The organism is Maribacter litoralis (assembly GCF_003075045.1).
GTDB lineage: Bacteria > Bacteroidota > Bacteroidia > Flavobacteriales > Flavobacteriaceae > Maribacter > Maribacter litoralis.
The window spans coordinates 461,370-692,055 of sequence record NZ_QCZD01000002.1; the positions used below are offsets into that span (position 1 = coordinate 461,370).

Sequence of the window (230,686 nt, forward strand, 5' to 3'; positions counted from 1 at the left end):
TAAAAACAAGCGCCACCAATTTAGTAACGGCAAAAAGTATAGACCAACGATTGGCAGGTTTGGAGATACTCACCATTTTAGATGCCGAGAACAGATATCCAGATTTTGTTGAAGCGCAAGTAGCCGCCTTTAACGAGCGACCTAAAATCACTAAAAACGAACAGGTACTTTTAAATAAGTTCGTTAAAAATAAGGATGAATACAATTTCAGCAACGGTTTTGGAGCTATCGATTATGATAATCTAAGTGCCGTGTACCAACCCCAACCGCGCTTTGAAGTTAAATCTAGTTTCTTGGATAAATTGGGTATTAAAGGCTCCATATCCTCGGACTTTAAGTTTAAGGATATTATAGATGTCAATAAAATCATAGCCACCGTTAACAGCCTAATTGCTTTGGTGAACGAAAACGGAAAATATGAATACCAGATGGAAGGCTACCAAGGTGAAACCGATACTACTTTTATTAACCGCGGGCTTCATGATATTAAAAGACTAGACGAGCATGCCACGGCAGAAGACCGTTTGCATAATTTGCCATTGTCAAATATTTGGGTGGCTTGGTACGAGAAAAGTCAGCTGAACGATTTTGAAATGAGTGCCGTCTTGCGTTATCTAAACCATAAAAGTTATCCCTTTGGGCAGTATGAAGAACTGATACCTTTTATGAAACAGTTTTTTCCCGATTTAACAGGGCTACACCTTAATGACAATGAAAACTATTATACCAAAATAAGAACGTACAGTACCATTATTGGGCGTCTTTTTAAAGTGTACGCAGATAGAAGTACAGTTGTTTCGTATAAGTTGGATGTCTTTGAGGATATGGTTGCAACTTTTCCGGAACGGTTACGATATTTACAGTTTCAATTAAGTGGTTACCACCATTCCATTACGGCGAATTGGGCAGATATTATAACTACGTTTGCAGGTAATTTAAGTGCAAATGAAATTGAATTGCTTTCTAAAGATGACCTAAAAAGGTATTGGGACCTTCTTATGTATTTGGTAGCGCAAGACCTTGGTCATCCAGATGAGATAACCGAAATAAAGGAAATAACCAGGGAGAAACGAAATTCGGGCAACCTGAAGTTTCCAGATATTGAGGTGACCTTAAAATTATATAAAGAAGGATTGATCAATGACGATGACCTTCTTTTTCAAGCATTATATTCCAACGAGCTCATGTCCATCATTGATGGTGGTTCTAACTATAGATTCCGCAGGAGTACTATTGCAGAAAATCCCGTTCCCAAACATGTGTTTTTACCCTTAAAAACAAACTTGTTGGAAACCGAGCTGGAACGGGGTGATTTAGTGACTCCGGCAACGGAATTTATTTTTCCAATACATACCGTAGAAGGGGTAGACTTTGTTTTTAAGGTATTGCAACGTTTGGGAAAAGAAACCTTTGAGCGTGGCTACAGTTATTATGGCAATAGCAAAAGGTCGCTTTTCAGCTCTATTTTAAAGAAAACAACCTTTAAGGAAACCGAGAGTTATGCCGATTTTGTAGCATTGGCTGACGAACATAAAATACCCAAAAAACGATTGATAGAAGTGGCGTGCTACGCCACACAATGGGCAGGTGTAATTGGTGAATATTTAGGATTGGAAAAGTTGGAAGATGCCGTTTGGTGGTTTCAAGCCCACGCCTCTGATTATATGAGTAGTGAGAAAGAAACCATTATTTCTAGGTATTCCAACATTCCAAAATCCGACTTTTCATTGGGTGCCATAGATATTGATTGGTTCAATAAAGTGTACGGCAGTTTGGGTAAAGCCAACTGGAAAATATTGCACGATGCCGCCAAATATATTACCGATGGTAATGCACACAGGTTGGTAAAATTATATTCAAGCGTAATGTTGGGCGAGGTGAAAATTACCGAGACCTTAAAGAAAATCAAGGATAAGCGAGATAAGGATTATGTGCGTGCCTTAGGGTTGATTCCGTTAAGCAAAACCGTACCTGAGAAAGATTTGTTGAAGCGGTACAACCTGTTGCAAGATTTCTTAAAAGAAAGCAAGCAGTTTGGGGCACAGCGCCAAGAAAGCGAAAAGGCTGCGGTAGAAATTGCCCTAGATAATTTGTCTAGAAATGCGGGTTACCAAGACCGTGTACGTTTCAGTTGGGCAATGGAGGCGAAAGCAACCCAGACCATTATGGAAAATGCGGTGTTAACTATTGAAGATACAGCGATTGCCTTGGTCATCAACGACCTGGGTAAAGCCGAAATTAAAGTTACCAGAGGCGATAAATCCTTAAAATCGATTCCTGCTAAACTGAGGAAAGACAAGCAGGTAGTCGCGCTTAAGGAAAGCAAAACGTATTTGTCTAGACAGTACAGCAGAACCCGATTATCGTTAGAAAATGCCATGGTAAACGAAGATAAGTTTACCGCGTTGGAGATTCATAACATGATGCTGCATCCTATCGTAAAAGTGATGTTGAGCAAGTTGGTGCTGTTCGCTCCCGAAAAGGAAATTTCCGGTTTTTATACCGATGGTAGCCTAACGGATATTTCCGGAAAAACGCATCAATTGCAAGAAGAAGACGAGTTGGTCATTGCCCACGCATCGCATTTATACACTGCGGTAGAGTGGGATGTATACCAGAAACACCTCTTTGCAGAGCGTTTGGTGCAGCCGTTCAAGCAAGTGTTCAGAGAACTGTATTTGCTCACCGAAGATGAACGCGAGCACAGCAATAGGTCTGAGCGCTACCAAGGGCACCAAATTCAGCCCAAGCAGACCGTGGCACTGTTAAGAGGTCGCGGCTGGACGGTGAGTAGGGAAGAAGGCTTGCAGAAAGTATATCACAAACGCGGCTTCATCGCCACCATGTACGCCATGGCAGATTGGTATTCCCCATCAGATGTAGAGGCGCCAACGCTAGAAGAAGTGTGTTTCCATTCCATTGAAACCCACGAACGCATTCCGCTGACCGATATTCCGCCCGTGGTTTTTAGCGAGATCATGAGAGATATGGACCTTGTGGTAAGTGTTGCCCACGTTGGCGGCGTAGACCCAGAGGCGAGCCACAGTACCATGCAAATGCGCGCAGCCCTAGCCGAAGAATCGGCAAAACTGTTCAAGCTCAGCAACATAACGGTCAAAGAGCGCCACATATTTATACAGGGCACGTTGGGCGAGTACAGCATACATTTGGGTAGCGGTCAGGTGAGTAAAAACGGCTTGTCGTTGTCCATCATTCCCGTGCACAGTCAGCATAGGGGTCGCATGTTTTTGCCCTTCGTGGACGACGACCCAAAATCTGCCGAAATCATTTCAAAAATGAAGTTGCTATCGGAAGACAATAAAATACAAGACCCAACAATTTTGGCTCAGATAAACAGCTAAAAGTTAATGAAAAGGGCGTTACCCCACTTAGGTGGGGTCGGGCTTTTGTTGCAAGTCCGCGTGCTATCGCACTGTGGGCTTTTCACGACAATCCCTAACGCAAAAACAAAATAGAAACCAATGGAAATCATATTACAGCTAAAAAGACTGGGTAAGAAAAAGGTAAAACAAGTGCCTTTTACCTTAGAAGAAACGCCAAAAAATCTGGAAGAACTTTTAATCGGTTGTGTAAAAAATCAGGTAGCGGCGTTCAACAAAAAACGGATGGAAGTTAATGTGGTCGGTTTTTTGAGTCCCGCAGAAATTCAGGACCAGGCACAGAGCGGTAAAGTAGATTTTGGTGATTTAGCGAACAAAGACCTCGCCAACGAGCAAAAAGCGATAGAAAATGTGTTGCTAGCCTTTAAAGACGGACTCTTTGTAGTATTTATAGATGATGACGAAGTAACCGATTTGAAAGCACCTATAGAACTCACTTCAGAAAGTGTCATCGCTTTTATACGAATGACATTTTTAGTAGGTACATACTGGTAGAACGAGGAAATACCCGCAAGGCATAATCTACCTAAAAACACAAACAAACAACTAAAACGCATACAATTTTGACATATTTAGACAAGAGCATCAATGATGAGGTACAGAATTTAATGATAGACGTTTTTGAAGCTATCAAAACATCACAAGAAGCAGCGCTTAGCGCTGCCGAGCTATTAGCTACGCAAAATATCTTTGAGAACATTTTTGAGAAAGTAAAGAATACTGGTTTTTACAAGGAAGATGAAAATTTTAAACTGGTAAAAGCCATGAATATGGATACCGATGGTGAAACTGCAGAAGAAGCTTTATTTAACAGTTGGGGCAGTATGGTGAAGACCATAAATACCGCATCCTCTCAAGAAGAATTCAATGCTAAATTTGCCTTGTTCGTGCCCATTATTCTAAAAAGAATGACGGCTATAAATTAAGGAGCGGAATAGTCATTCAATTAAATAGCACCATTTTTTTTACTTATATCGGAAGAGATTTAATAGCTGCCTTCTTACTTTTTTACGCATATTATGGAATTCAATAAAAATTACCTTTCCACCTATTATAAGCATATACAAACGGATGATAATTTCCCTGAAGCTTTTCTCTATGAGCTTTTTCTAGTGGGCAAAATGACCAGGGACAAGGAAACCATTAATGAAATTGCTGAATACATAGAAAAATATGGTACGGTAGAAATTAATGCTGCTTTTAAGACTAGAAGTAAGTTACCGGAAAAGGGAGATGACAGTGAAAAAATACTAAACTCATTTATCAATTTCACTTTAAAAGACCCGCTATTTCCATTAGGTAAATTATATGGCAAGCTAGGCTTTTTACAGGTTTTTGTGAATGAAACCCTTGCAGAGAAGTTAGAAGAACAACCTGAAGTAATTCAAAGATTTGAGGGAATAGAAAAACTCATAATTGAAATCGATTTGCAAGACAACATTTTAGAGCAATTTTGCAATATTAAAACAATCAAAAGCCTAGAAATAGAAGGTAGTTACCAAAAATTGCCCGAAACTATTGGGGGTTTGGAAAACTTGGAGGAACTAGAATTGGATCTGGAACATTTACAGCAGCTTCCCATTAGCTTCTTCAATTTAAAATCCCTAAAAGAATTTTCGTTGACGCTAAGTATAAAGGAAGGTGAGCAGCCTTTTGTATTACCTAATAGGTTTCATAAGCTTACGAAATTGGTTGAATTAAATTTTTATGACGCGGCTCTTGAAGATATTTCAGAACTTTTGTTTCCTGAAAACATAAAGGAAATAGGGTTTTATCGCCTAAAAAACATCAAAAAAATACCGAAATCCATTGTTTCGCTCAATAGATTGGAAAAATTATCGATTTTCGATTGTGCAGATGTAGCAGAATTACCATCCGCAGAATTAATGTTGCATAATCTATGGATGTTGCGGTTGCAAAAACTTCCGCAGATTCATTGTATTGAAGATAAGTATCTGTTTTTACCAAATATTAGGTCTGTACGGTTAGATGAAAATGTTCAGATTAGTAATGGAAATACTGTTTTTGAAAATACAGAATTATCAATTTCAAACATTTCTTTACTGGAATATGTATTGAACCATCCTGAAAATTTTCCAAAGTTAAAAAAGTTGAAGGTTACTGAGTTATATGATTTTTCAAGCATAACCGTGGGCTTGGAACAATTAAAATCATTGGAAAGTATTGAAGTGTTTCAGTTGAAAAACAGCGAAATTCTATGGCGACACCTGGGTAAATGTTCTCAATTATCACATATAAAAATTGTAAATGCAGATGTAGAAACACTACCAGAAGATTTAAGGAATATAGAGAGCTTAGCAGTTTTGGAAATAAGTGATTGTTCTAATTTGGTACTGTATACGAACAGCCTGCCTGCTAGAATTAATGACTTTAAAATTGTGGGAATTAAGGAACTTGTTTCGGGTAACCGGCTTATTAGAACAGAGCGGACGTATTTAGATAGCGTACCGATACAAGATTTAAAGAACTTTTTTTGTCATTTTGTTGTTTCAAAATTACTATGGTCTATAACTGGTGGTGAACAGTTTTCTGAAGAAGACTTAACACAGTATTTGCCAGAACCTGAAAAGCTTAAAGAGCTAAAATCATATGGCACAACAGCTCACTTTCAAGATGTTTTAAAGTACTGTACCAAATTGGAGCGCTTGTGTTTAGCGAACAATAATCAGAGTAATTTGCCAATAAACAGCTTTCCTGCCAAACAATTAAAGGAGTTAAAATTAAAGTTATATAACGCAGGAAACTTGGAAGTTATTTTGGGTAATACACCTAATTTAAAAACCATATTTCTAGAACATTATAGGGTTGCCAATTCTTTTCCTGAGGTGAGATTGAACCAATTAGAAAATTTACATGTTTCTAGAAGTTCTTTGGCAACTTTTGAACCGTTAGAAGCCCCTGCGCTTAAAAACTTTAGTCTTTCATTGTGCTATGATTTTAATATGGAAGGGTATGAAAAGTTAGCCAAGTTTACTAGGTTAAAAAAAATACACTTTAATGGTATACATGATGATGTAGACAATGTTCCCGAGAATATAACATCCCTTGACCTTACGGAATTAAACTTTGGTTATCATATGAAGGCAGTTCCAGAATACCTAAAAAAGCTACAAAATCTAGAGACGTTGTATGTAGATAATATAGATTTTGATCACCTGCCAACTTGGATTGCGGATTTACCTAAGCTTACGCGTTTAAGTATTGACGGGTGTTCATTTAAGTATAGTGTTCCTGAATATTTTCAGAAATTAAAATTGAAAGAGCTCAAGTATTACATTTCAAAATTTAAAGGTAGCAATATGTCTCCTGAGAAGTATAAATATTTAATTACACCTGGTTATACTATCTTGAAAAAGGAGTTTAGTAATCATGTGAATACATACTTCTAATGGAATAAGTATATAATATCACTGAAAACGGGTACTAATTTCTACGCTATACGGTCCATCTTTACTGTATCAAATTAAAACAGAATTATGGATTTTAAGACAATGCTGCAGCTACCTGTGCTGGAAATTTCTCAGGTGCTCAAAACTCTTCAAGAAATAGCGGACGAAGAACGAAATAAAGAAAAACCCCAAATGCCCAACGTGTCTATCGGTACCAGTAGAGGTAATGTCTCTGGGTACTTCATTAATTATGACACGGAAAAAAGCATCGTTTTACTCGGTAATTGGTACGACCACAAACCGGATTTGCAATACGTGGAGTTGCATTCCATTGTTTCGATCTCGCTAGGGAATATTGAAAATTACCTATATCAATTTTCAGATGGTAACATTCCTTTTACGCCGAATGCAGATGATGTGCCGACTCTACTTCAACTTAAAAAGGAGATTAGAGATTTAGAGCAATCAGCAGAAAAGATGTTGGGGAAAGCAATTACGATCAACTATGCGTATGAGGAAAAGCCAGACGATGTAGAAAAGTTCTATGCCAAGAAATCAATCTCAATTTTAGAGGGCACATTAGAATCCATAGCCACCGATACACTTGCCAAAGAAGCGTTCGTAAATGCGATTGCCAAAATCTCTTTTAAACTGGAGAAAGCGAATAACGTGAGCTTGGAAAATGAACTGCTTTCTATTTCCATAGATGTTTCAAAAGGGCTAAAGAGTGTCGCATCAAAAACTAAATTGCAAGATCGTATAGAAAAATGCTTGTAGCCTGTTAAGGTCAAAATTGCAGTAAACAAAAAAAGGAAAGCCCATTAGGCTTTCCTTTTTTACTAACAACATAGTCTTTACAGACCAATATTCTTAAAGATTGTTCTCCAAGAATTCTCTAATGACCAAATCAGAGAAATATCCACTGTGGTGACCTCCCCAGCAAGCTGTAAGTGAGAAAACACCATCTTCTATCTTCAGTTCTTTTTTGTCTTCTGCACCCTCATTGGCTATGCAATACACTTCAATCTTGTTAATACTTTCCGCAATGGCTTCTTTACCTAAATCGTCGGTACAAACTTCTTTGAAAGCATCTGTAAAACGCTGTAAACAAACGCTTGGTACAAATTTTATATAATCCATTTCAAAGGTATCCCAGTTAATGTTAATCGGTAATTCTTTACCTACTATTTCATTAATCTCGGTTTGGTAATCCCCTACATATTGTTCTTCAATTGCCTTGGCGGCTCTTTTTTCTTGTAATCCCATGATGAATATTTTAGATGTAATTTTGAATACTTCAAAGGTATTTTAAGGCGTTAGTTTCTAAGCACCCCTATTAAGTGAAAAGTAAAACTCACGGAATTCCGTGAGGTGTACGGCAGGCAATCGTTTTAACTTCACTTTATAAAATTTCAGGTATGAAAACATTGATTGTAATAGGCGTTTTACTTGTGCTGTTTTTCATTTTCGTAAACAATTTTTCTCGTTTTATGGGTGGAATCTCAACCAACAAAGCAGCTGACAATTTGGAGCAATACTTAGAAAAAGAACACAACGGTGAGCTTGGTTTTAGGGAACTAAATCGGTTCTTTAATGCCGCTACCATGAATCCGAATATGTTTACCGTGGTTATTTTCAATAAAGAAATACCTGAAATTGAATTTTACTGCCATGTGAACCCGAAAAAGCTGTTGGAGAACGATACCTTATCGTACTATGGAACGGAAAACTTAAAAATTGCGGACCTCTACGAAAGAGAACGCAAACGCTATGAAACGCGACAAAAAGTAAAAGCCGATTTTATAAATGAAATTCCTGAAATCAATTTTGAGAACGATAGGTTTGAAATTTTTATTCCTGGGGAAATAAAAACAGCTGCTTTACATGATTTGATAGATAGGTTTGTCGCAAGGTTGAACAGCTCTTATGAGGAGTTGGATATTCCCTACACCATGTCTTTGTTTATCAAGACCGAAGCCCATCCCGAAGGATATATTGATATTCCGCTAGAGAATATTGAAAATCAATGGCAGCCGCAAATGTTTATGCTTTCGCCAAAAATGAGCGATTTTGATGCTATAGAAAATAAGATAAAAGAGCGTGTGCAGTCCGATTTGGATACCTCATATCCCAATTATGAAATAGACGAATCTTATAGAAAAATTATCTTGGATAAAACGGCATTGTCAAAAATTGCATGGGTGCAATACCTGAACGATACAACGATAGATAATGACAAAAACGAGAAATGGCAAAACCCTTTAACCGGACTCTATGTTACCTATTACGATATAGATACGGGGCATTTATATTTTGGGGAAATGATATCTCAGGAAAACGATAAAATTAGCTATGATGAGACTTTAGAACTCATCAAATTACGGGTTGAAGCCGAAGGAATTCAAATGTAAAAGTGGCTGAGTTTAGTCGAACAAGCCAGATTCAATGGCGTATTTCACGGCTCCAGTCGTTGTTTTTGAGCCTGTTTTTAAAAGGATGTTCTTTCTGTGCGTTTCTACGGTATTGACCGATATAAAAAGCTTTTCCGATATTTCTTTGGAGGTCAGTTCGTCTGCTAACAGGCTAAGCACTTCTTTTTCTCTTGGAGAAAGCTCAATATTCTTATACTTTTTACGCTCAAAAATACTTTCCATATAACGCTGTTTAATGACTTCGGAAAAGTATTGCTCGCCGTCTAAAACGGTGCGTACCGCTTTTTGTAATTCTTCTTTACTGGTGAATTTTGGTACAAAACCGTCGGCACCTTTTTGAATGACCTTGTGTACCGTTCTGTGATTGTCCAACATGCTCAACATGATAATCTTTACGGTACTGTGTTTCTTTTTTATATTGGTCAACAATTCAATACCGTCCATTTTTGGCATATTGATATCGCTGATAATCAATCCTATTTCAAACTGGTTCAACAACCGCACCACCTGTTTTCCTTCCGTGGCAAGGTGTACTTCACCTATCTCGGGCATGTCGCCCAAAATGGTGTTGATGCCTTCAAGAAACATTAAATGGTCGTCTGCTATAATGATGTTGATTTTCTTCACGATGTCTGTTTTAAAGGAATATCTATGGTAATGGATGTTCCGCTGCTGGCACTGCTATCGATGTCTAAAGAACCTTTCATTTTTTGTAAGCGTTCTTTTATATTTCGCAGTCCTATACCTTGTTTTTTATGTTCATGAAAGCCTTTTCCATTATCGTTGACCACAATATTCAAGTGGTCTTCGTGCTTGGTAAGCTGCACTTCTGCGTTGGTAGCTTCGGCATGTTTAAGAATGTTGTTGACCAATTCTTGTACCACACGGTAGACATCGGCAAGAAGAGCATCGGGCAATTGATTGATATCTTCCTCCGGATAAAAAAAAGTTTGAAAATCTATGGTGGCGCTTTTGGAAATCTGGTCTATAAAATCGCTCAAGAAATTCGTAAAACCCAGTGCGGCAAAAGCCGGTGGATGCAATTGATGCGAGAGTCCGCGCACATCGGTACAGGCATTATTTATTGCCGTTAATATTCTTTTGGTCTGAGGTTTTTCTTGTTGGTCTTCTATGTAATGCTCAAAAGCTATTTTAATTCCTGCCAGATCACTGCCTATACCATCGTGAATTTCTCGTGCCAGGCGTGCACGTTCTTCATCTTGCCCTTGTTGATATTTTTCTACCGCCGACAACCTGTAATCTTTGATCATCTGGTTTATTTTCTGGTCGGCATTTTCTTCGCGCTGCATGCTCAATTCTTGCTGCACTTTCAATCGCTTAAAATATTGGTGACGCAGGATAAGCAGGGAAATCAGGACCAATACAAATCCGGCAATAAAAGCATTTCTAATAATACGTTGTCTCTTAACTGTTAGCTCTGCCTTTTGAAGTTCGGCTTCGCCCAGTTTTTGTTCTTTTTCAAGTAGGTCTATTCGCGTTTCTTTCAATTGCGTTTCATACCGCTCTTGTAGCTCGGCAACATATTTTTCTTTATCCAATGAGTTTTGCTGCGAAAGTGTACTCACTCCTTTTTCGTAAAATGCTAGTGCCTTCTTGTAATCACTTTCATCTTGATATAATTGAGAAAGGTTCTTGTAGATGTCCGATTTGTATTGTCTGATGGATTGTTCTTCGCCCATTTCCAAAGCTTGTTCAAAATAGGAGATGGCTTGTTTGGTATGCCCTAATTTACTTTCGCATAAACCCAGGTCGTTCAGAATAATGACCATATCCGATTTAAAATCGACTTCTTTTAAAAGTGACAAGGTTTTCTTTAAAGAAATAACCGCTTCTTTATACTTGTTCTCTTTGACCAACATTTGCGAAAGATTCATGTTGATATACGCAATTACCGCTTTGTTCCCTTCTTTTTCACGATAGTCCAAAACGGTTTTAAAATGTTCGCGAGCGGCATCATATTTTCCTTGCTCTTTTAAAATACTCGCATAATTAAAGAGGGTTACCAGTACGCCGTCATCATCGTCCAATTCTCGGTAGAGGTCAGCGGCACGGTCTAAATTTTCGGTTGCCTTTTTATATTCTTTTTGTAAAACGTAAAGGGTAGCTATATTTTGGTAGGCATTCGCTTCTTGCTGGGTGTCGTCCATTTTTTCGGCATACCGTAAACACTCCAAAAAGCTTTCCATTGCTTTGGGGTAATTGCCAAGATTTTTATAGCCCAACGCCAAAATATTATAGCTTGCCGCCAAGCCGTTTTCCATCTCTAGCTCTTTTAGCAGTTCAATGGTTTTTTGGGTTTCACTGACCGCCGTTTTATAATCGCCCGAAATATTGCCCAGATTCGCCAGTGCATAATGCGCCCTGATGGTATGTATTTTCAGCCCTAATTTTTCACTTTCTTCAAGCCATTTTTGTGCAGCTTCTTTTGCTAATATAGGTTGTGCATATACGTTTTTTTGATAAACGTATGAAAGCGAGTCCATTAGCTTGTTGTTATCTTTGTTTTGTGACCAACAATTCGTGTAAGCCCCTAAAAATAGGAAGATGATGAGAATTTTATGTAGTGTAATTAGCTTCATTTAAGAATGGGCAAAATTACCACCTTTAGGCGAAATGGGCAGCCTTAATGCGCTTTTTCATTTCCTTTAATTCCTCTTGTTCCTCTGGGTGCATTTCAAAATTAAATCGTGCTAGGTTTTCCATGAGGTTGTGCTGTAGAAAAAGGTCTTCTTCGCTTTGCGATTTTGCCAATTCTTGCTGCTCCCTCAGTTGATTTTCGATAGGATTGTCCCTACTTAAAAGCATGGAAATATATTTGTTATACCCACTCATATCCTCCAATCCTTTGGCGTTGTTTTTTAAAGTGTGCAACAGGTTATTGAAATCTTTCGGGAATTCAAAAAACGCACGTTCCGGATAGCTTTTCAGCACATTTAAGAGGACTTCGTAGGCTTCTTGATGTCGCTGTTCATCATTTAAAATGTTGGCGTAGGTATAGTCCGTTTTGAACTCGCGTGCTTCAGGAGCTTCTTTTTGTATGGTTTCGATAATAGTGAGGCAGAGTGAATTGTTAAAGCCCTCCTTGGCACAAGTCAACGCTAGTTTTAGATAGAGCGCCTTGTTGATGGCTTTTGATGCCGCTATCATTAACGATTCTGCAGCAGCAGTGTGATTATCTAACATCCAGTAGATTAAGCCATTATTTCTGAAATCTTCAAAGGTTTCCGGTTGTTGATTTATGTTTGCTTCCGTTACATCTTGTAAATCCTCTGGTTTCTCAAGTAGAAAATCATAAAAACAAATCCATTGAAAAATAGGATATAGTTCTTCTGCCAGTTTCCCCTGTTCGTGATTGTAAATGGCGTACTTGTAACATTCCTCGTATTCGCCCTGTTCAAAAATGGTTTCAACGGCAAGGTTGGTCGTGTTGAAATAGTCGTCGTCCCCATCAACGTAGTAATTGATTTCTGCTTGTTGATCTATGAAATACTGGGTGTAGTTTCGTTTTCTTTTATTGATGATCATACGGTAGTGGAGCATCCACGGAGCATAGGAGCGGGAGTGTAACGGAAAATCTTGAAGCGCTTCGTTCAGTACTACCAACGCCTCATCATCTTGGTGGAATTTAAACAAAGCCCTTGCCTTAAAAAACATGGATTTTAATGTGGGCGTATGTCTTATATGAAATTGCTTTACAGTATCTAGAACGCCCTGGTAACTTTCAATTCTGTTGTTCAGTTCAATTAAATATAGCAAATAATTATCCATGGTGAGTCCGTTTCTAAACGCCTCATGGTAGACTGCCCCAGCTTCTTGATATTTATTTAGGCTTTTAAGGTACATTGCTTTCAGGTTTAACAACAACGGATTTTTCTCGTTGAGCGCCAAACCTTGTTTTAAGCAAATTTCTACCGCATTGCTGTTATTGGAGTGAAAATACGCGGCATTCCCTAACAACAAATAATGATGCTGCGCTAGTTGCCAGCCGGAATTGACAAGTGCCTCCATAAAGACTTTGTATTCGGAAAAGTTGGTGAAATCGGTTTCCGGAAAATCTGGTTTCTGAGGTGCTTTTAATATTTGGGGAACCAGATCATATATCATAAAAGCCTTGGCATAGTCTGCCAATACATAACGACTCTGGTCCGTGAGGTCTAGCGTTTTCCATTCGCTCTTCCAAAGCTCGATTACTTCAACCGACCTGTTCTCCCATATGGCAACTTGAATATAGGTGAGTAATTTAGTCTTCTTGTCTAAACGCGTGTCTAGTTGTAGACCCTTTAAGACTTGGAGATTATGGGTTGCAGAGGCTAAATCTAGCAATTGATAGCAATCTGCTTCCTCGGTTGATGTTACTAAATCGTCTAGTTGTGCCGATTGAATTTCCCATAATAAAAATCTTGCTTCGGTAGTGGCAGGGTAGCACTCCAGAACATATTTTAACACGGCAATGGCTTCGGTATATTGCTTTTCTACCTGTAATTTTAAGGCGTAATGTATGTGCAGCGTTTCGTTATACGGATACTTTTGTAGGGCTTTTTCATAAACCGCTTCCGGACATGTTTTGTAATAGCTACAGATGTATTCATAGTCGGAAGCCAATACTTGACCAACCTGCTCAAGCGCCTCTACATAGGAATGCATCACCTCTATATTCACCTTTTCAAAGGCACCCATATACAACATGAAAAATCGGTAATACCGTGCATTATCCTTAGGATATTTATACCCCAGTACATCAAGATTATCTTGTATAGCCGTAATAATCGGATTTAATTCGGCATATTTTTTAGCTATTAAAAGCGCATGGGCTTCTTCTATATGTTGTAAAACTTCTTGTCTTGTTAAGCTCATATGTTCCATTCTTTAAACCTGTCGGCATGATGAATATTCAATCGTTGGTAGCATTCCCAAAGTGTTTCGGTGCCAGGGTATTTACTAATGTCAGGTTCCGAAGCCCCGCGTATAAACTCATCGCCAATACACACATTGCGGTGAAATTCGCCCCAACTAGAAAATGTTTTTTTCATTCTTGTGTCCACGTCTTCTAAGCGCATGGCTATTTCTTCGGGCTTTATAAAACCGAGAGCGCCACCTATGCGCATTAGAAAAATGTAATAGGCAAACTCATAACCGTACAGCTTTTGATCTTTAAGGCTAAAACGGTATCTCCAAACCAGTTTATAGGCATTTTTGCTCGTAGGGTTTTTTATGGCATTGAACTTGGCTTCAAAAGTATTGGTAGTATCGTTACGCAACTCCATTGCCAGTTTTTCAAAAGGGTTTGATGCCATTTCACCTGTTTCGTAACGATGCAAACTGTTACGAAGGTGTACGCCAGAAAGTATACCGTGTAGCTTGGCAATACGCTCTACATTTTTCAATTGTAGATGGTCTTCAATATCAAATCCGTACCAACTATTTAAGTCCGCCTTTTTGTAATTGTTCATCAAAACCAAGGCAGAAAGGTTGAGTTGATCTTGAGTTTTTGATGTTATTTCTGCTGTCATTCTCTAAGCTTTTAAGTCGTTGACCACTTGCAACAAAGCAGTTGTTAAGTTTTCTGGGTAGGCTCCGGAATTTGCCATCGCCTTTAGTCCCATCTCGTAAGAGCTTGCCATTTTACTGTCTTTTGCCAGTTGTACGAACAAGCTTCTGCATAAATTACCATAGGGTTCCAACGGGGTTTCCGGGGCTAGATCTTTATCTAGCAAGGTCATGTAAAGGGCTTTTATAAACTTTGCTTCAATGGTAGGTTCTTCTGTCAACCAGGTATTAAATGCTGTTGTGTTAGTATCCAAAACCTCAAGCAGTTTGCTGTCGCAGGTTCCTTCGGTTTTATAATTTTCTAAATTGTGTAGTACCGCATTGGCATATTTGGGGTCGAACGCTACTTGTGAAAAATCAATTTCAGATGTCTGTAGCTGTTCAATAAGAACGGCTTTTTCAGATTTTGGGGCTTCTACCATATGGTGGTCATGGAATTTGTTGATAGCCTCTTGTAATGTTTTGCGATGCGCAAAGTGTGCTTTACTGTAGATGAACATATTGTCTGCTGTTTCTTTTGCAAGATTGTGTTCCATTAATTCTTTAAGGAAGTCTTCTAAATAGTTTTCGATATCCGTTTTGATGGACTGAAAGAACTCATTGGATTCAGCTTTCTGCTTACTTTTTTTATGGAAATCAAAAAGATGCATTAAAGCCTTGTTCACGAAAGACGTTACGTTTTCATCCAATTCATTAAGGTAGGCGGCACTGCGTCTACCTTGTGTATTCAACATATGTGGCACCCAAACCGACTCGCTGCCCAAACTATAATAGTAGTCGCTTAAGAAATTATACCAGCTTTGTAGGAGACCCAAAAACAAAAGGCGATTTTCATTTACATACTGCAATTGCACATAATCATTACACAAGTTCAGTACACTGTCGTCTATGCTTTTTAATGCCCAAATTTTATTTACACGTGTAAAATTGTTGGTTTCTGCAAATAGCGCCGTTAGCGTTTTAACGAGTAATGGAAGGTTCGCTTTTCTGATTTCTTCCGTTGCTTCTTTGGCGGAATATGCCATTTTTTCTAGATAACCGAATAGAACCTCTTGGTTTTCTGAATTGAAAAGTGTCGGTAAAGTTTCACGAGCATCATAAAATGCTAGAATCAAAAACTGATTTAGAGGGTCAGATATGTTCGATGATGCCAAGTTCGAAATCCACACATTCAGATTCTCGGTAATTTGAAATACTTCTGTAATAAGATGTTCACCCGTAAGTTGAACGTCTTCATTACCCAAACGAACCACTGGAAGTTTTCCGTCTGAATTTGCCTTTAGAAATCTAGAAAATAAACTGTTGTACAGTTCAATTTGGTCTGCTATACCAGTTTTAGGATTACACTTTTCAAACCAAAACGGAATAAAATCGACTGGAAGTACGGCGGAATTTTCTTCCGTTAGAATATGCTTTCCGAACTCTTGAAAAGCTTCGGTGTAAAAATTACTACCTCTATCGGCTTTTAACCAATCTAAAAATCTTTGATAACATTGGTCCAGTTGTTCTTGAGGAATGTTTTTATCTCGGTTATTGAAAAGAAGTACGTCGCCAGCATCCCATTGTTTACTGCCTAAAGCTGTGATTAACGGAAAAATACCTTCGGAAGTCTGTAGGTTCAATAAGGCTAAGCCTTCATCCTCTACAAATAAGAACCGTTCGTTTAAGGCTTTATGCGCTACATGTGCCAGTTCTGTATTTTCCTGATAAAAGGCAGCTAGTTCTTCACTCAACCAAGCTTGCATTACATTGTAAGCGCCCGGCAGATATACTTTTCCAACTGGCAGCATTTGGTGCATAGTGTTTACCAATACATGCCAATCTCCTTCGTAAAAATGCTGAACAAATTCGTTGTTAATTCTGAAGGGATATTTTGAAAATGTTTTATCTGCATTTAAAACAGAATAGGTTCCAGTAAGAATCTCATAAGTAATGCAGTTTTGTATGATAAAATCTGAATTCACACAATCGCGAATATCAAGAGCACGATGCATTAAAAAACGGGCAACGGGCAGCGAAGCGGAAGATTCGCTGTGCACTAATGTTTTTAAAACGCTAAAAATTTGTGTTAGCTCATCTTCTGAAATAGCTTCGCTTTGAAGAAAACCAAGATTAAAATACAGAAATGCAATCAGTTTTTCTGTGCTTTTTTTATCAGGATAAAATCCGTTTTCTAATAGTGGAAGCCAAGAGATTGCGAATGCTGCACCCTCTTTTTCATTGGCATAAATTTCTGGATGATAAAAGATTTGTTGTGCCAAATCCTCAGTAAAAACAGTTTCAATGTTTTGATTGTCCACACTATTTTTTAGTTGCTCAAATACTTCGGTGTTTTGGCAATCTTGTAATTCTAAAACCTGTAGTAAAGCTTTTGTATTAGGTGCTTCCAGCTCCTTGAGTTCTAACTTCGGAATTACTTTATTCTTGAAAATTTCTAACATGTAATTAGATGTTCTGGTAGGTTGTAAATTGATTTTGATGGTAGTTTATGGTTGGATTATTCACTTCTGAACCATTCATAGTCTTGAATATCGCCTTCATCATCCATTAAACTCGCTAAAAATAAATCGAGACTATCAGCTTGTATGTAGCCAATTTCTTGGTCCGCACCAAAACGGATGATTTGTCCCGCAGTACCTTTTTTGTCCGGAGCAAAATCGAACGCCAAAAAATTACCGTTCTGTAAATCGAAAAACGGAATCCAATAGGGCGTAGTGTACATTAATAACGTTTTGCCTTCGTTGGTACTGTAGGTATCCAACAACTCCTTTTGCGTCCAGTCGTTATAAATGCTTAGCCAATCTTTCCATTCTTGAAAAATTTTCTCGGCACTCATAATCGCTGAGTTTTGCACACCGTTATGTAGGGTTAAAAATTCTTTTATGATGTTCGGGAAAGGATATCCGGCAGCAGCCTCAAACTCTGCATAAATAGCATCATTGTTTTTAGGCGGAATAATAGTGAGTCCTTTCGTATGAACCAATTGTACAAATTGCTGCACTACTTTTTCAAAACGGCTTTCAGCGTCTAATTGAATAAACGGAGCTATAAAGTCCGCTTTTTCCTTCGCTAATTTTTCTGCGATAAATTCATTAGGTATTTCCTCCGAAATAAATACGCCGGTCTTATCAAAAACCATATTGTTTTTAAAGTTGGAAATTTGCTGACAACTAAAAGAGTTGGCACCAAAAAAATACACTTTTGAGGTGGTGATTTCGTTTCTACTCGTTCGTTCATCAACAACGGTGAACCATTCATTAAACAAAGACGTGTTTTCTATTTCAGCTGTGAATATTTCCTTGCCTTCTAAATAAGCGATGCCGAAGTACTTAGAATTGGATATGTCTTCTGGAGTTATAAAGAGAAGTTTTAAAACCTCTTTACCTGTAGCCTCTTTTAATGCATCTAACAGCGCATCGCAAAATGTAAAACTATTGTCAATATCCTCTGGGTCTTCTAACGGTGGTAAGGTGTTGACCGGCATCACATCAAAATGAAAATCTTCCCATTTCATTTGTTCCACATGCTCTGAAAACGCAATTCTGTTTCTCATCTTCACTTATTTATTGATGCTGCTAAGGTACCTGAGAATAATGGGGAGGCTATCCCCGAAAAGGGTGATTTTAATTTTTTAAACAGGAATTTAAGAGATGTAGAAATTGAAAATTTAAACAGGTAATTGCTTAATGAACTTACGCATAGGTCCGTAACTGCCGTAAACCGAAGAGAAATTGGGAGTTAAGTTTTTAATTAAATCAGCATGTGAAAAACTTGGCAGTTGATCTAAACAGGTAATCATCAAATTCTTCTCGATGAGTAGATCTTGATGATGAATAGCATCACATTGCAGGGCATAATTTAGTAGTTCTGGATCCAAGCCTTTGGTTCTGAACTCACCTTGAAACTCGTTGGCTTCATTCGCCTCATTATCGTTATTTTTAAGTGTAACCGATTGGGTTTCGGACATGGGTCCGTTGCCGTGCCGGGTTTGATAACAACGTGTTACATAGAAAATACGCACAGTAGCAGTGGGACCCAAATCGTCTTTAATAAGTTGAATGGCGTTTTTAGAAGTCGTGTAGCTCCAGGTGGTATGCGGGTGAAAACCATGTTGCGTATCTAAAAGAATACCTTGGCTGCCCTCAAAAATAAAATGTTCAAAGTGTGCCGCTATTTCTGGTAGCCTTGCCAATTGATAAAAGGGTTCAATAGCCGAACAGGTTTCTAAAAAGTAATCTTCGTCATAGGCATTCAGTTCGTTGAAGTAGTATTCTTGAACGCTTTTGGGTTGGTGCAACAGTTTGGTTTCGTAGTACGTTCGTATACTTTTTAGTCGCTGTTTTGCGACCCAATTGAACTGTAAATCGTTGGCAAAGAAATAAACCTCCTCTTTGTTTCTGGCGATTGTTGTGCCAAAACCCAGACCACAAGAACCGTGGTGTTGCTGTTTTTCTAAAGCCCTATTATAGGCAATGTCATACATGGTAGTGATCATTGCCAACGGGTGAAAAAACAATTGTGGCTTGTACTTTTTTAGAAAGTTACCTTCTTGTAAAATGGCAGGCGGAAATACCGTAGTATGCTCCGTGTAAAAGGTGGGAACGCCAACGAAGGTGCCCGAACCAAAATTGCTAAAGGTATGTGTAAGTACATCCGTTGTTACAGTATGCCCAATTTGGTGTCCGCCAGAAAACCGGACCACAATACTTTTTTCAGGTTGTTGCGATGCTAGAAAATCGGTCGTTAGCCCTTTACCGGCATCGCCAAAACCTAAATCTATAACTATACTACATTGCTGCATTTATAACATATCTTCGACTTCGGTATCGGAAATGCCCGAAGTAGTGTTGCCCGTAGTTGGTGTATGGTGTTGAATCACTATTTCCGCAATCCGTTTGGCTACTTTTTTATAATCGGGCATCACAATAAAATGCTCACCAAGTAATTCTTTCCAGTTGCCTTTTCTATTTGGGGATTTAGACCATTCGCTGTGCTCTAGGTGCATATGAAAAACATTGTATTTTTCTTGAGCTTCATTGATAATAGCCTCGGTCGTAATGGTTTCGGCTTCCTCTGCGGCAGTGTATTTTTTTATAATCGCTGCGGGAATCGTAGGGAAAACCGGTTCATCGCCAATAGTGAACAAAAAGCCTTTCTGCTTTCTTTTCTCCCAGCAATCTATAGAGGTATGGCGTGCCGCAAATAAATGCGCCAAGTTGTAGCCTTCTTGATTATTACCGCCACCTCCGCCTTCTAAATATACTCGGGTTAACCAACGGTCTAGTAATTCGGCAGAAGATTCAAACTGCCCTACTTGTAACGGTGCATGGTCATAAACGAAATCTCCCAAACCTAGAAAAAGCACTTGTGGATGCTCTATACCGGCTTCCATTAACGAGCCGATTAAATCTGGCAAAGCTTCTTTTACAATGAGTTCTGGCACAAAGCCCATACTGCCCGTTACATCTAGACCTACAATGATGGAAACGGTTTCTGGATGCTCTTTTGAATCTCTAGACTCCCTAACAATTACGTTGGCGGGGTCCATTTCGGGGTCTATTTGCGAAGCGGTAAATATCTCTTCCCTAGATTTGTTGCTGTAGCCTTTAGATGTTCTAAGTTTTGAATACGCCTCGTGACTAAATCTTCCTCCTCCCATAATTACAGTTCATTTATTTGTCCACCGAACAAATACGCGTAGCGCTTCTTTGCCAGTTCTAATTTAATTTCCAGATTTCTGATTTTAACCGACATCTCTAAGTCTTTGGCAACATAGTCCTTCGCATCAAAATCTGATGCCAATACCAAACTGTTCGCATCTGTCGGGCTCATATCTAACATATTCTCTTGCTCACGTTTCAATCGTTTTAAAGACAGCGCCAAGTCCTCCGTTTCACGCTTGTACATCAGTTGCGCATCTTCGGCAATGGCACTTGCACGGTCGTCTCTGATTTTTTCGTTGTTGCGCTTTAGCGATTCTAAAAAAGCGGCATTCGTTATTTTGTCTTCCATGAAAATTTCTTTGGGACAAAGCTATGTTGAACCTTGATTTTCTATATCCCTGAAAAGGGTGATTTTAGTATTTAACGTAGTAATGAGTTCATCTCAATATCACTGAAAACGGTGAGTGATATTTTAAACCCTACGCGCATCTTTGTAGTTCACATTTACATCCTATCAAATTAATTAAACAGTACTTATGAAATTGGAAATGAGCGATGTTTTTCAGCAAAGGTTACCGGTGAAATACTTAAAGTTTCTTCAGGAAAATCCAAAAGGTGCACCACTGAAGAATAATAGTAGGTGGGATAAGCGCACTTGGAATATAATGGGAACGAAGGCATTGCTAAAAAGATGGGAAATGAAAGGAGTAGGTGAAGCAGCCAACTACGAATGTTTAAAACTGTACACACAAGTTCAAGAAGAAGTAGGGATGGAACTCACGGCACCTTCAGCACATTTTCGTTCTGTAAAATTAGAGCGCGTAGCCAAAGGTTTTGTAATAGGTGAGGAGAATGGCGATTACCTATATTTAGACCCCGAATGCAAATTTACGGTTTGGGCATATTACCACGATGGGGGCGAAGTAGCATTAATATCCAAGTCTTTTTCGGAACTTTTAAGAACTCAAAAACCGTTATAATATAATAATTACAAACACTTATGGTTCATATAGAATTTTCTTCGGATAGCTTTCAAATCAACTCCGTTGCGGTAAAATTCCCTATACCCCTTACAACTTTAAAAACGTGTATTTCCCCTGATTTTAAAGAACATAAAGGAAAAAATAAGACACTTTTTGTTTGGGAAAATTTGGGGATTATCGGGTATTCATCCGATGGGGATTCGATAGATTCCTTAGGATTTGAATTGGAAATTTCAACCTATGATTTCAGTCCTAAAGAAGTTTTTAGCGGAACATTCAATTACAATGGTGAAGATATTCTTCAATATTACAAAACCCATGAGGATGAACGGGTGACAACATTCAAAGGCGACGATTCCGGAGCCTTGGTGCAAAACGGATTAAGTGCTTGGTTTAGCGTATCGAAAGACGTTGTACGCGCCATTGAAGTGAGCATTCACAGACCATACGTGCGAGGCGCGGGAATATCGGAAGACAAATACACCATTAAGCCGCTTGATGAAAAAGAAATTGAGTTTACAGATTTTGGTTTTAAACTTTCTATCATTGAAGAGTTGATGTATATGAAAGGACTGTTGAAACCGAAATTTGACTTGTATGAGTATGCAGATTGGTATAAGGGTCGTGAAATAGATATTGACGAAGAAGGTTATGAGCCTATAGCTGAAGTAACCCAGTATTTTAAAGATTTGCCTATTCCCAAACGTTTGGCTTCGGAGATTACTGAAATCTATCAAGATGGCGGAAACGATATTTATATGAACCTATCACCTTTTTCTGGGGGAGCTGTAGAATATTGGGATATTGAACGGAGCGATGATGTGAAGCATTTTCCCAATTTAAAGAAAGCCACCTTGTGTTACGCAAAAGAACATATATGTGATGAATTCGTTATTCTTGGCATTGATGCTGAGTGGATATAAATGGATTTTGTAACAATCAATAATCAATGAATACCCTTTTGCCTAGAGCGATTATTAGATTGTAAAGTAGCGTATTAGTATATGTTATTAATAAAATAAATATTAAAGACTAAGGTTGATTTTTGAATTATTTTTTGAAAACAGAGGTCATCTTACTGTTAGTTAAATATAGAAAAATGCAGATAGAGATTATATTACTTTTACCAAGAGATTCAATAAAAAAAATAGCCATAGCTATTAATGTTTAGATACATTCTATTAATGAAACATTTCATAACGTTTTTTCTTTTAAAAAGAATTTGTTCATAGAACTATTTAGGTACTACTCATCCCAAAAGTATCAATTGACAACAATTTAAAAATTAGTAATTGATTTAACGGTACATTTGGATGAGACTAGACCAATTACACAATCAAAATATAGGATAATGAGGTTGATATCTTCTTTTAAATTACTGATAATAACTCCGATTTTATTTTTAGTGCATCTGTCAGAGGCTACAATTAGCAAGAAAAGGGTTTCTTATACTGAAAAACCGGCATTCAATATTAGTAACCATTTTTATCAATCAAATTTAGATACTGATGGGGATGGGATAAGTGATGATATAGATGAGGATGATGATAATGATGGTATTCCAGATTTATATGAGGATGGTTGTGAAATAAATACAGCCTTTGGATCCCCTACTTCTAGTCTAGCGACAACCAACTATGTTACTTCAATATATACGAACTACGGTGGTTTTTGGAATTCATCTTCATCCTCAATTAATCCTACCCCCTTTGATAATGTCTCTGAACTTTTGGCTTTTAGTGTGGGCAGTAGAACTTATGCTACGGGCATTGGAGGATCTTATATGATAGATACTAATGGCAATGGGCTTTATGATGTAATGGATACAGATGGTAATGGTGTTGGCGATGTTTTGGTAGAAGAGACCTCATGGACAGCTTTAAGACCTGTAACAAAAATAAAGTCAGGTATCCGTTTAGAAGGTAGGGCGTTAGATGGCAGCACTGCAAATGCATTAGGTCCACAGCTTACTACAGGTGGTATTCCATTTAACCCATATCTATATGAAGGGGAAAGAGGGCTTGATATGGGTTATGCTATAGCTAATATAGACAATGCTTGGTACTTTCGTTTGGGCGGGGCAAGTTCAGCTGCATTTGGTGATGGGGAAATGGATATCTTATTAACTCAAGGTGCACAATTGGGAAATGGCTCGAATTATAATAGACTGCATTTGCTTGATGAAGACGGAAACTATTTAGGTAACGGTGTCGAAATTAATTGGAATAATACCCCTATAGTGGGTAATTCTTTGGTAGATCAGTACAATGCGGATGATACTGTTAGTGCAAAAAACGTGAAAAAGAACATACGTCTTGCAGCAGTAGAATTAGCTGAGTTTGGACTTACCATGGCCGAGAGGTCTAAAGCGGTAATATTTCGTCTAGAAATTTCAGCGAACGCAGATCCTATATTTTTTGTAGTGAACGATAAAAGTTTTATAACTAGCTGTGCTAAAATGGATACAGATGGTGACGGAGTAATCAATAGTTTAGATCTTGATAGTGATAATGATGGAATTTATGATGGTATTGAAGCAGGGCACGGTCTTACACTGTCCGCAGGGAAATTGACAGGAGCTGTTGGTGCCGATGGTATTGTAAATGCTCTACAAGCTGTAGGGCAATATGATAATGGTACTGTTAATTATGAAATAGCAGATTCAGATAATGATAATATACTAGATTTTTTATCATCAGATAGTGATGCGGATGGATGTAATGATGTTCAGGAAGCAGGATTCTTGGATGGAGATTTAGATGGTTATTTAGGGGTTTCGCCACTTACAACGGATTCATGGGGGGTAGTAACTAATCAAAGTGGTTATGCAACGCCAAGAGATGCAGATAATAATAATTTAGCTGATTATAAGGAAAGCGGATCAGCACCACAAATTATGTCGGGTCCTCAAAACACTATAATTTTTGATGGAAATGTAGGTGAGATCAGTATATCAGCATTAGATGCAACAGAATATCAATGGCAAGTAAGTACAGATGATGGTATGAATTTTTCAAATATAATAGCATCTGAAAACTATTCGGGTGTTCAGACCAATACATTGATTATTAATAAGCCTAACTTGGAATATGACGGTTTCTTATATCGGGTAGAATTATCAAATGAAACATATACCTGCACTACCGTTACTTCTGAATCAGCACTGTTGAATATAAGAGTTAAAACGGTTATAACAAACAAGAGGATAACCTACAGGGTAATAAAAGAATAATCTAAGGCTATAGTAAATAAAACATTTATAAGTTATAATCAACCGTATATATCAAACCTCTTTAGTTCAACTTCAACGCGTAAAGGGAAAAAAATTGAGGCAATATATGATGAATTTTAAGGAGTAATTTAATTTTGAAACAATCATTATATAAGTAGACATAGGTTGCAGCTGAAAAAAGTAAAAAAGTACGTCTTAATCAACGTACTTTTTTTATTTAAGATGTGTAGAGAAAAGTAATTATAGGAATCTAGGATGCTAAGAATTCATTGGTTTCAGGGATATGGAAAAACCATGTTATCTATACATTTGATTTGTATAAAAAACAGATAAAATTATGGGGTTAGAAATTACAAGCGGAATGTTGGCAGAGTTTAAAGATAGGGAGCCTGAAGCCTATGAAACCTATAAAAAAATCTTTCAAAATATCAATGTTGTTCTTGCTGCTAATAATTTAGAACCACATAATGAACCGGAGGAGATGGAAAATGAAGCGTTGCAGTTTGGTGGCTTTCCATATAGTTTTTTACACCATTTACGTCGGTTTTTAGCCCATGCGTGGGAAAATGAAGACGACGAGAATTGGGAGCCTAAGCCTTTTTCTCCAAACGATGACCCTGGGGCAGATTCAATTTTAGAAGACCACTATTCGTATATGGAAAGTCACTTGTTGACCCATTCTGATGCCGAAGGTTTTTACCTTCCCTTAGAAATGCCAGAAGTACTTTTTGATATCGAAGAAGCGCGTGTACCTGGTGCTATGATCGGTTCATCATACAGCTTGCTTGAAGAATTAAAAGGTCTCACCATGCCTTTAGGTATTCAATTAGATGAGCATGATGACATTACCAATATAGCGCAACTAAATAAAATCATTGAGAATCAAGGAGATTTTTGGATAGAAATAGTGGTATGCGCATCGCTTTTAGATGCCGCCAAATTTAGTATCAAGAACAATACGGCTATTCTTTTTAATTAGAACACCCATTCTAGGATCATTACTAAATAGATTAAAAAAATCAGATATGAATTTAACAGAGAAGAATATAGAGGATATTAAAGCGGAATGGAATACAAAAGGTAGTAGATACGTTTCCGATATCAATAAAATGGTTGAATTTGGTGAAACCAACGGATGGGAAAATTGGAAAGGAAAAGAGCCCGAAGACAAAAGAGATCACTTGGCAGAAGCAGTATTTCAATTATTAAAAGATGCCAATAAGAATAATACGGTCGATGCTTTTAGAAATGATTTTCCGCCGGCACACGCACCAATGGTGCAGTTTATGAAAGCAAAGGCGCAAAGTATTCAGCAATTACATTTTATAGACGGTCAGAAGATAGTGTTCTTAGTGGGTACCGCGTATCAGAAAAGACAGGCATATCTGCTTAAAGATGATGAAATCATTGAATTGGATGCTTCTATTGACGCTATTGGAAAGTCAAAGCAGAATAATGTTTTTGCCATTGCATCTAACAACACCATTGTAACCACGCAAGGTTGGGAAGGCGAAATTATTGCCACGTTCCATCTACATGATGCAAAGAATTTGGCAATAGCCGAGCTGGTTCCTTTTAACGACGGACAAAAAGTACTCTTGACTACTGCTATGGGTATTTTTATTATCTCCAACGATTCCGAGAAAATGATTCACCCATTGCCAGATCCTGAAGATGAGGAATGGGAACCTTATATGGACATGGAGAACGCCACCATTTCCAATGATAACAAACACATTGTTGTAGGCGACCAGTGTAGTGACCACAGAGTGTTGGATGCCAACGGAATTCAGATAGGTGAGGTTGGTCCGCAATCATCTTACCCAGATTTTTGCCTTTTTTCAAAAGATGACAATCAACTTATAACAAACTCCTGCCACTTTTATAACGGAGTTACCATAGGTGTACCTTCCACCGAACTCGAAAACTTGAATATACCCGCCTACGAAGAAAGTGAGCAGTATACGGTTATAGATGAAGAAATGAGAGTCTATTGTGGTATAGCAACATCCAAATACTACATTCTAGGAGATGCCTTTGGTTATATAAGAGCTATTGACACTCAAGGTAATTCTCTTTGGAGATACTATTTAGGGTCTAGTCTTAGCGGAATTGCCATTTCAGATGATGAGAAAACTTTGTGGGTAGGGTCGTCATCGGGTATGCTGCATAAACTACAGTTAGATAAAGGACTTAGAGACGACCATACCATTGCAACAGGAAAGCATTATGAAGATTTCAGGTTGGTGATATGGAAAGATGAGCCAATTTTAAAGTGGTAATACGATAGTATGGATATCAGGGATTTTAATGAGATTATAATTGAAGGTAAATATGATTTGGACCAGAAAGAGGATTATCTAAGGTCCGTCATGCTGCCAGCCATTATCATTGAGCAAGCAACGGTTTTTGATGAAAAGGGAATAAGCAAGTATGGTGGCAATCCACTTGTGCCCGATAATTTTGAATGGCCCAGGCACGAATTCGGGGATTATAGATTTATAGCGCAGTTTCATCTAAGCGAAATACCACCTGGTGAAAATCAACTTCCAAAGAAAGGTTTGTTAAGCATTTTTGCAGCGTATGACGAGGAAAATACCATGGCTTGGATAGATGATAACTATGCGAAGGTTTTCTATTTTGAGGATGTTGAGAATTTAAAGCCATATGACAATCCTAATTTTCCAGATAAATATTCTCTAGATGTGGTTTTTAAACAGGAAGTAGATATACCTTTTAAGCCGGAATTATACCCTTCAAAAGGACTCAACAAAAAGCAAATGAACTATGTCTGTACTAAAGTGCTAGAGCGGACGGATAAAAGATATGATAGTTATTTATTAGGCTACCCCTATTACAATTCATTAGATGCCGACCCAAGGGAAAACGAAAAATGGACATCATTATTAACCTTGCGTTATCAATCTGGTTTTGGGTTATATTGGAACGACCGTGGGTATTTAATGCTATTTATAGAAAAAGAGAAATTGGCAAAAGGAGATTTCTCTAATATTAAATCTAATGCTGGGTAGATGGAAACTCTATTGTAACGAAAAAAACCACCCCTCGGGGTGGTTTTTATTTTGTGAAGACGGAGGGTCTAGAACCTTTCTCTTTAAACACCTATGCATAGGCGTTTAAAGTGTCTATAGTTTTTATACTCACCGAATAGGTGACTTTTTAACAACCTAACCAGATTTTTCGCTGTAAATGATTAAAAATTGAGACCAGATTTGCCACTATCCCAATTAAACTAATGATGCATTCTGGTACTTAAAATTATAAGAGTTGACAGTAATTGATTATGATATCTAGCATTCATAAACTTGTAATAAGGAAAATGTAGTAATTAAACAAACTGCACTTAAATAGATTTATCATCTCTGCCTAATAGGACCTTACGGTTACAATATTTTGAATTTTCACAAACATTTTGAGCCCCTTAAAACGTCAATTAACGAAACTACTAAAAGAGACCACAAATGGGACTCAGGGACAATAGTATTTTGAAATGGAAAATCGGTTCTAAAAAAGGCCCTATTTTGGAACTTTCCCTATTTCCTAAAATCAGTATCACTAGATGGGGGCTTTATAGGGTTATTTGTATGAAATAGTGCTAATTGTACTATACTGTTGTGGCAATAAAGCACTACAAAAAAATAGGGGTTTAACATATTAAATGAGTTCGTTGTCTTCTAAAGTCTTTTTGAGCTTAGAATGATTCTCCCAAAACCTTTCGTTTATTTTTTGCATAGTTCCTTCATAGTCAGGATGAGTTTTCATGAGTTTGATTAGCGGATCTTTTTCCAAGAACAACAAAATCCAATATTGATAATGATCCTGTAATGCGAAAAGTTTGAGTTGCTCAATACCCTGGTCCACTTTTCCCTCATAGGCATACTTTACGGCTTTGCTAGCGCTCTTATAAATGGATTTGTCACTTTCTAAATATTCACTATATCCCTCAAAAAATTCATTTGCCTGTTCTTCAAACCCCATTTTCTGATAGACTAATCCAATCTTTATATCCTCGTGGGGATATATACCCCAATTGAACTTTTTTCTAGCTTCTACGAATTTATGATAATAGGTAAAAGCACCTTGATAGTCTTCCTCGATATAATGTAATTTTCCTATATCCTGTAGAATATCCAAGCGGGTACTATCCTTTTCGAACTCTTTTTCTAAGGTTTTTTTGAGCTGTTCCAGATTTTCATCCATAGCATACTCAATGAACGCTTTTAAATGTGGGGCATATAAGTTATTCGGATTGTAATCTAGCGACTTGTTGACGTATTTCATGGCCTCTAGGGTGAAACCACTTTGGGCAAAGGCATTGCTTAAATCCAAATAAATGAAACTCTGACCTAGTGAGTCATTGGTTGCTACATCCAATTGTGCGCCTTTTAGAGCATTGGTTAGGTACTTTGCGGTATTGGGTATGTATATAGCATACAATCTAGAAAGCAATTGAACAACATTGGCCGAATTGGGATTGTATTCCAGTGCCTTCTCCAAATGAGGCAAAGCCAAACGATATTCTTCGGTATGCATATAATATAATGCTTTGGATATAAGGCTTACATCACTCTTTGAATCATAGAGCAGTGCCTTATCCGCATAATTGTTGATAAGGTCGGTATACCGTTTCTGTTTCTGGAAGATATCGAGATAATAATACGATATGGCGATGTTAGCATAAGCGAGGGCAAATTCCGAATCCTGTTCTATAGCTTTTTCGAATAATGAAATGGCTTTCTCCAAGCCTTCTTCCGAGCGAGAATAATAAGGATCTAATGCTTTTAGATAGTAATCATAAGCCAATAGGTTTTCAGTCGGTTTTTTTTCAATTTGCTCCAATTCGGCGGGTGTTATGACGGCTGTAATGGCATCTGCTATTTTCTTGGCCACATCGTTTTGCAATTCAAAAACGTCCTCTACTTCTCGATTGTACTGTTTTACCCAAATAGGGGTGTCCGTAGAAGTATTAATCAATTGTACGTTGAGCAAAACTTGATTGCCCACGCGTTGACCACTGCCTTCTACCAAGTAGTTTACATGCAGCTCCTCGGCAATCTCTGGAATACCCTTGTCCGTTTTTCTATATTTCTCTACCGAGGTTCTGCTGATTACCCTCAAGTCTTCAATCTTCTGAAGATTGTTCAATGCGGATTCCATCAAGCCGTTCACAAAATAAAGATTGGTGGAATCCGCACTCTCATTTTTAAAAGGCAATACGGCAATGGAATTTTCAATTTCAGGTTTTTCTACGGCATTTTCTAAAGAAGCCTCTTTATTGAAAAGCAAGGAGAAAACTAGCAGAATTACTGCACATGAAGCAGCGATGATAGACCATCTGTATCGCTTTAAAGAGCTAGTATGATCCTTTTTCTCTTCAATAGCTACCGTAACTTTTCCTACCTCCCCGGGGGGATATCCATAGTGTTCCCGAAAACATTTAATAAAATAGGAGGTACTTCCAAACCCTACTTGATACGAAATTTCTGAAACAGTCGAGGAGCCTTCCTTAAGTAAATCCATAGCTTCTTTAAGGCGAACTTGACGAATGAATTGGCTTGCTGAAAGTTTAGTTTGCTTCTTGATTTTCCGAAGCAAGTTGGACCGACTCATATTCGTGGCCTCGGCCAGCTCGGAAACACCAAATTGTTCATTGGCCAAATTCTCCAGAATCAGGGCTTCTGCTTGTTCAATAAAGTTTGATGTATTGACCGAAGGATTTGACATGTTGTTTTTTTAATGATTCTAATTTAGTGAAAATCTAGGTAATTACCAGTTATACCTAAGGTCGCTTATTAATCGGAAAAGAAATCTTTTGCGTCATAATTTATATACCTGCGCCATATTTTTTAAACCCTCCCGAAACTTAATATAGTTCGCTGCATAGCTCATAGGGCTTGCTTCAAGTTCCATGGCATCTTTGTACCAACAAAAATCGTAGCGAACATTTTAAAATAATAATTATGAAATCATCAATTACAAGAACGGCAACGGAAACAAGGACTGGACAGTACTTCTCATCATTCAGCAACAGTAAGAGAACCCTATGGGCGCAGTACAGAAACTTTAACCGCTGATTACGGTCAATAAGAAAAAATAAAAAACAACACAGTCATGAAATCAAAGATTCACGAATACTTATAAAAATCAAATATCAAAGCCATGTGTAAAACATTCATCAGTCAATCGCCTATGGAATTTAGAAGGTTTACTTACTTCAGTCACATGAAGGACAGCAAGAGAATCCGTTTGGCAACACCAAAAGAATACCTTCATTAAGAAACACACCTTATAAGCTTAGAAAAAGGGGTACGCCCTAATCAAAGTCTATCCCTTCTCATAACAAAAATTATAGCAAACAATTAAAATTCAAAATCATGAAATCAAATGCTCACAACTATCTATTAAAATTAAATAATAAAGACATGGCTAAAAGATTTAAAATCAATTATTTGAGAACATTGGTAAACATGTCTTTATTACTCCTTTTACTTACGGCTGCATGCGGTCAGTCGAGTGAAAAGTTAAAAGATGATGCAACCAGTACTACCGAAATCAAGGCAGAAGTTATGAAACCCGAAATTGATATTCAAGCTGCAATACTATCCGATAATTTAGAAGCTGTTAAACAGCATATTTCGGCAGGAACAGATTTGAACAAAAAAGACCCTATGACCGGGGCCACGCCACTAATCACAGCAGCTAGCTTTGGAAAGAATAAAATTGCTCAAGCCCTTATTGATGCCGGTGCGGATTTATCGGCTAAAAATAACGATGGTGCAACAGCTTTGCATACGGCCGCATTCTTTTGTAGAGTCGAAGTCGTACAGTCACTTATTGATGCCAAAGCCGATAAGACCGCTAAAAACAACTTTGGTATGACACCAAGGGAAAGTGTAATAGGGCCATTTGGAGAAATAAAACCCATTTATGAAATGCTACAGCAACAATTAGGGCCGATAGGTTTGAAAATTGAGTTGACCGAAATCGAAAAAACCCGTCCGGTCATAGCAATGATGTTGCAATAAACGATTTTAAAATTAAACATGATGAAAACGGAAAGAAGATACGACATTGATTGGCTAAGGGTCATAGCAATAGGCTTGCTACTCATCTATCACATAGCCATCATATTCCAGCCTTGGGCCATGTTCATTGGTTTTATCAAGAGCGATGAATCCCTAGAGAGCCTATGGAAACCAATGACCATGCTCAACGTCTGGCGAATTCCGTTGTTATTTTATGTCTCCGGAATGGGGCTTTATTTCGCTATGCGTAAACGAAATTGGAGGCAATTACTTTTAGAGCGCACAAAGCGGATTCTCTTGCCTTTCCTATTTGGTATCGTTGTCATTACCACCCTGCACATGTTTATTTTTCAGGAATACTATAACATGCCTTTGGGGTATTTCCCCCATCAAGGTCATTTATGGTTCTTGGGAAATATCTTTGTGTACATACTCTTGCTCTTGCCTTTTTTTTACTACTTAAAAAATAATGGAAACGGTAAAATTAAAAGAGTGTTATTGTGGCTAATGAGCCATCCTGGTGGGCCTTTATTGGTATCCCTATTTTTTGTCTTAGAGGTTCTGTTGGTAAAGCCCTCGCTGTTTGCATTATACGCCCAGACTTGGCATGGCTTTGTTAATGGATTTTTGGCCTTCTTTTTCGGCTTTCTTTTCGTGTACAGTGGTAAAACATTCTGGCGGACCGTTTTAAAATGGCGCTGGTTATATATTGGTTTGGCCGTCGTGCTGTTCGGTATAAGATATTTTAATTACGCGACGGAAGCACCCGGTCATCTTACGGCTATCGAATCCAATTGTTGGATTTTCGGCGTTTTTGGCCTCGGATATAAGTACTTGAACAAACCAAGTAAAATCCTGAGTTATTTGAGCCAAGCAGCGTATCCTGTTTATATTATACACATGTTTGTTTTGTACGCAGGGGCTATGTTCATATTGCCATTGGAAATACCTATCTTATTGAAATTCGTAGGTATTGTAGCTTTTACAGTTTTAGCCTGCTATCTCATTTATGAATTTATGATTAAAAGGATAGGATTCTTAAAGCCATTATTTGGACTTAAATGGAAATCCAATAATGCAAAAAAGCTCATGAAAATGTATAATCTAAAAATTAAGGACTCTTCAAATTAGTTCCAATTTAAAAAACCGAACGATTGGTCACACTTTTTAAGATACTTTCATGTTGCTTTTTTGATAGTCTTGAAAGTTGAAATGTAACAAGCCTAGGTTTATTAAGTCTTCTTTAAAAATATTAAAATGTCGAAAAAATTAAGCCATCTAAAACAAGTCTTGAAAACAATACTGTTGTTTTTGGGAATTTTAACCTTGCTAAGTGCTGTTTGCTACTATGCAATACTGAGATTGAATCCGACAAGTATCTATGTCGGAGCTTTGATGATGTGCCCTACACTTTCGGCCTTCATTACATTGAAGCTAATGAAAAGACCGATTTCAAGTCTTTCTTGGGGTCTGAAAAGTTTGAAAAATTTACGCCTATCGTATTTGATTCCGGTAACCTACATTATGATTTCTTATATATTAATCTGGGTTATCGGTTTTGGAGATGTGATCAATCAGGAAACTATCACCGAGTGGTCGCAAGAATTAGGCATGGAAGGTTTCAGTAGTACTATTATACTATTGACTATGATTGTTCTCTTATCTATTGTTGGTGTTGTAAAGAACATTGGTTCGACATTGGGCGAGGAAATAGGATGGCGGGGATTCTTCATCTACGAACTTCGGAAACTATTTTCCTTTGGCACTGTTTCTATAATTAGTGGCCTAATTTGGGCGATATGGCATTGGCCAATTATCTTTTTGATATACAAGGGAAGTGGAAACCTGTTGCTACACATTACAGCTTTTACCGTAATGATAGTTGCAATTTCGGTCATTTTGGCCTACTATACTTTTAAATCCAACAGCTTGTGGCCTGCGGCCCTATTTCATTCCGTACACAATATATTCATACAGAAGATTTTCACGCCGTTGACGATAACAAATGACCGCACTACTTTTTGGATAGATGAATACGGACTCATGCTACCGATAATTACGACGCTATTTGCCATCTATTTTTGGCGAAAGGCAAAAGTTGAGAACCTATAGGTTTTAAGACAATAATATGAAACAGACAACCGTATTATGGCAAAGAAACAATCAAAACGAATACTCAAAATCATATTAATTATGGCAAGTATCAGCTCACTATTCTTTGTACCATGGATTTTGCTAAGATTACTGTTAACACCATTACCTGATACGGTTCAAGAACAGGTCAATGATGCTATTGGATACGGATTGAACGGCATGATTGTTTATGTAGACCAAGCTGGTAAGCCACCTCAATTTTATGCCGCTGGTTGGCAGGATCGAAAGAATAAAATTCCTGCCAACCCAAAAGCTTTATTCCGGATTGCCAGCATTAGCAAGTTGTATGTTGCTGTTGCCGTAGCAAAATTAGTTAATGACAATCAGTTGTCTTTAGACAAAACGCTCACTGATTATATGCCGGAACTAGTGGGACGAATTGAAAATGCGGATAAAATCACCTTGAGAATGATGGTGCAACATCGGAGTGGTATTCCGAATTACACCGACTCTCCAGATTTTTGGATAAACGACTATTCGAAAAATACCAAAGAATCGCTCGATTTGGTCCTCGATACTCCTGCCGATTTTAAACCGGATAAAAAATATAGGTACTCAAATACCAATTATCTGTTGATTGGCGATATTTTGGATAAAACATTGGGATATAGTCATCACCAATTTATTAAAAAAGAAATTTTAATGCCCCTCGGGCTCAACCATACCTACAGTTTGCTAAGTGATGTGAATTTAGACGATGTAATGAGCGGATATGCCGTGGATTATGAGCCAGACCTAAAGCCTAATGATTTTGTAAGCCCTGCCGGCTCCATGGTGGCTACAGCACAGGACGTGGGTATATTCTTGAGGGCGTTGAACGACGGCTCATTGCTAAATGATAAGGAACAAGATATCTATTCGTCAATCTATGTATATGAACATACTGGATTATTACCAGGTTACAGCAGTATTGCCAAATATCACAAAGATATTGATGCTGTGGTTGTTCAATTTGTAAATACCAGTGGCGGATACTCTTGGAACGTCTCAGAAAAAATTAATAATAGAATTGTAAAAATCCTGAAAAGGAGAAAGTAACCAATACCTTAAAATTAATATACTTGATAAAAAAAACAGATACTATGGAAACAAATGCATCAAACAATACCCCCAAGCTCATGAAAACTAAATCTCATCCTTTTTGGCGCTGGTTCTGGCTCACTTTCCTTGTTGTTTCTCTTTGGTATGCATGGTATTCATTCTATGTGCCTTCAAATGATATGGTTTGGAATGATGACATGGTGTCTGCTCAAAAGCTTGCTGACAGTTCTGACAAAAATATAATGTTATTTTTTACCGGGGAATGGTGTTCGCCTTGTCGCATTATGAAGCGTGAAATTTTTGGAGACAAATAAGCTATGAATGCCATTAATGCGAAAGATATACCCGTTGAGATTAATATTGATGACCCTAATGATAAAGAACTCGCAAAGCACTATAACATTGGCGCTACCCCAACTACAGTTTTTATTGATTCTGAAGGAAATGTAATTGATTACGCTGTAGGAAAGGTTGGGAGAACAAAATTCCTTGAAATACTTAAAAATTTGAATTTGCCTTAATTCTAAGTAAGGTAGAAGCGCCTGATATAAAAAACGACATTATACATCTTGTAAATTACAAAAGACTAAAGACATTTCGCTTCCAAAAGCAGCCATAATAAAATTGGGTGATACTTTAGACGAAAGTTATGCAAATATCTTTTGGTTTAATGCTCAGATTATTGAAACGTTTAGGCTAAAACTAACTAGGATTCCTTCACAACGGTTAACCTAATAATAGTTTATTGACATTTGATTTATAAGTCTGTCCTATGGGAACTTTATGATCTCCAATGTAAATTCTGTTGCCTTCTACACTACGTATATGCTTTTTTGCAACTGCAAAAGACTTATGAACTTGAAGAAAATCATTGTCTGAAAATAATTGTATCGTATCCGATATTTTTTCTCGAATGCTGATGATTCCATCAGTAGTAACAACTTTGGTATAGTTTCCAGAAGCTTCAATAAATAGTATGGAATCTATAGCTACCTGAACATGACTATTATTTTGCTTTAAAAAAATATGCTTTCCTTCAGGCTTTATATTCTGCTGCCTTCCCATACTTATTGTACTAATGGTCGAAGACGTTACTTTATTAATAGCACTCAAAAAACGTTCTAAACTAAATGGTTTTAACAGGTAATCTACAACGTTTAATTCGTAGCCTTCAATTGCGAATTCACTATAGGCGGTCGTGACAATAACTTTAGGAGGTGATGATAAGGTTCTTAAAAATTCAAATCCTTTTAACTTGGGCATATTTATATCTAAAAAGATTAATTCAACTTGATGTGTATTCAAATACTCAAGCGCTTCCAAAGCACTATAACAGTTTTTCTGCAACTTCATATGTGGAAGCATTTCACAATATTCCATGATAATCTTATGGGCTATATGTTCATCATCTATGATTAGATATCTCATTATTTTAATTTTAGAGATAGTTTAACTGTATAACTAGTTGTGTTTACGTCAAAAGAAAGAGCATGCTTATTGGAGTAAACTAGCTCTAATCTTCTCTTTAAGTTTTTTAAACCAATACCTTCTGTATTGGGTGCTTGTTGTAATTCAAAATTATTTTCAATTATGAAATTTACGTTATTATCCTTTTCGGTTAAGTTAATATGGATATACGCGTCTTTTTCTAAATTTTCCAAGCCATGCTTAAAAGCATTCTCTACTAGAATAATAAATAGTAAAGGCATAATTTTAGCTTGCGGATTCTCAATTTCAGAATTAAATTGAACATCAGACTTTTTATGATAGCGTATTCCTTGAAGTTCAATATAGTTCTTTAAGTAATCTAATTCTTGTTTGAGGCTAACCCGATCTTTTTGGCCCTCATAAATACTATATCGCATCATATCAGAAAGTTTTAGTACCATTTCCCTTTCCTTAGAATCTTTTTCCATTAATCCGTACAAATTGTTGAGCGTATTGAAGAAGAAATGTGGGTTTACCTGACTTTTTAAATGCAGTAATTCTGTTTTTTCTTTTTCATTCTTTAATCGAATAATTGATTTGATCTGTTTAAAAACCCAGTGGGCAATTGTAACGATCAAGAAAATAAAGTACAATACAACAAACTCAGCAAACCCTTCTAATTTACCAAAAGTGTCATTAAAGATTACAATGACTAAACCTATAATTACAAGGGATATATTATAAACCCTGTTTATAATTTTCTTTTTTCTATCTGAAATTTTCAACTTCATAGGTCAAGATTAATTAAATAAAATTCCTCCTACAAATTAGTTGACAAACAATAGATACACAGGGATAAACACCTACTTAGTTGGGATAAAGTACGTTTGTACCCTTCTTAAGGTGTTGTATCACGCCTAACATCAGATGTGTCACTTTTTGTTTTTTACAATTAAGGCCCACTATAAGTTTGCCTCAATCAATCGAAAAACGAACAATATGGAACTTAGAATTGACAATCTATCAAAAACGTATTCAAACGGGATTAAAGCTTTACAAAACATTTCACTAGATATACCAACAGGCATGTTTGGTCTATTAGGCTCAAATGGTGCTGGCAAGTCTACGTTAATGCGAACTATTGCAACACTGCAAGAAGCCGATGCTGGTTCCATTGTTCTTGGAGACATCGATGTATTGAAACAAAAAAATGAATTGCGGCAGGTATTAGGTTATTTGCCGCAACAATTTGGCTTGTACCCAAAAATATCGGCCGAGGTGTTACTTAATCATTTTGCAGTGCTTAAAGGCATCACTAATAAAATTGAACGCAAAGAATTAGTGAAAGTGCTTTTGTATAAAACCAATTTATATGACGTACGACAACAAAACCTTAAAGGATTTTCTGGCGGAATGAAGCAACGTTTTGGTATTGCACAAGCCTTACTTAACAATCCGAAGTTACTTATTGTAGATGAACCCACTGCAGGATTGGATCCCGTAGAACGCAATCGATTTTACAACGTTCTAAGCGAGCTTGGGGAACATACCGTGGTTATTTTATCCACACACATTGTTGACGATGTCAAAGAGCTCTGCACAAATATGGCCATTATTAATCAAGGACAAGTATGCTTAAAAGGGCAGCCGTTGCAAATACTAGAAGGTCTAAAGGATAAAGTCTATAAAAAAACAATCGAGAAATCAGAATTGAACCTATATAAAGAAAATTATCAGGTCATCAGTGAACGATTATTTCTTGGGAAACCAACCATTCATATCGTAAGTGATACAAATCCAGGAGACGGTTTTTCGCTTATTAATGCCGAATTAGAGGACGTCTATTTTTCGGAAATATTCAATACTACTAACCTTAAATCTCATTAATTATGTGGTACCAAATTTTTAAGTTCGAAATACAATATCGTGTTAAAAGGCCAGATACGTATGTGTTCTTCCTTTTTCTATTTCTATTTTCAATTGTTGGTGTTGACTTTATTTTTCAAGGTTCAGAAATGGGTCTTATGAAAAAAAACTCACCCATAGTGATTGCAAAAACAATGGGAGCCATTACCGGTATATTTATGATTTTAGCCTCAATGATAATGGGCGTCTCTGTACTAAGGGATTTTGAATACAATATAGAATCATTGCTATTTTCTGCACCAATCAACAAAAGAGATTATTTACTAGGTCGATTTTTAGGATCGTTTGCAGTTTTGCTATTTGTATTTGCAGGTATTTTATTTGGCATGATGCTAAGCGAATTTATGCCATGGCATAATCCAGAAGATCTATTAGGGTTTAATGCCATTATTTATATAAAGACATTTTTAATGGTAACGTTACCAACGTTATTTTTTGGAGCTTCGTTATTTTTTGTTACAGGTGCTTTAAGCAGAAACCTGGTGGTAGTCTATACACAAGGTATTATTTTATTTGTGGTTTTTATGCTAACCAAAGCTATCACTAATGAATTTTGGCAAGCCATTCTAGATCCATTTTCGCTAACAACAACCACTTTTGCGACAAAGTCTTGGTCAGCTTTAGAAAAAAGCACACAAGAACTTCCTTTTATTGGAGCATTGCTATATAACAAACTGTTTTGGGTTTCTCTAGGAATACTTGCGCTAATCTATGGGTATAAAAAATTCAATTTTAATGTTGTTAAAGAAAAGCAATCAAAGAGAAAGCAAGTTGAAAAATTAGTTGGTAAAAGCACTAGTGTTGTTAGTGGTATAGAAATTCCTGAAGCTACAAAGCAATATGGATTACTTTCAAAATGGAATCAATTAAAACAATTTTCTTGGTTTTACTTTATCAGTATTTGCAAGCAAGCATCATTTTGGGGAATTGTTATTTGTGGGATGATTATCATTCTTATTAATTCCGTAAACCTTGGAACTGTGTATGGTGTGGATAGCTATCCAGCAACCTATTTTATTGTTGAAGAACTCAAAGAAACATCTATTTATTTCTTCATAATAATTTTAGTGTTTTATTCAGGTGAATTGGTATGGAAAGAGCGAGGTGCTAAATTAGATTTGATCTATGACGCAACACCAATATCTAGTTTTATCAAACTAATTGGTAAATACATTGGATTAAACGTAGTGTATGTAGTATTAATGCTCGCACTAATTGGTTCAGGTATTCTATTTCAAACATTAAGTGGGTATTACAAATATGAATTCCAAGTCTATTTTTATGGTTTCTTCTTAGAGATTTTACCGTTTTTAGCACTGTATACATGCATTGCATTTTTTATTCAATCTGTGGTAAACCATAAATTTGTAGGCATCATGTTGGTGATTATATTTTTTATAGCCAATGTTGCTTTAGGTTTATTCGGGTTTGATCACGATTTATATTTTTTCGGAGGAAGTGCTTTAGGAACGTATTCTGATATGAATGGTTATGGTCATTTTTTAAAACCCTATCTGTTAATTAAATCATATTGGTTTCTCTTCGGAATACTATTACTAATTATTGGGTCTTTAGTAAATGTAAGAGGTACTGAAACCAATTTGATGCAACGCATAAGAGCTAGCAAAAATAGATTGAGCAAGCCGCTTTTTAAAGTTGGTTCTATGGTCTTTTTAGTATTTATACTCATGGGAAGTTTAATCTTTTACAATACGAATATTTTAAACACTTATTGGACCAATACTAAAGCAACTGAATTTAGAGTAGGTTATGAAAAGGAACTCAAACAGTTTGAATATATACCACAGCCCAAAATAGTAGGTGTGAATTTAAAAGTGGTATTGTATCCTGTATCAAGAGATTATACTGCGGAAGGGTATTATATATTAAAAAACACCAACGCGCAACCCATTAATGAGATTCATATTCAGAAACTAATCGAAGAGAATATCACATTAGATGCTGTCACTTTTGATGGAGGCGCAACAGAAAATAATACATACGCTTCCTACGATTATACCATCTATCAGTTGCATAGCCCTTTGAATCCTGGAGATTCAATTAAAATGAACTTTAAGCAGTCATTCACTACGAATGGATTTGAAGCAGGTAATTCAAATGTTAATATTGTTGAAAATGGAACATTCTTTAACAATAAAGACTTACCAACATTAGGCTATAACAGAAAATATGAGCTAAGTGATAGCAAAGAACGTTCAGAATATAATTTACCTGAAAGAATAAATAGAGCTAATAGAAATGACGTGAAAGAATTAATGAATGCAAGATCTGGTAGTGATTCTGATGGTATTCATTTTGAAATGGTCATAGGAACAGAGATTGACCAAACAGCTTTAGTTCCTGGGAATTTATTGAGGGAGTGGACAGAAAATAATCGTAATTATTTTCATTATAAAATGGAAATTCCAATGATTGATTTTTACTCAATTGTTTCAGCAAGGTATGACATAAAAAAAGACAAATGGATTTCAAAATCTGATGCTTTTTCGAAACAAGTAGATCTGGAAATTTACTATCATAAAGGTCATGAGTATAACATAGATAGAATGATGACGGCTATGAAAGCCTCATTAGATTACTATAGCACGAGTTTCAGTCCGTATCAATATGAACAGTTACGTATAATGGAGTTTCCGCGTTATGCGCAATTTGCACAATCATTTCCGGGCACTATTCCATTCTCAGAATCTATAGGTTTTGTTTTAGATATTGATGATGAAACCGATGTAGATATGGCATTTTATGTAACTGCACACGAAATTGCCCACCAATGGTTTGCTATGCAAGTAGAAGCCGCAAATGTAAAAGGGCAATACTTTATTTTGGAAACGCTTTCTCAATATGCAGCCATGATGGTTTTAAAAGCGCACTATCCAAAAGAAAAGGTTCAGCAATTTTTAGAGTTACAATTAGAGAAATATGAAGAAGGCAAACTCAGAGAATCTGGAGCAGAACCAACTTTAGCTTTAGTAGATAATCAAGACTATATTTATTATGCCAAAGGTGTCATTAACATGTATCAATTTCAAAAGGCAATAGGCGAGGAGCAGGTCAATACATCTATAAGACGCTTTTTGGAAGATTGGAATACTACAAACGGTAAGCTAAAAATGAATACCAATCGCTATGCCACCAGTCAAGACTTGTTGGGCTATTTTAGAGCGGTTACACCAGATTCGTTACAGTATGTAATAGTTGATCTATTTGAAAGTGTTAAGCCTTTAGAATTGTAATGTCTTACTAGGTTACGGAATTAAGATTGAACATCTTATAAAATTAGAGTTTATTACGAGGGCCATGAATACCGAACTAAATAAGTAACTAGCAATGAATATGCCGAAGCGGAAGATCAGGTTATTACAGTTTATAAAAATAGTAATGACCTGAGTTAACAATAATTATACGTCTCAATCCGGATTGCTATCGGGGGGAGAGTAATAGACATGGGAGGAAACTTTATTTCGATTTACGTTTAAACCTTCAATCGTGCGTCTATGTATTTTTCCTTTCCGTATTTAAAATCAATGTGTTTCTTTGTAAATGAATGAATAGCAATACAAAAACACTCAAAAATAATACTACAAAGGCTCTTTATTGGAAGTGCCAATTATTAGGATGGTGTACGGTTTCAGTCTATTGGGCATACACGGTTTACACTAGGGATGACTATGGGGTATTTTACACTTTCTGTAATTATGTTTTGGATGTAGGCATCGGAATTTTCCTGACCCATATGTACAGAACATATGCTTTAAAGGCCAATTGGAGTCAATTACCCATCCAAAGGCTGCTTATTCGAGTAATTACCAGTATACTTTTATTGGCTTTTTTATATGTGCTTTTGAACAATTTAAAGTGGTATGGTTACTGGACCTTGATCGCAGAACAAGATAAGGATATATGGGTATCGCTTCTTTATTGGGACCCGATATTACTTACCGGTTTAAGGTTAATGTCTATCTGGATTTTAGCGTATCATCTGTATCACTATTATCAAAAAGAAGTTGTAACTGCAAGAGAATATGCTCAACTTTCCTTAGTGGCAAAACAAGCACAATTAGATAATTTATCGGCTCAACTAAACCCACATTTTTTATTTAATTCTTTAAATTCAATAAAGTCCTTAATTGTTGAGAACCCTAATGTAGCTAGACGTGGGATAGACCTATTGTCCGACTTATTACGTTCCTCATTATATGAAAAAGAAAAAGACCTAATTTCAATAAAAAACGAATTAGCTTTAGTAAATGATTATATAGAGCTGGAAAAACTTCGTTTTGAAGAACGATTGACCATTGATATCACCATTGATAAAACGTTAGCCCATTTTAAAATTCCCACTTTGAGCATCCAATTGTTGATAGAAAATGCTATTAAACATGGAATTGACAAAGTTATTGAAGGTGGGCTAATAACTTTGAAAATTGGTAAGAACGGAGATCAAGTCTATATACAAGTTCAAAATCCAGGAAAATTAACTGATACTAAATCTGCAAAAGGTTTAGGTTTAATGAACTTAAAGAAGCGCCTGGAGCTTCAATATAATAAAGAGGCTTCTTTTACTTTAGAAGAAATAGCTAATAATGTAGTGCAAGCGACTATACTAGTACCCTATAAAACAGATGAAAACATATAAAGCGGTTATTATCGATGATGAACGTTTAGCGCGAGAAGAGGTAAAACGTGCTTTAAAAAAATATCCAGAATTTATAGTGGTTGGTGAGGCAAACAATGTGGATGCGGCCATAAAATTAATAGCGGACGTAGATCCAGACCTATTATTTTTGGACATACATATGCCTGAAAAGTCAGGATTTGATTTATTAGAAGAATTAACCACCGTTCCAGAAGTTGTTTTTACCACTGCATTTGACCAATACGCTGTAAAAGCTTTCGAATTAAACGCATTAGACTATTTAGTTAAACCCTTACGGGAAGAACGTTTTGCAAAAACCATAGAAAAAGTAAAGCAGGAGTTGGCAGAGAAGGCAAAGGTGTCACAAGATGTTTTGCCCATGCACAAAAAGATATTTATTAAAGACGGCGAATCGTGTTACTTCATTCCAATCTCTGATATCTACTATATTGAATCGATGGATAATTATGCGCGCCTATATTTTGGTGGTAAAAGGGCTATGATCAAACGTTCATTAAATCTACTTGAAAAAAAGTTAGATACCACCGTGTTTTTTAGAGCCAATAGGAGTCAAATTATCAACACACATTTTATTAAAGAAATTCACCCGCATTTTAATAATAAGCTACACATCATCTTGATTTCTGGTGAAAAGATTGAAGTTTCAAGCCGACAGTCTGTTAAGTTTAAAAACTGGAATAGCTTATAATTGATTGGTTTGTAAATTAATTTTACGCTTATTTTCTTTTATTCACGTTCCTGTACTTTCCCTTTTCACATTTATATATTCAACATTTCTTTGCTTCATAGATAAAATTTTAATTAAAAAAATAGAACGATGTGTAACTTCAAAAATAATTATCACCTATCTGTAATTCTAATTGTTTTGATCATTATGGGACTATATTCATGCACCAATGACACCTTAAAAATCGCTGCGCAACCAACTTTATCCGATTACACCGTTGGAGAAAAATGGATCTGGAAGTATAAAGGTGTAACCACCGAAGGCGAGGTACGCTCAAAAGGGGAAGATACACGAGAAGTAGTTATTGCGGATGGTGTTTTAGGGATGACTATGGGTAATGATACGATTCCGGTAACAGATATCGTAAAACCGGAAGAAAGCGAAACGCCAAAATATGATTGGCCTTTGGAAGTGGGTAAAAAGTGGAAATATGAAAAAAATTGGACAAGTCAAGATGGTACCACAGGAAAGCAAAGTCAAGATGTAGAGGTTTTATCCTTTAAGGAAGAAACAGTAGAAGCAGGAACATTCATGGCCTATACGATTCAATACAAAGGTGTAATTACAAATTCGAGAGGGTATAATGCCAAAACTGATGAAGTGTGGTTGTATGCTCCGGCTATAAAAAATTTCATAAAACTTATCCAAACTCAAGATGATTTTTTATACGAAGAGGAGTTAAAACTGTATTCAAACTAAAATGAAAATTGAGCATTTTCCAATTGCACTTTTAAAAAGGAAACAATGAAAAGAATATTGCTGATATTATTTCTAATTCATATTACTTCTTTTGGACAAGGATTTGAATTTAAAACGGTACCAAAGTCCAATGCTAAGGCGCTTGCCAATCAAATGCAAGCTTTGGCTGTATCCTATCCGCTAAAAGAATTGGCAGGATTGGACTTAATCAAGGTTCAAATCGTAAGTGAAAAATATGACGATGCCATAGCAACTATCGAGAAAGAAACTAAGGACAAGCCAAAAACGGAACAGATCTATTTAGATTTATATCACCAGTATGCCAAAGCAAAACTCACACCTAACTTTCAAGTGGCCTTTAAAGAATTATATAAATCCTATGTGACAAAGGCCGATGATTTTCAGGTACTTAATTTAGATGACACATTAATTGCCAGAGATGGTACGGACTATTTTATTTCTGATTTTGAACGTACGTATGAAAATATAACTACTGAAACGATTTCAAAGGAAACCTCACAAAATTTAATCCACAAATATTTCTTAAAAACGGTTTATGAATCCACCAGAAATCTGTTTTTTGAAGCCATAAAACAAGACCATAAACGCAGATATAGAATAAATGACAGTATAATAGTGCCCATGAAAGATGGGGCAGAGGTTTCCGTAGTAGTGGTTGAAAGAAAAGAAAGTGATAAAGCGAAGAAACCGGCCATCTTAATTGCTTCTATTTACGCAGGTACCAATGAGACTGGGGCAATGTTATCCGCCTCAAAAGGCTATGTTGGAGTAATCGCCAATACAAGGGGGAAACGATTAAGCAAAGGACCGGTAAAGCCTCTAGAACACGAAAATACGGATGTCTATGAAGTGATCGATTGGATTAGTAAACAACCGTGGTCAAATCAAAAAGTAGGAATGTACGGTGGTAGTTATAACGGATTTACCCAATGGGCATCCATGAAATATAAAGTGCATTCAGCTTTAAAAACCATTGTTCCCATGGTAGCCATTGCACCAGGAATTGATTATCCAATGGAAAACAATATACTACATAATTATTCCTATTCTTGGAATTTTTATGTAACCAATAATAAGTTTTTGGATTTTAAAGCCTCCCAAGATTTTACTCGATGGAATACCTTAAAAAATACGTGGTATACCACTGGAGTTGCCTTTAATAGATTGGATAGCTTGGATGGTCAAGTCAATAGATTATGGAATGCCTATATGCAGCATCCTAGTTATGATGATTACTGGAAGAAAATGATTCCTTATAAACAAGAATTTTTAAAAATCAACATTCCAATTTTGACCATAACAGGCTATTATGACGATTCTCAAAGAGGAGCCCTATATTATTATGACCAGCATACTAAGTATGTAAAAAATCCAAATCACTATGTATTGGTAGGACCTTACGATCATTGGACGGCACAAACCCAACCTCAGGAGTTCTTAAGGAATTATAAATTAGATAAAACCGCCTTAATTGACATTAGATATGACTTGGTTTATCAATGGTTCGATTACATCTTAAAAGGTAAAGAAAAACCAAATATTCTAAGGGATAAAGTGAATTTTCAGGTAATGGGAACCAATACATGGATGCACAAACCGAGTTTAAGTGCCATGACCAACGATACGTTGACTTTTCATTTCAGTGATGATAAAACGGATGATTTTTATGCGCTTAAATCGAAATCAAATACTTCTAAAATTGATTTAACTGTTGATTTTAAAGATAGAGAAAGCATGAATAACACAGGGTATTATCCTTGGCCTTTAGAAAAAGAAAACATCAATATAAAGGATGGATTGCTTTTTAAATCGGAACCCTTAAAGGAGGATGTGATTATAAATGGATCCTTTCTCGGGAATCTAGAATTTACTATCAATAAAAAAGATGTTGATTATTCCGTTATCCTATATCACTTAACGCCAGAAAGGAACTATTTTCATTTAAGCTATTATATAGGAAGAGCGAGTTATGCTCAAGATAGGGAGCACAGACATCTGCTAACTCCCAATAAAAAGATGCAAGTGTCCTTCAACAATTCTAAACTAATCAGTAAAAAGCTACAAAAAGGAAGTAGGATGGTAGCTGTGGTCAATGTGAATAAAAATAATAATGCACAACTTAATTATGGAACAGGTAAGGATGTGAATGAAGAAAATATTAAAGATGCAGAAGTCCCTTTAAAAATTATATTTTCAGGTAATAGTAGTATTTCCTTACCGGTTTGGTATTCCCTAAAGGAATAACCAAATTCTTATTAGTATATTATTGGCAAAAAAAGCCTGTTCGATTCTCCTTTTGGCTGTTTTTTTCCGTGGAGGGGCTGCAGGGTTGTACTTATTGATCGAAGCAAAATTAACGATGCGGTGAGTTCCATAGTAAAAATATTTGAGAAAAGGAGCCCCAAAGAATAATTTAATGAATTTGGTATCATCTCACAAATGGTTATGGAATTGAGTGAAGTCCATGACCTTTACTTTCCGTTTTTCGGTATATAGGTTTAAGGCCTTGAAAAAATTATTTTAAAAAGGAGTATCATTCATATGCATAGAATTATATGTAATCCAAATTGATTACATGGTTCTATGGCATTTCAAGCTTTAGAAGTATTTGCAAGGTTATCCCATTAATTGTTAAATAAACTATATGGTTTTTGTAAATTTAGCTTTATATAATGCCTGTAATCGATAAGAAATCAATAGCTGTCTTGCCATTTGTTAATTTGAGTAATGATATTAACAATGTATATTTCTGCGATGGCTTAACCGAAGAAATAATTAACGCCTTAGCATCTATAAAGGTATTATTAGTGACCTCTCGTACTTCTTCCTTCTATTTTAAAAACAAAAAAGTAACCTCTAAAGAAATAAGGGAAAAACTAAAGGTGGCTACATTTATAGAAGGCAGTGTAAGGACATCCAAAAATAAAATGCGCATTACTGTGCAAATGATTGATGCTTTGGATGACTTTCATTTCTGGTCAGAAACTTTTGATAGAAATCCTGAAAATATTTTTGAAATTCAAGATGAAATCAGTCTGTTTATCGCAGAAAAATTACGCGAACACATAGGGCATCTGGAAATCGAAGATAAGCTAGTAGAAGCTATTGATGTACCTGTAGCTATTTATAGAGAATATTTGAAAGGAAGGTACTACATGATGAGACTAGATTATAAAAACTCTATAAAGGGTGTCAATATCTTAAAAGAAGTAATTCATAAGTCACCCAATTTTTCAAATCCCTATTTAGATATAAATCTAGCCTATGTTAATATGGGGACTATGGGGCTTTTACCTGCATTTGAAGCATACGAGAAGGCCCAGCCTTATTTGTTAAAGGCATTAGAGCTAGATCCAAACTCATCAAGGTCACAATTGAATTTGGCTTGGATAGAATGCTGGCAAAACTGGAATCTTAAGAAAGCTTACGAACATGCCAATAAGGCTTTGGAGATGCAACAAGCAGACGATATATACTTAACCATTTCTAATTTTTTGACCGTGGAAGGAAAATTAGATGCGGCAAGTAATTATCTTGACAAAGCCTTACAGTTAGATCCTTATGCCGCTATAAATCATCATTACAAGGGTTTTTTGTACTACTTGAAAGAAGATTATAAAACTGCGATACCTTATCTAAAAAAGGCATTAGATTTGGACCCAAAGTTACCCTTTCCACCAATTTATATAGGAATTTGTTTATTAATGTCAGGCAAACCAAATGAAGCTTTGACATATTTCGGTTCACTTGAAGGCGTTTCTGTGAAAGACCTCACCAAATTAGGAGGTGAAACCATGTGCTATGCAAAGCTCAATGAAACGGAAAAGTGTAATGAAGGATTAAAAGAATTAGAGACGTATTTAAATACTGATCTTGTAGATAAGGCATTTACGTTTTTGATATTGGTAAATGCCTTGTTAGATAATAACGAAAAGGTAATTGATTTAATAACTCAAGCATACAATAATCGTTTGCCAGTAATTTTATTATTGAATCCATCCCCAATTCTTAAACCTGTAAAAAATCACAAAAGATTTAAAGACATCATGCTAAAAGCCATTCCAGATAATTTAAATTATAAACAGAAAAAGAAGTATAAACAGGCTTTACTAGATTCCAACGAAATCAAAAAGTATAGCAAAGAACTGGAGCAAATAATGATAGACTACAAACTGTATTTAAATCCAGACCTATCCTTAAAAGATTTAGCTTCTTACTTGGAACTTCCTGCGAACTATGTATCCCAATTATTAAACTTGGGGTTTCAAAAAAACTTCTCGGAATATGTTAATACCTATAGAATTAACGAATTTAAAGAGCGGGTTCTTCTAGAGGAAAACAAAGGTTTAACCTTAATGGCTGTAGCGTATGATAGTGGTTTTAACTCTAAAACAGTGTTCAATACCTTTTTTAAAAAAATAGAAGGGATTACACCAAATACTTACCTTAAGAGTAATAGTTAGTTCTGATTAAAAAATAGAACCTTCCTTTTATAACCTACAATTAGTTTTACTTCATCAAATTAGTAACAGTAAGAGATTACTTGATTTATACTTAGGCAATATTTCAAAATTCGTCATAATCTATAGTGTTGCTTCATAATTTATAGTCTTGCGCTAAACTTAATAACTCTTGCTTCATAACTGTTTACTGTTGCTTCAAGGTTCATGGCATCTTTGTACCATCAAATCGGAATAGTTATTCTAAAAATTCAAAATCAATTAATTAGAATGCTGTTTGCTGATTAAAAGATTTGGTTCTGGTTTTTAAAGTAGAACTTTTTGGTTGCAAAGTCTATTTAATTTTATCAAAAATCTAATAATTATAACAAAAATGAAAATTGAAAAAAGTGGAAAGGGTCTAAAATTAGGAATAGGGATTATACTAGGTGCTATAGTTGGTTACTTGACCTCAAATATGCAATTGTGGTTTGTTTTAGGGATTGCCATAGGTTCAGCATTAGAATATGGTGCCAAAAAAAATCATAAAAAATAAAAATCACTCATTACACATTCCACTTTTTTTTAAGCATTGGCTATTAATGCTTGTAACATCAGAAACAAAAATCAAAAAATCAAAAAGCGAACAATCATGAAATCAATTAAAATGAAAACAATCAAAAAACAAATCGGATTAAAAGTGGCTTGTGTAGCCTTTGCATTAGTATCAAGTATAACATATGCACAAAACGCAGATTCTAAAACAACAACACAGCGAGATGGCTTTATTATTGAATTTTCAGTAGGTGGAGGTCTAATCAGTTTAGAAGATAGTGAAGGTATTCAAACGTTCGACACAACTCAAGGAACGTTTGTTTTTCCAGATCTAAAGTTGGGCTATATGTTGAATGAAAATCTTGCTGTTACTGCCGCTATGCCAGGAAACATATACGAATTTCAAGATAATGACAGGAACTTTGGAGGCTTTATTCCATCGCTACAATATTGGGTAAAAGACAACTGGTGGATTCATGGCGGAATTGGTTTAGCAATAGATTCGCCGGCACTATATGATATTAAAGACAATGTAAATGACGATTGGAATTTTGGTTGTGCAGTAATGGCAAGTACAGGTTACGAAATTTACAAAAAGAAAAACTTCGTACTTAATGTGCAATCTAAAGTAGTGCTTGGTCGTGCAAATTTAGATGGTGATTCGCATAGGGATGCAGTAATTTTTAATGTAGGGTTAGGGTTTAGTTGGTTATAAAAAATTATCTATTGCATATATTTTATTGTTACCAAACATATAAAGCAAACTATGAAAATTTTGACATTTGTAATTTTATATATTCTTCTTTCAGGAGTACAAACCACATTTGGACAGAATGAAACAGATATTATAGTAGGAAGTAAGTTCGTTATTAAATCTAATATTTTAGATGAAGAAAGAACCTATTTAATAAGTTTTCCTGATTCATACAATAATTCATCTGAAGTTGATAAAAAATATCCAGTTATAATATTATTGGATGGATATACTCATTTTAAAACAGCATCTGGTATAGTACATTTTATGAGTAGTAATAGGAATCGAAACAGTTTAATGCCTGAAAGTATTATTATAGCCATAGAGAATGTTGACCGAGAACGAGATTTTACAGTTACAGAAATTAAGACCAAACGACCGAATAATATGGGAGGTGGAAGGATTTTTTTGAATTTCATTGAGAAAGAACTAGTACCTTATATTGATAAAAAGTATAAGACAGAACCGTTTAGAACTCTTGTTGGGCACTCTTTAGTAGGACTACTTACACTAAATTCCTATATGGATGAAAATAGCGTATTCAATGCTTACATTTCTATAGACCCAAGTATTTGGTGGAATGAGGAGATCATGAAAAACAAAGTTGATTCTATTTCCTCAATATCATTAGATAAAAAACTTTATATCGCTACTGCCAATCAAGGAGAGGCTAATTACGAAAGGAATAAACAAAGACACGACTCTCTTTATACTTTAATAACAAAGAAATCGGATAAACCTCTAAATATCGAAATAGAATATTTTGAAAAAGAAAACCATCGCTCTGTACCATTAGTAGCTTTATACGAAGGGTTAAAATATATTAATCAAGAGGAATGATTTCGAAGCTGGTAATATCAACAAATACGTTTGGTAACACCGTAAATAATTTGTTGCTGGCTTTTTGCCTACTTGCGAAAGTCTTTGGGGATTTTCTTGGTCGGTAATTAGTTGCTTAAAACACGCAACAAACCATATACAAACACGTTGTGTGCCATTAGGGCAAAATTGTAACAATTACCCTTTTACAGAGTCAGAATTAGTATAAAATAATAAAAATAAATAATCTATGATTGCAAATACAGAACAGAAAAATTTAATTAAGACCGCTAGAATAACTGGCTTATGGTATTTAATGATGGCTATTACAGGAATTCTAGGGTTTATGGTCTTTCATTCTCAAATATTTGTGTCTGGTAATCCTGAACAAACGCTAACAAATTTAGTAGAATTAGAATCTACAGCAAGAATTAGGTTGCTATTAGAATTTGGCATAGTAATTTCTCAGGCTCTTACCGCAGTTTGGTTTTTCAAATTATTTAAAGATAATTATGAATGGGAAGCTTGGACTCTAGGTATATGGGGAATGGTAAATGCTTTAGCCATTATGATAAGTGCAATTTCAATCGCCTCAGCAATAGGTATTGCAAATTCTGAAATAAGTGCTATGGAAGACAAAGTTTTACTAATTCAGGTTTTTCAAAATATTATTTCGAATGCTTGGGGTATTGGTGGCCTATTTTTCGGGTTATGGCTATTTCCAATGGGATACATAGTTATCAAATCTAAAAGGTTGCCTGTCTGGTTAGGAAGAATAATTATTTTAGGTGGTATAGGCTATCTAATTTCTACAGTTATACACTACGCAGGAATTGATTTTAGCTTCAATAGATTTCTTACGCTACCTGCAACCATTGGAGAATTTTGGATGATAGGTTATTTACTAATTTTTGGCATAAGACCTAGCTATAAGTAATTGCTTTTCTCTCCTACTTCTGAAAACCCTCACGGATTTTAGTTTGGTTTATACTTGCAACGTTAAGTGCTTATCCACGAAACTACTCATAGCCGAAATCGTTGTGGGTAAGGAGAAAAATTGAACTTACTTGAATAAAATTAAACAAAAAATGATAAATAAAAGTTTTGAAAACGCAAAAGAGCAAAGCAAATCATTAGAAAATGATTTGTATAAGAATCCTCAAAAGTACCGCGTATTAACGGGAGATAGACCTACAGGTAATTTGCATCTTGGACACTATTTTGGCTCAATTATAAACCGATTAAAATTACAAAGCTTGGGAATTGAGACTAATATTTTAATTGCTGATTATCAAGTGTTGACAGATAGAAATGTTTTTAATGAAATTTCAAAATTCACCTATGAACTAACTTTGGACTATTTAGCCTGTGGATTAGACCCTGAAAATTATAAAACTCATATTTTTCCACATAGTCATATTCCTGAATTAAATCAACTAACTATTCCATTTCTGACATTAGTTTCCAGTTCAGAATTAAACAAAAATCCAACTGTTAAAGAAGAAATTACTGCTTCAGGACTGAGTAATATTAATGCAGGAATGTATATCTATCCAGTTCATCAAGCTGCTGACATTTTGTTTTGTAAAAGTAATGTGGTTCCTGTTGGAAAAGACCAATTACCTCATATAGAATTAACTCGGAAAATTGCAAAGCGCTTTAATACCAAATTCAATAAAAATATTTTTACAGAACCAGTTGCACTTTTTACTGATACCCCTACTATTCTTGGGTTAGACGGTATTCAAAAAATGAGTAAAAGTCGCAACAATTCAATTATGATAAAGTCAACAGCTGACGAAACAGCAAAACTAATAAAATCAGCCAAAACTGATTCAAATCATTACATATCTTACGACCCCGAAAACAGACCAGAGGTTTCCAACTTACTTAAGTTAGCTTCCTTATGTTCAAATAAAAGTCCAACAGATATTGCTGATAAAATTGGCGACCAAGGTTCAGGAAAACTTAAACAGCTAACGGAAGAAGCCATAAACACATATTTTGAGCCTATTAGAAAAAAAAGAATAGAGCTTGAAAAAAATAAAGATTATGTCAGGGATATTTTGCTTAAAGGTATAAGTAAAGCGAGAGAAACAGCTATTGGAACGTTGAGTGAAGTCACTGAGGCAATGAATATGAAAATATAATAGCACTACATCCAGCAAAGAACTGAAATCGGACTTGATTCAATCTTTTTATTTTAAAGAATAGATTTGATTTTGAATGGAATCTCGAAGAACAAATAAAGCGAACGGAAGCATTTCAAAAAAACAAAATAACTAAAACTATTATTTAATTCTACTTTTTCAAGAAGGTAAACTTCATACAAATATCAATCAATCAATAATCATCATTAATCAAAAAAACATCATCATGAAAAAAACTTTAATTACCTTGACTTTGTGCGGACTAACATTAATCGCCAAAGCTCAAAACACAAGTGTAGAAAAATCAACATTCGGACTACAAACTGGAGTTCTAGGAATCTGGGCATATAATGAAGCAAAACTATCAAATGCCATTGCACTGAGAACAGAGATTGGTTTTGATTTTGGTATTTGGGAAACTACTTTTTACGATGAGTATGATTCTCCATTTCTACTAACACCTGTTATAGTTGTGGAGCCAAGATTTTATTATAACCTCGAAAAACGTTCAAAAAACTCAAAAAGAATTGATGGGAATAGTGGCAACTTTATTGCTTTAAAAATGGGTTATCATCCAGATTGGTTTGTCTTATTCAATACTGACGATGCTCCTGTGGTAAGTGATTTTTCCATTATACCCACTTGGGGAATTAGAAGAAACATAGGCAAACATTTTAATTATGAAGCAGGTCTTGGTACAGGGTTTAGTTACACATTTGCTAAACGTGCTGGTTATTTAAAGAACAAAAGTGAAATGGAATTAAATATGCACTTGCGAATAGGGTACAGGTTTTAGTAAAAATAATAATAATTTAAATATCAAAATGGAAAAGACCTTCATAACACTACTTATCGTTGGAATACTTTCTTTGCAATCTTGTGATGCAAAAAAACAAAAAACTAAAGATAATAATATACCAACCATTAAAAACCCATATCTGGGACAAAAACCACCAGGATTAAAGCCTATACCATTTGCTCCTGGTCTTGTGTCTACAGAAATTTATGAATATGATGGTGCATTCACCCCAGATATGAAAGCGTTTTATTTTATTAGAAGAGGAGAAGAAAATAAAAAATCAGCTTTTTACGAATACAAATACAACGAAATTGATGGGGAATGGAAAAAATCAGAAATAGCATCTCCATGGATAGGAAGACCAGTAATATCCCCAGATGGACAAACCATGCATTTAGGTGACAACTATCTAAAAAGAACAGAAGCTGGATGGTCAGAATTACAAAAACTAGAACCTCCTACTGTAAGTAATGATTCTATGTATATTATGCGCCTTTCATCTTCTGCTAATGGTACGTATTATTTTGACACTTATAAAGAAAACGATTCAACATTTCCAATTCGCTATTCGCGTTTAATAGATGGAAAGCATGAGGAACCTAGAGCTTTGCCTAAAGAAATAAATACTGGCACTTTTTTAAGCCATCCTTTTATAGCACCAGACGAATCGTATTTATTATTTGATGCTCAAAGGGAAAATAGTTTCGGAGACTCTGATATTTACATCAGTTTTAAAGAAAGTGATGGTACTTGGGGCGATGGAATTAATTTGGGAGATAAAATAAACACCAACTCTTGGGAGGCTTCTGCTAGTATAACACCAGACGGTGAATACCTTTTCTTTAGTAGAAATGTAGGATCAGACGATTTTGAAAATGTAGATATATTTTGGGTAGATGCTCAAATCATTGAATCAATAAGACCTAAAAACTAAATCATTAATAAAGTACTAAATCAAAATGGAGACAAATAACTTCAATCGGATTAAAACTGCATCTGTCATAGTTCTTTTATTTATAGTAGGTACGCTTCTAAACATTCCTTTTAGTAGAGAATTAAAACGATTAAAAATTGAAGCTGGTAATACTCAGGTACAATTATCAGATCAGTTAACTACTGATATCATACAAACAGGAATTTATGGTTTTGTTTTAGGTATAATTTTAGTTTTTGTTGGATTATGGTTGTCAAGGAAAGCACAATTGGGAGCACCAGTAATCGAACGTTTATTTTCAAATCAAAAAAACAGAACGCAAAATCGTTTTTTTAAAAAGCAATTGTATCCTGTAGTTCTTAGTGTAGTCTTAGCTTTGGTAGTACTTTTAGTTCATAAATTAATTAGAGCTTACTATCCTGTAGCAGGTATTATTGAAAGACCTTCAAAACCATTTTATGCTGTCGTATCATTTTCGGCAGGAATTACCGAAGAAATTATGTTTCGCTTAGGGTTAATGTCTCTGATTGTAGTAGTAATTCAGCGTTTCAAAAAAGAAACAAATCCGTCAGCAATCGTGGTTTGGGTGAGTATAATTATTACGGCATTGTGTTTTGGTTTAATCCATTTACCGCTATCAAAAAACTTTTCAAATCTCACTTTGGTAACTGTAAGTTCTACCATGATAGGTAATCTTATTACAGGGTCTTTCTTTGGTTGGGTGTATTGGAAACGTGGTTTACTGGTAGCAATAATTGTTCATATTGTTTGGGATTTGGTTTTTCATGTAGTTGGCTCACCCTATTTGTAAAAAAAACCTTGTTCCAATTTCCAAACGCGAACTTTTGAACCTTATAACTTATCCAACTTTGCTGTTAACAAAAACAATTATGAAAGCAATAGAATGTCTAAAATATGGGGGGGTAGAAAACCTGGTGCTAAGTAATGTGAAAAAACCAATACCAAAAGATAGTGAAGTACTTATAAAAATCTGTGCTACTTCAGTAACTACAAGTGATGTTCTTATTCGGAGAATGAATGAACCTTTGATCCCCAGATTTATACTTCAACTTATATTTGGTTTTGGACGTCCAAGAAACCCTGTATTGGGAATGGTAACAGCTGGAATTGTACAGAGCAAAGGTAAAGATGTGTCAATGTTTGAAATAGGGGATGAGGTTTTTGCCTACGGTTCTATTTCAACTACCAAACGCCGTTTTGGTTCTTATGCAGAATATATTTGTTTACCCGAAGATTGGAATCTGGCACTAAAACCTGTGAATTTTAGTTTTGAGGAAGCTGCTGCGATTCCTTATGGTGGTTTGCTGGCTTCTCATTTGTTAAAAAAGACGAGTATAAACAAGGGTGACAAAATATTAATTTATGGAGCGTCAGGAAGTATAGGTACAATGGCGATACAGTTGGCGAAGTATATGGGTGCTCATGTTACTAGTGTATGCAGTGGTAGAAATTTCAAATTAGTAGAATCTTTAGGAAGTGATAAGGTGATTGATTACACCATAGAAAATGCTGAAACACAATTGGAAACTTATAAATATGTTATTGATGCTGTAGGCAATTCGAAATCATCGAAACTAAAAGATAAGAGCAAAAAAGCATTGACTTCAAATGGCAAATATATATCTATCGATCATGGGACTCCATTAACTCCAAAAGAAGCTTTTTTAAATTTAAAAATTTTAGCAGAACAAGAGAAGATTACGCCTGTTATTGATAGAATATATCCTTTAGAAAAAATTGCCGAAGCGCATAAATATGTTGAAATGGGGCATAAAAGAGGAAATGTGGTGATCACTATTTAGCTGGGCTGTAGATGATCTCAATTTATAAATCATAATAAAAAAACGAACAGCAAATGTTTTTTAAACGAGCAGGTACTAATTATTTTTAACTGATACCATCAGTTGTTTAAATTTATACAAATGAAAATAATAAAACGAATTTTAAAAATTGTCTTCGCTCTCATCGGCTTGCTTGTGCTCATAGGAATCATTACACTTTGGATTGATTCATCAGGAACAAATTATCTCGATATTAATAAGAATGAATCAATATCTAATAATTCTTATCTCATAAAGAATGTCAATGTTATCCCAATGAACCAAGACACTGTTTTAGTTAATAAAATGGTGTATATAAAAGAGGGGATTATTAATAAGATTGCTGATACTATTGAGGTCAATGGAATTCAAATTTTTGACGGAGAAGATAAGTATCTAACACCAGGACTTATCGATATGCACGTACATGTGTGGGATAGATATGAACTCGGACTTTACCTATCCAATGGTGTAACGGCAGTTAGAAATCTTTGGGGTATGCCAATGCATTTAAGAATTAAAGAAGATGTAATGGAAGAAAATATTTTTTCACCATCGTTTTTTACGACAGGACCAAAATTAACAGGCTCAGATTTCATTGGTGATGACAATTTAAATCTAAGTAATCCGAGTAAAGCTAAAGACAAGGTGATTTCATATAAAGACAGAGGTTACGATTTCATCAAAACATATTATGGATTGGATAAAGAGATTTTTGATGCTGTGATTGAACAAGCTAAGATTTCTGAAATTGACATTGTTGCTCACCCTTCTCAAAAAGTATCTTTTTCATATCATTTGAATTTTCAAATCAAAACTATTGAACATGCTGAAGAAATTGTACAGCAACCCTTACAGTTTGATTTAGATACTATTAAACTGCAACCCATAATAGATTCAATTTCGCAATCCAAACACACAAATTATAGTCCTACAATTACGGTATTTAATAATATTTATCAAATGATGATGGATGATTACATTTTAGAATCAGAATCATTAAAATACATGAATCCACTCATTAAAAAAACGGATAGCAAAGAACAGTTTGAACGTTGGTTTAATGCAAAAAAAGAAGATCCTACGACTGTTGATAGGATAAAAAAACAGCACGATTTTCATATGACCATCGTTAAAAAGCTACATGAAGCGGGTGTTACTATAATTTGTGGAACTGATGGCGGTATTGGAGTTACCCTTCCCGGTTTTTCAATCCATCAAGAACTGAATTTTTACAAAGAAGCTGGACTTTCTAATTACGAAGTTTTGAAAACGGCTACTGTAAATGCTTCCCAAACACATTCAATGATGAATCAACTTGGAACTATTGAAGAAGGCAAGATTGCCAACTTATTATTAGTGGATGAAAATCCTCTTGTTGAGTTATCGACACTTCGTAATCCAACCTATGTTTTTGTGAAGGGAAGAAAATTAAATAGAGAGACTTTGGATTCTTTTAATGAAAAGGCAAAAAACCGAAAGAATTTAATAGCTACGGCTCTTAGGTATTTGGAAAACTTAATTATTGAAAAATAAAATATAGGCTATAAAGTATTAAAATCAGAAATAGTCATATATCATTTAATCAAAAAAACTATTACAATCATCAATCAAATAAAGAATAAATATGTTTTTCAAAACTAAAGAAGGAAAAGAAAAAATCTTATTCCTTTACAATCAAAAGTTAAATAAGCTGAATATTGAATATTCAGAAAAATTGATAGAAACAAAGTTTGGAGTCACTAATGTTATCATTACTGGCGACACTAAAAACCCTCCATTAGTACTTATTCATGGCACAGGAGGTTGTGCACCACAAATTTTAGATTCTTTCCCCAATCTAGCTTCAAAATATTGTGTCTATGCCATTGATGTCTTAGCGCAGCCCAATAAAAGTGCAGAGAATAGGTTGGACATGAAATCTTTAGATTATGGAAAATGGCTTATTGAAATAATCATAAAACTAAGACTGAAAGACGTGACCCTAGTAGGTTTTTCTTTTGGTGGCTTCATTAGCTTAAAAGCACTGGAGTTTAACGAGACACCAATTAGAAGGGTTTTCTTAATCGCTCCAGTCTATATGGTAAATGGCAATCCTCTTGTAGGTTTGTTTAAAATGTTTCTACCATTAAAAAAGTTTATAAGAACTAACAATCAAAAGCACATTAAAAAGGTAATGAACGTACTTTTTTCTGAATACGATGATTTTGCTTTAGAGTTTATGTCTACTACGTTTCAACATTGCGATATGGATTTTTCTCCTTTACCAATACTATCTAAAAATGATGCAAATAGAATAAAAACACCGATTACCATTTTTGCCTGTGAAAAAGACATCATGTTTCCCGGAAAAAAAATGATTAAAAGAGCCAAACGAATATTCCCTTCTATCGAACAAGTTGTTTTGATTGAAGAGGCTAAACACGTACCAAATTCAAAGGATTTTAAAAAAATAGAAGATTTAATTATTGATAAAAACAGGCACTGAAATGATACAAGAAATTAAATCTTTAAAATTTCCCAAATCCAATATAATTTCAATAAATGGAATTGAGTTAGAAGTATTTGAAGCAGGTAAAGAAAATATTGGCAATCCGATTGTACTTTGTCATGGCTTTCCCGAACATGCCTTTTCTTGGCGTTATCAAATACCAGCGCTTGCTAAAGCTGGTTATCATGTCATTGTTCCAAATCAAAGAGGATATGGCAATTCATCGTGCCCTAAAGAAGTAACGGCATATGATATAACCCATTTAACAGATGATTTAGTGGCCTTACTTGATTATTACAACTACAGAGATGCTGTTTTTGTGGGTCATGATTGGGGCGCAAATGTAGTATGGAACCTTGCACTATTGCATCCAGAACGCGTAAATAAAATACTAAATCTTGCATTGCCTTATCAAGAACGAGGTGAAAAACCATGGATTCAGTTTATGGAAGAGATTTTTGGTGAAGATTTCTATTTTGTTCATTTTAATAAAAAACCAGGAGTAGCAGATGCTTTGTTAGAGAAACATGCAGAAAACTTTCTTCGTAATTTATTTCGTAAGAATGTGCCTCTTACACCTCCAGAACCGGGAATGTTATTGATGAATCTTGCAAAAGCGGAAAAGCCTTCTGGTGAGCCTATTATGAACGACGTTGATTTGTCTGTATTTGTAAGTGCCTTTAGAAATTCAGGATTTAATGGAGCTATTAATTGGTATAGAAACCTTGACCGAAACTGGCACGTATTAGCAGAAATAGATCCAATCATCAAACAACCTACTCTTATGATCTATGGTAATCTAGATATGATTCCAAAATTTGAAAGGCTACAGGATTTTGTTCCAAATTTGGATGTGATTAGTTTAGAGTGTGGCCATCACATTCAACAAGAATTACCACAAGAAACAAATGAATCGATTTTAAAATGGTTAGCAAAATTTAATGGTTAAAAAAGGATTGGAATCAAGAATGGTATTTTATAGAGAAGGAGCAGAATTTGTTAGAGACTATAGACAAGCCTTAATCTTTAAATCCATTTAAGTAACAATAACAAGAAATACATATGAAATATATATTTTTAATAATCGGCTTTATAAGCCTTAGTACTTCAATTTTTGCACAAACTGAAGTATCCAAAATAGAAAATACCATTTTAAACTATATAAACGGTACCTCCTACAACAAGTCTAAGCTCATAGAAAAGGCATTTTACCCCAGTGCAAATCTGTATTTAGAAAAAAAAGACAAAACACCTTGGACCGTTCCTGCCAAAGACTACGTAAGTTGGTATAAAAATAAAAAGGAAGGAGAGTTTACGGGAAGAATAGGAAATATTTTATCAATAGATAATTTTGAAGGTATAGCTACTGCAAAAGCCGAAATTATTATCCCTAAGGGTGGTGAGAGATACATTGATTTGTTTTTATTAAAAAAAATTAAAAACGAATGGAAAATTATTAGTAAAACTGCTATCAGTGAAAAAAGTAACCAAAATGGTAATAAAATATTATTTATAGTATCAAATGTCTCATTCCATGGAGCATCTCAATTTCCAACAGGGAATAGCTTTTCGGAAATTGTTAATGCGTATGATACGTTTAAAAAGGAAGGATTTACTGTAGACTTCGTTAGTCCAAAAGGAGGTAGTATTCCATTAGCTTATATTAATACATCTGACTCACTCCAAAAAAATCTGCTTTACAGTGAAGACTTTATGTATGCTTTAAAACACACCAAAAAGCCTAAAGAAATTATTACAAAAGATTATAAAGCGGTTCATTATATCGGAGGTGGAAGTGCAATCTATGATGTACCAAAGAATAAAGAAATTCAAAAAATAACAATGACCATTTTTGAAGAATATAATGGTATTGTCTCTTCAGTATGTCATGGAACGGCTGGTATTGTTAATTTAAAAACAAAAGATGGGAAGTACTTGGTAAATAATAAAATAATTAGTGGATTCCCAGAAGCTTATGAAAAAGAGGGTGCTGAATATTTTAAGCAATTCCCTTTTTTAATTCAAAAGACCATAGAAGAAAGAGGTGGAATATTTAAATATTCTCCTAGAAACTCGGTACATGTAGAGGTACAAGGAAATGTAATTACAGGTCAAAATTATTTATCATCTAAAGATGTAGCATTAAAAATAATCGAAAATTTAAATAATCGAGAAATCAGTCAATAAAATGAAAAAATTAAACCAAATTTCACTAACATATTTTTGCATAATAGTATTGATGGGTAGTACAGTTTCATGCTCAAATGATGATAATATTGCGGGTTTTAATCGTGCTTATTTAAGCATACCCGATTCAAGTTTTGAAGCGATACTTATAAAAACAGGTGTAGATTCTGATGGTATTATAAATCAGCAAATGCTAAGCAGTGATGCTGAAGGAATAACTACCCTTGACTTAAGTAATCTAGAATATGGAGCTATTACTGATTTAACAGGAATAGAAGGCTTTACCAGTTTAAGAAAATTAATTGCCACCCAACATGATATAGCACAAATTGATTTAAGTGATAATTTAAATTTGGATACGTTAAATCTTGCGGGTAATAAATTGTTAAGTATTGATATTAGCAACAACAGTAAACTAGTTTTACTTGATTTGACTGCTAATGAAATGAATTCAGTCGTTGGATTATCAGAATTGGGTGAATTAAAAGAGTTGGAATTGTCTTGGAATTATTTTGAAACTTTTAGTATTTCTAGCGAGTCGTTACAGGTTTTACATATGAGTAATAATGATTTGTATTCACTCAACATTAGTTCAGCTCCAAATCTAAAAAACCTACTTTTAACATCAAATAAATTGCAAAGTTTAGAGGTGATTTCAAATAAAAAGTTAGAAACATTACTGGTTTCTGATAATGAGCTGCAAACTATAAATCTCTTTGAAAATCATAATTTAACGCATCTTTATATCACCAGTAATTCCTTGGATAGGTTAAACGTAAGTTTTAATCAAAACCTTATTGATTTGAAAGTAGATAGAAATCCAAATCTGTCATGTATTAAAGTTCTTGATGGACAAAATATTCCACAGATTTCTAAATCAGATCATCAAGAGCTAAATGATGATTGCAATTAAAAACGCCATTGCAGATAATTGCCAAAAAGGCTCACTAAATTGAATATTAGGTATTTACTACCCTCAATAAGATATAAAAATCATGAATAGAACATATGTTTTATTACTAATAGTACAAGATAACTTTATTGTAAATAACATTATATCAGTTGATTACAAGGAAATCCGTGAGTGTTTTTTTAATTAAAAAGTACTCACCGAATAGGTCACATAAAATACGGTTTCAAAACGCTTCAAATGAAACCATATAAAATGAAAAACCCTGTAAATCATACGATTACAGGGTTTTTGTACTGTTGTAAAATAATTTCAGTGGAGCCGGAGGGATTCGAACCCTCGTCCAAACAAGCAATTAAAATGCTTTCTACATGTTTAGGATCTGATTAATTTTCGATGTGTACCTGACCAGAAACCGCCTAATACACACTTATCTTCTTAAGATTTTGGTGGTGACGCCAAAGCGAGCGTACACCCTTATGTTGATTTTTCTGGTGCTCCTAAGTGAATCGCCATCAACAAGGGCTATTCAGGAACATCTCGCTTCCCTACCTTGTAGGGACGAGGCTAATCTTACTATGATTCAGATTAAGCGGCAAGAGCGTAATTATTTTCGCCAATTAAAAGTGTGAAAAATGAGATTAACGAGCTGTTTCCCAGCGCTCGACATGCTTACATTCCAACTGGTCTCGCTGTCAAAACCGGTCGGCCCCAATATGTAAATGAACTTTGAAGTCAAATTTTAGCTTTATAAATAAGCTAATAAATAACGGGCAGCAAAGCTAACAAAACTTTGGCAACCACTATAATTTTTATTTAGACCCAAGCCAAGTGTTTCTAATTGTATAATTTAGTGCAATATTTATACCAAACCCATATGAAGTTCGGAATCATTAGAGAACGTAAGAATCCGCCAGATAAGCGCGTAGTTCTATCACCTAAAGCATGTCAAAAAGTCTTGAATACGTATTCAAAGGCAGAAATTATCGTAGAGCCCTCCCCAATTAGAGCTTATGCCGATGCAGATTATCAAGATTTAGACATCACGGTTGCAAATGACATGGAATCTTGTGATGTACTATTGGGTGTTAAAGAAGTGCCTATTGATGCGTTGATTCCGCATAAAAAATACTTCTTCTTTTCGCACACCATTAAAAAGCAACCTTATAATAGAGATTTACTTCGTGCGATTTTAGACAAGAATATTGAATTGTACGATCATGAGGTAATTACCAATAAACAGGAACAGCGAGTGGTTGCCTTTGGTAGATATGCAGGTATTGTTGGTGCCTATAATGGGTTTCGTGCATACGGACTCAAATATGACGCTTTTCAATTACCAAAAGCAAATGATTTGCCAGACCAACAAGCTTTAATTGAAGAACTTAAAAACATCAAACTCCCTAACATAAAAGTTTTGCTTACCGGTAGGGGCAGAGTAGGTAATGGCGCTAGAGAAATGTTGGATGGTATGGGTATGCGTAGGGTAAATGTTACCGAATTTTTAGAAGAAATATTCAATGAGCCAGTGTACTGCCAAATTGATGCAGGTGAATATAATAAGCGTAAAGATGGTGTACGCGGTAATAAAGCTGATTTTTTCGCAAATCCGGAAGAATACAAGTCCAATTTTTTTAGGTTTGCTAAGGTGACGGACTTCTATATAGCCGGTCATTTTTATGGTCAAGGGGCTCCTTATTTATTTACAAGGGATGACGCAAAACATGTAGATTTTAAAATTAAGGTTGTTGCCGATATAAGCTGTGATATTGACGGACCGGTTGCTTCAACTATTAAACCTTCTACCATTGCTGACCCCATTTATGGTTATGATCCAGCAACGGAATCTGAAGCTGATTTTAAAAATGAGAATGCCATTGCAGTTATGGCGGTAGACAATTTACCTTGTGAGTTACCTAGAGATGCAAGTGAAGGGTTTGGTGAAGCTTTTATAAAAAATGTGATCCCGGCTTTCTTTAACAATGATAAAGATGGTGTTCTTGAAAGGGCTAGAATGACCAAGGAAGGAAAACTTACAGAGCGTTTTAGCTATTTAAAAGATTACATAGCTTAATCGATCGTTCTTTCTCGCATTGTTTTTATAATGTTAATCAATTGTTAATTTTATGTTATATTGTGGTTGGCAATAACTGATAAGACATGAATTTCAATTGGATATTAGGTGATAACGATGATAAATCATTTCATAAGCTATGCATTGATATTGAATATGAGCTTAGACCGAAAATTGTTAAGTTTCTAATTGCTAACAACGACTGTTTAGATGGTTGTACAGATTTTTCCTGTTTCCATTTTGATGTGGATTTTCAATCAAGAAGCATCTCTGTTTCTCAATTAACCCCTGCCAAATATAGAAATGCAATAAAAGCACGGTTGGAAAGGGAAATTACCTTTTAACTTCACTTTGAAGTGGTGCTCGAATTTGAATTTTCTTGTTATGCTCAAAGTGCTATAGGTATCAATTTTTTTTAAAAAATGGGTTTGTATTATGTGCTAGTATTGATACGCTTAATGGATGCTTATGTTTTTTTTGCAAAATACTATCAATCTGCTTTCGTCTTCTTTTCAGTCTCATTTAATTTACCCACAATAAGTAGCCCTAAAAGACTAAGTATTATCCAAAATACATCGATGAAAAGTATTTGATCATACCCATTTGCGTAGCTTACCCAGATCCAATTACCCGTACAGAAACCATTTACCAGCGGAATAGCCAAACCTATTAAACTGCCCAAAAGCAAGGTGTATTTGTTGGTGAAATAATTGTCCTTTTTAATAATGAAGAAGATGGTAATCAATAACCAACCAATAAAGTAAAATTTATACAATAAGCTCATCCCAGCGGGGTTAATTACCTGTACCAAAACAAATGAAAGTGCGGTTATTGGGTAAAGACTTAAACAAATGGCTAAATAATAACGTACAACCGCCTCATTGAATTTCTTTTTCCTGGGGGGTATGTTTTTTTTGTTTCGTGCTGTTAACCAAATAAGTACTCCGCTTAGTATAACAAAGCACCCTATTAAACCTAGTACAAAAGAGATAATTCGCAATCCGTAACCGCCATAATCACCTAAATGAAGCCTGTAGAAAATACCCTTAACAGCATCTAAATACGATGTTTTTTTAGTTGGGTCTTTAACACTGTAAATGCTATTCTCGGCAGCATTGAATATAGTGTAGCCGTATCCATTTATTTTATCTTTATAGTCTAAATTTCCACTTACCGATACATGCATGCCTGTATCTCCATAATTGAAAATATGTACCTCATTTACTTTAAACCCTTCCCAGTTGTCCTTCACCTGTTGTACCAAAGCATTTATACTAACAGGTTTCTCTAAAGGAGAATTTTGGAACTCAAATTCTGGATGAGTATATTCTAGATCTTCATATAGCTTGTTATCGTCACCATCATATAATGCCAGTGCTGTTGGGGCGATTAAAAGCACTTTTAGCATAAAGAACGTACCGGTTACGGCATAAACGAATTGAAAGGGAAAACCGATAACGCCTAAAGCTGTATGCGCATCTGTCCATACCGTTTTCAATTTTGTCATAGGTCTGAATACATAGAAATTAGAAATAATTTTATCCCAATGAACTATGATACCCGTAATTAGAGCGAAGAGAAAAAAGAAAGCAACAAATCCTGATAAATAATACCCGAAAGGGTGAGGTAGTTGTGCAAAAAAATGTAGTCTGTATAAAAACTCACCTAATGAATATGAGCTTACATAATTTGTGGTAGACTTGTCTTTGGTGTTCAGATAATAAAAAGAACGAGCAGCTTTTTCTTTCGAAAGCAAGGTGTCTTTAGATGCGCCTAAACTAACTCCGATGTTCTGTTCGTTATAATAGTGTTTTAATTCAATATCTCTACTGAAAAGGCTTTTTTCGTTAGACATTTGTTTAAAAGTGTCATCAAAATCTAATTGAATTTCTTCTGCTACTTCAACGTTGTGCCCACGTTCCCAATTAACAATTTCATCTCTAAAGAATGCAAATGAACCGGTAAAGAAAATAACATAAAGAGCAACACTAATTACAATACCGCTAACGGTATGCAAATGAAAGAGAATATTATAGGTTCTTTTGCTCATTATACTAAAGGATTTAATGCTTTGCCATAAAACATGATAATTGACAATATGATGGATGCCAATAGATATATTCCCCAAATTTTCCATCCGCTTTTGGCAAGAAAGGCGACTATCATTAATCCTACCCAAAGTATTAAAGAACTATAGGTACTGGTGATAATTACATTGACATGATCAAACCAACTGGCAATAGCTAAATGAAATAGTATAGATACCATAAAGCCACCTACAATTGCGGCGGTTATTTTGGAGAATCGGGACCAAAAAGAAGGATTCAGATATTTTGTATTAGCAGGCATATTAAAGAATTGAGAGTTCCATTAGAAATAGGATCAAAATGGTTGGTAGTATTGTTTTATAGGTGATAAGGTGCAAGGGTTGTAAGAGTATAACAAGGCTTGCTATGGTCATTAAGATGATGGTAAAAGTAAAAATACCTGAACCCCAACCAAATTGATATATGGTTAGGGAGCAGGCAAACAACAGCAAGACATAACCTAAAGAATTTGCTGCTTTACTTTTCTGTTGGCACCAGTTTTCAATATATAAGTGTACAGGTACTTTTTGTCTTTTTGTTGAGGCATAACCCAAATAGAAACCTGTAAAGCTTAGTATTAGAATTAGGGTAATCATCTGTTTTATTTAATTGTTAATGCAATACGTAGCACAGTGCCAAACAAATTCATAGTCCTTACCATTGTAGGTACCTGGTACTCGCTCTTCATAAATTGTTTCCATAGTATACTTTGTGTTCCATGGTAATGAGAAAATTACTTCACCATTTTCATCGGTTTCAAGAGTCTTGCTCCATAGGTCAGAGACATAAATCTTAAACTCGTTTTTTGCGAGGGGTTTTCCTTTAAATAATACTTGTAGTTTAATTTCATCATCTTCGTTTGCCAATTCTTTTATAACTATTCCATCTTCATTTAAGGTTTTGGTTTCGCTAATTTTATTACCTACCTGAACTTTGGCGGTAGATTGGTAGTGTGTTTTAAAAATTCCGAAATCCCACTTGGTATAGTCTAAAACTTCTATGTTATCGTTGTTCAAAGCAACAGTGTAGGTGCCGTTAATTTTAGGAGTGAAATAGGCAACGTAGTAATTTTCCTTTGCGGTGGACTTAAGAGCTGTTTTTGTGCCATCTGGATGAATAAGCCACAAATTGAACTTTGAAACCGATGGGTAGTTTTCTCCTTTGACTTTTTCAATGACGCCGTGGGTGTATTCTCCAAAATAGACACGAACCTCTTGTTTTTTGTTCAAGTTTCCGGTACCGTCGGTTTCAAGCCACAAATAATGAGCAAACATGGGCGAAACGGTAAATAGTAAAAAGCCTATTGTAATAAGTATTTTTTTCATAATGTATTGTTTTAAGGTTAAGCCCTCAGTAGAACTGAGGGATAACCAATTTGAACTAACTCAACAAAAACTGTCTTAGTATTTTCTAAAAATTGTAGGTTACAGTTACCCTACCATTGATGCCAGGTTCTGACTGCCAGTATAAATATGTGGCATAATTAGAGCCAGAATAGAGGTATTCATCTAGTATGTTGTTTATGTTTAGTTGTACTCTAAATTTGTCATTGCTCCAAGACAAGGCACCATCTAGCCTAAAATAGTCTGGTAATTGAGATTCATTATCTGCACCCCAAGACCAAGTAGAACGATCAATTTGATATTGATAGCCTAATGAACCACCAAACCCATGTAATTTTGAATCGTTTGAGAATTTATAGTTAAGCCATCCGTTGGTTATGTGTTTGGCATGGCCGGCTACACGTTGACCAATGTTTTCTGGGTCGGTGTCTTCCGTAATTTCGACATTGGTATTGGCGTAGTTAAGAATAACATTTAACTCGGGAGTAATTTCGCCCTGCAAATCAAACTCGATACCTTTTGATTGTATTTCACCTAATTGTATAGAGAAATTAGGATTCTCTGGATCCGTCACCAATACGTTTTGTTTGGTAATCTGGTAGGCGCCCAAAGATGTTCTTAACCTACCATTGAAGAAACTCTTTTTTAAACCTCCTTCTATATCATTGGCATCAACTGGATCAAATGCTTCACCACTGAAACTAACACCGCTTTGACCAATGAAGGAACGGTCATAAAGTCCGTATGCGGTTAAAGTTGGTAGTATATCTACACTTAGACCAATACGTGGGGTAATTTTTGAATCTGTTTCGTCTTTACCTCTTGTAAATAAATGTGTATATCTACCTGCAAGTGTTAATCGGGCTTTGTCATTAAAGAAGCCAATTTCATCTTGTAGGTATGCAGAACGGTTGATGCCACCGTAATTGTAGATGTTGTCCCTGTATTGTACAGGTATAGATTTTTCAAAAACAGGTAGTTCGGTATTACCGTAAACAGGGTTGTAAATATTAAATGGCTGTTCGGTATCGGTAATGGCAAATTGATTGAAATCTGCCCAGTATTCTTTTTGGCTGTAGTCAAATCCTCCAAGTAGCTTATGGGTTATACTACCGGTTTTAAATGCTCCGGAAATATAACTTTGGAAGTATTTTCCAACGGATAAAGCATCCCAATTACTAATATATCTTACGGCGTCTCCATTTTCTTCCATAGACCATACCCAAGTTGAATTTCCTACTTGATCATAGCGTAATGAGCCGAACTTTGTTTCCCAGTTCCAATCTTTATTAAAATCATGTTTTATGGTACCAAAGAAAGTAACTTCTTGAATGTCGGATGCTGGGTAGTTGGTATCGGTAAATTTAAAATCTCTGTCTAAACTACCGTAACCATCGTCATTTGGAGCAAAAACATATGCGGCACCCATATAGCTTTCTGCCTGCTGTACATTTAGTTCTGCCGTTACGGATGTCTTTTTTGATAGGTTGTAGGTAAGGGCAGGGGCAAAGCCATAACGTTCGGCATCTTCATTGCCTCTATGGCTGTCAGATGTTTGGTACATGGCGTTAAAACGATACAATAATTTACCGTTTTCTGTTGCTTTACCACCAAGATCTAGCGTAGCACGGTAATTGTCAAAACTACCTGCCATAAAGGAAACTTGACGAATGGTTTTATCGGTCGGTTTTTTAGTAACCACATTATAGAATCCGCCAGGTTCACCGGCAGACATCATAAAACCTGCAGGTCCTTTTACAAATTCTATCTGATCTACAAATGCCATATCTTCAGATAAAGGTCCCCAAGAATCTTGTACATTAAATCCGTTTCTAAAGGCCGGTAACCTAAATCCTCTCATATTTACCCTGGCGAAATTTCCCCAGTGTTCTAGCATCGTTACACCAGACACATTTCTAATAACGCCGTCCATTATGCTAGTAACTTGTTGGTCTTGTAGCAGTTCACTACTTATAATTTGAATGTTCTGTGGAAGTTTGGCAACTTCGGTTTTTAGCCTCAATGTTGACGATGGTGTGTTTACGGCATATTTATTATGATGGCCTTGTACCGTTACTTCGTTTAATTGTTCACTTTTTTCAGGTAATAAAACTGTTTGTATTTGTGTTACTTTATTGGCAATGACATTGGTAGTAATTTGCTCGGTGTCATGACCCATAATCGAGAATGTTAGGGTATACGAACCAGATGCCAGGTCGGTAATTTTGAATCTTCCATTAGCATTAGTGGTGGTACCTAAACTTGTATGAGATATTGAGATATTTACATTTGCCAGTGGTTTATTGTTTTGATCGACAACCAATCCGGCTAGTCCCCCAGATTGCGCGTATGTGCTTACTGAGCATATTAAAAAGGTTAGTATGGCGTAAAGATTCTTCATTTATTATTTGTTATTTTTAATTAGTCTAAATAAATTTGATGCGAATTTATAACCTAGTCTTGGATTAGGAATGACGTGAAATGGTAAAAAAAAGACGCAATTTTACAGATGTACAGATTGTAGACTTATGTAAGTCGAAAGAAATCTCATATAGTGAAATTGCCGATTGCGTTGAGATAGGGCAAGACCATGATATTGACCATAGGGTATACAGCATAAAAGAGCAATTTGGTCAAGGTAGTATTGATGAAATTCAATTTGAAGATGTTAGTATTACTACACTGTTCTTAAGGCTGCATTCAGATATAGTTTTAAAACAAAAGCTGACAATAGATTTTGTGCAACTCACTTTTTTAATTGAAGGGGAGCGAGTAATATCTGTCGCCGATTGTGACGATATTTTCTTAACGAGCGGCGATTCGTATATGGCTAATATTAAATCGTTCAATGGTACTTCTAAAATAGCCGGAAATAAAACTTATAAAGAAATCAAAATAAGATTGTCTGCCGCATTCTTAAAGAAACATGGCTTTTTCAATGATATTAAGTTAAAAGAACTTATTGATGATAATTTAATAGTTCCCATTTCAAATGAAATGAGGAGTATTTTAGAATCTTTTGATAAATTGAATTTTGAAGGTACAGCTAGACTAATTTATTTAAAAGCGAAGGTTTTTGAAATGTTGGCCATACAAGTTTCTAATTACAAAAAAGAGCATTTTAAAAACAACTCCATTCAAAGTAGTCAAAGGGTAAAGAAACTTTTATGTGTTCAGAAAAAAATCGATCAACATTTAGAAATTAATTTTTCGGTTGCAGAATTGTCTAAAGAGGTCGGTATGAACAAGACGGTATTGAATAGGGAATTTTTACGGGTTTTTGGGCAAACGGTTCATGAGTATAGTATCAATCAAAAAATAGAAAAGGCTAAATTATTATTGGTGAATACAGATTTACCTATTTATGAAATAGCGGAACAGATTGGTTATAAGAATGCGACCCATTTTTCTGCAGCTTTTAAGCGACAAGAGGGTACTAGCCCTAAAAAATATAAAACATCGGTGTTATAAAAAGTACAGCACTAAAACCGTTAATTGATCAACGAAACACCAATGCCTAACGTAGTTTGTCTGTGGTTATAGTCAATTAAAGTCTCTCCATAACCATCAAAGAATTGTACATGCCCATTAAAGTTTTTATGTATTGGAAAAGACCAGTTCAATTGTAAGCTGCCCCTGCTTTTATCTCCTAAGTTTAGTGAGTGTCGGGCGATGGCTCTAAAGCGTTGTCTGCCCCAATCATACGTAATATCGGCTTCACCACGCCCTATGTAATCAGATATGTTTTCGTTATCGTCTATTTTACTGCCTATACGTAACCAAGGTTTAAGCATTACTTGCCAGTTGCCTTTTTCAAAACCGGCGTGTAAAGCAATACGGTTCCAACTTCGGGATATGGGATCTGACTGTCCGTTAGATTCATGTATTATTGATAGACCAACCATTTTTGCATCAAACCCTAGAATAGGAAATTTAATAGGGAAATTGGCAATAATTTCTGGCTTGTAATTGAGTTCACGAAAAGGTCTTGATCGCTCGGTATTATAAATTTGCCAATAGGCAGTTTGTGAGTAACCCATCCAAAGGTCCATATGTCCGCCTAACATATTGTGGAAAATCTTTGTTTTTAAACTGATCTGAAATTTTGCCTCCACAGCATTTAAACTGTTGGGTTCGTCTAAGACTTTATCTGAATTTTCGGCTACTGGAAACTCGTTTGGGTTGGTGGAGTATTTGGCTAAGGTCATATAAATGGGCTTGTAAGAGGTAAGTATAAAGTTACCACGATGGTGCTCATCATCAAGTTCCCATAATTCGGTTAAGCTTTTACTATTGTTAAAATACCAATTGTCATCTTCACTATCTTGTGATAAACAAATAGTACAAGCAAAAAATAACAATGCGGATAGTATTGAAGTTGTTTTTGTATTCATGATGAATTTTAATGTGGCAAAATTATATATTTGATTAGAAATCATAGTCGTAATTGTGCGATATCTTAATGCAATTGAAATAGATATGAACCCTGCAGAGAACTACATTTTTAATCAACCGGAACCATACAAAGGTATATTAATGCATTTGCAAATGATGATCGAAACAACCTTGCCAGACGTTGAAATGAAATTTAAATGGAATATTCCGTGTTTCTACATTGGCAAATCGCCCATTTGTTATTTAAATGCCAATCATAAAAAGAAGTTCGTGGATATTGCTTTTTGGAATTCTGCCCACCTTACAAAACATTTGAACGTACTAATTTCTGAAAATAGAAAAGTAATACGTTCATTACGTTATAGTACACTTGAAAGTATTGATAACGATATTCTAATTGATGTATTAAAAGATGCTTATTCCGTTCGTAAAAATGGGTTTTATAAGCAGAAAGATTTAAATTAAAATTGATTCACCACAGCTCTCAACGCTACTAAATCTGTCAATAGTTTTTTCATTAATCCTAAATCCAGCATGTTGGCTCCATCACTCTTTGCATTGGCACAATCAAAATGAGTTTCTATAAAAAGTCCGTCAACTCCTGCTGCAACACCTGCACGTGCCATAGTACCGATCATTGCTGGTCTACCACCTGTAACACCGGAAGTTTGATTAGGCTGTTGTAACGAATGCGTTACATCCAAAACCACAGGGGCATATTGTTTCATAGTGGGTACACCTCTAAAATCTACAATCATATCTTGGTAACCGAACATGGTGCCACGATCAGTAATAATAGCTTGCTCGTTACCCGTTTCAGTAACTTTGTTTACGGCATGCTTCATACTCTCGGGACTCATAAATTGCCCTTTCTTTATGTTGACTGTTTTTCCTGTTTCAGCAGCGGCAACAACTAAATCTGTCTGGCGGGCCAAAAATGCAGGAATCTGTAATACATCTACATATTCTGCAGCCATAGCAGCATCTTGCTCTGTGTGTATATCGGTAACCGTAGGTACTTTAAAAGTTTCAGAAACCTTACGTAGAATCTTCAATGCTTTTTCATCGCCTATCCCGGTAAAGGAATCCAATCTGCTTCGATTTGCTTTTTTGAAACTTCCTTTGAATACATAAGGAATTTTAAGCTCGTCGGTTATGGTCACAATATGTTCTGCAATGCGTAAGGCCATATCTTCACCTTCAATGGCACAAGGTCCTGAAAGAAGGAAAAAATTATTACTGTCCGTATGTTTTATTTGGGGTATAAGAGATAGGTTCATTCGTCGAATATTTTTAAACAAAGATACTATTTTAAGAAGCTTACTGTTCTATTAGGATAAGATTGTCGAAATCACATATAGGAATGAAAATTAAACAGTTTCTAATTTTAATATCGCTTGTTCTTCTAACGGGCAAAGCCCATGCTCAATTTGGTAAAAATTGCGAGTTAAGGCAGGTAAAGATCAATCTTATAAATCCTGGTTTAGAATATGAAATGGCATTGGGTGCCAATACCACTTTTGATATTAAAGCAGGTATTCAAGTTGCTTTGGATCCTCTGTTGCCAGACGTATATCATGAATTGGGCGTTTTTCCTGCGGTTGCCGCACAGTACCGGTATTACTACAATTTTGAAAAACGACAGCGCAATAGAAGACAGATCTATGGTAACTCTGCTAATTACATAGCTCCCGCGGCAGCTGTGTTTTTTCCTGGCCCTAGAACTATAGAAAATGAAAATGTAAAAGGAGCCTTCGGTTATGCCGGTTTGGTAACCGGTTTACAGCGCAGTTATGATTCTGGATTCAACTTTTCGGTAGATGTAGGTGCGGCTTATTATGCTGGACAGTTTGAAGGCGGTATTTATCCAGTGGCCAACTTAAGTATTGGTTTTATCATTAGTGAAAAACGCTGGTGCGTAGGTCGTTAACTACGTAAGTATTTTCTTAATATTTCTTTAAATCAAGTGATTACTTTTTTTAAATCATGTAGTTTTAGTTGCAACATCAATCAATCTACATGAAAAAAATTACACTTATTCTTCTGTTTTTATCGGTTACAACACAAGCTCAGATTAGGGATTTTTCTGAAAAAGGTAACGGACTCATTAATCTAGAAAGGCATCAATTTACCATCAACTTATTGGGTCCTGGTATTCGATATGAGTTGGGTCTTTTTAAAAACGTTAGTGCATCCACTAGTTTTACTCCGGCTTTTGCTAGATATCAAGAAGGCTATACTTTGGGTTATGCATGGCATACCAGAATTAGATATTACCATAATTTTCAAGAGCGATTAGATATCAATAAAAATGTGGTTGGTAACTCTGCAAATTACATTGGTCCTGCCCGTAGTGTATTTTGGGAACCTGTACAGTTTACCGATAATATCACTGACGGAAGTAGTGATTATGATTTTGCTTTCTATGGCGCAGTATACGGTATACAACGTACCAATAGAAAAGGCTTTAATATAAATGCAGAGGTAGGGTACGGTTATTTTGATGGAAACGGCGTAGATAATGGGCATGGTTTCATGGTAAATTTCACTTTCGGTTGGGTGGCTACAAAACGAAAACCTAGGAAACCTACGTTCGATTAAACTGGTCTGATATTTGATATACTTCGCATAATCAAACCAAAACAATCATGAAAAAAATTATTTTCTTAACGGCATTTCTTATGTCCGCTGTTTGTGTAATCGCTCAGTCGAATAAACAAGTGGAAGACGGACTCTTCAAAATTAATTTACTAGCACCGGGTGTATCTTATGAAGTAGGGGTCGCAGATAAAACTACCTTGAATTTTGAGGCGTTTTTAGGTTTTGCACTTAATGGAGGGTCAGATAGGGAAACCAGTTTTGGTCTTTACCCTGGTCTTGAGGCGGATCTTAGGCAATATATTAATTTTAATAGAAGATTACAGAAAGGAAAGAACATATCGGGCAATACCGGTAATTACGTTGCATTTTTAAATCAGCTTCAATTTGGAACGCCAATTATAGGTGATTTGGAATATGCTTCTGACTACTTTTATAATGCGGCGATCGTTTATGGTATGCAGCGTACGTACGAAAAGGGATTTTATTGGGGGTTGGCTTTTGGTCCAAGTGTTTTTGCCGATGAGTTTTATGTAGATGCGGGCATTTTAATTGATATAAGACTAGGTTGGGTGATCGGTGGTAGAAAAAAGTAGTCTAATCTTATAGAACTATCTCAAAATCAATAAGATAAAAATAACATAAGTTTAAGTGTGGCTATTATTATTTAAAGTATCTTTGCACGCTTAAATAAGACCTTTTATGTCCACTACTACAAAAAATATTGCGATCATTGCGCACGTTGACCACGGTAAAACGACCTTGGTAGACAAAATAATGTACCACTGTAGCTTGTTTCGTGAAAACGAAAATACAGGTGATTTAATTTTGGATAATAACGACTTGGAAAGAGAACGTGGTATTACCATTACTTCTAAGAACGTTTCCGTTATATATAAGGACACGAAAATAAATATAATCGATACTCCTGGTCACGCCGATTTTGGTGGTGAAGTTGAGCGTGTATTGAATATGGCAGATGGTGTTTTGTTGTTGGTAGATGCTTTCGAGGGTCCTATGCCACAAACACGTTTTGTATTGCAAAAAGCAATCGACCTTGGTTTAAAACCTTGTTTGGTGATCAATAAAGTAGATAAAGAAAACTGTACTCCAGAAGAGGTACATGAAAAAGTTTTCGATTTGATGTTCGAACTAGGTGCCGAAGAGTGGCAGTTAGATTTCCCTACAGTATACGGTTCTGCAAAGAACAACTGGATGAGTACCGATTGGCAAAATGAAACTGAAAACATTGAGCCTTTATTGGATATGGTTATTGAGCATATTCCAACTTTTGAACCAAAAGAAGGAAATACTCAAATGTTGATTACTTCTTTAGATTTCTCCTCATTTACAGGTAGAATTGCTATCGGTAGATTACAAAGAGGAACATTGAAAGAAAATCAGCAAATTTCTTTGGTAAAACGCGATGGTTCTATCGTAAAATCCAAAATAAAGGAATTATACGTTTTTGAAGGTCTTGGTCGTAAGAAAGTAGAAGAGGTTGAAACGGGTGATATTTGTGCTTTGGTTGGTGTTGAAGGTTTTGAAATTGGTGATACCGTTGCCGATATTGAAAATCCAGAAGCTTTGAAAACTATTGCTATTGACGAACCTACAATGAGCATGTTGTTTACCATTAACGATAGTCCGTTCTTTGGTAAAGATGGTAAATTCGTTACTTCTCGTCATATCAACGATAGACTTCAAAAGGAATTGGAAAAGAACTTGGCGTTACGTGTAAACGAAACCGATAGTGCAGATAAATTTTTAGTATTCGGTCGTGGTGTATTGCACCTTTCAGTTTTAATTGAAACAATGCGTCGTGAAGGATACGAATTACAAATTGGTCAGCCACAAGTTATCATCAAAGAAATCGATGGTGTTAAATGTGAGCCTGTTGAGGCATTGACGATAGATTTACCAGAAGCTGTTTCAGGTAAAGCTGTTGAAATGGTTTCTATGCGTAAAGGTGAAATGACCAGTATGGAGGCTAAAGGTGAGCGTATGGTTTGCGAGTTTATAATTCCTTCTAGAGGTATTATTGGTCTTCGTAACCAATTGTTGACCGCTACTGCTGGCGAGGCTATTATGGCACACCGTTTCTTGGAGTACCAACCGATGAAGGGAGATATTCCACAAAGACAAAATGGTTCTTTGGTTTCTATGGAAACAGGAAAAGCGATTCCTTATTCTATTGATAAATTACAAGATAGAGGTAAGTTCTTTGTTGATCCAGGTGAAGATATTTACGAAGGTCAGGTAATTGGTGAAAACTCTCGTGGAGATGATATGACCGTGAATATTACTAAAACCAAAAAATTATCTAACGTACGTTCTTCTGGTGCAGATGATAAAGCTAAAATTGTTCCTGCAATTAAGTTTTCATTAGAAGAGGCATTGGAATATATTCAGAAAGATGAGTATGTTGAGGTTACTCCTAAGTTTTTACGTCTTCGTAAAATCTACTTAACCGAGAATGACCGTAAGCGTAACAAGATAGCATAAGTAAAAGTCTTTTTTAGGCAAAATTTTACTTTACAATGCAAAAGCCACCTTTATTAAGGTGGCTTTTTTTGTTTTTTGTTAATTAGAGAGATTTATTATATAGAATGTTTAGTGCTTACTTAGTTGTTTTGTTGGTGATTAACGGCTATTGACTAAGAAAAACGCAAAATTTTAAGATAGATTTTCCTACTTCCTTAATAATGCATTCATCCTGCAATTTTCTTCGTTTGTAGACCAATTTTTATATAATTTAAAGTGCAATTTAACTCAACTCAAACACTTATTAATATGCAACTAAAAGGTAAAAATGTACTCATTACCGGGGGTACTCGTGGTATTGGAAAATGTATGGTTCAACATCTTATTGAAAACGGTGTAACCAACGTAGCCGTAATAGCTCGTGACAAGGGTAATCTTAAGCAGTTATCGGAAGAATTTCCAGAGGTTAATTTTTTAAGAATTGCAGGTGATGTCGCAAATATTCAGGTGTTGCGCGATGCAGCTGCGCGAATTGAAGATAAATGGGGGCACCTTGATATTTTGATCAATAATGCTGGTATTGTTGCTGCAGGTCCTTTAGAAGATATACAAGATGAAGACTTGTACGATCAGGTAGCCGTTAACCTTACTGCTGTCATGTTATTGACAAAGTATTGTATTCCATTATTGAAGTTTTCTGAAGACGCTTATATCTTGAATATCTCATCGGGACTAGGATTGATCGGTATGCCTTTCTATGCTGTTTACGGTAGTACGAAAGCGGCAATTCGTCAGTTTTCAGATTCTATGCGACGCGAATTGGCTCCTTTTAAGGTATCGGTTACCTGTGCTTTTCCAACCGCTACGGATACCGAAATGATGCAGAAATTTAAGGGTAGACAAATGGATGCGCCCGAGTATGTGGCAGAGCGTTCATTAGAAGGTTTATTTAATAAAGAAATTCAGGTAATTTTTGGAGGAGAAGAACGACTCAAGGAAAATACCTTGAATTTTGAGGCACCAGAGGAATTGGATAAAAAGGTTGCCGAGAATTATGAGGAACGAAAAACCGCCAGTTTAGATCATAAAGCCGTGTGATATTGACTGGGAAATAAACAAACGGCACACAACTATGAAATTATTTTACAAATTATCTTTTTTATCAGTATTTGCAGTAGTTATTTCCTGTAAAGAAACTCCTAAATCGGTTAGTGAACCAGCTAAAGAAGTGGTGGCTGAAACGAATGTTATTTCTTATCCGAATTCTTGGGTGAATTCACGAGTTGAAAAAACAAAAGAAAGACTAAATGCATCTGAAGCAGGAAAAGTTATTTGGAATGCTATGGAAACCCATGGTGGTTTAGATACTTGGTTTGCTAACGGTCCTATTTCATTTCGTTTTAATTATCAGCCTTTAAACGGTAAAACGGCAAGAGATAGTTACCAAACGGTAGACACGTGGAGTAACCGTGCCTTACATACTAGTACAACCGATGAAACTGCAAAATTTGGGTGGACAGGTGAAAAGGCTTGGGTAAAGGCAAAAGACAGTACCGTTTTTGCTTATGACACCAAATTTTGGGCGCTTACACCATTATGGTTTGTAGGGCATCCGTTTGTTTTAAGTGGCGAAGGGGTAAATCTAGAGCTGCTAGAACCCACTACTTTTAAAGACCAAGATTACAATGCGGTAAAAGTAACTTTTGATGCGGGTACAGGTGATGCACCAGACGATTATTATATTCTATATGTAAATAAAGAAACAAATAAAATTGCAGTTATGCGTTACATTGTTTCTTACCCAGAGTATTTTAAAGATGGTGGTCATGCTCCGGAAAAATTCACTGAATTTGTTGGTGAGCAAACCGTAGACGGAATTACCATGCCAGGCGGATTTAAAACGTATTGGACCGTTGATGGTGATCAGCCAGGAGAGTACATTACCAAAATTGATTTTACAGATGTCTCTTTTGAGAAAGAATTGCCAAAAGACTTTTTCGATGCTCCTGCAGACGCTAAGATTTTGAACTAATTTGTAGCTGAAATAAAAGCATAAAAAATCCCAAAGGTATCTTTGGGATTTTTTTTATGTTATACTGTTATTTTTCTAATTAAGCTTTTTTCGCTTTGTATTGCGAAGCTACCGCAGCGCCTATAATACCTGCATGGTTCTGTAATTCTGCGGGAATAACTTTGGTATCTATTTTTATTTTTGATTTGAATTCCTTGAAATCTTTTGAAGCGCCACCGCCTAAAATAATTAAATCTGGAGATACGATCAATTCAACATACTTTAAGAAGGTATTGAATCTTTTGCCCCATTTTTTATAGGATAGTCCTTCGCGATCTTTGGCTGAGCCTGCTGCCCATTTTTCAATTTTTGAATATTTTTTATAAGGAATCTGACCTAGTTCAAAATTAGGAATCAATCTTCCATCTAAAAAAGCACCACTACCTAAACCGGTACCAATGGTAATCATAACCACAAAACCTTTTTCTCCCTTACCGATACCGTAGTTCATAGTGGCATAACCTGCTGCATCGGCATCATTGATCACGGTAAAGTCAAGTCCGGTTTTCTTTTCCAATAATTCTTCTACATTAACACCCAACCAGCTTTTGTCAAGATTACCGGTAGCTTTACAGATACCGTTTTTAATAATGGTAGGGAAACCACAACCAACTTTACCTTTATAGTCAAAATGGGCTACAATTTTGGCGATAACATCGGTCATTGCCTCGGGAGTTCTAGGTATGGGAGTCGGTATTCTATAACGTTCAGAAATCATTTCTCCGGTTTCAGAATTAACTAAAGCTCCTTTAATTCCAGAACCACCTACATCAATACCAAGTAAAGTCATTTTATGTTTTGTTATGAATTACAAAGAAACGAAAAAGTTTCGGCTCTTTGAAGTGAGATTATTTTGAGTCTATTTTGTGATATTTCATTCTAATTTGAAGGCATAAAAAAAGGACCTTTTAAGGTCCTTGATGTTTTTTATATTGGCATGAGCAAGCCGGTAATCGTGCTTACTTGTATTTCTTCGTCATCTTCGTCCAGCTCAAAATCTACCGTGAACGTGATAGAAAATTGCTTACCTACAAATTTTGTACCCTTAAGGTCGTACTTGGCACTAACCTGGTTGCTTACATTGTTAAACTCAATACGTTCTCCTTCACCGTCAGTGAACACATACGCATCGTTAACAAAGCCTTCATAGGTGGCGTTCATAGTGCTTTCATCTTGAGCAAATGTCGTCAAGCTAGAAATGGAAACGAACAATACAATTAAAAGTGATTTCATTTTTTTCTTGTTAAGTTAATTATCGATTTTTTTGTCCGGTTTTCAGCACTTTTTTAAGGTGAGAAAAGTTGATACAAATGAAATCTAATTAGTTGAATAACGTTGAATTTTATCATTTTATTATGATAGATTTTTTAATCGTAAATAACGGTAAGTCAGTCTGGCTAAAACCTTCTGCGATAACCTAGCCTTTTGTGCTGGGTTTGATGCTTGAGATTTATGGCAGTGTTAGATGGTGGTTGCAAACAGTTGTTTGCAGAGATAACTCATAATAATTAAAAGCGATGATGTAGTGTGTTTTTAGTGTAAAACATTAAAAGCTTAGTTTAAGATTTAAACTTGGAATGCAACTCTTGTACAATAGATTCTACCTTTTTGTTTTTTGCAATCCGGTCAAGAACAATGGGTGAGTTTTGTCGTTCCTTACAGTTTTTAATGGCACAACGCTCGCAGGTAACTCCCACTTGTTGGGTTTTGATTTTGGTATCTTCTAAAAACTTTACCTTTCTAGAAAGCTGTTTGTTCATCAATAAGCCAATACTTATGCTCCTAAATTGATTGTCTTTAAAAGGGTCTTTTGTGGCAGATGATAAAACGATATAGCTATTGTCCTCACCATCATATTCTGAGATTTGTATATCGAATTCATGATCTTTTTGGCTCATTTTAATATCGTTCAGCACTTTTAAAGAAACCCAACGTCGACAATAATGTTCATTGGTTTCGTTGGCTCTGGGGGAGTGTTGGTGCGAAAGGTGCAATTCTTTTTTTAAATGGTATTTTTTGCTGCCTAATCTGTGTGTAAAACGTAAGAAAAATAGGTTTTGAATGTTGAATGAATTCGGTAATATATTTGTTAGTCGTTGATAAACAGATTCTGGTGATGCATTAAAACTATTAATAAGGCTTAAGAACTTTTTAGTGTCAAAATGGTCTGTTTTAAATACTTCTTCAAGCTGAGGAACCAATTGAGTTTTAGGTATAACCAATGCACCTGCAAAATAAGATGCGTAGAAATTATTCAAGACCTGATCAAAATTTTCAAATTTTATCCAGGGAAAAGAGTATAACCTATCTGTATAGGTCAAAAAATTATAACCTATTTCTTTTGCGTATATGAATGCTCGTTGCGGCTCGTTAATATCGGCAGAGAGCAATAGTGTTTTTGTTTCGGGTACAAATAATGAGCGTAAGTTTTCCAACGCCTCATATTTCTCTAATTCACCATTATTTATAGAATAGCCGTATTCTTCAATAAGTATTTCCTCTAAATCTTTTGAAGTGAGCGTTTTTGATAAGTCTAAATGATAGGCTTTGGCAAATTTTAATACTTGTTGCTCTAGATCGTCAAAGTAATTGTTATTGGCCTCTTGGTAAGAACGTAACGACGCCAAGAAAAAACTCTCCCTGCTAAAGCTATAATGCTGGGCTATTTCAATTATGGTACTAATAAATGCATTGACTTTTGCAGGTGCCGTTGCTACAATGTCTATAAGGTCACTTTCCTTTATTCCGAAAAGCTCTAGCGGGATCTCCTTTAAAATCTTGGAGCGAAGTAGATCGCCAATTGGGGCTAAATTTTTGTCTAGCTTCAAAGAGACCATTTGATCGTACGGTACATCTAATTTTTCGGCAAGTAGAATTATTTTATCTGGCTTCGGATATTTCTTTCCTTTTTCAATCTCGTTCAAATAAGATTTTGAAAGTCCGCAAATTTTAGACAACCCAAATAAGGATAAATTCTTATCGGTTCGAATTTGCTTCAGTTTTAAGCCAAAGATGAGTTTAATGTATTCTTGTTCCATAATGAGATTTTAAAGATACTACATTTTGCGTACATCGTAAAAAAAGTGAATTTTATAAATTTAGCGAACGTTCGCTTGTTTTGTAAAAGATTTTGATCTATCATTGTGTCAACAAAAACTTTTTACAATGGAAAACACGATTTTAAAACATCCGAAAATTCAGTACGCAAATCAGGTAGATCATTACTATCCTGAGATTCTAACAGACAGTGCTTTAGAGTTTCTTACAGCGTTGCATGAGAATTTCAACAACAAACGATTACGCCTACTTAAAAACCGTGAAGTCCAGCAAGAAGTCTTTGATAGTGGTCGGTATCCACAATTTCCAAAAGAAACTAAATCTATTCGTGAAGGTGTATGGACTGCAGGAAGTATTCCTGAGGATTTGCAAGATAGAAGGGTAGAAATTACCGGACCGGTAGATCGTAAAATGATTATCAATGCTTTGAATTCCGGTGCCAAAACGTTCATGGCAGATTTGGAGGATAGTAATTCGCCAAGTTGGAAAAATAGTATTGAAGGGCAGCAAAATTTGATGGACGCCAATACAAAGACTATTAGTCTAACGGATACCAAGAGAGGTAAATCTTATGAATTGAATCAAAACACTGCGGTGTTGTTGGTAAGACCTAGAGGTTTGCATCTAAACGAAAGGCACTTGTTGATCAATGATGAGGAGGCATCAGGTAGTTTGGTAGATTTTGGACTGTACGTTTTTCATAATACCAAAACAATGATGCAGAATGGAACTGCACCATATTTCTATCTGCCAAAATTAGAGCATTATACAGAAGCGCGTTGGTGGAACGAAGTTTTTGAATTTGCCCAAGAGTATTTGAGTGTGCCTACTGGTACTTTTAAAGCAACCGTTTTGGTAGAAACCATTACCGCTAGTTTTCAATTGGATGAAATTATTTTCGAACTAAAAGACCATATCGTTGGGTTAAACTGTGGTCGTTGGGATTACATTTTCTCTTACATCAAAAAATTCAGAAATCACCCTGGGTTCGTGGTACCAAATAGAGATCAGGTGACTATGACCACACCCTTTATGGATGCCTATGCAAAACTGGTGGTTCAAAGGTGTCATAAACGTGGCATACTTGCTATTGGTGGTATGGCGGCTCAAATTCCGATAAAGAACGATGAGAAGGCTAATGCCGAAGCGTTGGAGAAAGTAAGAAAAGATAAAGAACGTGAAGTTCAAAACGGTCATGATGGTACTTGGGTGGCTCACCCAGCTTTGGTAGAAGTTGCTATGGTCGAATTTAATAAACATATGCCTACGCCAAATCAAATGCATGTGTTGCGAGAAGATGTACATGTAACGGAACAAGATCTGGTTGAAATACCTAGAGGAACTATTACGGAAGCCGGAATTAGAAAAAACATCAATGTAGGTATTCTGTATACCGAAGCTTGGTTAAGAGGCTATGGCGCCGTGGCACTTTATAATTTAATGGAAGATGCCGCAACAGCTGAGATTTCTAGAACCCAATTATGGCAATGGCTACAAAATGAAGTCATTTTAGCCGATGGGCGTAAGTTGACCAATGAACTATACATGGAAATTTTCGATAACGAGGTGGAAAAATTGATTACCGAAGTGGGAGAAGAAAACCTGAAGAACAGCAAGTTTGAATTGGCAATACAACTGTTCGATAAATTGGTGGTGACAGATGATTTCGAGGAATTTTTAACCTTACCCGCCTATAAGTTCATATAAATAAAAACGATCCTGCCATTGCGGCAACAATGTGCAGGATCTCATTATCAATAATAAATAACGTATTTCAAAATTATGAAAAATTTAGAACAAAGCAAGTACAGTTCGGCATTGGAGACCGTAAGAAACTTAAAGCAAAAGTATGGTTCAACCTGGAACGATATTAACCCCGAGAATGCTGCAAGAATGGTCGCACAGAACAGATTTAAAACTGGCTTGGACATTGCCAGATATACTGCGGGCATCATGAGAAAAGATATGACGGAGTATGATGCAGATCCGTCTAAATACACACAATCATTGGGTTGTTGGCACGGATTTGTGGCACAGCAAAAAATGATTGCCGTGAAAAAACACCACAAAACGACCAATAAAAAATACTTATACCTTTCTGGGTGGATGGTGGCCGCTTTACGATCAGAATTCGGACCGTTACCTGACCAATCTATGCATGAAAAAACGGCGGTTTCTAGTTTAATTGCAGAAATCTATGATTTTTTACGTCAGGCAGATGCTATTGAATTGAACGATCTGTTCAGAAGATTGGAGGAAGGGGAAGATGTACAAGATGAAATCGATAATTACGAAACCCATATTGTACCGATCATTGCTGATATTGATGCCGGTTTTGGTAATGAAGAGGCAACTTATTTATTGGCTAAGAAAATGATCCAAGCGGGTGCATGTGCCATTCAGATAGAAAATCAGGTTTCAGATGCCAAACAATGTGGCCACCAAGATGGTAAGGTAACCGTACCTCATGAAGATTTCATAGCCAAGCTAAATGCAGTACGATATGCGTTTATTGAGTTGGGAATTGACGATGGGGTGATCGTAGCAAGAACCGATTCTGAAGGAGCCGGACTTACCCAAAAATTGCCGGTAAGTCAAAAACCTGGCGATTTGGCGTCGCAATATCTTGCTTTCGTTGAAGCTGAAGAAATTGATATTACCGATGCACGCGAAGATGATGTTCTTTTAAAAAGAGACGGTAAATTGGTGCGCCCAATTCGTTTGCCAAACGGATTGTATAAATTTAGAAACGGCACCAATATAGATAGGGTAGTTTTGGATTGTATTACCAGCTTGCAAAATGGTGCTGATTTACTTTGGATAGAAACACCAACGCCAAATGTGAAGCAAATTGCTCATATGGTAAATAGAATTAGAGCCGTGGTGCCTAATGCGAAATTGGTATATAATAATTCGCCTTCGTTTAACTGGACATTGAACTTTCGTGGTCAGGCTTATGATGAAATGCTTGCCGAAGGTGAAAATATGACGGAATACGATAGAAATAATTTAATGTCAGAAGCGTATGATACATCAGAATTGTCATACCGAGCTGATATGAAAATTAGAAGTTTTCAAGTTGATGGTGCTAGGGATGCCGGTATTTTTCACCACCTAATTACATTACCTACATATCATACTACTGCATTGCATATGAGTGATCTTACTGAAGGTTATTTTGGTGAAGAAAGTATGTTGGCGTATGTAAAAGGTGTTCAAAGACAAGAAATACGTAAAGGTGTGGCTTGTGTAAAACACCAGAGAATGGCGGGGTCTGATCTTGGAGATGATCATAAATCGTTTTTTGCCGGTGATAAGGCATTAAAAGCAGGTGGAGCCAAGAATACGTCAAACCAATTTGACGCGGTATCCAACACAAAGAAAATTGAAAAAGAAGTAGAGGTGTTGACCTAAAAAACTGTTTTGCTTACTTTCCTAAAATGGGTCAGCCTCTGAGTTGGCTCATTTTTTTATGCTTTACATTCGTATTTGCTAAATCTTGGTTAAAAACTTTTTTATATCAAAGCACTTGCTTAGTTTTGTATTGGAATTAGAATCAATGGCAAGAAAAAAACAATATAACGAAGCTGAGGTCATAGAAAAGGCAATGCGCTTGTTTTGGCGTAATGGCTATGAGAGTACCTCTGTTCGTATGTTGGAAAAGGAAATGGGTATTAACCAGTTCTCAATATATGCCAGTTTTAAAAATAAGGAAGGTGTATTCTTAGAGAGTATTAAACTTTATAATACTCAAATTAAATCCATCACCAATACCTTGGAAAATTCCAATAACGGAGTAGAGGGAATCAAAAATTATTTTTACGATTTTTTAGACTTCTCAAGAGAAGGTGCAATTTTTAAGGGTTGCCTGGTTACCAATACGGTAAACGAAATAAAAGAAGATTCCAACCCCATTATTATGGCGGCATTAAAACGCTTTTCTTTAAATATTAGAGAATTGTTTGTAAGGAATCTTAAACAAGACGACGAAAGGGATGTGAAAGAAATAGAAGCACAAGCCGACTATTTAATGAACGCTCTTTTAGGACTGTCCATTTCATCTAAAGTGTTCAATGAAGCAACGCTTAAAGATATTATTAGAATGACGTTCTTACACTTGTAGCATTTTTTTTAATCTATAACTAAGCGTTTGCTTAGATTTAACATAAATATAATAATTATTAAAATCAGAAACATTATGACAACTTTAAAAGTACACGACATTGAATCTGCACCAGAAAGTAGCAAGCCATTATTGGAAAACTCTCTAAAAGCATTTGGCATGGTACCAGGTCTTCATGGGGTACTTGCATCAGCACCAAAAGCCTTGGAAGGTTACCAAGTATTACATCAATTATTTACTGAAACTTCGTTCAATAACGATGAGTTAACCGTGGTATGGCAAACGATCAATGTTGAGCATGCATGTCACTATTGTGTACCTGCACATACCGGTATTGCAAATATGATGAAGGTTGATGAAGCTATTACTGAAGCTTTACGTAATGAAACTCCTTTGGCAGATGAAAAATTAGAGGCTTTACGTACGTTCACATTAAGTGTTGTTCGTAATAGAGGTAACGTAACGCAAGAAGATTTAGATGCTTTTTACGCTGTAGGTTACGGTGAACAACAAGTATTGGAAATTATTTTAGGCTTGGCGCAAAAAACAATTAGTAATTATACTAACCACATTGCAAACACGCCGGTAGACGATGCTTTCAAAAAATTTGAATGGTCTAAATAAATTGGTTTCGTAATTCCCCCTAAGAAACCATGGGTTGATTGTTGTAAACCTTCTGCTTATGGGCAGAAGGTTTATTAATTAACAAAACCCTAATATAATAGAATCGTCTTGTAGTAAAGTAATAAGTAAGTTAGGGTAGTCTATATATCGATTTCTTAGTTACGCTATTAAGAAATCTTAATCTGTAACACTTAAAAAAAACGAGAAAATGAAAAAAGTAGCAATTAACGGAATGGGACGTATAGGAAGAGCCTCTTTAAAGGTGATTTTAGATACGCCAGAATTAGAATTAGTAGCGGTAAACGATATTGTATCCATAGAAAATATTGCTTATTTACTAAAGTATGATTCTGTATATGGTATATATGAAAAAGAGGTTTCTCATGATGAGAACAACTTGATCGTAGATGGTAAAAAAATTGAATACAACTCGCAACGCAATCCTGAAGATTTACCTTGGGCATCACATGAAATTGATGTCGTAATTGAAAGTACCGGTTTCTTTACCAAGAGTGAAGATGCCAAAAAACATATTAAAGCGGGTGCCAAATCGGTTATAATTTCCGCTCCTACAAAAAGTGAAGATATACCAACAGTAGTACACGGTGTAAATACCGATGCCGGGGAAACCAATATTTTCTCTTGTGCAAGTTGTACCACCAATAATATTAGTCCGGTAGTAGAAGTATTGGGTCGTAGAGTTGGTATTAAAAAAGCGATTATGACAACGGTACATGCCTATACCGCTTCTCAAGGTATTGTAGATGCGCCTTCACAAAAGAACATGAGAATGGGACGTGCCGGTGCCGCCAATATTGTACCTACATCAACGGGTGCGGCTATAGCAACTACCAAAGCGTTACCTGAATTTGCCGGTAAGTTCGATGGTGTTGCCCTACGTGTACCAATTCCGGTTGGGTCGATGTCCGACTTAACCTTTGTGACCGAACGCGAAGTAACTCCTGAAGAAATAAATGCAATCTTTAAGGAAGAAGCGGCTACCGACAGGTATAAGAATATTTTGGACATCACAGATCAGCCTTTGGTCTCTTCCGATATTGTAAAGAATCCGCATGCTTCTACGGTCGATTTGGGAATGACTAGAGTCGTAGATGGCGATTTATTGAAAGTGATGACCTGGTACGATAACGAATGGGGTTTCACCAATCAAATGATCCGTCAAATATTAGCAGAAATAAAATAAAACAAAGCAGTAGGTATTTCTGGTCTTCAGGAATACCTACTTTCTTTTAACTATATAAATATAAAACATGATTAAAGTATCTGTAATGTATCCGAATAGCGAAGGCGTAAAGTTCGATACTGATTATTATAAAAATACACACTTGCCCATGGTTCAAAGATTAGTGGGTAGTGCATTGAAAGGATTGGAATTGGATCTTGGTGTTGGTGGTAGAGCGCCAGGTGAAGCGGCACCCTATGTAGTCATTGCTCATTTAAAATTTGATGACGTTGCTTCTTTTCAAGCAGCTTTTGGTCCGCATGCGGCTACATTTGCAGATGATGTAAAGAACTACAGCAATGTGCAAGGAGAAATTCAGATCAGCGAATTGACTACATTTTAGAATAAAATTTTAAATAGAATTTTTCGGTGTTCTTGCTAGAGACGTGTTTAACTATTGGTGAAATAATTGACTATGACGAAGACAGATGTATCTATTGAAAAATTGGCGCAACAGTGTTTTAGTGCTGTTTTTAGAACAGATACCGATAAACCTGGTTTTCATCATTTTGATTTAGGTAAGAATAATACACCGTTCGAGTTTAGAACGATCATGACAACACTGAAAAAGGAACTGTCCCTTTTAAGTGAAACCCATTTTTCTAAAAAATTAAGTTATCATTGGTTGGTGCGTTTCGATCAGCAGGTGAATACTCCTTTTCATGTAGATAATGCAGGCGATCAATCTTTTCTGTTATTAGGTTATGAACCTAGCGAGGTGGAAAGTGAGTTGCACATTGCAGACTATCATGCCTTTGCAAAAGCAAATGATCAAGAGCATATAGCCAATTTCACTCCCGTGTTTAAAGAGGATGAATCTCTATTGGTATCCTTTACAACGAAATTAAAATTGTTCGATAAGGAAGCATATCATATTGTGATTATGAATAATTGCAACGCTACGCTTCCGGCAGAAACGCTAGGCGTATATCATAAGGCGCTTATTGTGAAGCAGGATTTTAGTAAAAGTAGGGTAGTAAATTCTATGGTGTTGAATATGACATCCGAAGATAGAAGTATTGAAGATTGCCAAATGGAGGAAAAATACTTGAATACAACTGCCATTAGTAAATAGTAACGGTCAACTAACTTAGACAAGTAGTACGTTTGTTGACTTTTAAGAATGAAATTATGAGTGAAAAATTAAAAATAGATATAGTATCGGATGTAGTATGCCCATGGTGTGCTATAGGATACAAAAGGTTGGAAAAAGCAATTACCGAGCTAGGTTTTGAAGATAAGGTATCGATTGAATGGCAGCCGTTTGAACTCAACCCGAGCATGCCACCAGAAGGGCAAGACCTTACGGAACATATTGCCGAAAAGTATGGTTCTACTTTAGAGCAACAACAAGCATCGCAACAGAACATGACCGATATTGGGGAAGAACTTGGTTTTAAGTTCGACTATTTTGAAGGTATGCGTATGGCAAACACTTTTGATGCTCACGTATTATTGGAGTATGCCAAAGATTTTGGTAAACAGACCCAGCTTAAACTGCGACTAATGAATTCCTTTTTTAATGAAAGGCAAGATGTGTCCGATAGAGCAGTGCTAAAACAAGCTTTGTTAGATGTTGATTTAAATGCCGATGAAGCATTGGCAAAATTAGATAACGAAGAAGCCAGATACGAGGTAAGGAATAAACAGGGACAATGGAAAAATATGGGTGTAAATTCCGTGCCTACCATTGTTTTTAATATGAAAAGTGCCGTAACCGGGGCACAACCTGTAGATACGTTTAAACAGGTGCTTACTGATTTGGTAGGGTAGTAGACGAACAATAAACAAAAGCTATGAACAAGATTATTTATTACGTTGCCACGGGAATATTCACCTTGGTAATGCTGTTTTCCGCTGGCATGTACTTTTTTAATTATGAGTATGTAAAAGCGGCCTTTACCAGTTTGGGTTACCCAACTTATTTAATTTATCCATACGCAACCGCAAAATTACTGGGGTTGTTCGCTATATGGAATCCTAAATTTCATTTGATCAAAGAATGGGCATATGCCGCGTTTTTCTTTGCGGTGCTATTAGCATTTTTTGCACATATTATGGTAGGGGATGGGGAACAAATGGCAGCGGCTATAGCCTTGGTTGCATTGATTGTTTCTTATATCTTTAGTAAGAAGGTGTAACGAAATTTTATAAAACAACATATATGGATTTAGAAAAAAGCAACCCATCAGTTAAAGGTATTAGACCAAAGGTTTTGTTTTTTGATGTCAATGAAACCCTTTTAGATCTTTCTTCGGTCAAAGAAGAGGTGGGTAAGGCACTTGGTGGTAGAGAAGAGTTGCTATCCTTATGGTTTACAACTATGCTTCAATATGCTTTGGTGGTATCAGCAAGTGGCCAATATAAACCATTTGGACATGTTGGTGCCGCAGCGTTACAAATGGTAGCGGCTAATCATAACATTTCTATTTCCGAAGATAGGGCACGCGAGATTATTTCTGGAGCAATGGGTAATTTACCCGCACACCCAGAGGTAAAAGAAGCTTTGTCTCGATTAAATACTGCCGGATACAAATTAGTCGCATTCACCAATTCATCTAAAGACGGTCTAAAAAAGCAATTTGAAAATGCCGGATTGACCGAGTATTTTGATGAAATGCTAAGCGTTGAACCAACTGGTAAATTCAAGCCCTTTACCGAAACCTATGCATGGGGAGCTAAAAAAATGGGAGTGGAGCTTCATGAGTGTATGCTTATTGCAGCCCATGGCTGGGATGTAGCAGGTGCACTATGGGCAGGTTGGCGTGCAGCCTTTGTAAGCAGACCTGGGCAACAACCTTTTCCTTTGGCGGTTCAAACAGAAATTTTTGAACCAGATGTATTGCAGGTAGCCAAGGTTTTAACGGAGTATAAATAGTGTGTATTAAATCTGATAATTTGCCTTCAATCAGAATTTCAACTTGATTTTAGCGGTGCGCATTTTTTTGCGTAAAGGTATTTCAAAAAGTCAACAATGGGCTAGTGTATATTAGCTTAGGGATAGTGCTAAATATTCAAGGTTTTGTGTTGATCCTTAGTGATTTGACTGCTTAAGTTTATGTAAGTAAAAGTCTAACAAGTTAGACGTATTGTTGAATTAAAATTAAGTATAAAATGAAAATTGTTAAGGTAATAGAAGTTATGGCAACATCAACAACCAGTTTTGATGACGCTGCGGCAAATGCCGTTAAAGAAGCTTCAAAAAGTGTAAAGAATATACAATCTATATACATCAAAGAAATGAATGCTAAAGTAGAAAATGATGCCATTACCTCATACGGGGTAAATGCGAAAATCTCTTTTGCGGTCGATAATCAAGATAGTTAGAAAACAAAAATATAAATCTATAAATCTAGAGATTTACGAAAGGATAAAGGAACTGTTAATCAGTTCCTTTTTTTATAAAACTTTTGCAAAATCGCTATTTATAGATGAATTAAGATAGTAGCTTTGTGGTTATACCTAACGCGTAAACATTTTCGATTTAATATTACTCAAATGGGATTTTTGAAAATTGTAGACAGTTTTGCCGTATTTTAATCTCTAGTGTATCGTTGCTACAGGTATCTACCACGGTATCGTCAATATGAATTTTGATGTTGATACACTTCATTTTCAATGCTTGTACTCGTATGGTTTTTGCAAATGTTTCTATATTATTTTTTGATTTTGATCCATTTGATAGTGCCTTTAGATAATGTAAAAATTCAGCACGTTTTTCTTCCGTTATTAGAACAAGCTCAAAATATCCGTCACCGGGATCGGCGTTGGGCGCTAAATGTAAGTTGGGCCCTAAATATTTAATATTCATAAGCTCTATCAGAATAAAGGAACCTTCCAATGTTAATCCGTCTACCTCGATACTGGTTTCAATGGCTTCGAAGTTCTGTAGAATGCCGATTAGTTCATCTAACGATCGTTTCAGTTTCTTTGAAGGATTATCAGATGTATTTATTTGTTTCATTAGAGTTATTAATTCTGGAAAAACTCCGATACCTAAACTTTCAAAGAAAAACTTTGTGGGTCCGCCCTCAATCACTCCGCAATCAAAATTTTTAGTCTTTTTTTCATCTTTGATAGAATGTTGTTCAATAATGGTTGTTGTTTGAAGCGTTTTGGCAATATTGTTAGCGGTTCCGTGTGGTAATACATGTAGCAATATTTTTTGGTCGGGTACTTCGCTCAATAATTTTTCCATTATTTTAGTGACCGTACCATCTCCTCCGGCAACAAATATATTTTCCATTTCCCCAAATTGAAATTTTTGCCAAGAGGCGTCATCTTTTGTAGATACATATGCTGCCTTAAAGCCGTTGTTTTCAACCTGGGCCACTACTTCCTCTTTGGTATGACTACCATCTCCTGATGATGGGTTATGAACTATTTGTGCTTTTTTCATTTTTTAGGTCTAATTAGTAACTGAGATATACAACCTAACTCTTTAGCGGAGAGGATGCTATCCTACATAGAAATTTCCGTATTGTTCAGTTCAGTTATTGCTTCATTTAAAGCAAATGTTGATGCAATTCAGGTTGGTGAAATGTAAAAAGTATATTATTTGGTAAATTGAAATGTAGGTTTTTGAAAGATTCCAATTAACAAATTTTAAATATTAGAATATGAAGATATTGGTAACAAATGATGATGGTATTTATAGCCCAGGACTCTCTAGTCTTGCAAAGGTTGCTTCACAATATGGGGAGGTAATCGTAATGGCGCCAGATATAGAACAGTCTTCTATGGGGCAGGCCATAACTTCGGGTAAACCCATAACGTATAAAAAATCGCCCATCCATTTTGAAGGTATAGAGGCGTACAGGGTAGCAGGTACCCCTGCGGATTGTGTGGCACTTGGGCTGCATTTATTCGAAGGTATAAACCTTGTACTTTCCGGTATTAATATAGGTGCAAATTTAGGTAATTCCGCATGGCATTCAGGTACGCTTTCAGCGGCTAGGCAGGCTGTACTTTTTGGCGTTCGGGGTATTGCTTTGAGTATATCTATAGGTAAAGATGAACCCGATTTTAAAATGTTGGAACCCTTTACTAAAAATGCATTGGATGAGGTTGTACATGAAAATGAATTAAAATTGTTGAATATCAATTTCCCTCAGTATCCAGATGGTGAAATATTATGGACAAGCCAATCTGTTCGGCAATATGACGGTAAAATATTGGCGAACAAAGACCCAATGGGAAGAGAGCATTTTTGGTTTACGGTCACTCCCCTAGAACCCGAGGAAAAAGAATCTGATCGTTGGGCCGTAAAGCAAGGTAAAACAAGTATAACCCCAATGGTATTGAATCTTACCGATCATAAATTTTTAAACCAAAAATGTCAAGAACAAGAGTAGTAACTGCCTTAATTTGAGCAAGTGGCCGTGGTACGGGTTGTATATGCCAATAAATAAAAGGGAATAGATTATGTATATTTGCCCCACCATTAACTAAAGCGTATACATATGTTTAAAAAAACACTACTCATTGCCTTTGTAGCATTATCATTGACTTCTTGTTGGAAAGATAAAAGTCCAGAAGACCTTATTCGTTTAAAGGATAAATTTAAATCTCAGGTCAATGCCTTTGAGAATAAAAAGGAAACTGCGAATAAAAATGTCAATAAAGGGCTAGAATCCTTAAACGCTTTAAAGACTGCCCTAGAGGATACTAAAAATGAAGATAAGGAATTCGCTAAAGTGTACGGCGACTGGGAAAAAGTAGACCGCAGGGTAAAAAACCTTACCAAAGAGTATGAAGATCTTAAGGAAAAGGCTTCAAATCTATTTACGGCTATGGAAACCCAAACCAATAGTCTAAGTGACGAAAAAAGTAAGAAAACCTTGTTGGGTGCTATTGAAAAGGCACGTACAAAGTATAACGGCACTTTAGCCAATACCTCTAAGGCAATAGATAAACTTAGGTTGTTACATGGCGATGCCGTTGAGGTCGTAAAGGCTTTAGAAGTAGCTGCGGCATTGAATTCTTTCGATAATATCAACGATCAAATGAAAAGTATTGAAGGTCGTGTAGACGGTATCATGCAAGAATTGAACGTTGCCGTTGTAGAAAGTAAAAAGCTCTACGAGAAAAAAATTACCGAGTTGGGAGCGGAATAGGAAGAACTTCTTAAATAATTATAGAAAGCCGGTATTTTAAATACCGGCTTTTTTTGTGCCGTTTTTTCTGCTCAATACTTTTACATTTCTTCGGCTATTGGTTTTCATAGATTATAGTATCTTTCTTACTTATTAGCTATTGCACAGATTTGTGCAGCACTTATTTAAGAAATATTGGAAAATTTTAAAACCTTAATGACTTTCATGTTCCCTACAGAACTGGTAGTGGTTAAGTCCAAACTAGAATCAGAAGGTATTGATTGTAGAGTCCTCGACGAAAATACTGTTCAGGCACATAATTTTCTTTCACAAGCAATCGGTGGTGTTCGACTTCAAGTAAAGGAATCTAATTTAGAAAGAGCTAGAAAAATTCTTGAGGAAAGTGGACTTGCGGAAAAAGAGAAAGAGCCTGAACAAAGTAAAATTGAAAAAACAATCGACAACCTAATATTTCAAAAAAGAATCAAATTTTTACTTTTTTCATTTGTCACCATTACTATAGTATTAGCCTCAACTTTATTTGTTTATCGATATTTAAATCGTCCGACTGATTTAGAACTTTTAACCAAGAGAAATTGGTGTGTGGATTACTTAGTCTATCAAAACCAAGAATATATTCCATATACCTTATCGGACCAAATACAAATACGCTTGGTTGGTACATGTTTAGAGAAAATAAACTTTGAAACTACTGGACAAATAAATTTTCCTGGTTTTAATTCACCTAGAATTAATGGTAAATGGAAACTAGTAAATAATGTTATAAAGATATCGGAAATTGACACTTTGGACTTTCTTCTTGAAAGAAAATATGAATATGAGATTAACCAAAAAGAACTAATTATGAGTTCTGGCTCATTAACTATTTATTGTTCAAATCTAATGAGCAGATACTATTGATGAAAGAATTAAAATGCCCAAATTGTGGCTCAACGGAAGTTTCAAAACCAAAACCATCGAGAGGATCCATTGCTACAGCTATACTTCTTATTGGAATTCCCTTTCCATTCCTATCAAAAAAAAGCTATTGTTTTGACTGTCAAACCAATTTTAAACCATAAAAACATATGTTATCTCGGATATTAAGTGGTGTTGGATTTCCTAAACGGCAATTTATGCAATCAATTATCTTTATAGTCAAGTGGATATTTACTGTGTAAAAAGTAAAACTAATCATATACTAAGTGGTGCACACAAATTGAGTAACCATCAAAAACCGAGTATTTAAACCAATTATGGAAAACGAATTAAAACCTTTTTGGAGTAAGGTTTTCAAATTTGATTGGAAATTTGGACTTTTTCTTATTCTAATACTATGTATTCCACGCTTTATTTTGGTTCTGAACGCCAACGAAACAGCGAACTACGGCTACATAGGACTAATCATGGTCATTTCTGCGATTTTACCATTTGTGTTTTTAAGCAAGTTGGGTAGGAGAAAAATTGGGATTATAAAGCCAACTAATTATCGTTGGCTAATTATAGCCTTCGTAATTGGATTCGTATTTAGCATTTTACTCTACTTCTTAGGAGAAATATTTTATGGGAAATCTTATGAAAATTGGTACTATTATATTGGTGAATCCTATAACATTCCAAATGAAATTGACCAGCAAAGTAAGCTAATAATGTTTGGCATAATGGCATTGACCGGAATGATATTTAGTCCCATTGGAGAAGAACTCTTTTTTCGTGGAATTGTACATTCAAGTTTTGCCAATTCTGTTGGGGACAACAAGGCATCGATTATTGATAGTGCGGTATTTGCACTTGTCCACATTTCTCATTTCGGATTAATTTTTATAAACAAAAAATGGCAATTCTTGATGCTGCCTACTATAATTTGGGTGATAAGTATGTTTTTCGTTAGTATATTGTTCTACCGATGTAGAAAAAAATCTCATTCGATTTTAGGAGCGATTCTTTGTCATTCAGCATTTAATTTAGGCATGATTTATTGCATTTTCTATCAATTAGGTTAAATAGTAACTGCACATAACTATGCCAAACAGAATGAGAACTCTAGGGTAAAAGCGAAAGGTCTTAGTATATTTATAAAGTCGAAAATCTTCATAGTTATTGGGAATTAAGGTTTTTGAATAAGAGAAAATACATATAAATAAAAAGCTTTGGCTAATCGCTTTTTATTCAAATAATAACCAAAGCCGAATCGGTAGCAAAAATTAAAACCAAGCAAAATGAGCAAATTAATACTAACAGCACTAAGCATAATTTTTGCTTGTAATTCTATTTTTGGGCAAACTGGCCAAGAAAAATATGCGAAAGATGTAAAATCTATAGCTGCAATAATTAATGCATATTACGATGTTGTATCTGGGTCAAGTAATGAGCCATGGGAATTTGAAAGAGATAAGTATATTCATTCAGAAAATGCTGTAATCACAAGACTGGATGAAAATGGAATTGCAGAATCACATACTCTTGAAGCGGAATACATACCAATAGGATTATTACCGAAAGGGGATTTTTTCGAAAAGGAACTTAAAAGAAAGGTTAGCAAATACGGAAATATTGCACAAGTTTGGAGTGCATTTGAAATACGAACTGACCCAAATACGGAATCTGATATTAGAGGACTGAATAGTGTTCAGCTTCATTATGAAAACGGAAGATGGTGGATCGATAGTTGGACTTGCGAAATGGAATCTGAAAAAAGTGCTGTGGTGACTGATTTTATGGAGAATGAATAAAATTTTAGCTAACACAACAGTGCCTACATATCTGCAAGAAAGTAGGGCTGAAAAGTGGTGCATATAATCTACCAACTAACCAAAAATAAATGGGTTTCGAAATTCTGAACACAAAAATTCAATTAGAAAACGAAAGAGTTTTACTTCTCCCTTTTGAGAATAAAAGGAACCAAGAACTCAAAGAAATAATTTTCGAAAATGAGATTTGGGCCTATATGGGCATGCAGATGCGAAACGAAATGGAATTCAATAATTATGTTTCAAATACCATTGAAGATAAAGCCAATGGTATTTGTTATCCCTTCATCATTATTGATAAAGTAAATAACCGAATTGCAGGGAGTACTAGATATGGCTATTTGAATCGAGGAAGTCAAAAATGCGAAATTGGATGGACTTGGTACGGAAAGGAGTTTCAAGGAACCGGACTAAATAAAGCTTGTAAGTTTGAATTATTAAAATTCGGTTTTGAAAAGATCGGATTTCGACGCATACAATTTAGCGCAGATGAAGAGAATTTAAGATCTCAAAAAGCTATCGAAAAGCTTGGTGCACAAAAAGAAGGTCTGTTCAGAAATAATTACATCGCTCCAAATGGAGAAAGTAGAAATGATGTTTATTTCGGTATCATAAAGGTGGATTGGGAATCTCTAAAATCTAAAAATTTTTCTGAATTTAGTACAAGCTAAAATGGCAGAACGCTAAAGCGAGTTACAGCATGGTAAAAAAGTGTAGTTTAATCGCAGAAATGAAAGTAAGTATATAAAAATGGTTTGTATGTAAGCGAAAAGTAAGTATGTGAAAATCTGTAACTATACTTATACTACATTATTTAATATAATTGATTTGAAGACTTTAGAAACACAAAGAAATGAGTTTGTCATTTCAACTGATAAGGATAAATTAGATGTTTTAAGCATCCACAAATTTCTATCAAACGAAACGGACTGGGCTTACGGAATTCCAATTCATACTTTAAAAACTTCTATTGAAAACTCCTTAAATTTTGGGCTTTATCACGAAAAGAAACAAATTGGTTTTGCTAGAATAATTTCAGACTTTGCTACTATTGCCTATTTAGGAGATGTTTATATTCTAAAGGAATATAGAGGAAAGGGATTAAGTAAATGGCTGATAAATGAAATAATGGAGCATCCTAATTTACAAGGATTAAGACGTTGGATCTTATTGACCAATACTGCAGAATGGCTATATAAAAAGTACGGTTTTACCGAGATAGCTAATCCTGAATTTTATATGGAAAAGCATGACTCTAATGTGTATTCGGAAATAAATGCTAATACCAAACGTTGATCTTATTGAATACAAGACAAATGCAAGTCATAAGATTTGGTAAAATTAAATCTTGATTTAAATTCTATTTTAAAACATCAATAAATAATAAGTATGAAGTTAAAACTGTTGGCTATATTTCTTTCAATGATAATGATATCATGTAATAGTTTTTCGAATAAAATTCTTGAGAATAGTTGGGCTCAAGATAATTTAAAAGGTAAAGTTAAAACCTTTGAAGAAGTAAGTTCTAATGTAAACAAACTAAAGGGTAGAACAGAAAAGAAAACATTTTTTAATGAGTATAATAAGAAAGGATATGCTATAGAAAAAAGGGATTATAGACTTCAGAATAAAACTATTTTCAAATATGATAACAAAGGGAACATGGTTCAGAGACTAGTCTATAGTTTAACTGACCATGGTTCTGGTCCATTAGCAGAAAGAATTTTTGAATATGATGAAGAAGGAAATCTTGTTACAACCAAATGGTCTAGTTCATATAGCCAGGGAAAGTGGATGTATAAGTATGACGAGAACGGAAACCAAACCGAATTTATAGTACACCACAGAGGTAAGGTTTATAAAAGAACTAATTATAAGTATAATGAAAAAGGTAAAGTCATTGAGGAAACACTCTACAATACAGATGATCTACTAGTGGAAAGAGCTATTTTTGACTATGACGAAAATGGAAATAAAATATTGATTAAAATGTTTGCGCCAGATGAAAGATTAAAATTTAGGTCAACTTATAAATATGATGATAGAAATAATAGGATAGAGGAGATTAACTTTCTAAAATTTGGAGATGATAAAGCAAATCTTGAATATGCTATTGCAAATGATCTAGATAAATATAAAGAACATTTTACTTTTACCTATGAATACGATAATGAAGGCAACTGGATAAAAAAAACCAAATATAATAATGGGGAGGTAGTCTTTGTTTCTGAGCGTGAATATACCTATTATGAATAATACTACTTTCGAGCAGAGATGATTACAATTTTATATTGAATTATGTTGGATTGTAGAAAACATTACTACAAGTAGATTTCTCTTTGAAAATGAAAAGAATTAAGTGCAATTTTCACTAATGTTTTTTAAGCCAAACTTTTACAAATCATTTTATTAAAATTTGAATCAGTTTAAAAAATACGAAGCTCCACTTACGGAAGATGACTTGAAAATTATTCGCTCAAAAAGCAAAAAATCTAATGTGGCATGGTTTATTGCTAACATAGTTTTAGGTGTTATTGCTATAGGATTATTGAAACAGCCAGGGTTTGGATTTATTGAATTTTTAGCTTGTCTCTTTTTTGTTATTTCATTTATACCATACTTCCGTTTCTTTTATAAAAGCCCAACAGAGAGAGATTTAGAGGCGAAAATTAAAGTTTCTACCGAACTAAAAGTAAAATATAAAAGAAGAAATATGGATAACTTCCATCATTATGAAATAGAATTTGAACAGAACCCGGATTTTGATAAATATGGTCTGTTGAAAAAAGATTTTGAAAAAGTAAATGTGGGTGATGTAATTTATATAGAGTTCTCAAAATATGGTCGTTGGATTTTAAAAATGGAATGTAATGATGAAGACATTGAAAATCCATTTTATGTTAAGTAAAATCGTTCTTCGTGACAGAAGATTTTAAACTGTATTTATGAGTTCAAAAAAACTATTGATTCTTTATTTTCTATTGACCTTATCTGGTGGCCTAATTATATTTGTTAAACTAAGCTATTTTATATGGCAGTCAAAATCAGATTATTTAATGGATGTTGGTATAGGTCTACTGGCATTGGCAGGTCTACTAGCATTGTATACTTGTATATTAACTTCAATAAACCTATACACCACTCTTAAATTTGAATGGACGTGGGTAGTAAGTACTTTTTTAACAATCTTAAATATTGCGGTATTCGCTTACTATTTTAATTCTTAAGTAATATTGAAATGTACATAAGGCAAACTTAAGTATAAGATTATCTAGATATGAAAAGACTATTTCTGTATATATTTTTTGCGACATCAATTTGTAACGCACAACAAACTAAAATGAGGGAAAATAATAAAACCGATTTGGAAAAATTAAACTTAACGGGAAAAGTAAAAAGTGTAAAAGAGTTCACCCAAATCAGCACTAATAAAGACTCTCTCATTTTAGATACCGAGAAGGAGTTTAATGTAAATGGTTTTTTAATAAAAGAAACCGTCTATTCTTACGGAAATATACATAGTACTACGGAATACAATTATATTAATGATAAATTAAACACGGAAACTGAAAAAATAATTGGACCAAACGGCTATACTACCGTTACAAATTATTTTTATAAGGAAAATGAAATAGAAAGCAAAAGTTTTGAAGATGATGAATTGGTAGAATCATCTATTCTAAAAATGGATAAATATAACAATGTTGTTTACTCAAAAAATAACAATAATTTATTTGGTACATTCTGCGAGAAAAACTTTGTTTATAACCAAAATAACCAATTAACAACAATGACAGAAAGCTGTTATAACGAAGATGGTAAAAATTATGGTAACACTATTACGTATACCTATGTAGATGGTTTATTGCAAAAGATGAAGCATTCCAATACAATTACAAATGATGAAGTTGGATTTGAGGAACGTTACGCTTATGACAGTTCTAATAATTGTAAAGAAATAAAGGTTTATATAAACAATGTTCTCGAAAGTAGGCAATCTATGACCTATAAAAACGGTTTACTCGAGGAACATTATTTTACTGAGAAAGGAAAGGAAACAAAGTCTATAATTTATAAGTATGACAGTAAAAAAAATGTGAATATGAAAACTATTAATGAAGTGGGCTCGGTAGCAACGATTACCACAGTTTACATTTATGAAATGGAATACTACAAATAAGAACCTAACTTTAGGAAATACAGAATTATAAAAGATAATAGTAACATGAATTGCATAAGAGAATGAAGGTAACACCAGAGAAAAATGAAAAGGTTGCAAATATGATATTTGCCTCTATTTATCCGCTATACTTAAACAGATTAGAGAAAAATGGGCGAACAAAAGAAGAACTCAACCAGGTGTTAGAATGGTTTACTGGTTTTGATGAAGATACATTACAGGAACTTATTGATGAGAAGGTAACGTTTAGAATGTTTTTTGAAAAAGCTAAAATTCACCCCAATGAATATTTGGTCAAAGGTGTTGTTTGCGGTTATCGCATTGAAGAAATAGAGGAGGAGTTTGAAGTATACAAACGCTGTAGGCAAATGGAAAAGCTTATTGATGAATTGGCGAAAGGTCGTAAAATGGAGAAGATTTTACGAGTAGAAAAGAAATAATTCCAGCTTCAAATGCATGTAAAAATTCTTTTTAGAACTTGGCAGAAGATGCAGCTAATTTTTACTCCAAAATGAAGATATAACCTTAAAAGAATTAATCTTCACTACATAAGATAATCGGACTGAATCTTAAGGTCTAAAAGTGATAAACGTTGCTCATAATTTTAATGAAGTTTATGCATTTATTACTTGGAAGTTTAGTTATTTTCACCCATCAATAGCGCATGTTTTTTGATGCGGAATAGAATATACCAATTTATGAAAAGTCCCGTTCAGCTCTTATTTATTGTAGTTTCCCTACTTGTTTTTCAGTCTGCCCATACACAAGAAAATATAAAGGATACCCATATTGTAACCACGGTATTTAAAGCATTTAAAGAGCAGAACGAAAATGTGCTATTAAAAAGCTTGGCTACAAAAGAAGAAATAGATTATCTCATCCCAAAGATTAAGGAATCGCATCCAGATGAGAACATTCCGGAAGCTGATGAAATAATTGAAGTTTTCAAGACAAGCGCTACCAAGAACTTTAAGGAAATCATAGAAAGAGGAAGTTCTTTTGGTGTAGCGTGGGAAAATATAGTTTTGGAAAAAGCGGAATTTGAATCTAATCCACATGCTAAATTAGGCATAGAAAGAGGGAACATTACGTTGGTATGTGCTAGCAATGACAAAAAATTTCTAATAATTTTAAAGAAGTCCTATAAAATTCAAGATACGTGGCGGTTAATGGACAGAATGAAGTTTACCTTATTGTAACACACTTCTGTACACTATTTTTTACAGCACACAAATTTGTAATGTATCTTAGATGTACTTGCTAAATATTGGTGAGTTCAAGAATGAAGCTTATTTAAGTTTAATAGATTTGTCTTAAAATAATAGGCATGTCGGTTTATCAGAAAATTTCTCAAATTGGTTCTAAGTTCTTTCCACAAAGTAAGCTCTTTAAGTATGGTTTCAACTTATCGCCAATGTATAAAAGAAGTACGGCGAAAATCACCGACGTTTCAGACGACCTATTGAATATTACAATAAAGCTACCGATCAGCTGGAAAAACAAGAATTACGTAAATTCTATATTCGGTGGTAGTATGTTTGCGGCGGTTGATCCTATACCTATGGTTCAATTAATGAATTTAATCGGTAGTGATTATGTTGTTTGGGATAAATCTGCCGAAATAAAATTCAAAAGACCGGCAAGGGAAGATTTGTATGCGGAATTTATTTTTACGAAGAACGAGCTCGAAGAAATAAAGACAAAGGTAGCCGAACACAAAGAATGGGAGATTTTGAAAACCACCCATCTTACCAATAAAGAAATGACTCAGGTTTTCTGCGAGGTACACAAAACAATTTATGTAGCCGATAAAGAGTTTTATAAGGCGAAACGTAAAAAAGCTAAACCTCAAAAGGAGTAGTTTTAAATTGTAGAGGCAGTGCAATGTGTGTTAAATTCATACTTATCAGAAACAACAATCTCAACTTAACTTTTATATACTGTTCAAAAATTTTTTGAGTTAAAAATCATTTGAATTTTTCAGGATTAATTTGGTTTTCTAGTGTTAAAATGAGGTATATTCATTGATTGAAATTTTAATGGTCGGTAATACCCCCTTTTAAACTGATGCTAAAAATGACAACCTTATTCTCAAAAGAGACCATGATGAAGTTGAAAGCCCTGATCGCTTCCGCAAAAACATATGTTGTACTGTTAATTTTGGCAATAGGGCTTCTATTGTATACCGTGAGCGTAGGTTATAAGCAGGTAAATAGACTTCATGAAACCGGAGATATGGTTGCGCATACATTAGAGGTGCAGCGTACTATTGTGGAGCTTTCAGCTAAATTCCAAGAGCTGGAGTCCATACAGCTAAAGGTACTTTTTAAAGAGGATAGTAGTAACTTAAGTGGCATTGTAGTTTCAGAAATGGGGCAGACTTTAGAGAGGTTAAAGCTGCTAACTTCAGATAACCAAGCCCAGCAAGAGCGAGTAAAGGTCTTGGAGCAATTGCGTGATAAAATTAGTAGCGAGGTAGATACGGTCGAGTCCGCAGATAGTGTTGCTGTCATAGATAGTTTAGAAGCTAAGGATAGTGTGGTAATCAATTTGGCAAGTAAAAGGTATCAGCGTATTGGTAGAATCTCTAAAATTGTAGAGGAATCTCAGATTCTTAAGGAGAGAATGCTATCCGAAGAGAATTATTTAATGGTGGCCCGTAAGGAAGAATACACTTCTCAATCATTTTTAACGCCCATGTCATCATTATTGGTGGCACTTACGGCATTGATTATTTTCTTAATAGGTTTTATTAGTATTTACAAACAAAAGGGGGAAATAGAAGAAGTAAATAGTCAGGTTTTTATTCAGAATAAAAAACTGCAGGAGACGGAAGAGTTTTTAAAAGGGGTGTATAAGAGTTCAAATAATGTGATAAGTCATTTTGAACCCATTCTTGATTCTGAACAAAATGTTATTGATTTTCAATTTAAATATACCTCAGACGCCATTGAGAAGGTTACCGGCGAAGAACAAGAAGATATTATCGGTGGCTCACTTTTAGAGACATATCCAATGGTATTGGAGAACGGACTTTTTGAAATCATGAAAGAGTGTTTTGTAAGTGGCAAAACCCAAGAACATGAGAGTATCTACACTTTTGAAGGTCAAAACAAATATATATTCAACACCATTGTAAAATCAGCCAACGGTATTACCAATACGGCATGGGACACCACTAAGGTTAAAGAGGCCGAAAAGAATCTGCAAAAGCTCAATGAAGATCTAAGCCTTCAAAACACCATTTTTAAAGAAGCTGAACATGTTGCCGGGGTAGGTAGCTTTATATGGTATCTTGATGATGGTAGCGCTACGGTTTCAGATAATTTTTATAGAATTCTTGGGGTAAAGCCCAATAGTTTCGAGGTTACTTTTGATGCTTACAAAAAGTATGTACACGCAGATGATATCTCCATATTTGAGTCTTTGGGAGCTACCACGGCAGAAAAGGATAAATCAACCAGTTTTACCTATAGAATTTACAATAAAAAGAAAGGGGTTAGATATTTAGATTTAAAAGGAAGAAATATAGAGATTGATAACCGACCGGTTTCGGTAGGTATTGTTCAAGATATTACAAGCAGGGTAGAAAAAGATAGGGAACTTATTGAAAGTTATGAAAAGCTTCAACTAAGTAATGAAGAACTTGAATCTTTTAATAGGGTAGCGAGCCATGATCTTCAAGAACCGCTGAGAAAAATTCAAATGTTCATTTCTCGAATAGAGGATGATCGAGATAATAGCATGCCTAATTCGGGTTCTGCTTACTTTAATAAAATTAAGTCTGCCACCTTTAGAATGAGGGAGTTGATCCAAAATTTACTGTCGTACTCAAGAATAGACAAGATAAATTCTAATTTTGAGCAGATAGATTTAAACCTTACAATTGGCAAGGTTGAAGAAGAACTTTCTCAATTGGTAAAAGACACTAAAACTGTTATTACTTATAAAAAGCTACCGATAATTCATGGTATTCCGTTTAAAATAGAACAATTGTTTATCAACTTGATCAGCAACTCCATCAAGTACAGTAAAAAGGATGTTGCGCCTGTAATTACAATTGTTTCGGAGAAAATAAAAAGTCATGCAATTTCTGAGAATTTCGTTAAGAATTCAGAGTATTATTATAAGTTATCGATAACAGATAATGGTATTGGTTTTGATCCGGAATTTGCAAGTAATATTTTTGAGGTTTTTCAAAGACTGCATTCTAAGAATGAATATTCAGGTACGGGAATCGGACTTTCAATCTGTAAAAAAATAGTTGAGAAGCATAACGGCTATATACATGCCATTAGTAAAAAAGAAGAAGGTGCCACTTTTATTGTTTATCTACCGGTAGATTTTACTAGCTAATTAAGAACATTCATCTCACTCGCATTAAGATATTATTCTCGATCCTAGTTGTGGGAACTCTTTGGTAGGTATTTCTCAAGTTTATTTAAAGCTCCAAATTAAATGGTATTTTTAAAAATATACTAGAATATGGTAATGCTATGGAAAAACTGGTAATACAAACCCAAAGGTTAACATTACGACCAATTACCCTAAATGATTTAGACGAAATACACCGGCTTCATATCTTGCCCGAAACCGATGAATTCAATGCACTTGGTATTCCTAAAGATTTAGATGAGACCAAAGGGGTTGTTACACCTTGGGTAACTGCGATTAATCAAAAAGAAGTAAGTAATTACACTTTTGCCATTCTGCATCAAAAAACTGGTGGGTTTATGGGGTTATTCGGTCTACGGCTGGGTGCACAAAAATATAAACGAGCTGAAATTTGGTATAAGCTTCATAAAAATGAGTGGGGTAACGGCTATGCTACCGAAGCAGTAAAAGCAGTATTGAATTATGGTTTTAACAGGCTTAAACTCCACAGAATTGAGGCTGGTTGTTCCGTTGATAATATAGGGTCTGCAAAAGTTTTGGAAAAATCGGGTATGATCAAAGAAGGGGTTAAAAGGCAGATTTTACCTTTAAAAACAGGTTGGTCAGACAGTTTTGAATATGCCATTTTAGAAAGCGATAAACGATATTGAAACTAGTATGAATTTAAATCAAGTTACCGTTCCATCACGAAATGTTGCTAATGCAATTCTTTTTTATGAAAAATTAGGATTGAAATTAATAGTAAAATCACTGCCCAATTATGCAAGATTTGAATGTCCGGATGGGAATTCCACCTTCTCTATTCATCTCACCGAAAAATTACCTAAGGGAGATGGCGTATATATTTATTTTGAGTGCCAAGATTTAGATGAACATGTAGCAACGCTAAAGGAGAAAGGCATACAATTTGAAAAGGAACCTACCGATGAGCGATGGTTATGGAGAGAAGCAAGGTTAAAAGATCTTGATGGTAATCAACTTATATTATTCTATGGCGGTGAAAATAGATTAAACCCGCCTTGGCGAATCAAATAGGTTTTGAGTTAGATGGACTTGGAATATTCCAATAAGACCTATATAACAACACTTATATTTAAATTCGTAACAAAGAGTTATAAATGTAAATTCAGATTTGCGAAGTTCAATTATGAAGATAATAGTATATACAAGTTGTTTTTAACAAGTTGCTATCGATTTGACCTTAATTGTAAAGATTGAACAATACTATTCATTTGATGTCTACGTTAATCATTCAAATGATATAACAAGTAGTATTTTAGAACCTAATTCAACTATTTAATTTATATCCAAAGAATTAGAAAAATAGTAAAATAGAAAAAAACCCTATGAATTATAAGAACGCCGAGGAACAAAGATTAGCCGTAGCGGACAATTATAAAAATTGGAAAAGGTGGGGTCCTTATTTAGCTGAACGTCAATGGGGTACCGTAAGGGAAGATTATAGTCCGCAAGGGCATGCATGGAGTTTTGTTGGTCATGATAAAGCCCGTAGTAATGCCTATAGATGGGGAGAAGAAGGTATTGGTGGTTTTTGCGATTCTAGAGAAATTCTATGTTTGGCACCCGCTTTCTGGAACGGAAAAGACCCTATTTTAAAGGAGCGTTTATTCGGACTTACCAATGATGAGGGTAACCACGGGGAAGATGTAAAGGAACTTTATTTTCATCAGGTTTCTACGCCAACCCACTCTTACGCCAAATACTTATATAAATATCCACATAAAAAATTTCCGTACGCAGAGCTTGTACGTAAAAACAAACATAGAAATAGAGAGCAATCTGAATTTGAGATTTTAGATACAAAGGCATTTGCGAACAATACATATTTTGATTGCTTTATCGAATATGCCAAAGAAGATGTTGGCGATATTTTAATGAAGGTCACCGTAATCAATAGAGGACCAAGGGCAGCAACTATTCATGTACTTCCACATTTATGGTTTCGTAATTTTTGGAAGCATAACCGTAGGTTCGAGCGGCCCGAAATGAAAGCTATTTCCAATAATGCCGTACAATCACGTAGTACAAGAAACGGTCGTTATTACTTTTATCATGAAGAAGGTGAGCAACTTTTTTGTGAGAACGAGACCAATAATGAACGTATTTACAATGTGCCCAATGAGGTCGCTTATGTAAAGGACGGAATAAACAACCATGTGGTTGAAGGTAAAGAAACGGTCAACCCCGATAAAAAAGGATCTAAGTTTGCCGTATGGCACAAAATGCGTTTAAAATCGGGTGAAGAAAAGACCATAAAAGTACGTTTAAGCAAGAAAAAGCTTGAAGACCCTTGGGGAAGTTATGATGCTATCTTTGATAAAAGAATTAAGGAGTGCGAAGAATTCTATGGTGATATCTTAAAGAAGGAACTACCGGTAGGTCAACAAGAAATTGCCAGAAAAGCATTTTCAGGTTTATTATGGACTAAGCAGTTTTATTACTATGATGTATATAAATGGCTTTTTGGCGGTCCGGGAGAACCCAAACCCTATAGAACAGATACCCGTAATACGCGTTGGGAACATCTTACCAATAGACATGTAATTTCCATGCCCGATAAATGGGAGTACCCTTGGTATGCCGCTTGGGATCTTGCTTTTCACATGGCATCGTTTGTAGAAATAGACCCATACTTTGCTAAGGAACAATTGCTATTGGTTCTCAAGGAAAGCTATATGCACCCTAACGGACAAATACCTGCCTATGAATGGAATTTTAGCGATGTAAATCCGCCAGTACATTCTTGGGCCGTTTGGACCGTGTATGAAAAAGATAAAAAACGAACGGGTAAAGGCGATACCAATTTTCTGGAAAAGGCTTATCAAAAATTATTGGTCAATTTTACTTGGTGGGTAAACCAAAAGGATAAAAGCGGAACCAATCTTTTTGAAGGCGGATTCCTAGGGTTGGATAACATTGGGGTATTTGATCGTAACCACATGCCAGAAGGCATTACACGTATGCAACAGGCAGATGCTACCAGTTGGATGGCCATGTTTACTTTGAACATGTTGCGTATGTCTTTAGAATTGGCGTCAATGAACCCAAACTATGAAGATAGTGTTGCCAAGTTTTTTAGACACTTTTTGAATATCGCCTGGGCAATGCACCACATTGGTCAAAAGGATATTTCCCTTTGGGATGATGAGGATAATTTTTATTACGATGTAGTAGAAATGTCCGACGGTAGAACAGATCGTTTAAAAGTAAGGTCTTTAGTAGGTATTATACCCATGTTCGCAGTAGAGATCATTCACAAAGATTTGTTCGATGAGCTAAAGCATTTTAAAGTTAGGGCTGCAGAAATTGTAAGAACCAGACCAGATTTGGCTTCTTTGATTTCTAATATTGAGGAGTTCAACTCAGATGGTAACTACTTGTTCTCCATTATGCGAGGGTTTAGATTAGAGAAATTACTTTGTAGATTATTAGATGAAAATGAGTTTTTATCTGACTATGGTATTCGTTCACTTTCAAAATATCACGAAGAGCACCCCTATGTTTTTCAACATAACGGGCATCACCAAATTCAATATGAACCAGGTGAAAGCAGATCTAATATGTTTGGAGGAAATTCTAACTGGAGAGGACCTATTTGGTTACCATTAAATTATATGATCGTTCAATCTTTACGAAAATACTACTCGTATTATGGTGATCAATATGTTTATGAATTTCCAACGGGATCGGGCGTAAAACTGAACTTGAACGAGATTGCAAATGAGATTTCCAAAAGATTGATCAAACTGTTCGAACCTAATGAAGATGGTAAGTTTGTATATCACTCAGAAGATGCCAATAATGTATTCACCAATAATGAACACTTTAAGAACGAACATTTCTTTTACGAGTTTTTTGATGGTGACTCCGGTAAAGGGTTGGGCGCATCGCACCAAACGGGGTGGACAGCCTTAATTGCAAACCTAATAATGGAATTAGAACAGCATTCGTAGTTTTAATTCGTTTAAAATATTGTATATTAGATAATTGGCTATGTGTTTTTACATAGCCTTTTTTAATTAAATAACATTTTCTGATGAAAAACGATACTATCCACATATCGAAAATAATCAAAAATGTTCCCCGCACTATTAATGATGCTGACTATACCGTCTGCTGGATAAAAGATGAAATTAAAGGTATAGAGATAGATGGTGTTCTTTATGCCAATATTTCAAACTCCATTTTTTTTCTTGATAATAAGATGCAGTGGAAATTGTATGTAAAAGAAGGAGCTCCAAATACAGGGTATCTGTTACAGTTGTCTCAAGAGGTATTAAGTCACCCCTTATTAAGTAAGTTGCATATCAATAAAGTTCGCCTGTTCAATTCGGGCACGGTGCCCTTGTTTAAATTGAGTCCCGGTATAGAGAAACGTACCCAAGCCATATTAGAAATGATCGATGAGCTATTGGGTTCGCATTTAAACCATAAGGAAGATGCCCTTATATCTTTATTGAATACCTTTTTTGTGTATTGCGATGGTCAATGTAACATTAAATCGATTATTGAAAAGAACCACACAAAAGCAAACATTGTATATTCCTTTAAGCAACTGGTAGATCAGAATATTGAAGATTCTCATGAGGTAGGCTTCTACGCTTCCCGCCTTAATATATCTACAAAATATTTGAATGAATGTGTGCAAGAGGTGCTTAATGTGAGTTCAAAAAGTATTATTATAGAACAGTTGCTGATTCGTTCGCGGCACGCATTAAAATTTTCAAATAAAACAATTAAGGAAATTAGCTATGAACTTGGTTTTTCTACACCAGATTATTTCAGCTATTTCTTTAAAACACAGACGGGCACCAAGCCTTCTTTGTTGAGAAGATCGGTAGGTTCTTAAATTCAAGGTTTATACCGTGATTTTCACATTTTTGCGACTATGGTTTATACCTAATTTGGTATAAAAATAAAATCATGGATAGACAAAGTTTTATTGAAAAATCAGGAGCAGGTATTAGTTACGCTTTATTCTCCGGACTCATTTTCTGCAAAAAGCAGGATGATGAAGTTGTTTCTACAAATAGCAACGAACCTAAGATCATGCGTGATACGGACGGGGAGGTATTCAATGTTATAGGGGATATCCAGACCCATAAATTAATGGGAGACGAAACCAATAATCAGATTTTTGAATGGGTAGATAATGTAGTACCCGGTGTTGGTATTCCTCCACACGTACATACGAAAGAAGATGAAATTTTTAGGGTGGTTGAAGGTGAAGTGGAAATTACTATCGACGGTGAAAGCACGGTTTTAAAAGCCGGGGATATTGCTTTTGCACCGAAAGGTGTGCCCCATACTTGGCAGGTGGTAGGAACCGAAAAAGCTAAAATGATAACTTCTGCACTACCTGCGGGGATTGAATTTATGTTTCAAGAATTATCTGAGTTACCTGCCGGACCGCCAGATTTTGAAAAGGTTGCTCAAATTTGTGCAAAACAAGGTATTACATTTGTTTAATTCTTATTTCGTTTATACGTCAGCAACTGCAACGTAAATGTTAATTTTTAATTTGACGTATCATCGGCAACTGTCGTAAATAGCTTGCTGCAAAAATCACATTTGATTTTGTGTTAATTTTTAAAATCAATTCTAATTTTATACTACCTATGCGTCTCTTTTTATGAGCAAATGGGTTAAAAATTTATGCCTAACTTCAATTAAATAACTGTATCTTAAAAATGGAATTTATATGGACTTATGAATCTTAAAGACGGTGTTAAAACTGCTGAGAATAAAGTGTCGACAGAGACGCGTAGACTCAGCGATATGGTTAAAGATAAAAGCAAATCTTTAGTGGACCGTTTAGAGTGTTTTGAAGATATCATAAGTTTAGAAGTAGGAGATACCGGTCTGCATAGGGCAAAAACTTTGGAACGTGAGTTTGATGTTCGCCAGCTCTACCTAAAATATGAAGGTGATAACCCTACCGGTACGCAGAAAGATCGTATTGCATTTGCTCAGTTGTATGACGCACTCCGTCGCGAATTTGAAGTGGTGAGTTTGGCTACTTGCGGCAATTATGGTGTTGCCATGGCATTGGCATCAGATTTGGCAGGTGTTGCCTGTAAAATTTATATTCCCGAAAGTTATCATACCGATCGTGTTGTAGAGATGCAAACCTTGGGAGCGGAGATTATTCGTATTCCCGGTAGTTACGAAGATGTAGTGACGGCAAGTTCTCGTTTAGCGGAAGAACATGGCTGGTACGATGCCAACCCAGGTGGTGCCAATACGCCACTACAAATTTCAGCCTATGCGCAAATTGCACAAGAAATCTTTGAGGATTTAGGGGATGCACCTAAATATTGTGCCGTTCCGGTTTCAAACGGAACATTGTTTGCCGGTATTTACAGGGGATTTGTAAATCTGTATAAAAGAGGAAAAACATCACGAATTCCTAAAATGATTGCGGCTTCTTCTTCTCATAAAAACCCCATTGTTGAATCGTTTTTACAAAATTTAGATCATTGTAAAGATTTGAATCCAGCAGCAATTAAAGAAACAAAATACAACGAACCATTGATCAATTGGCATAGTTTTGATGGGGAAGAGGCGCTGTATGCCTTACAAAAATCTGAGGGCGAAGCTTTTAATATTAGTGATAAAAAATTGAAAGAGATGACTTCTCTTTTACATAAAAAGGAAGGATTCCGAATTTTACCTGCTTCAACGGCGGGTTTGATCGGACTTTTAGAATTGGACGAAAAAATGAATTTTGAGCCTGATCGGTTTGTGGCAGTGCTCACTGCAAAAAATTAAAAAATAGATGAAAAAAGTTATTGATGGTAAGGCATTGGTGTATTGTGAAGGAGCATTTAATACTCCTAACGGTAAAACGGCACATGGGCTGGTTCGCTTTACCGAACGGTATGAGGTTGTAGGTGTTTTAGATGCAAAATATGCAGGTAGTGATGCCGGTGATGTTTTGGATGGTAGACCTAACGGAATTCCGGTTTTTAAAGATCTGGAAGCTGCGATTATAGCTCTTGCAGCTAACGAGAACTTGCCAAGTTATTTGGTGATAGGTCTTGCGCCAGATGGTGGTAGACTACCACAAGTGGCAAAGGCAACTATTAAAAATGCATTGCAAAAAGGTTGGAACATTGATAGTGGTTTGCACGATTTCTTGACCAATGACCCTGAACTTGTGGCATTGGCAAAAGAAAAAAATGTAAAAATTAGAGATATAAGAAAGACACCAGACCGTGATCAACTACACTTTTTCACTGGTGATATTGAGAAAGTTGATTGTTTAAAGTTGGCTGTTTTGGGTACGGACTCCGCACTGGGGAAACGTACAACTGCTTGGATATTGGTACATGCATTTCGTAAAGCGGGTAAAAAGGCGGAAATGATCGGAACGGGACAAACCGGTTGGATGCAGGGAGCAAAATATAGCATGGTAATGGATAGCTGTATCAACGATTTCGTCTCTGGTGAAATAGAACATGCCGTTGTTAGTGCCTATAACAATGAAGATCCAGATGTTATTGTAATTGAAGGACAGGGGAGTTTAATGAACCCTGCATACCCTGGCGGATTTGAAATTCTAGCTGCAGGTAGACCCGATTACGTTATTCTGCAACACGCACCAAAACGATTGGAGTATGATGGGTTCCCAGGATATAAAATGCATTCGCTGGAAGAGCAAATACATGCCATTCAAGTAATTTCGGGTAAAGAGGTTATTGCGATTACGGTGAATCATGAAGGAATGGAAAAAAGCGAAATTCTTGATGTTTGTAAAGCCATCACCCTTGAAACAAAATTGCCAGCTTTTGATGTGTTGGAGTATGGTGCAGACGATTTAATTGCGCTTTTAATGACGAAAGTAAAATGAAAATAACCCATATTTCTTTTGAGCGTTTAGACTTGAAATTGTCTGATCCGTATACGATTGCTTATGAAACCATTGACCGTACCAGTAATTTTATTTTAAAGCTTGAAACCGATGGTAAAATTGTGGGTTACGGTTGTGCTGCACCCGATCCAGTGGTTACCAATGAATCACCAAATGATGTTACCGACGCGATTAAAAACACCATCATTCCCTATTTACTCGGCAAAGACCCTTTTACTTATGCATTGCTTTTATTGGAACTGAAAGTGTTATTGGGCAAAAGATCGTCTGCTTTGGCAATGGTAGATTTGGCGTTGTTCGATATTATGTCTAAAAAAGCCGAGGTGCCTTTGTATCAATTTTTAGGAGGTTATCGTAATCATATCGCTACCAGTATTACTATTGGTATTATGGGTGTTGAAGATACATTAGTTAAGGCAAGTGAATTTGTAGAACAAGGCTTTTCAATTTTAAAGATTAAAGGAGGTTCTAATTTAGAAGAAGACATTGCCAAAATGCGATTGATTCATGAAACATACTCGAATATTGAGTTGCGTTTTGATGGTAACCAGGGCTATTCGGTAAAAGAATCTATTGCCTTTGTCAAAGCTACAGCGGCTATTGGGGTTGAAATTTTTGAACAACCTACCATAGTTGAGGCTGAAGAACGATTGGGCGAGGTAATGGATCAGGTAGATGTACCCATAATGGCAGATGAAAGCCTAAAAACCTTGACCGATGCATTTCGTTTGGCACAAAACGAGCGTGTAGATATGGTAAATATCAAACTACAAAAGGTTGGTGGTATATGGGCAGGGATGCATATCAACTCGGTAGCTAAAGCTGCAAAACTAGATGCTATGGTGGGGTGTATCGATGAATGCGGATTAGGTATTTCTGCCGGATTACATTTTGCTCTATCCAGACCTAATATTAAATATGCGGATTTAGACGGACATTTAGATATTATCGATGATCCTTTTCATTCTATTTTTAAACTGGAGAAGGGAATTTTATATCCGACCGAAAAATATGGATTAGGTTTTTCTGAGTCGAAATTATAATTAATCTTGCTCTAGCTGCTCAATAAGATTTGCGACCAGTGCCGTCCACCCGGTTTGATGCGATGCCCCTAAACCACGGCCGTTTTCTCCATGAAAATACTCGTAGAATAATACCAAGTCCTTAAAATGAGGGTCTTGGTAATATTTTTCGTAGTTCTTGTTGATTGCCCTATTGCCTTTTTCATCTTTCTCGAACATGTGGATTAAGCGTTTGCTCAATTCATCGCTCACTTGTTTCAGGTTCAGTAGCTTGTTGCTGCCTGTGGGGTATTCGAACAAAAAGTCGTTTCCGCTATACCATTGATATTCACGTAATGCTTGAATAAAAAGATAGTTCATAGGCATCCAAATAGGTCCGCGCCAATTAGAATTTCCACCGAATAATGGAACGGTAGATTCTGCAGGTTCATAATCGATGCTGTATTCTACCCCGGCAATTTTTATCTGATAAGCTTTCTCGTGTATTTTAGATAAGGATCTAATACCATATTCGCTCAAAAACTCATTTTCATCTAGTAAGGTAGTTACCAATTTTTGCATGCGATCTTTTGGAACAAGTGAAAGTAGCAGGTCGCCATCAGCCTCGTATTGCTGAATTACCTCATACTTCAAGTTTTCCGCACGATATTTTTGAAACCAAAGTATACTGGCCTTAAACCTAGGGAACTTGTCCAGTACACTTTTTTTAATAGTAAGTACAGCTGCGAGTGATAACATACCGGCAATTGATCTTACTTTAATGGTTGTCGATTGTCCGTCAGGTAAGGTCAGTCGGTCGTAGAAAAAGCCTTCAATATCATCCCAAACATTTGCCTTATCGGTATCCATCTTGTTCAATGCTTCCGCAATGAAAACAAAATGCCCAAAGTATTTGGTGGCCATGTCTTCATAAGAATCATCGTGTTCGGCTATGCGCAGGCTCATCTCTAACATATTCAAACTATACAACGCCATCCAAGCGGTACCGTCTACTTGATCCAGAAATCCGCCACCTGGCACACCATGGCTACGGTCAAAAACTCCAATATTATCCAAGCCTAAGAATCCGCCTTGAAAAACATTGTTGTCATTTCTGTCCAAACGGTTTACCCACCAGTTGAAGTTCAACGATAGTTTGTTGAACATACGTTTTAGAAACTTAATATCAGGTTCACCTGTAATTTTCTTATCCGTACCATAAATCTGTAATGTTGCCCAAGCTTGTACTGGTGGGTTTACATCACTAAAATTCCATTCGTAGGCAGGTATTTGTCCGTTGGGCGACATGTACCATTCTTTCGTGAACAATAAGAGTTGTTCTTTGGCAAATTCAGGGTCAATTGAGGCGAACGATGCACAGTGAAAGGCGGAATCCCACGCCGCATACCAAGGGTATTCCCAAGCATCTGGCATCGAAAGTACATCGTGGTTACGCAGTGTTTTCCATGTGCTATTTCTGCCATTTTTACGCTGTTGCGGTGGTGGTGTGGTTTTAGAATCCCCTTCTAGCCATCTTTCCACTTCGTAATTATAATACTGTTTTGTCCACAGTAACCCTGCAAAGGCTTGTTTTAAAATGTTCTTTTGGTCTTCGCTGGCTTTGGGGGCAATGTTGTTGTAGAAGAGTTCGCACTCTTTTTGTCGCGCTTCGAAAATGGAATCGAAATCTGAAAATGGAGATTCAAGTGTTTCTTCGGTTAGGCGAAGTTGAAACGTTTTTGATTCGCCCCCAGATATTATCTCTTGATACAGCGGGGCAAATTTAGTACCGGAACTGTTTTTGGTAGCCAAATTAAAATCGTTGGTACAGACCGCATCATTGAACACATCTTTTTTATACGGATGGTCGTTTTTATCTTGATATAACTTCTCTCTGTTGGTTTCGTTTTCGGTAAAAAACAAATGTGCCGCTTTTTGAAAATAGAGATTGTATTTGCCCACATAAGGATGGTCGATCTCCACGAACGGATTGGTTTTTAATCCCTTTTTAGAAATAACGGGTTTTCTCGACATTTCTTTGAACGACCAATGATTACGCATCACCATTTGCGGCAATAAAGTTATAGGAGCTGCTTGGTTGCTTCTGTTGGTAATGGTAATTTTTATGAGGATATCGGTTTCGTCTCCCTTTGCATATTCGGTACTGACATCAAAATAGGTGTTGTCGTCAAAAATCCCGGTATCCAAAAGCTCAAATTCCAGCTCTTTACGATTTCGTTTTTGGTTCTCGGTTATGAGTTGATTGTATGGATACGCTTTCTGCGAATACTTGTACAAGTACTTCATGTACGAGTGAGACGGTGTATTCTCTAAATAATAGTAAAGTTCTTTTACGTCTTCGCCATGATTACCTTGCGGACCCGTTAACCCAAATAGGCGTTCTTTTATAATGGGATCTTTTCCGTTCCATAATCCTATGCTAAAACACATGTTGCAATAGCGGTCACTTATACCTGCAATACCATCTTCTCCCCACCGAAAAGCACGACTTCTAGCATGGTCATGCGGAAAATAGTTCCAAGCATCGCCACCGGCACTATAGTCTTCACGTACCGTTCCCCATTGACGTTCACTTAAATAAGGACCCCATTTTAACCAATCTTTTTCTTCTTTTTGTTGTTGGGATAGGCGGATTTTTTCAGGGTTGTTCATAAGATAATTTTAAGGCTGTGCTCAAATCGCGGTACGCTTTGCGCTACTTCGTTTATTTTATTTATATAATGTCATCTTCTTGAATAAAAGACAAAAATTTCTTGCCAAAAGCAGTAGTTCTTGAAGATTTCAACCCATTTGAAGTTATACCGACATTTAGCTCGGAAGTATTTATTAGCCCCGATCTATAAAGGTCTGACCAGATTAAATTATAAAACTCATTTCGATCTTTAAGTTCAGAAAAGGCTTTAACGAGAACTTTAGATAATGGGGCTGTTGAAAATTCAGGAAAGTCAACTTCATTTATACTAAACCAATTTGTAGGGTTGTCAAAAAGATTTAAAATTTGGATATGCCAAATAGTAAATTCAGTTATGAATCGTGTAAAAATATTAACCTCGGAAATATCCAAATTTTCGAGTATTGCTGTATTTATAAGTGCATTTTTAAAATACTTTAATTTTTCTTGTTCGCTAGTTTTGAGAGCTTCTGTTGATATTCTTATAACTGTATCAATGAATATTTCATTCTTAGATAATTCAGTCAATCTAATTGTATTAGATTCTTCAAGAATTTTTAACTTTTCTCCAACTTCTTTCATCCAAAATTCTTTTCTTTTTTCAATTGGATTTTTTAAAAGTAGAGGAAGAATTTCAGAAGCAGCACCTCCAAGTATAGGGATAGATGCTATTCCCGCTTTTAGGAGTGTGTATGAAATTTCCTTTTTATTTTGGGACATATAGTTAAGTATTTCCTAGAAAAATCTAAAACGAAATTTTAGGATTCTATTTAAACCGCTCTCTGAACTACCTCAAATACTTTATTCGCATCGCACTTAATAGTTTTCGACGGGAATTTTAGTATCAATGCATAATCGTGGGTGGCCATTAAAATGGTTCTGCCAGATTTGTTGATTTCCTGTAAAACTTTCATCACCTCTACACTGGTTTGTGGATCTAGGTTTCCGGTAGGTTCATCGGCAATGATCAACTCGGGATCGTTCAATAATGCTCTTGCAATGGCAATACGTTGTTGCTCGCCACCAGAAAGCTCATGAGGAAATTTAAAACCCTTTGTTTTCATGCCTACCTTTTCAAGAACGTTGGCTACTCTTGCATCCATCTCGGCTTTATCCGTCCATCCCGTCGCTTTCAAAACAAAGAACATGTTCTGGTTGATATTACGGTCTGGCAATAGTTTAAAATCTTGAAAAACAATACCCAACTTTCTGCGTAAAAAAGGAATATCCTTTTCTTTTAGCGTCTTAAGATCGAACTCCACGATATGGCCTTCTCCTTTTTGAAGTGGTAAATCGCCATACAAGGTTTTCATGAAGCTACTTTTACCGCTACCGGTCTTACCTATCAGGTAAACAAATTCACCTTTAGCGATTTTTAAACTTACTTCACTTAGTACCAAGCTCTCTTTTTGAAAAATAGCCGCATCTTTAAGTTCTAAAACAATCTCTTCCATAACGCAAATGTTGATATAAAAGTAATAAGTTCCATTTGATATTAGAGAACCCTTATTCAAATTCTTTTTTTTTGTATGGGTAATGTACATACTTAGGTACAATTTTTGCCGTTATCACATGTGATAACGGTAATACTAAATAGTAACAGAACACTATGCTTAAAAAATTCACCGCTTTTATTCCTATGGTATTAGGTTTGGTAGCTTTGGGCACTGCTCAAGAGACCAAAATCTATACCCACGAACAGAAAGCTTTTCAAGACGCACTAGCGCTATACAACAACGAACAATACCAAGCGGCACAGACTATTTTTGATAAGGTCAAAGTGTCAACGGATGATGAGGAGACAGCTGCCAACAGTGCCTACTATTCCGCCAATGCGGCAGTAAGGTTGAACCAGATCGGTGCAGACCGGTTAATGGAAGACTTTGTAGAAAAATATCCTACGTCAACCAAACGAAATTCTGCCTTTGCAGATGTGGCAGAGTATTATTTTCAGACCGGGAAATATCCGTACGCCTTAAAATGGTACAACAAGGTTGATCAAAGTTCACTTTCCCGAGGAGAAATGGACAAGTTCAACTTCAATTATGGCTACTCGTTATTCTCATCACGCAAAACAAAAGAGGCAGAAAAATACCTTGAGAAAGTTACCACTTCGCAGGTTTACGGTTCTCAGGCAAAATATTATTTGGGTTATATTTCATACCAACAAGACGATTACGAAACGGCAAATCAGCGTTTTGATCAAATTACGGATCAAGATGTGTTGGAAGAGAAGCTTAGCTATTATCAGGCGGATATGAATTTTAAGCTTGGTAAGTTTGAAGAGGCCATTGCCCTGGCAAAAAAACAATTGCCAAAATCTGACCGTCGTGAGGTATCTGAATTGAACAAGATTATAGGGGAGAGTTATTTCAATTTAAACCAATATGAGAACGCCATCCCTTATTTAACGGAGTATAAAGGTAAAGGTGGTAAATGGAGCAATACCGATTACTACTATTTGGGCTATGCCTATTATAAAGGTGGTGATTATGCCAATGCTATTGCCCAGTTCAACAAAATTATTGGTGGTACCAATAGTGTGGCACAAAACGCATACTACCACTTGGCAGAATGTTATTTAAAGTTGGACAAAAAGCAAGAGGCGTTGAACGCTTTCCGTAATGCATCTCAAATGGATTATAGTGCAGAGATTCAAAAAGATGCATTCTTAAATTATGCCCGTTTGAGTTATGAGGTAGGGAATGCTTATGAGCCGGTGCCACAGGTTATCACGAATTATTTAAAAACTTATCCTAAAGACGAGCATCAAGAAGAGATGCAGACCTTGTTGGTAGATTCATACATCACTTCAAAGAATTTTGAAGGTGCAATGCAGTTGCTAGAGGAGAATAAAAATTACGCCAGTAAATCGGTCTATCAAAAAGTAGCCTACTACAGAGGTATAGAGCTTTTTATGGAAGGCGATTATAATGCGGCTTCAGAGAATTTTGCAAAATCATTGGGTAGTGCAGAAGATATGCTTTTTAAAGCACGTGCCGATTATTGGAAGGCGGAATCCGATTATTTGTCTAACCGTTTTGAAGATGCGGTAGAAGGCTATACTGCTTTTAAAAACAATCCGTCATCAACGAATACGGAAATGATTACAGATGTCGATTATAATTTGGCATATGGTTATTTTAAGCAGAAAGATTACAACAATGCCATTACTTATTTCAACGCATTTACATCTAACGGAAATGCCGATGTAGAGAAATTAAACGATGGCTATTTACGATTAGGTGACAGTTATTATGCTACCAGTAAATACTGGCCTGCAATAGAAACGTATAACAAGGCATTGGCTTTGACTGGACCTGAGAAAGATTATGCTTTCTACCAAAAAGCAATGAGCTACGGTTATGTGGATAGAGGGGCAAGTAAAATAGAGAATTTGGAGGATTTTGTAAATCAGTTTCCTAGATCAAGCTTTAGGGATGATGCTTTATTTGAACTAGGTAATACCTACGTTGCACAAGGTCAAGAGAGCAAAGGCTTAGAAGCTTATGACCGCATGATCAGCGAGTACAGAGGTAGCTCTTTGGTGCCACAGGCGTTAATGAGACAAGGTTTGGTTAATTATAATGCCAGTAGAAACGAAGCTGCTTTGGCAAAATTTAAAACCGTTGTAAGAGATTTTCCTAAAACTCAAGAAGCCATACAGGCGGTTGCCACTGCTAAATTGGTGTATGTTGATATGGGGCAGGTAAACGAGTATGCCGAGTGGGTACGCGGACTCGATTTTGTTGAGGTTACCGATGCCGAATTGGATAATGCTACTTTCGATGCGGCACAAAAACAAAACTTAGAAGGTAATATTGACGCTGCCATTAAAGGGTATAAGAACTACATTCAGCAATTCCCTACCGGATTACATGCCGTTGATGCCAACTTTAGCTTAGCACAATTGTATTTTGGCAAAGGCGATAAAGAAGCCGCCTTGCCCTATTATAAGTATGTAGCCGATAGAAGTACGAGCGAATATGCAGAACAGGCATTGACCCGTGTTTGTGAAGTCTATATTTCTAAAGATGATTATCAAATTGCCTTACCATATTTATTGAAATTGGAGAGTCAGGCAAATATTCAGCAGAACAGAACTTTTGCACGTTCTAACTTAATGAAAGGGTATTACAAACAGAAGAATTACCCAAAAACATTGGAATATGCAGATAAGGTCTTATCGACCCCAAGCATTGACAATAGAATTAAGAGTGATGCGCATATTATGATCGCAAGATCGGCCATAGCAACAAATGATGAGGCAAAAGCTAAATCAGCCTATGCAGTGGTATTAAAGATTGCATCTGGTGCAACCGCTGCTGAAGCACTATACTATGACGCCTATTTTGAGCATAAAGATGGCGCTTATGAGAACTCAAATGTGGCAGTTCAAAAATTGGCGAAAGATTATGCGGCTTACAAAGAATGGGGCGGTAAAGGTTTGGTGCTTATGGCCAAGAACTATTATGCCCTAAATGATGCCTACCAGGCAACCTATATTCTAGAAAGCGTAATTACAAACTTTACGCAGTATCCTGAAATTGTTGCCGAAGCAAGAGCAGAATTGGCGATCATAAAATCTAAAGAAGCTAAGAGTAATTCATCTGTAGATCCTAATTAAAAAAAAACACGTACACCAGTAAAAGAACACCTATGTACAACAAACATATATTTACGCTTATATTTTTAACGCTTGGCTTTCAAGTTACCTTTGCTCAAGAAGAGGAAGAGAAAGATTTGGGTACGGAAACCGTAACGGTGACCAAAGCCTACACGCCAACCGTTTCAGATGCTTTTAAAATTAAGTCGGTACCAAATATGAACGATTCTATCGTGCTTCAGAAAAAACCGATAACATACAACATTTTCTCAGTGCCAGTGGCATCTACTTTTACGCCTTCTAAAGGAACCGCTTCTAAAGTGGAAAAGTTACCGCCGCCGGTGTTATATAACTCTTATGCCTCTTTAGGCGCGGGATTGTATGGCAATGTGTTGGGCGAATTTTATACGAGTAGAACTATAAATAGAGATGAGAATTTTGATATTGGTTTCAACCATTTGTCTTCTCGTGGTGGAATCAACGGTGTGGAGCTTAACGATACGTTCTATGATACAAGGTTAGATGCATCATATGCAAAACGAGATAGAGATTTAGATTGGGGTGCGGCTATTGGTTTACAACATCAATTATATAATTGGTACGGTATTGAACCTGGCGTTTTCAGCGCAACAGAGCTTGATGGTATTGATGAGCGTCAAAATTATTACATGGGTGAGGTAAGCGGTCACATTAATGTGGAAGATGCTTATTTTAAAAGAGCCGATTTAAAATATAGAAGATTCTTTGATGCCGTAAGTTCAGGTGAAAACAGGGCTATTTTCAACACCGGATTTGAGTTTCCAATGAACGAGGAAATTTTAAATGCCAAAGTAAAGGTAGATTATGTAGGTGGTACATTTGAAAATGCAGATGTAAACAGCACTACGAACGATAGCGGTATATCCTATGGAAATTTACAGGTAGGCGTAAATCCGTCTTTAAACATGTTACGCGATGATCTCTCATTGAATTTAGGGGTCAATTTGGTGTACGGTATGGATTTGGAGCATAGTGAAAGCAATTTTTATATCTACCCTGCGGTAACGGCATCGTACAGATTGTTAGATGAATCCGTTATTGCTTATGGAGGGGTTACGGGTGAATTAAAGCAGAATTCATATTATGATTTTGTAGAGGGTAATACCTTTGTGTCTCCTACTTTGACCATTGCTCCAACAGATAGTCAGTACAACGCATATGTTGGTTTTAAAGGTCAGTTATTACCTAATTTAAGTTATAATGTTAAGGGGTCTTATTCGGCAGAAAACAATAAGCCGTTGTATACGTTGAACCCTGTAAATAGTTTTAGGTCAGATGAGAAAGGTTACTATTACGGTAATTCTTTCGGTCTGTTCTATGATGATATAAAGACACTAGGAATTTTTGGAGAATTGAATGTAGACGTAAACCGTAACTTCACCGCTGGTGTAAATGTTGAGGTGTACGATTATAATACTGAAACCGGAAACCCGGCATGGAATCTGCCAAATTTACAAGCCTCTTTGTTTATGGATTATCAGATTGGTGAGAAATGGTATGCCGGTGCCAATTTGTTCTATGTTGGCGAGCGTGATGATTTTTCATCTACAGTAATAGAAGATGCCCAACCAAGTGAATTTCCTGCCACGCTTATCACTTTAGACGGTTATTTTGATGCCAATGCACATGTAGGTTATCGCTACACCGATCAATGGTCGTTCTTTATTAAAGGAGCAAATCTTTCTAATAACAACTATCAACGTTGGTCAAATTTTCAAGTACAAGGTATTCAAATTTTAGCAGGGGCAACATATAAGTTCGACTTCTAAAAAACCTTTGCTTAATAAAAAACACCTAAGAATCAGAATTTTCTGATTCTTAGGTGTTTTTGGTTTTAGCATATTTTTAACAACTTAAACCAAACCTTAAATAGGTCGCTTCGTAAATATGGGCAGAACAACTTTTAAACCTATATATAATTATGAAAAAATCTATTTTTTATTTAGCAATGCTTATGGGCGCTTTGTTTATGGCCTCTTGCAGTGATGATGATGACGGTATGGTAGATGTTACACCAGATTCTACTTGTGATGACGGAATTATGAACGGAGATGAAACAGGAGTCGATTGCGGCGGTTCTATGTGCGAGCCTTGTGGTGACGGAATGACGGTATTGGGTCGTAGAACAGATCTATTTGTAACTAATAACGATAACGGAAATATTTCAAGATATAGTGTAACCGGAGATTCTTTGGTGACATTGATGACAACCACTACAGCAGCAGAAGGTATTTATTTCGATGCTTCGGCAGATGTAGTGTATCAAGCATCTAGAAGTGCCTTGCAATTAGAGGCTTTTGCCGATGTGAGTGCTTTGATGGATGGTGATGCAGTTACGGCTTCATACACTGGTGCTTCGGATTTGGAGAGCCCGAGGGAATTAGCGGTCAACGGAAGTTCTTTTGTGGTTGCCGATAACGGTTCCAATACATTCTTTGTGTATGAAAACACAGGAAGCGGATTTACATTAACAAGTACGGTTGAGGTGCCTTTCCCAGTATGGGGTATTACTTTTAAAGGGGATGACTTATATGCCGTTGTAGATACTACGGGAGATTTAGCGGTTTATTACGATTTTCTTTCAAATGCGAACAACGGAGTTTTGAATCCTTCAAAAAGAGTGACTATCGAAGGTATAGTAAGAACGCATGGTATTACATATGATGGTACGGATGACGTTATGGTCTTGACCGATATTGGAGATGCCGCTGATGCAAATACAGATGGTGGTTTTCATATAATTTCTGATTTCTCCTCTAAATTCGATGCACTATCGGATGGAGAATTATTACCGGTAGGTATGCAAGTACGAGTAGCCGGTTCTTCAACATTAATGGGTAACCCAATTGATGTTGCTTACGATTCTGAAACAGATGCGGTGTACGTTTCTGAAATAGGTAACGGTAAGGTATTAGGATTTACTTCTATTGGTTCTGGTGGGGATTTGTCTCCGTCGTTCAATAAAGATTTAGCAATGGCTTCATCTATTCAGTTTAGTAGTGATGAGACCGACGGTAGTACAGGTGATTCTAGCGAAGCTAGGGCAACAAGATTGTATGCTACAAGTACGGCAAACGGAGATGTTAGTATTTATGATGGTTCTGGTATGTTGACAAAAACGGTTTACACTAGGTCTGATGCTACAGAAGGTATTTATTATGATGCTTTTAATGATGCTATAGTTCAGGCATCTAGATCAGGATTGGCGTTGGAGTATTATGGAAGCTTTTCGGCTGTTACGAACCTAGCAAACATTACTGCTGATTTTTCCGGTAGTGCCGAATTGGCAAGTCCGCGAGAGATTGCTGTATTTGGAAATAAAGTAGTGGTTTCCAGTAACTCTGAGAACAAGTTTTACGTGTATGAATACAATGGTTCTAATTTTACTTTGTTGAATACCTTCGATGCAGGTTTTGATACTTGGGGAATTACGTTTATGGGGAACACTTTATTGGCAGTAGTAGATAATACTAGTGACCTAGCGATTTATGATAATTTCTTGACTGCGTTTACCGCAGATGGAGCAATAGCCCCAACAAAAAGAATTACCATCGATGGTATCGTAAGAACACATGGTATCGATTATAGCGAAGCTGATGATGTATTGGTAATGACAGATATAGAGGAAGCTTCAGATGCAAATACAGATGGTGGTTTTCAAATAACTCAAGATTTTACGGCTAAATTGGCAGCTATTAATGATGGTGGTACTTTGGCTTTATCTGATCAAACCAGAATTGCCGGTTCGTTAACGGAAATGGGTAATCCTATAGATGTAGCTTACGACCACAAAACTCAAACAGTATTTGTTGCAGAGATTGGCAACGGCAAGGTTCTAGCCTTTTCAGATGCATTGAATGCAAATGGAAATATTGCACCGGCAGTTAGTAACGATTTAATGTCGGCAGCTTCTATTTATCTGTACAACAATTAAGGATTGAAGTAAGGTTTGGTTTTTATTGTTAGTTGGCCTCTCTTAATATTTAAGAGGGGCTTTTTTTTGTTTGTATACTAGATGAAAACGACCATTTTTTAACTTTTCTGTATTTTAGGGAATCTATTTGAAATGCATGCACCTTACTAGACTACATTCAGGTTTTCTGTTTTTGCTTGCATTTTGCGCACCCTACTTTTTGATAGGTCAGAATTTGGTGCTGAACCCCAGTTTTGAATCGTATGCCAATTGCCCCGTAACATTGGGCAATCTTGAGAAAGATGTAATTGATTGGAATATGCCGACCAAAGGGTCTACAGATTATTTTAATGGTTGTAGTGTTGTAATGGGCACACCCGAAAATTTTAATGGTAAGCAACCAGCTGATTTTGGTACGGGCTATGTGGGTTTATATATGTACGCCCCAAATGATTATCGTGAGTATATACAGGCGAAATTAGGCTCTACTTTAGTGAAGGGTGAGCAGTATTCCATTTCTTTTTACGTGAGCTTGGCCGAACGGTCTGATTTTGCAGTGAAGGAATTTGGCATCCGGTTTACTGAACTGCCAGTAGCGGTGGAAACGAGTAAAGTGTTATCTAGCTTTCAATTTTCTAAATTAAAGGGAGATAAATCCGCAGCATTAGAAATATCCTATTCCAATTACTATTCCGATGAAATAAAATGGGTCAAATTGACCACAACTTATGAAGCCAACGGAACTGAAAATTATATGACAATAGGTAACTTTAAAAACAATAAACGAACCCAGAAATATCAGACAAAAAGAGAAATTACCAAAGGTTCTTATTACTATCTAGATATGGTTTCTGTAAGTAATGTAAATTCGAAACCAAAAAATATTGGAATCGCACAGGTCAAAGAATTTACGTTGGACAGTGTGCATGTATTTAAAGATGTGTATTTCGATTTCAATAAGGCTGAAATTAGGGGTGATCACCAGCAAGAAATGGAACGGCTACTTTCTTACTTGACGTTGAACACAACGATACTTATAAAAATTTTAGGGCATACCGATAATAAGGGTTCCAATAGCTTTAACCAAAAGCTGTCGGTTAAGCGAGCAGAGGCAATAGTCGCTTATTTAGTGAAAAACGGAATAGAAAAAAGCAGGATAAGCTCCGCAGGTTATGGCAGTTCAAAACCTATAGCTACCAATAACACTGAAGCCGGTAGATTTCTCAACCGGCGTGTAGAATTTGTACTTAGTAAACCAAATTAATAATCTGAGAATTCGGTTGGGTATAAGAGGTAAATATCTGCATGACTGACCGTATTCTGGTATTTATCCATCACCGAGATTTCTTTCCATTTATCAGATGATCCAAAATCATCCCAAAGGACATCCCTTTTTTCCATGTTTTCAAAGGTGGTCATGTACATTAAATTGGGCATTTTATCTCCCGAAATAACATCCGCATAAAAAACGGCGTTAAAACCTAAACTTTCAAAAAGTTCCACTTCGCCACCTTCATTGAACATATCTACTTTTCTTCGATACATAGCCTCTGTGGGGCCTTCGTAGCTTCTTAGCTCATATACTCTATCAGTTCGTTCACCCTTAACTTGGCTAGGTTTCATTTTTGGCATATCTGGAAATGCACGAAGCAATACCGAACTAATTCTTTCATATGGTTTTTTGTCATGTGTAGCATGAATATAATCTGCCCCAGCGGAAAGGTGCGTTTTATCTACCGCTAACATTGCTTCTAGGTTCTCAAAAGTTGCTAGAGATTGAAAGGGTATCAATACATAAATTTTATCGCTGACTTTAAATTTATCTGGTCGTACCTTAAAAACACCTATGTTTTTAATACCCATTCTTTTTAACGCGGGTAAGTAGGCATTTTTCAAGTAATTGTCTACCATGCTTTCTTGGGTGTCGTTCTTTATGGTGTACGTTTTTAGCTGATAGTATTCCTGCTCTTGGGCATAACCTACAAAAGAGTTGCCCAGCATGAAAATGAATATAAATAGTAAATAGTGGAACTTGTATTTCATGAATTCTGAATTTGTTTTTAAAGCAACAAGTTAATGATAAAATGAACGAAAGCTATATTGTATTTTTGTGCCAGTATCACTTCTATGGTCAACATATTTCAAAAACCGCTAATTGATCCAGCTAAAAGTCCTGTTTTCTACGGCTACGTTATTCTTGTTATAGGTACCATCGGTATTTACTGCAGTATTCCAGGTCAGACTATTGGGGTTTCGGTCTTTACAGATCCTGTTAAAGATGCATTGGGGCTAACCCGTAATCAATTCAGTAATGCTTATATGATCGGTACCATTGTAAGTTCTTTGGTCATTGGCAGGGCAGGTGTTTGGTTTGATACTTATGGGGCACGTTATGTTGCTTTCTTTGCGGCCATAACTCTAGGAGTCACCTTATTCTTGTGCTCATGGTCTGCGGTAATGAGTTCGTATATTAAGGAAATATTATCGGTTGATACCTGGATGGTGCCTTTTGCATTAATGACCGTTTTATTTTTTATGCTTCGTTTTGCAGGGCAAGGGGTGTTGACCATGGCCTCTAGAAACGTGATCATGATCTGGTTCGATAACAACAGGGGTAAGGTCAATTCTTTTAGTAGTGTGGCGCTTTCTTTCGGATTTTCGTCTTCTCCGCTTTGGGTTAATGCCCTTATTGAAGGCTACGGATGGGAAAGTACTTGGCAATTTTTAGCTATTGGGTTATTAGTTTTCAGTGTTTTTATTTACACGTTCTATAAAATTTCACCAGAAAAACATGGTTTGCTGCCCGATGGTGTAAAATCGTTATCAACCGAAGAAGATAAGAAAAAAGTGCTCACAAAACAGTTTACCCTTGCAGAGGCTAAAAAGGAAAGAGCTTTTTGGATGTACGGACTAACACTTGCTTTCAATAGCTTTTTTATTACGGGGCTCACTTTTCATGTCGTATCTATTTTTACCCACGAAGGCTTTGCAAAAGAAGATGCCATTTCCATTTTCTTGCCGGGTTCGGTGGTAGCGGTAACCGTATCAACGGTATTTAATTTCTTAAGCGATTATCTTCCTTTAAAATTGTATTTGTATCTAATGTTATTGGGCGGGTTTTTGGCATCTTTAGGATTTTTACTGCTTTCTACTGTAGCCGGTGTACCTATGCTAATTGCCGGGTTTGGAATATTGGGCGGATTCTTTGCTGTTTTGAACGCCGTGGCGTGGCCAAGATTTTTTGGAAGAAAACATTTAGGTAGCATCACAGGAAAAATAATGAGCTTTTTGATATTGGCAAGTGCATTGGCGCCAAGTATTTTTAGTCTGTGTCTTTCTACCTTCGGATCGTATCAAATGGTCGGTTATTTAGGCTTGGCTTTTTTGGTATTTCTTACAATTGGATCCATTAAGGCAAATAACCCGCAGTAAAAAAATCATTTTTAACTTTATCGACCGACATTTTGTTGTTCAATTAGAAATCAATCTATCTTTACAAAAACACTACGAATGGACTTGAATTTAGCAGTATTGATAGACGGTGACAATATACCGTCTGCCTATGTAAAAGAAATGATGGAAGAGATAGCCAAATATGGCAACCCTACCATTAAACGTATTTATGGCGATTGGACCAACCCGCGTTTAGGAAAATGGAAAAATGTACTGTTAGAAAATGCCATTACGCCTATTCAACAATATGGGTATACCCAAGGTAAGAACGCTACAGATTCTGCCATGATCATTGATGCCATGGATATTTTATATTCGGGTAAGGTGAACGGATTTTGTTTAGTAAGTAGTGATAGTGATTTTACGCGTTTGGCAACAAGATTGCGCGAGGCGGGTATGCAGGTTTTTGGAATAGGTGAACGTAAAACGCCTAATCCGTTTATAGTGGCCTGTGATAAGTTCATTTATATTGAAATTCTTAAAAGTAGAAGTGAGGAAGAAGAAGCTGTTGACAATAATAAAGCAGCCACAGAAAAGAATACCGTAGATAAAATTACCCCAAAGGCATTACGATTTATTGCAACTACCATTGATGATGTTGCTGACGATGACGGATGGGCTTTTTTAGGTGATGTGGGTAGTTTGCTACAGAAAAAGCAACCTAATTTTGATTCCCGTAATTATGGTTTTCAAAAGTTAACTCCGCTTATAAATTCCATTCCACACTTTGAAATTGAAAGACGCGAAGACTCTAAAGGGCGTAAAAAATTGATTTTTGTTAAAATCAAAGAGAAAAATACCTCAAAGGCTAAAAAGTAAAGTGATATTGTATGGCAATGTTTTAAACCATCATTTTAGTTTGTATTTTTCTGTCTAAAATTTATGTTATGTATCGTACGCTCTGGTTTTTGGCTTTTATTTTCGTTTTTAATTCCTGTAAAGAAACCCCAAAACAAGACGAGGGTAAGTTAACAAGACCAATTTCTGAGGTATTTGCCGAGTTTTATGATTTTAAAAAGGGAATTAATCCTATTGAGGCTACCAAAGCTGGTTACCATGACTATAATGATACCATTGCCAACTACATTTCAGACGACTATATTTTACATTTAAAAGATCGCTATACGTATTTCTTGGAAGAGATAGGTAAATATGATTCAACACAAATAAGTGCTGCAGACTATATGAGTATGCGCGTTATGGAGTGGGATTGTACCATAAAACTTGAGGGTGTTATGAACCCTATGGTCACAGTGGCATCACCTATATATGATCTGCCTAGCTTTGAGCTTATGCCGCTTTTTCAAATTCAATCTTTACACTTGTATGTAGCGCAATTGGCTGGCGGTACCAGTGTACAGCCTTTTAAAAGTATTGAAGATTATAATAATTGGTTGAGCCGGCTAGAAGACTTCATAACATTTATAGATACGGCCATAGAGAAAATGAAAGTGGGTATGGATAGCGGAGTGGTGCTTCCAAAAGTGTTGACCTTAAAAATGCTGCCTCAAGTACGTTCGTTTATAGATGTGCCTTTAGAAGAAAATTTATTTTTTCAACCTGTTATGAATTTTCCCGACGGCATTTCTGATGTGGATATGGATATTCTAAAGAGTAATTACGAAGACTTCATTCAAGAAAAATTAAGTCCTAAATACAAAGAGCTGAATGCATTTTTAACGGATGAATATTTACCTGCTTGCAGAGATACCGATGGCTTGTTAGACCTGCCCAACGGAAATGAAACCTATCAATACTTAATTAAATTGCATACCACCACCAATATGAATGCAAATGAGATCCATGAGTTGGGTTTGTCTGAAGTGGCTCGTATTTCTAAGGAAATGGAAGCGGTAAAAAATGAGATTGGGTTTACGGGAAATCTTAAATCGTTCTTTAATTCCCTAAGAAACAATAAAGAGTTAATGCCTTTTTCTAAACCTGAAGAAGTTATAGCGCACTTTAATAATATTAACGACCGTATTGCATTAAGTATAGATTCCTTATTCAACTTGACCCCTAAGGCAGGTTTCAACGTACGCAGAACAGAAGCGTTTAGAGAGGCATCTGCAAGTGCAGAATATGTTCCCGGCTCAAAAGACGGTTCTAGAGCAGGAATATTTTATGTGCCTATACCAGATGTAAAATCATACAATATGCTGCATGATGAGGCTTTATTTTTGCATGAGGCTATACCAGGGCACCATTTTCAGCTAAGCTTACAGCAGGAGAATACTAGTCTTCCGGAGTTTTTACACCCTGAAAGTATGGGTGTTTTTGTAGAAGGTTGGGCATTGTATGCAGAGTCCTTAGGAAAAGAATTGGGAATTTATACAGATTCATATCAATATTTTGGTATGTTAAGTATGGAAATGCATAGAGCTATACGGCTTGTGGTAGATACAGGTATTCATGCAAAAGGCTGGAGTAGGGAAAAGGCAATTGCATATTCTTTGGAGAACGAGGCAGAATCCGAAGAGAGCATCATAGCGGAAATTGAGCGGTATATGGCAACACCCGGGCAGGCTTTGTCTTATAAAATTGGTCAGCTAAAAATTAGACAACTGCGTACTAAGGCAGAGAAAGCACTGGGGGATAATTTTAATATAAGGGATTTTCATAGTCAAATTTTAAATTCTGGTAGCTTGCCATTGATCTTGTTGGAAGAAAAGATTGATAATTGGATTGTTCAACAAGAAATGTAAAGTATTAAAAGACTAACAATTAGGTGAAATATTCAATAAGAATCAACGTTAAGAGTTTATAGATTAACACAGCCATTAATGAAGACCGTTAAATTTTTAGTTTTAGGAATAGTGCTTATCATGGCCTTTAGTTCCTTTTCATCTACCCAAATAAATTCGAACAGACATCACGTTTCAGAAAAAAGTATAGCTCCTATAAGTTCAGATACTGTTTTGGGTGTATGGAAGTATAAAATGACAAATGTAGATGCACCATATGAAAAAGGAGTATTCTTTATAACGAAAAAGGGTGATTCTTATGACGTAGCCGTTAAATTGACTACGGGAATGCTTACAGGCCAAGATGTATTGGTGAAAGGTAATGGAATAAACTTTAATGTAAATTTTGAGGGTTTAAAACGCGTTTCATTTGTGCTGGTCGTGGAGGACGATAAGATTATGGGTGAAAGTTATTCTGCAATAGGTAATAGCGAAATCTTAGGTGTACGCCAATTACCTGAACAATAAATATTTATAACTTTAGGAAAAAATACTTAGTTTTCAATTTTAATTAGAAGCAGACATTGTTATGCTTGCTTTTTTTGTTGTTAACTAACGCTATTGTTTTGAAAAAACTACTTCCTATTCTACTCGTATTTTTAACTGGTTGCGAACTCATGAAAGAGAAAGTCGACCTAGTTGTTGTCAATGCCAAGGTCTACACCGTAGATGATTCCTTTTCAGAAGCTCAAGCTTTTGCCGTACAAGATGGCAAATTTATTGCAGTGGGTACAATAGATGAAATTAGGGATGTATATACTTCAGATCAATTGATAGATGCCGATGGGAGGGCTATTACTCCGGGTTTAATTGATGCCCATTGTCATTTTTACGGATTAGGACTCAATCAACAAATTGTAAATTTAGTCGGTACCAAAAGTTTTGAAGAGGTACTTGAGCGTGTAAAGGAATTCCATGCCGCAAATCCTAAATCTTTTTTAAGAGGCAGGGGTTGGGATCAGAATGACTGGGAGGTTAAAGAGTTTCCTACGAAAACGGAATTGGATACTATTTTTCCAGATATACCTGTAGCCCTAGAACGTATAGACGGACATGCTTACCTCGTAAACCAAAAAGCTTTGGATATGGCAGGTATTGATTGGAGTACCAAAGTTGAAGGTGGTGAAATTGTAAAGAAATGGGCTAATGGCTATTCTGGTATTACTGGAGTTTTAGTGGATAATCCAATGACTCTTATAGATAGCATTATGCCATCGCCAACGCTAGAAGATAAAATTAGGGCATTGAAAGATGCAGAAAGAATAAGCCTGAACCACGGGTTAACCACAGTGAATGATGCGGGGTTAGATAGAAGTACCATTGAACTTATAGACAGTTTGCAGCAAGCAGGTGAATTGTCAATTAAGATATATGCTATGGTAAGTAATACTAAAGAAGATGTGGATTACTTCATTAACAAAGGTCCTGTTAAAACCGACAGATTAAATGTGCGATCGGTAAAAGTATATGGAGATGGTGCATTGGGTTCTAGAGGGGCTGCTTTAAAAGAAGAATATAGTGATATGCCCAAACATTTCGGAGCGATGATTACCCCCGTTGACGAAATTGAGGCTTTAGCGAAAAAATTGGCTTCATCAGAATACCAAATGAATACCCATGCAATTGGAGACTCGGCGAATATTGCGGTGTTAAGGGCATATAAAAAAGTGTTGCAAGGCAAAGGTGATAGACGCTGGAAAATTGAACATGCACAAGTGTTGACCGAAGGTGATTTCGATTATTTTGAAGATGGTATTATACCATCAGTACAACCTACACATGCCACTAGCGATATGTATTGGGCAGAAGAGCGCTTGGGAGATAGGGTTAGTGGAGCTTACGCTTACAAAACTTTATTGAACAAGGCTGGTATTATTGCTTTGGGAACAGATTTTCCTGTAGAAGATGTTAGTCCGTTTTTAACCTTCTATGCGGCGGTGGCGAGACAAGATACAAGTGGATATCCAAAAGGTGGCTTTCAAATGGAAGAAGCCTTAACTAGGGAAGAAACTTTAAAGGGAATGACCATTTGGGCTGCCTACTCTAATTTTGAAGAAGGGGAGAAAGGTAGTATAGAACCGGGAAAATCTGCTGATTTTGTGATTTATGATAAAGATATGATGACTGTTCCGGTAGAAGAGATACCGACAATAAGGGCAGAACAAACATTTATAGATGGTATTGTTCGCTAGGCGTACAAATAAAAAAACCTCGGTCAATGACCGAGGTTTTTAATATTATCAATTTGTTGTAGTTACATTGTAATTGGTACGGCAACTCTCGTTTTGTCCCATCCCATAACTAAAGAAGTTCCATCTTTCGCATCTTTAAAAGCGATAGAGAATTCTTCTAATGACGCGCTATCAGAACCGTTAGGTACAGTTACACGGGCAACGTCTGCAGACTCATCATAAAAGTAAGAACCCCATTGGTTTAAGTTCTTGTTCAAAATTATTGTCCATTCCTCTTCACCAGGAATTGTAAACAATGAATAAGTACCGGCTTTAATATCTTTACCACCAAAATTTACATCTTTATAGAATGTAATTTCAGGAGCTTCGTTAGCACCTGTTCTCCATACTTTTCCAGTTGGAGCCAATTCGTCCATAGAACGACCTTTCAATTGTGGTCTTCCATAAATGATACGAACCGCTTTTTCAGAAACTTTGTAATCTGTAGGGTAGGCAGCCATATCCATAGGACTTTTGTCAATTCCCGAGAAATCTTGAGCAGATACCGAAGTGGTCATCACAACAGCTAACAGTAATGTTGCGAGTGTAAATACTTTTTTCATAATAATTGTTTAGTTTTTTACTAGGTCATAAAACTAAGCAGTTCCTTACAGTGATATTAATAAAAAGAAGTTAAATTTTACAAAGTTACATTTCGCCATATTTAGAACAGTAATTTCTTTAAAACCCTATCATATAGAATATAAAATTCATTTTATGATTACAATATGTAAGTATAATTGAATTATATGTTTGTTATTTGAAACTATAAATAGATATTTGTATTCGAATTGATATAATAATTAGATTATGTGTGGAATAGTATGTGCATTTGATGTTAAGGAAAGTACCGATGTACTTAGACCTCAACTTTTAGAAATGTCAAAAAAGATTAGACATAGAGGTCCGGATTGGAGTGGTATCTATGCAGATGATAAGGCCATTTTGGCGCATGAGCGTTTGGCGATTGTAGACCCAGCTTCTGGAAAACAACCATTATTGAGTCCTAATGGTAAATTGATACTTGCTGCCAATGGTGAAATATACAACCACAGAGAACTTAGAAAGCAGTTTGAAGGAAAATACGATTTTAAGACCGAGTCTGATTGTGAAGTTATATTGGCACTTTATCAAGAAAAGGGTGTTGACTTCATTGATGAAATGAACGGTATTTTCGGTTTCACTATTTATGATGCTGAAAAAGATGAATATTTCGTTGCTCGTGATCATATGGGTATTATTCCTTTATACATGGGTTGGGACAAAAATGGTACGTTCTATGTAGCTTCAGAATTGAAGGCTTTAGAAGGTACTTGTACCAAAATCGAGTTGTTTCCTCCAGGGCATTATTTACATAGTTCTGACGGGGAATTAAAAAAATGGTACTCCAGAGATTGGATGGAGTATGATGCCGTAAAGGAAAACGAAACCAGTATTCAAGAAATCAAAGAAGCATTAGAAGCTGCCGTTCACAGACAACTAATGTCTGATGTACCTTATGGTGTATTGCTGTCCGGTGGATTAGATTCTTCGGTTACTTCGGCAATTGCTAAAAAGTATGCTCAAAAGCGTATAGAGAGTGGAGATACGGCAGATGCCTGGTATCCACAATTACATTCGTTTTCTGTTGGTTTAGAGGGTTCTCCAGATTTGGCTGCTGCACAAAAGGTGGCTGATCACATTGGCACCGTACACCATGAAATTAAATTTACCATTCAAGAAGGTTTAGATGCTATTAAAGATGTAGTGTATAACCTAGAGACATATGATATTACCACAATTAGAGCTTCTACGCCTATGTACTTAATGGCACGTGTTATTAAATCTATGGGGATAAAGATGGTATTGTCAGGTGAAGGTGCAGATGAATTATTTGGAGGTTACCTATACTTTCATAAAGCGCCTAACGCACAAGAATTCCATGAAGAGACGGTACGTAAATTGAGCAAGCTTCATATGTACGATTGCCTACGTGCCAACAAATCATTGGCATCTTGGGGTATAGAAGGTCGTGTACCGTTCTTGGATAAAGAATTTATGGATGTTGCTATGCGTATTAACCCGCAAGATAAAATGATCAACGGTGAGCGTATGGAAAAATGGGTGGTTCGTAAAGCTTTTGAAGATATGTTGCCGGAAAGTGTGGCATGGAGACAGAAAGAACAGTTTTCTGACGGAGTGGGATATAGCTGGATCGATACATTGAAAGAGGTTGTAAATACAGAGGTGTCAGACGAGCAATTGGCAAACGCTAAGTTTAGGTTCCCATTACAGACACCTACATCAAAAGAAGAATTTTACTATCGTTCTATATTCGAAGAGCATTTCCCTTCAGACGCTGCTGCGTTATGTGTGCCACAAGAAGCTTCTGTAGCTTGTAGTACCCAAATAGCTCTAGAATGGGATGAAGCGTTCAAAAACATGAACGATCCGTCTGGTAGAGCTGTAGCTAACGTACACGATGATGCTTACGTAACGCAATAGGGTTTGAATTAGTCATTAATACTTATTGTAAAAAACCCGTCTAATTATTTAGACGGGTTTACTTTTTTAAACGACTTTCAACAACGTTTAGATGTCTTTGATCATCTGTTCTAACTTTTCTTTCGACTCACCGGTCTTTTCTTGAATTCTTCCAAGTAATTCATCAGATTTTCCTTCGGCATATGTTAGATCATCATCTGTAAGGTCACCATATTTTTGTTTAAGTTTCCCTTTTGCTATATTCCACTTGCCTTTAAATTGTTCTTCATTCATGATATATTGTTTTTAAGTTATATCACTAAGTTAATCGCTACATGTAAAGGAAATCTTAATAATAGGCGATAGGGCAAACATTGGTTTTAATACCGTTAATTTTGGAGTGTCTTTATGATAATCAGCATCAGATAAGGTAATCTTAAAGAATATTCTGGTGTTTTAAGGTTGTAGGAAGGGGAGTGAGCATAGTGTTTTGTTATCCGCTTTCCAATGGCACTTTACAACGATACTATTGTTGGTTCTGTTTTTTAGGGTAAAACCTCTAATTTTCCACAATAATTGTTGATAACTTACCTTTGCCCAATAACTAGAAAGGCTATATTTCATGGGGTATTGCGTATATTTGTAAGATTGCAAAATTTGAAGTAAAACAACCTTAATTTTATGAGCGAAGAAGCAAATAAGAAAAATTATTCGGCAGATAGTATTCAGGCCTTGGAGGGAATGGAGCACGTACGTATGCGTCCATCCATGTATATAGGTGATGTTGGGGTCCGTGGTTTGCACCATTTGGTATATGAAGTAGTTGATAACTCTATTGATGAGGCTATGGGTGGTCATTGTGACAGCATTAGCGTGATCATAAATGAAGATAATTCCATAACCACTAGAGATAATGGTAGGGGTATTCCTGTTGATTTGCACAAAAAAGAAGGTGTATCTGCATTAGAGGTTGTTATGACCAAGATTGGTGCCGGTGGTAAGTTCGATAAAGATTCTTATAAAGTATCGGGTGGTCTTCACGGTGTTGGTGTATCTTGTGTAAATGCTCTTTCTGATCATTTGACCGCTACGGTTTTTAGAGATGGCGTAATATGGCAGCAAGAATATGAGCGTGGTAAGGCTTTATACCCGGTAAAAAGAATAGGGGAGACTGAAGATAGGGGTACAGAGGTGACTTTTCACCCTGATAATACCATTTTCACACAAACTATAGAATATAGCTACGAAACTTTGGCGAATAGAATGCGTGAGCTTTCTTTCTTGAACAAAGGGGTAACCATTAGTATAACAGATAAGCGTCAAAAAGATGAAAAAGGGGAGTACGTTGGCGAAACGTTCTTTTCTAATGAAGGTCTTAAGGAGTTTGTTAAGTTTTTAGATGGTAACCGTGAGTCTTTGATACAAGGGGTTATTGCTATGGAAGGGGAAAAGAATGACATTCCTGTTGAAGTAGCTATGATATATAACACTAGTTATACAGAGAATCTTCACTCGTATGTAAATAATATTAATACGCACGAAGGTGGTACGCATTTATCTGGATTTAGAAGAGGATTAACTTCTACTCTAAAGAAATATGCCGATGCTTCTGGAATGTTGGATAAGTTAAAGTTTGAAATTCAGGGAGATGATTTCCGTGAAGGTTTAACGGCAATCGTATCCGTAAAAGTTTCTGAACCTCAATTTGAAGGTCAGACAAAAACAAAATTAGGTAACAGAGAGGTTTCGGCAGCAGTAAGTCAAGCAGTGTCTGAAATGTTGACAGATTATCTTGAAGAGCACCCGGATGATGCTAAAACTATTGTTCAAAAAGTAATTCTTGCGGCACAGGCTAGACATGCAGCTTCTAAGGCTCGTGAAATGGTACAGCGTAAGAATGTCATGAGCGGTGGTGGTTTGCCTGGTAAACTATCAGATTGTTCTGAGCAGGATCCTGAAAAATGTGAGATTTTCCTTGTTGAGGGAGATTCGGCGGGCGGTACAGCAAAAATGGGACGTGATCGTAATTTTCAGGCTATCCTTCCCTTAAGAGGTAAGATTTTGAACGTTGAAAAAGCTATGCAGCATAAGGTTTTTGAAAACGAGGAAATCAAAAATATGTATACAGCCCTTGGTGTAACCATTGGTACTGAAGAGGATAGTAAAGCACTGAATCTTGATAAGTTAAGATACCATAAGGTAGTCATCATGTGTGATGCCGATGTAGATGGTAGCCATATTGAAACCTTAATTTTAACTTTCTTCTTCCGTTATATGAGAGAGTTGGTAGAGAACGGGCATATTTACATCGCTACTCCGCCGCTATATTTGGTTAAAAAAGGTCAGAAAAAGAGATATGCTTGGAGTGATAAAGAACGTGATGAAATTGCAGATAGTTACAGTGGAGGTGTAAGTATTCAACGTTATAAGGGTCTTGGTGAAATGAATGCCGAGCAATTGTGGGATACAACCATGAACCCTGAGTTTAGAACATTACGTCAAATTACCATAGATAATGCGACCGAAACAGATCGTGTTTTCTCAATGCTTATGGGCGATGAAGTACCGCCAAGAAGAGAATTCATTGAGAAAAATGCTGTTTATGCAAACATTGACACATAGAAAATACCCATTACACAACAAAAACCTGCGTCTACGGCGCAGGTTTTTTAGTTTTAGGTAAAATTAGAAATATGAAAAGTCTACTTACTTGTGTTTTTATAGGTACATGCTTAACTGCAACAGCTCAGGCCGATTTTAATAATGTGCTTTCGGCAGGTGTTGAAGATGCAGAGCGTTTTACTACTTCGTACATGGAACCATTATCTGAAAGTGTAGTCTATGGTATGTCAACAGGATGGTATAATACTGCAGATGCAAAACCTCTCGGCGGATTTGAAATTTCAATTATAGGAAATATTACAGGATTTAAAAACAAAGAGGATAAAAAGACTTTTATACTTGATCCTAGCGAATATGAAAACTTGGACTTTGTTGAGAACCCCGGGGTGGCTAGAGAAGTATCGACCGCTTTAGGTGATATTTCTGGTACAGAGGTTTATGTTGAAGGAGAGGTACTTGGAGTAACCGTTAGGGAAACCTTTGAATTGCCTTCTGGTTTGGCAGGTGAAAATATAGATTTTGTTCCTTCGGGTTATATACAGGCTAGTGTAGGTTTAATAAAAGGTACCGAAATAAAAGCACGTTTTTTACCTAAAATGGAATATGAAGATGCGTCTGTAGGTCTATTTGGGGTAGGTATACAGCATGATTTCACGAAATTGTTGCCAGCTGATAAAATATTACCTGTGGCAATTTCAGCCGTGATAGGATATTCTAATATAAGTGGAGATTATGATTTGACCAATGCAAAATTAATCGATGGTGAAGATCAACGGATAGAGGCTGAGATAGGGAGTTGGGCATTTGGTGCGGTAGTTTCTACTAAATTACCGATCATTAATTTTTATGGAGGTGTTAATTATATTACCGGCAAATCGGTTACAGACGTGTTAGGAACGTATAGAGTTACCAGCGGTCCATTTGCATCTGAAACCTATGTAGATCCTTTTTCTATTACCAAAAAAGTAAATGGTGTAACCGGTACTTTAGGTACAAAACTTAAGTTGGGCTTCTTTAGATTAAATGCAGAATATAATTTAGGAGAGTTCAATACGGCTACGGTAGGTATTAACTTCGGATTTAGGTAAATTGCTAGTAATAGTATCAAGTATTGAGAATGTTGGACATATCCGTGCTCTAGCGTTGTTTTAAGCGATGCTAAATAGTATTAATGTTGAGATAAATCTGACTTTTGATATAACTTGATTTTTGAACTTGATTTTGAATTTACTTTTTTCCAACAACCAACAACCAACAACCAACAACCAACAACCAACAACCAACAACCAAAAAATAGCCAACACATAGGAATAAAAAAGACTGCCCAGATCTCTCCGGACAGCCTTTTTCCCATGGCCCTGTTAAAATCGTTTATTCCCTAATTGCCAAGGTGGCACCATCTTTCTCCTGAAGGTAAAAACTATCATCGGTAGATTTTATGGTGATTATATTGTTAGGTTTTCCGTCAAGACCTTTATACTCAACTGTATAAATATCGTCTTGTTTAGACCAATTGAAATCTGTTTTTAAGGTAATGGTAGAACCTTCTATTTCATGATATCTACCAAGATAGACATCGTTGAAAATCCATTCTTTACGTACGGTTTGCTTTGCGGAATTTTCGGTTACGATCAAATCGGACTGAGACCAAATTCCAATAATGGGATCGGTGTTTTGCTCTATGCGAGAACAGTTCGCAAGAAACACTATGGCACAAATGGCCAACAAAGAGAGGAACTTCTTAGTCATAAGTAGGTTAATTTAATTTTGGATTTGGGATCCATAGTAATTAACGTGACTAGTTTGGGCTTATTATTATAATTCGATGTATGGTAACTATTTGACGATTTCTTCGTTAAAGCGCAATTTTTTTTAACAAAATGTGCATTTTGTCGATGTTTTTAACCACTTTTTCAGCTAATTAAATCAAGCTGCGAATAGCATAATTCATCAATAAATACCTATTTTTGAGGTGAAAATTCAATACACATAAGGTGGGTATTCCATTTTATATATAATAATTCATAAAATTAAAATAAATGAAAGTTACAGTAGTTGGTGCTGGTGCAGTAGGTGCTAGTTGTGCAGAATACATTGCCATTAAAGATTTTGCATCAGAAGTGGTTATTTTGGACATTAAAGAAGGCTATGCAGAAGGTAAAGCTATGGATTTGATGCAAACTGCATCATTAAACGGTTTTGATACCAAAATAACAGGTAGTACAAATGATTATTCAAAAACTGCAGATAGCCATATTGCAGTAATTACATCTGGTATTCCAAGAAAACCGGGTATGACTAGAGAAGAATTGATCGGTATTAATGCAGGTATCGTAAAAACGGTATCTAGCAACCTTTTAGAGCATTCACCTAATGTTATTATAATTGTAGTAAGTAATCCAATGGATACTATGACTTACTTGGTGCATAAGACTACTGGTTTACCTAAGAATAGAATTATTGGTATGGGCGGTGCTTTAGATAGTGCACGTTTTAAATATCGTTTGGCAGAAGCCATGGAAGCTCCTATTTCTGATATTGACGGTATGGTAATTGGTGGGCATAGTGATAAAGGTATGGTACCTTTAACTTCTCATGCTACTAGAAATAGTATTCGCGTTTCAGAATTTTTATCTGATGAAAGATTAGAGCAAGTTGCTGCCGATACTAAGGTTGGTGGTGCTACTTTAACCGGATTGTTAGGTACAAGTGCTTGGTACGCACCAGGTGCAGCAGTTTCTGCTTTGGTACAGGCTATCGCATGTGATCAAAAGAAAATGTTCCCTTGTTCTACAATGTTAGAAGGGGAGTATGGTTTAAATGATATCTGTATTGGTGTGCCTGTAATCTTAGGAAAAAATGGAATTGAAAAAATTGTTGATATTCCATTAAGTGATGCTGAAAAAGCAAAAATGCAGGAAAGTGCAGAAGGTGTAACCAAAACGAATGGACTTTTAGAGTTGTAGTTTTTTAACTCCTAAATATAACAGAAACCCTTTATAGTTGAACTATAAAGGGTTTCTTGGTTTAAGAAGATAGGCTTCAGGTACATATATTGTAAAAAATATACTACCTAGCATATTTTTCTTTTTATATTTGCCGCATGAATGCAAAATGGTGCGTAAGTACTTTATTTATTATTCTAGCCCTACTTGGGTTAAGTCAAGAGCAGAAGAAAACTTCTAATCAACAGATTTCACTTGAATTTGCTGATGTTGAAATGTCTTCAAATTCCGCTCATGATGAGATTTTGGCAGTAATAACCAAAAAGCTCGAAGTTCTTGGTGTTGATGCTATCGAAGTGATAGAGAATGACGAAAGACAACTAAGCATTCGTTATTACAGTGATGTTGATGCTGAGAGTGTTAAAAAATTTCTTTCTGAAGAAGGTAAGTTTCCAATAGGGTTTAATGGTGAAAAGCCTGTTGATGATCAAGATGAGCAATTGCCCGGTCAATATAATTTGGTCGTATTGGATCTTCATCAACAAATCGATAATGGGTTTCAGTTAAAAGCGACTCTAGTAACCGCTCAAGATTATAAGTTTGAGATTACCTACAATCCATTTACACTACACGTAAACAACGAAATTGCCATTGATCATGATGCCATAGAAGAGTTGGCAATAAAGATCAATAAAGGTGTTGCAATTACCGTAAATAATACTTCACATAATATACCCGAGGTTAGGGCAGGTCCCCAAGGGAATAGAAATAGCTAAACTTCAATATCTATGTAAGACGTAATTACTTTGCGACAAAGTAATATGCCTAGATTTTTAAATTACTTAATACGTATAATCAACATAAATTAAATATATAAAAATGCAAAATAAGGGACTTATAAAGCTATTTGCTTTATTATTCGGGTTAGTTAGTATATACCAGCTATCCTATACTTTTGTTACAAGCAAAGTAGAAAAAGAAGCGAACACCTTCGCGGCCAGCCGTGTGTCTGAGTCAGAAGAAGGTTATGTAGCAAAGAGAGAAACGGTAGCGGCTAACTATCTAGACTCTATCGGTAATAATACCGTTTTTGGCTATACCAATTATAATGAAGCCAAAAAGAAAGAATTAAACAAGGGACTTGACCTTAAAGGTGGCATCAATGTAACCCTTCAAATTTCTGTGAAGGATATTCTTAAAGGACTGGCAAATAATACTAAAAGCCCAGTTTTCAATAAGGCTTTAGCTGATGCAGATGCCGCATCTAAAAATAGTGACGATACTTACATTGAACTTTTCTTTGAAGCTTTTGACGCTATAAAAGGAGATACTAAATTGGCTTCACCTGATATTTTCGCTAACAAAGGTCTTAGTGATGAAATTAACTTTCAAATGTCAGATGATGAGGTTAAGCCTATCATCCGTAGAAAAATAGATGAATCTATCGTTTCTGCTTTTGAGGTATTGAGAGAACGTATCGATGGTTTTGGTGTAACACAGCCAAACATTCAAAGAGAAGGTAATTCTGGTCGTATTTTGGTTGAATTGCCAGGTGCTAGAGATATAGCACGTGCACAAGACCTTTTATCTAGTACGGCTCAATTAGAGTTTTGGGAAACGTACAAACAAAGTAATACAAGCTTCAGCACATTCTTAATTCAAGCAAATGAGAAGCTAAAAGAAATTGTTGAAGTAAAAGAGCCTGAGCAAGTTAAAGAAGAGTCAGAGTTAGATTCTTTGTTATCTGATGTTTCTGCTGATTCTTTAGATTTGGCAACACAGGTGAATCCTTTATATGAGCTATTGATACCTGCTAATCCAGGTTCAAATGCAATGTTCCGTGCCGCTGTAAAAGATACGGCTACTATTGGGTCTTATTTAAGAATGCCGGAAATTAGAAGGTTATTACCTGCTGATATTCAGTTCACCAAGTTTGTATGGGAAAGACCTGCTACCGAAGATACTGAGGTTATTGATTTATATGCCTTAAAATCTAATCGCGAAGGTACGCCTAGAATTAGTGGTGATGTGGTAAGTGATGCAAGAGCGGATTTTGATCAGTTCAGTAAGCCTGCAGTATCAATGACCATGAATACTAAAGGAGCTAAAGAATGGGAAAAATTAACAGGAGATGCTTACACCAACCAAACTGGTATTGCAATTGTTTTAGATAATAAAGTATATACTGCACCTGGTGTTTCTTCTGGTCCTATCTCTGGTGGTCGTTCAGAAATTACGGGTGACTTTACAGTTAACGAAACAAAAGATATCTCTAACGTACTTAGAGCTGGTAAACTTCCTGCTTCTGCTGAAATAATTCAGTCTGAAATTGTTGGTCCTTCTTTAGGTCAAGAAGCTATTGACAGTGGTTTTATGTCTTTCTTGATCGCTATGGCAATCGTTCTTTTATGGATGATCGCTTACTACGGTAAAGCTGGTGCTTTTGCAGATGTTGCTTTACTATTGAACATATTATTGATCTTTGGAGTGTTAACTAGCTTAAATGCGGTATTAACATTGCCTGGTATTGCTGGTATCGTATTAACAATTGGTATGTCGGTTGATGCCAACGTACTTATTTTTGAGCGTATTAAAGAAGAATTGGCAAAAGGTAAGGGCAAGAGCCAAGCTGTTGCAGATGGTTTTGGTAATGCATTGTCATCAATTTTAGATGCGAACATTACTACAGGTTTAACGGCAATTATCTTATTTGTTTTCGGTTCAGGACCAATTAAAGGTTTTGCAACTACATTATTGATCGGTATTATAACTTCTTTGTTTACTGCAATATTTATTACCCGTTTGTTAGTTGACTGGTATATTGGAGGAAAAGGTAGAAGTTTAGATTTCTCTACTAGTATTACAAAGAACTTGTTCAAAGGAATCAATATCGACTTCTTGGTGAAAAGAAAAATAGCTTATGTTATTTCTGGAATATTGGTTGCAATTGGTTTGTCGTCTCTATTCTTTGGTCCAGGATTACAGCAAGGTGTAGATTTCGTTGGTGGTCGTTCTTATACAGTTCGTTTTGAGCAACCTGTTAATCCATCGGAAATAGCATCAGAATTAAATACTGTTTTTGGTAGTGGTACTAATGTAAAAACATACGGAGAGTCTAACCAAGTAAAAATAACTACCCCTTATAAAGTAGATGTTGAAGGAATTGAAGTTGACACTGAAATTCAAGATAAGCTATTTACTTCTTTACAGAAGTACTTGCCAGACGGTATTAGCAAAGATGCATTTGTTTTGGGTGGTGTTGATGATGAAGCAGTTGGGATCTTACAATCTGTAAAAGTAGGGCCTACTATTGCAGATGATATTAAAAACAATGCTTTCTTGGCAATTCTAGGATCATTGGCAGTAGTGTTCTTATATATCTTATTAAGATTTAGAAGATGGCAATTCTCATTGGGAGCTGTTGTTGCGGTATTCCATGATGTATTGATCGTACTAGGTGTATTCTCTATTTTCGGTAAATTGATGCCATTTAACATGGAAATCGATCAAGCGTTTATTGCGGCAATATTGACTGTAATTGGTTATTCGTTAAATGATACCGTGGTTGTATTTGACCGTATTCGTGAGACATTGGCAGAGCGAGGCTGGAATGGCGGTGCTAACATTAACTATGCAATAAACAGTACATTAAGTAGAACATTGAATACGTCATTGACTACCTTGGTAGTGTTATTGGCAATCTTCATATTTGGTGGTGAATCATTAAGAGGATTTATGTTCGCAATGATAGTTGGTGTTGTTATAGGTACTTATTCATCTGTATTTATTGCAACTCCTGTAATGTTCGATGCACTAAGCAAGAAAATTACATCTGGAAAAGAGTAATAAATTTTAACTAGCTCAAAATAAAAAAGCCGTTCAGAAATGAACGGCTTTTTGTTTTTATAAAAATGCTACCTATTGAATGAGGCCTGTTGAACCTTGCTCAGAAGGTATAAGGTTTAAGGTTCGTTTGGGCTTTAAACCTTTTTCTTTTCTATGGGATACAAAAATGATAGCCGTATCTGTTTCTACTGCAAATTTATTGACCAAGGCAACCAATAACGCCGCCGATTCGTCGTCCATGCCTGCCGTTGGTTCATCTAAAATTAATAAAGGTGGTTGTTTTACCATGGCACGCGCAGTCATGATTAGACGTTGTTTACCTGTTGATAGTTTATTGAAATAAGTATTTTTTATTGATGTTAAGTCCAATAATGCCAACCATTGCTTTATTATTCTCTGTTGAAACTCCGTTGGGCGCGTATATAAACCTACTGAGTCGTTTAACCCAGAGATAAGCATGTTTTCTATAGAATGCCTTCCGCTGAATTTATCGGTCATTGCCGGGGCATAATAGCCGATCTTTTTCTTGATGTCCCATACACTTTCGCCGCTTCCTTTTTTGCTGCCAAAGAGGTAAATTTCTTGACCATATGCCTTTGGGTTGTCACCAAATATCATTGAAAGTATAGTGGATTTACCACTGCCGTTGTTGCCAGATAATTGCCAGAAATCTCCTTTGATTATTGACCAATTGATATTGTTAAGAATTTTCTTCTCTCCGTATGAAATACTTACGCTTTTAAAATCAACCAATGTATCTGGTAAATTAGCGAATTCAATACCAGATTTAGGTATGCTAATAGTGGTAAAGCTGTTGGGTATCTTGTTTTCGTTAGATGGAGAGGAATCCATAACTGAAAACTTGTCTTTTTCAATAAGTCCGTAATTATTGATAAATGAAAGGGTATCGGATTTTCTACTTGCTAATTGTATAAAGGAAATAGATTCGGAATGTGCTTCAAGTATGGTTTTTAGTTTTTTTTGAAATGCCACATCAAGATTATCAAAAGGGTTGTCCAATATAATATAATCAGGATTCTCGTTTAACAAGTGATGGAGTAATGCTTTTTTTTGTTCTCCACTTGACATAGTTTTTAGTGCCTGGCCTTCATTGCCTATAATTTTTATGTCATGCTTGTCTTCCTCGTCTATTAGTTTTTCTAAGGTAAAATGAGAAAATAGCTTTCCGTTTTTTAAAGCAAACTCCTTAAGGGCGGTGGGTATTTTTCCGTGTTGAAAATCTTTAATGAAGCCTTTCTTGTTAGAGTCGTTGTTTAGATATATTGCCCAGTGATTCATTTATGCATTAATTCTATAAATATGAACTTGATTATTGTGGTAGGTGGTCGTGAAATCTAAAAACATGCCGTTTTTTATTGCTGTTTTTTGAGATGGCACATTATCTACCTGTATGATAGATATAAGACTGTTTGCCCATTTCTTGTTGAAGGCCAATTTTTTACATTTTTCAGCAGCCTCAAATGCATAACCTTGTCTCCAATAGTTTGGTAAAATGGAATAACCAATTTCAAATTCTTGTTTGCCATCAACTTCTTGTATTAATATGCCGCATAAACCGACAAGAGTATTGCTGCCTTTTAAAAAAAGCGCATTCATACCGCCTAAGTTTTTGTGGTAACGTTCAAAGATTCTTTGAAACTGTTCTTTACAGGCGGTTATTGGGTCACTTGGTAAGCCAAACCAATATTGACTGCTTAAAGGTTCCTCATGAAAGGGTAGCCAATCTTCAAAATCAGAATTTTTTACCTCTTTAAAAAGTAGGCGTTCAGATTCTTCATTGAATAATACATATGCCGGCATTATATTGTTTTAAAAGGTACGGTAGTAAACAATATTTAGTTTCTACTAAAACTAATGCTGTCACCAATAGAAAGCCCTAGTTCTTGCGCTAGCCCACCATTTATTTCTAGTACGTACTTTATTGGAACTTGAGATGAGAGGCCTGTCTCGTTAAGTGGTTGAGCATTCTCTTGAAAACTGGCAATTGTCAAATTCTCTTTTATGTAAATGATATCTAATGGAAATTCTGTATTCTTCATGTAAAAAGAATGCATTCTTTCATCAGGAAAAATGAATAACATACCTTGATTTTTTTCCATGCCCTTGCGGTACATAAGTCCGGTTTGGGTTTCGTAATCGGTCTCGGCAAATTCAATGTTGAACTTAGTCTTAACCGTATCACTTGCATTTAGAAAAATGGTTAAATCCCCTTCATGAGTGAAATCTATGCTTTGTGTGGCAATGGTCTTTTTTTGCTCTTCTTTACAAGAAAAAACCAATATTGCTGCTACAATTAAAACAACCCAACTTTTAAGTATGTTTTTCAATGTTATGTAGTTTTAGTTTTTCTGAACATGAAATAGAAACCGACTAAGATAAAAGGGATACTTAACCATTGGCCAGTAGAAAGCAGTCCTAATGATTCTTCAAAACCTCCTTGGCTTTTCTTTACGAATTCCGCAAAGAAACGCACTGTCCAGAGTAGAACAAAGAACAAACCGAACAAGTAACCTGTTTTGTTTTTTTTGTCGGTTTTCCAATATAGAAAGTACAGTAAAATGAATATAAATATATAGCCTATTCCTTCATACAATTGTGCAGGATGACGGTATGGTATCTCTGCTAAATACTGAGAAAATTGCGGATTGTTTTCAATAGCGGAATAAGCTGCATTCAAGGTTTTTTCTTGAGTAATCCCTAATGCTTTTGATGGATGTAGGTCGTCTGAGTCCCTTATGAATTTAGTGGCGAATATGAAATTTTCATCAACCACCTTACCATTGATCTCAGAGTTGAAGAAATTTCCTAAACGAACACAGAATGCACCTATGGAAACTGGTATTACCATTCGGTCAAATATCCAAAGCATATTGAATTCAGGATATTTTCTAGTGTACAAGTAAGTTCCAATGATAATACCTATAGTGGCTCCGTGACTTGCTAAACCAGTGAAACCGGTAAATTCATAACCATCTATTAGTCCAAACAGTAAACTGCCCGAATCACTTTCTCGAACAGGAATTAAAATCTCTATAAGGTGATTAGAGTAATATGCCCAATCATAAAAAAACACATGACCTAGTCTAGCACCCAACATGGTGCTTAAAACCGTGTAAATAAAAAGGGAATCTAACTGTTCTACAGATTTTTTCTCGTTGAGGAAAATCTTTTTCATTAGAAACCAACCTAGGGCAAAGGCGGTTATCCAAAGTAGATTGTAGTACTTTATTTGAATGAAGCCGATATTGAAAAGTGTCTCATTCGGATTCCAAGTAATTCCTAAGAAATGCATGTGTTGAATTTAGAAAGGCTAAGATAATAAAATAGAAATCTACTTAGGCTTTAGATTGTGGAAATCGGTTTTGTTATAGGTTAAAAGAGCGTTAAGAATTTTGAAAATAGAGAAAAGTGAAAATAGATAATTGAAAAGAATATTTAATTTGTGAAACTAGGTTAGCAGTTTATGACCTACTGTACTTAGTTTGAATAGCCTAGTTTTTATTCTTGAGTTTGTATTTTGAACTTGAACTTTTTAAGGAACTGGGTCGTAGCCTTTACCGCCCCAAGGGTTGCAGCTAAAAATTCGTTTTGTGGCTAGCCATCCCCCTTTAAAAAGCCCATGTTTTTTTAATGCTTCTAAGGTGTAATGCGAGCAAGTGGGAGAATATCTACAAGTAGCAGGAGTGTAAGGTGATATGGCTAGTTGATAAAAACGAACCAACAAAACAAAAGGAGCAATGAGAATTTTTTTTAGTGTGATTTTCAAATCGATAAATTGATACTGCAAATTTACTACAAAACTGTAGAATGTATTTAAATAATAAGTCCGGATGGGTTGCATCCGGACCTATGACATTTAAATGGTTTTTGTTTAGGCACCTATTCTTATGGGTTCTAAATGAGATGCTTCTTCTTCGGTATATAATCTAGATCGAATCAAAAACCGAAGACCTAAAGGAATTTCCAATGAAAAACTAGAGCCAATACCCTGGGTAATATCAACTGTTAACTGCGTATGTTTCCAATATTCAAACTGATCTTTCGACATATGAAAGTCACAACCTTCAATTGAGCCCAAGCACACATCGTTATCATCAAGCATTAAATCGCCTTTTTCAAAACACATGGGTGAAGAACCATCACAGCACCCACCACTTTGGTGAAACATAAGTCCTCCATGTTTTTCTTTTAATTGGGCAATTACCTCTGCTGCTTTATCGGTTACCAGAACTCTTTTTGTCTTCATTGTATTAGGTTTTTTAAAAGAATCCCATTTTTTTCTTATCGTAAGAGATAAGCATGTTTTTGGTTTGACGATAGTGCGACAACATCATTTTGTGATTTTCTCTACCAATACCTGACTTTTTATACCCACCAAATGGCGCATGCGCAGGGTATAGGTGATAACAGTTCACCCAAACTCTACCTGCCTTTATGGCTCTTGAAATTTGATATGCTTGGTGTGTGTCGCGTGTCCAAACTCCGGCACCTAATCCGTATAAAGTATCGTTTGCAATCTCTATGGCCTCCGCTTCATCCTTGAAGGTAGTTACGCAAAGAACGGGACCAAAAATTTCTTCTTGGAAAACGCGCATCTTGTTATTTCCTTTTAAGATGGTTGGTTCTATGTAGTAACCGCCTTCTAAACCTTCGTTGTACGCTTGAGAACCTCCGGTAAGCACTTCACAACCTTCTTCTTTTCCTATTTGAATATAGCTGAGAATTTTTTCGAACTGATCGTTAGAGGCTTGCGCACCCATCATTGTATTAGGGTCAAGGGGGTGCCCCATTTTAATTGCTTTGGTACGCTCTATGACACGTTCAATAAATTTGTCGAATATGCTTTCTTGAACCAACATTCTAGACGGACATGTACAAACTTCACCTTGGTTTAAAGCGAACATGTTGGCACCTTCTAAACATTTATCAAAGAATTCATCATCGGCGTCCATAATACTCTCAAAGAATATATTCGGAGATTTACCGCCCAATTCTAAGGTAACCGGAGTTATGTTTTTAGATGCGTACTGCATGATTAATTGTCCGGTAGTGGTTTCACCTGTGAAAGCTATTTTGTCAATTCTTGGGCTAGATGCCAATGGTTTTCCTGCCTCAGCACCGAATCCGTTTACTATATTAAGAACTCCGTCAGGTAAAATTCCTTCTATGATTTCCATTAGAACTAAGATTCCTACGGGAGTTTGTTCTGCTGGTTTTAACACTACACAGTTTCCAGCAGCTAAAGCCGGTGCTAATTTCCAAGTAGCCATTAATAAAGGAAAATTCCAAGGAATAATTTGACCGACGACCCCTAAAGGTTCAGTAACATTTAAAGCCACGGTATTAGAATCCAATTCACTTACAGAACCTTCTTCGGCTCTTATAACACCTGCAAAATATCTAAAATGATCTACGGCTAATGGTAAATCTGCTGCGCGGGTTTCTCGAATTGCCTTACCATTGTCCCAAGTTTCTGATCTTGCCAAAACTTCAAGATTCTGCTCTATTTTGTCTGCAATCTTTAAAAGCATATTGCTTCTCTCGGTAGCTGAAGATGAGTTCCATGATGGAGCTGCTTTCCATGCAGCATCTATTGCCTTTTCAATATCTTCGGATGTTGATCTCGGTATTTTTGTAAATGATTTACCATCTACAGGTGAAATATTGTCAAAATACTCTCCCTTACTCGGTGCTACCCATTTGCCGCCAATATAGTTTTCATATTGATTTTTGAATTTGGGTTTTTGAAGTACATCTTTTTCTACAGTTGCTGTTGTGCTCATAATATATGATTTAAGTTAATACTGGAAGTAAGTGTATTGAGTGTGCATCAATACAATACTCTAAATGTACTTCTCATAATATCAATTTGTCTGACGCATTCTACGAATAATATGAACTATTCTATCAATAATTGATTTTATGATTTTTTTAAGTATATAATTTTGTAAATTCCTTAAAATTAAATCAATATAATTGTGATTCAGTTATCTGACAGTTTTTTAAAAGGAAGACGCTTGGAGACCATGGTCGAGAACCAAACATCGTACTCGATGAACAATGCGACCATGCATGTTTTTGAAACCCATGAGCAAGCAGCAAGTGTTCTCCTAAAATTTGAACAGCCTGTTTTGGCAAGTATGATTCAAGGAAAGAAGATAATGCACTTGCGCGATTATGAGGTATTTGACTTTTTGCCCGGTGAATCTTTGGTATTGCCCGCCAATGAAAGTATGTGTATCGATTTTCCTGAGGCCATGGCAAAGAACCCAACCAGGTGTTTGGCAATGGCAATATCTGAAGAAAAGATTAATAAGGTATTGCAGTTTATGAACGAGAACATGCCTAAAAGTAATAAAGAGGCATGGGGACTAATGGATTATAATTTTCATTTTGTGAATGATAGAGGAATCTATCAAATTATACAGCGCTTATTGTTTCTTTTTTCAGAAGATCACCCATCAAAGGATATATTCGTTGATAATATGTTACGCGAGCTGATCATACGAATTCTGCAGACCAATGAACGTAAAATATATAGTAATGCAACATTGACCATTAAGAAAGAGAGTAGGTTGACCGAGGTTATACGATATATAAGAAATAACGTTCACAAATCTTTAAGCGTAGATTTTCTCAGTAAAATGGCTTGTATGAGTCCGTCACACTTTTATAGAACGTTTAAGCAAGAGTTGGGTATATCACCAGTAGAGTTCATAAATAATGAACGAATAAAACTAGCGGTAGGTTTATTGCAAGATCCCAATAGAAGTATAAAAGATGTGTATCTTGATTGCGGATTTGAAAGTAGATCGTACTTCAATAGAGTTTTTAAAACAAGGCAGCATTTGGCACCCGGCGAATACCAGTCTAAAATTCAAAAATCCAGATATTTAGATTAAAGGCTGTAAGTTGTACCGTCTTTACCGTCTTTTAATCGAATGCCCAATTCGGCCAATTGATCACGTATTTTATCTGAGGTAGAAAAATCTTTATTCTCCCTTGCAGCTTTACGCAGCTCTATAAGCAATTCGACTACACCACCTAGTTTTTCTGTATCTGCGTCTGAACTACTTTTATTTTCAAGACCTAAAACATCGAATACAAAACTGTGCAATGTAGCTTCTAATTCTTGCTTGTCTTCTTCCGTAATAGATTCAGTACCCTCTTTGATCAAGTTGATGTGTTTAACGGCATCAAAAAGTTTTGCTATTAAAATAGGTGTATTGAAATCATCGTTCATTGCGGCATAGCAAGATGATTTCCAACTTTTAACGTCAAAATCGGTAGATTTGCCCGTTTTTAATGATTTCAAAGAATTAAAGGCTTCCATTAACTTGTTAAACCCTTTTTCAGACGCCAGTAGCGCATCATTGCTCATATCTAAAATACTGGTATAATGAGCCTGCATCATAAAAAACCTTACCATTGATGGGGAAAAGGGCTTACTTAAAATATCATTCTCACCAGAAAAAATCTCACCAGGAAGAATACTGTTTCCTGTAGATTTTGCCATTTTTCTTCCGTTCAAGGTCAGCATATTGGCATGTAACCAATAATTTACCGGACTTTGACCGTTGCAAGCTTCAGCTTGGGCAATTTCGCATTCATGATGTGGAAATTTTAAATCCATTCCGCCGCCATGAATATCAAATGTTTCACCTAGGTATTTGGTGCTCATGGCCGTACACTCTAAGTGCCACCCTGGGAAACCATCTCCCCATGGTGATGGCCACCTCATAATATGTTGTGGTTCTGCTTTTTTCCACAATGCGAAATCTTGCGGATTGTGCTTGTCGTCTTGAGCGGCAAGATCACGTGTATTGGCAATCATGTCTTCAAGCTTGCGCCCACTTAACTTACCATACTCGTGCTCTTTATTGAATTTTGCTACATCAAAATATACAGAACCATTGGTTTCGTAAGCAAATCCTTTTTTAAGTATATCCTTAATTATTTCAATCTGCTCTATAATATGACCTGTTGCGGTAGGCTCAATACTCGGTGGTAAGAAATTAAATTTCTCTAAAATATTATGGAAATCTACAGTGTAACGCTGTACAACTTCCATAGGTTCCAATTTTTCTAAACGTGCCTTTTTTGCAATTTTATCTTCACCGTCTTCTGCGTCATCTACCAAATGACCGGCATCGGTAATATTACGAACGTAGCGTACTTTATAACCCAAGTGTTTAAAGTATCTGAAAATCATGTCAAAGGACATAAAAGTTCTACAGTTTCCTAAATGAACATTGCTGTACACTGTTGGTCCACAAACATACATGCCGATATGACCTGTATTTATGGGTTTGAAAACTTCTTTTTTTCCTGTTAAGGAATTATATACTTTAATTTCTTGACTTTCGTACAATTGCATGAAGCTATATGCTATTAAAAATGGGTATCTAAATTTAAGTAGTTCAAAAACTCACGGCGAACCAATTCTTCTTTGAATTTTCCACCATATTCAGCTGTAACCGTACTACTGTCTATGTCGCGTATGCCTCGAGAATTTACACAAAGGTGTTTTGCATCTATTACACAAGCAACATCTTCAGTACCCAACGCTTTTTGTAATTCTCTTACGATTTGAATATTCAAGCGTTCTTGTACCTGAGGTCTCTTGGCATAATAATCGACTATACGGTTCATTTTTGAAAGCCCAACTACAGTACCGTTTGAGATGTAGGCAACATGTGCACGACCAACTATAGGTAGCAAATGATGCTCGCAAGTAGAGTATAATGTGATATTTTTTTCAACTAACATTTCACCATACTTGTACTTATTGTCAAAAGTAGAAGCCTTAGGTTTTCTGCTAGGATTTAATCCGCCAAAAATTTCGTTCACATACATTTTAGCAACTCTGTTAGGAGTTCCTTTTAAGCTATCGTCGGTTAAATCTAGACCCAATGTTAGCATTATCTCGCGTACGTTATTGCGAATACGTTCAATCTTTTCGGCATCGTCCAAATCAAAAGCGTCTGAACGTAATGGAGTATCTTCTGACGTAGAAATATGATCGTTTCCTATTTCGTCAAATTGATTTTCCAGTGTATCCTCAATTTTCATTTTATCTTTCTTTTACAAGCTGCAAAGATATACAATATGTGCCACTTTATAACTAATTACGGGCATTACACAACATAAATTAGCCATAACGTTAAGGTCTCGTTAATTTTATTTTTCCAAATCACATGGCCCCTATGACCAAGTATGGTATCTCCATTTTTTTAATTTGCTTTTTTGGTGTCTTCACATGTTTTGCTCAAGTGTCTTCAGACTGTGCCAATGCAGTACCTATTTGTTATAATACACCTGTTAATGGAGGAACTAATGGATACGGAATAGATGATTATAACGGCGCTTCTATTTCTGGTTGTATTACCCAGGGTAGCGGTACCATAGAAACCAATTCTGCATGGTATACCTTTAAAATAGGTGAAACAGGGCAATTAGGTTTTAATATAGGATTTGATTCTAGTGAAGATTGGGATTTTGCCCTATACAGAACGAATGATTGTAGTGCATTGGGAGATCCAGTGAGATGTAATTATTTTGATAACTCAGATAATAGTAGTTATATAGGAGTGGGGGAGGACCCGACTGGTATTAATAATATACAGTATGATGGTTGGTTAACGGTAGAACCTGGTGAGGAATACCTGTTAATGATCAATAATTTCAGTAACAATAACTCCGGATTTTCCATTCAATTTTCAGGAAACATCTTTGTAGAGTTTCCTAATTCCGCTTTAGATTGTGATATTATTGACAATTTATTGGGGCCGCCAATTATCGCTTGTGATAATGAAACGGTAGTTTTAGATGCTACAACCACTGATGCTTTAGATTATGAATGGTATCTTGATTCTGGGGTGGGCTATCAGCAGATTCCCGGAGAAAACGACCCTTTGTTATCTGTCGCAGTTTCTGGTATGTATCGCGTTTTGGTGGTAAGACCTTTAGGGAATAATTTAATTAGTGAAACACAAGTAGCTTATGCGCCATCGCCCGAAACTTTTGAATTGGAAGATGAAACCGCATGTTTAGATGGTACGGCAATTGATTTTAATCAAAAGGATGCTGAAGCATTGGGAGGACAAAGTCCGATGGATTTTCGTGTCTCTTATCATGAAAGTTTTGCAGATGCATTTGATGGTGCCAACGCACTTTCAAAAGAATATGTACCTACACAAATTTCGCAAACCATATATGTTAGAACTACTTCAATAGAGAATTCAATGTGTTTTGATGCCTCTGAATCTTTTGAGGTAAACGGTATTGAATTGCCGGTGTTAGATTTTGAAACAGAAGTTTATATCTGTGGCGATGAGCCTGTTGTTACTATTGGTCAACGAGTACCCGACGCTAATTTTACGTACGAATGGAGTTCGGGTCAAACTTCTTCTTTAATAACGGTAGCTGAACCCGGTGTATATACGTTGTCTGTAACAAATACTCAAGGGTTGATACAGTGTATTACTGTTAGATCGGTTACAGTGGTTTTTTCTAGTCCGCCGGTAATATCAGATATTACCATTGAATATGAAGATGATGCTTCTAACGTGGTCAATGTCTATTTGGAACAAGATGGTGATTTTGAATTTCAAGTAGATGATGAAACGCCACAAAGTAGCGGACTTTTTAATAATCTATTCCCTGGCGAGCATACTATTACTGTTCGAGATATAAATGGTTGTGGGTCAGATACCAGAGATATAGTGGTTGTAGGGTTTCCAAAGTTTTTTACTCCAAACGGAGATAATGTTAATGATACATGGACGGTAAATGGTTTATCTGCATTGGAAAACCCCGTGATAACTATTTATGACCGTTATGGTAAATTATTGCATCAGATCTTTGAAGGTTCTAGTGGTTGGAACGGTTCGTTCAATGGAAGCCTGTTACCAGAATCAGATTATTGGTTTAAACTTTCCTACACCAATTCCTTAGGTGAAAATACCAACGCATCTTATATTAATAATCACTTTACTTTAAAGCGCTAGGGTTAATTTTTAGTGTCTAAAAGTGTATTTTATCGATTAAATGCTAGAATCTTCGCTGTAAGATACTAAAGCAGGTCATGTGTAGTTATAATATACATCACGTATACTAAATAGCTACACATTTTATGAGAACACTCATTTGTTCTATTTGCTGCATGTTTCTTTTCTGTTGGAATGTTGCTGCACAGAATTCAGCCGATTGTAGAACGGCTATTCCTGTTTGTGCCGATCAACCTATAATGGGTATTGCAGGTGGTTCTGGTGATGTTGATGATTTTGATCCAGAAGTTATCAGGGAAACGGGCTGCTTGGAAAAAGGTAGTTTAACCTCGGCAAATATAGAGTTCAATACATCATGGTTCGTTTTTAGAGCGGGTACGGGTGGTCAAGTCGGTTTCGATATTGAAGCGCTACCATCTTCGGGGTCAACACCTACGGCAGAATGGGATTTTGCCGTTTATGGACCAGATGTTGATTGTGCCGATATTAGTAATGGTACGGCTCAGCCAATTCGTTGTAATTACGAAGTGAACGATACAAATTTTACCGGGCTCGGTGTTAATCCAGATAGTGGTCAAGAAGGTCAGGCTTCTTTAACGGGCAATCAAAACACATATGATGAGTATTTAGATGTACTGCCAGGGGAAATTTATTATATACTGATCAACAACTTTGCTGATAATTTTACTGGTGACCCAGAGCCCTTTATGTTGACTTTTACGGGTAGTTCTGTAAGTGCTGACCAAAATACGGCACTAGACTGTACGCTAAGAGATGAATTTTTAGGATTGGATATTGTGGCTTGTGAAGGTGATGATCCAATAACCATTAGTGCTATGAACTCGCCTGCAGGTGCAGATATTGCTAGTGTAGAATGGACAGTTGACTATGAAGATGACGGTATTATTGATGATACATTAACGGGATCGGGAGATTTTGGAGCTGAATTGGTTATTGTTAGCCCTAATACAGGACGTTACTTTGCTACAATTACAACTGCTTCTGGTTCTCCTCCAACGGTAAGTGATGATAGTGGGGTTATGGTGACCTTTTATGGTACGCCTATTTTAGACCGTGTAGAAACATTGGACACCAATCTTTCTATTGATCCAGATCAAAATAATATTGAATTTATTGTAGAAGGTGATGGTGATTATGAATATGCTATTAATGGTGGTTTATTTCAAGATAGTCCGATCTTTATGAATGTGCCTCCAGGAATTAATACGGTTATTATTAACGATAAAAATGGCTGTGGTATAACCGACCCTTTGGAATTTTTAGTGGTAGGCTACCCTAAGTTCTTTACGCCAAATGGTGATGGAACAAATGATGACTGGAATGTAAAAGGTATTGAAACATTAAATAACCCTGTTGTATTTATTTTTGATAGATACGGTAAGTTGTTGAAGCAATTAGGACCCACAGATGGATGGGATGGTAATTTTAACGGACAGCAAATGCCATCTACTGATTATTGGTTTCGCTTTGAATATGGCGAGCAAGAAGATGGCTTATTGGTTGCCAAAACCCGAAAAACTCATTTTTCATTAAAAAGGTAAAACCCTCAGGACAGGCTCATGAGGCATTTAAAGGAAATAAACTTTTAATTTCTAGGCAAGCCTCGGGGTATTATACCCTTTGGCGGTGCCAATAAAATAAAAAAGGGGAGCAATTGCTCCCCTTTTTTATTTGTATATGAGTCTTTTAAAAATTTATCGTATAGCTTAATGTGGCATTGGTTATACCTCTATCAATCATTGCAGGAGTAGTAATTCCTGCATTGAAAAGTCGTTCGCTAACATCTTGTTGAGAACGGCTTAAAGAAAAATCTAATTTACTTCCTCCGAAATTATAGCCAATTCCGCCAGAAATAGCATTTAAATCTCCAATAGTATTGCCATTTGCGTAAGGACTTTGTTCAAAACGATAACCTGCTCTTAGGCTAACTTGTTGAATTCTGTATTCGCCACCAAGTCTAAATGTGGAAACAGCGCCTAAATCACTTGCAATTTGTGAATTCACCGTTTGAAAACTTGGATCGCTAGTAGGTCGTAGTTCCGATTGTGAAAAATCTTGGTAACCGTAATCGAAGCTTAATAGTCCGTCTTTTGCGAAAATAACAGCCAAACTACCTGTAAGTTTACTTGGCGTTTTAACAGTATACTTTTCAAAAAGGTTTACAATGTTGAAGTTGATGAAATTAATCTCTTCGTCAGCTAAATCAGAATTAATGCGTTGAGACGTATTATCTTCTAAACGGTACCAAGTTGGAGATTGGTAGCTACCGCCTAAACGCACATTATCATTTAATTTTGCAATAGCACCTAAGCTAAAAGAGAAACCATTTCCTTCTGTTTCCAAATAATTATCAAAAGTGGTTCTTGTAATTTCAGAATTGGGTTCATATCCTCCTTCTGTAAATTCATCATATTGTGTGTATAGAACACTGTGAAAATTTAACGAGGCGCCTAAGTAGATATCTTCTTTATATTGAGAAGCGACATTTACTGTAAATTTACTATTGTAGCCCGTAGTTCTTCTTATGAAATCTTGATCAACAAAATCATAAAGTGTATTGCTTACATAATTAGTGTTCGAGTCATCTTCGGTTTCCGGGTCAAGTATACCACCATAATATCCTAAAAATGCCTGTTGGTCACTATATCCTTGAAATGCGCCAATATCAAGATAGGCTTCTTCCAAGAATTCACCATCTTGTACAAGAATGGAACCAAATGGCGTGCCCTGTGCATATTCTGAGAAATAGGTGTCAATACCTTGATTACTACTGCCCGAAACATAATATTCGTTATCGAAATTATCTACTAAATCGTAATTAAAGGCAAGTGTAAATTTTTGCCAATCGGAATTTGGGTTCGTATTTCTAAACACGAATACCCCACCTAATTGGTTCATTTCAAAATTATTGTCTTTTGTAATATTGGCATCACCAAAATAACGGGCATCATTATTTATATGATAATTAGATCCCGAAATTGTAAAAAGGCTATTGCTGAAAACCGCTGATCCGGCAGGGTTTATGTTTAAGGATGATAAGTCGCCGCCAAGTGCTCCAAAAGCACCTCCCATGGCTTGAAAGCGAGCAGTACCTTGAAGGTTTTCAGTGCCGTAACGTAAGGCTTCATTTATATTTTGTGCACTACCAATGGCGCATGCCATTAGTATTACGAAAGTTAAATATCTTTTCATAGCAATATTTCGATTTTGATAAGTGATTGATTTTAGTTTCTTCTGCCGCTGCTACTTCTTGAAGATCCAGAAGATCTAGATGATCCGCTACTTGAACTTCTAGAGCTGCTTCCGCTGCTGTAGGATCTGCTACTAGAACTACTTCTGCCTGAGCTATAACTGCTACTGCTTCTTGAACTGCTGCCGGTGCTTCGGTAAGAACGACTTGAACTACCAGAGCTTCTACCTGATGAATAACTTCTTGAGCTACTACCAGAGTTTCTGTAAGTGGAAGTTCTTGGTACCGCAACCCTGCTACTGCTAGATCTAGTTGAACTGGAACTATAGGTTCTAGGACTGCTACTATATCTGCTGCTGTAGTTTCTTGAAGAACTACTATATCTAGGTGTAGCTCTTGTACTTCTACTTGTTCTGTAGGCTCTATTTTGATCTACACCGACTGTTCTTCTAGTAGTTGAATTTCCTGAATAGGTTCTTGAACTACGAGTGTTTGCAGAACTTCTTGCCGTAGTGGCGCGTGTAGAAGTACTTCTATATCTTGGTGAGTTGCCTCTGGTGTTTACATTAGAACGACCTCTTGCCGCTGTTGAAGAAAGTCCGCTGTTATTGGTACTTGTTCTTGTATAATTTCCTCTTCTTGAATTGTTGACCGCATAGCTTCTGTTGGTATATCCACGATAACGGTTGTTATATCTATTTCCGTAGCCGTATCCATAAGCATATCCATAATAAGGACGGTTCCATCCAAATCCGAAACCTGCATAGCCAAATCCAAATCCGGTATAACCCCAGTTATTCCATCTATTCCATCCCCAAGGTCTGTTCCAGCCATAACCGTAGTATCCGCCATAACCCCAGTTGTTCCATCCCCAATTGTTCCAACCCCAAAATGGGTCGTTCCAACCGTAAAAACCTCCATAACCCCAGTTGTTCCAACCATTATTATGTATATAAATACTTACATCGGCATTGTTGCTACCCCAGCTACCATAACCTTCATAGTCATTTGCATCGGCGTAATAATCCGTTAACTGCTCATCGGTAATTGTGTCATTTACAATATTGCTTGAATAAGAATCTACATCGGTAAATATTTCACTATCCAATATTTGATCATATTGATCGGCTTTATCGCCAAAATATGCTGAATAGGTATCGTCTTGAGCGGAGTTTTGGTTGTAATTTCTTTGTTCCGGTCTTCTTTCTACTGTTCTGGTAACATCATCTGAATAGATGCCGTCATTGTCGTAATATGAAGATTGCTGGTAGGTACCGCAAGAAGCTGTAAATATAGCAAGGGTTACCAACATTGAGATGTTGCGAAGTTTGTTGTGGGGTAAGGAATATATCATCGGATCAAAATTATATTGTTGAACATATTAAAAATAACTAGTTTTACCCAATTATTACATACTAAGAATCACAAAATTTGTGCCAAAGTCCAGATAATGAGTAAAAAGTTGACAAAGAGAAGCGAGGATTATTCCAAGTGGTATAATGAATTGGTAGTTAAAGCTGATTTAGCCGAAAACTCCGGCGTAAGAGGTTGTATGGTCATTAAACCATATGGTTTTGGTATTTGGGAGAAAATGCAAGCTGGTTTGGATAAGATGTTTAAAGAGACGGGACATGAAAATGCCTATTTTCCTTTATTTATTCCAAAATCATATTTGAGTAAAGAGGCTAGCCATGTGGAAGGTTTTGCTAAAGAATGTGCAGTTGTTACACATTATAGATTAAAAAATGCAGAGGATGGTAGTGGAATTATAGTTGATCCCGATGCTAAACTAGAAGAGGAGTTAATTGTTAGACCAACTTCTGAGACCATTATTTGGGATACCTATAGAAAATGGATCCAATCTTATAGAGACTTACCATTATTGATCAACCAATGGGCAAATGTGGTTCGTTGGGAAATGCGTACGAGATTATTCTTGAGAACGGCAGAATTTTTATGGCAAGAAGGTCATACAGCTCATGCTACTGAAAAGGAAGCTATTGAAGAGGCTGAGCAAATGATGAACGTATATGCTGATTTTGTTGAAAACCATATGGCAGTACCCGTAATAAAAGGTACAAAGACAGAAAGTGAACGTTTTGCCGGTGCTATTGAAACCTATTGTATTGAAGCTTTAATGCAAGATGGTAAAGCTTTACAAGCTGGTACATCTCACTTTTTAGGTCAGAATTTTGCAAAAGCCTTTGATGTTAAGTTTGCTACCAAAGAAGGTGGTAAAGAGCACGTTTGGGCAACTTCTTGGGGAGTTTCAACCAGATTAATGGGTGCGTTGGTTATGACGCATAGTGATGATAACGGATTGGTGATACCGCCAAAATTAGCACCAATACAAGTTGTAATCGTTCCTATTTATAAGGGTATAGATCAATTGGATCAAATTTCGGAAACAGTCAATCCTTTGGTAAAAGAGTTGAGGTCAAAAGGTATTTCGGTGAAATTCGATAATAGGGATACGCACAAACCAGGATTCAAGTTTAATGAATACGAAATGAGGGGCGTACCTGTTAGATTGGCCATAGGACCAAGGGATATGGTAAACGGAACTTATGAAGTTGCTAGAAGAGATACACTGCAAAAAGAAACGGTGAATGCGGAAGATGTAGTTGCTAAAATTGAGTTTTTAATGGATGATATTCAAAAGAATATGTATCAAAAAGCACTTGATTATAGAACGGAACATATTACCGAGGTGGATTCTTATGATGAATTTAAAAAAGTTTTAGAAGAAAAAGGCGGATTTATTTCTGCCCATTGGGATGGTAGTAAAGAAACCGAAGAACGTGTAAAGGAAGAGACAAAAGCCACTATACGTTGCATTCCCATTGATGCCAAGAGCGAAGAAGGTGTCTGTATGGTTACCGGTAAACCATCTCATAAAAGGGTGTTATTTGCAAAAGCATATTAATTTTTTTAAAAAAATATATTCAGGTGTTGCGATAGTGAAAAATATTTGTATTTTTGCATCCGCAATTGCGCAAAGTATGGTCCGTTCGTCTAGGGGTTAGGACGCCAGGTTTTCATCCTGGTAACAGGGGTTCGATTCCCCTACGGACTACAAATTAAATTTTTTGGGGGTATCTCCAAAGTAAGTGACATAATGGTCCGTTCGTCTAGGGGTTAGGACGCCAGGTTTTCATCCTGGTAACAGGGGTTCGATTCCCCTACGGACTACAAAATTAGAATGGATGAAAGTCCAATGAAATTATAACGAAGAATAAAATGGCAAATCACAAGTCGGCATTAAAGAGAATTAGAAGAAACGAAGCAGTTCGTTTACGTAACAGATATCAGCATAAAACTACACGTAATGCTATAAAAAGATTACGTGCAGAAGAATCTAAGAAAGATGCAGAGGCTCTTTTTCCAAGCGTTGTTAGCATGATCGATCGTTTAGCAAAACGTAATATCATTCATGATAACAAGGCTGCTAACTTAAAAAGTAAATTAGCGAAGCACGTTGCCGCTTTGTAAGAGATTGCCTTAAGAAATTAAAAGCCTTCCATTTTTTGGAAGGCTTTTTTTATTGGTTAAATTTTATTCAAGCTGTTTTACAGGAAGTCTAAGTCTTCTCATTGATAAAAATCCTATAATAAAACAGAGGTACATAGTGGCTATAGAGATATAGTGATACTTTGAAAGATTGTACGTGGTGTACAACGGATAATCAAAAGACAATATGTACATTAATATAGGGTAGCATATGTAAAACACAAGTAAGCCTAAGGTAATCCAAAACAGTAAGTTTTTTCTAGGTATAAACTTCTGTTCTTCAGAAAATATCTTGTACAAATAAGTTAGGCACGCAAATACTAATATAATCGCTCCAACAATAATGGCATAATTTTGCGGTTCTGTGTAAAAGTCTTGCAAAAACAAATTGACTATACAGGTCAATAAAAATAAAGCACTGCCATATTTGATGAAATTCCTACTTCTTTTTTTATCTATTAATTGATAGAAAATGTAGAAGAAATATAGATAAAACACAATGTCAAAAATGTTGAAAATTATAGTGTTGTAATTATAATATTCAGGTATATAGACTAGCTGTATGTCATCTACATCCCTAACGATTGCGCCTAAAATTTCTGACAGTAAAACATAGCTAAGAATTATGGGTAGATATTTTAAAACGGTATCATAGTACAGTCTATATTTGGTAATGGATAAAACCAGCGCTATAAAATAGAGAGAGATATAGTAATTATTTAAAAGATACTCCAACATAGTCAATGAGCGGTTTTACTGTGAAATATTTATTGGTTTTTTGGTGGTGGTACTCCAGTGCCTCTATTTAATGTTAAACTTTCTTCACCTTGTACTGTTGCCGGTGCAGCTTTCGTTGGGGTGGTAGTCGGTGCAAACGACGCATACGCTTTTGTATTGGTGTCGTTATTATGACCATATTCTACTTTAATAGGTTCAAAGCTGTTGTTCATGGGCACTGCTTCTTTGCCTTCAGTACCTTGTGCTATATAAAAAAGATAATCTCGTTTACCATCATTATATGTAGGGGATAGCATTATGCTGTTCTGTCTAGGATGTTTGATTGAATCTTTAGTTTTTGGGAAAAATTCCTCATTTGGGTAATTGGAGTAATAGAGTCGCAAAGTCGAAATTTCAACACCGGCATCGGCAGCTTCTTGCTCAATGTATTCTAAATATTGTTTGATGGTTTTATAGTCGTAGTAAACAAATCTACCAACATGGAACTCTTTGTCATTTTTAGTAACCTTATTTATTGAATCTTCATAGCGTTGAATTAAGGGTACTCGCCTTTTTTCATACGAATCGTACATGTTTTTTGCTTGTGATATCGGTACTATCTCTTGTGGTGCTAGAACAACTGGTTTTTCCGGTTTCTTTGGGTCTTGCTCTTTGGGTTGTTCATTGCAACTGATAGATGTAGAGATGATAATTGCACATAAGAATTTGCCGATAAGGATAGATGGTCTTTTCATTTTCTGATATTTAAGTGGTTATTAAAGAAAAATGCTAAAAGACTGGGGGATAGTTCTTTCTGATGTATAAAGATATTAAAAAAATAGTAGGAAAAATTTTTAAGATTATTTCCTTTTCAATTTGCGAAGGAAAGAATTCCAGGAAATAAAAAATCCCGATTTCATGACAAAATCGGGATTGTAATTTATACTCAAAAAGAATTCTATTGATTCATTGTCATTAAGAACTCTTCGTTGTTTTTAGTTTGTTTAAAGCGTTGTTCGATAAACTCCATTGCTTCAACCGGGTTCATGTCGGCAAGGTACTTACGCATGATCCACATACGCTGTAACGTGTTTTCGTCTAACAACATGTCATCTCTACGTGTACTTGAAGAAGTAAGGTCAATAGCAGGGAAAATTCTTCTATTGGCAATCTTACGATCCAATTGAAGCTCCATGTTGCCGGTACCTTTAAATTCCTCAAAGATTACCTCGTCCATCTTAGATCCGGTTTCCGTTAGAGCAGTAGCAATTATAGATAGTGATCCGCCACCTTCGATATTACGTGCTGCACCAAAGAATCTCTTAGGCTTATGTAACGCATTTGCATCAACACCTCCACTTAATACTTTACCCGATGCCGGTTGAACGGTGTTGTATGCTCTTGCCAAACGTGTAATGGAATCTAAAAGAATTACTACATCATGACCGCATTCTACCAATCTTTTTGCTTTTTCTAAAACAATATTGGCTACACGCACATGTTCTGTTGGTTCTTTGTCGAAAGTAGAAGCTACAACCTCGCCACGTACGTTACGTTGCATGTCAGTGACCTCTTCAGGGCGTTCATCGATAAGTAGTATTATTTGATAAACCTCTGGATGGTTCGCTGCAATACCATTTGCAATATCCTTTAAAAGCATGGTTTTACCAGACTTAGGTTGCGATACGATCATACCTCTTTGTCCTTTACCAATTGGTGAGAACAAATCAATAATTCGTGTAGATATTGTGCTTTGGCGTTCAGCTAAATTAAATTTTTCTTGAGGGAATAACGGGGTCAAATGTTCAAAAGACACACGGTCGCGAACTATTTGAGGGTCTATACCGTTAATTTTATTCACCTTAATAAGTGGAAAATATTTTTCCCCTTCCTTTGGTGGTCTTACGTTACCCAAAACAGTGTCTCCGGTCTTAAGTCCGAAAAGACGAATTTGTGATTGAGAAACATAAATATCATCGGGAGATGATAGGTAATTATAATCGGAGGAACGTAAAAATCCGTATCCATCCTGCATAATATCCAATACACCTTCACTGGCTATAATAGAATCAAACTCATATTCAGGTTCTTTGTACCTGTTTTTAAGATCCTTGTCAAAATTGCTTTTGTCATGGGGAGTCCTTGGGTTTGGTTTCTTCTTGTGATTGTTATTCTGCTGCGAATTTTTGTTGTTATTGTTGTTCGACTGATTGGTAGACTTAGGTCTCGGTCTAGGTCTTTTTTGCTCAGTAGTTTCTTTGGCCTCGTTTTCTTGCGGAGTTTCCTTTTTTACGGGAGCAGCTTTTTCCGCAGCTGGTTTAGGGGCTGTGCTAGATTCTTTGCTCGTGTTTTGAACAACACGTTTTCTAGGTCTTGGTTTTGGTTTCGGCTTTTCTTCCTTAGGCTTACTTGCTTCTTCTGTAGTGGTAGGAGCAATAGCGGCAGCAACTTTAGGGTTGGCAGCTTGTAAGTCCAAAATTTGATAAACTAAGTCTAGTTTTTTCAAGGTTTTGAATTTAGGAACCTTAAGTCCTTTAGCAATTTCCTGAAGCTCAGGTAGCTTTTTCGATTTTAAATCTGAAATCTCAAACATTAAGTAATAGAATAAATTATATAAGTAGTTTGTATTGTAAGAAGTAAATAATTTTATTTGGATAATCTCTAAGGAAGGTTATTCCTTAATTGGTAGGTGTTATGACGTGATAACGTAGCAATATTACAAATTATTTTGAATAAAATGGCTATATTTTTTGAAAAGACCTGTATTTTTGCATCGTAAAGCGATAATAGATATATGATTCAGAGAATTCAGAGCCTTTATTTAGTAATTGTGGCAATACTTACAGGTATTCTACCGTTCTTCTTTAATCTATGGATTGATGTAGATGGTACCGAGGTATATGCAAACAATGAAATGCTCATTTCTATTGTGTTTTACGCAAGTGCCGTTTTAGCAATTTGGTCTATGGTACAATTTAAAAATAGAAAATCTCAGTTTGTTATTAATAGGCTGAACATGATATTGAACGTTTTTTTATTAGGATTTTTCGTTTACCGATCACTAAACTTATCCGGAGAAGCTTCGGTTTCTGAGAAGGGTATTGGGATGCTGATTCCAGTATTTTCTATCATTTTTTTAGTTCTTGCAAATAGGGCTATAAAAAAGGATGAAGATCTTGTAAAATCTGTCGATCGCTTGCGTTAAACCTATAATCTTAGTAGTATTAGTGCGTTAAAACCCGGGGTAGTTACCGGGTTTTTTTATGTCTTCACTTTTTTAAATATCACAGAAATATTGCAAGATTTCCTTAGCATGTGATAAACTGTTTACTTTTTCTTGAATTCTTCGTGATACCACAATTCTATGTTTGTATCAGGAAACAGCAAGGCTAACGATAGTCGTTAGTTACGCTGTTTTAAAAAATATAAACAATTTAAAAATTACGATTATGAAAAACAGAAAATTTACTCTTGTATTGTTGGCTAGCGCATTAACAACTTTCTTCGTTAGCTGTTCAGATGATGACGCAGAAGTTGTAACGGTAACCGAAACAGTTGTGGAAACAGAAACAGTTGAAGTAGATTCTTCAATGCCGGTAGGTGATTTAATGGTGACCCTAAGTGGAGATCTGGTTGCAGAAAGTGGTACGCCTACGCAAGGTCTAGTAGAGGTAGGTGTAGATTCAGAAAGTACAAACTTTGTTCGTTTTGGAGATGATTTTACTACTGAATTGGGAACAGGAACCGTAGGAATATTTTTATCTACTTCAGATACATTTACGGCTGATCCGGCGAACGGAAATCCAGATTTAATGTTGATCGGTAATGTTGCAGGTAATGGTGAAATGTTCATAAAACTAGATGCTACACCAGATGCTAAGTATACGCATATAATATTATGGTGTGCCACTGCCAATATTCCTTTTGGTAATGTAGCCCTTAACTAGAAAAATTTGATGGCCTTTGGGAATAGAGACACCTGATTCTGTTTTTCTATGTCTCCCAAAGGCTTTTTTTATGGGTTTTCAATGTTGTAGACCTATAACCAGAAATAACAGAATTATGGAAAAAAATAAAATTTTCTTAGGTATCTGCTGTTGCTTATTCGTATTAGGATTACAAGCACAAAGTGGATGGACAAGGGAAGCAAAGGGATTTTATCTTCAAGCGTCGGCATCGTATTTTTCTTCTAACGATTATTTTACTACCGAAGGCAGATTGGCCGATCAAGGTAGCGAATTTAGAACCGGGGGGCTATTGCTTTATGGTGAATACGGAATTTCAAATAGACTTACCGCCATAGTAGATCTACCTGTAGTCAAATTTAATAGTTTCAGCACAACTGAAACTGTTGCTGGCGTGGGTAATATACAGTTGGGAGTAAAATATAAACTTCTTAAAAATTTCCCGCTGTCCTTACAGGTGGCAGTAGACATACCCAGTAATGATGGTACTAACTTTGCACAATCTAAAAACGCAAATGCTTTTGGTGAGTTTGATGAGATTAATCTGCCTTTGTCCGATGGTGAATTTAATATCTGGACAACCTTGGCAGCGTCACATGGTTTCAAGAATGGCAAAACATATGCTTCTGCTTTCTCCAGTATAAATTTTAGAACAGAAGAATTTAGTAATCAATTTCAAGCAGGTGTTGAAGTAGGACATTTGTTTTTTGATAAATTATATCTCATAGGAAAATTGAAAGTACAAGAAAGGTTGTCATCTGAAAATAATGTACAAAGTGGCTCTTTCTTGTTCGGAGAAGGAACAACATTCACTAATTATGGTGTAACATCAATGTATAAAGTGTCCGATCATTTCAATTTGGTGGCACAGTATTCAGATTATGCAGGTTTTCTGGTAAATAGAAAAAATATCTATGATGGTGGAACCGTCTCTTTAGGTATATCTTTTGAATATTAATTAGCTTAATACAGGGTGAGGAAAACTAAAAATCGCCCTGTATTATCTTTTGCCAAGTTCAATTACTTCAAGGTCTTTAATATTATCCCCATCAATTATAAAGCGTAGCATGGTACGTACCTGATGAAAACCATGTTTTCCACAGGCCCCAGGGTTCATATGTAGTACCCCTAACTTTTTGTCCATCATTACTTTTAAAATATGAGAATGACCGCAGATAAATAGTTTTGGCGGATTTTCTTTAATAATATCTCGAGTTCTAATGTTGTATTTTGGTGGGTAACCTCCTATATGGGTAATAAGTACATCTACCCCTTCACAGAAAAATCTGTTGTTTTCGGGGAATTCTTTTTGAATAATATGGTCGTCAATATTTCCGTATACCCCTTTTAATGGTTTTAATTTAGAAATGGCATCTGTAACTTTTAAAGACCCAATATCTCCTGCGTGCCATACTTCGTCTGCCCAGCCCACATGCTTTAAAATAGCATTATCTATATATGAATGTGTATCGGAAAGTAGAAGAATTTTGGTCATTAGTGTATTGTAATTACATGTTTGCTCATTGCGTCCTCTTGCAGAATAGCAAGTGATATCAATTTTTATTATTTGAGTGTTTGTCCAAGAATGTTAAAACGTATCGTTTTTAATATCTTTGCGAGATACAAAACTAGCATATCCTTTTGAGATTCTTCATTCAATTTTCATACTTCGGTAAAGCATATCATGGCTGGCAAAATCAACCGAATGCCATTACCGTGCAAGAGGTTTTGGAAAAAGGTATGTCTAAACTTTTAAACAGCCCTGTCTCATTGATGGGAGCTGGGCGAACAGATACCGGGGTACATGCAAAAATGATGTATGCCCATTTTGATGTTGATACGTTGGAAGATATTCAAGATTATATATTTAGACTAAACTCATTTTTACCCAATGATATAGCGGTTGAGCGTATTTTTGAGGTAAAGGATGATGCGCATGCCCGTTTTCACGCCACGGCAAGAACCTATGAATATCATATTGCAAAAAGCAAAGACCCTTTTACGACGGACTTGGCATATTTTGTGAAAAAAGAGCTAGACGTTGAGCAAATGAATATTGCAGCAAATCTTCTTTTGGGAAAGAAGGATTTTGAATGTTTTTCAAAATCGAATACCGATGTATTTACTAATATCTGTGACCTTCGAGAAGCACAATGGTCGATAAAAGAGAACAATTTGATTTTCACTATAACGGCAGATAGGTTTCTTAGAAATATGGTTAGAGCTATAGTAGGCACGCTCATTAATGTTGGTTTGGGCAAATATTCACCAGACTATGTTAATACCATATTAAAAAGTAAGGATAGAACCAAAGCAGGGGTTTCTGTTCCTGCAAAAGGACTATATTTGACTTCTATTGTTTACCCCAATACTATTTTAAAGAATGGATAAGGATACTGGCAAAGCATTTGACACTCGTCTTTTTAAACGCTTACTTGCCTACACAAAACCGTACCGAATTACATTTTATGGCGTGGCAATGTCCGCTATATTATTGTCCGGATTCGCTATTCTTACCCCGTTGATTGTAAAAAAAATTATTGATGAGGCTATAAAAGGTAGTAATCAAGAATTGCTTTTGAACTTAACGGTTGCTATGCTTGTGGTGTTACTGGGGCAGGTAATTTTTCAGTTGGCTTTCAACTACTACGCAAACTGGTTAGGGGAATCTGTTATCAAAGACATTAGGATCAATTTGTTTAAAAAAATGCTCTCTTTTAAAATGACGTATTTTGATAATTCGTCGTTAGGTGTACTGGTTACTCGAGCAGTTGCCGATATGCAGAGAATCGGCGAAATTTTTAGTCAAGGTTTCTTTGTTATTGTTGCCGATTTATTGAAGATGGTGGTAGCCGCAATTGTAATGCTTTTTATAAACTGGAAGCTTTCATTAATCGTTTTTGCCCTTTTGCCTATAATTATTTATGCCACTAGGTGGTTTCAAAAAGCAATGAAAGTTGCCTTTACCGAGGTTAGGGCAGAGGTTTCTAATTTAAATTCTTTTGTACAAGAGCGTATTACAGGTATGAAAATCGTTCAGCTATTTACAAGAGAAAAAATTGAGAGCGATAAATTCAGGGAAATTAATGAGAAGCATAAAAAGGCATGGTTAAGAACGGTGTGGTACAACTCGATCTTTTTTCCAATTGCTGAAATTGTTTCTTCTTTAACGGTAGGGTTGATCGTTTGGTACGGTGGCTTACAGAATGTAGCCAATATCACAACAGATATAGCCGGTACTCTTTTTGCTTTTATTATGTTGATCGATTTACTGTTTAGACCATTACGTCAAATTGCAGATAAGTTCAACACCTTGCAAATGGGTATGGTTGCTGCCAATAGGGTTTTTAAGATTTTAGATACCGATAGTCATATACAGAATGTAGGTACTTATGAGAAAGAAGTTGTAAATGGCGATATCTCTTTTGAAAATGTTCATTTTGGTTATTTGGAGGATGAAGAAGTTCTACACGGTATATCTTTTGAAGTCAGAGCCGGGGAAACAGTCGCTATCGTTGGTGCTACCGGAGCGGGAAAAAGTACTATAATCAATTTATTGAATAGATTTTATGAAATCAACTCAGGGTCTATTAAAGTGGACGGAGTAGATATACAGGATTATAAATTATCTTCTTTAAGGGCGCATATTGCAGTGGTTTTACAAGATGTATTCTTGTTTGCCGATACCATAGCCAATAATATTTCTTTAAAAGATTCAAATGTTTCTGTCGATGATATAGAGAAGGCTGCCCAAGCTATTGGAGTAGATGAATTTATATCTAGTTTGCCCGGCGGATATCACTATAATGTAAAAGAACGTGGAACCATGCTCTCTAGTGGTCAACGACAATTAATTGCCTTTTTAAGAGCCTATGTAAGTAACCCGAGTATTTTAATTTTAGATGAGGCTACCTCTTCAGTAGATACTTATTCTGAGCAGCTGATACAATTGGCTACGGATAAGATTACTCAAGAGAGAACTTCTATCGTTATTGCACATCGCCTGGCTACAATTAAAAAAGCAGATAAGATTATCGTAATGGATGCCGGTAACATCGTTGAAACCGGTACACACAAACAGCTGCTTAAAAAAGGAGGTTATTATAGTAATCTTTATGAAGCTCAGTTCTTAGCTGAGGAGGTTGCTTAATTAGGCTGCCATTTTCTGAAAAGTATCAGTAAAAAGGGCTATATATACTATCGCAATTAACATTATTACAAAGCATATCGTAGCGAATAAAACAAGAAATAGTAAAAGTTTCAATATGGTCTGCTTTATAGTCAAATTAAAGAGCTTGTAAAATACCCAAGTAAAGAAACCAATTTGAAATACCAAATTGACCATTGAAACGTAATAAAGTAATTTGGAGTTCCATAAAACCAACATGTAAACGGTATTGATAATTATGGACAGGTGTGAATATGCGTAGATGTTTATTACAAAATGTTCACTAAGGTTAAATTGTTTTTTATTAATAAATACAAGTCGAGAAATTAAAGCCAAAAATGGCATCATAGCCATGTAAAAGAGACTTTGATATTTGAATAAGTAAGTATTCCATGTCTTTTGGAAATCTTGCCCTAAATTTTCTGCTTCAGTTAAAGATGAAGAATTTTCATATCTAAAATCAAAATCTAAAGCATTGGGGAAGAACTCCGTACAGACATAAACAAAAAGTCCGCCAAAAGTAATTGCAATGGTGAGGTAGCTTATAGGATTTAAATACTTTTTTCTAACACCGTTAATGTATCCTCCTATAACTTCATCAGGTTTGGTGAAAAGGTGTTTGAATGTTACTAGAAAAGTGTTATCTATATTAAAAAATCTCTCGGTTGCATCATACCATAAGTTCTTCACCGTAAGTCTATTGCGAATTACCTTAGCGCCACAATCGGGACAATAGCTAAAATCCGTTCTTAAGTTGTTTTCGCAGTTCTTACAATTCATTGCACCAAATCTTGCTTCAGCATATTACTTAATTGGGTAATCGAATCGTACAGCACAAATTCCCCGTTTTTAATGTAGGAAATGAGTCCGGTTTCCTCACTGACCACTAGACTAAGTGCATCGGTTTTTTCACTAATACCAACGGCAGCTCTATGTCGTAAGCCAAAACGAAGGGGAATGTTACGTTCGTTAGACACCGGTAAGATTACACGGGTAGCTACAATGTAATTTCCAACAATAACCGCAGCACCATCATGTAATGTGCTGTTTTTATAAAATATACTCTCTAGAATTGGCTGGTTTATTTCAATATTCATACGGTCTCCCGTATTTTTAATAAAATCTAGGGAGTTGTTACGCTCAATAACCAAAATAGCCCCTGTTTTAGTGCTGGCCATTTTTTCGCATGCCTTTATAATGGAATCTACATCGGTATCGGTAGAAATGCCTTCTTGTTTTAAAAATTTAAAATGCTTTACAAAATTTCTTTTGTTCGCAAAATTGGTAGAACCGATCATTAATAGAAATTTTCGTATCTCCTGTTGAAATACTATGATCAATGCAATTAACCCAACTTGCATAAAGGCACCTACCATACTGCTGATCATTTGCATGTCTAGCAATTCGGTAAGCTTCCAGAAAGCCCAAACAATAACAATTCCGATAAAAATGTTGATGGCTACCGAGCCTCTTACCAGCTTATAAATGTAGTATAGCAGCACGGCAACAAAAATGATGTCTAAAACATCTGTAATCTTAAAGTCAATAAAATTTAAAAAATCCAAGCAGTACCGTTTTAGTAAAATTAAGAAATTAGATGACAAGAAATCAATATAAACTTAGGCATTTAATTGTTCATATAGTTTAACACATTCAAAAGCTTCTTTGACATCATGAACGCGCAAAAATTTTGCTCCCTTTTGTAAGCACACCATGTGTAGAGCTGTTGTGCCATTCAATGCCTGTTCGGCGGAAGTGCCCAAGGTTTTGTAGATCATGGATTTTCTACTGATACCAGCTAGTAAAGGTTGGTCTGTAAAACCCATGAGTTCCATTTTGTTTAAAAGTTCATAGTTCTGTTCAAGGTTTTTTGCAAAACCAAAACCAGGGTCTATAATAATATCTTTAATGCCCAATGCTTTGGCAGCAGAAAGTCTTTCGGAAAAATAAAAAAGTACTTCTTTCAAAATATCATCATAACTGGTTTGTTGTTGCATATTTTGAGGCGTACCTCGCATATGCATCATAATATACGGTACGTTTAATTGAGCTACCGTGCTTAGCATTTTATCATCTTGTAATCCTGCAGTGATATCGTTAATAATAGCGGCACCGTTTTCTATACATGCTTTTGCGACATTGCTTCTAAAAGTATCAATGGATAGAATGGTTTCAGGGAATTTCTTTAGTATAAGGCTGACAATAGGTTCTATCCGTTTCAGTTCAGTGGTTTCATCAACCTTTAAAGCGCCGGGTCTACTGCTATAGGCACCAACATCTATAAAAGTGGCACCTTCATTGAGCATTTTCTCTACCTGTTGTAATATACTTGACTCATCCTTGTATTTTCCACCATCAAAAAAAGAATCTGGAGTAACATTTAAAATACCCATTATTTTGGGTTGTTCAAGAGATATAAGTTTACCGCTGCAGTTTATGGTCATTGTTAATATTTGAAAGGATTTTGTGGCATTTTTCAAGTTTAAACCATCTATCTTGATGGTTACAATTTTTTAAGCGAAATTTACACAAATTAGATAGAATTACATGCTAGATACGGCAAAGGAATACGATGAGGTAATTCAGGTTTGTATAAATCTGTACCAGAAAAAAATGTCAGATTACGGTAGTGCATGGCGAATTTTAAGATTGCCGTCGCTAACAGATCAAATATTCATAAAAGCACAGCGTATACGCAGTCTTCAGGAAAACGCCGTACGTAAGGTCGATGAAGGTGAACGGTCAGAGTTTATCGGTATCATTAATTATTCTGTGATGGCATTAATTCAGTTGGAACTTGGTGTAGCGGATCAACCGGACCTAAGTACTGAAAAAGCGGTTGAATTATACGCAAAGCATATTAAAATCACTAAGGAACTAATGCTGAACAAAAACCATGATTATGGTGAAGCTTGGAGAGATATGAGAGTTAGTTCACTTACAGATTTAATATTGCAAAAATTACTTCGCGTAAAACAAATAGAAGATAATAAAGGTAAAACTTTGGTAAGTGAAGGAATTGATGCCAATTATCAAGATATGATCAATTATGCGGTATTCGCATTAATACATTTAGGTTCTGAATCAGAAAAATAAAAAATAGGAATGAAGTATTTAGTAGGTGTCGTTAGAATTTTTGTTGGAATACTTTTTATTATCAGCGGATTTATAAAATTGAATGATCCTGTTGGTTTTTCTTTTAAGTTAGAAGAATATTTTAGTCAAGGGGTATTGGATTTACCCTTTTTAACTCCATTTGCACTTGCCATTTCAATTTTGGTAGTTATTGTTGAGGTAATGGTAGGGGTTATGCTAATTCTTGGATATAAGCGTAAACTCACGCTTTGGACATTGTTGGCAATGATAATTTTCTTCACTTTCCTAACTTTTTACTCTGCATACTTTAATAAAGTGACCGATTGTGGTTGTTTTGGCGATGCCATAAAATTGACACCTTGGCAATCTTTTTCAAAAGATGTGGTGCTGTTGATACTTATATTGATCATTTATGCCGGTAGAAAGTATATAACTCCTTTGGTCAGTTCAAAAACATTGATGCCAGTATTGTATATCTCTTTCATTGCTTGTATCGGCTATGTGTATTATGTATTAAATCATTTGCCTGTTATCGATTTTAGACCTTATGAAATAGGTAAGAATATAGAGGAAGGTATGAGCACGCCAGAAGATGCTCCCAAGGCTATTTTTGAATACAGATGGAAGTTCAATGTGAATGGAAACGAGGAAATACATGTAACTAATGGCGACTACCCAACAGTAAACGGGGAGTTTATTGATGTTGAAACAGAAGAAATTCAAGCAGGATATGAACCACCGGTTCATGATTTTACAATTGAACAGGAAGGAGAGGATTTTGCCGGCTCGTTGTTGCAAGAACCAAAATTGGTAATGGTGATAGCGTATGATTTACGAAAGTCTAACCTTGAGGTTTTCAAAGAAATAAAAACGGTTGCCGATAAAGCGAAAGCCAAAGGCTACAAAGTAATTGGCATGTCTGCATCCGGACCTGATCAAACAGATGCTTTGAAGAAAGAATATAGCTTGGGTTTTGATTTTTATTTTACAGACGAGACTACATTAAAAACTATTGTAAGATCTAACCCTGGGGTATTGGTATTAGAGAAAGGTACCATTAAACAAAAAGTTCATTACAACGATTTAGAGAACTTAATTTTTGAATAAGATTTTAAACTGAAACAGAACAACTAGAAACATAAATATGAGAGCAAAGATAGTAGCAGGTAACTGGAAAATGAACAAGAATTTGGCAGAAACCGAAACACTTTTGGCAGAATTGTCGGCAAAACTACCCGATACAAATGCAGAAGTTATGGTAGCACCAACATATGTAAATCTTTCAAGTGCGGTACGTGCTTTGGATAATTCTAAAATAGAGGTTATTGCACAGAATATGCACTATGCGGAAAGTGGAGCATTTACTGGTGAAATTTCTGCAGATATGTTATTGAATATAGGAATTGACACGGCAATTATAGGGCACTCGGAAAGAAGAGCTTACTTTGGTGAAAGTGATGCCATATTATCTAAAAAGGTAATTACCGCTTTACAAAAAGGCATTCGTGTAATGTTCTGCTTTGGTGAGGAATTGGAAGATCGTAAATCTGGTAACCATTTTAAATTAGTGGAAAGCCAGTTGAAGAACGTACTTTTTAATTTAGAACCTTCAGCTTGGTCAAATATTGTTTTGGCGTATGAGCCTGTTTGGGCCATAGGTACCGGTGAAACGGCTTCTCCAGATCAGGCTCAGGAAATGCATGCGTTTATTCGTAAAACTATTTCTGAAGCTTTTGACGCTACTATTGCAAATAACATTACCATACTTTATGGTGGTAGTGTAAAACCAGGTAATGCAGAAGAAATTTTCTCTAAGCCAGATGTTGATGGTGGTTTAATTGGTGGCGCATCTTTGGTTGCCGATGATTTTATTGCAATCATTAATGCTATTTAAGTTCAGAAAACTATAATGAGCGATATTGTATATATTGAATACCGTTTTACGGTAAAACCTAAAGAACCGGCCTCAGACATTCTCATTGCAGAATTGGGTGAAGCCGGTTTTGAAAGTTTTGTAGAAGAAGATGATGATGTTTTGGCGTACATTCAAAAAACAGATTGGTCTATAGCTATTTTAGATGATATTTATATTCTACAAAATTCCAATTTTGAGATTACATATGAATATAAAGAAATAGCGCAAGAAAACTGGAATGCCACTTGGGAGCAAAACTTTCAGCCCATTATTGTAGATGATATATGCATGATCAGAGCGCCTTTTCATGAGAAGATAAAGGTAGATTATGATATTGTTATTGAACCTAAAATGAGTTTTGGTACTGGGCATCATGAAACTACACATATGATGCTACAGCATATTTTGCAATTAGATGTAAAAGATAAAACTGTTTTAGATATGGGTAGTGGTACCGGGGTTTTGGCAATTCTGGCGGGTATGCGTGGCGCTACATCCATAGATGCAATTGATATTGATAATTGGTGTTATTTAAACACTAAAGAAAACGTTGCTCGAAATAATATGGATTTTATATCTGTGTATGAAGGTGACGTTGCTTTATTGGAAGGAAAGAAGTACGATTTGATCATAGCTAATATCAATAGAAATATTTTATTGGCAGATTTACCTAGCTATGCGAAATCTTTAAACGAAGGGGGTATTTTATTGTTAAGTGGTTTTTATACCCAAGATTTGGAAATGATTTCACAAAAATGCACTGAATTACAGTTAAAATTTGAAAAAAACCTTGAACGAAATAATTGGGTTGCAGCAAAATATGTAAATTAGTTAGTATTAATTGAGATTCATATGAGCACAAAAGAAGAAATTTACGAAGAACTACTCCTTGAAGAAGAGACGGTTCAGCAAAATGAAATCGTTCTTTTTAATGATGAGGTGAATACATTTGATCATGTAATAAATACATTGATTTCGGTTTGTGAACATTCGCCAGAACAGGCAGAGCAATGTTCTTTAATTGTACATTACAAAGGTAAATGCACGGTAAAAACCGGAGAGTATGAAGAGCTTAAGCCGCAATGCTCAAAATTATTACAAGCGGGACTCAATGCAGAGATAACCTGAGTTTTTTAATTAATTTGTTAAACATAAAAAGACCCCTTATTTCTATAAGGGGTCTTTTTATTGATTAATCTAAAAAATAAATAAACTATAAGTTTAGAGAGAAATTATACCAATGGCACGCCATTCAATCTTTTTTCAATCTTCTTCTTTTTCTCGGTTAATCTTTTCATTACGTCCATTAAACTAGGATCCTTAGTTTCTTTATAAACTTCGTTGATGCTTAAGATAAGTGCTTTTGCCTCTCTCGATGCTTCTACTCGGTCACTAGTTGACATATTGCTCATTTTTCGACTCTCAAATTCCTGAGCTTTTTCAAGTAACTCCATGTGATGCTTTTTTTTCAAAGTTAACATAATATTCAAATTACGCAATTCTTTGTCGATTGTATATAGTTATGAGGCTATTAGATAATAGTATTTATGAACAATTTAACGAAATAAGGTGGTTTAAAGCCTTTTTTTCGAAATCAATTCACATTTTATTCGGTTAAAATTTTTCCTAAACCATATATCGGACCAAATTAGTTGGCGAAATAAGAATTTTCTAGGGTAATTATAGGTATAATTAGGAATTATGCAAAAAGAACTAAGGTTAAAAATCCTTATCTTATTTTTAAATGAATTTATTTGCCAAATCTTTAAAAAAAGATATATTTGTGTAATCGATTGCATTAAAATCGTTATTCATCAATTTTAAAGGTTTATAATGCAATGTTTTCTAAAAAAATAGCATCTAATTAAATTGTTAACTAGGGATTATTTTTCTTTTTAGGAAAGGAAATCGAATAAAAATAATTACAGAAATAAGTATGTCAGTGGTAGCTAATAAGACCTTTATAAGAGAAGATTTTTTATTGGAAAATAAATTTTCTCAAAGACTTTTTCATGATTTTGCATCGCATATGCCGATTATAGATTATCACTGTCATTTACCTCCAAACGATATCGCTAATAATCGTCAGTTTGAGAACTTGACCAAAATTTGGTTAGACGGTGATCATTATAAGTGGCGTGCTATGCGAACTTTTGGCATAGAAGAGAGGTATATCACAGGTGACGCCACCGGTAAAGAAAAATTTCAACAATGGGGTAAAACCGTTCCTTATACTTTAAGAAATCCGTTATATCATTGGACACATTTGGAGCTGTTGCGCTATTTTGATATTGATACCTTATTGAATGCGGAAACCGCTAATGATATTTATGATGAGGCTACTGCTAAGTTGCAAACGCCAGTTTATAATTGTCATAATCTAATAACCAAAATGAATGTTGAGGTTATTTGCACTACTGAAGATCCGATCGATAGTCTAGATCATCATGTCAAAATAAAGAATAGTGGTTTCAACGTAAAAGTGTCTACTGCTTTTAGACCGGATAAAGCGATTGTTATATCAAACGATACCTATTTAGAATATTTAGATAAACTAACTGAGGTAAGTAATGTGACCATTGATTCATATAAATCCTTATGCGATGCGTTGAGTGTACGTTTAGATTATTTTGAAGCAAATGGTTGTACGCTGTCCGATCATGGTCTAAGTTATGTTCCTTTTAGAAAGTTTACAGATGCGGAAATAGAAGGTATTTTTCAGAAGAGAAGAGCTAAAAAACAATTAACCTTAGAGGAAGATGAAAAATTTCAGACTTCCATTTTGTTGTTTTTATGTGAACAATATCATTCTCGTGGGTGGATCCAACAATTTCACCTTGGCGCATTGCGTAATAACAATGCAAGAATGACAAGGCTTTTAGGTCCTGATACAGGTTGGGATTCCATTGGTGATTACTCGCAAGCTGAGACACTATCTAAATTTTTGAATAGGCTAGACGCTAAAGATAAGTTGACAAAAACTATTTTATATAACCTAAACCCTGCCGATAATGAAGTGCTTGCTACCATGATCGGTAATTATAATGATGGTAAGGTAAAAGGTAAAATGCAATTTGGTTCTGGATGGTGGTTCTTAGATCAAAAAGATGGAATGACCAAGCAGCTCAATGCACTATCCAATATGGGACTAATTAGTTGTTTTATTGGTATGTTGACAGATTCTAGAAGTTTTCTTTCCTATCCTAGACACGAGTATTTTAGAAGAATAGTGTGTAATTTATTTGGACAAGAGATGCAAAGGGGAGAACTGCCACAAGATTTTGAGTTGGTAGGCAAAATTATACAAGATATCAGTTATAATAATGCCAAAGAGTATTTCAAATTTAATTACTAATGTTTCGGTTCGTAAAATCGTTTAAACCAATACTATGAAAAGTGCAAAAATACTATCGTTTCTTGTTTTGATCATTACCTGTTTAGGTTGTGAAATACAAAATGAAGTAAAGACTATTCGATTAGGGCATGGTTTAGATGTCAGCCATTCGGTACATAAGGCCATGGTAAAAATGGGTGAAGATTTGTTAGAGCGTTCGGGTGGTAAGCTCAAACTTGAAATATACCCTAGCCAACAACTGGGAACGGAGCGGGAGTGTTTAGAGCTTTTGCAGATCGGTAGCTTAGACATGACGAAAGTATCTGTGGGAGTATTGGAAAATTTTGCACCGAAAATGAAAGTGCTCGGTCTTCCTTTTCTTTTTAGAGATCGTCAACATTCGTTTAACGTGTTAGACGGCCCTATTGGTGAACAATTACTGAACGAAGGCGAGCAGTATTGGTTAAAAGGTCTAGGGTATTATGATGCAGGTAGCCGTAGTTTTTACACGATGAACAAACCTATTGAAAAACCAGAGGATCTTGTGGGAGAAAAAATACGGGTTATGGAAAGTGCAACGGCCGTTAATATGGTAAAAGCATTAGGGGGTTCACCAACTCCTATTTCATGGGGTGAACTATATACATCTTTACAACAAGGTGTTGTGGACGGTGCAGAGAACAACCCACCTAGTTTTTATTTGTCAAGACATTATGAAGTATGTAAGTATTATTCTTTAGATGAGCATACCGTTCTACCAGATGTACTATTAATTGGTACGTATGTTTGGAATAAGTTAAACGCGCAAGAGCAAGAATGGTTGCATGCTTCGGTAAAAGAATCTGTAAAGTACCAGCGTGTCTTATGGGCAGAGGCAGAGGAGGAAGCGCTACGTGAAGTTCAAAAGGCGGGCGTTGAAGTCATTCGACCAGATAAATCACTATTCGCAGAAAAGGTGAAAGGTATATACGAAGGATATAAAGATGATACAGAAATATATCCGCTTATCAAACAAATTCAAGAAACTAAATAATATACTATGCGAAACAAAATAGACGCCGTTTTAGGCAAGACATTGGTGCTTATTATGTCCGTTATGGTTATTAACGTACTATGGCAAGTTTTTACCAGATATGTAACCGGAAACCCAAGTTCCTTTACCGATGAATTGGCGCGTTATTTAATGATATGGATCGGAGTACTAGGTGCGGCTTACGTTTCTGGTCGCAATCTTCATGTGGCCATTGATATTTTACCGCTTAGGCAGAATTTAAAGACACAGAAAAAACTGAAGATTATTGTTACCGTATTAATCATTCTTTTTGTTTTATTCGCCTTTGTAATCGGTGGTACGCGTTTGGTGTATATTTCTTATGTGCTGGGGCAGCAGTCACCGTCATTACAACTTCCCTTGGCATTCGTATACGTTATTATTCCTATTAGCGGTTTGCTGATTATGTATTATAAAATTTCTGACCTAAAAAATATAAACTCATGATGGAGTATTTACCAATTCTAGTTTTAGTAATAAGCTTCATATGTTTATTATCCATTGGTACGCCGGTGGCATGGAGTATAGCAATTTCATCTTTGTTGACCATGTTGGTCAGTATACCTGCAATGCCTGCCTTTACAACGGTATCTCAGCGAATGGCGACCGGCTTGGACAGTTTTGCCCTCTTGGCCATTCCTTTCTTTGTACTATCTGGCGAACTCATGAACAAGGGAGGTATCGCACACCGGCTTATTGCATTCGCTAAAACCTTGGTGGGATCTTTTCCTGGCGGTTTGGCATTGATCAATGTGATAGCGGCCATGTTAATGGGAGCTATAGCTGGATCGGCAATGGCATCTGCATCGGCAATGGGTAGTATACTAGGTCCTGAAATGGAAAAAGAAGGATACTCCAAAGAATTTGGAGCTGCCGTAAATATCACTTCGGCAACTACGGGTTTAATAATACCACCTAGTAACGTATTGATTGTTTACTCATTGGCCAGTGGAGGTGCATCTATTGCAGCCTTGTTCTTGGCAGGATATATTCCTGGTATCATGACAGGATTGTTCTTGATGATCGTTGCTGCTTTTTGGGCTAAAAAGAAAAAATACAAAGTTGGTAAACGAAGTAGTTTAAAACAGGTCGGTAAAACTTTTATAGACGCTTTGCCAAGTCTTTTTATGCTCGTAGTGGTTATTGGAGGTATAGTATCTGGTGTTTTTACAGCTACCGAAGCTTCTGCTATAGCTGTTCTTTATAGTTTGGTTTTAGGTTTTATATATAAGGAGATAACCTTGCCTAAATTACCACAGATCTTGTTAGATTCTTCTGCAACTACTGCAATTGTAATGTTACTTATCGGGTCCTCTATGTGTATGTCTTGGGCCTTGTCGTATGAGAACATACCGCAAGACATTAGTTCTGGGCTATTAAGTCTTAGTGAGAACAAAATTGTGATTCTATTAATTATTAATTTGTTGTTACTGTTTGTAGGGATTTTTATGGATATGACTCCCGCTGTCCTGATTTTTACACCGATATTTTTACCCGTAGTAACCAAATTGGGTCTTGATCCCGTTCACTTCGGTATTATCATGGTATTGAATCTTTGTATAGGTTTATGTACTCCTCCCGTTGGCTCCGTCTTATTTGTTGGGGTAGGTGTGGCTAAAACGACAATAGAAAAGGTGTTTAAACCCTTGTTGCCCTTGTTCATAGCAATGATTATTGCATTGTTCTTGGTGACTTATATTCCGCAGTTAAGTTTATGGTTGCCTAGTTTGTTTGATTTGTAGTAGTTAAAAAATCTGCTATTTACTTGACGATTTTCTAACAACCAATTTTGCTGGCAACACCACATTGCTCTGTACTTTATCCATAGAATCGTTTTCAATTTGTTCTAAAAAAACTTGTGCTGCCATTTTGCCCATTTCTAATGGAGATTGATCTACGGAACTAATAGATGGTTCCATAAATTGGGTAAAAGGTTCATTACTAAACCCAACCACTCTTAAATCTTCGGGAATACGAACAGATTGGCTCTGCAGATACTTTACAGCACCCAATAAACCATTATCGGTAGAAGAAAATATGGCATCTGGTGGTACCGGTAAGTTCATTAGTTTTTCGGCGGCATCCTTACCCGCTTCCATATTACTTTTTAACGAGATTACATATTCATACCTGTATGGTAAATTGTATTTTGCCAATGCATCTTTGTATCCCTTAAAGCGATGTTTATAAAGTTCAATGCTTTGGTCAACATCAAAATGGGCAATTCTTTTGCAACCCTGTAGAATTAAATGTTCGGTAGCTTTAAATCCGCCTTGGTAATCGTCTATGGTTACGGTGCTAATTTCCTTAAATCTCAATACTCTGTCAAAAAGAATAAAAGGGGTGTTCTTTTTCAAAGACTCTCTAAATTCCTCCTTGTTTTGTTCTGTAAATGCGGTTGATAAAAGAATACCGTCTACTTGGGCATTAAGCAGGTTCTGTATTATTTTCTTTTCGCGTGTGGTATCCTCATAAGTTTGAGAAATAATAACATGAAACCCTTTTGGGTACAGCTCGTCTTCAATACCACGTATAACCGATGCAAAGAAATTTTTGTTGATAAAAGGTACAACGACACCCACATTTTTACTTTTACCACTTTTTAAAGCTAAGGCAAGTCGGTTTTGTTTGTAGTTTAATTTAGTGGCGGTCGCTAAAACGAGTTCGCGTGTTTTTTCGCTTATTTTAGGATTATTGTTTAAAGCCCTCGATACCGTTGCAGCAGTAATGTTCAATTCTTTTGCAATATCGTAAATGGTAGCTTTCTTGCTCATAGAATAATGTATGGCAAATTTACGAATATTGTGTTATATAAGATTGATAGAATCTACGTTTGACTTAAATTTTAAAGCTAAATCCTTTCTCCACTTTTTTATGATATTTCTCTTCGTCGAATTCAAATAGAAAAGCACCTTTTTTCGAAGAACTCATGTCTTTTTCTTTCAATTTGTTCAAAAGGTCAAAAGAGTTGAATTTATTGATGAAGTTTCTTTTGTCAAGTTCGGTATCCAAAATAGCTTCATATAACTTTTGGAGCTGTCGCATGGTGAATTTTTCGGGTAAAAGCTCAAACCCTACCGGTTTATTACTTGCTCTATTTCGTAATAGCAGAAGAGCATCTTTTACCATAGCATTATGATCAAAAATAAGTTCGGGAACATCTTTTATATCGAACCATTTAATCGGATTTTCCCTTAAAATTTCTTTACAATGATGAGCAATGTTAATCAGTGCAAAGTATGCTACAGAAATGGTTCTTTCAGCAGGATCTCGGTCTAACTTAGAATAGCAATGAACCTGTTCCATATAAACATTGCTCAGACCCGTTAAATTTTTTAATACCCGGGCGGCAGCTTCATCGAGGTTTTCTTTATTTTTAAGAAATCCACCAATAAGTGCCCATTCCCCTTTTGCAGGTTCGAAGTCTCTTTCAACGAGTAAAATTTTCAATTCTTCTTGATAAAATCCGAAAATAATACAATCTATAGCAAGAAGAACTTTGTCCTCTTTGCGATAATTATTCAAAACCATTACTAATTTTTTGCGGACCTAAATTAGTGAGTTTCATTTTAACAGCACCATTTTTAGAGTAGAAATGGCACATAATTTTTTTGTTTAGTAGTCTATTATTAAACGTGTTAGTGGTTAAAAAGGGGTTTATATTTAGACTAAAAAGATTCGTTTTTATTTTAATAAAATTCCCGCAGCAAGTGAAAAACGCAGGGCGGTCATTTTTTTTGCATAACTTTAAAAGTGCTAATCTATTTTTTAAAATTGTACAATTGTAGATAGCAAAAAAAAATTTTTTTATTACGGAAAATTGGGTGCTCATTTTAAAATTTCAGATAAATTTTAAAATGAAGTATTAAATTCTATTAATCACAAATTGTTATGAAATTGATGAATATATCTTTGTTTTTAGGGATGATTTTTGCTTTTTTGATAATATATTTAGGAAGTAAAGAGAATACGGTAAACTATAAGGTTCAAAATGAAAAAAGTGTAATGGGAATTGAAAGAAGTAGTTATGGTGTTACGGAAAATGATGAAAAAATAGATGTATTTAAACTATATAACTTGAAAGGTATTCAAGTTTCTATCATTACCTATGGCGGTAGAATAACAGCTGTTGAAACTCCTGATAAAAATGGAAATAAAGAGAATGTTGTTTTAGGTTTCAAAAACTTGGAACAGTATGAAAAACCAAACCCATATTTTGGAGCTCTTGTTGGTAGATATGGAAATCGTATTGCTAAAGGGAAATTCACTTTAAATAATATCGAGTATCAACTAGCAAAAAATAATGGAGAAAACAGCCTACACGGTGGTTTGGTGGGTTTTGATAAAGTTGTTTGGAAGGTGGAAGAAATTGAGGAGAATGAAACTTCGGTGCTTTTAAAACTTAGCTACCCTAGTAAAGATATGGAAGAAGGTTTTCCTGGAAATTTGAAGACAACGGTAACCTATATTTTGAATTATGACAATAGTCTAGATGTTCTATACGAAGCAACTACAGATAAAACTACCATTGTAAACCTTACACAACATTCATACTTTAATCTTTCGGGCGATTTCTCGCAAACAATACTAGATCATGTTGTAGAAATTAATGCGGATAAATTTGTACCTGTAGATAACACTTTGATACCCACCGGCAATTTAGCTTCGGTTGACGATACTCCGTTTGATTTTAGAGCACCAACCTTAGTGGGTAAACATATAAATTCGAAGAATGAGCAAGTTACCTTAGGTGGTGGTTACGATCATTGCTGGGTTTTAAACAATCAGGGTAAAGGCTACCGTTCGGTCGCAAAAGCATACCATCCGGCTTCTGGTAGAATTATGGAAGTGCTTACTGATCAACCGGGTATGCAGTTCTATACCGGTAATTTTTTAGATGGTACCTTACCTACACCTAATGGTGGGGTTTTTGGCAAAAGAAGCGGATTTTGTTTCGAAACACAACATTATCCTGATTCGCCAAATCAACCTCAATTTCCTAGAACAGTATTAGAGCCAGGTGAAAAATATGAAACTAAAACAACCTTTAAGTTCTCTGTTAATTAATTAAAATCAACCAACTCAACCAACCTCATGCAACAATTAGACAGTCTCGACTGGATCAGTATCTCATTATATTTTTTACTTCTGGTAGGGGTAGCCATATGGGTAATTCGAAAAAAAGAAGACAATACCGAAGATTACTTTTTAGCCGGTAGAAATGTCGGTTGGTTTGTAGTAGGCGCCTCAATATTTGCATCTAATATAGGTTCTGAACACGTAGTTGGTTTAGCCGGTACCGGTGCCAGTAATAAGTTGCCCTTGCTTATCTATGAAATACATGCATGGGTAGTTTTAATGCTAGGTTGGGTATTTCTTCCGTTTTATGCCCGAAGTGGAGTATTTACAATGCCAGAATTTTTAGAAAAACGTTTTGATGCTAGATCAAGATGGGTATTGTCCGTTTTTTCGATTGTGGCCTATGTGCTAACCAAAATCTCGGTAACCATTTACGCTGGTGGTGTAGTGGTATCTGCATTATTGGGAATCGATTTTTGGACGGGCGCAATTGCTACGGTGGTATTGACGGGACTATATACGGTTTTGGGAGGAATGCGAGCTGTGGTGTATACAGAAACCTTACAGGCTATTTTATTAGTAGTGGGAGCAGCGGTTTTAACATTTATAGGACTGGATAAAGTTGGTGGATGGGGAAGTATGGTAGATACCCTAGGGCCTGAATATTTTAATATGTGGAGGCCGGCAACAGATCCAGATTTTCCATGGCCATCGTTGTTCATAACAAGTACTATAGTGGGTATTTGGTATTGGTGTACAGACCAATATATTGTTCAGCGTACATTAACGGCCAAAAATATTAAAGAAGGCAGACGAGGTACCATATTTGGTGCTTTGCTAAAGTTATTGCCGGTTTTTTTGTTTTTAATTCCTGGTGTTATTGCATTGACATTAAAAATGAGGGGAGAATTACATTGGGAGAGTGCTGATGAAGCATTTCCCGTCTTAATGAGTAATTTATTGCCATCCGGACTTAGGGGTCTTGTGGCTGCAGGATTATTGGCTGCTTTAATGAGTTCATTAGCTTCGGTATTTAATTCTTGTTCCACTTTGTTTACGGTCGACGTATATAAAAAACTACGCCCAAATACCCCTGAGAAAGAATTGGTAAAAACAGGTCAGGTTGCAACTGTTTTTGTTGTGATCATCGGAATTATCTGGATTCCGATTATGGCAAACATTTCGGGCGTATTATATGAGTATTTACAGAGTGTTCAATCTTATATCGCACCACCCATTACCGCAGTATTTTTGTTGGGTATCTTCTACAAACGAATAAATGCTACGGGCGCTTTTGCCACGTTGATAATGGGCATAATAGTTGCCTTTTTTAGAATTGCGTTAGAGTTGCTAAAAGAGAATTTTGATTCAGATGGTGTATTGTATTATTTAGGAGATATGAATTTCTTGACATTTGGCGCCTGGTTCTTTTTATTCTGTTTAATATTTATGGTTGTAGTAAGTTTATTGACAGAGGTTCCGGATAAAAATCAAATAGCCAACCTTACTTTCGGTACCATATCCGAAGAAGAAAAGATTAAAAATAAGAGTAGTTATAATTGGGTAGATGTTAGTGTATCTATAGGTATTGTACTAATAGTAATAGGTATCATGGTTTTTTTCAATGGAAAATAAAGAACTAGATTAAATTTAAAAAAGTGCCATCTAACTTGAGGTGGCACTTTTTTTTATACCAACACGGCAAAATTATTCATGCATTATAAATATTTGTTTTTGAGGCAAGTAATACATGTTTAGAAAGTTACTTTTAAACAACTAAAAAATACTAGACATGCAAAAACCAAATAAAAGATTAGAAGGGCAAACGTGTATTATAACCGGTTCTAGTGATGGTATCGGTGAAGCAGTGGCCAAGGCAATGGGAATGGAAGGTGCCAATATTGTCGTGAATTATCATAGTAGTAAGGAGGAAGCTGAGGAAGTTGCGCATTGGATCAACAAAAACTCAAGTTGTGGAGATGCAATTGTCATAAAATGCGATGTTAGTAAAGAAAATGATGTGAAAGATATGTTCAAAAAAACAGTATCGGAATTTGGAACGGTAGACGTTTGCGTAGCAAATGCAGGTCTGCAATTGGATCATTCGTTGCACGAAATGCCTTTATCAGATTGGCAACGGGTTATTGATGTCAATCTTACCGGTCAATTTCTATGTGCCAAAGAGGCCATTATAGAATTTAAGAGAAGGGGAATGCGTCCAGAGATTTCCAAGTCGCTAGGGAAATTAATTCATATGAGTTCGGTGCACGAAGTTATACCTTGGGCTGGTCACGCCAATTATGCTGCATCTAAAGGTGGCTTGGTAATGTTGATGCAAACCATTTGCCAAGAGTACGGTCCCGATAAAGTACGTTGTAATTCCATAGCTCCCGGAGCTATTAAAACAGACATCAATAAAGATGTTTGGAGTACGCAAGAGGGTAGGGACGGAATGTTGAAATTAATACCCTACAACCAAATAGGCGTGCCAGATGATATAGGTAGTGTGGCAAGTTGGTTAGCGTCAGATGAATCTGAATACATTAACGGAACTACAATTTTTGTAGATGGAGGAATGACGTGCTACCCAGGGTTTACCGCCAATGGGTAATTGGAAATAGATAATAATACTAAATGCCATGAAGGTTTAATCTGCATGGCATTTTGTAATATAATTTTTTAAAGATGCTTTATTCCCAATTTGGCATATAGCCATTTGTAAATAATGTTTCATTTTCTATAATATCGACAACATCTAACTGCTTGCGAATAATGCTTTTTTCTGAAATTCCATCGTTGGAAGTATATGTGAAAACGACATAGCCTCCATTGGGTGCATATTTTGCATCTAGATTATTGAATCCGGTTGGTTTTTGTGTATCAATTTCGGTTGATGTATTGGTACTTAGATCATACTCAAAAATTCTGGTATCTAACTGGCGGTATTGGGCATTTTCTGTATTGGATACATCTCTAGTATATAAAACCTTGTTTCCGTCCAATGAAAAATCGATTCCGCCTAAGGCACCAGTAACCCCTGTTATAATGGTTTGGGTACCTAAGCTTGAATCAGGATTAACTATTCTTAGCTGCGCATTATAACCTTCGGCATTATTGAGTTTAATAACTACTTGTTCATTTGCAGGGTTGGTTGCTACTTCGGTTATAAATTCTTCGTTTAAGGCTTCATATACCAATCTATTTCCAGAACCGTCAATATTTATAGTATAAAGTTTATTAAAGTTAGAATAGTAAATAGACCCGCCATTATTATGCCATGCATATTCAATTTCATCTTGTCTAAAACCGGCAATTGGTATTTCTTGAGTTAATTGTTTTTGATTGGTTCCATCTAAATTCATAGTAAACAGATGCGATTCACCACCAATTGTTCGTATAAATGCTATTTTTTCAGCTAATCTATTTGTTTTAGGTCTATAAGAATTCAAGTTGTCAGTTGTTAACTGTACCTCGTTCTGATTTATTTCTTGACTATTGTTACCTACAGGCTCTCCTCCTGAAAATATCACATTATTTCCATTTATATTTCTAACGAACAGAAAACGATTAGTTTCAATTCCTTCTAACTGAAAGTTGCTTATTTTACTTTGAACGGGATCGGTAATATTATCACTTGCGGTTACTTGCCAAAAATAAGTAGCGCCAATAGCCAAATTTTCTACAGTAAAGGTCGTATCTGCTACCGTAGTGAACAGCTGCGTTTCACCTGTGTTTCCATTTCTAAGTTCAAGGGTATATTCAATATCATCTTCGTCACTGGCGGCAGATGACCACAAAAATTCAACGGGACTTGTAACCTTTATTTGTTTATCTGCAGGGAAATATAATACTGGTGTTAATGGTTGAAGATTTGAAGCAGAGGTACTATCCATCTCAAAAATTACTGTAGTTGATTTATCAATAAAAATACTTGCAGCTTCAAATGAAGTTTCATAGTTGTCTTTATCTGCCTGTATTGAATAGTCTCCTGTTAGAATATCTTGAATAGTAAAATTTCCATCACTATCGGTGAAGACTGTAGTAGAAGCAGGGTTAGTTGTAATTTTTACATTTTCAAGAGGTAAGTTATCACCATTGGTAACCACTTTACCTTCAAGTGATCCAAATGATTGGTCACCAAGGGTTTCTTCTTCACATGACAAAAACAACAAAGAGAAACAAAGTGCTGCAGAGTAGGATATGTTTTTAAAATGAGTCATTCGTAGTACAATTAGATTATTAAAGTTTATTTCCAATTCTAAATTCCATTCCTATGCTAAAGTTATAATAGAAGTCATCACGTTTACCATTAACTACATCATCTATGGCATCACTTGTTGTGTGGTTATTTTCTGCACTTAGAAAAAAGGAAAGTTTAGGATTAAGATTATATTTTAAGGCAAGACCGTATTGTAAATTAATACCAGAACTATCTTCTGTAAGATTAGGATCTGGAGTTCTTATGTCAAAAATACCACCAGCGCCGGCATATACATATGGTGTTAGCCTGTCTAGAGGAAGAAAAGTGTAGCCCAGGGTTATATTTCCGGTCATATATTCTTTATAAAAATCTTGACCACCTTTAAAATAGAAATAATCACCATTAAGACCAATGTCAAATTTGGGGGATAGATAAAGGCTATATTTGAATCCGCCTCCATAACCAAATGATTTATTGGTGAAATCTCCATTAAATATGGGAGCGTTACCTTTTACTGATATTCCTGATCTTAAAACCTCACTTGCCTGGGTTCTGTTATATAGAAGAGTAGACTCTTCTTCGGCTTTTCTTAAATTATATGTAGTAACTAAAGAATCGTTCTTAACCGTTCCTTCGGCAGTGCTCCAAAGATTATCTTCTACACCCTCTACTATTAAAGATTCCACAGCGTTTTCAATAGCATTTTGTATGGCTAATTGAATAGGTTCATTTTTTGTAATACCAGTTTCCACTTCTAATAACCTTTGAAACTTTACATATTTAAAGAGACTTGCATCAATAGCTTGCGATAAAATCGTTTTAGAAACATAAACAGTCTTTAAAATTTTACCATTAGATGTGGATACAGCTCTCAAATAAATAGTAATTCTATCTTGGCGATATTGAGTGGAGCCACCAACACCAAAATAACGTGCTCCATAACCACCAGTAATAATATTGGTGTCGTAAGAGATTATACCACCCTCTAATAATATTCCGGCATAAAGTAATGGTGGCAAGTTGGGCTTATTACTTTGATCACCAGTATATTCTTGCCTCGTGGAGCGGATGATATTTCTCTCATTTAATAAATTTGAGAGGTTTTCCCTTTCTATGGGTGTAAACCACTTAGAATCCTCCAATGCCTTAATAAGCATAGTTGTAGCACCTTGTGGAACAGCAGTGCTAAAAGTGCTTGCATTTTCTACACTTTTATATTGCCCAGTTTGATCTTTAAAATTATATACACCAACCACTATGGGTTCACTGGGTAAAGGCAGGTTTTTTAATGATGCAGATTCTGTAGTTGTTTCACCAATTCTTGATGTGCTTGGGGCAACTGGTTGGTTGTAATATGCTCCGCAACTGTTAAGTAAAGTCAGCAAAGCTATTATATAGATTTTTCGAAGTAATGTCATGAAGGTTTGCTTAGTTGGGTACAATAATTTGAGTTTGTTCACCTGTTGAAGTATCTAAAATGTTTATGACAAGACCTTCGCCAGATTCAAAAACTTCTAATAATAAACTACCTACATTGAAGGTACCAGGCTCAAGTCCGTCACCAAGTTCAGAATCAAATACTGATCGGGTTAACTCACTAAGTAATTGTCTGTTCAAACTTTCTTGAAAATCTTCAAGTTCAGAAGAATCGTTATCAAAACTGTTATCTGCGGTAAATGAATTTTGTGCATTCGCTGAACTCAGTAACCATTGATAATTAAAGGTATCTCCTCCAAAATTTGGATTTTTAGGGGTATATACAAATTGCTGCGAATGGCAGTAGCCAGAAATACCTAATAAAAGAAAAAGTAGAAAGGTTTTTTTCATAATTAATATTGAATTGTATTTTGCCTAATGGCTTTATTCTGCTGAAAATAGTAATTGACCCGCGCTATTGATTGGTCTACCATTTCTTTGATATATGAACTTCTTGGATTTAAAAAAAACTGAACAACTAAGTCGTCACCGGCGAAAATTTGAATCTGTGTATTACCACCAATCGCTAATACTTCATCGACTTTTACCATCTTATTCCCTTTAGTATTATTGTTATTGTATGCCAGATAAAACATTTGATAAAAATCTCTACCTGGTTTTGTCTTTGTATTTTCAAATACCAAACCTGTTAATAAATCGATATCCTGTGCATGATCTGATTTTTTTTGCGGTACGGCATCTTCTTGTATAATTACTTTGGGTTTCATAGCATCCTCGCCCTCAAAACCGTTGATTACAATACGGTCTTTGCCAATAACATTTTCATTCTCATAAATTAAAATGAAAATGATGGTACGTTCGCCATTGCTTAGATCCAAAGTGGCACTACTTATGTTTTTTAGTTCACCGGATTCCAAAATGAAGAATTGTTCATCATCAAATTGCGCCTCTATCGAATTTATGGATTGATTTTTTGTAATTAAAGCTTTATAACTGAGACTCTTCTTAATACTTGTTTTGTTATAGGCAGAAAAGATAATATTTGTTAATACATTCTCCGTTTGTATGTTGATACGGGCTTCTACTTCGCTATTAAATTGTGCTAGTATTGGATAGGGAGAACCATATAAAGCTATCATGAATAGGAAGAGGGATTTTTTTAAATTCATGATTAATTTTTTATTACATCTTGTGCTGTAAGTAACCTTTTTTGTTGTGTTAATTGGTTGTTTTTAGTGTCAAAAATGGTTAACGTTATTTCAGTGTAATCCTGGGGTTCAAAATTTATGGAGGTGGTAGAAAGTGTTTTTTTATGACCAGGTTCTAGAGTAAATTCTCCACTCTGTGTGTTATAATTGGTATTACCATTCAAACTTCTTTTTTGAACTTGTAGTACATATCTAAGTTGTTGCTGTTTTGCAGTATTATTGACACAAATACCACTAATGGTAATTAGGTTGTTTTCTAAGGGCTGTATAGAGATTGTAGGTTGTAAGGCAACTTCTTTGGTCTGCGCAAAACTCGATAACACCGTGCACATTAACATAAAGAAGAAGTAGGTTTTTTTAAGCATGATCAACTTTAGGGTTAACTTAGTTAATACTTCTAATGATTAAACTTTGGGAACCATTGTCCATGGTTATCCTCATTTTGTCTACAATACCATTATTTCCTTCTATTATTAAGTTTTGTCCATTGCCATTTTGTTGAATGGTACGTTCCAATAACTGCTTGTTATTAATGGAGTTGTTATACTCTATTAGCGAATTGTTATTGCCATTTTGAGTAACAGAATAATCTATGACCGCAGCTTTTAAGTCTAAATCTATTGTATTGTCGTTACCAAATTGATGTAGATGTATATCGCTAATCTGTACTGATGCGGAAATATCTGAATAATTGTTATTTCCAATTTGATGAATAAAAATACCTTTATTTACAACATTCATATTTGATGAGGCTATAGTTTCATTGGATTCTAGCAACAAGTAGTTAAGATGTTGTTGATTGGTTCCAAAACTATTAGGTAATCCGGTTTCCACTTCAATAATTCCTTGTGCCCCTAAATGAAATAAAGAAAGACTTGCAAAAATTGAAAGGATATTAATTCGTAAATGTTTCATTTTTAAATTTCAAAGTAAAAAATATAAAAAAGGTACGGAACATTTTAAAATGCTCCGAAACCTTTTTGATTTTGTAACTCGTACAAATTATTTGACTTTTAGTTAGATTGAGTTACATTGGCGATGTTATTAGCGCCATTTTGCATTATAGTATTAGTATGTCCTTGACCTATTTGAGTCTGCTTTGCAAAATTATTATTACCACCTTTTTGAGTGATAATACTTTCATTGAAAACATGCTGCCAATCACTAGATCCATCTTTTTGAATTACGATAGCTGTATTACTATTACTTCCTAATTCTTGTGTTACAGTACTTCTGTGACCACTACCTGTTTGTGATACGTTTGCACTTCCATTATTACCGTCTTGCATTATATCACTTTGATTTCGCCCACCTAGCTGATTAACAATTGCAGTGTTGGTATTACCAGTTTGATTAACATCACTACGGTTATAATTTGTTCCTGAAATAGTAGGATAATCAGTAGTTTGTTTAATAGTAGCTATGTTTCCATTACCAGACTGATCAACGAAACTATCTGACCATTTAGTTTTGTTTTGAGTAACATTAGTAGTGTTGTTATTTCCAGATTGATCAACATCACTATAGTTAAATCTACCTTCACCGCCATTAGTATGTCCTTGATAAACAACTGCTTTATTCACGTTACCAGATTGATCAATATCACTTTCATTATCTTTATCCGATTGACTGACAGTAGCTTCATTACCAGAACCCATTCCTTGAGTAATATAACTATCATTACCAGTGCCACTCAAATTTTGATTTACTCTTGCCATATTATTATTACCTGATTGATTTACTTCACTACTTTGATCAGAACCGTTTTGATAAACTTTGGAATCATTCCCATTTCCGGATTGATCTACTAGGCTATAATCACCACCAGTAGTACTAATTTGATCTACGTATGCGTCATTATTATTTCCGCTTTGAATAATAGCAGATTCATCTTCATTACCTCTTTGTCTTGATGTTGCATTATTTCCATTGCCGCCACCTTCAACGATAATAGAAGATAAGTTCATATTTCCGGATTGTAGAATTTTACTAGTATTTCCGTTAGCATCTTCTCCTAGCTCACCCGGATTTGGACCTGTTCTTCTTTTACCAACAGAAATGAACCCTTCGTTATCATTACCTACCTGATCCAACTTTGCAACGTTTCCATTACCCCAAATATCAACAGCCTGGGGATCGCTGAAATATACGTTGCCCGTATTAATGCCTTGATTATTGCTGATACCATTTTGATCAATATCCACGTTATTATTTTTTCCTGAAACATCCACTGTGGCGTTGTTCATTGAACCATCTTGCTTAACATTTACCATGTTGGAATTTGCTTCGTTTGCAGATATTTCTATTACTGTATTTTGATCAACACCAGTTTGCGTTACATCTGTGACATTGCCATTACCACCAATTCGAACTACCGATCTGTGGACTTGCCCTGTTTGCTTTACATCGGTATCATTATTGTTCCCTTTTTGGGAGACATTATTGTCATTGGTTTGCGCCATTACAAATGACCCCATTGCTAGTGCCATGGCACTTAAAATTACTTTTTTCATACGATTAATTTAAATATTAATTATTGGTTATAACTCTTTGTGGGTATTTCTAGCTGGTAGAAATAAGAATTAAACAAAAACTAAAAAAGGAGTGGGGGTAGACCTTATTAGCAGAAACTAAAAATCATTAGAAAATTATAAAATGTACGGGGGGAAAGCTTTACGGGGGATAAACTCGTGCAATAAAAAATAATCTAATTACTTTTTATATTTCAGTTGCTTATCAATTCTGAGAACAAGTTTATTAGTTTGCTTTGTGCTTTTTTAAATTAATCGTTAAAATGCAATATTAACAGTTGAGTAGCATTGCGGTTGATTTTGTGCTAAATCAATATTTTTTATAGGAGATAATTGAATAATAAGCAAAAGTTAAGTTGATTTTAATAAAACATTAAATTATTTATTTTAATTGGTATTTAAACAAAAAAATAGCCACCCAATTGGGTGGCTATTAGTTATTTTAATGTGAATTAATTACTGCATCAAAGGAGTGTAATCAAATTTTTGACCACCAACAGATGCATCTGCCATCAATCCTGCTTTTGGTAAAGCAAATACGGCAACACCATCTCTATATTTTGCATTAACTGCAACTCCAGATTTAATAGCTACTGCAGAGGCTTCAGCAGAAAATTCAAAATCTCCTTCTTTAAACTCTTCTAAATCTTCGTTAGTTTCAAAAAAGATTATTTCTGTAATAGCTTGTCCACCAGCTTGTAGACCTACACTTAACTTTTTAAGATCGGCCATACCTACCTTGGTGCCATCTTCATAAACTACACCGTTACCCGATGCACCACCTATGATAAATCCTCCTTTACCTACATTTGGAAATACTACATATCCTGCAGAGTTTTGGAAAAATTGGTCCAATCCAACTTCCATTGTCATTAATTTTTCTTTTGCTTTATCGGCATCTTTCATCACCTTTTTATCTTTATCACTTTGGGCATTTACACCAACGGCTAAAAATAATAAGGTAGCGAATGTTATTGATTTTAAAATTTTCATGTGTTCTAAATTTTTATGTATTAGTAATAATTTCTCTACTTCAAATGTAGAATTAAGTAGAAATATTCGTTGTTGTTATAACATATAATTTTGATTCAAAAACATGTTAAATATTTGTGAATCAGTTAATTGTAAGTTAAAAATATAATATTCAAAATCAGTGAAGATGCTAAATGCTTTATTCCAAGCATTTTAAGTTATTATTTGATTTCTTAAAAATTTGTTAATTAATTGTTTTCGTATTATATTCATATCATAATTATAAGGTAGGGTTTATGGATAAGCAAGAAAATTTTTTTGATTCTAAAATGATAGCAAACCTTTTAATTGCGCTAGCGTTACTTTTATCGGCGGTCTATTATATAAAGAATTCCAATGAAATAGAAGATGAAGTAAATAGTGTACTCGTATCTTCCTTACAGGATGTGAGTAATAGCTTAGCAGAAGAGACTACAAACAAATAAATAACTACAATTTCTGACCATTACCACGGCTGCAGGTGAATAATCTGCGGCTTTTTTTTGTAATTATTTTTTTCCAACGATTACATTGGTAATTAAAGCCGCGACTATCATTAGTATTCCGATAAGGCTCCAAAGGGAATATATATCACCAAACCAAAATATGCCCACCATTATCGTGAATATCACTTCAATATATTTTAATGGAGCCACTAAATTAGTCTGTGCAATTTGAAAGGCTTTAGTCATAAACACTTGACCAAAGAAACCAAAAATACCAAGACTTAAAAACAAAAGCCAATCTATTCCAACCGGGGTTATCCAGTTACCTATGCTTAAAATACCACCTATTACCGTACCCGTAAACATGAAATAATTAACAATGACCATGGGGTGGTCGTTATTACCAATTTTTCTAATTAGAACATATACCAAACCACTAAATACAGATGCCGCTAAAACCAATAGTAAACCTGTAGTATTGATATTATCGTCAAATCCTTTAAGAACCAAAACACCGGCAAAAGCAAATAAAAATAACAGCCACTGTATGGGTTTTAGTTTTTCTTTCAACAACAAGACAGCAAAAATTGCAGCGTAGATAGGAGCTAAATATCGTAAGGAAACTGCCGTGCCTACTGGCAGGTATTGTAATGACATAAAAAATAAGCTCATTGCCGTTAATCCCGCAAGGGCTCTAAATATCATGAACCTTCTATTATTACCCAGTATAGGAATTTTATTGATCAAAATATAGGATGTACCTAAGACTAATGATCCAATAGTTCTGAAGAATACAATTTCGAATGTAGGAAAGTGGCTTAAATATTTAACGAACGAGTTCATTAGACTAAACGAAAACGTACTAATGATCATAAATAAAATTGCCTTCTTCACAGTCCAAAATTGTCCTTGCAAAGTTAAAGGGGCGCTATAGATATCCCCGAGTAAATTTGTGATAATTGTGGGTTATTCTTAAGTTTTATCATTCTGATAATATTAACTAATAAAAGGTTGTTTTTCAATGGTGTAATTGAAGTTTATTCATCATACTAAAAATAAAGAGAGTCATTTTTTGACATTTATGAGACTCAAATTCTAATTGTATCTCCAAAATAGTGTGTCAATTATATTTATGGTTAATAATACCGAAGATAAAAGTTATAATAGAGGTAAGGTTAGAGATAATTTTTCATAATTCTCTTAACTTGGCATCACAATATAAATCGTCTAATCAAATAGCGAGTTATTATTTTTTAAATTATAATTACAACTAAATAAATACAAAATAAATGAACGAATTATTATCCTTGAAAGATAAAAATTATGCCCTTTCTGGCGGAACAGGAACCTTAGGTGGTTCTATTGCCAAATATTTGGTAGAGAATGGTGCTAAAGTTTTATTGCTAGGTAGGTCAGAAGATAAATTAAAGGATAAACAGAATGAATTGAATGCACTTGTGGAAAACAGTACGTTCATTTTCAAAGTCGATGTCATGGACGAAAATGAGCTTATTGATTTAAAGAATAAAATCAAAGAAGACTTCAATCATCTAGACGGACTAGTAAATCTTGCGGGTGGTAATATACCTGGGGCAACGGTAAAACCAGATCAGACTGTTAGAGACATTGCTATGAGCGATACTAGAAAAGTAGTGGATATTAATTTATTCGGCACTGTTATCCCAACGGTTATTTTAAGTGAATTAATGGTAGAACAAGGTTATGGGTCTATTGTAAATATTTCTTCAATGGCTGCAAAACAAACCATATCTAGAGTTCTTGGATATTCAATGGCAAAAAGTGCTGTTGATATTTTCACAAAATGGATGGCTAATGAGTTAGCTTCTAAACATGGTGATAAAATTAGGGTTAATGCAGTGGCACCTGGTTTTTTTATAGGAAATCAGAATAGACGTTTGCTTACCAACGAAGATGGTTCTTTTACTGAAAGAGGAAACAGTATCATTAAAAATACACCTATGGGTCGTTTCGGAGATGCGTCAGAATTGAACGGTATGGTTCACTATCTTCTTAGTGATGCATCTAGTTTTGTTACGGGTAGTATCTTTGATGTTGATGGTGGTTTCACATCTTTTTCCGGTGTATAATAGAATTTATTTTTATTGCAAAAAACAGTTATTTTCATCTTGTTTTAACTGTTTTTTGTAATCGATTACCTAACTTTAAAACTGATTTTAGTGGTTGAATTTTACCTGGTTTTTTGTGTAAATTTTTTCTATCTAATTCAGAGTTCCCTATTTACATAATTAGTTTTCATGCGTACTATTCATATTGGTTTTCTAATCACTTTCTGTCTTTTAATTTCTTGTCAAACCAGCTTTAAAGAAACTCAAGTTTCTTTAGAACCCTATACTGTAGAGAAAGGTTTTAATTTAAAAGTATTGGCGGCAGAACCACTATTAAAGGCTCCCGTTGCTATAGATTTTGATGCAAAGGGTAGAATTTGGGTTGCTCAAATGCCCGGTTATATGAACGATTTACAAGGTTCTGGCGAAGAAGATCCAACCGGTAGTATTATAATTCTTGAAGATTTGGATGAAGACGGAATTGCGGATCATTCAAAAATTTTTATGGATAGCTTGGTGATGCCTCGTGCCTTAGCGCACGTTTATGGTGGTTTGCTATATGCGGAGCCTCCGTATTTATGGTTTGTTGATATAGAAGACGATAAACCGGTAAACAAAGTTATGGTCGATTCTATATATGCGGTTGAAGGAAATCCAGAGCATCAACCTAACGGATTGGAATTGAATATTGATAACTGGATTTACAATGCTAAGTCCAATTTTAGGTATAGAAGAATTGACGGGGAATGGAAAAAAGAGCCTACCACCTTTAGAGGGCAATGGGGTATTACCCATGATAATTTTGGAAGACTATATTACAATGACAATTCCAGAATTTTGTTGGGAGATTATGTGTTGCCCAATACCGTAATAGAAAATAAGTATTTTACCCCTAACGCCAGTGTTGATAAACTTCTTACCAATGATCAAAGAGTGTATCCTGCTTTTGCAGGATCTGTAAATAGGGGGTACGCAAAGGGAGTGTTAAATGCAGATAGTATTTTAGTTAATGCTACTGCTGCTTGTAGTCCGTTGGTTTATAGAGGTGGTAAGTTTACCGAGTCATATGAGGAAAATGTTTTTGTCTGTATTCCTGAAGGGAATTTAATTAAGCGTGTTCTTTTAAATTTTACTGGAGACTCTACCATTGCTCAACAAGCTTGGCAAAAGAAAGAATTTATTACGTCTACAGATGAAGGCTTTAGACCGGTAAGCTTAAAAAATGGACCTGATGGAAATATGTATGTTGTTGATATGCATAGAGGTATGATTGGTCATCATGCTTATATGAGTCCGTATTTAAGGGATAATGCGAAAGCAAAAGAATTGGATACTATTGTGAATTTTGGAAGAATCTTAAAAGTATCCCGTGAAAATATTGAAGAGAATGTTACACCAGACTTTAATAGTTTGAACGGTAGTGAATTGGTAAAGTTGTTATTGAACGATAATGGTTGGGTTCGCGACCGTGCCCAGCATTTTTTAATCTTTAAAAAATTTAATGCTGTAATTGATGAAGTAAAAGAGCTTGCATTGAATACAAAAAAGCCATTAAGTCAAATTCATGCATTGTATGTGCTTGAAGGTTGGAATGCATTGTCCTTCGATTTTCTTGCCGATGTTGGTAATAAAAGTGAACCTCAGGTTGCTTCACATGCCCTAGTATTGTCAAAAGATTTTATAAGTGTGAATTCTATTGACCAGGCAAACAACTTCTTTACTGAAGTTTTAAACAGAATTGATGTAGGTTTAGATGTGTATTTGGCAAATGCTCTTGGTCACTGGATAGCACTCGATAAAGAAAAATTTAAGCCATTGCTTATTAAAGTTCTGAAACGAAAGGAGCAAAATACTACGGTTACCGATGCCGTTTTAAGTAGTATAGCCAAAACTGATTCCATTTTGTTGAATGATGGTAGCATTAGGCAAAATTTTGAAAACACCCCTTTTATTGAAAAGCTGGAAAAAACATTGGCCAATAAAAAAGAAGACAGAATGAACGCTATCTATACGCGCGAAGTAATTCTTGAAGATACACGTACTAGCGGGTCTAAAATGTTCTTTCAGATCTGCGCATCGTGCCATGGAGCAGATGGAAAGGGTATAGATGGGCTGGCACCACCACTTATGGGGTCGGAGCACGTAAAAAATACAGAGCGTTTGGCGCTAATTATTTTACACGGCTTAGAAGGTCCTGTTCATGTAAACGGAAAACGCTATGATATAAATTTGGCAATGCCCGGACTTATTAGAAATGAAACAATAAGCGATCAAGATATTGCCAATATTATATCATACGTTACCAATGCTTTTTCTGATCGATCCAAAAGATTAAGCGAAGAACGAATTGGTGAATTAAGGAATGTAAAGTCAGCAACGGGAATGGAATTCACCGAACCTGAATTACAAGCGTTAGATGAGAAATAAAGATAGCGCTATTTCAAACTTTTTCTGATCCCCATTTCCAAGCCCCTTAATTCGGCTAAACCTCTTAGTCTACCAATACCGGAATACCCTGGGTTGGTTTTTTTTCTAAGGTCATCTAACATTTTGTGTCCGTGATCAGGGCGTAAAGGCATTCTGGTATCTTTACGGCCAGAGGCTTTTCTTTTATCCTGCTCTTTGATCAAAGCTTTCATTACACCATACATGTCAACATCTCCCTCTAAATGGTTGGCCTCATGAAAATTTCCATCAGCATCACGTTGTGTGCTACGTAAATGGATAAAATGAATTCGATTTCCAAGACGTTCTACCATTCCAGGTAAATCATTATCTGGTCGAACACCAAATGAACCTGTACAGAAAGTTAATCCGTTGTTTGGGCTATCCACTGCTTTATAAAGGTCAACAATATCTTGCTCCGTACTTACAACGCGTGGTAAGCCTAAAATAGGGAAAGGTGGATCATCTGGATGAATACACATACGTATACCTGATTTTTCTGCAACCGGAATAATTTCCGATAAAAACTCGAATAAATTATGCTTCAATTCATTCGGTCCGATTTTATCATAGGTAGCTAAAATGGTATTGAATTCTTCTAATGTATATCCTTCTTCAGCCCCAGGTAACCCTGCAATGATATTGCTTATTAATTTCTTTTTTCCTTCTTCGGTAAGTTGATCAAAATATATTTTAGCGGCAGATTTCTGAGCGTCTGTATAAGTGTTTTCTGCACCTGGTCTTTTTAGTAAATACAATTCAAAGGCTGCAAATGCATCGGCTTCAAATCTAAGTGCTGTAGAACCGTCTTCTATTTCAAAATCTAAATTCGTTCTGGTCCAATCCAGTACAGGCATAAAGTTATAGCAAACCGTATCTATACCGCATTCGCCTAAATTGGATAGTGTTTGTTTGTAATTTTCATAGTAAGTCTTATAATCACCATTTTGGGTCTTGATCTGCTCGTGGATAGGAACACTCTCTACAACAGACCATACTAAGCCCGTTGCTTCAATTATATTTTTACGCTCCATTATTTCTTCAACAGACCATACAACGCCATTGGGAATATGGTGTAGTGCGCTTACAATACCTGTTGCACCTGCTTGTTTTATATCTGATAATGATACCGGATCATTTGGTCCGTACCAACGCCATGTTTGTTCCATTTTATTCTTACTAATTTTTTATTATACTCCGCTAAAAGCACTAAATCCTCCATCAATCGGTACTACCACTCCTGTTACAAATTTAGATGCATCGGCACATAAATAGTGAATGGTACCGTTTAACTCATTGGTTTCTCCAAATCGTTTCATTGGTGTGTTTCTAATAATGGTATCTCCACGTTCGGTAAATTTACCGGTTTCTTGATCAACTAATAAATTTCTATTTTGGTTGCCTATAAAAAAACCAGGGGCTATAGCGTTTACACGAATACCGTCACCAAATTTGGTAGCTAATTCTACGGAAAGCCACTTTGTAAAATTATCTATTGCAGCTTTAGATGCTGAGTATCCTACAACTCTGGTAATTGCACTTTGTGCCGTCATAGAAGAGATATTGATAATGACACCTTTGTTGTTATTGACCATTTCCTTGCCAAATACCAAAGCTGGTAGAATACTGCCAAAAAGGTTTAAGTCTACCACTTTTTTAAAATGATCAAGGTTAACATCAAAAATGGTTTGGTCTTCACCAATAGTAGCCCCGGGCATGTTACCGCCGGCTGCATTAATTAAGATGTCAATTTTACCGTGCTTTGCTATAATTTTGTTTGAAATCTCAACCAAGCTTTCTTTATCTAATGCATTGCACACAAAGCCTGTTACCTTGTCGCCAATCTTTTTTAATTTTGCTATGGCTGTGTTTACAATATCTTCTTTGTAGTCTAAGATAACTACGTTAGCACCGTTGGCAAGTAAGTAATTTGCCATTTCTCCACCAAGTATTCCACCACCACCGGTGATAAGAATTACTTTGTCTTCTATACTGAATAAGTTCATTTTGTTGCTGGTTATTGTTTTAAGTCAATTGAATGAACCCCACTTTTAAGGATTATTATTTTTTGAATTGGTTTTATTTTTTTTCCATTGTGCCTGCCTTTTAGATTATTAGGGGGAACTGTAAATTCAGCGGACATGTTATCAGGTATTTCTATGGTATAATGACGGTTATTTTTGTCTTTTTTAAAATTTGCGATAATAGCACCGTGTTTAGTAGGTACTTTAATATTGGAATACATTAAGTTGGCTAGTTGAGGTTGTATTTCTGCTACTTTAAACCCTGGTGTTTTAGGTTTTATGCCCCACATGTAACGTGTAGTAATGTTTAAGGGTGGCGTACCCCAAGCATGGTTCCAGTCAGCATTTGGTTTGTATTTTACATCCCACGCTTCCATAGTCATGGTGGCGCCAACTTGTATCATATTCCACCAGGTTCTATCGCCTTTGGTTTCTGTAATGAGGTCTAATGCATATTGTGCTTCGTTACTTAGATATAAACCTTCAAGCAAATATTGGGCCCCGTACACGCTACAGGCCATACCTCTGGTTTTTATAAAATCAGTAACCGATGTAATATGTTCTTTTGGTACAAGACCAAAAGCCAAGGGCATCATATTGGCATGGAGAGAAGAATGAGCGGAACCCTCGCCGTCAATATAATATCCTTTTTCTTTATTAAAGAGTTTTGTGTTTATGGTTTCTTTTACGGTATTGGCTTTCTTTTTAAATAGAATTGCATCCTCATTTTTATCAAGAAAACCGGCAATTTCTGCCATAAGTTTTAGATTGTAATAGTAGAATGAATTTACGACTGTATTTACCGGAACAATTTCGTATCCATCTCTTTCACCTTCTGCCGTTGCCAATTTCCAACCTGTATCCTTTTGTGCAGGTGGCCAGTCAATAATATCTTTTATTTTAGTGTCAGGTTTTTTAAACCCTAGTTTTTCAATTAACTCTTTGTTCAGGTGGGGTGAAGAAGAACTAATGAGTCCGTCTTCACGTTCTAAATCCATCAATGTTTTTAATTTCAGATTTTCATAATGATCTTGTAAGGGTTTCAAATCGCCCGTATACATATAATCCGTGTAAAACATGGGTACGGTATGTAGTAACCACTCCGTTGGCCAAGTAGGATTTTCAATAAAGTATGCATTGGTTCTTCTAGCCATATTGTATAGACTATCTACACTGTAATGGCTTAATTGATTTATGTAGGCATCTGCTTCATATGGAATTCTTTCACGATCACCATCAACATATAAACCTGTAAAACTTGTAGCCTTAATCGTGTGTTTGCAAAGCTGCCAAATGGAGTCTAATATTTTGTTCGATGATGAAAATGAACTGGCATTGTCATTAAACTTATTGTGCAATGCTCTTTGATGTATTGATAATTCTTTAAACGGAATTTTTAAGTTTTCTATTTCACAATATCTAAATGGCATTACCACACCTATACTATCAGGCAATAAAATTGCAGCTCCGGTTGAATTTCGTTTATCAGGCGTTAGCTTTACCTTAATTTTTTGGTTAGCGGGTAAATTTGTTAAGACCACTTTTTGATATCTAATTGTGCCTCCAGGATCTCTGTCTATTCTATTTTCATCATTTAGTTTTTCGCCCAAATGTATAACCAGTGAATCTACTTGTCCTATAGTACTACTTAATTGGACTGTGCCAAAGAATGCTTTTCCGAAATCTATTAAGTAACTTTCATTATCTAATTTATCGACCTTGGTAGGTTTAACATCAGTTGTTCTCAAGTCAATATTCTTAAGGCTATTTTGAGCTTGAGATATTGATATAGTCAGTAATGCAAGACATATGTAAATATGCTTTTTCATAGTGTTTTCGGTAAGTTGGTAATGATAATTAGAACCAGATACTATGCTAGTTCAACATAGTACCTAGTCTAATAACTAATAAGTAGAATTACTAGCACATAATTTTTCCAGATAAAAAGAATAATTATGTACCAGCATATTTATGTTTAGAAGGGCGAATTATACATCTTTAATTTCCCAACCTGGCTCATATTCCCTAGACCATAATTTCATAGCTTCTCTATTAAAAATGCGGCCGGTAGTCTCATCAACTTCAAAAGAATCATCAATTCTTGATGCAATATTTGCATAATGTGTTAGCATTTGGCTAATAGCACCTTCATCTATGGGTGAGGTTAATTCGGCTTTTCCTCTAATGGCATCAAAGAAATTGACAGTGTGTAATGTAGACATATCGCCACCGCCACCAAGTGCCGTACCTGCTTCTTTACCAGAAGATAGGTTTTCTTTTATGAAGTTACCTTTTTGATCAAATAACTTATATCCTCCACGATCAATGTAGGCAGTACCTTTAGAACCGGCAACTATAGTTCCTCTACCATATTTATTACCATACTTATGATAGCCCGTTCTACTATTGCCATCCCACTTTATCGTTTTATTTCCTGCAAATTTAAAAGTTGCCTCCATGGTATCGTACATTTCCCAGCCGTCATCTTTGTAATGAAATTTACCGGCATCAACAGAAACATATTCAGGGTAGGTAACTCCCAATGCCCATCGGGCTATATCGAGTTCATGGGTAGCATTATTCCCCATTTCTGCAGTCCCATAATCCCAACCGTACCAATGCCAGTTGTAGTCCCACGTATTATCTGTATACGCTCTTCTAGGAGCAGGACCTTGAAATAGGTCCCAATCTAAACCTTCTGGTGGGTTTGCTTTGGTTTGGTGAGGCACGCGACCTCTACCGCTAATGTAGAAAGCGGTTGCCTTGTACACATCGCCTATTACACCGTTATGTATGTCCTTTATAATTTCTTGAGATTCAAGGGCAGACCTTTGTTGATTACCCATTTGAACTACTTTATCGAATTTTTTCTGATAAGCTACCACTAATTCCCCTTCACGTGGGTTATGGCTACATGGTTTTTCTAAATACACATGTTTGCCGGCTTGCATTGCCATACAAGCACCTGGTGCATGCCAATGATCGGGAGTTGACATAAATACGGCATCAACATTTTTATCATCCAATACTTTACGAATGTCATTTTCCAAAGTTGGTTTATTGCCAATTTTAGACGCTACTTCAGAGGCGGCTTTATCGCGCTGACTTTTCATGACATCACATAGGTAAGATAGCTCAACATTGTTTTTCTTGTGTGCTATGGCAGGTATGTAGGCGCCATATCTTCTTCCTAAACCTTGAATAGCAACATGAATTCTATCGTTTGCACCTATTATTTTAGAATAGCTCTTTGCAGACATAGCGTTAGCGGTAGTACTTGCTATGGTAGCGCCTACTGCGCCAAGGGCCGTTTTCTTAATAAAATTTCTTCTGTTTGAACTCATTGTATTTATTCTTTTGTATTACTGATTTCACGAATTTTTACATTTTTGAAGGATACTAGGTCTCCATGATCTTGAAGTAGAATCTGGCCCTTGTCCAATTCTCCGAAATTCGGCCACTTGGCATATTTGCTTTCAGATACTAATTTTCTGTAGGCATCGCTCTTTCTTTCATACTCAAGAACTTTAGTACCGTTTAACCAATGCTCAACATGATTGTCTTTAGAAATAATATAGGCTGTATTCCACTCTCCAATTGGTTTAATAGGTTTGTTAACATCGGCTTTGATCAAATCATACAAAGAACTTACCGTTCTACTACCTTCATGGTTTCCTTTTTTGGCATCAGGGTGTAAATTGTCATCCAGTATTTGGTATTCCAAACCTATCGAAGATCCTTCACCCTTATTGATTTCGGTATCTACATAATATTTAATACCGCTGTTGGCTCCTGGTGTTAATTTAAAATCGACCTTCAGTTCAAAATCTTCATATAAATCTGTGGTTACTATATCTCCACCGGCAGCAGATTCAGCTCCTCCAGAAGAAAGTACACTTAAAACACCATCTTCAATTTTCCATCCTTTCTCTGGGAATTCTTCTAATTTGGCACCTCGCCAACCATTCGTTGTTTTACCGTCCCATAGTAATTTCCATCCATTTTTCTTTTCATCAATGGTCAATTGATTTTTAGTGATAATTGGTTTTAATGGAGAAGTTCTTGAATATTTAGAAACGCTATCAGTAATGATTTTTACGTTCTTCCAAATGATATCGGTGCCTGCTTTTTGGTCTTCATGAATGCTGTGAACCTGTAAGCAGATAAATCCTTTTGATGTTTTGTCATCTATTAAATAGGCGGCAGGTACATCATTTACCCATGTTTTGATGGTGTCTCCAATGGCTTCAATCCGATAGTGGTTCCATTCGTTTTGCTTAAAAGCTTTTTGAGCTGCTGGATTATCGGTCATTGGGTTAAGCCAACCACGTCTAGATTCGTCATATATTCCACCACTCCATGCTCTTTCAGAGGGGTCTATTTCAACTTGGTAGCCATGTACCCTACCATCTCTATATGTAGGTAGGCTGTTACTTCTTATTTGTATACCGGAATTCATGGTAGAATCTACCTTATAATCTAATTCTAAAATAAAGTCGGTATACATTTCATCAGTAGTTAAAAATGTATTGGGCGTATTGTGTGTAGTGGTGCCCACTATAGCACCGTCTTTTACAGCATAGCTGGCATCACCGCCCAATTTATGCCATCCGTTTAAAGTTTCTCCGTCAAAGAGATCCACCCAAGGGGCATCGTCTTTAGGTGTTTCGGCGCAACTAAATAGTAAGACGGTAGCTGCTACAAGTAATAGTTTACTTTTTAATGGGTAATTTTTCATTGTTGTTATATTGATTAAATAAGGCTTTACAAAGTAGAAGTTTTATAATTTTTTGAGATGGACATTTTAGTACAAAGCATGGATTTTGCGTTCTAATCAAAAATTTGGTCATTTCTTTGAAAAATGAAAATATGAAATTTCGACTCTACTAACTATGTGAATTTCGTAATTATTTAAGCTGTATTTTATGAAGTTAGTACTGTGAAAATAAATGATTTTTTTGCCGCTGTCCATATTTTCGATGAATATGTCCATCCATTAACTTGTTCTTAACAATACATTAGTAGTCAATTAACTTAATGATAACAAAAATGAAAAAACTAAAACTTTTAATGGTATTCCTTTTATTGGGCATGTCATCGGTACTATTAGCGCAGAACAGCGTTAGTGGTACGGTGACAGATGACCAGGGTATGCCTATTCCGGGAGCATCTATTGTAGTAAAAGGAACATCAAACGGAACGGTATCTGATTTTGATGGAAATTTTAGTATTACCGTAGAAGACGGAAATGTGTTAAGTGTATCTTACTTGGGTTATAAACCTATAGAAGTAACCTATTCTGGTCAATCTAATCTATCTGTTACCATGACAGAGGATACTGCTCAACTTGATGAAGTTGTGGTAATTGGTTATGGATCTGTAAAGAAAAGTGACCTAACCGGTGCTGTGGCTTCGGTAGATAGCGAAACACTTACAGAGCAGAGAAAGACAGATGTAGGTCAGGCAATACAAGGTCGTATCGCCGGGGTAGATGTAAGAACCCTCAATTCAAAACCAGGTGCACCCTTATCAATTAAGATTCGTGGTAATACTGTAATTACCGCTAACCAAGGTAATGAGAGAGATGGTGTTAGTGATAATCTCGAAGATGATCCTTCTAAACCTCTTTTTGTGGTAGATGGAATATTCTTCGATGACATCAGTGTTTTAAACCCTTCCGATATAGAGCAGATGGATATTTTAAAAGACGCATCGGCAACTGCTATTTACGGATCTAGAGGTGCGAACGGTGTAGTAATCATTACTACTAAAAGCGGTATTGAAGGCAAAACTGTTTTTACTTATGATTCTTCTTTTGGTTTACGATCGGCAACTAATATACCAGAACTCTACTCAGGTCCTGAATATGTAGAATTTGTTGATGACGTACTAAGGGCAAGAGCTTGGCAGGGTACGGACAGGACCGTTGCGTCTTATAATAATATAGTAGTTGACCGTTCTACCGAAATTCAATCATCTAACGAAGAAGCATCAAATGTGGCTAATGGTAGATATACTGATTGGATGGATCTATTTAGAAAAACTGGTTTGCAAACGAGCCATACCGTTGGTATGTCTGGTGGTAATAATGGTTTGGTATATAATGGATCAATTGGTTATCTACATGATGAAGGTGTTATGGGTATAGAAGAGTTTGAAAGATATAACCTAAGTGCTTCATTATCTAAAAAAGTGTCAGATAAGGTAACTGTTGGTATCAAATCATACTTAGCCTTATCAGAAAGGGAGCAAGGTAGTAGAGAGTTGTTTAGAAGTACGCTACGTTTAGCCCCTACGGTGAATCCGTTTGATGAAAATGGCGAACCAATTTTATTTCCAGATGATCAAGATTTAAGATTTGTAAATCCTATCTATGATGCAGAGGGTGCTTGGAGAATAAATACCAAAACCCTTGATGTTATCGCCAATGTGTTTTTCAATTATAAACCAAACGATTGGATTAACTTTAAAACACAGTTTTCACCTAATATTAGTACACAACGTTTTGGGGAATATAGAGGTTTGTTAACGAAATCATCTAGAAATGACCCAACTAGAATTCAGTCTCATTATCAATCGGACTTTAAAACCTCTTATACTTGGGATAATATTCTTGATTTTAACTTCGATATTGCCGATGGGCACAATCTTAAAACGACTTTAATCAATTCACTGTACTATTCTAACCCTGAAGGAAGCGATATACAAGTACGCGATTTTGATACCGATGCTTACTTATTCTTTAATACTGAAGGTGGAGCGGAAGTACCAAGAGATTACGGTAGTTTTTATGAAAAGGAGACTTTAGCTTCTTTTGCAGGTCGTATAAATTATAGTATTAAAGATAAATACCTTTTCACATTCACTGGTAGATATGACGGTTCTTCAAAACTAGCGGTAGGTAATAAATGGGCGTTCTTTCCGTCAGCAGCCTTTGCTTGGAGAGCTAGTGAAGAACCTTTTTTACAGAATGTTGATTGGTTAAGTAATTTAAAACTACGTTTAAGTTACGGTGAGTCTGGTAATGATAAAACAGTAAATCCATACAGCTCTTTAGCATTTTTAGCACAGGACAGTTATTTGTTCGGAGATGATTTTAATGTGGGTAAATCTGTTGAGGGGCTTTCAAATGCCGATTTAACTTGGGAGATTTCTAAAGAATATAACCTTGGTTTAGACTTTGGTATACTGAATAGTAGAGTAAATTTTGGTTTTGAATATTATAACAAAGAAACAGAGGGTAGTATTCTTGCCCGTCAATTATCGTTTGTAACAGGCTTTGGAGATTCTGGTACCATAGGTAATTTTGGTTCCGTAAGAAATAGAGGTGTTGAACTTACCTTAAATACCGTAAATGTACGCACAGACAATTTTACATGGCGAACCAACATCAACTACACCAACAATGACAACGAAATACTTGAGCTTTACGATGGTATAGAACAAATATTAGTTGGCTCAGATTCAAGGTTGAACGGAGTGTTACAAGTGGGTGCGCCCATTGATGCAACATTTGATTACGAGGTAGATGGTATTTGGCAAATTGATGAGGCCGCTGAAGCGGAGTCTTTTGGACTTTTACCTGGGCAGTATAAGTATGTTGATCAAAATGGTGATGGAGTTATTAATCAAGAAGATAAAAGGGTTATTGGTTCTCAATCTCCAGATTGGATCGCAGGTATGACAAATACCTTTAATTATAAAAATCTTGAAATGAACGTTCAGGTGAATACAAGACAAGGTGTATTCGGACATTCAGAATTTCATCAGAATTTTGCATCGTTCAATGGTGATGCAGCGGTCTTTAATAGTTTGAAACAAGATTATTGGACTCCTAATAATCCCGATGCTAGATATCCTTCGCCAGAATATGGAGAATCTTCTTATCCATGGTTCTATGAAGATATGTCTTTTGTGAGAATAGGTAATATTGGTCTTGCATATTCTTTTCCTCAAGACCTTTTAGACAAGTGGAAAATGTCTACGCTACGTTTGTCACTTGATGTTCAAAATCCATTCACTTTTACCGATTTTGCTGGTCCGGATCCAGAAACAGGTTTACAGAATTCCTATAACATGGGGTATTCGGTTAAAACAGTTTTATTCGGATTAAAATTATCGTACTAATTTTTAAACTATAAAAAGATGAAACTATTAAAATATATAAAGATTATAACGGTCTTCTTGGTTATGCTTTCGCTGAGCTATGCTTGCGATGATTATTTAGAAGAAGAAATATATTCAGATATCACATCTGAAAATTTTATTACACAAGACAATGCAGATCAGTTGGTCATTGGGGTATATAGCAGTTTAAGAGATGTCTACAAAGAATATACTTTTCAATATTTAGGTACGGATATCTTTACCAGTAAAAGTGAAATTTTCTCTTTTTCACCTACCAATGATTATTTTAATTTAAATTCTGGTGAAGGTTTGGCAGTGTGGTCTAATAACTATAGTGTTATCGGTAAGGCTAATAGTGTAATTAGCAGATTTGAAAATCAGATAAATTGGAGCGATGCTAATTTAGGAGCTAGGGATTATGGTATTGCGCAGGCAAAAGCACTTAGAGGTTTGGCTTATTTTAATTTGGTACAACAGTACGGTGGGGTAGTTATTGAGCTTGAAGAAGCACAGACTATTCGTACAGACTATGCTAGATCGACCGAAGCAGAAACCTACTCACAAATAATTTCAGATTTAGAAGAGGCTATTCCATTATTATTAGATGACCCTAGTACAGGAAGAATATCTAAACGCGCTGCACAACATTTGTTGGCAGAAGTATATTTAACCAGAGCGTATACCGCTGAAGGTAGTTCTGCTGATTTTGACACTGCTGCAGCTTTAGCTGAGCAGGCTATAGGCGATTATGATATTCGCAGCCAATCTTTTGCAGAAGTTTTTGATTATAGTAATCAAGAAAATGATGAAATATTGTTTGCAATTCAATATGGTAACAGTGGTTTGGCCGACGATAAAAGCAATAATAAGCACTCTTTATTTATGAATCAGGTATTTAATTATCCTGGCGTAAATAGAACTACCACTCCATACGGGGTAAGCGGATTTGGTGCAATGCCTACGCCTTTCTTTTATTCTTTGTTCGCCGATAACGATACAAGAGAAGATGCTACGATTCACCGTGCCATTATTGCCGATAGTGATGAGCCAGATGGTCCAGATAATATTGTTGCAGGTGATACCATTGTGTACTATCCTAAAAATGCATTAGACGCAGATGAGCTTGCAGAGCGTTTAGATCGTTATTGGGTATATCAGCCAGACCAGTATCTTTTTGGGTTACCTGAAGATGTGCCGGGCGTGAATTACCTATACTCATTGAATATTGAAAGAACCAATTTCCCAATATTTAAAAAGTTTGACGATCAAGATTTTAACGAAGATACTGATGGTGCAAGAGATACATTTGTATTTAGGGTTGCGGCAACACATTTAATAGCCGCTGAAGCTTATTTGGGTGCCGGTAATACTGCATCTGCACTAAATCATTTAAATATTGTTCGTGAAAGAGCAACTGGTGTAGCAAATGAATATACCTCTATAACTATTGATGATATTTTAAACGAAAGGGCAGTAGAGCTTGCAGGCGAAGAGAATAGATGGGCGGTATTAAAACGTACCGGTAAGTTAGAAGAACGTATAGATCTCTATAACCCGCATGTTATTGATCATGGTTCTTTTGATGCCGGTGTGCATTTATTAAGACCTATACCAGCTAATGAACTTCAATTGTCAGATGGTTCTTTAGAACAAAACCCTGGTTATTAAGAATTGAGGAACTACAATAATAGATAAGAAGTTAGTTTTATTTCTTTGTGTTGATATAGGCAGGTTTGCACCTGCCTGTATTTTACAATAGCACGAAAATAGATGAATTTAGTAGTAAGGTTTTTCATTCTTAACTATATAGTATTTATGATTTAATACTACTGTTGAACTTATTACAGAGATTAGCCTTCTTTTTCCAGTTCCTAAATTCTTAATCAAATTATAGTTGAAAATGCCTTTTAAGATACTTAGTCTTAAATGAACGTGATTAAAATACCCAAAACTTCTATTTAATAGAAAGACCTAAACGAATGATTAAAAAATATAGTAAAATACAATACTTCTTATTACTGTTTGTCAGTATTGCATTATGCATGGGGTGTAATGGCAAAGCTGAAAATGTTTCGGCGGTATACTTAATTGAGGGTAATAATGCCAATAAAATAGAAACGTCAACGATTCAAGATTTAAAAAAAGATTTAGAGAAAGTTTTAGATGAAGAAGTGATCGTTGTTAAAGAGAATTCTAAGATACCAAAAAATGCCCTGGTATTTATTTTGGGAACTCCCGATAATAATACCGTTGTGGAAAACATGGTTTCTGAAGGTAAAATAGAAATATCAAGATTAAAACCAGGTGCTGGTATTTGGGCTAAAAATACTTATGGTGAAAATGATGCCATTGTTATTATTGGATCTGAGGTACAAGGTTTTCAATACGCGATATATGATTTCTCTAAGGATATATTGGGCGTAGACCCTTTAGAATATTGGACCGGAAAATTACCTGAGAATAAAAGTGTTGAAGATTTATTGAATTTTTTACCGAAAACCATAGCGGCACCAAAAGTACCTATTCTTACATATTTTGAGAATGATGTAGATGAGCTTGCCAATTATAGAGGCGAACTATTGAAATATGACTGGGAAAGTTATACAGAAATGATCAACTCATTGGTACGCCTTCGTTACAATTCTATTCAATTGTTCGATATGTTGGGCAGACCAGAGTTTTTTATAAGACCAGAATACAAGATTCTAAAACCAGATTATCAAATAGACATCGACTATGTGGATAAAATGATTGACTATGCACATGAAAAGGGTATGAAAGTAGCGGTAGATTTTGCCCTAGGATATCAAATTCATCCTTTGGATGCTGATAAGGCAGATTGCTGGAAAGAATATAAAGCAGATTGGCTAAAAGCTTGGCGCTACTATTTTGAACATACTCCATTAGCGAAAACCGACATTTTTATTCTAAGGCCACGCCACCAAGTATGGGACTGGGAATACGAGAGTACCTGTGGTGAAAGCAAAATTGAAGTGTTCAATGAAGTTTACGAAGCTTTTGGAGCATTGGTAGATGAGTATAAACCCAATTCTAACAAGGTTTTAGTGTGCTATTCTGATGGAATGGAAATGTGGAACAACGGCTTTAGACCTCCTAAAGATTGGACAGTTCTTTGGTCTGATCATGGCTTTGGTGAATTTGAACATTTGCCAAATACCACTGATGGGTATGATTTTGGTACGTACATGCATGCTGGTTATTGGCTAAACCATACTGTTCACAATCCATATCCCGAGAAGGTTGAATCTGTGATGAAAGAAATGTTTCAGAAATATGATGCGGATAATTATTGCTTGGTCAATGGGCAAAACTTTAGACCGTTTCTGTTGAACCTAGTTGCGTATAGTGAGGTTTGTTATGATCCAGATGCTTTTCATGCCGATACCTTTTATAAAGATTGGACAGAACAATATTTTACACCGAAAGCAGCATTACATGCTGTTAAGTCTATGAAACTCCTAAATGAAGCACAAGAAGGAAGAAAAGGATATGTAGAACATTTATGGGAAATAAGGGAAGCGGTATCCTACCTATCTAACGCTCCAATTAAAAGACCAGGAAAAACTCCCGTTCCTTACGACTATGATCGCGTCATCAGTGATGTGGAGAATGTGAAAAGGGTAAATGCTGTATTGCAAAAATCGCTTTCAGAAGCGGAATTGGGGTATGAAATTTTAGATAAGAACGACAATTTTTATCACTCATATATTCTACTTCCTGCGCAGCTGTATTCAGATTTAATAGGTTTTGAAATAGAGCTGCATAAAATGGCGATGCTTAAAAAGGAATTTGAAACAACCAAAGATATACAATACCTAAATGAGGCTATTTCATTATTGCCAACAGCAAAAAAGAAACTAGATATCATCTTAGACCGCAGAAGTTCTGGTGATATCGATGATAAATGGAAAAATTGGTATGCTATTGCGAATAGAAGGCAAAATAATGGTTTTCCTACCTATGAAATGCTTAGTGCAATTGAAGCTAATCTTAATAAAATGACACTTTAAAATTGAAACGAATGACATTTGCTAACATATTAAAAAACAATGTTGTTTTACTAAGCATTTCAATATTACTTATAGGTGCATGTAAAGAACAGCGTAAAGAAGTTATAAAAGACAGCGCGAAAAAAATTGATTATACCGAAAAGGTGTATCCGCTTTTAGATTCAGAAAATTCTAGATGGTTTTATTTTTCTTCGGCCAGTAGACCTTTTGGTATGGTCAACCTAAGTCCAGATACACAAATTGGTGGCGCTTGGGGCAGTGGTTATAGATATAAAACAGATACTATAAAAGGATTTAGCCATATTCACGCATGGCAAATGTCCGGTATTTCGGTAATGCCCGTTACCACCAATAAGGATAGTAAAAGTGCCATTTTTAAAAATTTCTACTCAAAATTTAATCATGTTAATGAAATTGTTGCACCGGGTTACCATCAAGTTCGGTTAGATAGGTATGAAATTGACGCTCAATTGACAAGTACAACACGAGTTGGCTTACATCATTATAAATACCCTAATAATTCGGAGGAAAAAGCGATCCTTTTTAATTTAAATACTTTGTTGGGACCTAGTAGCAATACCGATGGGGTTTTAGAGCAAAACTCAGAAAATGAACTTTCCGGCAGCGTTATTATGGCGCCTACGCATAGACGTCCAAAACCAATAACGGTTTACTTTAAAGTAAAATTAGACACTAAAATATCTTCCCTTGAAAAGGATGATGAAACAGGTAATTTCCTCGTAATACTAGATGCTAAACAGAAGGATGTCTTAATGAAGGTAGGTATCTCTTACACCTCTGTTGCCAACGCAGAACTTAATATAACTACAGAATTACCACATTGGCAGTTTGATAATATTAAGGGCGAGGCTAAAGAGCAATGGAACGGTTTGCTTGGTAGAATTGACGTTAAAGGCGGGTCTGAAAACGATCAAAGAAGGTTTTATACAGATTTGTGGCACGCATTACAAGGTAGAAGAATTATCAATGATGTCAACGGGGCTTATCCAGATAATACGGGCGATTCTTTTAGGGTAGGGCAATTACCTTTAAATACTGACGGCAAGCCTATGTTCAATCATTTTAATTCAGATTCTTTTTGGGGAGCACAATGGACATTAAACACCCTTTGGGGATTAGTGTATCCTGAAATAATGCATGATTTTTCAAATTCATTAATGCAGTATTATAAAGATGGCGGACTCATACCTCGTGGACCATCAGGTGGTAATTATACTTATGTGATGACCGGTGCAAGTGCAACGCCTTTTCTGGTAACGGCTATACAAAAAGGCGTAATAGTAGATGAATTGGAAAGTATATATCAAGCTTTAAAGAAAAATCACTTAGCTGGTGGTATAATGGAAAAAGCCGGGTATGAGCATACTACAAATTTTGGAGGTGGTTTTAAATACTACATGAAACAAGGTTATGTTCCTTATCCGATTCCAGAAGGTAAATTTGGAGGTCATCAAGATGGGGCAAGTTTAACAATGGAATATGCTTACCAAGACTGGACTTTGGCGCAATTAGCCAAAAAAATGGGTCATGAAGATGACTATAATTATTTCTTGAAAAGATCTGCCAATTATAAAAATGTATTTGATACAGAGATTGGTTGGATGAGACCCAAAAATGTAGATGGAGTTTGGAAAGCCGACTATGACCCATATCATTTAGAAGATGGTTTCATAGAATCTAATGGAGCGCAGTCAACTTGGTTTGTACCGCATGATTTAAACGGTCTGGCAAAATTAATGGGTGGTAAAGATGTTGCTGTTCAAAAGTTGAACGAACAATTTAAAACTGCTGAAGATTTAGGTTTTACGGCAGGTACTTCTCATGCGTTAGAACTACATCCGGAGTATAGTAGAATACCTATCAATTTTGGTAATCAACCTTCAATTCAAACAGCTTTTGTGTTTCATCAATTAGAAAGACCGGATTTAACACAATATTGGTCGCGAAAAGTTGTAAAAAAAGTGTTTGGCGGCTTATCACCTTCAACTGGGTATAACGGCGATGAAGATCAAGGTTTAATGGGCAGCTTGGCAGTACTTATGAAAATCGGTCTTTTTCAAATGAACGGTGGTACAGAAGCGAATCCAGAATATCAAATAGGGAGTCCTATTTTTAACGAAATCAGTATACAGTTAAATCCTGAATATTACCCAGGGGGAACCTTTACCATAAAAGCCGATAACAACAATGATGAAAATGTATTTGTATCTAAAGGTGAGTTTAATGGAGAGCTATTAAAAGGCAGTAGTATTAAACATGATGATGTTGTTAAAGGTGGAGAATTAGTTTTAAAAATGACTAATAAAAAGTAGCGGATGGTAAAATTTAGGTTCATATTTATTCTAGTATTTACAGCGTCATCTGTCTTTTCGCAATTAAAGAACAATAATCGGCTTGAAGAGGACTTCATGGATATGGGGTTCGGAATCTTTGTGCATTGGAGCATTGATTCTCAATTGGGTAGTGTTATAAGTCATTCCTTGGTTGGGGCTTCGGATGAATATGTTAATAGGTATTTTAATGAATTGCCAAAAACTTTTTATCCAGATAAATTCGATGCTGATGAATGGGCAAGACTGTTTAAGATTTCTGGCGCCGAATATGTTGTTTTCACTACTAAACATCATAATGGTTTTTGTATGTGGGATACAGATACGACAGATTTTAATATCATGAATACCCCATATGGTAAGGATATTACCAAAGAACTTTTTGATGCTTTACGTAAACACGGTCTCAAAGTAGGTGTCTATTTTTCTCCAGAGGACTTTAATTTTCTTAATAAACAAGGCAATCTTATATCTCGTAAAAGAGAAATGAGCCAGATTACAGAAAACTCACAATTACTGGACTATGATAAAAAACAGGTTAAGGAGCTTGTGGAGAAGTTTAGTCCCATAGATGTTATCTTTTTTGATGCTTTTGAAACAGAACCAATTGTTCAATATGTACATGCATTGGATCCCAATATTGTTGTTACTCGAGGGGAAATGGAAACTCCAGAGCAAAACATTCCCAATGCCGCCTTACCAGGTCCATGGGAAACATGTATGACTATGGGTACGCAGTGGCAATATAAACCTACAAATGAGACATATAAAAGCGGAACAGAGCTTATTGAAAAGTTGGTGGAAATTAGGGCTAAGGGCGGAAATTTTTTAATGAATATTGGTCCTAAGCCAAATGGCGAAATACCCATAGAGCAAGAAGAACGATTAAGAGAAATAGGCTTGTGGATGTTTGTTAACAATGAAAGTATAAAGAATGTTAGAACAGTGCCAACTAGTATAAAAGATGGCGATATGTGGTTTACCAAAGATAAAGATGATAATACAGCATATGTTTTAATAACAGGTCAAAAAGATTGGTTTAAAGGTTTTAGGAGAAATTTTTTGCTCAAAAACATGAAAGCCACTAAAAACACGAATATTTCGGTTCTGGGGCAGAATGATTTAGTAGTAGAGTATTGGCCGGAAAACACACCTACATCAAGATATATTCAACATAAAGACTTATTGGAAATTTCAATAAGTAGAGCGCAACGTCTCTATAACGATAAAGTTTGGCCAAACCCTATAGTGGTTAAAATAACGAATGTAGAATTTATAAATAACTGAGAGCTAATAGAAGTATGATGTATCAAAAAAACTGCTTGGCTATATGTATTTTCTTTTGCATAGCTAGCTGTAAAAGCCAGCAAACTACCTTAAACGATATTCAAGTAATAGGTAGTCATAACTCATATAAATTGGCAATAGAATCCTCTTTGTTCGATTATTTGCATACCGTGCAACCTAATAAAATGGAAGGATTGCAATACACTCACATTCCTTTGGAAGAGCAGTTGGAATTAGGATTGCGCAATTTAGAATTAGATGTGTTCTATGATCCAGAGGGTGGTCATTTTTCTAACCCTAAAGGGTTGGAAATAGTAAAATCTCTAGATCAAGAACCTTTGGCTTTTGATGTGGAGAGGAAACTAAATGAACCGGGTCTTAAATTGTTTCATATACAAGATATTGACTTTAGAAGTCATTACCTTTTGTTCAAAGATGCATTGACCGCTTTAAAAAATTGGTCGGATAATAATGCAGGTCATACGACTATAATTATACTAATAAATACCAAAGACCAAAAGGTAGCCCAAACAAGAGAACCTTTGTCATTTGATAAAAATGCTTTAAACACACTAGATGATGAAATAAAAAGTGTGCTACCTGCAAGTAAGCTAATTGTACCTGACGATGTTAGAGGTGATTTTGAAACTCTAGAGCAGGCTATACTAACGGAAGGATGGCCTAACATCAATAGCACAAAAGGAAAGTTTTTATTTGTGTTGGACGAAAAAGAAAATCGAATACAAGACTATTTGGTAGGTCACGAATCTTTAAATGGAAGAGTTCTATTTGTGAATAGTAAAGAAGGTAACCCTGAAGCTGGTTTTAGAATAGTTAATAATCCTATCAGTGATTTTGAATATATAAAAGAATTGGTATCCAAAGGGTATATGGTACGTACTAGAGCAGATGCCGGTACTAAAGAAGCTAGAACTAATGATTATGAAAAGTTTGAAAAGGCAAAAGCTTCTGGAGCACAAGTAATTTCTACCGATTATTATAAACCTTCTACATTATTTGATTCTGATTATAAAGTGATTTTTGAAGATGGAACATATGAGAGAATTAAGAAAAAATAACTTTTGTAAAATAGTAACGCTATTATTTGTTGGCTTTCAAGTGTTTTTAATAAATGCACAAGAGCAGTCAAAATCAGATTTTACAATTGTTGGTAAGAATAGTAAAGTATCCATATTAATCGATAAAAAAGATGCTACAGTAGTTAGTATAGCATCGAACATATTAGCGACGGATATTGAGAAAATTACCGGTAAAATTCCTGTGGTGTCAAACTCGAATAACGTTTCAGGTAATACCATTATTGCGGGTACTATTGGTAGTAACAAATGGATCGATAAAATGATAGCCAATGGTAAAATCAATGTTTCGGAAATAGAACAGGGATGGGAACGGTATCAACTTCAGATAGTTGAAAATCCCGTTCCAGGAGTTGAGGAAGCTTTGGTCATAGTGGGTAGTGATCGCAGGGGAACGGCGTACGGTATTTTAGAAATATCCAGAAAAATTGGTATATCTCCATGGGAATGGTGGGCAGATGTTACACCTACAAAAAAAGAGTCACTCTCAATTTCTATCGTAAAAGAAGTATCAAAATCTCCTTCCGTAAAATATCGAGGGGTTTTCTTGAATGATGAAGATTGGGGGTTACAACGTTGGGCCGCATTAAATTATGAGCAAGAAACGGGTGATATTGGTCCTAAGACCTATGCGAAGGTTTTCGAACTCTTATTGCGTTTAAGGGCAAATACCATTTGGCCGGCAATGCACTCAAGCACGAAACCGTTTTATTCTTATCCAGAGAATAAATTCGTTGCAGATGATTATGCCATTGTTATAGGTACATCGCATGCAGAGCCGATGCTGAGCAATATCAATACTGAATGGAAGCATGATGTAATGGGTGAGTATCGGTACGACACTAATGCTACGGTCATTAAAAACCTCTTTACAAAAAGAGCAAAGGAAACCGCAAAATTCGAGAGTATTTACACTACGGGTATGCGTGGAGAACACGATTCGCCCATGATTGTTGGAGAAGACGATACAGATGCACAGGTAAGCTTATTGGAGCGTGTAATTACAGATCAGCGAGCTATTTTAGAAAAAGAAATTAAAATAGACCCTAAAACTATTCCGCAAGCTTTTGTACCCTATAAAGAGGTGTTGAACTACTACCAAAGCGGACTGAAATTACCTGAAGATATAAGCCTTGTCTGGACCGATGATAATTATGGGTATATACGTCAATTAAGCAATCCGAAAGAACAAAAAAGGTCTGGTGGTGCTGGGGTATATTATCACACTTCTTATTGGGGAAGACCACATGATTATCTCTGGTTAAATTCAACCAACCCGGTTTTAATGTGGGAAGAAATGTCTAAAGCATACGAGTTTCAATCTCGTGATATATGGATTTTGAACTGTGGTGATATTAAACCGCACGAATATAATATTGAACTGTTTTTAGATATGGCTTGGAATATAGATGATTTTAAAGAAAGTTCATCTGTAAAAAAACATACCCAGAATTGGGTTTCAAGAGAGTTTACAGATATTGCGGCATCTACAATTACCAATTTGTTATTTGAAAATAATCGCTTGTCATATATAAGAAGACCAGAATTTATGGCATGGAGTCAGGTGGAACCGGTAACCAAAGAAGGAGAAACAGAATTAACACAATATCATTATGGCGATGAGGTTACAAATCGCATAGAAAGCTATCAAAAATTGATAGATACTACCGAAGAAGTGTACAAAGAAATACCGGCGCATAGAAAAGATGCTTTTTATCAATTGGTGTATTATCCGGTTATCGGCGCATCTAAATTGAATCAAAAATGGCTTTATAATTATAAGAATAAATTTACGGCGAAACAGGGAAGGCAAAGTGCTAATAGATACGGAGAGTTATCTAATGAAGCCTTTGATCGGATTGTAAAAGAGACAGATTATTATAACAAAACGCTACGAAATGGCAAGTGGAATCATATCATGACCATGGCTCCACGTTTTCTTCCGGTTTTTGCAAAGCCAGCCATGTCCACTATTGTTAATGAGCGAAAAGCCAGTATTGGTTTGGCATTAGAAGGCTACCAAATGGAAGTTAATAATGAAATTATTAATAGCTATGCAGATGTTCTACCAGTGTTTAATAGCTATACCAATAGCACTTATTTTATAGATGTTTTTAAAAAGGGTAAAGGAGCTATTAATTGGGAAGCAAAACCAAGGGCAGATTATATAAGATTATCAGAAAGTAACGGAACCTTAGATGATGAACATTTCGAAAAGCGAATATGGGTCAGTATCGATTGGAGTAAAGTACCAAAGGGAGAAAACAAAAAAGAAGCCCCTTTAGGTCATGATTTTCAATTGATTCCACCAAGTTATAAGGTGAACAGTGCTATAGATTTTAAGGCTGATGATGAAACCATTACAATAGGTGTATCTGCTTATAATCCTAAATTTGACGAATTGGAACATTACAAAGGTTTTGTAGAGGATAAAGGTTATGTTTCTATTTATGCTGAGAACTATACCCGTAAAAAAGATGGTAAAGAAGTTAATTGGGAGCTCATTGAAGGTATGGGATATACTAATAAGGTAATTACCGCTTTACCTAGAACTGCCAAACCTTTGGTTGATTTGGAAGAAATTAAAATGAATAGTCCGGTTTTAGAATATGATTTTCATACTTTTAATTTTGGTGAGGCAAGTGTAAATTTACAGGCAGTGCCTACCCACGCTCCCTATGCCGGTATTGGTGTTAGATGCGCAGTTTCCATTGATGATGCGCTACCTGTTTTGGTAGATTTTGAAACCAAAGGACGCAGTGATGAATGGAAGCGTAATGTGCTAAAAAATGCATCGGTACAGTCGGTGAAACAAATTGTTGATAAAGCCGGAAAGCACACTTTAAAAATATGGATGGTAGACCCAGGGGTAATGATAGATCAGGTTTTAATAGATTTGGGAGGATGGAAAAAAAGCTATGCTTTTCCAAAAGAAACAGTGAAAAAATAAGGTGTTAGGTATGAAGCTTCCTTCTAGATTTCTATTTGTTGTGCTTCTGTTTATGATACTTTCTTGTGATGTTAAAAAGGATAAGGAATCTGTGGAGGTGAAAATTGCTTTCATTGCAGATGCACACTTTCAAGACATTTACGCGCATTTTGAAGATGCAAATTACAAAGGCATTGAAAACCCCAAAACGGGCGACTTTGTAAATATAAGAACCATGAGTGCACAATTGCAGTCTACCAGAATATTCAATGAAAACTATTTTGCCTTTATTGAAGCTTTAGATGATATTGTAGCCAAGGGTATAAAATTTGTAGCCTTGCCCGGTGATTTTAGTGATGATGGTCAACCTATTCATGTAAAGGGATTGCGTAAGATTCTGAAGCAATATGCCGACGATTACGGAATTTTATTTTTTGCTACCACAGGTAATCATGATCCGGTGAAGCCATTTGCACATGATGCAGGTAAGACCGATTTTTTGGGTGTTGGTGGTAAAGAACAGATTATAACCAGTGTAACTAATAATAGTAATGATTCAGTTGCAGGGCAACTTATGCCAATAATTACCAATGGAATAAAGAAGTGGGGATACAAAGATATTCTAAATGAAATGTCTGCATTTGGGTTTTATCCGCAGAAGGAATATGTGTATTGGGAAACTCCTTTTTCTACTTATTCTTATGCTGATTATACTTTAGATGAAGCGAAAAAGGCTTCCGTTTTAGAAAATAGAACCTATTTTATTGATAAGTATAACCAACACCCAGACGCTAGTTATTTAGTAGAACCTATTGACGGTGTTTGGCTTATGGCAATTGATGCCAATGTTTATTTGCCTAAAAAGGAGTTGACGAATATAACTGAAAACGCCAATAATTTTGAAGGGGCAAGTGTTGGCTATAATAATGTGCTTTTACAAAAACGGCATTTAATTGATTGGGTAAAAAGGGTGTCGAATAAAGCCAAAAATTTGAATAAGGTTTTAATCGCCTTTAGCCATTACCCTCTGGTAGATTTCAATGATGGTGCATCTTATGAAATGATGCAGTTTTTTGGAAGTAACAAAATGCAGCTACATCGGGTGCCAAAACAAGAAGTGGCCAAAGTTTTTGCTGATGCCGGTATTCAAGTTCATTTTGGGGGTCATATGCATATCAATGATACTGGTGTTTACAAAAGTGCAAAGGGAAATTCATTATTTAATATACAAACACCTTCGCTTGCTGCATACGAACCGGCATATAAAGTGTTGACCATACAAACTAAAACTAACTTTGATATTGAAACAGTAGTTATAGAGAAAGCTAAAAATTTTAAAACCTTGTTTTCATTATATGAGCAAGAACATGATTATTTAAAAAGTATTACTGCAACTCATATTTGGAACAAAGACATACTATCTTCTGAAAATTATAGAAAGTTTACACAGTGGCATTTAAAAGAATTGGTCAGGTTAAGATTTTTGCCAGATGATTGGTCGCAAGAATTTGTGGACGACTTTATACACAAAACAGGAGAAGAGCTTTTATTAGAACAGTTAGAGCAACAAGAAATTAACGATGCTGTATTGGATAGTATTAATCTAAAGAAAGCAGATTTTAAAACTTGGACAGGTTTTGATATGGTTTATGATTTCTATAGATTAAGAAGTGCAGATGAATTGGCTTTTACAGATATTGGTGATGCTCGCTTACAACAGTATAAAGAGCTATGTAACCAAATGCTTACATCTAAAAAAGAGGCTTATCGTAATTGGGCAATAATATTTGATAAAAGCTTAAATGGTAAACCCGCTAATCATTTTAAAATTGATTTAATTGAAGGGTCGATAGAAAGAGTGTTACCTTGAGAATTGAAAAATTGTATTTTTCAAGACCTTTGAATTAAAACAACCAAACTAACTAAATCATTAAATAGCTTACATGCGACAATTTTTATGCATAATTATAAGTGTTATTTTGCTAGTTGCAAGTGTAACTGCACAAGACATAAAATTTGAGCATTATAATGATGATAGTGGCTTGTCTCATAATGCCGTTAGGCATATTGTACAAGATAAACACGGGTTTTTATGGCTAGGCACCTTCGCCGGTTTAAATAGGTTTGATGGCTATGAATTTAAATCTTACTTAAGTTCTAGCGATACAACTAATCTGCATAATGATGATATTACAGCGTTAGTTCTAGATGAAGAATTAAATAATTTATGGATCGGTACAAGAGACGGACTTTCATTATACAATACAGATACGCACACTTTTAACACCTATTTGCCAGATGAGAATAATAAACAAAGTCTTCCCGAAGGGGAAATAAGGTCTGTTTTTGTAGATAAGTTTAAGAGAGTTTGGGTTGGTACAAAGAATAGTGGGCTCTATATATTAAACGTAGAAAGCGGCAACTTTAAAAAGGTTGAAATTGCAAATTTTAACTATATAAAAGCTATTGTTGAAGATAAAAATGGTGATATATGGATCGGTAGTTACGAATCTGGCGGTGTTGCTAAATTAATTCTTGATGCTGAAGGTGAAATTTCCCAAAAACTAATTTATACGCTTTCAATTCCAAATTCAACTGAAAAGAATCCGTATTTAAATTTTATCTACGAAGATGCAAAATCCGATATTTTTATAGGTACTAGAGAGGGCCTGTATAAGTTGAACAAAACTTCTAATGAATTTTTAAATCTAGAAATAGAGGATACAGAAATTAAGGATGGTCTGGGGCCTTACTTTCTTTCGGTTACCCAGGCAGATGATGGCAAGTATTGGATAGGTACTTTAGGCGGACTTTTAGTTTGCAATCAATTGGAAGATATTCAAAAAGGTGATTATAAGTGGTATTATTCAGTACTTACAGATGATACCTCTTTGGTAGATAACCAGGTGTCGGCGTTGTTCTTTGATTCGTCTGGTGTGTTATGGATCGGTACTGAAGATGGTTTGGATAAGTACGATCCGTTTGAGAATCAATTTAATAGTAATAAGGATATCTCTTTACATATAGATAATCAAGTGCCTAGAATTAGAGGTTTTAGTAAAACTTATGATGATAAAGTTATTGTAGCTACTAGACACAACGGACTTTTTATATCAAACGAAGATGCTTTTTTACCACTTTATAACAACCAAAAAGATATCGCCAGTATTTATTCTATAGATGGCGTTACATTTTATTGTGGTCTATGGAATGGTAAACTACTGGTATATAATTATAGGGAAAATTCCTCTAAAGTAATTTCGGTGGGATTTGAACAGTCACCAATTTTTGCTTTTGAAACCTTTTCTGAAAATCAACTTTTAATAGGATCTTTTGGTGAAGGGGTAATGATTTTAAATACAACAAGCCTTAAGAATGAAACTGAAACAGACCAGTTTTTAAAAGGATATCAAATAAATGAAATTGTAAAGCAAAATGATTCTAGTATTTGGTTTGCTACTGAGACAGGTGTGGTGAATTATCTTAAGGATAAAAATGTTTTTGAATACTATTCATCAACTTCTACACCAGATATTGGACTGCCTCATGATAATGTAAGCGATATCATGTTCGATAATGAAGGGCGTTTATGGGCAGCCACAAGAAAAGGTCTTAGTCTATTTGATTTTGATATTAAAAGGTTTAAGCCTCTGCAGGAACCAGCAGAACTTAGTGATAAGTGGATAACAGATATGCTTACCTACGCTAATGGTGATATCTGGTTTAATATGAACAGTAACAATGTTGCCAGATTAAAATCCGATTTAAAAAGTCATAACGTTTACGACGTTGAAAGTGGCAATAGATTAGATGTTTTCAGTTCCAGTGGTTTTTACAATTTCAATGATTCAAATATATTTTTAGGGGGTAAAAACGGTATCATATATTTTTCGCCTCACGCCATTAGCGAAAATAAAATTGCTAAAACCCCTATGATTACTGAGTTTAAAATTCAGAATGAGGAAATTGAACCAGGGGTTGAGATTAACGGTCAAATTCCATTGATAAAAGATATAAATGATACTAAGAATATCACTTTAGAATATAAAAACAGAAATTTTTCGCTTCAGTTCTCGGCTCCTTCTTATGTAAAGGAAAAGCTGAATAGGTTTGAGTATATGTTAGAGGGTTTTGATGAAGATTGGATTTCAACAACCAGTAATTCCCGAACGGTACAGTACACAAATTTATTTCCTGGTGATTATACCTTTAAAATAAAATCAAGTAATAGCGACGGTTTTTGGAGTGATGTAAATGCTTATTATATCACCATAAAACCTCCTTTTTGGTTAACCTATCAAGCATTATTCTTATTTCTTGCCCTTTTAATTTTGATTATATACTTCATTAGAAAAGAAATGAAGAATAGACTTCGGTTGAAGCAAGAATTGGTTACTGAAAAAGTAAATAGAGAGCGCGATATTAAACTAAATAACGAAAAACTTCGCTTTTTTACCAATATATCACATGAGTTAAGAACGCCTTTGACATTGATTTTGGGACCGGCAAAACAGCTTTTGGAAGAAAGTAATGATAATAGTAGCGAATATCAGAAAAGCAGGTTCAATTTAATTCATCAAAATGCTAGTAGACTTTTAAACTTGGTAAATCAAGTTTTAGATTTTAGAAAGGCACAAACTGGGGAACTTAAGCTAAAGGTGTCCAAAACAGATATATTATTGTTCACCACCAATACATTTGATTCCTTCAAGGAGTTTGCCTTTAACAAGCAAATTGATTTAAATATTATCAGTGAAGTGGAAAATTTGTTTGGTTGGATAGACCGAGACAAGTTCGATAAGATTTTATATAATTTATTGTCTAATGCCATTAAGTTTACCAACAAATATGGTCACGTAGATCTTTTTGTTAAGCTTAAGGAAAATAATAAAAATACGTTGGTTATTGAAGTAAGTGATGATGGTATCGGTATACCCCTTAAAAGTCAAGAAAAGATTTTTACCAGGTTTTATCAGGCTACAAATAGTAAAGAAAACAATACAGGTTCGGGTATTGGTCTTTCACTTGTAAAATCTTTGGTTGAATTACATAAAGGTACTATTGTCGTTAAAAGTAAACCTAATGAGGGAAGTACGTTTACAGTTGAAATTCCTATAGACCGAGAAAGCTATACCAAGAAAGAAGTATTTGAATTTATTTCAAATAAAGAGGTAAATGAGCCAGAAATATTTGTTCCTGCAAAAAGAAAGACTACAAATACAGAGATCAAGGATAAAGTTTTGGTCATTGAAGATAATATTGAACTAAGAAAATATCTTATTGACTACTTGTCTGCCTACTATAAGGTTTATGAGGCAGAAAATGGAAAAGAAGGTTTACAGCTTTGTAGAAAAATTAAACCCATGTTATGTGTTGCAGATGTAATGATGCCAGTAATGGACGGACTCGAATTTTGCAACGAACTAAAGAACGATGAATTTATAAGCCATATACCGGTTATTCTACTTACAGCTTTATCTGAAAATGAAGATAAAGTAAAAGGTTATGATGTTGGTGCAGATTCATATCTAGTTAAGCCTTTTGATCCTTCGTTATTAAAATCGGTTATTGTAAATACCATTAAAACCCGTTTAGAACTTAAGGCAAAATTTTCAGATGAGGTAGAAAGTGAAGTGGGTTTACTTACGCATTCACCAATAGACAGAGAACTTATGGATCAAATCACCAATATCATAGAAGAGCATATTGATGATGTTGATTTGTCCACTAATTATTTATGTCAAGAATTAGGTATGAGCTCTTCAAAGTTATACCGAAAAATAAAGGAACTTACCGATCTGGCACCTAATGAATTTATACGCACAATTAGACTTAAGAAATCTGCCAAATTACTTAAAACAAAAAAATATAACGTGTCTGAAGTTACCGATTTAGTTGGGTTTAATGATCCACTATATTTTAGTAGGTGTTTTAAGAAGCAATTTGGTTTTCCTCCTAGTAAATTATTGAAGTAGAATAGTTTATGTTATTGTAGTTAGCTGTTAAATCCATATTTATGGTTGTTTTATCCATCAAATTATAATATTTATACTATAAATTGCATGTAGATAGTTCAACTGTCAAAACAACAACAAATCAACTTATTCAAAACTTTAATATCAACTTCTATGAAAAAAGCGTT

The 230,686-nt window shown here is 35.8% G+C and carries 199 protein-coding genes, 2 tRNA genes and 1 other RNA gene (2 of these 202 only partly in view); 135 read left to right on the forward strand and 67 right to left on the reverse strand.

Translation table 11 applies throughout. From position 1 onward, the window contains the following. The 5 genes from DCS95_RS09285 to DCS95_RS09305 all read left to right on the forward strand — a co-directional run. Positions 1-3,362, forward strand: partial view of a DUF4132 domain-containing protein gene (locus tag DCS95_RS09285; RefSeq protein ID WP_116770506.1) — the 3' portion only. The gene continues 1,633 nt to the left of window position 1, outside the view; only the last 3,362 of its 4,995 coding nucleotides appear in the window; its start codon lies beyond the left edge, outside the window; it ends in the stop codon at positions 3,360-3,362. A 120-nt stretch (positions 3,363-3,482) separates the two neighbouring features. Beyond that, on the forward strand, positions 3,483-3,896 hold the full coding sequence (locus DCS95_RS09290) for a hypothetical protein (RefSeq protein WP_116770507.1): 414 nt from the start codon (positions 3,483-3,485) through the stop codon (positions 3,894-3,896). Between the two features lie 68 nt (positions 3,897-3,964). Further along, the gene (locus tag DCS95_RS09295; protein WP_244178428.1) at positions 3,965-4,327 is read left to right on the forward strand and encodes a hypothetical protein; all 363 of its coding nucleotides are present in this window, start codon (positions 3,965-3,967) and stop codon (positions 4,325-4,327) included. A 93-nt stretch (positions 4,328-4,420) separates the two neighbouring features. Beyond that, on the forward strand, positions 4,421-6,811 hold the full coding sequence (locus DCS95_RS09300; RefSeq protein ID WP_116770509.1) for a leucine-rich repeat domain-containing protein: 2,391 nt from the start codon (positions 4,421-4,423) through the stop codon (positions 6,809-6,811). A gap of 87 nt (positions 6,812-6,898) precedes the next feature. Next, on the forward strand, positions 6,899-7,588 hold the full coding sequence (locus tag DCS95_RS09305; protein ID WP_116770510.1) for a hypothetical protein: 690 nt from the start codon (positions 6,899-6,901) through the stop codon (positions 7,586-7,588). A 93-nt stretch (positions 7,589-7,681) separates the two neighbouring features. Here the strand turns inward: DCS95_RS09305 and DCS95_RS09310 are convergent, their stop codons facing one another. Further along, the gene (locus tag DCS95_RS09310; RefSeq protein ID WP_116770511.1) at positions 7,682-8,077 is read right to left on the reverse strand and encodes a hypothetical protein; all 396 of its coding nucleotides are present in this window, start codon (positions 8,075-8,077) and stop codon (positions 7,682-7,684) included. 152 nt (positions 8,078-8,229) lie between these two features. Between DCS95_RS09310 and DCS95_RS09315 the strand changes: the two genes are divergently transcribed. Beyond that, positions 8,230-9,222: a hypothetical protein gene (locus DCS95_RS09315; protein ID WP_116770512.1), complete on the forward strand. Its 993-nt coding sequence runs from the start codon at positions 8,230-8,232 to the stop codon at positions 9,220-9,222. 12 nt (positions 9,223-9,234) lie between these two features. Here DCS95_RS09315 and DCS95_RS09320 read toward each other — a convergent pair whose 3' ends face one another. From DCS95_RS09320 to DCS95_RS09360, 9 genes are all read right to left on the reverse strand, one after another. Then, the gene (locus DCS95_RS09320) at positions 9,235-9,870 is read right to left on the reverse strand and encodes a response regulator transcription factor (RefSeq protein ID WP_116770513.1); all 636 of its coding nucleotides are present in this window, start codon (positions 9,868-9,870) and stop codon (positions 9,235-9,237) included. Next, entirely contained in the window at positions 9,867-11,747 is a 1,881-nt protein-coding gene (locus tag DCS95_RS09325; protein ID WP_244178429.1) for a tetratricopeptide repeat-containing sensor histidine kinase, read from the reverse strand. The genes DCS95_RS09320 and DCS95_RS09325 overlap by 4 nt, the downstream gene beginning before the upstream one ends. Before the next feature lie 121 nt (positions 11,748-11,868). After that, positions 11,869-14,118, reverse strand: coding sequence for a tetratricopeptide repeat protein (locus tag DCS95_RS09330; protein WP_164674159.1), 2,250 nt, complete (start codon positions 14,116-14,118; stop codon positions 11,869-11,871). After that, on the reverse strand, positions 14,115-14,774 hold the full coding sequence (locus tag DCS95_RS09335) for a DUF1266 domain-containing protein (protein ID WP_116770516.1): 660 nt from the start codon (positions 14,772-14,774) through the stop codon (positions 14,115-14,117). Before DCS95_RS09335 ends, DCS95_RS09330 begins: the two co-directional genes overlap by 4 nt. A 3-nt stretch (positions 14,775-14,777) precedes the next feature. Then, on the reverse strand, positions 14,778-17,252 hold the full coding sequence (locus tag DCS95_RS09340; RefSeq protein WP_116770517.1) for a hypothetical protein: 2,475 nt from the start codon (positions 17,250-17,252) through the stop codon (positions 14,778-14,780). A gap of 56 nt (positions 17,253-17,308) precedes the next feature. Further along, positions 17,309-18,364, reverse strand: a complete 1,056-nt coding sequence (locus DCS95_RS09345) for an SMI1/KNR4 family protein (RefSeq protein ID WP_116770518.1) — start codon at positions 18,362-18,364, stop codon at positions 17,309-17,311. A gap of 114 nt (positions 18,365-18,478) precedes the next feature. Continuing rightward, a complete protein-coding gene (locus tag DCS95_RS09350) occupies positions 18,479-19,612 on the reverse strand; it encodes an adenylosuccinate synthetase (protein WP_116770519.1) in 1,134 nt (377 codons plus the stop codon). Further along, complete coding sequence (locus DCS95_RS09355) at positions 19,613-20,470, reverse strand: hypothetical protein (RefSeq protein WP_116770520.1); 858 nt, start codon at positions 20,468-20,470, stop codon at positions 19,613-19,615. A gap of 2 nt (positions 20,471-20,472) precedes the next feature. Continuing rightward, positions 20,473-20,823 carry a hypothetical protein gene (locus DCS95_RS09360; protein ID WP_116770521.1) on the reverse strand — a complete coding sequence of 117 codons (351 nt, stop codon included), beginning with the start codon at positions 20,821-20,823 and terminating at the stop codon, positions 20,473-20,475. Positions 20,824-21,010: 187 nt separating this feature from the next. On the opposite strand from DCS95_RS09360, the gene DCS95_RS09365 reads away from it, so the two are divergent. The 6 genes from DCS95_RS09365 (at position 21,011) to DCS95_RS09390 (ending at position 27,721) form a co-directional block, all read left to right on the forward strand. Next, positions 21,011-21,454, forward strand: coding sequence for an SMI1/KNR4 family protein (locus DCS95_RS09365; RefSeq protein ID WP_116770522.1), 444 nt, complete (start codon positions 21,011-21,013; stop codon positions 21,452-21,454). 20 nt (positions 21,455-21,474) lie between these two features. Continuing rightward, positions 21,475-22,380 (forward strand): DUF6892 domain-containing protein, encoded by a 906-nt coding sequence (locus DCS95_RS09370; RefSeq protein WP_116770523.1) that lies wholly within the window; start codon positions 21,475-21,477, stop codon positions 22,378-22,380. A gap of 428 nt (positions 22,381-22,808) precedes the next feature. Next, positions 22,809-24,689, forward strand: coding sequence for a hypothetical protein (locus tag DCS95_RS09375; RefSeq protein WP_116770524.1), 1,881 nt, complete (start codon positions 22,809-22,811; stop codon positions 24,687-24,689). Positions 24,690-25,026: 337 nt separating this feature from the next. Next, positions 25,027-25,668: a hypothetical protein gene (locus DCS95_RS09380; RefSeq protein ID WP_116770525.1), complete on the forward strand. Its 642-nt coding sequence runs from the start codon at positions 25,027-25,029 to the stop codon at positions 25,666-25,668. A gap of 46 nt (positions 25,669-25,714) precedes the next feature. Then, positions 25,715-26,971, forward strand: coding sequence for a hypothetical protein (locus DCS95_RS09385; protein ID WP_116770927.1), 1,257 nt, complete (start codon positions 25,715-25,717; stop codon positions 26,969-26,971). Positions 26,972-26,980: 9 nt separating this feature from the next. Further along, a complete protein-coding gene (locus DCS95_RS09390) occupies positions 26,981-27,721 on the forward strand; it encodes a DUF1963 domain-containing protein (RefSeq protein WP_116770526.1) in 741 nt (246 codons plus the stop codon). A gap of 643 nt (positions 27,722-28,364) precedes the next feature. Here DCS95_RS09390 and DCS95_RS09395 read toward each other — a convergent pair. Beyond that, entirely contained in the window at positions 28,365-30,434 is a 2,070-nt protein-coding gene (locus tag DCS95_RS09395; RefSeq protein ID WP_116770527.1) for a helix-turn-helix domain-containing protein, read from the reverse strand. 650 nt (positions 30,435-31,084) lie between these two features. Here DCS95_RS09395 and DCS95_RS09400 point away from each other — a divergent pair. The 6 genes from DCS95_RS09400 to DCS95_RS20520 all read left to right on the forward strand — a co-directional run bounded on the left by DCS95_RS09400 (position 31,085) and on the right by DCS95_RS20520 (position 35,451). After that, positions 31,085-31,735 carry an ankyrin repeat domain-containing protein gene (locus DCS95_RS09400; RefSeq protein ID WP_244178430.1) on the forward strand — a complete coding sequence of 217 codons (651 nt, stop codon included), beginning with the start codon at positions 31,085-31,087 and terminating at the stop codon, positions 31,733-31,735. Between the two features lie 21 nt (positions 31,736-31,756). Beyond that, a complete protein-coding gene (locus DCS95_RS09405; protein WP_116770929.1) occupies positions 31,757-32,866 on the forward strand; it encodes an acyltransferase family protein in 1,110 nt (369 codons plus the stop codon). Between the two features lie 126 nt (positions 32,867-32,992). After that, positions 32,993-33,847, forward strand: a complete 855-nt coding sequence (locus DCS95_RS09410) for a CPBP family intramembrane glutamic endopeptidase (protein WP_116770528.1) — start codon at positions 32,993-32,995, stop codon at positions 33,845-33,847. Positions 33,848-33,883: 36 nt separating this feature from the next. After that, on the forward strand, positions 33,884-34,927 hold the full coding sequence (locus tag DCS95_RS09415) for a serine hydrolase domain-containing protein (RefSeq protein ID WP_116770529.1): 1,044 nt from the start codon (positions 33,884-33,886) through the stop codon (positions 34,925-34,927). A gap of 44 nt (positions 34,928-34,971) precedes the next feature. Beyond that, the gene (locus DCS95_RS20515; protein WP_244178431.1) at positions 34,972-35,244 is read left to right on the forward strand and encodes a hypothetical protein; all 273 of its coding nucleotides are present in this window, start codon (positions 34,972-34,974) and stop codon (positions 35,242-35,244) included. A gap of 3 nt (positions 35,245-35,247) precedes the next feature. After that, the gene (locus DCS95_RS20520) at positions 35,248-35,451 is read left to right on the forward strand and encodes a TlpA family protein disulfide reductase (protein WP_244178432.1); all 204 of its coding nucleotides are present in this window, start codon (positions 35,248-35,250) and stop codon (positions 35,449-35,451) included. A gap of 205 nt (positions 35,452-35,656) precedes the next feature. Here DCS95_RS20520 and DCS95_RS09425 read toward each other — a convergent pair whose 3' ends face one another. Both DCS95_RS09425 and DCS95_RS09430 read right to left on the reverse strand, forming a co-directional pair. Then, positions 35,657-36,358 (reverse strand): LytR/AlgR family response regulator transcription factor, encoded by a 702-nt coding sequence (locus tag DCS95_RS09425; RefSeq protein WP_341865184.1) that lies wholly within the window; start codon positions 36,356-36,358, stop codon positions 35,657-35,659. Continuing rightward, the gene (locus tag DCS95_RS09430; protein ID WP_116770531.1) at positions 36,358-37,149 is read right to left on the reverse strand and encodes a sensor histidine kinase; all 792 of its coding nucleotides are present in this window, start codon (positions 37,147-37,149) and stop codon (positions 36,358-36,360) included. Before DCS95_RS09430 ends, DCS95_RS09425 begins: the two co-directional genes overlap by 1 nt. 208 nt (positions 37,150-37,357) lie before the next feature. On the opposite strand from DCS95_RS09430, the gene DCS95_RS09435 reads away from it, so the two are divergent. The 21 genes from DCS95_RS09435 (at position 37,358) to DCS95_RS09535 (ending at position 62,291) form a co-directional block, all read left to right on the forward strand. After that, positions 37,358-38,245 (forward strand): ABC transporter ATP-binding protein, encoded by an 888-nt coding sequence (locus DCS95_RS09435; RefSeq protein ID WP_116770532.1) that lies wholly within the window; start codon positions 37,358-37,360, stop codon positions 38,243-38,245. A gap of 137 nt (positions 38,246-38,382) precedes the next feature. Further along, positions 38,383-41,538, forward strand: coding sequence for an ABC transporter permease/M1 family aminopeptidase (locus tag DCS95_RS09440; protein ID WP_244178433.1), 3,156 nt, complete (start codon positions 38,383-38,385; stop codon positions 41,536-41,538). A 311-nt stretch (positions 41,539-41,849) separates the two neighbouring features. Next, on the forward strand, positions 41,850-42,941 hold the full coding sequence (locus DCS95_RS09445; protein WP_116770534.1) for a sensor histidine kinase: 1,092 nt from the start codon (positions 41,850-41,852) through the stop codon (positions 42,939-42,941). Further along, positions 42,928-43,650 (forward strand): LytR/AlgR family response regulator transcription factor, encoded by a 723-nt coding sequence (locus tag DCS95_RS09450; RefSeq protein ID WP_116770535.1) that lies wholly within the window; start codon positions 42,928-42,930, stop codon positions 43,648-43,650. The genes DCS95_RS09445 and DCS95_RS09450 overlap by 14 nt, the downstream gene beginning before the upstream one ends. Positions 43,651-43,779: 129 nt before the next feature. Continuing rightward, complete coding sequence (locus DCS95_RS09455) at positions 43,780-44,388, forward strand: hypothetical protein (protein ID WP_116770536.1); 609 nt, start codon at positions 43,780-43,782, stop codon at positions 44,386-44,388. Positions 44,389-44,433: 45 nt separating this feature from the next. Then, positions 44,434-46,653 carry a CocE/NonD family hydrolase gene (locus tag DCS95_RS09460; RefSeq protein WP_208630756.1) on the forward strand — a complete coding sequence of 740 codons (2,220 nt, stop codon included), beginning with the start codon at positions 44,434-44,436 and terminating at the stop codon, positions 46,651-46,653. A 428-nt stretch (positions 46,654-47,081) separates the two neighbouring features. Then, the gene (locus DCS95_RS09465) at positions 47,082-48,872 is read left to right on the forward strand and encodes a helix-turn-helix domain-containing protein (protein WP_116770537.1); all 1,791 of its coding nucleotides are present in this window, start codon (positions 47,082-47,084) and stop codon (positions 48,870-48,872) included. Positions 48,873-49,242: 370 nt separating this feature from the next. Beyond that, positions 49,243-49,404, forward strand: coding sequence for a glycine zipper domain-containing protein (locus DCS95_RS09470; RefSeq protein ID WP_164674148.1), 162 nt, complete (start codon positions 49,243-49,245; stop codon positions 49,402-49,404). 96 nt (positions 49,405-49,500) lie between these two features. Further along, positions 49,501-50,118, forward strand: a complete 618-nt coding sequence (locus DCS95_RS09475; protein WP_244178434.1) for a hypothetical protein — start codon at positions 49,501-49,503, stop codon at positions 50,116-50,118. Between the two features lie 51 nt (positions 50,119-50,169). Further along, positions 50,170-50,997 carry an alpha/beta hydrolase gene (locus DCS95_RS09480; protein WP_116770538.1) on the forward strand — a complete coding sequence of 276 codons (828 nt, stop codon included), beginning with the start codon at positions 50,170-50,172 and terminating at the stop codon, positions 50,995-50,997. A 229-nt stretch (positions 50,998-51,226) separates the two neighbouring features. Next, a complete protein-coding gene (locus DCS95_RS09485) occupies positions 51,227-51,913 on the forward strand; it encodes a DUF4386 domain-containing protein (protein ID WP_071339919.1) in 687 nt (228 codons plus the stop codon). Between the two features lie 130 nt (positions 51,914-52,043). Then, entirely contained in the window at positions 52,044-53,126 is a 1,083-nt protein-coding gene (gene trpS / locus DCS95_RS09490; RefSeq protein ID WP_208630757.1) for a tryptophan--tRNA ligase, read from the forward strand. A 226-nt stretch (positions 53,127-53,352) separates the two neighbouring features. Next, positions 53,353-53,922 (forward strand): hypothetical protein, encoded by a 570-nt coding sequence (locus DCS95_RS09495; RefSeq protein ID WP_116770540.1) that lies wholly within the window; start codon positions 53,353-53,355, stop codon positions 53,920-53,922. Between the two features lie 28 nt (positions 53,923-53,950). Next, positions 53,951-54,859 (forward strand): TolB-like translocation protein, encoded by a 909-nt coding sequence (locus tag DCS95_RS09500; protein ID WP_116770541.1) that lies wholly within the window; start codon positions 53,951-53,953, stop codon positions 54,857-54,859. Between the two features lie 25 nt (positions 54,860-54,884). Beyond that, entirely contained in the window at positions 54,885-55,670 is a 786-nt protein-coding gene (locus DCS95_RS09505; protein WP_116770542.1) for a CPBP family intramembrane glutamic endopeptidase, read from the forward strand. Between the two features lie 79 nt (positions 55,671-55,749). Further along, positions 55,750-56,682, forward strand: coding sequence for an NAD(P)-dependent alcohol dehydrogenase (locus DCS95_RS09510; RefSeq protein ID WP_116770543.1), 933 nt, complete (start codon positions 55,750-55,752; stop codon positions 56,680-56,682). 120 nt (positions 56,683-56,802) lie between these two features. Beyond that, positions 56,803-58,236, forward strand: a complete 1,434-nt coding sequence (locus DCS95_RS09515) for an amidohydrolase family protein (RefSeq protein WP_116770544.1) — start codon at positions 56,803-56,805, stop codon at positions 58,234-58,236. 91 nt (positions 58,237-58,327) lie between these two features. Continuing rightward, positions 58,328-59,188, forward strand: coding sequence for an alpha/beta fold hydrolase (locus tag DCS95_RS09520; protein WP_116770545.1), 861 nt, complete (start codon positions 58,328-58,330; stop codon positions 59,186-59,188). Position 59,189: 1 nt separating this feature from the next. Continuing rightward, on the forward strand, positions 59,190-60,140 hold the full coding sequence (locus DCS95_RS09525; RefSeq protein ID WP_116770546.1) for an alpha/beta fold hydrolase: 951 nt from the start codon (positions 59,190-59,192) through the stop codon (positions 60,138-60,140). Between the two features lie 113 nt (positions 60,141-60,253). Next, positions 60,254-61,378 (forward strand): nuclear transport factor 2 family protein, encoded by a 1,125-nt coding sequence (locus DCS95_RS09530; protein WP_116770547.1) that lies wholly within the window; start codon positions 60,254-60,256, stop codon positions 61,376-61,378. Between the two features lies 1 nt (position 61,379). After that, the gene (locus DCS95_RS09535) at positions 61,380-62,291 is read left to right on the forward strand and encodes a leucine-rich repeat domain-containing protein (RefSeq protein WP_164674160.1); all 912 of its coding nucleotides are present in this window, start codon (positions 61,380-61,382) and stop codon (positions 62,289-62,291) included. Between the two features lie 310 nt (positions 62,292-62,601). Here the strand turns inward: DCS95_RS09535 and ssrA are convergent. Then, positions 62,602-63,001: a transfer-messenger RNA gene (gene ssrA, locus DCS95_RS09540) on the reverse strand. Positions 63,002-63,165: 164 nt separating this feature from the next. Here ssrA and DCS95_RS09545 point away from each other — a divergent pair. Both DCS95_RS09545 and DCS95_RS09550 read left to right on the forward strand, forming a co-directional pair. After that, positions 63,166-64,362 (forward strand): NAD(P)-dependent oxidoreductase, encoded by a 1,197-nt coding sequence (locus DCS95_RS09545; protein WP_116770549.1) that lies wholly within the window; start codon positions 63,166-63,168, stop codon positions 64,360-64,362. 86 nt (positions 64,363-64,448) lie between these two features. Beyond that, complete coding sequence (locus tag DCS95_RS09550; RefSeq protein ID WP_116770550.1) at positions 64,449-64,706, forward strand: hypothetical protein; 258 nt, start codon at positions 64,449-64,451, stop codon at positions 64,704-64,706. A gap of 146 nt (positions 64,707-64,852) precedes the next feature. Here the strand turns inward: DCS95_RS09550 and DCS95_RS09555 are convergent, their stop codons facing one another. The 5 genes from DCS95_RS09555 to DCS95_RS09575 all read right to left on the reverse strand — a co-directional run bounded on the left by DCS95_RS09555 (position 64,853) and on the right by DCS95_RS09575 (position 70,193). Further along, positions 64,853-66,412, reverse strand: a complete 1,560-nt coding sequence (locus tag DCS95_RS09555) for a PepSY-associated TM helix domain-containing protein (protein ID WP_116770551.1) — start codon at positions 66,410-66,412, stop codon at positions 64,853-64,855. Then, a complete protein-coding gene (locus DCS95_RS09560; RefSeq protein ID WP_116770552.1) occupies positions 66,412-66,711 on the reverse strand; it encodes a hypothetical protein in 300 nt (99 codons plus the stop codon). The genes DCS95_RS09555 and DCS95_RS09560 overlap by 1 nt, the downstream gene beginning before the upstream one ends. A 1-nt stretch (position 66,712) precedes the next feature. Further along, on the reverse strand, positions 66,713-67,045 hold the full coding sequence (locus DCS95_RS09565; RefSeq protein ID WP_116770553.1) for a hypothetical protein: 333 nt from the start codon (positions 67,043-67,045) through the stop codon (positions 66,713-66,715). A gap of 9 nt (positions 67,046-67,054) precedes the next feature. Next, positions 67,055-67,774 carry a DUF4198 domain-containing protein gene (locus tag DCS95_RS09570; RefSeq protein WP_116770554.1) on the reverse strand — a complete coding sequence of 240 codons (720 nt, stop codon included), beginning with the start codon at positions 67,772-67,774 and terminating at the stop codon, positions 67,055-67,057. Between the two features lie 85 nt (positions 67,775-67,859). Next, positions 67,860-70,193, reverse strand: a complete 2,334-nt coding sequence (locus DCS95_RS09575; protein WP_116770555.1) for a TonB-dependent receptor — start codon at positions 70,191-70,193, stop codon at positions 67,860-67,862. An 80-nt stretch (positions 70,194-70,273) separates the two neighbouring features. On the opposite strand from DCS95_RS09575, the gene DCS95_RS09580 reads away from it, so the two are divergent. Beyond that, positions 70,274-71,263, forward strand: coding sequence for a helix-turn-helix domain-containing protein (locus DCS95_RS09580; protein WP_116770556.1), 990 nt, complete (start codon positions 70,274-70,276; stop codon positions 71,261-71,263). Positions 71,264-71,283: 20 nt separating this feature from the next. Here DCS95_RS09580 and DCS95_RS09585 read toward each other — a convergent pair whose 3' ends face one another. Further along, positions 71,284-72,186, reverse strand: coding sequence for a phospholipase A (locus DCS95_RS09585; protein WP_116770932.1), 903 nt, complete (start codon positions 72,184-72,186; stop codon positions 71,284-71,286). A 55-nt stretch (positions 72,187-72,241) separates the two neighbouring features. Between DCS95_RS09585 and DCS95_RS09590 the strand changes: the two genes are divergently transcribed. Continuing rightward, positions 72,242-72,652: a DUF1801 domain-containing protein gene (locus tag DCS95_RS09590; RefSeq protein WP_341865185.1), complete on the forward strand. Its 411-nt coding sequence runs from the start codon at positions 72,242-72,244 to the stop codon at positions 72,650-72,652. On the opposite strand, the gene kdsA is transcribed toward DCS95_RS09590, so the two are convergent. Then, complete coding sequence (gene kdsA / locus DCS95_RS09595; RefSeq protein WP_116770558.1) at positions 72,649-73,467, reverse strand: 3-deoxy-8-phosphooctulonate synthase; 819 nt, start codon at positions 73,465-73,467, stop codon at positions 72,649-72,651. The genes DCS95_RS09590 and kdsA overlap by 4 nt on opposite strands. A gap of 83 nt (positions 73,468-73,550) precedes the next feature. Between kdsA and DCS95_RS09600 the strand changes: the two genes are divergently transcribed. The 6 genes from DCS95_RS09600 to DCS95_RS09625 all read left to right on the forward strand — a co-directional run bounded on the left by DCS95_RS09600 (position 73,551) and on the right by DCS95_RS09625 (position 79,301). Then, entirely contained in the window at positions 73,551-74,117 is a 567-nt protein-coding gene (locus DCS95_RS09600; RefSeq protein ID WP_116770559.1) for a hypothetical protein, read from the forward strand. Positions 74,118-74,206: 89 nt separating this feature from the next. Next, positions 74,207-74,788 (forward strand): hypothetical protein, encoded by a 582-nt coding sequence (locus tag DCS95_RS09605; protein WP_116770560.1) that lies wholly within the window; start codon positions 74,207-74,209, stop codon positions 74,786-74,788. A 47-nt stretch (positions 74,789-74,835) separates the two neighbouring features. Further along, positions 74,836-75,381: a hypothetical protein gene (locus DCS95_RS09610; RefSeq protein WP_116770561.1), complete on the forward strand. Its 546-nt coding sequence runs from the start codon at positions 74,836-74,838 to the stop codon at positions 75,379-75,381. Between the two features lie 106 nt (positions 75,382-75,487). Then, on the forward strand, positions 75,488-77,290 hold the full coding sequence (typA, locus tag DCS95_RS09615) for a translational GTPase TypA (RefSeq protein WP_116770562.1): 1,803 nt from the start codon (positions 75,488-75,490) through the stop codon (positions 77,288-77,290). Between the two features lie 288 nt (positions 77,291-77,578). Continuing rightward, complete coding sequence (locus DCS95_RS09620) at positions 77,579-78,367, forward strand: SDR family NAD(P)-dependent oxidoreductase (RefSeq protein ID WP_116770563.1); 789 nt, start codon at positions 77,579-77,581, stop codon at positions 78,365-78,367. 34 nt (positions 78,368-78,401) lie between these two features. After that, on the forward strand, positions 78,402-79,301 hold the full coding sequence (locus DCS95_RS09625; RefSeq protein WP_116770564.1) for a DUF6503 family protein: 900 nt from the start codon (positions 78,402-78,404) through the stop codon (positions 79,299-79,301). Positions 79,302-79,380: 79 nt separating this feature from the next. Here the strand turns inward: DCS95_RS09625 and ppgK are convergent, their stop codons facing one another. From ppgK to DCS95_RS09640, 3 genes are all read right to left on the reverse strand, one after another. After that, positions 79,381-80,130 carry a polyphosphate--glucose phosphotransferase gene (gene ppgK / locus DCS95_RS09630; RefSeq protein ID WP_116770565.1) on the reverse strand — a complete coding sequence of 250 codons (750 nt, stop codon included), beginning with the start codon at positions 80,128-80,130 and terminating at the stop codon, positions 79,381-79,383. Positions 80,131-80,267: 137 nt separating this feature from the next. Further along, a complete protein-coding gene (locus DCS95_RS09635) occupies positions 80,268-80,573 on the reverse strand; it encodes a hypothetical protein (RefSeq protein WP_159303221.1) in 306 nt (101 codons plus the stop codon). A gap of 326 nt (positions 80,574-80,899) precedes the next feature. Further along, entirely contained in the window at positions 80,900-82,378 is a 1,479-nt protein-coding gene (locus tag DCS95_RS09640; protein ID WP_116770567.1) for a helix-turn-helix domain-containing protein, read from the reverse strand. 127 nt (positions 82,379-82,505) lie between these two features. Here DCS95_RS09640 and aceB point away from each other — a divergent pair, with 127 nt between their 5' ends. The 11 genes from aceB (at position 82,506) to DCS95_RS09695 (ending at position 91,714) form a co-directional block, all read left to right on the forward strand. After that, positions 82,506-84,104 carry a malate synthase A gene (gene aceB / locus DCS95_RS09645; RefSeq protein ID WP_116770568.1) on the forward strand — a complete coding sequence of 533 codons (1,599 nt, stop codon included), beginning with the start codon at positions 82,506-82,508 and terminating at the stop codon, positions 84,102-84,104. Between the two features lie 75 nt (positions 84,105-84,179). After that, the gene (locus DCS95_RS09650) at positions 84,180-85,811 is read left to right on the forward strand and encodes an isocitrate lyase (RefSeq protein ID WP_116770569.1); all 1,632 of its coding nucleotides are present in this window, start codon (positions 84,180-84,182) and stop codon (positions 85,809-85,811) included. Positions 85,812-85,956: 145 nt separating this feature from the next. Further along, positions 85,957-86,520, forward strand: coding sequence for a TetR/AcrR family transcriptional regulator (locus DCS95_RS09655; RefSeq protein ID WP_116770570.1), 564 nt, complete (start codon positions 85,957-85,959; stop codon positions 86,518-86,520). A gap of 75 nt (positions 86,521-86,595) precedes the next feature. After that, positions 86,596-87,144 (forward strand): carboxymuconolactone decarboxylase family protein, encoded by a 549-nt coding sequence (locus DCS95_RS09660; protein WP_116770571.1) that lies wholly within the window; start codon positions 86,596-86,598, stop codon positions 87,142-87,144. 208 nt (positions 87,145-87,352) lie between these two features. Continuing rightward, positions 87,353-88,348 carry a type I glyceraldehyde-3-phosphate dehydrogenase gene (gene gap, locus DCS95_RS09665; protein ID WP_116770572.1) on the forward strand — a complete coding sequence of 332 codons (996 nt, stop codon included), beginning with the start codon at positions 87,353-87,355 and terminating at the stop codon, positions 88,346-88,348. 67 nt (positions 88,349-88,415) lie between these two features. Next, positions 88,416-88,730, forward strand: a complete 315-nt coding sequence (locus tag DCS95_RS09670; RefSeq protein WP_116770573.1) for an EthD family reductase — start codon at positions 88,416-88,418, stop codon at positions 88,728-88,730. A 72-nt stretch (positions 88,731-88,802) separates the two neighbouring features. Then, entirely contained in the window at positions 88,803-89,462 is a 660-nt protein-coding gene (locus DCS95_RS09675) for a hypothetical protein (RefSeq protein WP_116770574.1), read from the forward strand. Positions 89,463-89,518: 56 nt separating this feature from the next. Beyond that, positions 89,519-90,160, forward strand: coding sequence for a DsbA family oxidoreductase (locus DCS95_RS09680; protein WP_116770575.1), 642 nt, complete (start codon positions 89,519-89,521; stop codon positions 90,158-90,160). Positions 90,161-90,183: 23 nt separating this feature from the next. After that, complete coding sequence (locus tag DCS95_RS09685) at positions 90,184-90,528, forward strand: DoxX family protein (protein ID WP_116770576.1); 345 nt, start codon at positions 90,184-90,186, stop codon at positions 90,526-90,528. Between the two features lie 23 nt (positions 90,529-90,551). Next, positions 90,552-91,265, forward strand: coding sequence for a haloacid dehalogenase type II (locus tag DCS95_RS09690; RefSeq protein ID WP_116770577.1), 714 nt, complete (start codon positions 90,552-90,554; stop codon positions 91,263-91,265). A 236-nt stretch (positions 91,266-91,501) separates the two neighbouring features. Then, positions 91,502-91,714 (forward strand): dodecin family protein, encoded by a 213-nt coding sequence (locus DCS95_RS09695; protein WP_116770578.1) that lies wholly within the window; start codon positions 91,502-91,504, stop codon positions 91,712-91,714. Between the two features lie 163 nt (positions 91,715-91,877). Here the strand turns inward: DCS95_RS09695 and DCS95_RS09700 are convergent, their stop codons facing one another. Further along, positions 91,878-92,786, reverse strand: coding sequence for a diacylglycerol/lipid kinase family protein (locus DCS95_RS09700; RefSeq protein WP_116770579.1), 909 nt, complete (start codon positions 92,784-92,786; stop codon positions 91,878-91,880). Between the two features lie 220 nt (positions 92,787-93,006). On the opposite strand from DCS95_RS09700, the gene surE reads away from it, so the two are divergent. The 23 genes from surE to DCS95_RS09815 all read left to right on the forward strand — a co-directional run bounded on the left by surE (position 93,007) and on the right by DCS95_RS09815 (position 114,744). Further along, entirely contained in the window at positions 93,007-93,741 is a 735-nt protein-coding gene (gene surE, locus DCS95_RS09705; protein ID WP_116770580.1) for a 5'/3'-nucleotidase SurE, read from the forward strand. Between the two features lie 108 nt (positions 93,742-93,849). Then, the gene (locus DCS95_RS09710; protein ID WP_116770581.1) at positions 93,850-94,503 is read left to right on the forward strand and encodes a hypothetical protein; all 654 of its coding nucleotides are present in this window, start codon (positions 93,850-93,852) and stop codon (positions 94,501-94,503) included. 195 nt (positions 94,504-94,698) lie between these two features. Continuing rightward, positions 94,699-95,403, forward strand: a complete 705-nt coding sequence (locus tag DCS95_RS09715; protein WP_116770582.1) for a putative signal transducing protein — start codon at positions 94,699-94,701, stop codon at positions 95,401-95,403. A 335-nt stretch (positions 95,404-95,738) separates the two neighbouring features. Continuing rightward, entirely contained in the window at positions 95,739-96,485 is a 747-nt protein-coding gene (locus DCS95_RS09720) for a CPBP family intramembrane glutamic endopeptidase (RefSeq protein WP_116770583.1), read from the forward strand. 216 nt (positions 96,486-96,701) lie between these two features. Further along, positions 96,702-97,214, forward strand: a complete 513-nt coding sequence (locus DCS95_RS09725) for a hypothetical protein (protein WP_116770584.1) — start codon at positions 96,702-96,704, stop codon at positions 97,212-97,214. A gap of 89 nt (positions 97,215-97,303) precedes the next feature. Beyond that, the gene (locus DCS95_RS09730) at positions 97,304-97,903 is read left to right on the forward strand and encodes a GNAT family N-acetyltransferase (protein ID WP_116770585.1); all 600 of its coding nucleotides are present in this window, start codon (positions 97,304-97,306) and stop codon (positions 97,901-97,903) included. A 157-nt stretch (positions 97,904-98,060) separates the two neighbouring features. Then, on the forward strand, positions 98,061-98,528 hold the full coding sequence (locus tag DCS95_RS09735) for a GNAT family N-acetyltransferase (RefSeq protein ID WP_116770933.1): 468 nt from the start codon (positions 98,061-98,063) through the stop codon (positions 98,526-98,528). A 93-nt stretch (positions 98,529-98,621) separates the two neighbouring features. Continuing rightward, positions 98,622-99,488 carry a hypothetical protein gene (locus DCS95_RS09740; RefSeq protein ID WP_116770586.1) on the forward strand — a complete coding sequence of 289 codons (867 nt, stop codon included), beginning with the start codon at positions 98,622-98,624 and terminating at the stop codon, positions 99,486-99,488. A 160-nt stretch (positions 99,489-99,648) separates the two neighbouring features. Beyond that, positions 99,649-100,140, forward strand: coding sequence for a hypothetical protein (locus DCS95_RS09745; RefSeq protein WP_116770587.1), 492 nt, complete (start codon positions 99,649-99,651; stop codon positions 100,138-100,140). A 37-nt stretch (positions 100,141-100,177) separates the two neighbouring features. Next, positions 100,178-100,459, forward strand: coding sequence for a hypothetical protein (locus DCS95_RS09750; protein WP_116770588.1), 282 nt, complete (start codon positions 100,178-100,180; stop codon positions 100,457-100,459). A gap of 50 nt (positions 100,460-100,509) precedes the next feature. Continuing rightward, positions 100,510-101,412 carry a hypothetical protein gene (locus DCS95_RS09755; protein ID WP_116770589.1) on the forward strand — a complete coding sequence of 301 codons (903 nt, stop codon included), beginning with the start codon at positions 100,510-100,512 and terminating at the stop codon, positions 101,410-101,412. Positions 101,413-101,474: 62 nt separating this feature from the next. After that, positions 101,475-101,852: a DUF2200 family protein gene (locus DCS95_RS09760; protein ID WP_116770590.1), complete on the forward strand. Its 378-nt coding sequence runs from the start codon at positions 101,475-101,477 to the stop codon at positions 101,850-101,852. Between the two features lie 258 nt (positions 101,853-102,110). Beyond that, a complete protein-coding gene (locus tag DCS95_RS09765) occupies positions 102,111-102,611 on the forward strand; it encodes a hypothetical protein (RefSeq protein ID WP_116770591.1) in 501 nt (166 codons plus the stop codon). 128 nt (positions 102,612-102,739) lie between these two features. Then, positions 102,740-103,273 carry a PaaI family thioesterase gene (locus DCS95_RS09770; protein ID WP_116770592.1) on the forward strand — a complete coding sequence of 178 codons (534 nt, stop codon included), beginning with the start codon at positions 102,740-102,742 and terminating at the stop codon, positions 103,271-103,273. A 215-nt stretch (positions 103,274-103,488) separates the two neighbouring features. Further along, positions 103,489-105,768 carry an ATP-binding protein gene (locus DCS95_RS09775; RefSeq protein WP_164674162.1) on the forward strand — a complete coding sequence of 760 codons (2,280 nt, stop codon included), beginning with the start codon at positions 103,489-103,491 and terminating at the stop codon, positions 105,766-105,768. A gap of 140 nt (positions 105,769-105,908) precedes the next feature. Further along, positions 105,909-106,457, forward strand: a complete 549-nt coding sequence (locus DCS95_RS09780; protein WP_116770594.1) for a GNAT family N-acetyltransferase — start codon at positions 105,909-105,911, stop codon at positions 106,455-106,457. Between the two features lie 7 nt (positions 106,458-106,464). Then, positions 106,465-106,842 carry a VOC family protein gene (locus DCS95_RS09785; RefSeq protein WP_116770595.1) on the forward strand — a complete coding sequence of 126 codons (378 nt, stop codon included), beginning with the start codon at positions 106,465-106,467 and terminating at the stop codon, positions 106,840-106,842. A 311-nt stretch (positions 106,843-107,153) separates the two neighbouring features. Further along, a complete protein-coding gene (locus DCS95_RS09790; RefSeq protein ID WP_116770596.1) occupies positions 107,154-109,781 on the forward strand; it encodes an MGH1-like glycoside hydrolase domain-containing protein in 2,628 nt (875 codons plus the stop codon). Positions 109,782-109,864: 83 nt separating this feature from the next. Beyond that, positions 109,865-110,677: a helix-turn-helix domain-containing protein gene (locus DCS95_RS09795; protein WP_116770597.1), complete on the forward strand. Its 813-nt coding sequence runs from the start codon at positions 109,865-109,867 to the stop codon at positions 110,675-110,677. 74 nt (positions 110,678-110,751) lie between these two features. Then, positions 110,752-111,297 (forward strand): cupin domain-containing protein, encoded by a 546-nt coding sequence (locus DCS95_RS09800; RefSeq protein ID WP_116770598.1) that lies wholly within the window; start codon positions 110,752-110,754, stop codon positions 111,295-111,297. A 240-nt stretch (positions 111,298-111,537) separates the two neighbouring features. After that, the gene (locus tag DCS95_RS09805; RefSeq protein WP_116770599.1) at positions 111,538-112,599 is read left to right on the forward strand and encodes a pyridoxal-phosphate dependent enzyme; all 1,062 of its coding nucleotides are present in this window, start codon (positions 111,538-111,540) and stop codon (positions 112,597-112,599) included. A gap of 7 nt (positions 112,600-112,606) precedes the next feature. Further along, a complete protein-coding gene (locus DCS95_RS09810; protein ID WP_116770600.1) occupies positions 112,607-113,680 on the forward strand; it encodes an N-acetyltransferase DgcN family protein in 1,074 nt (357 codons plus the stop codon). After that, complete coding sequence (locus DCS95_RS09815) at positions 113,677-114,744, forward strand: mandelate racemase/muconate lactonizing enzyme family protein (protein ID WP_116770601.1); 1,068 nt, start codon at positions 113,677-113,679, stop codon at positions 114,742-114,744. The genes DCS95_RS09810 and DCS95_RS09815 overlap by 4 nt, the downstream gene beginning before the upstream one ends. Here the strand turns inward: DCS95_RS09815 and DCS95_RS09820 are convergent, their stop codons facing one another. The 3 genes from DCS95_RS09820 to DCS95_RS09830 form a co-directional block, all read right to left on the reverse strand. Further along, positions 114,745-117,375 (reverse strand): MGH1-like glycoside hydrolase domain-containing protein, encoded by a 2,631-nt coding sequence (locus DCS95_RS09820; RefSeq protein WP_116770602.1) that lies wholly within the window; start codon positions 117,373-117,375, stop codon positions 114,745-114,747. Between the two features lie 61 nt (positions 117,376-117,436). After that, on the reverse strand, positions 117,437-118,114 hold the full coding sequence (locus tag DCS95_RS09825) for a hypothetical protein (protein WP_116770603.1): 678 nt from the start codon (positions 118,112-118,114) through the stop codon (positions 117,437-117,439). Between the two features lie 50 nt (positions 118,115-118,164). Beyond that, on the reverse strand, positions 118,165-118,848 hold the full coding sequence (locus DCS95_RS09830) for a cell division ATP-binding protein FtsE (protein ID WP_116770604.1): 684 nt from the start codon (positions 118,846-118,848) through the stop codon (positions 118,165-118,167). Positions 118,849-119,003: 155 nt separating this feature from the next. Between DCS95_RS09830 and DCS95_RS09835 the strand changes: the two genes are divergently transcribed. The 4 genes from DCS95_RS09835 to DCS95_RS09850 all read left to right on the forward strand — a co-directional run bounded on the left by DCS95_RS09835 (position 119,004) and on the right by DCS95_RS09850 (position 127,216). Next, entirely contained in the window at positions 119,004-122,021 is a 3,018-nt protein-coding gene (locus DCS95_RS09835) for a tetratricopeptide repeat protein (protein WP_116770605.1), read from the forward strand. Positions 122,022-122,053: 32 nt separating this feature from the next. Continuing rightward, positions 122,054-123,808 carry a TonB-dependent receptor gene (locus DCS95_RS09840; protein ID WP_116770606.1) on the forward strand — a complete coding sequence of 585 codons (1,755 nt, stop codon included), beginning with the start codon at positions 122,054-122,056 and terminating at the stop codon, positions 123,806-123,808. A gap of 152 nt (positions 123,809-123,960) precedes the next feature. Continuing rightward, positions 123,961-125,973, forward strand: coding sequence for an NHL repeat-containing protein (locus tag DCS95_RS09845; RefSeq protein WP_116770607.1), 2,013 nt, complete (start codon positions 123,961-123,963; stop codon positions 125,971-125,973). 136 nt (positions 125,974-126,109) lie between these two features. Beyond that, positions 126,110-127,216: an OmpA family protein gene (locus DCS95_RS09850; RefSeq protein WP_116770608.1), complete on the forward strand. Its 1,107-nt coding sequence runs from the start codon at positions 126,110-126,112 to the stop codon at positions 127,214-127,216. Here DCS95_RS09850 and DCS95_RS09855 read toward each other — a convergent pair. Continuing rightward, a complete protein-coding gene (locus DCS95_RS09855; protein WP_116770609.1) occupies positions 127,213-127,995 on the reverse strand; it encodes an NIPSNAP family protein in 783 nt (260 codons plus the stop codon). The two genes, DCS95_RS09850 and DCS95_RS09855, sit on opposite strands and share 4 nt — an antisense overlap. An 84-nt stretch (positions 127,996-128,079) precedes the next feature. On the opposite strand from DCS95_RS09855, the gene DCS95_RS09860 reads away from it, so the two are divergent. From DCS95_RS09860 to DCS95_RS09880, 5 genes are all read left to right on the forward strand, one after another. Then, positions 128,080-129,384, forward strand: coding sequence for an MFS transporter (locus tag DCS95_RS09860; protein ID WP_116770610.1), 1,305 nt, complete (start codon positions 128,080-128,082; stop codon positions 129,382-129,384). Between the two features lie 78 nt (positions 129,385-129,462). Next, complete coding sequence (locus DCS95_RS09865; RefSeq protein ID WP_116770611.1) at positions 129,463-130,224, forward strand: NYN domain-containing protein; 762 nt, start codon at positions 129,463-129,465, stop codon at positions 130,222-130,224. Between the two features lie 68 nt (positions 130,225-130,292). Beyond that, the gene (locus DCS95_RS09870) at positions 130,293-132,110 is read left to right on the forward strand and encodes a DUF885 domain-containing protein (RefSeq protein WP_116770612.1); all 1,818 of its coding nucleotides are present in this window, start codon (positions 130,293-130,295) and stop codon (positions 132,108-132,110) included. Positions 132,111-132,188: 78 nt separating this feature from the next. Further along, positions 132,189-132,617, forward strand: coding sequence for a hypothetical protein (locus tag DCS95_RS09875; protein WP_116770613.1), 429 nt, complete (start codon positions 132,189-132,191; stop codon positions 132,615-132,617). Positions 132,618-132,766: 149 nt separating this feature from the next. After that, positions 132,767-134,341 (forward strand): amidohydrolase, encoded by a 1,575-nt coding sequence (locus tag DCS95_RS09880; protein ID WP_116770614.1) that lies wholly within the window; start codon positions 132,767-132,769, stop codon positions 134,339-134,341. Between the two features lie 62 nt (positions 134,342-134,403). On the opposite strand, the gene DCS95_RS09885 is transcribed toward DCS95_RS09880, so the two are convergent. Continuing rightward, complete coding sequence (locus DCS95_RS09885; RefSeq protein WP_116770615.1) at positions 134,404-134,943, reverse strand: DUF2911 domain-containing protein; 540 nt, start codon at positions 134,941-134,943, stop codon at positions 134,404-134,406. A gap of 247 nt (positions 134,944-135,190) precedes the next feature. On the opposite strand from DCS95_RS09885, the gene asnB reads away from it, so the two are divergent. Further along, positions 135,191-136,864, forward strand: coding sequence for an asparagine synthase B (gene asnB / locus DCS95_RS09890; RefSeq protein ID WP_116770616.1), 1,674 nt, complete (start codon positions 135,191-135,193; stop codon positions 136,862-136,864). Between the two features lie 87 nt (positions 136,865-136,951). Here asnB and DCS95_RS09895 read toward each other — a convergent pair whose 3' ends face one another. Continuing rightward, the gene (locus DCS95_RS09895; RefSeq protein WP_116770617.1) at positions 136,952-137,137 is read right to left on the reverse strand and encodes a CsbD family protein; all 186 of its coding nucleotides are present in this window, start codon (positions 137,135-137,137) and stop codon (positions 136,952-136,954) included. A 387-nt stretch (positions 137,138-137,524) separates the two neighbouring features. Between DCS95_RS09895 and gyrB the strand changes: the two genes are divergently transcribed. Further along, on the forward strand, positions 137,525-139,465 hold the full coding sequence (gene gyrB, locus DCS95_RS09900; protein WP_116770618.1) for a DNA topoisomerase (ATP-hydrolyzing) subunit B: 1,941 nt from the start codon (positions 137,525-137,527) through the stop codon (positions 139,463-139,465). Positions 139,466-139,536: 71 nt separating this feature from the next. Then, positions 139,537-140,553, forward strand: a complete 1,017-nt coding sequence (locus DCS95_RS09905; protein ID WP_116770619.1) for a DUF6588 family protein — start codon at positions 139,537-139,539, stop codon at positions 140,551-140,553. A gap of 283 nt (positions 140,554-140,836) precedes the next feature. Here the strand turns inward: DCS95_RS09905 and DCS95_RS09915 are convergent, their stop codons facing one another. After that, complete coding sequence (locus DCS95_RS09915) at positions 140,837-141,214, reverse strand: hypothetical protein (protein ID WP_116770621.1); 378 nt, start codon at positions 141,212-141,214, stop codon at positions 140,837-140,839. A 290-nt stretch (positions 141,215-141,504) separates the two neighbouring features. Between DCS95_RS09915 and DCS95_RS09920 the strand changes: the two genes are divergently transcribed. The 3 genes from DCS95_RS09920 to secDF all read left to right on the forward strand — a co-directional run bounded on the left by DCS95_RS09920 (position 141,505) and on the right by secDF (position 146,256). Further along, positions 141,505-142,431 (forward strand): malate dehydrogenase, encoded by a 927-nt coding sequence (locus DCS95_RS09920; protein WP_116770622.1) that lies wholly within the window; start codon positions 141,505-141,507, stop codon positions 142,429-142,431. A 137-nt stretch (positions 142,432-142,568) separates the two neighbouring features. Next, positions 142,569-143,186: a hypothetical protein gene (locus DCS95_RS09925; protein WP_116770623.1), complete on the forward strand. Its 618-nt coding sequence runs from the start codon at positions 142,569-142,571 to the stop codon at positions 143,184-143,186. Between the two features lie 103 nt (positions 143,187-143,289). After that, positions 143,290-146,256, forward strand: coding sequence for a protein translocase subunit SecDF (gene secDF, locus DCS95_RS09930; protein WP_116770624.1), 2,967 nt, complete (start codon positions 143,290-143,292; stop codon positions 146,254-146,256). A 72-nt stretch (positions 146,257-146,328) separates the two neighbouring features. Here the strand turns inward: secDF and DCS95_RS09935 are convergent, their stop codons facing one another. The 7 genes from DCS95_RS09935 to exaC all read right to left on the reverse strand — a co-directional run bounded on the left by DCS95_RS09935 (position 146,329) and on the right by exaC (position 152,060). After that, on the reverse strand, positions 146,329-147,555 hold the full coding sequence (locus tag DCS95_RS09935; RefSeq protein ID WP_116770625.1) for an ATP-binding cassette domain-containing protein: 1,227 nt from the start codon (positions 147,553-147,555) through the stop codon (positions 146,329-146,331). Then, positions 147,556-148,077, reverse strand: a complete 522-nt coding sequence (locus DCS95_RS09940) for a GNAT family N-acetyltransferase (protein ID WP_116770626.1) — start codon at positions 148,075-148,077, stop codon at positions 147,556-147,558. It abuts the gene before it with no gap. Positions 148,078-148,112: 35 nt separating this feature from the next. Next, positions 148,113-148,604: a DUF192 domain-containing protein gene (locus tag DCS95_RS09945; protein WP_244178435.1), complete on the reverse strand. Its 492-nt coding sequence runs from the start codon at positions 148,602-148,604 to the stop codon at positions 148,113-148,115. A gap of 2 nt (positions 148,605-148,606) precedes the next feature. Next, complete coding sequence (lgt, locus tag DCS95_RS09950) at positions 148,607-149,569, reverse strand: prolipoprotein diacylglyceryl transferase (RefSeq protein WP_116770628.1); 963 nt, start codon at positions 149,567-149,569, stop codon at positions 148,607-148,609. A gap of 240 nt (positions 149,570-149,809) precedes the next feature. Beyond that, entirely contained in the window at positions 149,810-150,037 is a 228-nt protein-coding gene (gene yidD, locus DCS95_RS09955) for a membrane protein insertion efficiency factor YidD (RefSeq protein ID WP_425269156.1), read from the reverse strand. Positions 150,038-150,148: 111 nt separating this feature from the next. After that, positions 150,149-150,523, reverse strand: a complete 375-nt coding sequence (locus DCS95_RS09960; protein WP_116770630.1) for a DUF779 domain-containing protein — start codon at positions 150,521-150,523, stop codon at positions 150,149-150,151. A gap of 13 nt (positions 150,524-150,536) precedes the next feature. Further along, a complete protein-coding gene (gene exaC, locus DCS95_RS09965; RefSeq protein WP_116770631.1) occupies positions 150,537-152,060 on the reverse strand; it encodes an acetaldehyde dehydrogenase ExaC in 1,524 nt (507 codons plus the stop codon). 195 nt (positions 152,061-152,255) lie between these two features. On the opposite strand from exaC, the gene DCS95_RS09970 reads away from it, so the two are divergent. Next, positions 152,256-153,179: an AraC family transcriptional regulator gene (locus DCS95_RS09970; RefSeq protein WP_244178436.1), complete on the forward strand. Its 924-nt coding sequence runs from the start codon at positions 152,256-152,258 to the stop codon at positions 153,177-153,179. Here DCS95_RS09970 and cysS read toward each other — a convergent pair. Both cysS and folE read right to left on the reverse strand, forming a co-directional pair. Then, positions 153,176-154,654: a cysteine--tRNA ligase gene (cysS, locus tag DCS95_RS09975; protein WP_116770632.1), complete on the reverse strand. Its 1,479-nt coding sequence runs from the start codon at positions 154,652-154,654 to the stop codon at positions 153,176-153,178. The two genes, DCS95_RS09970 and cysS, sit on opposite strands and share 4 nt — an antisense overlap. Positions 154,655-154,668: 14 nt before the next feature. After that, complete coding sequence (gene folE / locus DCS95_RS09980; RefSeq protein WP_116770633.1) at positions 154,669-155,349, reverse strand: GTP cyclohydrolase I FolE; 681 nt, start codon at positions 155,347-155,349, stop codon at positions 154,669-154,671. A 134-nt stretch (positions 155,350-155,483) separates the two neighbouring features. Here folE and DCS95_RS09985 point away from each other — a divergent pair, with 134 nt between their 5' ends. Together DCS95_RS09985 and DCS95_RS09990 are read left to right on the forward strand one after the other, a co-directional pair. Continuing rightward, entirely contained in the window at positions 155,484-157,286 is a 1,803-nt protein-coding gene (locus DCS95_RS09985) for a T9SS type B sorting domain-containing protein (protein WP_116770935.1), read from the forward strand. Between the two features lie 125 nt (positions 157,287-157,411). Further along, positions 157,412-158,848: a T9SS type B sorting domain-containing protein gene (locus tag DCS95_RS09990; RefSeq protein ID WP_116770634.1), complete on the forward strand. Its 1,437-nt coding sequence runs from the start codon at positions 157,412-157,414 to the stop codon at positions 158,846-158,848. A gap of 145 nt (positions 158,849-158,993) precedes the next feature. On the opposite strand, the gene DCS95_RS09995 is transcribed toward DCS95_RS09990, so the two are convergent. Beyond that, positions 158,994-160,499: an OmpP1/FadL family transporter gene (locus DCS95_RS09995; protein WP_116770635.1), complete on the reverse strand. Its 1,506-nt coding sequence runs from the start codon at positions 160,497-160,499 to the stop codon at positions 158,994-158,996. Between the two features lie 32 nt (positions 160,500-160,531). Continuing rightward, entirely contained in the window at positions 160,532-161,809 is a 1,278-nt protein-coding gene (locus DCS95_RS10000; protein ID WP_116770636.1) for a hypothetical protein, read from the reverse strand. 138 nt (positions 161,810-161,947) lie between these two features. On the opposite strand from DCS95_RS10000, the gene proS reads away from it, so the two are divergent. The 4 genes from proS to rpsT all read left to right on the forward strand — a co-directional run bounded on the left by proS (position 161,948) and on the right by rpsT (position 163,989). Beyond that, positions 161,948-163,423, forward strand: coding sequence for a proline--tRNA ligase (gene proS / locus DCS95_RS10005; protein WP_116770637.1), 1,476 nt, complete (start codon positions 161,948-161,950; stop codon positions 163,421-163,423). Between the two features lie 78 nt (positions 163,424-163,501). Next, positions 163,502-163,573 (forward strand) — tRNA-Glu (locus DCS95_RS10010). A 44-nt stretch (positions 163,574-163,617) separates the two neighbouring features. Continuing rightward, a tRNA-Glu gene (locus tag DCS95_RS10015) sits at positions 163,618-163,689 on the forward strand. Between the two features lie 48 nt (positions 163,690-163,737). After that, a complete protein-coding gene (rpsT, locus tag DCS95_RS10020; protein WP_036152561.1) occupies positions 163,738-163,989 on the forward strand; it encodes a 30S ribosomal protein S20 in 252 nt (83 codons plus the stop codon). A 63-nt stretch (positions 163,990-164,052) separates the two neighbouring features. Here rpsT and DCS95_RS10025 read toward each other — a convergent pair whose 3' ends face one another. The 3 genes from DCS95_RS10025 to rho form a co-directional block, all read right to left on the reverse strand. Beyond that, entirely contained in the window at positions 164,053-164,745 is a 693-nt protein-coding gene (locus DCS95_RS10025) for a hypothetical protein (protein WP_116770638.1), read from the reverse strand. Between the two features lie 29 nt (positions 164,746-164,774). Further along, a complete protein-coding gene (locus tag DCS95_RS10030; RefSeq protein ID WP_116770639.1) occupies positions 164,775-165,479 on the reverse strand; it encodes a hypothetical protein in 705 nt (234 codons plus the stop codon). A 203-nt stretch (positions 165,480-165,682) separates the two neighbouring features. Further along, positions 165,683-167,317, reverse strand: coding sequence for a transcription termination factor Rho (gene rho, locus DCS95_RS10035; protein ID WP_116770640.1), 1,635 nt, complete (start codon positions 167,315-167,317; stop codon positions 165,683-165,685). 201 nt (positions 167,318-167,518) lie between these two features. Here rho and DCS95_RS10040 point away from each other — a divergent pair, with 201 nt between their 5' ends. From DCS95_RS10040 to DCS95_RS10050, 3 genes are all read left to right on the forward strand, one after another. Next, a complete protein-coding gene (locus DCS95_RS10040) occupies positions 167,519-167,929 on the forward strand; it encodes a DUF4293 domain-containing protein (protein ID WP_116770641.1) in 411 nt (136 codons plus the stop codon). A 244-nt stretch (positions 167,930-168,173) separates the two neighbouring features. After that, the gene (locus tag DCS95_RS10045; RefSeq protein ID WP_116770642.1) at positions 168,174-168,671 is read left to right on the forward strand and encodes a DM13 domain-containing protein; all 498 of its coding nucleotides are present in this window, start codon (positions 168,174-168,176) and stop codon (positions 168,669-168,671) included. 115 nt (positions 168,672-168,786) lie between these two features. Further along, the gene (locus DCS95_RS10050; protein WP_116770643.1) at positions 168,787-169,647 is read left to right on the forward strand and encodes a hypothetical protein; all 861 of its coding nucleotides are present in this window, start codon (positions 168,787-168,789) and stop codon (positions 169,645-169,647) included. A gap of 42 nt (positions 169,648-169,689) precedes the next feature. Here the strand turns inward: DCS95_RS10050 and DCS95_RS10055 are convergent, their stop codons facing one another. Then, positions 169,690-170,184 carry a metallophosphoesterase family protein gene (locus DCS95_RS10055; protein WP_116770644.1) on the reverse strand — a complete coding sequence of 165 codons (495 nt, stop codon included), beginning with the start codon at positions 170,182-170,184 and terminating at the stop codon, positions 169,690-169,692. 146 nt (positions 170,185-170,330) lie between these two features. Between DCS95_RS10055 and truA the strand changes: the two genes are divergently transcribed. After that, on the forward strand, positions 170,331-171,080 hold the full coding sequence (truA, locus tag DCS95_RS10060) for a tRNA pseudouridine(38-40) synthase TruA (protein ID WP_116770645.1): 750 nt from the start codon (positions 170,331-170,333) through the stop codon (positions 171,078-171,080). Continuing rightward, the gene (locus tag DCS95_RS10065; RefSeq protein WP_116770646.1) at positions 171,073-172,839 is read left to right on the forward strand and encodes an ABC transporter ATP-binding protein; all 1,767 of its coding nucleotides are present in this window, start codon (positions 171,073-171,075) and stop codon (positions 172,837-172,839) included. The genes truA and DCS95_RS10065 overlap by 8 nt, the downstream gene beginning before the upstream one ends. Here DCS95_RS10065 and DCS95_RS10070 read toward each other — a convergent pair whose 3' ends face one another. From DCS95_RS10070 to folP, 3 genes are read right to left on the reverse strand one after another with little or no spacing between them, the layout of a single operon-like run. Beyond that, positions 172,840-173,637 (reverse strand): DUF3667 domain-containing protein, encoded by a 798-nt coding sequence (locus DCS95_RS10070; RefSeq protein ID WP_116770647.1) that lies wholly within the window; start codon positions 173,635-173,637, stop codon positions 172,840-172,842. Then, the gene (gene cdaA, locus DCS95_RS10075) at positions 173,634-174,422 is read right to left on the reverse strand and encodes a diadenylate cyclase CdaA (protein ID WP_116770648.1); all 789 of its coding nucleotides are present in this window, start codon (positions 174,420-174,422) and stop codon (positions 173,634-173,636) included. Before cdaA ends, DCS95_RS10070 begins: the two co-directional genes overlap by 4 nt. 54 nt (positions 174,423-174,476) lie before the next feature. Continuing rightward, positions 174,477-175,301 carry a dihydropteroate synthase gene (gene folP, locus DCS95_RS10080; protein ID WP_116770649.1) on the reverse strand — a complete coding sequence of 275 codons (825 nt, stop codon included), beginning with the start codon at positions 175,299-175,301 and terminating at the stop codon, positions 174,477-174,479. A 103-nt stretch (positions 175,302-175,404) separates the two neighbouring features. Between folP and DCS95_RS10085 the strand changes: the two genes are divergently transcribed. From DCS95_RS10085 to DCS95_RS10105, 5 genes are read left to right on the forward strand one after another with little or no spacing between them, the layout of a single operon-like run. Further along, positions 175,405-175,953 (forward strand): DUF1599 domain-containing protein, encoded by a 549-nt coding sequence (locus DCS95_RS10085; RefSeq protein WP_116770650.1) that lies wholly within the window; start codon positions 175,405-175,407, stop codon positions 175,951-175,953. Between the two features lie 9 nt (positions 175,954-175,962). Further along, positions 175,963-177,060, forward strand: coding sequence for a BT_3928 family protein (locus DCS95_RS10090; protein WP_116770651.1), 1,098 nt, complete (start codon positions 175,963-175,965; stop codon positions 177,058-177,060). 37 nt (positions 177,061-177,097) lie between these two features. Then, a complete protein-coding gene (gene tpiA, locus DCS95_RS10095; protein ID WP_116770652.1) occupies positions 177,098-177,847 on the forward strand; it encodes a triose-phosphate isomerase in 750 nt (249 codons plus the stop codon). A gap of 15 nt (positions 177,848-177,862) precedes the next feature. Continuing rightward, positions 177,863-178,699 carry a 50S ribosomal protein L11 methyltransferase gene (gene prmA, locus DCS95_RS10100; RefSeq protein WP_116770653.1) on the forward strand — a complete coding sequence of 279 codons (837 nt, stop codon included), beginning with the start codon at positions 177,863-177,865 and terminating at the stop codon, positions 178,697-178,699. A 21-nt stretch (positions 178,700-178,720) separates the two neighbouring features. Continuing rightward, complete coding sequence (locus DCS95_RS10105) at positions 178,721-178,996, forward strand: ATP-dependent Clp protease adaptor ClpS (RefSeq protein ID WP_116770654.1); 276 nt, start codon at positions 178,721-178,723, stop codon at positions 178,994-178,996. A gap of 104 nt (positions 178,997-179,100) precedes the next feature. Here the strand turns inward: DCS95_RS10105 and DCS95_RS10110 are convergent, their stop codons facing one another. Beyond that, positions 179,101-179,322 carry a hypothetical protein gene (locus tag DCS95_RS10110; RefSeq protein WP_058104301.1) on the reverse strand — a complete coding sequence of 74 codons (222 nt, stop codon included), beginning with the start codon at positions 179,320-179,322 and terminating at the stop codon, positions 179,101-179,103. Positions 179,323-179,804: 482 nt separating this feature from the next. Here DCS95_RS10110 and uxaC point away from each other — a divergent pair, with 482 nt between their 5' ends. From uxaC to DCS95_RS10130, 4 genes are read left to right on the forward strand one after another with little or no spacing between them, the layout of a single operon-like run. Beyond that, positions 179,805-181,223 carry a glucuronate isomerase gene (uxaC, locus tag DCS95_RS10115; RefSeq protein WP_116770655.1) on the forward strand — a complete coding sequence of 473 codons (1,419 nt, stop codon included), beginning with the start codon at positions 179,805-179,807 and terminating at the stop codon, positions 181,221-181,223. A 34-nt stretch (positions 181,224-181,257) separates the two neighbouring features. Then, positions 181,258-182,235 carry a TRAP transporter substrate-binding protein gene (locus DCS95_RS10120; protein WP_116770656.1) on the forward strand — a complete coding sequence of 326 codons (978 nt, stop codon included), beginning with the start codon at positions 181,258-181,260 and terminating at the stop codon, positions 182,233-182,235. A 6-nt stretch (positions 182,236-182,241) separates the two neighbouring features. Further along, positions 182,242-182,700, forward strand: coding sequence for a TRAP transporter small permease (locus tag DCS95_RS10125; protein WP_244178437.1), 459 nt, complete (start codon positions 182,242-182,244; stop codon positions 182,698-182,700). After that, the gene (locus DCS95_RS10130; protein ID WP_116770937.1) at positions 182,700-183,995 is read left to right on the forward strand and encodes a TRAP transporter large permease; all 1,296 of its coding nucleotides are present in this window, start codon (positions 182,700-182,702) and stop codon (positions 183,993-183,995) included. Before DCS95_RS10125 ends, DCS95_RS10130 begins: the two co-directional genes overlap by 1 nt. Before the next feature lie 15 nt (positions 183,996-184,010). On the opposite strand, the gene DCS95_RS10135 is transcribed toward DCS95_RS10130, so the two are convergent. Next, positions 184,011-185,027: a LacI family DNA-binding transcriptional regulator gene (locus DCS95_RS10135; RefSeq protein ID WP_116770657.1), complete on the reverse strand. Its 1,017-nt coding sequence runs from the start codon at positions 185,025-185,027 to the stop codon at positions 184,011-184,013. Positions 185,028-185,091: 64 nt separating this feature from the next. After that, positions 185,092-185,784, reverse strand: a complete 693-nt coding sequence (locus DCS95_RS10140) for an NUDIX hydrolase (protein ID WP_116770658.1) — start codon at positions 185,782-185,784, stop codon at positions 185,092-185,094. 360 nt (positions 185,785-186,144) lie between these two features. On the opposite strand from DCS95_RS10140, the gene DCS95_RS10150 reads away from it, so the two are divergent. The 3 genes from DCS95_RS10150 to DCS95_RS10160 all read left to right on the forward strand — a co-directional run bounded on the left by DCS95_RS10150 (position 186,145) and on the right by DCS95_RS10160 (position 189,943). Further along, positions 186,145-187,320: an aldose epimerase family protein gene (locus DCS95_RS10150; protein ID WP_116770660.1), complete on the forward strand. Its 1,176-nt coding sequence runs from the start codon at positions 186,145-186,147 to the stop codon at positions 187,318-187,320. A gap of 27 nt (positions 187,321-187,347) precedes the next feature. Beyond that, a complete protein-coding gene (locus DCS95_RS10155; protein WP_116770661.1) occupies positions 187,348-188,967 on the forward strand; it encodes a sodium:solute symporter in 1,620 nt (539 codons plus the stop codon). 157 nt (positions 188,968-189,124) lie between these two features. After that, a complete protein-coding gene (locus tag DCS95_RS10160; RefSeq protein WP_116770662.1) occupies positions 189,125-189,943 on the forward strand; it encodes a glucose 1-dehydrogenase in 819 nt (272 codons plus the stop codon). A 79-nt stretch (positions 189,944-190,022) separates the two neighbouring features. Here DCS95_RS10160 and DCS95_RS10165 read toward each other — a convergent pair whose 3' ends face one another. The 8 genes from DCS95_RS10165 to DCS95_RS10200 all read right to left on the reverse strand — a co-directional run bounded on the left by DCS95_RS10165 (position 190,023) and on the right by DCS95_RS10200 (position 197,702). Next, positions 190,023-191,552, reverse strand: coding sequence for a carboxypeptidase regulatory-like domain-containing protein (locus DCS95_RS10165; protein ID WP_116770663.1), 1,530 nt, complete (start codon positions 191,550-191,552; stop codon positions 190,023-190,025). Between the two features lie 19 nt (positions 191,553-191,571). Beyond that, a complete protein-coding gene (locus DCS95_RS10170; RefSeq protein WP_116770664.1) occupies positions 191,572-192,951 on the reverse strand; it encodes a CsgG/HfaB family protein in 1,380 nt (459 codons plus the stop codon). 10 nt (positions 192,952-192,961) lie between these two features. Further along, complete coding sequence (locus DCS95_RS10175; RefSeq protein WP_116770665.1) at positions 192,962-193,360, reverse strand: curli production assembly/transport component CsgF; 399 nt, start codon at positions 193,358-193,360, stop codon at positions 192,962-192,964. 2 nt (positions 193,361-193,362) lie between these two features. Further along, positions 193,363-194,139, reverse strand: coding sequence for a CsgE family curli-type amyloid fiber assembly protein (locus tag DCS95_RS10180; RefSeq protein ID WP_116770666.1), 777 nt, complete (start codon positions 194,137-194,139; stop codon positions 193,363-193,365). 2 nt (positions 194,140-194,141) lie between these two features. Continuing rightward, a complete protein-coding gene (gene csgH, locus DCS95_RS10185) occupies positions 194,142-194,543 on the reverse strand; it encodes a curli-like amyloid fiber formation chaperone CsgH (RefSeq protein ID WP_164674163.1) in 402 nt (133 codons plus the stop codon). A 19-nt stretch (positions 194,544-194,562) separates the two neighbouring features. Next, positions 194,563-195,093, reverse strand: coding sequence for a hypothetical protein (locus DCS95_RS10190; RefSeq protein WP_116770668.1), 531 nt, complete (start codon positions 195,091-195,093; stop codon positions 194,563-194,565). A gap of 98 nt (positions 195,094-195,191) precedes the next feature. Further along, positions 195,192-196,691: a hypothetical protein gene (locus DCS95_RS10195; RefSeq protein ID WP_116770669.1), complete on the reverse strand. Its 1,500-nt coding sequence runs from the start codon at positions 196,689-196,691 to the stop codon at positions 195,192-195,194. Between the two features lie 474 nt (positions 196,692-197,165). Then, positions 197,166-197,702 (reverse strand): lipid-binding SYLF domain-containing protein, encoded by a 537-nt coding sequence (locus tag DCS95_RS10200; RefSeq protein WP_116770670.1) that lies wholly within the window; start codon positions 197,700-197,702, stop codon positions 197,166-197,168. A gap of 275 nt (positions 197,703-197,977) precedes the next feature. Between DCS95_RS10200 and DCS95_RS10205 the strand changes: the two genes are divergently transcribed. Continuing rightward, positions 197,978-198,166 (forward strand): hypothetical protein, encoded by a 189-nt coding sequence (locus DCS95_RS10205; protein ID WP_116770671.1) that lies wholly within the window; start codon positions 197,978-197,980, stop codon positions 198,164-198,166. Positions 198,167-198,229: 63 nt separating this feature from the next. Here the strand turns inward: DCS95_RS10205 and DCS95_RS10210 are convergent, their stop codons facing one another. After that, positions 198,230-199,060: a DMT family transporter gene (locus DCS95_RS10210; protein WP_279629395.1), complete on the reverse strand. Its 831-nt coding sequence runs from the start codon at positions 199,058-199,060 to the stop codon at positions 198,230-198,232. A 395-nt stretch (positions 199,061-199,455) separates the two neighbouring features. Between DCS95_RS10210 and DCS95_RS10215 the strand changes: the two genes are divergently transcribed. Beyond that, complete coding sequence (locus DCS95_RS10215; RefSeq protein WP_116770673.1) at positions 199,456-200,274, forward strand: SDR family oxidoreductase; 819 nt, start codon at positions 199,456-199,458, stop codon at positions 200,272-200,274. A gap of 168 nt (positions 200,275-200,442) precedes the next feature. Continuing rightward, a complete protein-coding gene (locus DCS95_RS10220) occupies positions 200,443-202,680 on the forward strand; it encodes a DUF7133 domain-containing protein (protein WP_244178438.1) in 2,238 nt (745 codons plus the stop codon). 8 nt (positions 202,681-202,688) lie between these two features. Here the strand turns inward: DCS95_RS10220 and uxuA are convergent, their stop codons facing one another. From uxuA to DCS95_RS10245, 5 genes are all read right to left on the reverse strand, one after another. Continuing rightward, a complete protein-coding gene (gene uxuA, locus DCS95_RS10225) occupies positions 202,689-203,867 on the reverse strand; it encodes a mannonate dehydratase (protein ID WP_116770674.1) in 1,179 nt (392 codons plus the stop codon). Positions 203,868-203,888: 21 nt separating this feature from the next. Next, positions 203,889-204,704: an SDR family oxidoreductase gene (locus DCS95_RS10230; RefSeq protein WP_116770675.1), complete on the reverse strand. Its 816-nt coding sequence runs from the start codon at positions 204,702-204,704 to the stop codon at positions 203,889-203,891. An 11-nt stretch (positions 204,705-204,715) separates the two neighbouring features. Then, a complete protein-coding gene (locus DCS95_RS10235) occupies positions 204,716-206,551 on the reverse strand; it encodes an alpha-L-rhamnosidase-related protein (RefSeq protein WP_116770676.1) in 1,836 nt (611 codons plus the stop codon). Positions 206,552-206,710: 159 nt separating this feature from the next. Further along, positions 206,711-208,066, reverse strand: coding sequence for a Gfo/Idh/MocA family protein (locus DCS95_RS10240; RefSeq protein ID WP_116770677.1), 1,356 nt, complete (start codon positions 208,064-208,066; stop codon positions 206,711-206,713). Positions 208,067-208,071: 5 nt separating this feature from the next. Beyond that, complete coding sequence (locus DCS95_RS10245) at positions 208,072-209,460, reverse strand: 3-keto-disaccharide hydrolase (protein WP_116770678.1); 1,389 nt, start codon at positions 209,458-209,460, stop codon at positions 208,072-208,074. Between the two features lie 311 nt (positions 209,461-209,771). Between DCS95_RS10245 and DCS95_RS10250 the strand changes: the two genes are divergently transcribed. The 10 genes from DCS95_RS10250 to DCS95_RS10295 all read left to right on the forward strand — a co-directional run. Continuing rightward, entirely contained in the window at positions 209,772-212,849 is a 3,078-nt protein-coding gene (locus DCS95_RS10250) for a SusC/RagA family TonB-linked outer membrane protein (RefSeq protein WP_164674164.1), read from the forward strand. Positions 212,850-212,867: 18 nt separating this feature from the next. Further along, positions 212,868-214,517 carry a RagB/SusD family nutrient uptake outer membrane protein gene (locus tag DCS95_RS10255; protein ID WP_116770680.1) on the forward strand — a complete coding sequence of 550 codons (1,650 nt, stop codon included), beginning with the start codon at positions 212,868-212,870 and terminating at the stop codon, positions 214,515-214,517. 311 nt (positions 214,518-214,828) lie between these two features. Further along, complete coding sequence (locus DCS95_RS10260) at positions 214,829-216,880, forward strand: glycosyl hydrolase 115 family protein (protein ID WP_116770681.1); 2,052 nt, start codon at positions 214,829-214,831, stop codon at positions 216,878-216,880. A gap of 11 nt (positions 216,881-216,891) precedes the next feature. After that, on the forward strand, positions 216,892-219,213 hold the full coding sequence (locus tag DCS95_RS10265) for a GH92 family glycosyl hydrolase (RefSeq protein ID WP_116770682.1): 2,322 nt from the start codon (positions 216,892-216,894) through the stop codon (positions 219,211-219,213). Positions 219,214-219,216: 3 nt separating this feature from the next. Next, positions 219,217-220,518, forward strand: a complete 1,302-nt coding sequence (locus DCS95_RS10270; protein WP_116770683.1) for an alpha-L-fucosidase — start codon at positions 219,217-219,219, stop codon at positions 220,516-220,518. A 131-nt stretch (positions 220,519-220,649) separates the two neighbouring features. Beyond that, entirely contained in the window at positions 220,650-221,597 is a 948-nt protein-coding gene (locus DCS95_RS10275; RefSeq protein ID WP_244178439.1) for a phosphatidylinositol-specific phospholipase C1-like protein, read from the forward strand. Next, the gene (locus DCS95_RS10280; RefSeq protein WP_164674165.1) at positions 221,575-224,565 is read left to right on the forward strand and encodes a glycosyl hydrolase 115 family protein; all 2,991 of its coding nucleotides are present in this window, start codon (positions 221,575-221,577) and stop codon (positions 224,563-224,565) included. Before DCS95_RS10275 ends, DCS95_RS10280 begins: the two co-directional genes overlap by 23 nt. 10 nt (positions 224,566-224,575) lie before the next feature. Then, positions 224,576-226,414: a metallophosphoesterase family protein gene (locus tag DCS95_RS10285; protein ID WP_116770939.1), complete on the forward strand. Its 1,839-nt coding sequence runs from the start codon at positions 224,576-224,578 to the stop codon at positions 226,412-226,414. Between the two features lie 73 nt (positions 226,415-226,487). Further along, on the forward strand, positions 226,488-230,519 hold the full coding sequence (locus DCS95_RS10290; RefSeq protein ID WP_116770686.1) for a hybrid sensor histidine kinase/response regulator transcription factor: 4,032 nt from the start codon (positions 226,488-226,490) through the stop codon (positions 230,517-230,519). Between the two features lie 153 nt (positions 230,520-230,672). Next, on the forward strand, positions 230,673-230,686 hold the 5' end (the start) of the coding sequence (locus DCS95_RS10295) for an inositol oxygenase family protein (RefSeq protein WP_116770687.1). 865 nt of this gene lie beyond the right edge of the window; only the first 14 of its 879 coding nucleotides appear in the window; the start codon lies at positions 230,673-230,675; its stop codon lies beyond the right edge, outside the window.

Bases quoted from the DNA above. Each gene is read 5' to 3' on its own strand.
- DCS95_RS09620 (WP_116770563.1), top strand. From the start codon at position 77,579: ATGCAACTAAAAGGTAAAAATGTACTCATTACCGGGGGTACTCGTGGT.
- DCS95_RS09695 (WP_116770578.1), top strand. From the start codon at position 91,502: ATGAAAATTGTTAAGGTAATAGAAGTTATGGCAACATCAACAACCAGT.
- DCS95_RS09410 (WP_116770528.1), top strand. From the start codon at position 32,993: ATGTCGAAAAAATTAAGCCATCTAAAACAAGTCTTGAAAACAATACTG.
- DCS95_RS10255 (WP_116770680.1), top strand. From the start codon at position 212,868: ATGAAACTATTAAAATATATAAAGATTATAACGGTCTTCTTGGTTATG.
- DCS95_RS10180 (WP_116770666.1), bottom strand. From the start codon at position 194,139: ATGAATTTAAAAAAATCCCTCTTCCTATTCATGATAGCTTTATATGGT.
- folP (WP_116770649.1), bottom strand. From the start codon at position 175,301: ATGACCATAAACTGCAGCGGTAAACTTATATCTCTTGAACAACCCAAA.
- uxuA (WP_116770674.1), bottom strand. From the start codon at position 203,867: ATGGAACAAACATGGCGTTGGTACGGACCAAATGATCCGGTATCATTA.
- DCS95_RS09785 (WP_116770595.1), top strand. From the start codon at position 106,465: ATGAATTTAAATCAAGTTACCGTTCCATCACGAAATGTTGCTAATGCA.
- DCS95_RS09465 (WP_116770537.1), top strand. From the start codon at position 47,082: ATGCCTGTAATCGATAAGAAATCAATAGCTGTCTTGCCATTTGTTAAT.
- DCS95_RS09875 (WP_116770613.1), top strand. From the start codon at position 132,189: ATGAAGACCGTTAAATTTTTAGTTTTAGGAATAGTGCTTATCATGGCC.
- DCS95_RS09740 (WP_116770586.1), top strand. From the start codon at position 98,622: ATGAAGTTAAAACTGTTGGCTATATTTCTTTCAATGATAATGATATCA.
- DCS95_RS09960 (WP_116770630.1), bottom strand. From the start codon at position 150,523: ATGAAGACAAAAAGAGTTCTGGTAACCGATAAAGCAGCAGAGGTAATT.
- typA (WP_116770562.1), top strand. From the start codon at position 75,488: ATGTCCACTACTACAAAAAATATTGCGATCATTGCGCACGTTGACCAC.
- gap (WP_116770572.1), top strand. From the start codon at position 87,353: ATGAAAAAAGTAGCAATTAACGGAATGGGACGTATAGGAAGAGCCTCT.
- DCS95_RS09305 (WP_116770510.1), top strand. From the start codon at position 6,899: ATGGATTTTAAGACAATGCTGCAGCTACCTGTGCTGGAAATTTCTCAG.
- DCS95_RS10125 (WP_244178437.1), top strand. From the start codon at position 182,242: ATGCGAAACAAAATAGACGCCGTTTTAGGCAAGACATTGGTGCTTATT.
- DCS95_RS09310 (WP_116770511.1), bottom strand. From the start codon at position 8,077: ATGGGATTACAAGAAAAAAGAGCCGCCAAGGCAATTGAAGAACAATAT.
- DCS95_RS10215 (WP_116770673.1), top strand. From the start codon at position 199,456: ATGAACGAATTATTATCCTTGAAAGATAAAAATTATGCCCTTTCTGGC.
- DCS95_RS10085 (WP_116770650.1), top strand. From the start codon at position 175,405: ATGCTAGATACGGCAAAGGAATACGATGAGGTAATTCAGGTTTGTATA.
- DCS95_RS09415 (WP_116770529.1), top strand. From the start codon at position 33,884: ATGGCAAAGAAACAATCAAAACGAATACTCAAAATCATATTAATTATG.
- DCS95_RS09460 (WP_208630756.1), top strand. From the start codon at position 44,434: ATGAAAAGAATATTGCTGATATTATTTCTAATTCATATTACTTCTTTT.
- DCS95_RS10260 (WP_116770681.1), top strand. From the start codon at position 214,829: ATGATTAAAAAATATAGTAAAATACAATACTTCTTATTACTGTTTGTC.
- DCS95_RS10070 (WP_116770647.1), bottom strand. From the start codon at position 173,637: ATGAATTGTAAGAACTGCGAAAACAACTTAAGAACGGATTTTAGCTAT.
- DCS95_RS09535 (WP_164674160.1), top strand. From the start codon at position 61,380: ATGAAAAAATTAAACCAAATTTCACTAACATATTTTTGCATAATAGTA.
- DCS95_RS09710 (WP_116770581.1), top strand. From the start codon at position 93,850: ATGTTTAAAAAAACACTACTCATTGCCTTTGTAGCATTATCATTGACT.
- DCS95_RS09935 (WP_116770625.1), bottom strand. From the start codon at position 147,555: ATGAATCACTGGGCAATATATCTAAACAACGACTCTAACAAGAAAGGC.
- DCS95_RS09650 (WP_116770569.1), top strand. From the start codon at position 84,180: ATGAAAAATTTAGAACAAAGCAAGTACAGTTCGGCATTGGAGACCGTA.
- DCS95_RS09470 (WP_164674148.1), top strand. From the start codon at position 49,243: ATGAAAATTGAAAAAAGTGGAAAGGGTCTAAAATTAGGAATAGGGATT.
- DCS95_RS09835 (WP_116770605.1), top strand. From the start codon at position 119,004: ATGCTTAAAAAATTCACCGCTTTTATTCCTATGGTATTAGGTTTGGTA.
- DCS95_RS09870 (WP_116770612.1), top strand. From the start codon at position 130,293: ATGTATCGTACGCTCTGGTTTTTGGCTTTTATTTTCGTTTTTAATTCC.
- DCS95_RS10160 (WP_116770662.1), top strand. From the start codon at position 189,125: ATGCAAAAACCAAATAAAAGATTAGAAGGGCAAACGTGTATTATAACC.
- DCS95_RS09325 (WP_244178429.1), bottom strand. From the start codon at position 11,747: ATGGACTCGCTTTCATACGTTTATCAAAAAAACGTATATGCACAACCT.
- DCS95_RS09760 (WP_116770590.1), top strand. From the start codon at position 101,475: ATGAAGGTAACACCAGAGAAAAATGAAAAGGTTGCAAATATGATATTT.
- DCS95_RS10050 (WP_116770643.1), top strand. From the start codon at position 168,787: ATGGAAAAAAATAAAATTTTCTTAGGTATCTGCTGTTGCTTATTCGTA.
- DCS95_RS09985 (WP_116770935.1), top strand. From the start codon at position 155,484: ATGACCAAGTATGGTATCTCCATTTTTTTAATTTGCTTTTTTGGTGTC.
- DCS95_RS09670 (WP_116770573.1), top strand. From the start codon at position 88,416: ATGATTAAAGTATCTGTAATGTATCCGAATAGCGAAGGCGTAAAGTTC.
- folE (WP_116770633.1), bottom strand. From the start codon at position 155,349: ATGAAAATTGAGGATACACTGGAAAATCAATTTGACGAAATAGGAAAC.
- DCS95_RS09800 (WP_116770598.1), top strand. From the start codon at position 110,752: ATGGATAGACAAAGTTTTATTGAAAAATCAGGAGCAGGTATTAGTTAC.
- DCS95_RS10250 (WP_164674164.1), top strand. From the start codon at position 209,772: ATGAAAAAACTAAAACTTTTAATGGTATTCCTTTTATTGGGCATGTCA.
- DCS95_RS10140 (WP_116770658.1), bottom strand. From the start codon at position 185,784: ATGGTTTTGAATAATTATCGCAAAGAGGACAAAGTTCTTCTTGCTATA.
- prmA (WP_116770653.1), top strand. From the start codon at position 177,863: ATGAGCGATATTGTATATATTGAATACCGTTTTACGGTAAAACCTAAA.
- exaC (WP_116770631.1), bottom strand. From the start codon at position 152,060: ATGAGCACAACAGCAACTGTAGAAAAAGATGTACTTCAAAAACCCAAA.
- DCS95_RS09300 (WP_116770509.1), top strand. From the start codon at position 4,421: ATGGAATTCAATAAAAATTACCTTTCCACCTATTATAAGCATATACAA.
- DCS95_RS10000 (WP_116770636.1), bottom strand. From the start codon at position 161,809: ATGTTGGTAACCCTTGCTATATTTACAGCTTCTTGCGGTACCTACCAG.
- DCS95_RS10245 (WP_116770678.1), bottom strand. From the start codon at position 209,460: ATGAAAAATTACCCATTAAAAAGTAAACTATTACTTGTAGCAGCTACC.
- DCS95_RS09360 (WP_116770521.1), bottom strand. From the start codon at position 20,823: ATGGAAGACAAAATAACGAATGCCGCTTTTTTAGAATCGCTAAAGCGC.
- DCS95_RS09600 (WP_116770559.1), top strand. From the start codon at position 73,551: ATGAAAATTAAACAGTTTCTAATTTTAATATCGCTTGTTCTTCTAACG.
- DCS95_RS10190 (WP_116770668.1), bottom strand. From the start codon at position 195,093: ATGAAACATTTACGAATTAATATCCTTTCAATTTTTGCAAGTCTTTCT.
- DCS95_RS09480 (WP_116770538.1), top strand. From the start codon at position 50,170: ATGAAAATTTTGACATTTGTAATTTTATATATTCTTCTTTCAGGAGTA.
- DCS95_RS10290 (WP_116770686.1), top strand. From the start codon at position 226,488: ATGCGACAATTTTTATGCATAATTATAAGTGTTATTTTGCTAGTTGCA.
- DCS95_RS10110 (WP_058104301.1), bottom strand. From the start codon at position 179,322: ATGGAGTTACTTGAAAAAGCTCAGGAATTTGAGAGTCGAAAAATGAGC.
- DCS95_RS09560 (WP_116770552.1), bottom strand. From the start codon at position 66,711: ATGCCTGCTAATACAAAATATCTGAATCCTTCTTTTTGGTCCCGATTC.
- DCS95_RS09335 (WP_116770516.1), bottom strand. From the start codon at position 14,774: ATGACAGCAGAAATAACATCAAAAACTCAAGATCAACTCAACCTTTCT.
- DCS95_RS10130 (WP_116770937.1), top strand. From the start codon at position 182,700: ATGGAGTATTTACCAATTCTAGTTTTAGTAATAAGCTTCATATGTTTA.
- DCS95_RS09920 (WP_116770622.1), top strand. From the start codon at position 141,505: ATGAAAGTTACAGTAGTTGGTGCTGGTGCAGTAGGTGCTAGTTGTGCA.
- lgt (WP_116770628.1), bottom strand. From the start codon at position 149,569: ATGCATTTCTTAGGAATTACTTGGAATCCGAATGAGACACTTTTCAAT.
- DCS95_RS10045 (WP_116770642.1), top strand. From the start codon at position 168,174: ATGAAAAACAGAAAATTTACTCTTGTATTGTTGGCTAGCGCATTAACA.
- DCS95_RS10170 (WP_116770664.1), bottom strand. From the start codon at position 192,951: ATGACATTACTTCGAAAAATCTATATAATAGCTTTGCTGACTTTACTT.
- DCS95_RS09885 (WP_116770615.1), bottom strand. From the start codon at position 134,943: ATGAAAAAAGTATTTACACTCGCAACATTACTGTTAGCTGTTGTGATG.
- DCS95_RS10030 (WP_116770639.1), bottom strand. From the start codon at position 165,479: ATGAAAAGACCATCTATCCTTATCGGCAAATTCTTATGTGCAATTATC.
- DCS95_RS09530 (WP_116770547.1), top strand. From the start codon at position 60,254: ATGAAATATATATTTTTAATAATCGGCTTTATAAGCCTTAGTACTTCA.
- DCS95_RS09880 (WP_116770614.1), top strand. From the start codon at position 132,767: ATGAAAGAGAAAGTCGACCTAGTTGTTGTCAATGCCAAGGTCTACACC.
- DCS95_RS09505 (WP_116770542.1), top strand. From the start codon at position 54,885: ATGGAGACAAATAACTTCAATCGGATTAAAACTGCATCTGTCATAGTT.
- DCS95_RS09795 (WP_116770597.1), top strand. From the start codon at position 109,865: ATGAAAAACGATACTATCCACATATCGAAAATAATCAAAAATGTTCCC.
- DCS95_RS09610 (WP_116770561.1), top strand. From the start codon at position 74,836: ATGAAAAAAATTATTTTCTTAACGGCATTTCTTATGTCCGCTGTTTGT.
- DCS95_RS09345 (WP_116770518.1), bottom strand. From the start codon at position 18,364: ATGAGAAACAGAATTGCGTTTTCAGAGCATGTGGAACAAATGAAATGG.
- DCS95_RS09685 (WP_116770576.1), top strand. From the start codon at position 90,184: ATGAACAAGATTATTTATTACGTTGCCACGGGAATATTCACCTTGGTA.
- DCS95_RS10025 (WP_116770638.1), bottom strand. From the start codon at position 164,745: ATGTTGGAGTATCTTTTAAATAATTACTATATCTCTCTCTATTTTATA.
- DCS95_RS09850 (WP_116770608.1), top strand. From the start codon at position 126,110: ATGCACCTTACTAGACTACATTCAGGTTTTCTGTTTTTGCTTGCATTT.
- DCS95_RS09825 (WP_116770603.1), bottom strand. From the start codon at position 118,114: ATGTCCCAAAATAAAAAGGAAATTTCATACACACTCCTAAAAGCGGGA.
- asnB (WP_116770616.1), top strand. From the start codon at position 135,191: ATGTGTGGAATAGTATGTGCATTTGATGTTAAGGAAAGTACCGATGTA.
- DCS95_RS10105 (WP_116770654.1), top strand. From the start codon at position 178,721: ATGAGCACAAAAGAAGAAATTTACGAAGAACTACTCCTTGAAGAAGAG.
- DCS95_RS09400 (WP_244178430.1), top strand. From the start codon at position 31,085: ATGAAATCAAATGCTCACAACTATCTATTAAAATTAAATAATAAAGAC.
- DCS95_RS09675 (WP_116770574.1), top strand. From the start codon at position 88,803: ATGACGAAGACAGATGTATCTATTGAAAAATTGGCGCAACAGTGTTTT.
- DCS95_RS09765 (WP_116770591.1), top strand. From the start codon at position 102,111: ATGAAAAGTCCCGTTCAGCTCTTATTTATTGTAGTTTCCCTACTTGTT.
- DCS95_RS09475 (WP_244178434.1), top strand. From the start codon at position 49,501: ATGAAATCAATTAAAATGAAAACAATCAAAAAACAAATCGGATTAAAA.
- DCS95_RS09810 (WP_116770600.1), top strand. From the start codon at position 112,607: ATGAAAAAAGTTATTGATGGTAAGGCATTGGTGTATTGTGAAGGAGCA.
- DCS95_RS09780 (WP_116770594.1), top strand. From the start codon at position 105,909: ATGGAAAAACTGGTAATACAAACCCAAAGGTTAACATTACGACCAATT.
- DCS95_RS09995 (WP_116770635.1), bottom strand. From the start codon at position 160,499: ATGAAAAGATATTTAACTTTCGTAATACTAATGGCATGCGCCATTGGT.
- DCS95_RS09315 (WP_116770512.1), top strand. From the start codon at position 8,230: ATGAAAACATTGATTGTAATAGGCGTTTTACTTGTGCTGTTTTTCATT.
- DCS95_RS10165 (WP_116770663.1), bottom strand. From the start codon at position 191,552: ATGACTCATTTTAAAAACATATCCTACTCTGCAGCACTTTGTTTCTCT.
- DCS95_RS09570 (WP_116770554.1), bottom strand. From the start codon at position 67,774: ATGAAAAAAATACTTATTACAATAGGCTTTTTACTATTTACCGTTTCG.
- DCS95_RS09555 (WP_116770551.1), bottom strand. From the start codon at position 66,412: ATGAGCAAAAGAACCTATAATATTCTCTTTCATTTGCATACCGTTAGC.
- DCS95_RS09585 (WP_116770932.1), bottom strand. From the start codon at position 72,186: ATGAATACAAAAACAACTTCAATACTATCCGCATTGTTATTTTTTGCT.
- aceB (WP_116770568.1), top strand. From the start codon at position 82,506: ATGGAAAACACGATTTTAAAACATCCGAAAATTCAGTACGCAAATCAG.
- DCS95_RS09330 (WP_164674159.1), bottom strand. From the start codon at position 14,118: ATGAGCTTAACAAGACAAGAAGTTTTACAACATATAGAAGAAGCCCAT.
- DCS95_RS09355 (WP_116770520.1), bottom strand. From the start codon at position 20,470: ATGGGAGGAGGAAGATTTAGTCACGAGGCGTATTCAAAACTTAGAACA.
- DCS95_RS09435 (WP_116770532.1), top strand. From the start codon at position 37,358: ATGGAACTTAGAATTGACAATCTATCAAAAACGTATTCAAACGGGATT.
- DCS95_RS10270 (WP_116770683.1), top strand. From the start codon at position 219,217: ATGGTAAAATTTAGGTTCATATTTATTCTAGTATTTACAGCGTCATCT.
- DCS95_RS09715 (WP_116770582.1), top strand. From the start codon at position 94,699: ATGACTTTCATGTTCCCTACAGAACTGGTAGTGGTTAAGTCCAAACTA.
- DCS95_RS09815 (WP_116770601.1), top strand. From the start codon at position 113,677: ATGAAAATAACCCATATTTCTTTTGAGCGTTTAGACTTGAAATTGTCT.
- proS (WP_116770637.1), top strand. From the start codon at position 161,948: ATGAGTAAAAAGTTGACAAAGAGAAGCGAGGATTATTCCAAGTGGTAT.
- DCS95_RS09350 (WP_116770519.1), bottom strand. From the start codon at position 19,612: ATGCAGCAATGTAGTATAGTTATAGATTTAGGTTTTGGCGATGCCGGT.
- DCS95_RS10135 (WP_116770657.1), bottom strand. From the start codon at position 185,027: ATGAGCAAGAAAGCTACCATTTACGATATTGCAAAAGAATTGAACATT.
- DCS95_RS10065 (WP_116770646.1), top strand. From the start codon at position 171,073: ATGGATAAGGATACTGGCAAAGCATTTGACACTCGTCTTTTTAAACGC.
- DCS95_RS09755 (WP_116770589.1), top strand. From the start codon at position 100,510: ATGAAAAGACTATTTCTGTATATATTTTTTGCGACATCAATTTGTAAC.
- DCS95_RS10205 (WP_116770671.1), top strand. From the start codon at position 197,978: ATGGATAAGCAAGAAAATTTTTTTGATTCTAAAATGATAGCAAACCTT.
- DCS95_RS09725 (WP_116770584.1), top strand. From the start codon at position 96,702: ATGAGCAAATTAATACTAACAGCACTAAGCATAATTTTTGCTTGTAAT.
- DCS95_RS09550 (WP_116770550.1), top strand. From the start codon at position 64,449: ATGAATTTCAATTGGATATTAGGTGATAACGATGATAAATCATTTCAT.
- DCS95_RS09575 (WP_116770555.1), bottom strand. From the start codon at position 70,193: ATGAAGAATCTTTACGCCATACTAACCTTTTTAATATGCTCAGTAAGC.
- secDF (WP_116770624.1), top strand. From the start codon at position 143,290: ATGCAAAATAAGGGACTTATAAAGCTATTTGCTTTATTATTCGGGTTA.
- DCS95_RS09635 (WP_159303221.1), bottom strand. From the start codon at position 80,573: ATGAAATCACTTTTAATTGTATTGTTCGTTTCCATTTCTAGCTTGACG.
- DCS95_RS09915 (WP_116770621.1), bottom strand. From the start codon at position 141,214: ATGACTAAGAAGTTCCTCTCTTTGTTGGCCATTTGTGCCATAGTGTTT.
- DCS95_RS10090 (WP_116770651.1), top strand. From the start codon at position 175,963: ATGAAGTATTTAGTAGGTGTCGTTAGAATTTTTGTTGGAATACTTTTT.
- DCS95_RS09290 (WP_116770507.1), top strand. From the start codon at position 3,483: ATGGAAATCATATTACAGCTAAAAAGACTGGGTAAGAAAAAGGTAAAA.
- DCS95_RS10055 (WP_116770644.1), bottom strand. From the start codon at position 170,184: ATGACCAAAATTCTTCTACTTTCCGATACACATTCATATATAGATAAT.
- tpiA (WP_116770652.1), top strand. From the start codon at position 177,098: ATGAGAGCAAAGATAGTAGCAGGTAACTGGAAAATGAACAAGAATTTG.
- DCS95_RS09655 (WP_116770570.1), top strand. From the start codon at position 85,957: ATGGCAAGAAAAAAACAATATAACGAAGCTGAGGTCATAGAAAAGGCA.
- DCS95_RS09905 (WP_116770619.1), top strand. From the start codon at position 139,537: ATGAAAAGTCTACTTACTTGTGTTTTTATAGGTACATGCTTAACTGCA.
- DCS95_RS10280 (WP_164674165.1), top strand. From the start codon at position 221,575: ATGAGAGAATTAAGAAAAAATAACTTTTGTAAAATAGTAACGCTATTA.
- DCS95_RS09425 (WP_341865184.1), bottom strand. From the start codon at position 36,358: ATGAGATATCTAATCATAGATGATGAACATATAGCCCATAAGATTATC.
- DCS95_RS09455 (WP_116770536.1), top strand. From the start codon at position 43,780: ATGTGTAACTTCAAAAATAATTATCACCTATCTGTAATTCTAATTGTT.
- DCS95_RS09940 (WP_116770626.1), bottom strand. From the start codon at position 148,077: ATGCCGGCATATGTATTATTCAATGAAGAATCTGAACGCCTACTTTTT.
- DCS95_RS09855 (WP_116770609.1), bottom strand. From the start codon at position 127,995: ATGAAATACAAGTTCCACTATTTACTATTTATATTCATTTTCATGCTG.
- DCS95_RS09485 (WP_071339919.1), top strand. From the start codon at position 51,227: ATGATTGCAAATACAGAACAGAAAAATTTAATTAAGACCGCTAGAATA.
- gyrB (WP_116770618.1), top strand. From the start codon at position 137,525: ATGAGCGAAGAAGCAAATAAGAAAAATTATTCGGCAGATAGTATTCAG.
- DCS95_RS09510 (WP_116770543.1), top strand. From the start codon at position 55,750: ATGAAAGCAATAGAATGTCTAAAATATGGGGGGGTAGAAAACCTGGTG.
- DCS95_RS09545 (WP_116770549.1), top strand. From the start codon at position 63,166: ATGAAGTTCGGAATCATTAGAGAACGTAAGAATCCGCCAGATAAGCGC.
- DCS95_RS09690 (WP_116770577.1), top strand. From the start codon at position 90,552: ATGGATTTAGAAAAAAGCAACCCATCAGTTAAAGGTATTAGACCAAAG.
- DCS95_RS20515 (WP_244178431.1), top strand. From the start codon at position 34,972: ATGGAAACAAATGCATCAAACAATACCCCCAAGCTCATGAAAACTAAA.
- DCS95_RS10200 (WP_116770670.1), bottom strand. From the start codon at position 197,702: ATGAAAATTTTAAAATCAATAACATTCGCTACCTTATTATTTTTAGCC.
- DCS95_RS09375 (WP_116770524.1), top strand. From the start codon at position 22,809: ATGAGGTTGATATCTTCTTTTAAATTACTGATAATAACTCCGATTTTA.
- DCS95_RS09625 (WP_116770564.1), top strand. From the start codon at position 78,402: ATGAAATTATTTTACAAATTATCTTTTTTATCAGTATTTGCAGTAGTT.
- DCS95_RS09440 (WP_244178433.1), top strand. From the start codon at position 38,383: ATGAAAAAAAACTCACCCATAGTGATTGCAAAAACAATGGGAGCCATT.
- DCS95_RS09565 (WP_116770553.1), bottom strand. From the start codon at position 67,045: ATGATTACCCTAATTCTAATACTAAGCTTTACAGGTTTCTATTTGGGT.
- DCS95_RS10285 (WP_116770939.1), top strand. From the start codon at position 224,576: ATGAAGCTTCCTTCTAGATTTCTATTTGTTGTGCTTCTGTTTATGATA.
- DCS95_RS09790 (WP_116770596.1), top strand. From the start codon at position 107,154: ATGAATTATAAGAACGCCGAGGAACAAAGATTAGCCGTAGCGGACAAT.
- surE (WP_116770580.1), top strand. From the start codon at position 93,007: ATGAAGATATTGGTAACAAATGATGATGGTATTTATAGCCCAGGACTC.
- rpsT (WP_036152561.1), top strand. From the start codon at position 163,738: ATGGCAAATCACAAGTCGGCATTAAAGAGAATTAGAAGAAACGAAGCA.
- DCS95_RS09520 (WP_116770545.1), top strand. From the start codon at position 58,328: ATGTTTTTCAAAACTAAAGAAGGAAAAGAAAAAATCTTATTCCTTTAC.
- DCS95_RS10240 (WP_116770677.1), bottom strand. From the start codon at position 208,066: ATGAGTTCAAACAGAAGAAATTTTATTAAGAAAACGGCCCTTGGCGCA.
- DCS95_RS09805 (WP_116770599.1), top strand. From the start codon at position 111,538: ATGAATCTTAAAGACGGTGTTAAAACTGCTGAGAATAAAGTGTCGACA.
- DCS95_RS09770 (WP_116770592.1), top strand. From the start codon at position 102,740: ATGTCGGTTTATCAGAAAATTTCTCAAATTGGTTCTAAGTTCTTTCCA.
- DCS95_RS09450 (WP_116770535.1), top strand. From the start codon at position 42,928: ATGAAAACATATAAAGCGGTTATTATCGATGATGAACGTTTAGCGCGA.
- DCS95_RS09395 (WP_116770527.1), bottom strand. From the start codon at position 30,434: ATGTCAAATCCTTCGGTCAATACATCAAACTTTATTGAACAAGCAGAA.
- DCS95_RS09580 (WP_116770556.1), top strand. From the start codon at position 70,274: ATGGTAAAAAAAAGACGCAATTTTACAGATGTACAGATTGTAGACTTA.
- DCS95_RS09680 (WP_116770575.1), top strand. From the start codon at position 89,519: ATGAGTGAAAAATTAAAAATAGATATAGTATCGGATGTAGTATGCCCA.
- cysS (WP_116770632.1), bottom strand. From the start codon at position 154,654: ATGCAATTGTACGAAAGTCAAGAAATTAAAGTATATAATTCCTTAACA.
- DCS95_RS10265 (WP_116770682.1), top strand. From the start codon at position 216,892: ATGACATTTGCTAACATATTAAAAAACAATGTTGTTTTACTAAGCATT.
- DCS95_RS09385 (WP_116770927.1), top strand. From the start codon at position 25,715: ATGAATTTAACAGAGAAGAATATAGAGGATATTAAAGCGGAATGGAAT.
- DCS95_RS09730 (WP_116770585.1), top strand. From the start codon at position 97,304: ATGGGTTTCGAAATTCTGAACACAAAAATTCAATTAGAAAACGAAAGA.
- DCS95_RS10155 (WP_116770661.1), top strand. From the start codon at position 187,348: ATGCAACAATTAGACAGTCTCGACTGGATCAGTATCTCATTATATTTT.
- DCS95_RS10040 (WP_116770641.1), top strand. From the start codon at position 167,519: ATGATTCAGAGAATTCAGAGCCTTTATTTAGTAATTGTGGCAATACTT.
- DCS95_RS09895 (WP_116770617.1), bottom strand. From the start codon at position 137,137: ATGAATGAAGAACAATTTAAAGGCAAGTGGAATATAGCAAAAGGGAAA.
- DCS95_RS10175 (WP_116770665.1), bottom strand. From the start codon at position 193,360: ATGAAAAAAACCTTTCTACTTTTTCTTTTATTAGGTATTTCTGGCTAC.
- DCS95_RS09775 (WP_164674162.1), top strand. From the start codon at position 103,489: ATGACAACCTTATTCTCAAAAGAGACCATGATGAAGTTGAAAGCCCTG.
- DCS95_RS09495 (WP_116770540.1), top strand. From the start codon at position 53,353: ATGAAAAAAACTTTAATTACCTTGACTTTGTGCGGACTAACATTAATC.
- DCS95_RS09445 (WP_116770534.1), top strand. From the start codon at position 41,850: ATGAATAGCAATACAAAAACACTCAAAAATAATACTACAAAGGCTCTT.
- DCS95_RS09845 (WP_116770607.1), top strand. From the start codon at position 123,961: ATGAAAAAATCTATTTTTTATTTAGCAATGCTTATGGGCGCTTTGTTT.
- DCS95_RS09830 (WP_116770604.1), bottom strand. From the start codon at position 118,848: ATGGAAGAGATTGTTTTAGAACTTAAAGATGCGGCTATTTTTCAAAAA.
- DCS95_RS09525 (WP_116770546.1), top strand. From the start codon at position 59,190: ATGATACAAGAAATTAAATCTTTAAAATTTCCCAAATCCAATATAATT.
- DCS95_RS09820 (WP_116770602.1), bottom strand. From the start codon at position 117,375: ATGAACAACCCTGAAAAAATCCGCCTATCCCAACAACAAAAAGAAGAA.
- rho (WP_116770640.1), bottom strand. From the start codon at position 167,317: ATGTTTGAGATTTCAGATTTAAAATCGAAAAAGCTACCTGAGCTTCAG.
- csgH (WP_164674163.1), bottom strand. From the start codon at position 194,543: ATGCTTAAAAAAACCTACTTCTTCTTTATGTTAATGTGCACGGTGTTA.
- DCS95_RS09840 (WP_116770606.1), top strand. From the start codon at position 122,054: ATGTACAACAAACATATATTTACGCTTATATTTTTAACGCTTGGCTTT.
- DCS95_RS10195 (WP_116770669.1), bottom strand. From the start codon at position 196,691: ATGAAAAAAGTAATTTTAAGTGCCATGGCACTAGCAATGGGGTCATTT.
- DCS95_RS09500 (WP_116770541.1), top strand. From the start codon at position 53,951: ATGGAAAAGACCTTCATAACACTACTTATCGTTGGAATACTTTCTTTG.
- DCS95_RS09370 (WP_116770523.1), top strand. From the start codon at position 21,475: ATGGTTCATATAGAATTTTCTTCGGATAGCTTTCAAATCAACTCCGTT.
- DCS95_RS10120 (WP_116770656.1), top strand. From the start codon at position 181,258: ATGAAAAGTGCAAAAATACTATCGTTTCTTGTTTTGATCATTACCTGT.
- DCS95_RS09990 (WP_116770634.1), top strand. From the start codon at position 157,412: ATGAGAACACTCATTTGTTCTATTTGCTGCATGTTTCTTTTCTGTTGG.
- DCS95_RS09340 (WP_116770517.1), bottom strand. From the start codon at position 17,252: ATGTTAGAAATTTTCAAGAATAAAGTAATTCCGAAGTTAGAACTCAAG.
- DCS95_RS09640 (WP_116770567.1), bottom strand. From the start codon at position 82,378: ATGGAACAAGAATACATTAAACTCATCTTTGGCTTAAAACTGAAGCAA.
- uxaC (WP_116770655.1), top strand. From the start codon at position 179,805: ATGTCAGTGGTAGCTAATAAGACCTTTATAAGAGAAGATTTTTTATTG.
- DCS95_RS09365 (WP_116770522.1), top strand. From the start codon at position 21,011: ATGAAATTGGAAATGAGCGATGTTTTTCAGCAAAGGTTACCGGTGAAA.
- DCS95_RS09390 (WP_116770526.1), top strand. From the start codon at position 26,981: ATGGATATCAGGGATTTTAATGAGATTATAATTGAAGGTAAATATGAT.
- DCS95_RS09380 (WP_116770525.1), top strand. From the start codon at position 25,027: ATGGGGTTAGAAATTACAAGCGGAATGTTGGCAGAGTTTAAAGATAGG.
- DCS95_RS09925 (WP_116770623.1), top strand. From the start codon at position 142,569: ATGAATGCAAAATGGTGCGTAAGTACTTTATTTATTATTCTAGCCCTA.
- kdsA (WP_116770558.1), bottom strand. From the start codon at position 73,467: ATGAACCTATCTCTTATACCCCAAATAAAACATACGGACAGTAATAAT.
- DCS95_RS10150 (WP_116770660.1), top strand. From the start codon at position 186,145: ATGAAATTGATGAATATATCTTTGTTTTTAGGGATGATTTTTGCTTTT.
- DCS95_RS09720 (WP_116770583.1), top strand. From the start codon at position 95,739: ATGGAAAACGAATTAAAACCTTTTTGGAGTAAGGTTTTCAAATTTGAT.
- DCS95_RS09660 (WP_116770571.1), top strand. From the start codon at position 86,596: ATGACAACTTTAAAAGTACACGACATTGAATCTGCACCAGAAAGTAGC.
- DCS95_RS09860 (WP_116770610.1), top strand. From the start codon at position 128,080: ATGGTCAACATATTTCAAAAACCGCTAATTGATCCAGCTAAAAGTCCT.
- DCS95_RS09700 (WP_116770579.1), bottom strand. From the start codon at position 92,786: ATGAAAAAAGCACAAATAGTTCATAACCCATCATCAGGAGATGGTAGT.
- DCS95_RS09515 (WP_116770544.1), top strand. From the start codon at position 56,803: ATGAAAATAATAAAACGAATTTTAAAAATTGTCTTCGCTCTCATCGGC.
- DCS95_RS09865 (WP_116770611.1), top strand. From the start codon at position 129,463: ATGGACTTGAATTTAGCAGTATTGATAGACGGTGACAATATACCGTCT.
- ppgK (WP_116770565.1), bottom strand. From the start codon at position 80,130: ATGACTTTACTTGGTATTGATGTAGGTGGTTCTGGAATTAAAGGAGCT.
- DCS95_RS10235 (WP_116770676.1), bottom strand. From the start codon at position 206,551: ATGAAAAAGCATATTTACATATGTCTTGCATTACTGACTATATCAATA.
- DCS95_RS09405 (WP_116770929.1), top strand. From the start codon at position 31,757: ATGAAAACGGAAAGAAGATACGACATTGATTGGCTAAGGGTCATAGCA.
- DCS95_RS20520 (WP_244178432.1), top strand. From the start codon at position 35,248: ATGAATGCCATTAATGCGAAAGATATACCCGTTGAGATTAATATTGAT.
- DCS95_RS10220 (WP_244178438.1), top strand. From the start codon at position 200,443: ATGCGTACTATTCATATTGGTTTTCTAATCACTTTCTGTCTTTTAATT.
- DCS95_RS09750 (WP_116770588.1), top strand. From the start codon at position 100,178: ATGAGTTCAAAAAAACTATTGATTCTTTATTTTCTATTGACCTTATCT.
- DCS95_RS09430 (WP_116770531.1), bottom strand. From the start codon at position 37,149: ATGAAGTTGAAAATTTCAGATAGAAAAAAGAAAATTATAAACAGGGTT.
- DCS95_RS09605 (WP_116770560.1), top strand. From the start codon at position 74,207: ATGAAAAAAATTACACTTATTCTTCTGTTTTTATCGGTTACAACACAA.
- DCS95_RS10230 (WP_116770675.1), bottom strand. From the start codon at position 204,704: ATGAACTTATTCAGTATAGAAGACAAAGTAATTCTTATCACCGGTGGT.